Origin of the sequence: Myxococcus hansupus (genome assembly GCF_000280925.3) — a bacterium.
GTDB lineage: Bacteria > Myxococcota > Myxococcia > Myxococcales > Myxococcaceae > Myxococcus > Myxococcus hansupus.
Window position 1 is genome coordinate 56,064 of record NZ_CP012109.1, and the last position, 230,686, is coordinate 286,749.

General features: G+C 68.4%; 187 protein-coding genes and 2 pseudogenes (2 of these 189 only partly in view). 108 read left to right on the forward strand and 81 right to left on the reverse strand.

The genetic code is table 11. From position 1 onward, the window contains the following. A protein-coding gene (locus A176_RS00240) for a monovalent cation:proton antiporter family protein (protein WP_002638067.1) crosses the window boundary here: on the forward strand, positions 1-391 show its 3' portion. 1,709 nt of this gene lie to the left of the window's left edge; the window shows 391 of its 2,100 coding nt (coding positions 1,710-2,100); the start codon falls outside the window, past its left edge; it ends in the stop codon at positions 389-391. A gap of 40 nt (positions 392-431) precedes the next feature. Here A176_RS00240 and A176_RS00245 read toward each other — a convergent pair whose 3' ends face one another. Then, a complete protein-coding gene (locus A176_RS00245) occupies positions 432-1,151 on the reverse strand; it encodes a glycosyltransferase family 2 protein (RefSeq protein ID WP_002638068.1) in 720 nt (239 codons plus the stop codon). An 81-nt stretch (positions 1,152-1,232) separates the two neighbouring features. Next, complete coding sequence (locus tag A176_RS00250; protein ID WP_002638069.1) at positions 1,233-2,675, reverse strand: pyridoxal phosphate-dependent decarboxylase family protein; 1,443 nt, start codon at positions 2,673-2,675, stop codon at positions 1,233-1,235. A 188-nt stretch (positions 2,676-2,863) separates the two neighbouring features. On the opposite strand from A176_RS00250, the gene A176_RS39255 reads away from it, so the two are divergent. The 3 genes from A176_RS39255 to A176_RS00260 all read left to right on the forward strand — a co-directional run bounded on the left by A176_RS39255 (position 2,864) and on the right by A176_RS00260 (position 4,323). Beyond that, the gene (locus A176_RS39255) at positions 2,864-3,100 is read left to right on the forward strand and encodes a SelT/SelW/SelH family protein (protein ID WP_226994125.1); all 237 of its coding nucleotides are present in this window, start codon (positions 2,864-2,866) and stop codon (positions 3,098-3,100) included. Positions 3,101-3,172: 72 nt separating this feature from the next. After that, entirely contained in the window at positions 3,173-3,898 is a 726-nt protein-coding gene (locus A176_RS00255) for a hypothetical protein (RefSeq protein ID WP_226994126.1), read from the forward strand. Between the two features lie 119 nt (positions 3,899-4,017). Further along, a complete protein-coding gene (locus A176_RS00260; protein WP_002638071.1) occupies positions 4,018-4,323 on the forward strand; it encodes a hypothetical protein in 306 nt (101 codons plus the stop codon). A 42-nt stretch (positions 4,324-4,365) separates the two neighbouring features. On the opposite strand, the gene A176_RS00265 is transcribed toward A176_RS00260, so the two are convergent. Then, positions 4,366-5,886 carry a hypothetical protein gene (locus A176_RS00265; RefSeq protein WP_002638072.1) on the reverse strand — a complete coding sequence of 507 codons (1,521 nt, stop codon included), beginning with the start codon at positions 5,884-5,886 and terminating at the stop codon, positions 4,366-4,368. A 571-nt stretch (positions 5,887-6,457) separates the two neighbouring features. On the opposite strand from A176_RS00265, the gene A176_RS00270 reads away from it, so the two are divergent. The 8 genes from A176_RS00270 (at position 6,458) to A176_RS39525 (ending at position 16,334) form a co-directional block, all read left to right on the forward strand. Beyond that, on the forward strand, positions 6,458-9,412 hold the full coding sequence (locus A176_RS00270) for a PQQ-dependent sugar dehydrogenase (RefSeq protein WP_021781171.1): 2,955 nt from the start codon (positions 6,458-6,460) through the stop codon (positions 9,410-9,412). A gap of 198 nt (positions 9,413-9,610) precedes the next feature. Further along, positions 9,611-10,018: a hypothetical protein gene (locus A176_RS00275; protein ID WP_002638074.1), complete on the forward strand. Its 408-nt coding sequence runs from the start codon at positions 9,611-9,613 to the stop codon at positions 10,016-10,018. Between the two features lie 15 nt (positions 10,019-10,033). Beyond that, positions 10,034-11,223, forward strand: a protein-coding gene (locus A176_RS00285; protein ID WP_226993910.1) for an IS3 family transposase whose coding sequence is annotated in 2 segments (ribosomal slippage) — positions 10,034-10,316 and positions 10,316-11,223 — 1,191 coding nt in all. Because the reading frame shifts where the segments join, the coding sequence is not laid out codon by codon here. Positions 11,224-11,255: 32 nt separating this feature from the next. Continuing rightward, on the forward strand, positions 11,256-12,176 hold the full coding sequence (locus A176_RS00290) for a TIGR02270 family protein (protein ID WP_021781462.1): 921 nt from the start codon (positions 11,256-11,258) through the stop codon (positions 12,174-12,176). Between the two features lie 22 nt (positions 12,177-12,198). After that, entirely contained in the window at positions 12,199-13,221 is a 1,023-nt protein-coding gene (locus A176_RS00295; RefSeq protein WP_021781461.1) for a DUF2169 family type VI secretion system accessory protein, read from the forward strand. A 56-nt stretch (positions 13,222-13,277) separates the two neighbouring features. Then, entirely contained in the window at positions 13,278-14,255 is a 978-nt protein-coding gene (locus tag A176_RS00300; RefSeq protein WP_226994127.1) for a 3-oxoacyl-ACP synthase, read from the forward strand. Between the two features lie 9 nt (positions 14,256-14,264). After that, on the forward strand, positions 14,265-15,599 hold the full coding sequence (locus A176_RS00305; RefSeq protein ID WP_002637520.1) for a DUF4150 domain-containing protein: 1,335 nt from the start codon (positions 14,265-14,267) through the stop codon (positions 15,597-15,599). A gap of 3 nt (positions 15,600-15,602) precedes the next feature. Beyond that, entirely contained in the window at positions 15,603-16,334 is a 732-nt protein-coding gene (locus tag A176_RS39525; protein ID WP_021781460.1) for a hypothetical protein, read from the forward strand. 430 nt (positions 16,335-16,764) lie between these two features. Here the strand turns inward: A176_RS39525 and A176_RS00315 are convergent, their stop codons facing one another. Beyond that, positions 16,765-18,435 (reverse strand): DUF1501 domain-containing protein, encoded by a 1,671-nt coding sequence (locus tag A176_RS00315; protein WP_002637518.1) that lies wholly within the window; start codon positions 18,433-18,435, stop codon positions 16,765-16,767. A 17-nt stretch (positions 18,436-18,452) separates the two neighbouring features. Beyond that, a complete protein-coding gene (locus A176_RS00320) occupies positions 18,453-20,843 on the reverse strand; it encodes a carbohydrate-binding domain-containing protein (protein WP_049872213.1) in 2,391 nt (796 codons plus the stop codon). Positions 20,844-21,048: 205 nt separating this feature from the next. Here A176_RS00320 and A176_RS00325 point away from each other — a divergent pair, with 205 nt between their 5' ends. From A176_RS00325 to A176_RS00345, 5 genes are all read left to right on the forward strand, one after another. Continuing rightward, entirely contained in the window at positions 21,049-21,417 is a 369-nt protein-coding gene (locus A176_RS00325; RefSeq protein ID WP_002637516.1) for a hypothetical protein, read from the forward strand. A 52-nt stretch (positions 21,418-21,469) separates the two neighbouring features. Continuing rightward, positions 21,470-22,294, forward strand: coding sequence for a 2,3,4,5-tetrahydropyridine-2,6-dicarboxylate N-succinyltransferase (locus A176_RS00330; RefSeq protein WP_002637515.1), 825 nt, complete (start codon positions 21,470-21,472; stop codon positions 22,292-22,294). Between the two features lie 63 nt (positions 22,295-22,357). After that, a complete protein-coding gene (locus A176_RS00335; protein WP_044890560.1) occupies positions 22,358-22,987 on the forward strand; it encodes a cupin domain-containing protein in 630 nt (209 codons plus the stop codon). 24 nt (positions 22,988-23,011) lie between these two features. Continuing rightward, positions 23,012-24,100: a succinyl-diaminopimelate desuccinylase gene (gene dapE, locus A176_RS00340; RefSeq protein WP_002637513.1), complete on the forward strand. Its 1,089-nt coding sequence runs from the start codon at positions 23,012-23,014 to the stop codon at positions 24,098-24,100. A 178-nt stretch (positions 24,101-24,278) separates the two neighbouring features. Further along, positions 24,279-24,686, forward strand: coding sequence for a hypothetical protein (locus A176_RS00345; protein ID WP_002637512.1), 408 nt, complete (start codon positions 24,279-24,281; stop codon positions 24,684-24,686). Positions 24,687-24,759: 73 nt separating this feature from the next. On the opposite strand, the gene A176_RS00350 is transcribed toward A176_RS00345, so the two are convergent. The 13 genes from A176_RS00350 to A176_RS00400 form a co-directional block, all read right to left on the reverse strand. Beyond that, positions 24,760-26,304, reverse strand: coding sequence for a hypothetical protein (locus tag A176_RS00350; RefSeq protein ID WP_002637511.1), 1,545 nt, complete (start codon positions 26,302-26,304; stop codon positions 24,760-24,762). Between the two features lie 203 nt (positions 26,305-26,507). Next, positions 26,508-26,696, reverse strand: coding sequence for a hypothetical protein (locus tag A176_RS40980; RefSeq protein WP_275472530.1), 189 nt, complete (start codon positions 26,694-26,696; stop codon positions 26,508-26,510). Beyond that, positions 26,693-27,799, reverse strand: coding sequence for a hypothetical protein (locus A176_RS00355; protein ID WP_275472531.1), 1,107 nt, complete (start codon positions 27,797-27,799; stop codon positions 26,693-26,695). Before A176_RS00355 ends, A176_RS40980 begins: the two co-directional genes overlap by 4 nt. Continuing rightward, a complete protein-coding gene (locus A176_RS00360) occupies positions 27,796-28,107 on the reverse strand; it encodes a 4a-hydroxytetrahydrobiopterin dehydratase (protein WP_021781457.1) in 312 nt (103 codons plus the stop codon). The genes A176_RS00355 and A176_RS00360 overlap by 4 nt, the downstream gene beginning before the upstream one ends. 53 nt (positions 28,108-28,160) lie before the next feature. Then, complete coding sequence (locus A176_RS00365; protein ID WP_002637508.1) at positions 28,161-29,510, reverse strand: hypothetical protein; 1,350 nt, start codon at positions 29,508-29,510, stop codon at positions 28,161-28,163. Then, positions 29,510-31,000 carry a glycerol kinase GlpK gene (gene glpK, locus A176_RS00370; RefSeq protein ID WP_002637507.1) on the reverse strand — a complete coding sequence of 497 codons (1,491 nt, stop codon included), beginning with the start codon at positions 30,998-31,000 and terminating at the stop codon, positions 29,510-29,512. Before glpK ends, A176_RS00365 begins: the two co-directional genes overlap by 1 nt. Positions 31,001-31,090: 90 nt before the next feature. Continuing rightward, positions 31,091-31,309, reverse strand: coding sequence for a hypothetical protein (locus A176_RS37705; RefSeq protein ID WP_002637506.1), 219 nt, complete (start codon positions 31,307-31,309; stop codon positions 31,091-31,093). A 169-nt stretch (positions 31,310-31,478) separates the two neighbouring features. Continuing rightward, positions 31,479-33,116, reverse strand: coding sequence for an NHL repeat-containing protein (locus tag A176_RS00375; protein ID WP_044890558.1), 1,638 nt, complete (start codon positions 33,114-33,116; stop codon positions 31,479-31,481). Positions 33,117-33,290: 174 nt separating this feature from the next. Then, on the reverse strand, positions 33,291-34,166 hold the full coding sequence (locus tag A176_RS00380; RefSeq protein ID WP_226994129.1) for a toxin-antitoxin system YwqK family antitoxin: 876 nt from the start codon (positions 34,164-34,166) through the stop codon (positions 33,291-33,293). Positions 34,167-34,415: 249 nt separating this feature from the next. After that, positions 34,416-35,660, reverse strand: a complete 1,245-nt coding sequence (locus A176_RS00385) for a lipocalin-like domain-containing protein (RefSeq protein WP_002637502.1) — start codon at positions 35,658-35,660, stop codon at positions 34,416-34,418. A gap of 4 nt (positions 35,661-35,664) precedes the next feature. Next, positions 35,665-38,205, reverse strand: a complete 2,541-nt coding sequence (locus A176_RS00390) for an ABC transporter permease (RefSeq protein WP_002637501.1) — start codon at positions 38,203-38,205, stop codon at positions 35,665-35,667. Continuing rightward, a complete protein-coding gene (locus A176_RS00395; protein ID WP_002637500.1) occupies positions 38,202-38,924 on the reverse strand; it encodes an ABC transporter ATP-binding protein in 723 nt (240 codons plus the stop codon). Before A176_RS00395 ends, A176_RS00390 begins: the two co-directional genes overlap by 4 nt. 69 nt (positions 38,925-38,993) lie before the next feature. Further along, a complete protein-coding gene (locus A176_RS00400; RefSeq protein WP_002637499.1) occupies positions 38,994-39,803 on the reverse strand; it encodes an alpha/beta hydrolase in 810 nt (269 codons plus the stop codon). 75 nt (positions 39,804-39,878) lie between these two features. Between A176_RS00400 and A176_RS00405 the strand changes: the two genes are divergently transcribed. The 8 genes from A176_RS00405 to A176_RS00440 all read left to right on the forward strand — a co-directional run bounded on the left by A176_RS00405 (position 39,879) and on the right by A176_RS00440 (position 45,428). Then, positions 39,879-40,169 carry a DUF3467 domain-containing protein gene (locus tag A176_RS00405; protein ID WP_044890557.1) on the forward strand — a complete coding sequence of 97 codons (291 nt, stop codon included), beginning with the start codon at positions 39,879-39,881 and terminating at the stop codon, positions 40,167-40,169. Positions 40,170-40,261: 92 nt separating this feature from the next. Next, positions 40,262-41,020: a hypothetical protein gene (locus tag A176_RS00410; RefSeq protein WP_002637497.1), complete on the forward strand. Its 759-nt coding sequence runs from the start codon at positions 40,262-40,264 to the stop codon at positions 41,018-41,020. Between the two features lie 82 nt (positions 41,021-41,102). After that, the gene (gene hemF, locus A176_RS00415; RefSeq protein ID WP_002637496.1) at positions 41,103-42,008 is read left to right on the forward strand and encodes an oxygen-dependent coproporphyrinogen oxidase; all 906 of its coding nucleotides are present in this window, start codon (positions 41,103-41,105) and stop codon (positions 42,006-42,008) included. A 7-nt stretch (positions 42,009-42,015) separates the two neighbouring features. Beyond that, positions 42,016-42,504, forward strand: a complete 489-nt coding sequence (locus A176_RS00420) for a hypothetical protein (RefSeq protein WP_002637495.1) — start codon at positions 42,016-42,018, stop codon at positions 42,502-42,504. Between the two features lie 150 nt (positions 42,505-42,654). Then, positions 42,655-43,563 (forward strand): hypothetical protein, encoded by a 909-nt coding sequence (locus A176_RS00425; protein WP_002637494.1) that lies wholly within the window; start codon positions 42,655-42,657, stop codon positions 43,561-43,563. Between the two features lie 81 nt (positions 43,564-43,644). After that, the gene (locus A176_RS00430; RefSeq protein WP_002637493.1) at positions 43,645-44,259 is read left to right on the forward strand and encodes an RNA polymerase sigma factor; all 615 of its coding nucleotides are present in this window, start codon (positions 43,645-43,647) and stop codon (positions 44,257-44,259) included. A 72-nt stretch (positions 44,260-44,331) separates the two neighbouring features. Continuing rightward, positions 44,332-44,976 (forward strand): anti-sigma factor family protein, encoded by a 645-nt coding sequence (locus tag A176_RS00435; protein ID WP_002637492.1) that lies wholly within the window; start codon positions 44,332-44,334, stop codon positions 44,974-44,976. A gap of 23 nt (positions 44,977-44,999) precedes the next feature. After that, positions 45,000-45,428 (forward strand): hypothetical protein, encoded by a 429-nt coding sequence (locus A176_RS00440; RefSeq protein ID WP_002637491.1) that lies wholly within the window; start codon positions 45,000-45,002, stop codon positions 45,426-45,428. Between the two features lie 22 nt (positions 45,429-45,450). Here A176_RS00440 and A176_RS00445 read toward each other — a convergent pair whose 3' ends face one another. Continuing rightward, entirely contained in the window at positions 45,451-46,233 is a 783-nt protein-coding gene (locus A176_RS00445) for a hypothetical protein (RefSeq protein ID WP_002637490.1), read from the reverse strand. Between the two features lie 59 nt (positions 46,234-46,292). Beyond that, positions 46,293-46,868 carry a hypothetical protein gene (locus A176_RS00450; protein WP_002637489.1) on the reverse strand — a complete coding sequence of 192 codons (576 nt, stop codon included), beginning with the start codon at positions 46,866-46,868 and terminating at the stop codon, positions 46,293-46,295. Between the two features lie 521 nt (positions 46,869-47,389). Here A176_RS00450 and A176_RS00455 point away from each other — a divergent pair. From A176_RS00455 to A176_RS00495, 9 genes are all read left to right on the forward strand, one after another. Then, positions 47,390-47,629, forward strand: a complete 240-nt coding sequence (locus A176_RS00455) for a hypothetical protein (RefSeq protein ID WP_002637488.1) — start codon at positions 47,390-47,392, stop codon at positions 47,627-47,629. A gap of 89 nt (positions 47,630-47,718) precedes the next feature. Then, positions 47,719-49,308, forward strand: a complete 1,590-nt coding sequence (locus A176_RS00460) for a phospholipase D-like domain-containing protein (RefSeq protein WP_044890554.1) — start codon at positions 47,719-47,721, stop codon at positions 49,306-49,308. A 159-nt stretch (positions 49,309-49,467) separates the two neighbouring features. Beyond that, complete coding sequence (locus A176_RS00465; RefSeq protein ID WP_044890553.1) at positions 49,468-49,959, forward strand: hypothetical protein; 492 nt, start codon at positions 49,468-49,470, stop codon at positions 49,957-49,959. Between the two features lie 133 nt (positions 49,960-50,092). Beyond that, the gene (locus A176_RS00470) at positions 50,093-51,508 is read left to right on the forward strand and encodes a hypothetical protein (RefSeq protein ID WP_002637485.1); all 1,416 of its coding nucleotides are present in this window, start codon (positions 50,093-50,095) and stop codon (positions 51,506-51,508) included. 122 nt (positions 51,509-51,630) lie between these two features. Next, positions 51,631-52,011, forward strand: coding sequence for a BlaI/MecI/CopY family transcriptional regulator (locus tag A176_RS00475; RefSeq protein WP_002637484.1), 381 nt, complete (start codon positions 51,631-51,633; stop codon positions 52,009-52,011). 6 nt (positions 52,012-52,017) lie between these two features. Continuing rightward, positions 52,018-54,816: a M56 family metallopeptidase gene (locus A176_RS00480; RefSeq protein ID WP_021781454.1), complete on the forward strand. Its 2,799-nt coding sequence runs from the start codon at positions 52,018-52,020 to the stop codon at positions 54,814-54,816. 78 nt (positions 54,817-54,894) lie between these two features. Beyond that, the gene (locus tag A176_RS00485; RefSeq protein ID WP_002637481.1) at positions 54,895-56,613 is read left to right on the forward strand and encodes an aldehyde dehydrogenase; all 1,719 of its coding nucleotides are present in this window, start codon (positions 54,895-54,897) and stop codon (positions 56,611-56,613) included. An 87-nt stretch (positions 56,614-56,700) separates the two neighbouring features. Beyond that, a complete protein-coding gene (locus A176_RS00490; protein ID WP_002637480.1) occupies positions 56,701-57,579 on the forward strand; it encodes a hypothetical protein in 879 nt (292 codons plus the stop codon). A gap of 10 nt (positions 57,580-57,589) precedes the next feature. Continuing rightward, a complete protein-coding gene (locus A176_RS00495; RefSeq protein ID WP_044890552.1) occupies positions 57,590-58,759 on the forward strand; it encodes a tetratricopeptide repeat protein in 1,170 nt (389 codons plus the stop codon). 4 nt (positions 58,760-58,763) lie between these two features. Here A176_RS00495 and A176_RS00500 read toward each other — a convergent pair whose 3' ends face one another. After that, positions 58,764-59,675, reverse strand: coding sequence for a LysR family transcriptional regulator (locus A176_RS00500; RefSeq protein ID WP_002637478.1), 912 nt, complete (start codon positions 59,673-59,675; stop codon positions 58,764-58,766). 116 nt (positions 59,676-59,791) lie between these two features. On the opposite strand from A176_RS00500, the gene A176_RS00505 reads away from it, so the two are divergent. Beyond that, a complete protein-coding gene (locus A176_RS00505) occupies positions 59,792-60,562 on the forward strand; it encodes an SDR family NAD(P)-dependent oxidoreductase (protein ID WP_002637477.1) in 771 nt (256 codons plus the stop codon). Positions 60,563-60,929: 367 nt separating this feature from the next. Here A176_RS00505 and A176_RS00510 read toward each other — a convergent pair whose 3' ends face one another. Both A176_RS00510 and A176_RS00515 read right to left on the reverse strand, forming a co-directional pair. Beyond that, positions 60,930-62,093: a PQQ-dependent sugar dehydrogenase gene (locus A176_RS00510; protein WP_002637476.1), complete on the reverse strand. Its 1,164-nt coding sequence runs from the start codon at positions 62,091-62,093 to the stop codon at positions 60,930-60,932. 87 nt (positions 62,094-62,180) lie between these two features. Next, positions 62,181-63,074, reverse strand: coding sequence for a DUF1684 domain-containing protein (locus A176_RS00515; protein ID WP_002637475.1), 894 nt, complete (start codon positions 63,072-63,074; stop codon positions 62,181-62,183). Positions 63,075-63,171: 97 nt separating this feature from the next. Here A176_RS00515 and A176_RS00520 point away from each other — a divergent pair, with 97 nt between their 5' ends. From A176_RS00520 to A176_RS00535, 4 genes are all read left to right on the forward strand, one after another. Then, entirely contained in the window at positions 63,172-64,062 is an 891-nt protein-coding gene (locus tag A176_RS00520; protein WP_226994130.1) for a 2-oxo acid dehydrogenase subunit E2, read from the forward strand. A 37-nt stretch (positions 64,063-64,099) separates the two neighbouring features. Then, positions 64,100-64,327 carry a hypothetical protein gene (locus A176_RS00525; RefSeq protein ID WP_002637473.1) on the forward strand — a complete coding sequence of 76 codons (228 nt, stop codon included), beginning with the start codon at positions 64,100-64,102 and terminating at the stop codon, positions 64,325-64,327. 106 nt (positions 64,328-64,433) lie between these two features. Continuing rightward, the gene (locus A176_RS00530; RefSeq protein WP_002637472.1) at positions 64,434-64,790 is read left to right on the forward strand and encodes a TipAS antibiotic-recognition domain-containing protein; all 357 of its coding nucleotides are present in this window, start codon (positions 64,434-64,436) and stop codon (positions 64,788-64,790) included. A gap of 75 nt (positions 64,791-64,865) precedes the next feature. Then, positions 64,866-65,171 (forward strand): cyclic-phosphate processing receiver domain-containing protein, encoded by a 306-nt coding sequence (locus tag A176_RS00535; RefSeq protein ID WP_002637471.1) that lies wholly within the window; start codon positions 64,866-64,868, stop codon positions 65,169-65,171. Positions 65,172-65,180: 9 nt separating this feature from the next. Here the strand turns inward: A176_RS00535 and A176_RS39530 are convergent, their stop codons facing one another. Beyond that, positions 65,181-66,458 carry a hypothetical protein gene (locus A176_RS39530; RefSeq protein ID WP_021781453.1) on the reverse strand — a complete coding sequence of 426 codons (1,278 nt, stop codon included), beginning with the start codon at positions 66,456-66,458 and terminating at the stop codon, positions 65,181-65,183. Positions 66,459-66,604: 146 nt separating this feature from the next. Next, positions 66,605-67,345 (reverse strand): transglycosylase domain-containing protein, encoded by a 741-nt coding sequence (locus A176_RS00550; RefSeq protein ID WP_002637468.1) that lies wholly within the window; start codon positions 67,343-67,345, stop codon positions 66,605-66,607. Positions 67,346-67,694: 349 nt separating this feature from the next. Between A176_RS00550 and A176_RS00555 the strand changes: the two genes are divergently transcribed. The 9 genes from A176_RS00555 (at position 67,695) to A176_RS00595 (ending at position 86,328) form a co-directional block, all read left to right on the forward strand. Further along, positions 67,695-68,588 (forward strand): hypothetical protein, encoded by an 894-nt coding sequence (locus tag A176_RS00555; protein ID WP_002637467.1) that lies wholly within the window; start codon positions 67,695-67,697, stop codon positions 68,586-68,588. A 199-nt stretch (positions 68,589-68,787) separates the two neighbouring features. Further along, positions 68,788-76,179, forward strand: coding sequence for a HAMP domain-containing protein (locus A176_RS00560; protein ID WP_044890551.1), 7,392 nt, complete (start codon positions 68,788-68,790; stop codon positions 76,177-76,179). Positions 76,180-76,302: 123 nt separating this feature from the next. After that, positions 76,303-78,285: a hybrid sensor histidine kinase/response regulator gene (locus A176_RS00565; RefSeq protein WP_021781450.1), complete on the forward strand. Its 1,983-nt coding sequence runs from the start codon at positions 76,303-76,305 to the stop codon at positions 78,283-78,285. An 88-nt stretch (positions 78,286-78,373) separates the two neighbouring features. Next, positions 78,374-78,874 carry an RNA polymerase sigma factor gene (locus A176_RS00570; RefSeq protein WP_021781449.1) on the forward strand — a complete coding sequence of 167 codons (501 nt, stop codon included), beginning with the start codon at positions 78,374-78,376 and terminating at the stop codon, positions 78,872-78,874. After that, positions 78,871-79,851: a hypothetical protein gene (locus tag A176_RS00575; RefSeq protein ID WP_002635094.1), complete on the forward strand. Its 981-nt coding sequence runs from the start codon at positions 78,871-78,873 to the stop codon at positions 79,849-79,851. The genes A176_RS00570 and A176_RS00575 overlap by 4 nt, the downstream gene beginning before the upstream one ends. Next, the gene (locus tag A176_RS00580; protein ID WP_002635095.1) at positions 79,848-81,374 is read left to right on the forward strand and encodes a caspase family protein; all 1,527 of its coding nucleotides are present in this window, start codon (positions 79,848-79,850) and stop codon (positions 81,372-81,374) included. The genes A176_RS00575 and A176_RS00580 overlap by 4 nt, the downstream gene beginning before the upstream one ends. Positions 81,375-81,445: 71 nt before the next feature. Beyond that, entirely contained in the window at positions 81,446-83,296 is a 1,851-nt protein-coding gene (locus tag A176_RS00585; RefSeq protein ID WP_002635096.1) for a hypothetical protein, read from the forward strand. 126 nt (positions 83,297-83,422) lie between these two features. Beyond that, entirely contained in the window at positions 83,423-85,303 is a 1,881-nt protein-coding gene (locus A176_RS00590) for an Ig-like domain-containing protein (protein WP_002635097.1), read from the forward strand. A 119-nt stretch (positions 85,304-85,422) separates the two neighbouring features. Then, entirely contained in the window at positions 85,423-86,328 is a 906-nt protein-coding gene (locus A176_RS00595) for an NADP-dependent oxidoreductase (RefSeq protein ID WP_002635098.1), read from the forward strand. A gap of 6 nt (positions 86,329-86,334) precedes the next feature. Here the strand turns inward: A176_RS00595 and yedA are convergent, their stop codons facing one another. Beyond that, positions 86,335-87,318 carry a drug/metabolite exporter YedA gene (gene yedA, locus A176_RS00600; protein WP_044890548.1) on the reverse strand — a complete coding sequence of 328 codons (984 nt, stop codon included), beginning with the start codon at positions 87,316-87,318 and terminating at the stop codon, positions 86,335-86,337. Positions 87,319-87,551: 233 nt separating this feature from the next. Here yedA and hrcA point away from each other — a divergent pair, with 233 nt between their 5' ends. Continuing rightward, entirely contained in the window at positions 87,552-88,583 is a 1,032-nt protein-coding gene (gene hrcA / locus A176_RS00605; RefSeq protein WP_002635100.1) for a heat-inducible transcriptional repressor HrcA, read from the forward strand. Positions 88,584-88,589: 6 nt separating this feature from the next. Here the strand turns inward: hrcA and A176_RS00610 are convergent, their stop codons facing one another. Then, the gene (locus tag A176_RS00610) at positions 88,590-91,436 is read right to left on the reverse strand and encodes a carboxypeptidase regulatory-like domain-containing protein (RefSeq protein WP_002635102.1); all 2,847 of its coding nucleotides are present in this window, start codon (positions 91,434-91,436) and stop codon (positions 88,590-88,592) included. Positions 91,437-91,516: 80 nt separating this feature from the next. After that, a complete protein-coding gene (locus tag A176_RS00615; protein ID WP_226994131.1) occupies positions 91,517-92,512 on the reverse strand; it encodes a lipid kinase in 996 nt (331 codons plus the stop codon). Between the two features lie 248 nt (positions 92,513-92,760). Between A176_RS00615 and A176_RS00620 the strand changes: the two genes are divergently transcribed. Further along, positions 92,761-93,246 (forward strand): hypothetical protein, encoded by a 486-nt coding sequence (locus A176_RS00620; RefSeq protein ID WP_002635105.1) that lies wholly within the window; start codon positions 92,761-92,763, stop codon positions 93,244-93,246. A gap of 58 nt (positions 93,247-93,304) precedes the next feature. Here A176_RS00620 and A176_RS00625 read toward each other — a convergent pair whose 3' ends face one another. The 3 genes from A176_RS00625 to A176_RS00635 form a co-directional block, all read right to left on the reverse strand. Then, on the reverse strand, positions 93,305-94,021 hold the full coding sequence (locus A176_RS00625; RefSeq protein WP_044890547.1) for an HAD family hydrolase: 717 nt from the start codon (positions 94,019-94,021) through the stop codon (positions 93,305-93,307). A gap of 46 nt (positions 94,022-94,067) precedes the next feature. Beyond that, positions 94,068-94,871, reverse strand: coding sequence for a hypothetical protein (locus A176_RS00630; protein ID WP_044890591.1), 804 nt, complete (start codon positions 94,869-94,871; stop codon positions 94,068-94,070). A 77-nt stretch (positions 94,872-94,948) separates the two neighbouring features. Next, the gene (locus A176_RS00635) at positions 94,949-95,296 is read right to left on the reverse strand and encodes a hypothetical protein (protein WP_002635112.1); all 348 of its coding nucleotides are present in this window, start codon (positions 95,294-95,296) and stop codon (positions 94,949-94,951) included. Between the two features lie 213 nt (positions 95,297-95,509). Between A176_RS00635 and A176_RS00640 the strand changes: the two genes are divergently transcribed. The 3 genes from A176_RS00640 to A176_RS00650 all read left to right on the forward strand — a co-directional run bounded on the left by A176_RS00640 (position 95,510) and on the right by A176_RS00650 (position 99,655). Beyond that, on the forward strand, positions 95,510-96,508 hold the full coding sequence (locus A176_RS00640) for a site-2 protease family protein (RefSeq protein ID WP_002635114.1): 999 nt from the start codon (positions 95,510-95,512) through the stop codon (positions 96,506-96,508). Further along, complete coding sequence (locus A176_RS39535; RefSeq protein WP_021781447.1) at positions 96,505-97,503, forward strand: hypothetical protein; 999 nt, start codon at positions 96,505-96,507, stop codon at positions 97,501-97,503. The genes A176_RS00640 and A176_RS39535 overlap by 4 nt, the downstream gene beginning before the upstream one ends. A 163-nt stretch (positions 97,504-97,666) precedes the next feature. Then, complete coding sequence (locus A176_RS00650; protein WP_002635117.1) at positions 97,667-99,655, forward strand: DNA repair helicase YoaA; 1,989 nt, start codon at positions 97,667-97,669, stop codon at positions 99,653-99,655. Positions 99,656-99,664: 9 nt separating this feature from the next. Here A176_RS00650 and A176_RS00655 read toward each other — a convergent pair whose 3' ends face one another. Together A176_RS00655 and A176_RS00660 are read right to left on the reverse strand one after the other, a co-directional pair. Further along, positions 99,665-101,665, reverse strand: coding sequence for a TonB-dependent receptor (locus A176_RS00655; protein ID WP_226994132.1), 2,001 nt, complete (start codon positions 101,663-101,665; stop codon positions 99,665-99,667). A 431-nt stretch (positions 101,666-102,096) separates the two neighbouring features. Beyond that, the gene (locus tag A176_RS00660) at positions 102,097-102,375 is read right to left on the reverse strand and encodes a LysR family transcriptional regulator (protein WP_044890589.1); all 279 of its coding nucleotides are present in this window, start codon (positions 102,373-102,375) and stop codon (positions 102,097-102,099) included. Positions 102,376-102,478: 103 nt separating this feature from the next. Between A176_RS00660 and map the strand changes: the two genes are divergently transcribed. The 3 genes from map (at position 102,479) to A176_RS00675 (ending at position 106,321) form a co-directional block, all read left to right on the forward strand. Then, positions 102,479-103,261 carry a type I methionyl aminopeptidase gene (gene map / locus A176_RS00665; RefSeq protein WP_044890546.1) on the forward strand — a complete coding sequence of 261 codons (783 nt, stop codon included), beginning with the start codon at positions 102,479-102,481 and terminating at the stop codon, positions 103,259-103,261. A gap of 117 nt (positions 103,262-103,378) precedes the next feature. Further along, entirely contained in the window at positions 103,379-104,032 is a 654-nt protein-coding gene (locus tag A176_RS00670; RefSeq protein ID WP_002635124.1) for a DUF2231 domain-containing protein, read from the forward strand. A gap of 1,203 nt (positions 104,033-105,235) precedes the next feature. After that, complete coding sequence (locus A176_RS00675) at positions 105,236-106,321, forward strand: MBL fold metallo-hydrolase (RefSeq protein ID WP_002635126.1); 1,086 nt, start codon at positions 105,236-105,238, stop codon at positions 106,319-106,321. Positions 106,322-106,346: 25 nt separating this feature from the next. On the opposite strand, the gene A176_RS00680 is transcribed toward A176_RS00675, so the two are convergent. From A176_RS00680 to A176_RS00705, 6 genes are all read right to left on the reverse strand, one after another. Then, positions 106,347-106,826, reverse strand: a complete 480-nt coding sequence (locus A176_RS00680; protein WP_002635128.1) for a (2Fe-2S)-binding protein — start codon at positions 106,824-106,826, stop codon at positions 106,347-106,349. 2 nt (positions 106,827-106,828) lie between these two features. Then, positions 106,829-108,985, reverse strand: coding sequence for a xanthine dehydrogenase family protein molybdopterin-binding subunit (locus A176_RS00685; RefSeq protein ID WP_002635130.1), 2,157 nt, complete (start codon positions 108,983-108,985; stop codon positions 106,829-106,831). A gap of 350 nt (positions 108,986-109,335) precedes the next feature. After that, a complete protein-coding gene (locus tag A176_RS00690; protein WP_002635132.1) occupies positions 109,336-109,632 on the reverse strand; it encodes a hypothetical protein in 297 nt (98 codons plus the stop codon). A 206-nt stretch (positions 109,633-109,838) separates the two neighbouring features. Next, positions 109,839-111,113 (reverse strand): hypothetical protein, encoded by a 1,275-nt coding sequence (locus A176_RS00695; protein ID WP_002635133.1) that lies wholly within the window; start codon positions 111,111-111,113, stop codon positions 109,839-109,841. A 390-nt stretch (positions 111,114-111,503) separates the two neighbouring features. After that, positions 111,504-112,895, reverse strand: a complete 1,392-nt coding sequence (locus A176_RS00700; RefSeq protein ID WP_002635135.1) for a HEAT repeat domain-containing protein — start codon at positions 112,893-112,895, stop codon at positions 111,504-111,506. Positions 112,896-113,081: 186 nt separating this feature from the next. After that, positions 113,082-114,908: a monovalent cation:proton antiporter-2 (CPA2) family protein gene (locus A176_RS00705; protein ID WP_002635136.1), complete on the reverse strand. Its 1,827-nt coding sequence runs from the start codon at positions 114,906-114,908 to the stop codon at positions 113,082-113,084. Between the two features lie 329 nt (positions 114,909-115,237). Here A176_RS00705 and A176_RS00710 point away from each other — a divergent pair, with 329 nt between their 5' ends. Next, entirely contained in the window at positions 115,238-115,792 is a 555-nt protein-coding gene (locus A176_RS00710) for a hypothetical protein (RefSeq protein ID WP_144429478.1), read from the forward strand. Between the two features lie 187 nt (positions 115,793-115,979). On the opposite strand, the gene A176_RS37720 is transcribed toward A176_RS00710, so the two are convergent. Continuing rightward, positions 115,980-117,545, reverse strand: a complete 1,566-nt coding sequence (locus tag A176_RS37720; RefSeq protein ID WP_158513077.1) for an O-antigen ligase family protein — start codon at positions 117,543-117,545, stop codon at positions 115,980-115,982. Between the two features lie 358 nt (positions 117,546-117,903). Next, positions 117,904-118,527, reverse strand: coding sequence for a hypothetical protein (locus tag A176_RS00720; protein WP_002640474.1), 624 nt, complete (start codon positions 118,525-118,527; stop codon positions 117,904-117,906). A gap of 409 nt (positions 118,528-118,936) precedes the next feature. Here A176_RS00720 and A176_RS00725 point away from each other — a divergent pair, with 409 nt between their 5' ends. After that, positions 118,937-119,809 carry a biosynthetic peptidoglycan transglycosylase gene (locus A176_RS00725; protein WP_002640475.1) on the forward strand — a complete coding sequence of 291 codons (873 nt, stop codon included), beginning with the start codon at positions 118,937-118,939 and terminating at the stop codon, positions 119,807-119,809. A 165-nt stretch (positions 119,810-119,974) separates the two neighbouring features. On the opposite strand, the gene A176_RS00730 is transcribed toward A176_RS00725, so the two are convergent. After that, a complete protein-coding gene (locus tag A176_RS00730) occupies positions 119,975-120,913 on the reverse strand; it encodes a pirin family protein (RefSeq protein ID WP_044890543.1) in 939 nt (312 codons plus the stop codon). A 60-nt stretch (positions 120,914-120,973) separates the two neighbouring features. After that, positions 120,974-121,909, reverse strand: a complete 936-nt coding sequence (locus A176_RS00735) for a LysR family transcriptional regulator (protein ID WP_021781445.1) — start codon at positions 121,907-121,909, stop codon at positions 120,974-120,976. Between the two features lie 159 nt (positions 121,910-122,068). Here A176_RS00735 and A176_RS00740 point away from each other — a divergent pair, with 159 nt between their 5' ends. Beyond that, entirely contained in the window at positions 122,069-123,457 is a 1,389-nt protein-coding gene (locus A176_RS00740; RefSeq protein ID WP_002640731.1) for a hypothetical protein, read from the forward strand. Positions 123,458-123,633: 176 nt separating this feature from the next. On the opposite strand, the gene A176_RS39260 is transcribed toward A176_RS00740, so the two are convergent. Next, entirely contained in the window at positions 123,634-123,792 is a 159-nt protein-coding gene (locus A176_RS39260) for a hypothetical protein (RefSeq protein ID WP_193409828.1), read from the reverse strand. Between the two features lie 274 nt (positions 123,793-124,066). Here A176_RS39260 and A176_RS00745 point away from each other — a divergent pair, with 274 nt between their 5' ends. After that, complete coding sequence (locus A176_RS00745; protein WP_002640730.1) at positions 124,067-125,386, forward strand: ferritin-like domain-containing protein; 1,320 nt, start codon at positions 124,067-124,069, stop codon at positions 125,384-125,386. 37 nt (positions 125,387-125,423) lie between these two features. On the opposite strand, the gene A176_RS00750 is transcribed toward A176_RS00745, so the two are convergent. Further along, complete coding sequence (locus tag A176_RS00750; RefSeq protein ID WP_002640729.1) at positions 125,424-125,861, reverse strand: YciI family protein; 438 nt, start codon at positions 125,859-125,861, stop codon at positions 125,424-125,426. A 346-nt stretch (positions 125,862-126,207) separates the two neighbouring features. After that, on the reverse strand, positions 126,208-126,786 hold the full coding sequence (locus A176_RS00755) for a response regulator (RefSeq protein ID WP_002640728.1): 579 nt from the start codon (positions 126,784-126,786) through the stop codon (positions 126,208-126,210). Between A176_RS00755 and A176_RS00760 the strand changes: the two genes are divergently transcribed. Further along, positions 126,785-128,104 (forward strand): sensor histidine kinase, encoded by a 1,320-nt coding sequence (locus A176_RS00760; protein ID WP_002640727.1) that lies wholly within the window; start codon positions 126,785-126,787, stop codon positions 128,102-128,104. The two genes, A176_RS00755 and A176_RS00760, sit on opposite strands and share 2 nt — an antisense overlap. Before the next feature lie 7 nt (positions 128,105-128,111). Here A176_RS00760 and A176_RS00765 read toward each other — a convergent pair whose 3' ends face one another. After that, the gene (locus A176_RS00765) at positions 128,112-129,359 is read right to left on the reverse strand and encodes a lipoprotein N-acyltransferase Lnb domain-containing protein (protein ID WP_002640726.1); all 1,248 of its coding nucleotides are present in this window, start codon (positions 129,357-129,359) and stop codon (positions 128,112-128,114) included. Positions 129,360-129,528: 169 nt separating this feature from the next. Here A176_RS00765 and A176_RS00770 point away from each other — a divergent pair, with 169 nt between their 5' ends. Next, positions 129,529-130,050 (forward strand): hypothetical protein, encoded by a 522-nt coding sequence (locus A176_RS00770; RefSeq protein ID WP_144429479.1) that lies wholly within the window; start codon positions 129,529-129,531, stop codon positions 130,048-130,050. A 220-nt stretch (positions 130,051-130,270) separates the two neighbouring features. On the opposite strand, the gene A176_RS00775 is transcribed toward A176_RS00770, so the two are convergent. Together A176_RS00775 and A176_RS00785 are read right to left on the reverse strand one after the other, a co-directional pair. Continuing rightward, complete coding sequence (locus A176_RS00775) at positions 130,271-131,335, reverse strand: hypothetical protein (protein ID WP_002640724.1); 1,065 nt, start codon at positions 131,333-131,335, stop codon at positions 130,271-130,273. A gap of 559 nt (positions 131,336-131,894) precedes the next feature. Then, positions 131,895-132,299 (reverse strand): LysR family transcriptional regulator, encoded by a 405-nt coding sequence (locus A176_RS00785; protein ID WP_021781441.1) that lies wholly within the window; start codon positions 132,297-132,299, stop codon positions 131,895-131,897. Positions 132,300-132,477: 178 nt separating this feature from the next. Between A176_RS00785 and A176_RS38515 the strand changes: the two genes are divergently transcribed. Then, positions 132,478-132,927, forward strand: coding sequence for a hypothetical protein (locus tag A176_RS38515; protein WP_144429480.1), 450 nt, complete (start codon positions 132,478-132,480; stop codon positions 132,925-132,927). Positions 132,928-133,084: 157 nt separating this feature from the next. After that, positions 133,085-134,054: pseudogene (locus A176_RS00795) on the forward strand (IS5 family transposase). A gap of 281 nt (positions 134,055-134,335) precedes the next feature. Here A176_RS00795 and A176_RS00800 read toward each other — a convergent pair. The 4 genes from A176_RS00800 to A176_RS00820 all read right to left on the reverse strand — a co-directional run bounded on the left by A176_RS00800 (position 134,336) and on the right by A176_RS00820 (position 140,040). Continuing rightward, complete coding sequence (locus A176_RS00800) at positions 134,336-134,614, reverse strand: hypothetical protein (RefSeq protein ID WP_044890542.1); 279 nt, start codon at positions 134,612-134,614, stop codon at positions 134,336-134,338. Positions 134,615-135,209: 595 nt separating this feature from the next. After that, on the reverse strand, positions 135,210-136,607 hold the full coding sequence (locus A176_RS00810) for a DUF1552 domain-containing protein (protein WP_002640906.1): 1,398 nt from the start codon (positions 136,605-136,607) through the stop codon (positions 135,210-135,212). A 5-nt stretch (positions 136,608-136,612) separates the two neighbouring features. Then, positions 136,613-138,931 carry a DUF1588 domain-containing protein gene (locus A176_RS00815; protein WP_002640907.1) on the reverse strand — a complete coding sequence of 773 codons (2,319 nt, stop codon included), beginning with the start codon at positions 138,929-138,931 and terminating at the stop codon, positions 136,613-136,615. 185 nt (positions 138,932-139,116) lie between these two features. Further along, on the reverse strand, positions 139,117-140,040 hold the full coding sequence (locus A176_RS00820; RefSeq protein WP_002640908.1) for a hypothetical protein: 924 nt from the start codon (positions 140,038-140,040) through the stop codon (positions 139,117-139,119). A gap of 300 nt (positions 140,041-140,340) precedes the next feature. Here A176_RS00820 and A176_RS37725 point away from each other — a divergent pair, with 300 nt between their 5' ends. From A176_RS37725 to A176_RS00855, 7 genes are all read left to right on the forward strand, one after another. Further along, positions 140,341-140,781, forward strand: a complete 441-nt coding sequence (locus A176_RS37725; RefSeq protein WP_144429481.1) for a transposase — start codon at positions 140,341-140,343, stop codon at positions 140,779-140,781. Positions 140,782-141,009: 228 nt separating this feature from the next. Beyond that, positions 141,010-141,606, forward strand: a complete 597-nt coding sequence (locus A176_RS00830) for a hypothetical protein (RefSeq protein WP_002633389.1) — start codon at positions 141,010-141,012, stop codon at positions 141,604-141,606. 11 nt (positions 141,607-141,617) lie between these two features. Then, positions 141,618-143,354 (forward strand): hypothetical protein, encoded by a 1,737-nt coding sequence (locus tag A176_RS00835; RefSeq protein WP_226994133.1) that lies wholly within the window; start codon positions 141,618-141,620, stop codon positions 143,352-143,354. Then, positions 143,351-144,190, forward strand: a complete 840-nt coding sequence (locus tag A176_RS00840) for a hypothetical protein (RefSeq protein ID WP_226994134.1) — start codon at positions 143,351-143,353, stop codon at positions 144,188-144,190. The genes A176_RS00835 and A176_RS00840 overlap by 4 nt, the downstream gene beginning before the upstream one ends. A 131-nt stretch (positions 144,191-144,321) precedes the next feature. Beyond that, complete coding sequence (locus A176_RS00845) at positions 144,322-145,779, forward strand: S28 family serine protease (protein WP_002633386.1); 1,458 nt, start codon at positions 144,322-144,324, stop codon at positions 145,777-145,779. A gap of 112 nt (positions 145,780-145,891) precedes the next feature. Further along, positions 145,892-146,266 (forward strand): hypothetical protein, encoded by a 375-nt coding sequence (locus A176_RS00850; RefSeq protein WP_002633385.1) that lies wholly within the window; start codon positions 145,892-145,894, stop codon positions 146,264-146,266. A 78-nt stretch (positions 146,267-146,344) separates the two neighbouring features. Continuing rightward, positions 146,345-146,548 carry a hypothetical protein gene (locus tag A176_RS00855; RefSeq protein ID WP_002633384.1) on the forward strand — a complete coding sequence of 68 codons (204 nt, stop codon included), beginning with the start codon at positions 146,345-146,347 and terminating at the stop codon, positions 146,546-146,548. A 64-nt stretch (positions 146,549-146,612) separates the two neighbouring features. Here the strand turns inward: A176_RS00855 and A176_RS00860 are convergent, their stop codons facing one another. From A176_RS00860 to A176_RS00880, 5 genes are all read right to left on the reverse strand, one after another. Then, a complete protein-coding gene (locus A176_RS00860; RefSeq protein ID WP_044890540.1) occupies positions 146,613-147,176 on the reverse strand; it encodes a regulatory protein RecX in 564 nt (187 codons plus the stop codon). A 65-nt stretch (positions 147,177-147,241) separates the two neighbouring features. Next, the gene (locus A176_RS00865) at positions 147,242-147,631 is read right to left on the reverse strand and encodes a VOC family protein (protein ID WP_002633382.1); all 390 of its coding nucleotides are present in this window, start codon (positions 147,629-147,631) and stop codon (positions 147,242-147,244) included. A gap of 41 nt (positions 147,632-147,672) precedes the next feature. Further along, positions 147,673-148,782, reverse strand: a complete 1,110-nt coding sequence (locus A176_RS00870) for a type IV pilus twitching motility protein PilT (protein ID WP_002633381.1) — start codon at positions 148,780-148,782, stop codon at positions 147,673-147,675. Between the two features lies 1 nt (position 148,783). After that, the gene (locus A176_RS00875; protein WP_002633380.1) at positions 148,784-150,544 is read right to left on the reverse strand and encodes a type IV pilus twitching motility protein PilT; all 1,761 of its coding nucleotides are present in this window, start codon (positions 150,542-150,544) and stop codon (positions 148,784-148,786) included. 259 nt (positions 150,545-150,803) lie between these two features. Beyond that, positions 150,804-151,340, reverse strand: coding sequence for a GNAT family N-acetyltransferase (locus tag A176_RS00880; protein ID WP_002633379.1), 537 nt, complete (start codon positions 151,338-151,340; stop codon positions 150,804-150,806). A 292-nt stretch (positions 151,341-151,632) separates the two neighbouring features. On the opposite strand from A176_RS00880, the gene A176_RS00885 reads away from it, so the two are divergent. The 6 genes from A176_RS00885 to hrpA all read left to right on the forward strand — a co-directional run bounded on the left by A176_RS00885 (position 151,633) and on the right by hrpA (position 160,895). Next, positions 151,633-152,352: a GTP-binding protein gene (locus A176_RS00885; RefSeq protein ID WP_002633378.1), complete on the forward strand. Its 720-nt coding sequence runs from the start codon at positions 151,633-151,635 to the stop codon at positions 152,350-152,352. Further along, on the forward strand, positions 152,349-153,845 hold the full coding sequence (locus A176_RS00890) for a sensor histidine kinase (protein ID WP_002633377.1): 1,497 nt from the start codon (positions 152,349-152,351) through the stop codon (positions 153,843-153,845). Before A176_RS00885 ends, A176_RS00890 begins: the two co-directional genes overlap by 4 nt. Before the next feature lie 71 nt (positions 153,846-153,916). After that, entirely contained in the window at positions 153,917-154,504 is a 588-nt protein-coding gene (locus A176_RS00895; protein WP_002633376.1) for an NYN domain-containing protein, read from the forward strand. A 146-nt stretch (positions 154,505-154,650) separates the two neighbouring features. Then, positions 154,651-155,472 carry a hypothetical protein gene (locus A176_RS00900; RefSeq protein WP_002633375.1) on the forward strand — a complete coding sequence of 274 codons (822 nt, stop codon included), beginning with the start codon at positions 154,651-154,653 and terminating at the stop codon, positions 155,470-155,472. 95 nt (positions 155,473-155,567) lie between these two features. After that, positions 155,568-156,956 (forward strand): di-heme oxidoreductase family protein, encoded by a 1,389-nt coding sequence (locus A176_RS00905; RefSeq protein WP_002633374.1) that lies wholly within the window; start codon positions 155,568-155,570, stop codon positions 156,954-156,956. Between the two features lie 228 nt (positions 156,957-157,184). Then, the gene (gene hrpA / locus A176_RS00910; protein WP_044890539.1) at positions 157,185-160,895 is read left to right on the forward strand and encodes an ATP-dependent RNA helicase HrpA; all 3,711 of its coding nucleotides are present in this window, start codon (positions 157,185-157,187) and stop codon (positions 160,893-160,895) included. Positions 160,896-160,960: 65 nt separating this feature from the next. On the opposite strand, the gene A176_RS37730 is transcribed toward hrpA, so the two are convergent. Next, positions 160,961-161,857 (reverse strand): hypothetical protein, encoded by an 897-nt coding sequence (locus A176_RS37730; protein ID WP_049872215.1) that lies wholly within the window; start codon positions 161,855-161,857, stop codon positions 160,961-160,963. A 273-nt stretch (positions 161,858-162,130) separates the two neighbouring features. On the opposite strand from A176_RS37730, the gene A176_RS00920 reads away from it, so the two are divergent. Both A176_RS00920 and A176_RS00925 read left to right on the forward strand, forming a co-directional pair. Next, on the forward strand, positions 162,131-162,952 hold the full coding sequence (locus tag A176_RS00920) for a hypothetical protein (protein ID WP_002633371.1): 822 nt from the start codon (positions 162,131-162,133) through the stop codon (positions 162,950-162,952). A gap of 76 nt (positions 162,953-163,028) precedes the next feature. Continuing rightward, positions 163,029-164,426 carry a di-heme oxidoreductase family protein gene (locus A176_RS00925; RefSeq protein ID WP_002633370.1) on the forward strand — a complete coding sequence of 466 codons (1,398 nt, stop codon included), beginning with the start codon at positions 163,029-163,031 and terminating at the stop codon, positions 164,424-164,426. 27 nt (positions 164,427-164,453) lie between these two features. On the opposite strand, the gene A176_RS00930 is transcribed toward A176_RS00925, so the two are convergent. Continuing rightward, complete coding sequence (locus tag A176_RS00930) at positions 164,454-165,989, reverse strand: hypothetical protein (RefSeq protein ID WP_002633369.1); 1,536 nt, start codon at positions 165,987-165,989, stop codon at positions 164,454-164,456. 127 nt (positions 165,990-166,116) lie between these two features. On the opposite strand from A176_RS00930, the pseudogene thiL reads away from it, so the two are divergent. The 9 genes and pseudogenes from thiL to larC all read left to right on the forward strand — a co-directional run bounded on the left by thiL (position 166,117) and on the right by larC (position 175,189). Beyond that, positions 166,117-167,062 (forward strand): annotated as a pseudogene (thiL, locus tag A176_RS00935) (thiamine-phosphate kinase). 57 nt (positions 167,063-167,119) lie between these two features. Further along, a complete protein-coding gene (locus A176_RS00940) occupies positions 167,120-168,502 on the forward strand; it encodes a methyl-accepting chemotaxis protein (RefSeq protein WP_021781438.1) in 1,383 nt (460 codons plus the stop codon). Then, the gene (locus tag A176_RS00945) at positions 168,499-169,131 is read left to right on the forward strand and encodes an MmcQ/YjbR family DNA-binding protein (protein ID WP_002633365.1); all 633 of its coding nucleotides are present in this window, start codon (positions 168,499-168,501) and stop codon (positions 169,129-169,131) included. Before A176_RS00940 ends, A176_RS00945 begins: the two co-directional genes overlap by 4 nt. A gap of 39 nt (positions 169,132-169,170) precedes the next feature. Further along, positions 169,171-169,593, forward strand: a complete 423-nt coding sequence (locus tag A176_RS00950) for a chemotaxis protein CheW (protein WP_002633364.1) — start codon at positions 169,171-169,173, stop codon at positions 169,591-169,593. A 69-nt stretch (positions 169,594-169,662) separates the two neighbouring features. Continuing rightward, entirely contained in the window at positions 169,663-170,031 is a 369-nt protein-coding gene (locus tag A176_RS00955) for a response regulator (RefSeq protein ID WP_011556618.1), read from the forward strand. A 53-nt stretch (positions 170,032-170,084) separates the two neighbouring features. After that, on the forward strand, positions 170,085-172,634 hold the full coding sequence (locus tag A176_RS00960) for a chemotaxis protein CheA (RefSeq protein ID WP_002633362.1): 2,550 nt from the start codon (positions 170,085-170,087) through the stop codon (positions 172,632-172,634). Next, positions 172,631-173,233: a chemotaxis protein CheC gene (locus A176_RS00965; protein ID WP_044890538.1), complete on the forward strand. Its 603-nt coding sequence runs from the start codon at positions 172,631-172,633 to the stop codon at positions 173,231-173,233. The genes A176_RS00960 and A176_RS00965 overlap by 4 nt, the downstream gene beginning before the upstream one ends. Before the next feature lie 25 nt (positions 173,234-173,258). Continuing rightward, a complete protein-coding gene (gene larB, locus A176_RS00970) occupies positions 173,259-174,011 on the forward strand; it encodes a nickel pincer cofactor biosynthesis protein LarB (RefSeq protein WP_002633360.1) in 753 nt (250 codons plus the stop codon). A gap of 5 nt (positions 174,012-174,016) precedes the next feature. Continuing rightward, the gene (larC, locus tag A176_RS00975; RefSeq protein ID WP_002633359.1) at positions 174,017-175,189 is read left to right on the forward strand and encodes a nickel pincer cofactor biosynthesis protein LarC; all 1,173 of its coding nucleotides are present in this window, start codon (positions 174,017-174,019) and stop codon (positions 175,187-175,189) included. 18 nt (positions 175,190-175,207) lie between these two features. Here the strand turns inward: larC and A176_RS00980 are convergent, their stop codons facing one another. The 9 genes from A176_RS00980 to A176_RS01020 all read right to left on the reverse strand — a co-directional run bounded on the left by A176_RS00980 (position 175,208) and on the right by A176_RS01020 (position 187,914). Continuing rightward, positions 175,208-175,996 (reverse strand): VOC family protein, encoded by a 789-nt coding sequence (locus tag A176_RS00980; RefSeq protein WP_002633358.1) that lies wholly within the window; start codon positions 175,994-175,996, stop codon positions 175,208-175,210. 106 nt (positions 175,997-176,102) lie between these two features. After that, positions 176,103-177,494 (reverse strand): ATP-binding protein, encoded by a 1,392-nt coding sequence (locus A176_RS00985; protein WP_002633357.1) that lies wholly within the window; start codon positions 177,492-177,494, stop codon positions 176,103-176,105. A gap of 58 nt (positions 177,495-177,552) precedes the next feature. Beyond that, positions 177,553-179,286: a DUF6311 domain-containing protein gene (locus A176_RS00990; protein ID WP_021781436.1), complete on the reverse strand. Its 1,734-nt coding sequence runs from the start codon at positions 179,284-179,286 to the stop codon at positions 177,553-177,555. Positions 179,287-179,334: 48 nt separating this feature from the next. Then, positions 179,335-181,218 (reverse strand): DUF7151 family protein, encoded by a 1,884-nt coding sequence (locus tag A176_RS00995; RefSeq protein WP_044890537.1) that lies wholly within the window; start codon positions 181,216-181,218, stop codon positions 179,335-179,337. Positions 181,219-181,238: 20 nt separating this feature from the next. Then, on the reverse strand, positions 181,239-182,861 hold the full coding sequence (locus A176_RS01000) for a DUF7151 family protein (RefSeq protein ID WP_002633354.1): 1,623 nt from the start codon (positions 182,859-182,861) through the stop codon (positions 181,239-181,241). 34 nt (positions 182,862-182,895) lie between these two features. Further along, positions 182,896-184,758 (reverse strand): DUF7151 family protein, encoded by a 1,863-nt coding sequence (locus A176_RS01005; RefSeq protein ID WP_226994136.1) that lies wholly within the window; start codon positions 184,756-184,758, stop codon positions 182,896-182,898. 11 nt (positions 184,759-184,769) lie between these two features. After that, on the reverse strand, positions 184,770-186,497 hold the full coding sequence (locus A176_RS01010; protein WP_002633352.1) for a caspase family protein: 1,728 nt from the start codon (positions 186,495-186,497) through the stop codon (positions 184,770-184,772). Then, a complete protein-coding gene (locus A176_RS01015; protein WP_002633351.1) occupies positions 186,494-187,252 on the reverse strand; it encodes a hypothetical protein in 759 nt (252 codons plus the stop codon). The genes A176_RS01010 and A176_RS01015 overlap by 4 nt, the downstream gene beginning before the upstream one ends. After that, a complete protein-coding gene (locus A176_RS01020) occupies positions 187,249-187,914 on the reverse strand; it encodes an RNA polymerase sigma factor (RefSeq protein ID WP_226994137.1) in 666 nt (221 codons plus the stop codon). The genes A176_RS01015 and A176_RS01020 overlap by 4 nt, the downstream gene beginning before the upstream one ends. Before the next feature lie 1,033 nt (positions 187,915-188,947). On the opposite strand from A176_RS01020, the gene A176_RS01025 reads away from it, so the two are divergent. After that, positions 188,948-198,193: an RHS repeat-associated core domain-containing protein gene (locus A176_RS01025; RefSeq protein ID WP_226994138.1), complete on the forward strand. Its 9,246-nt coding sequence runs from the start codon at positions 188,948-188,950 to the stop codon at positions 198,191-198,193. A gap of 1,386 nt (positions 198,194-199,579) precedes the next feature. On the opposite strand, the gene A176_RS01030 is transcribed toward A176_RS01025, so the two are convergent. Together A176_RS01030 and A176_RS01035 are read right to left on the reverse strand one after the other, a co-directional pair. Then, positions 199,580-200,050, reverse strand: coding sequence for a macro domain-containing protein (locus A176_RS01030; protein WP_002633348.1), 471 nt, complete (start codon positions 200,048-200,050; stop codon positions 199,580-199,582). 58 nt (positions 200,051-200,108) lie between these two features. Next, positions 200,109-202,145 carry a lamin tail domain-containing protein gene (locus A176_RS01035; RefSeq protein WP_002633347.1) on the reverse strand — a complete coding sequence of 679 codons (2,037 nt, stop codon included), beginning with the start codon at positions 202,143-202,145 and terminating at the stop codon, positions 200,109-200,111. A gap of 214 nt (positions 202,146-202,359) precedes the next feature. Between A176_RS01035 and A176_RS01040 the strand changes: the two genes are divergently transcribed. The 5 genes from A176_RS01040 to A176_RS01060 all read left to right on the forward strand — a co-directional run bounded on the left by A176_RS01040 (position 202,360) and on the right by A176_RS01060 (position 207,562). Continuing rightward, positions 202,360-202,857, forward strand: coding sequence for a hypothetical protein (locus A176_RS01040; RefSeq protein ID WP_002633346.1), 498 nt, complete (start codon positions 202,360-202,362; stop codon positions 202,855-202,857). A 99-nt stretch (positions 202,858-202,956) separates the two neighbouring features. Beyond that, a complete protein-coding gene (gene grpE, locus A176_RS01045; protein ID WP_002633345.1) occupies positions 202,957-203,811 on the forward strand; it encodes a nucleotide exchange factor GrpE in 855 nt (284 codons plus the stop codon). A gap of 5 nt (positions 203,812-203,816) precedes the next feature. Then, positions 203,817-205,637, forward strand: a complete 1,821-nt coding sequence (gene dnaK / locus A176_RS01050) for a molecular chaperone DnaK (RefSeq protein ID WP_002633344.1) — start codon at positions 203,817-203,819, stop codon at positions 205,635-205,637. A gap of 66 nt (positions 205,638-205,703) precedes the next feature. Continuing rightward, on the forward strand, positions 205,704-206,003 hold the full coding sequence (locus tag A176_RS01055; RefSeq protein ID WP_002633343.1) for a hypothetical protein: 300 nt from the start codon (positions 205,704-205,706) through the stop codon (positions 206,001-206,003). 107 nt (positions 206,004-206,110) lie between these two features. After that, positions 206,111-207,562 carry a serine/threonine-protein kinase gene (locus A176_RS01060; RefSeq protein ID WP_082282663.1) on the forward strand — a complete coding sequence of 484 codons (1,452 nt, stop codon included), beginning with the start codon at positions 206,111-206,113 and terminating at the stop codon, positions 207,560-207,562. A gap of 54 nt (positions 207,563-207,616) precedes the next feature. On the opposite strand, the gene A176_RS01065 is transcribed toward A176_RS01060, so the two are convergent. Further along, positions 207,617-208,495, reverse strand: a complete 879-nt coding sequence (locus A176_RS01065) for a YsnF/AvaK domain-containing protein (protein WP_002633341.1) — start codon at positions 208,493-208,495, stop codon at positions 207,617-207,619. 343 nt (positions 208,496-208,838) lie between these two features. Between A176_RS01065 and A176_RS01070 the strand changes: the two genes are divergently transcribed. The 8 genes from A176_RS01070 (at position 208,839) to A176_RS01105 (ending at position 215,823) form a co-directional block, all read left to right on the forward strand. Then, positions 208,839-209,210: a hypothetical protein gene (locus tag A176_RS01070; RefSeq protein ID WP_226994139.1), complete on the forward strand. Its 372-nt coding sequence runs from the start codon at positions 208,839-208,841 to the stop codon at positions 209,208-209,210. 33 nt (positions 209,211-209,243) lie between these two features. After that, positions 209,244-209,945 carry a YsnF/AvaK domain-containing protein gene (locus A176_RS01075; protein WP_002633339.1) on the forward strand — a complete coding sequence of 234 codons (702 nt, stop codon included), beginning with the start codon at positions 209,244-209,246 and terminating at the stop codon, positions 209,943-209,945. A gap of 123 nt (positions 209,946-210,068) precedes the next feature. Further along, complete coding sequence (locus A176_RS01080) at positions 210,069-211,274, forward strand: ABC transporter substrate-binding protein (protein WP_002633338.1); 1,206 nt, start codon at positions 210,069-210,071, stop codon at positions 211,272-211,274. Continuing rightward, positions 211,274-212,194 (forward strand): branched-chain amino acid ABC transporter permease, encoded by a 921-nt coding sequence (locus tag A176_RS01085; RefSeq protein WP_002633337.1) that lies wholly within the window; start codon positions 211,274-211,276, stop codon positions 212,192-212,194. The genes A176_RS01080 and A176_RS01085 overlap by 1 nt, the downstream gene beginning before the upstream one ends. Then, positions 212,194-213,258, forward strand: coding sequence for a branched-chain amino acid ABC transporter permease (locus tag A176_RS01090; protein ID WP_002633336.1), 1,065 nt, complete (start codon positions 212,194-212,196; stop codon positions 213,256-213,258). Before A176_RS01085 ends, A176_RS01090 begins: the two co-directional genes overlap by 1 nt. Then, the gene (locus tag A176_RS01095) at positions 213,255-214,139 is read left to right on the forward strand and encodes an ABC transporter ATP-binding protein (RefSeq protein ID WP_044890534.1); all 885 of its coding nucleotides are present in this window, start codon (positions 213,255-213,257) and stop codon (positions 214,137-214,139) included. Before A176_RS01090 ends, A176_RS01095 begins: the two co-directional genes overlap by 4 nt. Beyond that, positions 214,136-214,891, forward strand: a complete 756-nt coding sequence (locus A176_RS01100) for an ABC transporter ATP-binding protein (RefSeq protein ID WP_002633334.1) — start codon at positions 214,136-214,138, stop codon at positions 214,889-214,891. The genes A176_RS01095 and A176_RS01100 overlap by 4 nt, the downstream gene beginning before the upstream one ends. A 182-nt stretch (positions 214,892-215,073) precedes the next feature. Further along, positions 215,074-215,823 carry a hypothetical protein gene (locus tag A176_RS01105; protein ID WP_002633333.1) on the forward strand — a complete coding sequence of 250 codons (750 nt, stop codon included), beginning with the start codon at positions 215,074-215,076 and terminating at the stop codon, positions 215,821-215,823. A gap of 830 nt (positions 215,824-216,653) precedes the next feature. Here A176_RS01105 and A176_RS01110 read toward each other — a convergent pair. The 3 genes from A176_RS01110 to thpR all read right to left on the reverse strand — a co-directional run bounded on the left by A176_RS01110 (position 216,654) and on the right by thpR (position 220,050). Further along, positions 216,654-218,723, reverse strand: coding sequence for a putative metal-binding motif-containing protein (locus A176_RS01110; protein WP_044890533.1), 2,070 nt, complete (start codon positions 218,721-218,723; stop codon positions 216,654-216,656). Positions 218,724-218,777: 54 nt separating this feature from the next. Beyond that, the gene (locus A176_RS01115; RefSeq protein ID WP_021781434.1) at positions 218,778-219,395 is read right to left on the reverse strand and encodes a YiiX family permuted papain-like enzyme; all 618 of its coding nucleotides are present in this window, start codon (positions 219,393-219,395) and stop codon (positions 218,778-218,780) included. Between the two features lie 97 nt (positions 219,396-219,492). Continuing rightward, positions 219,493-220,050: an RNA 2',3'-cyclic phosphodiesterase gene (gene thpR, locus A176_RS01120; protein WP_002633329.1), complete on the reverse strand. Its 558-nt coding sequence runs from the start codon at positions 220,048-220,050 to the stop codon at positions 219,493-219,495. A gap of 37 nt (positions 220,051-220,087) precedes the next feature. On the opposite strand from thpR, the gene A176_RS01125 reads away from it, so the two are divergent. Then, positions 220,088-221,449, forward strand: coding sequence for an adenylate/guanylate cyclase domain-containing protein (locus A176_RS01125; RefSeq protein WP_002633327.1), 1,362 nt, complete (start codon positions 220,088-220,090; stop codon positions 221,447-221,449). A 70-nt stretch (positions 221,450-221,519) separates the two neighbouring features. On the opposite strand, the gene proS is transcribed toward A176_RS01125, so the two are convergent. Further along, positions 221,520-222,971, reverse strand: a complete 1,452-nt coding sequence (proS, locus tag A176_RS01130) for a proline--tRNA ligase (protein ID WP_226994141.1) — start codon at positions 222,969-222,971, stop codon at positions 221,520-221,522. Positions 222,972-223,128: 157 nt separating this feature from the next. On the opposite strand from proS, the gene A176_RS01135 reads away from it, so the two are divergent. The 3 genes from A176_RS01135 (at position 223,129) to A176_RS01145 (ending at position 225,231) form a co-directional block, all read left to right on the forward strand. Then, the gene (locus A176_RS01135; protein ID WP_002633323.1) at positions 223,129-223,803 is read left to right on the forward strand and encodes a DUF4336 domain-containing protein; all 675 of its coding nucleotides are present in this window, start codon (positions 223,129-223,131) and stop codon (positions 223,801-223,803) included. A 76-nt stretch (positions 223,804-223,879) separates the two neighbouring features. Then, a complete protein-coding gene (locus A176_RS01140) occupies positions 223,880-224,530 on the forward strand; it encodes a TetR/AcrR family transcriptional regulator (protein ID WP_226994142.1) in 651 nt (216 codons plus the stop codon). A 71-nt stretch (positions 224,531-224,601) separates the two neighbouring features. Beyond that, a complete protein-coding gene (locus A176_RS01145) occupies positions 224,602-225,231 on the forward strand; it encodes an MXAN_6652 family MXYO-CTERM-anchored protein (RefSeq protein ID WP_044890531.1) in 630 nt (209 codons plus the stop codon). A 45-nt stretch (positions 225,232-225,276) separates the two neighbouring features. Here the strand turns inward: A176_RS01145 and A176_RS01150 are convergent, their stop codons facing one another. Further along, on the reverse strand, positions 225,277-225,507 hold the full coding sequence (locus A176_RS01150) for a hypothetical protein (protein ID WP_002633320.1): 231 nt from the start codon (positions 225,505-225,507) through the stop codon (positions 225,277-225,279). Positions 225,508-225,754: 247 nt separating this feature from the next. Between A176_RS01150 and A176_RS01155 the strand changes: the two genes are divergently transcribed. Beyond that, on the forward strand, positions 225,755-226,645 hold the full coding sequence (locus A176_RS01155; RefSeq protein WP_021781433.1) for an endonuclease/exonuclease/phosphatase family protein: 891 nt from the start codon (positions 225,755-225,757) through the stop codon (positions 226,643-226,645). Positions 226,646-226,669: 24 nt separating this feature from the next. Here the strand turns inward: A176_RS01155 and A176_RS01160 are convergent, their stop codons facing one another. Both A176_RS01160 and A176_RS01165 read right to left on the reverse strand, forming a co-directional pair. Then, entirely contained in the window at positions 226,670-227,221 is a 552-nt protein-coding gene (locus A176_RS01160; protein WP_002633318.1) for a hypothetical protein, read from the reverse strand. A 55-nt stretch (positions 227,222-227,276) separates the two neighbouring features. Beyond that, positions 227,277-227,648: a hypothetical protein gene (locus A176_RS01165; RefSeq protein ID WP_044890530.1), complete on the reverse strand. Its 372-nt coding sequence runs from the start codon at positions 227,646-227,648 to the stop codon at positions 227,277-227,279. Positions 227,649-227,901: 253 nt separating this feature from the next. Between A176_RS01165 and A176_RS01170 the strand changes: the two genes are divergently transcribed. Beyond that, positions 227,902-228,477 carry a YdcF family protein gene (locus tag A176_RS01170; RefSeq protein WP_002633315.1) on the forward strand — a complete coding sequence of 192 codons (576 nt, stop codon included), beginning with the start codon at positions 227,902-227,904 and terminating at the stop codon, positions 228,475-228,477. On the opposite strand, the gene A176_RS01175 is transcribed toward A176_RS01170, so the two are convergent. Both A176_RS01175 and A176_RS01180 read right to left on the reverse strand, forming a co-directional pair. Next, entirely contained in the window at positions 228,458-230,236 is a 1,779-nt protein-coding gene (locus A176_RS01175; protein WP_002633314.1) for a trypsin-like peptidase domain-containing protein, read from the reverse strand. The genes A176_RS01170 and A176_RS01175 overlap by 20 nt on opposite strands. Before the next feature lie 118 nt (positions 230,237-230,354). Next, on the reverse strand, positions 230,355-230,686 hold the 3' portion of the coding sequence (locus tag A176_RS01180) for a MarR family winged helix-turn-helix transcriptional regulator (RefSeq protein WP_002633313.1). It continues 181 nt past the right edge of the window; only the last 332 of its 513 coding nucleotides appear in the window; its start codon lies off the right edge, out of view; it ends in the stop codon at positions 230,355-230,357.

Consider the following 230,686-nt stretch of genomic DNA (forward strand, 5'->3'; position numbering starts at 1 on the left):
CCACGTCCGCGCGGGCGCGCAGGTCATCGTGGAGGCGCTGGCGGCGCAGTCGCACTCGCGCGAGCCCGGCGCGGATGAGCACGCACTGGACCATGTCTCCAAGGTGCTGCCCGGTCTGGGTGAGCCCGTGCCCGTCCGGCTGGATGCGTCCAGTCCCGCCGCGGGCAAGACGCTGGCGGAGGTGAACCTGCGCGGCCTCACGGGCGCGACGGTGCTGGCCATCCGGCGAGGGGACTCCAGCGTGTCCGTGCCGTCCGCGCAGGAGGTTCTCCAGCCGGGGGACGTGCTGGCGCTGACGGGGACGCACGACGCGGTGGAGGCGGCGAAGAGCCTGCTCACGGGCGCGCCGTTGCCGGCGACGGTCTCCGAGCCCTCGGGCGTCCAGGTGTGACGGGACGTGGGGGCGGCCCTCGCGCCGCCCCCGCCGGGGACTACCGCTTCACGCTGTACTTGGCGATGGCGTAGAGGGCGCGCACGCCGTCCTTCCAGCCAATCTTCTTGCCCTCTTCGTAGGTGCGCCCGTGGTAGCTGATGGGCACCTCGAAGACGCGCCAGTTGCCGCGCGCCACCTTGGCGGTGATTTCGGGCTCGAAGCCGAAGCGGTCCTCCTCCACCGTGACGGAGCGCAGGACCTCGGCGCGGAAGGCCTTGTAGCAGGTCTCCATGTCGGTGAGGTTCAGGCCGCTCGTCATGTTGGACAGCGTGGTGAGCAGGTTGTTCAGCACGGTGTGCCAGTAATAGAGGACGCGCCGGGGCGTGCCGGTGAAGCGGCTGCCGAAGACGACGTCCGCGTCCCCGTCCAGGATGGGCTGGATGACCTGGGGGATGTCACGCGGGTCGTATTCCAGGTCCGCGTCCTGCACGATGATGATGTCGCCGGTGGCCTCGGCGAAGCCCCGCCGCAGCGCCGCGCCCTTGCCCTGGTTCTTCTCCTGGAAGAGCACGCGCACCTCGTTGCGGTTGCGCGGCGTTCCGCCCAACAGGTCCACCCCCTGCTCCTGGAGCTGGCGGAGGAACTCGCGGCTGCCGTCCTTCGAGCAGTCGTCGATGAGAACGAGCTCCTTGGGGAAGTCCACGGCGATGCAGCGCCGCAGCAGCTCCGCGAGGGTGGGAATCTCGTTGTAGACGGGGATGACGAGTGAGACGAGCATGGCGTTTTGCGGCTGTACCGCATTTTGCGTCACGGGGCGACCTTCTGGCACACAAGGTGCGCGCGAGGTGAGGCGCTGCGTTCAGCGGAGCGCCGCGGCTCGGAGCGCGTCCACGAGCGCCTCGAGGTCCGCATCGGTGGTGAGGGGGTTGATGACGGTGATGCGGAGATACACGCCTTGGGGCAGCCTCGTCTGCACCAGGTAGAAATCTCCGCGCGTCACCAGCCGCTCCCGCAGCCGCGTCTGGAGGGCGTCCCAGTCCTCCGGGGGCACCTGGGCGGGCGTGTGGCGGAAGCAGAGGATGTTGCACTCGGGCTGCACGGCGACGTCGAAGTCGGTGGCGACGGCGAGCCGCTGGGCGAAGCGGCGCGTCAGCTCGTAGGACTCCGTCACCGCGTCCGAGAAGAGCCGCGTGCCCAGCACGGCGAGGCAGGCGTACACCTTGAGGGCCATCATCTCCTTGGTGCACTCCATGGTGCGCAGGCCGATGTCGCTCCAGGGGCGCTCGGTGTCGCCGTGGAAGATGTAGCTGGCCTCCTGGGAGAAGGACTCGAAGGAGCGTGCGCCGTCGCGGAAGAGGACGGCCGTCACCAGTGCGGGCATGAGCAGGCCCTTGTGGGCGTCCCAGGTGACGGAGTCCGCCCGGTCGATGCCGCGCACGAGGTGCCGGTGGGCGGGGCTGAGCACGGCGGAGGCTCCGTGTGCGCCGTCGACGTGGAGCCAGAGGCCGTGGCGTTCGCAGAAGTCGGCGATGGGCTCCAGCGGGTCGAACGCGCCGGTGGCGGTGGAGCCGGCGCTGGCCACCACGGCGATGACCTTGCGGCCGGCGCGGGTGGCGGCTTCGAGCGCGGCTTCGAGTGACTCGGGGCGCAGGCGGAAGCGGTCGTCCACGTCGACGGGCGTCACGCCGCCTTCGCCCCAGCCCATGATGCGGGTGGCGCGGGCGAGGCTGTAGTGCGTCGTCTTGGGCGCCAGCACGGTGAGCGGTGGGCCTGCGTGGGCGCCGCCGTTCCAGGCGTCGTAGCCGGCCTTGGCCTGCCGCGCGGCGAGCAGGGCGGTGAGGTTGCCGAGGGAACCGCCGGAGGTGAGCACGCCGTCGGTGGTTTCCGGCAGGCCGAGCCGCGCGGCCATCCAGCGCAGGACGTTGCGCTCCATGGCGGTGGAGACGGGGCCCATCTCGTACACGGCCATGCCGTTGTTGAGCAGGGAGGACACGGCGTCACAGAGCGCGGCCAGTGGGACGGGCGCCGTCACCTGGTGGCCCACGTAGCGCGGGTGGTGCAGGTGATTGGAGCCGGAGAGGACGCGGGCGATGAGGTCCGTGAAGTCGCCGGTGGGGCTTTCCGGGAAGGCGGCGGCGAAGCGGTCCACATTCACGGCGGGGGCGGCCCATGGGAGCACGGGGCCTTCGGCGCGTGAGGCGTTCGCGAGGTAGTCCGCGAGCATGTCCATCAGCCGGTGGGACTCCCGGCGGAAGGCGTCAGCGTCGTAGGCGGCGGCGATTCGCGCTCGGAAGTCCGTCATGGCGCAGCGGAACGTAGCCGTGCCGGTCCGTGCGAGGAATGGCCCCTTCGTCCGTTACGGGGACTGCGGAGAACCCTGGGTAAGAGGAGCCTCGTGAGCAGGCAGGGTGGCATGTGGTGGGGGCACGCACTAAGTCAGGTGCATGGGGCTCGCATGCCGCGCGTCCCGCTCACGTGAGGAGACTGGCCATGGCCGACCCGAAGGTGACGATTACCTACTGTACCGCGTGAGGCTACAAGCCTCGGGCCGCCCGTGCGGCGGTCGCATTGAAGGATGAGTTGGATGTCGAGGCGGAGCTGCTGCCGGGCCCTTCGGGAAGTTACGAGGTGGCCGTGAATGGCAAGGTGGTCATCCGGAAGGCCTCGCTCGCATTCCCCACGGACTACGAAGTGGTGGACGCGGTGGCGAAGGTGCTGGGGCGGTAGCGTGTAGGTTGTTGCCTGCGTATGAGCGCATAGAGACTACGGCCATGCGGTAAGCGTCATGTGCTCTGCCGCATGGCTGAACTCAAGGATACGCTTCAACTTCTGTCTTGTCGGAGTGGAGAGAGGCCGAACGCGGCCGACTGGGACCACGCCGACCTGCGGGGGAGTTCAATGAAGCGTTGGGCTGCGATGCTTCTCGCGACAATGGCCGCGTGTAGCAGTGGTGACTGGTACACGCGGAAAGGGGACGGCACGTTTTATGGCCGTCGCGCAGGGGACGTTTGGGTCCGCGGGCCGTGGGAGGAAATACGCCCATCACGCGATGTGGATGAGGTGATTGACCAGTTGTGCCCGGCCATCATGAAACTGCCTCGGGCGAGCGCTGGGGCCTATGGACAGGAGTACTGTGGGGCCATCTACAGCGTCAACGGCCTCTACTATGCGAGTTACGGCTCGCCGCTCGGCAAAACCATCCTGATGTACCCAGAGACGCGCAAGCAGTGCTATTCACCGCTCTTTGTGGTTGATGACCGTGGGCGTACTTCCATCATCGCGGACTATCACAGCCACCCCTGGCAGCCGTCGCCGATGTCTGACCGAGACTTGTGGAGTCATAGCCAGCGCTGGCTACTGCGAATTCAGTTCGATACCGCGTGTCGCGTCATGAAGCTCATTCCTTATGTGGGAGAAGATCGTCCTGGCGAGGTTTTCGCGAGAGAAGAGCGACGGTGGCGGTTGATCGGGCACATCCTCCCTGAAGATAAGCCCTTCGGCATCGTGACCAAGGTCGAGCCATGAAATGCTGGGTGTGGTTGGTTGGTGGTGTGTTTTTTTCGGGATGTTCGCTGTTCCAGAGCCCTTTCCGGCCAGTAAGGGCTCCACCGGAGGAGGCCGCGAAGATCACCTTTCCCTTCGCATTGTCCGAAGAGGAGAAGCAGGGCCTGCTGCGAGTTCCAGGCCACATCGCCGCTGCGATTGAACTCGCCATGGACGACTTCCGGCCGCGTGACATCAAGCCCCACCGAGACGCCACGGCCGACGAAGTCTGCATGTATCAGCGGGAGTCCTTCGATGTGACGACCATTCCCGGGCCCGAGGGTGTGCTGTTCGTTCGCTTCACGCTCAGCCCCAGCGCCTGTGCGCAGGAAGGCACCATCAACGACGCTGGCGCCACCTACGCGGTGGACACCCGGGGATGGCGCATCCTGGCGATTCAGCACTGACGCCGGGTTCTCTGCCTCCACAGGGAAGCGGTGCACGCGCGGCTACTGCACGCGCGTAGGCTCCACCCTGAGGCTGTACCAGCCCGTAGAATACTCCCGGCTCATCCAGGCCGCGACATACCCTCCGTTGCCATCGGGCATGAAGGTCGCGTCGGTCAGCACACTGTCGGCGAAGTTCACGATGACCGAGCCAAGGAGGTCATTGCCCAACGTGTAGGTCCGCTGGGTCGACTCGGTGCGCGTCTCCTCCAGGCTCGAGCCGAACTTGAGACCCATCTTCACCTTGCTCTCGAACGTCGTATCGATGCCGAAGTTGGTGGCGAACTTCACCGTCCGCGACTCGCTCTGGAGAATGGTTTCGGTGACGTCCACCTCCTCGACTTCAATCTTGATCGTGGACGCATAGTCGTCGAGGTCCCATGCGAAGAGCGGCAGCGACAGACTCTTGGTCACCAAGCCCGTGAGGCGGGGCTTGTAAAAGCCAAAGTTACCTGGGATTCCGGGGTAGCGCTCGTAGGTCAGGGAGAAGAGCTCGCCCGGAAGCGCGCTGAAGTAGGTCACGTACTCCTGCCCGAGCCCATTCTTCGCGTTGAGAAGGACCCTCACCTTGAATTCAAAGGCGCCGCCCATCCACCCCGAGTTGGTGCCCTGGCTGATGCCCGCCACCTCAGGGGCGCCGGTCTGGTCAGCAATCTTGGAGAAGGCGGTCGCCGGATCCCCAACCATCCTGAAGCTCCGGATGTGCTCCTGGTATGCATAGGAGAACGGGCCCCGGGTTTGGCTCGGAGAGATGTTGTAATAGATGTAGTCCCGCTGCCAGCCGTCGGTGTCGTAGTAGATTGACCAAGCATCCCGCAGCTTGGGGTCCGGGGTCGGGTTGAGGCTGGACGCGGACGCGGTGAGCGCGCGCGAGCCGTCGAAGCAGTCCGCCAGGAAGGCAAAGCCCAGATTGCCGCTGGCCTGCAAAATCCGCCCCTTCGCGATGGCGTCAGGCGTGTTCTTGGTGACGGGGATGACTCGCTCGTTCTCCTTGATGACGACGACTGGGAAGCCGGGGACGAGGTCCGCCGGGATGACGTGCTGCTCACCCTTGGCGTCGACGAGGGTGACATCGTTGGTCTTGTAGGAGGTGATGCCGACCACGGGAATCTGCGTGTCGGTGTCCCAGGCGTCCGCCGAGAAGGAGTTGTTGGGCAACTCAGGGACGAAGATCGTCAGCAGCGGGAGCTCCGTCTCTACGTCCGAGAGATGCTCCGCGCTCTCGAAATATCCCTGCAGTAGCTCGCGAACGGTCTGCCCGTCCGCGAGGGGGCGCTCCTTGATGAGGTGATAGAGCACGTCGTAGTCGTTATCGAACTTCGTCAGTGCTTCGTCCTTGATGAGCTTTCGCAGCGAGGGGCTGTCGGCAAGGGCTGACGCAAAGGCTTTGCCAAAGACAGTCTTCAGCGCATCCCGCCGCTCCTTGCTGACAGTTGGCGCAACAGATGAAGGGGGCTCGGTGTCGGTGGGAGTAGGGGAACAGGCGGTCATCGACAAGCCGATGAACAGCAAGCATTTCTTCATGGCACATGCCTCCAGATGGGGCGGGATGCCTGGGAGCGCATCTCGCTCATGCTCATTCCTAGCAGTGCTCCCTGTGGGCGCTGAAAACCCACAGCACGTTGGTGAAGTATTTTTTCAGAACCACAGTTCCGGTTTGCATTGGACGCCTCATGCGCAGTAGGGGCAATCCATTGCGGTGGTTTGGTCGAGAGCCGCTCGATGTGACGACCATTTCCGGTCCCGAGGGCGTGCTGTTCGTCCGCTTCGCGCTCAGCGCCTGCGACAGGTTCACTGTCTGTACTGGGAGCGCCAACGAGGCGGGCTCCTCTCCGCGCTCGGTAACCGCGGCGGCGCCAAGCGCCAATGAGAATGCTGCCGCCATGGATAGCGCACCCAGATCGCCAATGCCATGAGTGTGCTGATGTGGCTGGTTTCCGAGCGGCGATTTGAGAAAGCTACGACTGCACCGCAATTGGCTGCCCATTCTCAAGTTCATTCAAACCCACGGGCTATCGCGGTAAAGCTGGACGAAACCACAAGCACTCACGCAGCCCACGGGCCGCGTGAGCCTGTCCGGCTGGGAGCCATGGTAATGCAATCACAGTTGAAAATTCGTGAGCGGGTGAGGTCTCCCCTCACGTTCTTCGTCGTGTGCGCGGTCTTCTCACTCGCAGTGGGGTGCTCGACGGAGCCCGCCCCGGAGCTCGGGGTCTCGCGCGCAGGTGCCGTCGTGGTGGACCCCAACTTCTCCGACTCCGTCTTCGTCAGTGGCCTCCAGGGCCCGACGGCCATGACCTTCGCACCCGACGGGCGCCTGTTCATCTCGGAGAAGAATGGCTCGCTCCGCATCGTCCAGAACGGCCAGCTTCTGGCGACTCCGTTCGTGACGCTCGCCGTGGACAATGACAACGAGCGTGGGTTGATGGGCGTCGCGTTCGACCCCAATTTCGAACACAATCACTATCTGTATGTCTACTACACGTCGATTGACGGCAGCATTCACAATCGACTCAGCCGCTTCACCGCCAACGGCAACGTGGCGGTTCCCGGAAGCGAACTGGTGCTTGCGGATTTCCCGACGCTCGCCGCCGCCAACCACAACGGCGGTGCGGTTCACTTCGGGCTCGACGGCAAGCTCTACGTTTCGGTCGGTGAGAACGCGGTCTCCTCTAATTCACAGAGTCTGAACACGCCGCTCGGGAAGTTGCTGCGCTTCAATCCGGACGGCAGCATTCCCACGGACAACCCATTCTATGCGACCGCCACCGGGCTCGCCAAGGCGACCTGGGCGTTGGGACTGCGCAACCCCTTCACCTTCGACGTCCAGCCCGGCACTGGGGTCATCTTCATCAACGACGTGGGTGAAGGCGGCTGGGAGGAGATCAACCGTGGCCAGGCCGGTGCCAACTACGGCTGGCCGATGACGGAGGGCTACTTCTCGAATCGTCCGGAGCTTACGCAGCCGTTCTACGCGTACCCGCACGGCTCCGGCACTGCCGCTGGCAACTGCATCGCGGGCGGTGCCTTCTACAATCCACCGGTCCCCGCGTTTCCCAACGCGTACGTCGGCCAGTACTTCTTCGCGGACTACACCAACGATTGGATTTCGCGCATCGACCCGAACACGGGCACGCGTGCGCTGTTCGCGACGGCCGCCGAGGGCCCCGTGGACCTCGATGTGGGGCCCGACGGGGCGCTTTATTATCTGGCTCGCGGCGCGGGTCAGGTGGGCCGCATCGCCTACACCGCTTCGCTGCCGCCGACCATCGCCCAGCAACCAGCGAGCCTGTTGGTGTCCGTCAGCCATCCCGCGACCTTCACGGTGTCGGCGAGCGGCGAGCCGCCGCTCACCTATCAGTGGCAGCGGAACGGCGTGAACATCTCCGGCGCGACCTCATCCAGCTACGTGCTGAGCGCCGCGCAGTTGACCGACAGCGGCGCGCGCTTCCGAGTGATCGTGACCAACGGGATTGCCTCGACCACCAGCGCCGATGCGGTGCTGACGGTGACGTCCAACAAGCCGCCCGTGGCGACCATCGTGACGCCGGCCCCGGGCGCGACCTACACCGCGGCCACCCAGTTGCTGTTCTCCGGCACGGCCACCGACGAGGAGGATGGCACGCTGCCTCCGAGCGCGATGACCTGGAACATCATCTTCCATCACGATACCCACACGCATCCGGCCATGGCGGATACCACCGGTATTGCGAGCGGCGGCTGGCCCATCCCCAACGTCGGTGAGAGCTCGGGCAACGTCTGGTATCGCGTGCGGCTCACGGTGCGCGACTCGATTGGCCTCACCCACACGACGTATCGCGACGTCCACCCCGTTACGGTCCCGCTCACGGTGACCAGCGTGCCGACCGGGCTGCAGGTGCTGATGGACGGGCAGCCGTTCCTATCGCCCCATGCCACGACCGGAGTGGTCGGGGTCATCCGCTCGATAGGGGTCGAGTCGCCCCAGTATGCGAACGGAAGGTTCTGGTCATTCGCGTCGTGGTCGGATGGCGGCGCCCAATCACATACCTTCACCACGCCCGGCAGCGCGGCCACCTACACGGCCACGTTCGTCGAGACCTCGGGCGGGAGCTGCTACCAGATTCAGAGCGAGCGCACCGACAAGTGGCTCGTCGTCAACGGCGCGGGCAAGGTCGTCGCCGGCAGCGCGACGCAAGCCGGAGGGCAGATCTTCCAGCTCGTTCCGGCCGGTGGACAGTACAAGCTCAAGGGCACTGGCGACGTGTTCCTGACGGTGGTGGAGAACGAACTCACGATGAGCGCCAACTTCACCAGCGCGGAGTCGTTCACGCGGCTCGCCTGCGGCTATGGCGGGCGCACGCGTGTCGGCTTCCAGGCTTCCGCCGGGAGTGCGCCCCACTGGAAGGAAGTCACGCCGGACGAGCCGATCCAGAGTGGTGACGGCGGCAATGGCGGCGCCTGCAACCCGGTCGATGGCGGCGCCTGGGAAGCCTTCTACCTCGAACAGGTGGCCTGCCCGGGTGGCAACACCGACCCTGTGTGCGGCAATGGCATGGTCGAGAGCGGCGAGCAATGCGACGATGGCAACACCCAATCGGGTGATGGCTGCGATGAAACGTGCCAAATCGAGACTGGCAGCGCTGGCTGCGTCCGCATCCAGAGCGAGCGCTCCGACCAGTGGCTCACCGTCGACGGCGCAGGCAAGGTGGCCGCCCTCAGCACGACGCAAGCCGGCGGCGACATCTTCGAACTCGTCACGATTGGCACGAAGTACAAGCTGAAGGGCGCGAGCGGCGCGTACGTGGCGGTGGTCGCGGACCAGCTCGCCGTGAACGCGTCGCTTGCCACGGCGGAGTCGTTTACCCGCCATGACTGCGGTGTCCACGGTGGCCGCGCTCGTCATGGCTTCGAATCGTCGACGGGCACCGCGCGCCACTGGAAGGAGACCACCCTTAGCGCTCCCATCCAGAGCGGTAGTGGCGGCAACGGAGGCGTCTGCAATCCCGCCGACGCTGGCTCATGGGAAGGCTTCTACCTCGAGCCCGCGACTTGCCCAACGATGAGATGATAGGGCAATGAGCGTCTCCGTGGGCTCCAGGCAGATGAGCGACAGTCTCTTCCAGCCCGCAGAGCCTTTCTGAGTTACTCGGGCCTCGCGATGAACATCGCGGGGCCTTCGTACTCAAGCCCGTCTCCCTGACACGGGGGCGGTGGGCTGGTTGACGATGCTGCCATCATCACGTTTGTCCCAGCCGCGAGGATTGCCATGGTGCTGCTAGACATCTTGGAAGAGCACCTGAGTGAAGCGGCCTTCCAATGGGAGCAGTGGGAGCGCGCCTTGCGGGCGCCGGACTTCACCCTGCATGAGTGTGCAGTGGTGGAGGAGCGCCTGCGCGCCCATCTGGAGGGGATAGAGGAGGAGAGCGCAGTCGAGGCGGTACTGTGGCCTGCCTTCGAGACGGAAGAGCCTCCGCTCATTTTTGCAGCGACATATGCGCTGCTGGAAGTGGGAAAGCTGGACGAAGTGCTGCTCCAATTCAAGAGCGCCAAACCTGAAGCCCGCGTCGGTATCCGCCGGGCGCTGGAATTGAGCGAGACGCCAGCGCTGAGTGCACGCTTGACCGAACTGCTGAAGTTTGGGAGTAGCCCGGTTCCGTGGACACCCGAGATGTGATGGAAGGAGCACGGGATGTCCGCGACTGACGAGAAGCAGAGGAAGCCCCGTAGGCCACGCCGGGAGTTCACGGCGGAGTTCAAGGCCGGGGCGGTGAGGCTGGTGCTGGAGGAGGGGAAAACGATTCCCCAGGCCGCCCGAGACTTGGACCTGACGGAGTCAGCGCTGCGGCTGTGGGTCGAGCAGACGAAGACGGACCGGGGCGGGGGCAGGCCTGGAGCGCTGACGACGGTGGAGCGCGAGGAACTCTCTCGGCTGCGCAAGGAGAACCGGGAGCTGCGGATGGAGCGGGAGATACTAAAAAACGCGGCGGCCTTCTTCGCGAAGGAGATGAAGTGAAGTTCTCCTTCATCCACGCGAAGAAGGCCCTCTTTCCCGTCGCTGTCCTCTGTCGTCACCTGGGCGTCTCACGCAGTGGCTACTACGCCTGGGCGGCGCGGCCCGAGTGCGAGCGGAAGCAACGCGACCGGGCGCTTCATCTCGAAGTGGCAGCCGTCCACCAGGAGAGCCGGGGCACGTACGGCGCTCCGCGGGTGCATGCGGAACTCAAAGCGAGAGGCCAGCGGGTGGCGCGGAAGCGAGTGGCTCGCCTGATGCGCCAGGCGGGCCTGCGTGGCCGTGCACGGCGTCGCTTCGTACGGACCACCGACTCGGCCCACCACCACCCCGTGGCGCCGAACACCCTGGAGAGGAACTTCCAACCCGGTCAGCTCCACCGTACGTGGGTGGGTGACATCACCTATGTCTGGACCGACGAGGGCTGGCTGTACCTGGCGGTGCTGCTGGACCTCTTCAGCCGCAAGGTGGTGGGCTGGGCGATGGGCGAGAGAATCGACCGCGGCCTGGTGCTGCGCGCACTCGACATGGCGTTGCTCAGCCGTCCCGCCCCGCAACTTCACCACTCGGATAGGGGCAGCCAATACGCAAGCGAGGACTACCGCCGGCTGCTGGAGGAGCACGGCATCGGATGCAGCATGTCGCGCAAGGGTAACTGCTGGGACAACGCCGTGGCGGAAAGCTTCTTCTCCACCCTGAAGTTGGAGCTCGTCTACGTCACCCGCTTCAAGACGCGTGAGGCGGCGAAGCAGTCGCTGTTCGAGTACATTGAGGTGTTCTACAACCGGAAGCGGCGCCACTCAGCCCTGGGCTACGTCTGCCCTGCGGAGTACGAGCGGATGGCCGAAACCAAGAGGCTGGCAGCATAGTCAACCTGTCCACCGAACCGGAGCAGGCCCAGTTGGAGGACCTCGACCTTCAGGTCGATGCGCTGGAGACGCTGGCCTTTCGCAATGATGCGTCCCCGGAGGTGCTGGCGCGATTTCTCGCCCATGAGGAGCCGCGAGTACGAGCCGCGGCCCTGCGCGGGGCACTGCCGCAACCAGAGGAGGCGGTACGAAGGTTGTTGCCTCCCCTGTTGGACGCCTCGTCCCCCGATATTCGCGCAATCGCCATCGAGGCGGGGCTGATTTCTGGCGCGGGCCTGGCCTGGGATGCTTGCCGCAAGGTGGTGCGGTCTCGCTCCGTACTCAGCCCCGAGCTGCTGGTGCTACTCGCCATGGGAGGCGACGACAACGATGTCTCCCTTTTGGTGGACTTGCTGGAAACAGCCCCATTGCGCCCGATGGTCCTCTGGGCATTGGGCTTTAGTGGGCGGCTGGAAGCCATGGAAGCCTGTGTGAAATACCTCGCGGAGCCCGCCGTAGCGCAGTTGGCCGGAGAAGCGTTCTCTGCGATGACAGGTCTGTGGCTGGGCAATCCCTACGTGCTGCCTCCTGGCGAGCGCCCTGAAGGAGCGCCCCTGCCTCCCGAGCTACAGGAGGACCTGGATGCGAATCTGGTGCCATCCCCCGAGGACGACTTGCCCTGGCCGCGAGTGGCCACCATCACCCAATGGTGGGAAGGCGCTCGAGATCGCTTCGAAAAGGGGAAACGCTACTTGCTGGGCCAGCCTTTCAATGGCTCCGTCCTGGTAGATGCGCTGGAGATCAGTTCCATGCGGCGTCGGCACATCCTGGCGCGAGAGTTGGCCATTCGCACCCGAGGCCAGCACGTCGTCCAGACGCGCGCCTTTGCTCCCCGCCAGCGAGCGAGCCTCTCAAGAGTCCGAAGCGTCAGCGTTTCATTGAGTGGGAGTTCTTTCGTGCGTACCACGCGATGAAGACCGCAAGGACCGCTGCACCATGCCTGTCATCGACAACCTCACCTCCTTCGCGGCCGTCGACTTCCTCTCCCTGACGAAGGAGGGCGGGGAGTGCCTCGTCATCGTCGTTGCAGGCAGCTTCGTCCTGCCCCGGCAACGACGGTCCTTGGGGGCACCGCTTGAGTTGTGTGACGATCAATTCGCGCCGCCGCGAACCGACGCGTACTGGGGAGCGCCGGAGAAGTCGAGCCTCCGCTACGATGTCCCGTCCGCGTATGCGCGGTCCGCCACCGACATCCTGCTTCATGGCCGGGCCTGGGCCCCTGGCAGCCGAAAGGTGACGCGCTCCCAGGTGACAGTTCGGGCTGGCACGATGGAGAAGCAGGCAATCGTCTTCGGCACGCGTGTGTGGTACCGCGGCCTTGTCGGGTTGAGTGCTTCGGACCCGCTGCCCTTTGAGTCCGTACCGCTCCAGTACGAGTACAGCTTCGGTGGCAACGCCCCATCCAAGTACGAGGCCCGCAACCCCGTGGGGAGGGGCCTTTACGAGAACGCGAAGGAAGCACTCGACAAGCCTCTGCCATCCATCGAGGAGCCTCAGTCGTTGATACGGAGTTGGACGGACAGGCCATCGCCTTGTGGCTTTGGCCCTGTGGCACGCCATTGGCTGCCCCGCAGCAGGTGGGCGGGGACATATGACGCAGCCTGGGTTGAGAAACGAGCGCCGCTCTGGCCGCCGGACTTCGATGAACGCTTCTTCCAAACCGCGCCGCAAGGGCTCCAGGCCACTCCCCACCTCCGAGGCGGAGAGCCGGTGGTTCTAGATGGCGTATCTCCCGATGGCCCTATTGCCTTTGTACTCCCCAGCTTCAGGCTTCTTGCCCGCTGCGCCTTCGCCCGGCGGCGCGAGAAACGGCTCATGATGCTCGATACCGTGCTGCTGGAGCCCGAGGAGAACCGGCTCGTACTCACCTGGCGGGCTACGTTTCCAGCACATCGGGAACTCGCCACCCATGAGGTGACCACGGTACGGCTCCTGGAGCACTGGGAGGATGTGCCGTGAGCGGTGCTCAGGTGGTGGACATCGGATTGTGCACTCCGATTGGCGCTTCGCGCCACATGACGCTCGCGTCGCTGCGCGCAGGGCTCGTGCGCTTCGCGGAGACAGAGGTGCTGGACGCGCTAGGGAATCCCGTGAGGGCGTCGAGGCTGGGACTCCTTGACCCGGCCCTCTCGCGGACGGAACGCATGGTGGCCCTCGCACGACAGGCACTCGTGGGCGTGCGGCGCGTTTTGACAGTGCAACCGCGGGAGGCAGTGCCTCTGTACCTTGGGCTGCCGGAGCCCGGCAGGGGCGCCATGGTCGAGCAGGAGGCGCTCATGGCAGCGATGCTGGCCGAAACCCAGGAGCGGCTGAAGTTCGTGAAGGTGTATGCGACGGGGCGGGCCGCCTTCTTCGAAGCCCTGAGTTCGGCCCAAACGGACCTGCGTACCGGGCGCGCCGGGGCGCTGGCGCTCGTGGGGGCGGTGGACTCCCTCGGTGATAAGGCATCCTTGGAAGAACTTGCGGAGGCGCGACTGCACCTGGGGCGCCAGAATCCTGACGGAAGAATCCCCGGAGAGGCGGCGGGGTTCGTCGCCCTGGCCCGTCCGGGAGCCTCAAAGACGCTGGGGCTGGAGCCCCTGGGCGTTTTGCTAGGTACGGCGCTCGCGGTGGAACCCCGGCCCTTCACACGGCGGGAGCCCAGCCTGGCGGAGGGGCTGACCGAGGCACTCCAGGTCCTCCGGCGGGACCCGGTAGCGGGTGCACGCAGGGTGGACGGCGTATTGGCCTGCCAACCGGGAGAGTCCTTCTGGGGTACCGAATTCACTCGGGCGTACCTGCGCAATGCCGCACTGATGCCCGAGCCCCTCCGAGTGAATGTGGCGGGCGAAGGACTGGGAGATGCCGGAGCAGGCGCAGGCCCTGCCATGATGGGCGTTGCGCTACACCGGGCGAGGTGGCGTGAAGGCGGGCGGCGAAGGACGCTGGTCTATGGGTGTTCCGACGCCGGGCGGGTTGGCGCCTGCGTCGTGGAAATGAGTCCGGAAGTCTGAGGAGGAAGCATGACCAAGGTCTTCGCCAATGGCCGCTCGATTCTGCACAAGGGCGCCGGCAACACGCATGTCTCGGCCGCACCAGACGTATGCAAGGTGCCGACCCCTGCTGGCCCCGTCCCTACGCCATTCATCAATTCCGCCCAGGATTCGATGCTCGCGAAGGGGAGCAAGAAGACGACTATCGCAGGCAATCCGGTGGCGCTGACGAGCTCCGAGTTGAGCACCAGCTCCGGGGACGAACCCGGGACGGCCGGCGGCCTCATCTCCTCCAAGTTCAAGGGGAAGATGACCTGGGGCAGCGGCAGCACGGACGTGAAGGTCGAAGGCAAGGGGGTGGTACGTTTCCTTGATCCGACGCTGCACAACGGAAACACCTTCAACACGTCGTTCATCGCCATGGGTAGCACGGGACTGGCTTACGGTGACGACACGCAGTGCACGGTCTGCAATAAGTCGGTGGATACGCACCGGGTCCTTGAAACGCCAGAAGTCGCGGGGCACGTGGAGATGGTGTTCGTGGAGTTGATGAAGCGATTCAAGGCGCAGCGCCCCCATCTCGATAGGTACCTTTTGCTCCGGGAGAAGAGGAGCACGGTGGAGCGTAGGTCCGTCGAGAAGGCAAAGGAGGCGGCGATCCCGCTGGCGCCCAAGAAGAACAGGGCGGGCGAACTGCTCACTCAGCTCAGGTCAAAGGACGTCGCGAACAAGAGTGCCATCACGGCCGAACTTGGCCCCCTCCAGGCTGACATCAAGGAGGCGGAAGAAAAGATCAAGAAGCAGCGGGCGGAGGATCTCTTGGATGTCCGGGCAATCGAGCAGGAAATGGTCAAAACCAATGCGCAGCTTGAGGGCATGAACCCCGTCCTGCGATTGGACGACTCCACCAAGACGTTTATCAATGGTTACATGACGGGAGCATGCATCTGCAAATGCCCCCAGCAGCCCAACATGCTCGCCGCATGCTCAGGTGATGCCGCCTCCGGCTTCAAGGCAGCCGTCGCCGCCACGCCGTTCGAGTTGGTCGAGAGCTTCCAGAAAAGCGCGAGCCAAGCGCGGAAACTCGCAGAGAGCGGGCGTGAAAAGTGGGAGTGTGCTGCGCCCAAGCTCCTCCAAAAGGGCGGCGCCGCAGGACACAAAATCCGCGCCATGTCGGAGCGTTACTTCTCCCCCATGATGAGTCCCGAGACCGTGAGCGTGGAGTACGGTCGGCAAGACACGGATGACGAGGGGCCACGCGTCGTCAAGCAGGCATTCGGTCATGGAGAGTCCGTTCCCTCCTGTAAGGAGTGCCAGGCTCTGACCCCTGAAATGCTGTGCGATAACAGCAAGGAGTGCGCCTGAGCCATGGACGAACTGCTTGCACTCCTCGAGCGCTACGCGCCCGGCTACCGCAGTCAAATTGAAGGCTACCCGGATTTTCTCGTGGACGAGCTGGAGGAGGTCTTCGGCCGTCCACTTCCATCCGTCTACCGTCAATTCGCTGAGACCTTTGGGACGCGTGGGGGGCTGCTTCTATCCCAGGTGCGATCCTTCGACCCCATCCTTGATGTGGCCGAACTCTATCGGGTCGCCCCCAAGGGCGAGCTGCCTTCCAATCGGTTTCTTTTCATCTTCGGCGACCCTGATCCGCTGGCGCCTCATCACTACTGGCTCGACTTGGAGTCTCCTTCAGAGGAAGGAGACTGCCAGGTCGTGCGCATGCCATTTGGTGCGGACGCATGGAGGACGAAGCTACACCGGGAGGCCATAAGCCTCCGGGAGCTACTCTTTCTCTGGGCCATGGAACACGTCCACATGCCCGTCTTCCATCATCAAGCCAGCTATGTGGGCAGGGAGAGGCCTTCGAATCCCAGCGCCGAGGACCTCGCACGCCTTCTTGAGAAAATGGGCTTCGTTCAACGCTCCTTCCCTCGGCACAGCATGCTCTTTGAGCGGGAAGGCGCTGCGGCACGGCTGTACCGTCCTCCTGCCTCCCCCCACTTCAACCTCCGAGTGGGCATGCAGCGTCCCGAGGACCTGAAGCGTTTCCAGATGGTCCTTGAAGACAACATGGACATGGTGAAGCCTTCTGTTTGAGCAAGGCCGGACGATGAGTAAATCCAAGGAACGCCAGACGTGGCGTATTCGCATTTTTTACGTCGTGGTGGGCGTCCTGATTGGAGCCGCGCTCGAGCTTTTCTTTGGCCCCACCGGAGAATGTCGGTGGGACATGGATTGCGAAAGAGGTGCGACTTGTTACTCGCGAAGTGGCGGCGATAAAAGTTGGCCTGGGTACCCTTGGTGGGCGCGCTTCAAGCGTTACATGAGCTGTGGGATTCCGTGTAGTGCGGATGGGTTGAGGACGTGCCCTCCTGGGCTTATATGCTCCCATTCTTTGCATGGAGAAATGGATGTCTGTTTAAAGCGGCTGTAGGCGTCGTCTGTTGTCCCGCAGCCACTTCGCTAGCGCCGATACTCTGAGGGGGCTTTGGTACTCCCAAAGCCTGGCTCGCAGCGGCTTCTCCGCCTATCGCTTGATGTACGTCAGCGCGGGCCGGTCATTCTTGCCCTTGCCCGCGGCCCTCAGTGCGGCTGGGTCCAAGCCGGACAGGTGCAGTGCCGTCGAGTACACGTGGCCCGCATCCGTGATCGCGCTGGTCGGGCTCTTCGTCCGGCCCGGCACCAGCAGACCCGTGTCCGGGTTGTACGCCGGGTCCAGCGTGCCATCCGGCATCAGCGGAATGCCCTCCAGCGACGTGCTGCCCACGCGGCCGTACTGCCGGTTCCCTCGCACCGTTCCGCCCAGGAAGGCCGCGCTGCTCACGCGCCAGTGCTGGCAGCAGTCCTGGCCCATGATTTCGGTGTACTTCTGCGCGTCCGTCAGACCGGAGTTGGCCAGAATCGACTCCACGTCACCGGAGATGGTCCGCCCCATCTCCGAGGCGAGCACGATGGTGGTGAAGTCGTAATAGCTCTTCCCCGTCGTCCCGTACGGCGTGGACTTCAGCCGCGCCACCAGCGCCTTCAGCGGGTTCCAGAGGTTGCGGCGCATGTCGTTGCGCTGGTCCGTCTGCCCCTGGTTGTTCATGATGAATCGCCGGTCCCGGTGCGAGTCGAACAGGCGCAGGCTGCGGTTCTCGATGAAGAAGCCGATGGACAGGCCCTTCGTCATCAGCTCGTACGTCATCAACGCCTGGACGTTGGTGTTCGGCGTCTCCTTGGACCGCGCCGGGTTGCCGTTGATGGACGCCGAGTTCGTCGTCTCATCCTCCAGCGTGACACCGAACTCCTCCCGGAGCTGCGCGTTGGTGAAGAGCGTGCGCGGGTCCAGGTTGATGCTCCCACCCGCCGTCAGCGCGCGGTGAATCTGCAACGCGGAGGAGAAGGCGCGCACCGACTCGCTGTTCTTCGAGTCCAGGAAGTTCGCCTGGAGGTTGTCCGTGAACTGGCGGATGCGCGCGTCTCGCTGACCCTGCGACACGCTGCCCAGCGAGGACAGCCGCTCGCGCATCGCCATGGGCGTCTTGCCGTAGATGGTGTGCGCGTGCACCGGACCCAGGCGCTCGTAGTAGCCCGTGCCGTCCGGATACGACGGAATCGACAGCTCACCGTCGGAGAGCCACCGGTGCCACGAGACGTGCGGCAGCAGGTAGCCCTGCCCATAGGCCTCACAGAAGGCCTGGAGCACCGTGCGCTCGTCCTCGTTGCGTCGGCCGGCCAGGGACGCGCTGTAGCGGCCGTAGTGGTACTCCCACCGGCCGCCCGAGTGGAACGTGTTGCCGTTGTGGCTGGAGACCACCGCCAGGTCCGGGAACAGGTCCAGGCCGTCCTGCGCCAGGTAGCCGTACTGGATGTTCCCCTGCGTCCTCGGCGGGTCCAACGGCGAGGTGCCGTAGCTCTTCGGCCGGTAGAAGTGCTGGCTCCACGACGGGACGGGGCGCAGCTCTCCGGCGGGAATGACGCGCGGGCCGTCGTTCACCGTGTGGGCCGGGTTGAACATGCTGTACCCGTCCCAGCCGCCCTCCTGGAACCAGTAGATGAGGAAGTGCGGGGTGTCCGCCTCGGCGGCGGCGGCCTGGGCCAGCCCCAACTCCTTCTTCGTGCCCGGAACACCGAAGGCGCGGAAGAAGCGGAGCCAGTCCAGGGTGCTGATGGCTGCGCCCGCTGCGGCGCCTGCGAGGAATTGGCGGCGTTTCATGGCGGCAAGCTCTCCGGTCAGCGGCGCAGGTACTCGGGCGAGGTGGCGACGGCCTTCAGCACGGCCTTGAGGTTGCCGTTGCTCTCTTCACTCACGTCCCACAGGCGCTTGTAGACGCCGCGCTCGTCCAGCGCGTGGCGCATCTCGCGGCCAAAGAGCAGGGCGAACTGGGCGTTGAGCGTGCGGCGGACGAACATCTCCTTCTTCACCGCCTGCGTGGCGAAGGCCTCCATGCCCTGACCCTTGAAGGCATACGTCGCCACCAGCCCCCGGTCGCTGTCGTCCATGGGCTGCCCTTCGACATTCTCCGTGCGGTAGTTGCCCTCGTCGTCCCAGCGCAGGCGCTGGTGCGCCAGCGGCGTGAGCGTCTGGTGGCAGGAGAAGCACAGGCTGGTGGGGTCCACCGTGGAGGCCGCCGTGGCCGCGCCGCGCATGTCGAAGACCTCGGAGGGGATTTCGTACAGCGTCCCCATGAAGTCCGTCATCACGCGCGCCGCGTAGTTGTAGTGCGGCAGGCCAGGCTTGTTCTTGATGAAGCCCTTCATCGTCAGCACGCCCGTCTTCCCGTGCTCGGTCGCGCGCGGTACCGCCTGGAAGGCCGCGTCCACCGCGTACTCCGCCGTGAGCAGCTCGCTCAGCGGCTTGCCCTCGCGCATCAGGTGCGTCCACAGCCGCGCGGGCTCGTCCGTGTCCGCGGTGCCCTCGCTCTCCGTCCGCACCCGCATCCGCTCGAAGTAGTACGTGTGGAAGTCCTGCGACGCGAGGTACCCGTCGACCATGTCCTCCCAGGACTTCTGTCCGCGCTCCAGCGCGGTGAAGTCCTCGGCGGAGGGAGGACGGCCCAACAGGTCCTGCGCCAGCTTCACCAGCAGCAGCCGTTCCCGCTCCGTACCGGAGTGCGCCTCATAGGAAGGCGGCAGCGTGAAGAGGAAGTCCGGCGAACGCATCAGGCCCTCGCACAGGCCGCTCCAGGCCTTGGGCAGGTCCGCCTCGATGCCGTGCAGGTCCTTCACCAATGCGTATCCGTTGGCGCGCTCGGTCTCCGTGGCGGGGCGGTACAGCATCCGGCGGTAGAGCGAGTCCACCTTGGCCTTCGCCGCGTCCGCGCGCTGCGTGCCGGTGGCGGCCTCCGTGGGACCGTGCACCACCAGCGCGTCCACGTGCAGGTTGCGGTCGCAGACGCCCGACTCGTTGTAGTCGTTGGTGAAGGCCACGGAGATGATGTGGTCGCCCTCGGTGAGGGCCTGCGTGTGCGTGAAGTCCGCGTAGGCCGTGCCGTTGGACACGCCCCATTCCCGCACCATCACGCCGTCCACGCGGAGCTGCATGTTCGGCAGCGCGGGGCCGCACAGGTCGCCGCGCGCCTTCACCGTGAAGCGGAAGGTGCTGCTGGCCGGGAAGGTGTACGGGTTCGCCGTGGTGAGGGTGCCGTTGGTCCAGAGGTTCCAGCCGGTGCTCGTCCTCCCGCCGGTGCTCGCGAGAATCGGCGTGCCGGGGGGCACGGTGCCGCTGGAGAGCGCGGCCTGCTCCATCTCGTACTGCACCGTGACGGGGGCGGGGACATCCACCATGGGCTGCGCCAGGTCCAGCCCGGCGAAGGGGCCCGTCCTCGCCGTGGCCGCGGTGAGGCACACGTCGCGGCTCAAGTCATCCAGGCCCAGGAAGAAGTCCGCCGTGGCCACGCGCGCCTCGACGAAGTGGTTCTGGTAGTCCACGCCGCCGAAGAGCCCCACGCTCTGTGAGAAACGGTCCACCCCGCCGCGCACCCAGTCGTCGTTGAAGACGGCCTTCACCTTGCCCTTGAGCTGGAGGTAGCCCAGGAAGGGATTGTCATACGTGGCGATGGCCGGACCGCCGTAGGGTTCGAGCAGCGCCTGGGGGAACTCCTCGTCGGGCCGGGACAGCGGCTGGCGCGCCTCCACCGCCGCGAGCTGGCAGGTGAGGCTGGCGACGTTGGCGATCTCCCGCTCGCTCCAGGGCGCCGCGCCCCGAGGCATGCGCGCCGACTCGTCCGTGGTGACGAGCCGCGACAGCAGCGAGCCCGACTCCGGCGTCAGGAAGCCCGCCGCGCGCAGGGCGTAGAAGGACTCCAGCCCGTTGCTGCTCACCGTGAAGAGGCGGCCTTGGGTGGTGCCGTGGCAGGAGATGCAGCCGGAGGACTCCCGCACCATGGCCGGGTGAACCACCCGCGCGAAGTCCGCCGCCACCGTCTGCAGCGTGATGTCCGCGGGAACGCTCCCCAGGTCGCATCGCAGTGAGCCGTCCTGCTGGATGGGCGGCGGGTCCGGATTGCCGTCATCCGGCGGGCCGCCCTGCAGGTCGAGCGACGCCTGGCCGTAGCAGCCGGCGGTGAACATCGCGAGTGCCGCGAGGGCGTGGCGCCACGGGCGCGGGGGGAGTGCGCTCATGAGCCCTCCATGGGGGATGGGGGTGACCGTCAGCGTCTCACGATTGTCCACCAGATGACGAATCGGCCTCTGAAAAATCCAGGAAAACAAGGTAACTGCCTGGAAATCCGAGGCTGGCGGGCGAGCAGGCGGGGGCCTCGGCCCGGGCGGGTGGCTCCCCGACAGGGCCCTGGGGGCACAGCTTGAGGACACAGGAGGTGTCCCCATGGCGTGGCCGGAAATCGCGTCGCCCTACGAGCGGCGCTCCCTCACCAGCGGACTGCGGGTGCGAGACGAGAGCGGGGCGATGCTGGGCTACGTGGCCCTCATCGGCCAGGAGCACCTCTACGCGCGGCGCTGGCCCTTCAGCCGGCATTGGACGGCGTACCCGCTGTCACGCGTCCGTCATGTTTCACGCGACACGGTGCTGCTGGAAGGCGAGATGCCGGGCCACGTGGTGGCGGCCGACAAGAGCGCACACGCGGAGATTCCCACCCAGACGCTCCCGCTGGCGGTGCTGGACGGGACGGAGCACGCGGACTCGGAGGCGAGGGTGGACGCCCCGCCCGTCGAGACGGAAACCGCGCCCCATTGAGCCCTCAACCAGGTGCGGCGCGGCGCGCGGTTTTGTGCTTCAAGGAGGCGCCATGGCCCCCATCGAAGAGCTTTCACAGAGGGTGTCCGCCGCGTTCGCGGACCGGACGTTGTTGAAGGACGCGGCCCACGTGGCCGCCGTGCGCGAGACGCTGGCGCGGCTGGACTCGGGCGAGCTTCGCGTGGCGGAGAAGGGCGCGGAGGGGTGGAAGGTCAACGCCTGGGTGAAGGAGGCCATCCTCCTGTTCTTCGCGGTGTCGGAGATGCAGGTGATGGAGGTGGGGCCCTTCGAGTTCTACGACAAGGTGCCGCTGAAGAAGGGCCTGGAGGCCGCCGGCGTGCGCGTGGTGCCCCCGGGCACGGTGCGTTACGGCGCCTTCGTGGAGAAGGGCGCGGTGGTGATGCCGGGCTACGTCAACATCGGCGCGCGCGTGGGCGCGGGCACCATGGTGGACACGTGGGCCACGGTGGGGAGCTGCGCCCAGGTGGGCAAGCACGTCCACCTGTCGGGCGGCGTGGGGCTCGGCGGCGTGCTGGAGCCGCCCTCCGCGTCCCCCGTCATCATCGAGGACGGCGCGTTCCTGGGCAGCCGCTCCATCGTCGTGGAGGGCGTGGTGGTGGAGGAGGAGGCCGTGCTGGGCGCCAACGTGGTGCTTACCGCCTCCACGCAAATCATCGACGTCACGGGCCCCGAGGAGCGCGTCTACAAGGGCCGCGTCCCCGCGCGCAGCGTGGTGATTCCGGGCATGCGTGAGAAGCAGTTCCCCGCCGGCAAGTACATGGTGCCGTGCGCGCTCATCATCGGTCAGCGGACGAAGTCCACGGACCAGAAGACGAGCCTGAATGCCGCGCTGCGCGACTTCGCGGTGGCGGTGTGAGCCGTTCGGAAATCCATCAGGTCACGCCCGCCGTAGAGAGTGTGTGAGGGACGGAACGTGACGATGGCGCACCACCTGGACGACCTCCTGCCCGAATGGGCCCTGGGGATGCTGGAGCAGCCCGCCCGCGACGCGGTCGAGCTGCACCTGGCGGAATGCGCCAGGTGCAGGGCGGCCGCGGACAGGCTGGTGACCACGCACGCGGCGCTGGCGTCGCTGGTGGTGCCCCCGCCGGAGCCGCTGGCGCGGTTGATGGACCAGATGGAGGGTCCCGGGCGGCTCGCCCGCTTCGCCGACACGGTGGCGGCGTTCTTCGACCTGTCGCGGGAGCGGACGCTGTCGCTGCTGGAGAGCGTGAGCGACCCGGCGATGTGGATGCCGGGGCCCGTGGAGGGCTCGGAGCTGATGCCGGTGGAGACGGGGCCCGCCCGCGAGGGGACGATGGCCGCCATCCTCCGGCTCCACCCGGGTGTGCGTTACCCCCGGCACACGCACCATGGCCGCGAATGGAACCTGGTGCTGGAGGGCGGCTTCCGCGAGGACGACGGACACGAGGTGTGGCCGGGTGAGTCGCTGGAGAAGACAGACGGCTCCGCCCATGGCTTCACGGCGTTGGTGGAGGGTCCGCCCTGCCTCTGCGCCTCCGTGCTGGAGGGCGTGACGAGCTTTGAGGAAGCGTTCGCGGAGTCCTGACACACAGCGCTATGGTGGAAGTGTATGGCTTCCATCGACCTCGCCGCGCGGTTGGCCCAGTTGACGCTCGAGTTGTGCCGCATCTCCAGCCCCATCACCCAGGAGGGGCCCATCGCCGACCACGTCGAGCGTTGGGCGCACCGGCACTTCCAACAGGACGAGGTCTTCCGGGTGGGCCACACGCTGCTGCTCGGGCGGCTAGAGGATCCGCGCCCCACGGTGGCCCTCATTGGCCACCTGGACACGGTGCCCGCGCACCCGAGCGACGCGGGCCGCGAGGCGCGCATCGAAGGTGACCGCGTCTTCGGCCTGGGCGCCTCGGACATGAAGGGCGGGCTGGCGGTGATGATGGCGCTGGCGGAGGACCTGCGCCGCGACACGCTGCCCGTCAACCTCGCCTTCCTCTTCTACGAGCGTGAGGAGGGCGCCTATGCGGAGAGCGGCCTCATCCCGCTGTTCGAGAAGCGCCCGGACCTGGCGAAGGTGCGTTTCGGCATCGCCATGGAGCCCACCGACAGCGTGGTGCAGGTGGGCTGCGTGGGCTCCATGCAGGTCACCGTCCGCTTCACCGGGCGCAGCGCGCACTCCGCGCGGCCGTGGCAGGGCGAGAATGCCATCCACAAGGCGGGTCCGTTCCTCACGGAGTTGCTCGGGCGTCAGCGCGTGGAGGTCAACGTCGCCGGCTTCCCGTTCTACGAGGTCATCAACGCGACGCTGGCCAAGGGCGGCCGCGCGCGCAACGTCATCCCCGAGGCCTTCGAGCTGAACCTCAACTACCGCTTCGCGCCGGGCAAGAGCATCGAGCAGGCGAAGGCGGATGTGCTCGCGCTCGTCGATGGCCGCGCGGAGGTGGAGTTCACGGACGCGTCGCCCAGCGGCCCGGTGGTGGCGGGCAATCCGCTGTTCCAGAAGTTGATGGCCCTTACCGGCCTGCCCGCGGCCTCGAAGCAGGCCTGGACGGACGTGGCGCGCTTCGGTGAGTGGGGCGTGGATGCCATCAACTACGGGCCCGGTGAGACGGCCCAAGCGCATCAGGCCAACGAGAGCGCGCCCATTCCTCCGCTCGCCGATGCGTACGAGAAGCTCGCGGCGTTTCTTCGCGGCGCGGTCTGACTCGGGCACGCGGTGATGCGTGAAGGGACCCTGCCCTGAAGGGCAGGGGTCGCCGCGCCTCCGCACGTCATTCGTCCGCTGTCGTTCATCTGCGTGCCTTCACCGCACACGTCATGGCGTGCATGGGCGTACCCTGCGCATGTATCGCCCGCAGTCTTCCCTTACCGGAGCCGACTGAATGACGAACGAGTCCGTCAATCCGCAGATGACCGACGATGTCTCCCTCTCCCCGGCCGACACGAGCACCCCGCCCACGCGGCGCCGCCGTGCGACCTCGAAGCGCAAGAGCGCGGGTGGCGCGCGCAAGGGCGCCCGCAAGACGACCGCGAAGCGCACCACCACCCGCAAGACGGCCGCGCGCGGGAAGACGGGCGCCCGGAAGTCCGCCACGCGCAAGTCGGCGTCCCGGACCACGACGGGCCGCGGCGCGCGTAAGGCCACCACGCGGAAGACGGGCACGGCGGGGCGGACGGCTCGCAAGACGGGTACCCGCGCCGCCGCCGCCAAGCGTGGCACCGCCGCCAAGCGCGGCACCACGCGCGCGACGGCTCGCAAGACGTCGACCCGGCGCACCACGCGCCGCTGAGCGCCGCATGCATGCGACGAGGGCCATGGGGTTCCAAGCCCCATGGCCCTTGCTGTTTCCGGGGCGTCGCGGCTCAGCGCTTCATCCGCAGCACGAAGACATCGCCGCGCGAGGAGCTCTGGCGGCCGGTGCCGAAGTCGGTCTCCCGGTCCGTGTGGCCGAAGAGGATGACGTCGCCGTCCGGCAGCAGCCCCAGGAAGGGGATGGCCTCCAGGCCATACAGCTCACCCCGGGGTTGAGGCGGGTCGGACAGGTACATCTGCGTGTGGAGCCAGTCGCCCGCCGCGTCGTAGCGCAGCGCCACGGGCTGCGCCGAGCCCATGCCGTCCTGCCCCGTGACGCCGTTCTCGATGCGGTTGTACGTGAAGCCCGCGAGCACCATGTCCCCGGCGGAGTCCAACACGAGCGAGTCCACCTGGAGCCCGTCACCCAGGCCCTTGGCCCACGTCTCCTCGCCCTCCGCCTTCGCGGAGACGACGAAGGGCGTCTCCCGGAAGGCGTGGCCCTGGACCTGCGTGTCACCCCAGCGCACGGCGCCGAGGAACGGGCCCGTGGCCACCACCGTGCCCGCGCCGTCCAGCCCCACGTCGCGCACGGTGCCCTGGGCCTGGCCCATGGCCTTGGTCCAGGTCAGCGCGCCCTGATTGAAGAGGGCGACGAAGGGGCTGCCCTCCTGCGCCGAGCCCACCTGCTGGCCGCCGAAGCGCACGGAGCCTTCGTAGCGGCCCCCCACGGCCATGCGTCCGGCGCCGTCCACCGCCAGGGAGGTGAGCTCCACGCGGCCGCCGGATTGGGGCTGGCCCACGGGCACGGCCGCCTCGGCCACGCCTTCACGTGAGTACGTCACCACCACCGCGCCGGAGCCCGACACCCCATTGCCGAAGTCGGTGCCACCCGGGGCGTTGAAGGCCACGAGCGTCCGCCCTTGTGGGTCCACGGCGAGGTCCGCCACCGCGAGGTCCGCGCCGCCCACGAGGTTCGCCCACAGGACGTTGCCGTCCGCGTCCATCCGGACGACGAAGGTGCCGTCCCCCAGCTTGTGGGTGAGGAAGTCCATGATGCCCTCGGCGGTGCCGGCGAGGACGATGCCGCCCGCCGGGTCCGCCGCGATGCGCCCCTTCACGAAGGCGCGCAGCTCCGGCGGCGCCTCCGCGGCCCTGACGTCGAAGAGCTTCTGCCAGCGCGTCTCCCCCGTGGGGGCGCGCCGCGTCAGCACCAGCTTCGCCCGGTCATCCGTGGGCTGGATGGCGCCCAGGTCGTCCAGGTCATGCAGGGACAGGGTGAGGATGTCGCCATTCGCATCCACCGCCGCGCCCAGCGCCAGGTCGTCCTGGGGTGTGCCCTCGCGTTGATACCAGACGGTGCTGCCAGGGCCCGAAGGTGGAGGCGGTGGCCGCGGTGGGGGTGGCGGGATGGAGGGAGATTCCCCGCCAGGAGGTGTCTCCCCGTCCGGTGTCTCCGGTGGTGGCGCGACACAGTCCCCGGAAGGGGTGTCCGTGCACGGCGCCTCCCCCGGAAGAGGGTCCGTGCTTCCACCGCCACAGCCCATCCACATCCCCGCCCCACCCAGCACCGCCGCACTCACGACGGTCCGGACCCAACGCCACCCTGGATGCATGAAGTCCCCCGCTCCGCCCAGGAGGGGAGGGTCGACATGCGCGTTTGTGTCAGCAACACCCACTGAGGCGTCTGCTTGCCTGGCCGCCCTGCTGCGCGGGGCCGCGGCGTGCGCAGTGGGGAACGTTGCCCCGGGAGGGAAGGGGCGTTGCCCTGTCATGCGCGCGAAGTGCCCTGAGTCGGCACCCGGCGCCCTTCATGGCGTCAGCGCCAGAAGCCCACGGACAGACCCACGTTGGTGTAGCGGCGCGCCAGGTCGAAGGAGGCCGTCACGGACCAGTCCTCCCAGTAGCGGAAGACGAACACCTCGAAGCCGCCGGTGACGTGGGGGCGGGCGGGTCGCTTGTCGAAAGGCGACGGCTCCGCGTACACGCCCGCGCGCAGGCGAATCATGCCCGGCACCGTGTCGTGCTCCAGGCCGAGGCGCGGCGCGAAGGAGGTGCCCTTGCCCACGATGGCCTCGTCGGCCGTGGACGCGAAGGTGCGCGCGGGCACCGCGTTGTCCACGCTGGAGATGAGGTCCACCTGGGCGCTGAGGAGCCACCGCCCGGCGGGCGCGTCCAGGGGGTCCTCGGGGGCACGGGCAGCGCGTCGCCTTCCACCAGCAGGTGCCGCCGCGCGGCGGGGGACAGCCGGTTGTAGCGCTCGGCGCCATCTCCGAAGCGCCAGCTCGCGCCCACCGACAGCACCGCCGGAGACACCACCGCGCCGAAGAGCGTGCGCCCCGCCAATTCGGGCACCTGGCCCGCTTCCCGCCGCCAGTCGCCCACCACCTCCGGCCGCACCGACACGCCCATGCGCCAGGGGCGTCCCTGGGGCCGGTAGAGGATGTCCACCGCCACGCCCGTGTCGCCGTAGCGCAGGTCGGTCCCGCCGGAGTCCAGCCGGAAGGAGGCCTGCGCCGAATAGATGCCCAGCGCGAGGATGAACTCGTCCTGGCCAAAGGACATGGCGCCCGCCAGCACCGACTGCGTCAACGACACGCGAATGCGCTCGCTGGGCCCGGCGCACGCGGCCGTGGCGCAGTAGGACACCACGCTGTTGCGCATGGCGAAGCCGATGCCGAAGCGCTTGTATTGCAGCAGCAGGCCGCCCAGGAGCTGCCGGCTGTCCTGCGACTCGTCCGGACGTCCGTCGTTGTCCACGTCGCGCTTGCGCGTGCCCGTGAAGGGGAGGTCCAGCCAGGACAGGGTGAAGCCCAAGTCCCAGTCCTTCTCCAGCGCGGGACCCCGGTGGGCCAGCGACGCGAGGTTGCTGGGGAGCCCCGCGGCGCCCTCGGCGATGCCCACGTACGCCCCGCCCATCGCCACCATGCGCGCCGAGCCCAGCAGCGCGCCAGGGTTGAGATACAGCCGTTCCGGGCGCGGCTCCGTGGGCGGTGGCGTCTCCTGCGCCCACGCCACCGGCGAGGCGCCCAACACCCACGCGCAACCGAGCGCCCTCCACCCCCCGCCACCGCGTCCAACGAGACGCGCCACCCAGCCGGAGGTCTTCACTGCGCGCGCGCGACCTCCACGAAGAGGCGGTCCGCCTCGGTGGCCAGGCCGGTGTCCCGGGCGGTGAGGCCCCCCGCGTCATGCGTGACGAGCGCCAGCGTCACCTTCCGCCACCGGATGTCGATGTCCGGGTGGTGGTCCGCCTTCTCCGCCGCCTGCGCCACTTTCTCCACGAAGGCGATGCCGGCCAGGAAACTGGGGGCCTCGTAGGTGCGGCGAATCATCCCGCCCTCGTGCTTCCATTCGGGGTGCTGGGACAGGAAGGACTGGAGCGCCTCGGGAGCGAGCACGGTGAGGTTGGGAGCCATGGGCGCCTTTCTACCCGCTTGCGCGCCCGAAGGAAGACACGCGTCGTCCTTCGTCACGGGGTGGACGGACGCGCGTACACTTTCACGCCATAGATGGAGTTCCAGCGCTCGGCATGGAAGTAGCGCCCCCCGACGCGAGGCGGCTGGTACCCGTTCTGTGAAGGCAGCAGCGCCAGCTCGAGCGTCCGCGCCCCCGCGTCCCACGAGGGCAGGGCGTAGCGGGCATCGACGCTCGTGGGGACAAACACCAGGGGGCTGCCGAAGCCCGGACGCAGGTTGGGGCCTTGCGCCTGGAAGAGGGCGTCCATCGACAGGACCCCTTCCAGGACGAGCCGGCCGCTCGCCGCCGAGTACCGGTGCAGCGTGAGCTGCTCGGGCACGCTGCCCGCGCGGGCCCAGAGCACGTCCTCCTCGTAGCCCACCGGCAAGCCGGGCACCTGGTGGCATGGCTCGTCCGAGACGGCCTCGGGCGCGCCTTCCGCACCGACCTGGTAGGGGCAGGCCTCGGTGACGAAGTCGCGTGTGGTGGCGTCCTCCGCGATTCGCACCACCAGAAACCGCTCGCCCGCGCGGATGAGCAGGGACGGCATGTCCCCGAAGGTCGCCAGCCGGGGGTAGGGCATCAGGGTGGCGCCCGTGAAGCGCAGCCCCGCCTCCTCCGTGTACGCGTAGCGGTGCAGATGGGTGTCATCCAGCAGGAGCAGTTCGTCCTCGGTCGCCAGCCGCGTGTGGGGCGCCGCCGCCGTGGGGGTGCCGATGACGGGGAAGGGGGCCGTGACGGGCGGAGGCAAGGGCCCGCTGCCCTCGTCGACGTAGCGGAGCACCCGTGAAGGCTCCGTCACCCACACCACGTTGCCCGCGACGACGGTGGGGGCGAAGTAATCGCCCAGCGGTTGGGGCGCCTGGTCCGGCTCGCGCAGCGCGTTGCTGCCGCACAGCCACGTGCCCGCCGTCGTTCGGTCCACGGAGCGGCACTCCACCACGGTGGAGAGCTCCACCACGGGGGCTTGTTGGCTGTGGTCCTCCACCACGTGGAGGGCGGACTGCCGGATGCTGCCCACCGGAGAGAAGGAGACGATGAGGTGATGTCGGCCCTTCATCTCCGGCGTGAAGCGCACCACCGCGGGGCCGCCTTTGCCTTGCAGCTCCGCGGTGGCGGGCACCCGGCGGTTGCGCGGGTCCCTCACCTCCACGGTGACGGTCTCCGGCGCGCCCTCCCGGGACGCCTCGCACTGGTTTGTGACGGGGTGGACCCGGAGCTCCAGCGGCTGGCCCACGCCGAACAGCGTGGTGTCGAAGAGCGCGCCGGGCTCGTGCGGAATGCACGGGCTCATGGGGCAGCCCACGCCCGTGCCCAGCGCGAGCAGCGCGGCCAGCAGCCGGAGTCCGGACCCGGGTGGCATCACGCGCGCTCCACGGCCCGCTTCCATTTGGCCAGGTGCCGCTCGCGGGCATCCGCCTTCATCTTCGGCTTGAAGGTCTTGTCCGCCTTCCACGCGCGGCGGATGGCGTCCGGGCTGTCCCAGATGCCGGCGCCCAGGCCGCCGAGGAAGGCCGCGCCCAGGCTCGTCGTCTCCAGGTTGCGCGGGCGCACCAGCGGCACGCCCAGCACGTCCGCCTGGAACTGCATGAGCAGGTTGTTGGCCGCGGCCCCGCCGTCCGCCTTGAACACGGGGATGTCCCGCCCGCTGTCGCGGCGCATGGCCTCCGCCAGGTCGTGAATCTGGAGCGCGATGCCCTCCAGTACCGCGCGCGCCATGTGGGCCACGGTGGTGGAGCGGTCGATGCCGGCGAACAGGCCGCGTGCCTCCGGACGCCAGTGCGGCGCGCCCAGTCCCGCCAGGGCGGGCACGAAGACGACGTCGCCAGAGCCCTGCACGCTGGCGGCCAGCGCCTCGATGTCCGGCGCGCGCTTGATGACCTTGAGCCCGTCACGCATCCACTGCACCGCGGCGCCAGCGATGAAGCTGCTGCCCTCCAGCGCGTAGGTGGTGGTGCCGGTGCCGCCCAGTCGCCACGCCACGGTGGTGAGCAGGCCCGCGGACGAGCGCACCGGCTCCGAGCCGGTGTTCATCAGCAGGAAGGCCCCGGTGCCATAGGTGCACTTGGATTCACCGGGCTCGAAGCAGGCCTGTCCGAAGAGGGCCGCTTGCTGGTCTCCCGCCATGCCCGCCACGGGGATGCCGTCCGGCAGGCTGCGCATGCCGCGCGTGGTGCCATACACCTCCGCGGAGCCGCGAATCTGCGGCAGGCACGCGTCCGGGACGGACAGCAGCGCGCGCATCTCGTCGCTCCACTGGAGCGTCTTCAAATCCATCAGCAGGGTGCGGCTGGCGTTGGACACGTCGGTGACGTGCGCCTTGCCGCCGGTGAGCTTGTAGACGAGCCACGTGTCGATGGTGCCGAAGCACACGTCGCCCTTCTCCGCCTTCTTCCGCGCGCCCTTCAGGTGGTCGAACATCCACGTGAGCTTGGTGCCGGAGAAGTACGGGTCCACCACCAGCCCCGTCACCTCGCGCACGCGCGGCTCCACGCCCTTCTCCTTGAGCCGGCGGCACTGCTCCGCGGTGCGGCGGTCCTGCCAGACGATGGCGTGGGACAGGGGCTTGCCGCTGTCGCGCATCCACAGACCCGTCGTCTCACGCTGGTTGGTGATGCCGATGGCGGCGATGTCCCGGCCGTGCAGGCCCGCGTCTTTCAACGCACGGGCGATACACCACTCGCTGCTGGCCCAGATTTCATCCAGGTCGTGCTCCACCCAGGAGGGCTTGGGAAAGTATTGGGTGAACTCCTTGTAGGAGCGGCCCACCACCTGCAGCTTCGTGTCGAGGATGGAAACGTGCGTTCCCGTGGTGCCCTGGTCCAGGGCCAGGACGTATTTCGCCTTCGGCATGGGGTGTTCCCTCCCTAGGGTGGATGCCAGCGGGAGGAGGCTACCCCATGCGAGGGGCCGGGCAGGCGAGCTTCCTGCCCGGCGGTGACGCTAGTAGCCGTATTGGCGTCGGTTCCCGAGCACCTTGCGAAGGCCGAACGCGGCCAGGCTGCCCAGGGCGATACGGGCCAGCGGGCTGCTGCCCGCCCGGCCGCGGCCATAACCCGAGCCATGGCGGCGGCGGCTCTGTCCCCACCTACCGCGGCCCCGGTTCCATCCACCGAAGCCCGACGCGCGACGATTGCCGAAGAGGTTGTCCAGTAGCGACATGGTGGCTCCTTCTGTCCGTCATCGTGTTGAAAGCCCCCGCTGGGGCAGGGACGCCCCGCGGACGCGGAGTGCCTTCAAGTTGACGCTTCCCGTCGCGCCGCACAGCCCCTGATGGGAGGGAGTGCCTCCCGCGCCCCTGGGAGGCACGGGAGGCAGGCAGGCGGTGCGGCTACTTGCCGCTGTAGATGCCGATGGCGCCCGGGCGGACGATGTTGCCCGCCGGGTCGCGCTGGGCGCTGAAGGCCACCAGCACCTTGCGCTCCTCCCCGCTGCCCACCGTCTGGATGTCCCAGATGGGCAGCCCGCCCCGTCCGCCCAGCGCGGGGTTGTGGCTGACGAACTCGCCCTCGCCGTGCATGCGCATCAGTCCCTTGCCCCAGCGGTGGCCAATCCAGAGGCTGCCGTCTCGCGGGTCCCGTTCGAGTGACGAGACGTGGCGGTCGCCCTCGCCCTCGAGGAGGTAACCCGTCACCACGCCCGCGTCGTTCATCTTCGCCAGGCCCCACGCGAAGCTGGACACCCAGACGGTGCCGTCCGGCATCAGCGCCAGGTCGCTCACCAGGTCGTCCTTGCGCTGCTCGTGGGTGGGGAACAGGGGCTCGGTCACGGCGTCCGGCCACAGGTCGATGCGGTTGGCGCGGTGCTTCCGCTCCTCGCTCTGCTTGCGCGCCGCCTCGAAGTTCCACGGGGCGCCAGTGCCCACGTGGCCCACGGCGTTGGTCATGATTTTGAACCGCGTGGTCCGGATGTGCGAGCCCAGCCACACATCGCCATCCGGCCGCACCGCCACGCCCCACACGTCCCCCGCGAGCCGGCTGTCCTCGCTGGTGGTGCTGTCGCCCATCGCGATGGCCGGGTGGACGTGTTCCATGACGCCGAACTTGCAGCGCTGGCGCGCCTCGACGCCCGCGTAGACCCACGCGTTGGCGGCGCGAATCTCCTCGCTGGAGCACGCCTCGCCGCCCTGGTAGTCGGGCTCGCCCCAGGCCAGGCCGTGGTTGGACGCGAACCACAGGCTGTTGCGCGCCTTGTCCCAGACGATGCGGTTCACCGTGCAGAGCTTCTCGCGGTGGCCATAGCCAGGCACCGAGTGCGCGGGCGAGTGGATGTCGTAGTGCACCACGCGCAGCGTGCCGTCCGCCTGCAGCTCCACGCGGTCCGCGTCACCGCTCTTGTAGATGGAGGGGTCCTTGACCACGCCCACGCCGGGCGCCTTGTAGAACTCACTCTCGCAGTTGGGCCGCCCCTCGTAGCCGACGAAGACGGTGCCCGCGGGGCCGCCCGTCACGGAGAGCACCTTGAGGTAGCGCGTCTCGGGCGCCGGGTCCTTGCCCTTCCATGGCGCCCACGGCTTCAGGCCATCCGCCATCGTGTAGCAGCGCAGGCTGGCGGCGCCCGGCGCGAGCAGGCACAGGCCGTCCTCGCCGCCCGCGACCCAGACGTTGCCGCCCTCGTCCTGGGTGACGCCCAGCACCTCGCGAGGGCCTCCCTCCGCCGTGCCCAGGAACCGCCAGCTCGCGCTGTCGGGAGGAATGGGGACGCCGCCCCCGGTGACGGGAGGGATGCCGGCGTCGGGGTCCACCGGCGGAGGCCCCGCGTCGGGCTCTTCTTCGCCCATGGGAGGCGGGTCGCCATCGTCGGGCGGCGGGGGATCCTCGGGCTGCGTGGGCGGGGGCGGCTCGGTACCCTCGTCGATGCCATCGTCCGCGGCGGGAGGCTGCTTGAGCGAGTCATCCCCCTCGCAGCCCAACAACAATGCCATCCCGAGCACGCCAGCCCACCACCTGCTTCGTCCGAGTCCGCTCATACCTGGGTCTGCCTCCGGTGTCTGTCTTTGGACGCGTTGCTTCGCGCCATGACTCCAGAGGCAAGCCGGGTGCCAGGGATGGGCAGGTGCGACGCGGGGCAGGGGCAGGGGAGGGCGGAAGGACCTGCGGGCGAGAAGGGTGTCGCGTGGCCCTTGCCTGAGAACGCGGACGCCTCAGTCCCGGGGACGGGCCGCGTGTCCGGTGGAGACACACGTCATCCCGCGCGCCCTCCGGATGGGCGCGGGTGCGTCTGTTTCCACATGGTGCGCCACGCAGCCGGGGCGAAGCCGCTCGAGCCGCCGCGCTTCTTGCAGGCCCAGGCCCGGGTTGCCGTCGAACCACACTTCGCGGAGGTGCTCGAAGCTGGCGAGGACGTCGAGGCCATCCGCGCCCACCCGGGTCTGCACCAGCCGCAGCTTCCGGACCGCGCCAATGTCGGTGCGCGTCTGGAGCGTGCGCAGCAGCTCCGCGTCGATGGCGGCCCCCAGCAGTTGGAACTCTTCGGTGGCGGGCATCGCGCTCAGCGTCTCGAGGTCCAGGAACCGCGCGTCCCGCAGCACCAGCTCCCGCAGGTGGCCGTCGTCCCGGGTGGTGAGACCATAGACGAGCTCGCCCCGTTGGCCCCGGCGTTGGATGCGTCCGTCGGAGAACCAGGACGTGTACTCACCTCCGTCCACGTACACCTTGGGCTGTCCCGTGACGTACCACCGCCGCTCGGAGATTTCGGTGGCGAAGCCGCCCGAGTATTCGATTTCAGAGGTGCAGTAGCCGTTGCGAGTGAATGCGTAGGCAATGCCGGTGAAGGGCTTGCCTTGGAAGAGCCGGGGGCCATAGTCCTCCGGCAGCTCCAGCGCGGCGCTGTCCACGCGCTGCCCTTCTTCCGGGAGCGAGAGCCAGTCCGAGGAGGGGCCCGCGACGACGCCTTCGAGGATGGCCACCGCCGCGTTCAGCGTGCCGTCGAGCGCCGTGTGGTACGCCACGCCGGAGAAGGGGTTCTTTCCGTGGTGGAGCCTGCCGTCCTCCCCTTGAACCAGAAAACCTGCTCGCATCCGATGCACGGTCCGCTCCCTTTCCCACCGGCCATGTGCCAGTGATGGCCCTGACGTGCTTCGTGCCATCAGCGAGGATTCCAGGGCAAACCCGGCAGGTGGCGGAGCGTTGGCCGTGGCCGTCTCGTGCGTCGTGCTGTCTGGAGTTGGCGCGGGTGCTGCCCTGGGGTCGCAAGCGACAGCCACGTGCTTGTCATTGCGCGTCGCACCGTCGCACGGCGCGCGGCCCGTGGTTTGCGCCAGGGTGCGCTACGGCCGCGCTTGGGTGGCGGCTGCGTCCGGTGTGCCGCGCGCCTGCGACTCCCGGCGCCGGGGCCCCTGCGTGTCCGCGTAGCCCGTCAGCTCCACGTACCCGCGCCCCGTGATGGGCTGGCCCTGACGCGAGCCCTCCAGGCCCACGGTGCCCTCCCAATAGAGGACGGTGACGGCGAGCTCCTGGTCGGCCAGTCGCGGTTTCACGGTGAGGTCCAACCCCAGCTTCTCCACCTGCATGCGCCAGCGTGACGGGTACTCACCGCCGCTGCGCGGGCTCGGCCACGTGTCCAGCACGGTGAGGCGCATGTCCTCGCGGCGCAGGTGGACGGGCTCCCCCGTGCCTTCGGGCGGCACCCACAGGCCGGAGCTGAATGCGTCCGGCGTGCCGTCCTGGTGACGGAGTTGGTAGTACATCAGCTCGCTGCCGTCGGAGAGCTGGAGCGAGAACCAGTCCCAGCCCACCTGGTCCGCGCCGAGCGCGCTGGTGCTCCACTCGCGGTCCATCCAACTGTTGCCCTTCACCGTGTACGTCTTCTCGCCCACCCGCACCGTGCCGCGCGAGGGCATGCGCGTCATCGAGTAGTAGTAGGACGCGTTGCCACGCTCCGCGCTCTTCTGGCTCAAGCCGCGCTCACCGTGGAGCACCGGCGTCTTGCCCGCTTCCAGCAGCAGCTCCAACGCCACGTCATCGGTCTGCGCGCGCAGCCGCAGGGGCCACGTGGAGGATGCGTCCACGCTGGCCGTCTCCCAGTCCTCCAGCCACACCTTGAAGGGCTGCGTGGTGGCGCCGGACAGGCCCAGCGCCACGCGGCTGAACCGCTCCGAGGCATGGAAGGTGCCACCCGCCACGTCCGTCACGGTGAAGTGGCCCATGTACACCTGCCGCGCGCCCCAGGCGGAGTCCCGGGGTGCGGCGCTCTCGGGCGCCAGCGCGTTGCGGAACAAGGTGAACTGGTAGCCGAAGGCGCGCCCGTCCTCCGTCTCTAGATTTCCCGTCCAGTACCACCACTCCGTGCGGAACTCCGGGTGCGGCCCGTGGTCCTCGGGGAAGTGGAAGTCGCGGGGCTCCACCGCGCGCGCGTAGCCCTCCGTGCTGCCGCTCATGGCGTTGGCCACCGTGAGCGTGCCGCCCTGGCGCAGCGCGGGCAGGGGGCGCTCGCGGGTGACGAAGGCCACCGCGGCGGACAGTCCCACCAGCACCACCGCCGTTCCGATGAGGAGTCCTCGGCCGTTGCTCATGGCTTCATTCCTCTCGCAGCGCCAGCGCGGCGTTCGCGCGCGCCATCTTCCAGGCGGGGTACAGGCCGGCGAGCGCGGAGGCCACCAGCGCCAGCACCACGGCCTGCACCATCGTCTGCGGCGTGAGCGCGAGCTGGAGCGTCCACCCGAAGGAGCGTTGGTTGATGACGTGCACCAGGACGTAGGCCAGCCCCACGCCCAGCGGCACCGAGAACAGCCCCGCGAGCAGTCCCAGCAATCCCGTCTGGAGCGACACCAGCCCCCAGAGCTGCTCCGGCGTCAGGCCCGTGGCGCGCAGCACGGCGAACTCGCGCGCGCGCTCCAGTTGCAACGCCATCAACGCGCTCAGCACGCCGACGAAGGCGACGCCGATGGCGAGCAGCCGCAGCACCTGCGTAATCGTGAAGGTGCGGTCGAACACGTCCAGCGAGGCCTGTCGCAGCGAGCGATTGGCGCGCACCAGCAGCGCCTGCGTGTCACCGGTCCGCTCGCGCACGGAGGCCACCAGCGCGTCCACGTCCTGGCCGGGCGCGGCGTACAGCGCCACGCCGCTGATACCCCGGTCGTCGAACCAGTGCTCGTACGTGGTGCGAGGCAGCAGCAGCGTGCCCACGTCCGAGCCGTAATCGAAGTACACGCCCAGCACGCGGAAGTCGCGAGGTCCCTGGTCCGTGGCCAGCCGCACCGAGTCCCCCACGCCGACACCCCGGTGGAAGCTGAAGGGCTCCGAGACGAGGATCGTGTCGGGCGAGGACTCCAGCTCGCGCCACGCCGTCTCCGCATCTCCGTGTTTGAAGGTGTAGGGCCGCACGGGTGTGCGCGAGAAGTCGACGGCCATCAGGTCCGTGGGCACGCCGTCCACGCGCACGTTCGCCACGCGCAGGGTGCTGCTGCCGATGACGCCCGGCGTGTCGCGCAGCGTGTCGGCCAGTCCCGGCAGCATCGTGGCGCCGCCGCGCCGGGCCACCAGGGACGGGGGCGAGATGAACACGTCCGCCTGGAGCGACGTGTCCAGCCACGACACCACCGTGCCCCGGAAGCTGGACACCATGAGGCCCACGCCCACCGTGGTGGCCACCGCCACCATCAGCGCCGCCAGGGCCACGGCGGTGCGGCTCAGGCTGGTGTGTACGCCGCGCGCGGCCATGCGGCCCAGCAGTCCAAACGCCGCGCCCAACGGCTGGGCCGCCAGGGCGCACAGGAACTGGGTGGTCCACGGCACCAGCAGCGCCGCGCCCAGCAGCACGGAGAAGAGGCCGCCGTAGGCGGGCAGCAGGGACGGGGTGTTCCAGCTCAGCAGCCCGGTGCCCGCCGCCAGCACCAGCAGGCCGCACACGGCCAGTCGCGGGGCCCGGCCGCGCGACACGTCCTCCAGCGTGGACCTGCGCATGGTCGTCACCGGCGGCGAGCGCGCCGCCTCCCACGCGGGGACCAGCGCCGCCAGCAGCGTCGCGCCCAGGCCCAACGCCAGCCCCTTGGCCAGCGTGAAGGGCTCCAGCGCCAGCCGTCGCACGCTCACCACGAAGTACAAGTCATTCAGCGTCTGGGTGACCAACTCCACCAGCCCACGCGCCAGCAGCACGCCCAGGAGCAGCCCCAGCGCCGTGCCCACCGCGCCCAGCACGGCGGCCTCGCCCAGCACCAGCCCGAAGAGCTCGCGCCGGGTGATGCCCAGCGCGCGCAGACGGCCGAGCAGCCCGCGCCGCTGCACCACGGAGAACGTCATCGTGTTGTAGATGAGGAACATCCCCACCACGAGCGCCAGCAGCGACAGCGCGGTGAGGTTGGTGCGGAAGGCCCGCGTCATCTGCTCCACCGTGCCTGCCCGCGCGGCGGCGCGCACCAGCTCCAGGCCCTGCGGCAGCGTGGCCGCCACCGCGCGCTCCTGCGCCTCGCCTCCCGTGAGCCGCAGGTCCACGCGCGTCAGCCGGCCCGTCTGGCCCAGCAGCTCCTGCGCGGTGGCCACGTCCATGAGCGCCAGCGCCTCCAGCGCTCGCGCGGTGTCTTCGTCCGCGGGCTCCAGCAGCCCCACCACGCGCAGCGGCTTCTCCAGTCCCTCCAGGCGCACCGGCAACGTGTCGCCCGTCGTCAGGCCCAGGGCGCGCGCGGCCCGGGCGCTCAACATCACCGCGCCCGGCTCGGTGAGCAGCGTGCCGACGTTGCCCACGGCCTCGCCCCGGGCGTAGTCGCGGAACGGCCCTTCCACGAAGGGGTCCACGCCCAGCACCGTGAGCGTGCGCTTGTCGCCCACCGCCGCCTGGACATGGCCCTCCACCACGGGCGCGGCCACCGGCGCTCCGGGGCGCACGCGCAAATCCCGGTACACCGCCTCCGGCACGCCCGTGGCGCCGCCCACGAGCTGATGCGTGGCGCGACCGGCCACGGCGTCCGTGGAGCGCTCGAAGGCGCGCAGGGCGCTGCCGCTGGCCAGGTCGATGGACACCACCACCGCCACGCCCAGCGCGATGCCCAGCAGCGACAGGCCGGTGAGCCACGGGTGACGGCCCAGGTGCCGAATGCTGGAGCGGACCAGCAGCCCCTTCACAGCGCCTCCTTGCGCGCGGGCGCCTGGGGCACCTCCACCAACCGGCCCCCTTCCATGGTCAGCACGCGGTGCGCGCGGGCCACGAGTCCGGGTTCATGCGTGACGACGAGCGCGCAGGTGTTGCCCTTGCGGGTCAGCGCCTCCAGCAGGTCCAACACCTGCTTCCCCGTCGCTTCGTCGAGGTTGCCGGTGGGCTCGTCCGCCAGCAGCAGCGGCGGCTCGTGGGCCAGCGCGCGGGCCACGGCGACGCGTTGCTGTTCGCCGCCGGAGAGCCGGTCCGGGAAGCTGTTCGCGCGGTTGCCCAGGCCCACCTGGTCCAGCAGCGTGCGAGCCCGAGCGCTGGCCTCCGCGCCGCCGTGTCCGTTGAGCTCCAGCGGCAGCCGGACGTTCTCCTCCACCGTCAGCGTGGGGAGCAGGTTGAAGGCCTGGAAGATGAAGCCGACGCGCTGACGCCGCAGCAGCGTGCGTTCGCGCTCGTTCAGCCGGCCCAGGTCGCGCCCGTCCACGCGGACCTCGCCCTGGCTGGGCAGGTCGATGCCGCTGATGAGATTGAGCAGCGTGGACTTGCCCGAGCCGCTGCGCCCCAGCAGCACCACGAACTCACCCCGGTGCAGGGAGAGCCGGACGCCGGAGAGGACCTCGCGCACGGTGTCGCCTTCGGCGTAGGCCTTGGTGACATCGCGCAGTTCGACCAGGGGGATGGAGTCGGGCGGAGGCATGGGTGCTCCTCCATACACGGCTGGCCCGCGCGCCGCCGCTCCCTCCGCCGGTGCATGGCCGCACCCCGCTCAGGCACCAGCAGCCGGTGAGGGGGCCTCCCAGTAGCAGGCGTGTTGCTGTTGCTGCGTCAGGAAGTCACCCACTTCCACCGCCAGCAGCGGCCCCGCCGTGTCGCGAGGGATGACGTGGAAGCCCTGGCGCAGCGACAGCACCCGCACCGACGGGGCCGAGGTGAGCCTGCGTGCGAGCCACCGTCCGCCCTCCGGGTCCACCACGTGGTCCTGCTCCGCCACCGCGACCAGGGTGGGGCAACGCACGCGCGCGGCGTCCGGAATCGCCAGCGTCTGAAGCGTGCAGAGGTCGCGCAGCCGGGCCACCGGGAAGGCCGGCAGCACGGGCGCCTCCGCCAGGGCCTCCGGGTCCGAGATGTCGGTGCCCGTCTTCGCCACCCAGGGGTGCGTCCACTCCAGCACCGGGGTGCGCGCGAGCTGCCGGATGAGGAACATGCGCGGCCCGCGGAAGCGCACCGCGGGCGCCACCAGCGTCAGCGCGCGCACGGCCTCCGGGTTTCTCGCGGCCAGCCCCAGGGCCAGCAGCGCGCCCATGGACAGCCCCGCCACGAAGACGCCTCGGCCCCTGTTCAGCGCGTGGAGGGCCCGCTCCGCCGCCGCCTGCCAATCGCGCCAGGTGACATGGAGCAGGGCTTGGGGCGTGGTGCCGTGGCCTGGCAGGCGGGGGGCCACCACGCGCAGGCCCCGGGCGGCCAGGGCCTCGCCCAGCGGGCGCACATCCCAGGGGCTCCCGGTGAAGCCATGGAGGAGCAGGCACACATCCTCGCCCCGGCCCAGCTCGAAAGGGGCCGTCTTCTCGGGGTCCATGGTGCTGGTTTCCGCGGTCGGGCTCACGCCGTGACACTGGCCACGCGCGAGCGCAGGCGCTATGCCCCCTGCCTCATGGCGGACACTCCGAAGCCCCCGGACATGCAGTTGCAAATCCAGATGGATGACGACGTGGCCAATGGTCAGTACGTCAACATGGCCTTGGTGAACCACTCGGACACCGAGTTCACCCTGGACTTCATCTACGTCCAGCCCCAGCAGCCCAAGGCCCGGGTGCGCTCGCGCATCATCACCAACCCCAAGCACATGAAGCGCCTGGTGGCGGCGATGCAGGACAACATCCAGCGCTACGAGGCGAAGTTCGGCACCATCTCCGTCCCCGAGGAGGACGGCGGGATGCACTGAGCGCTGTTCCGGGACCTGGGGAAACCCGCACGTGGTGTGTTTCTCCGGGCGGTTCGCTGGCCTTCGGGACCGGTGGCGCGCAGACTTGCCGCATGGTGCTGAGATTCGTCATCCCGTTGCTCGTCGCGCTCTACGCCTCGTCCGCCGCCGCCCAGTGCCTGGGGGACGGCGTGCAGCTCTTCCCCACACCGGGCGCCATCATCCCCACCAACGCCCGTTTCCTGCTGGAAGGCGTGGGGACCGCGCGCCCGCAGGTGGCCGCCCTCGTGGGCAAGAAGCTGCGGCTGGTGGCGGACAACCACATCGTGGAGGTGGTGGCGCAGCGGGGGTGGGAGAGCAGCCTGGGCCGCGTCACCATCATCCTCAAGCCCGCGGGCGCGATGGAGGCGGACAAGCGCTACACGCTGCGCGTGGATGAGGTGCTGCCCAACGTGGCGCTCCTCAATGGCCGCAACATGGCGCTGCCCGAGTGGCGCACGGGGAAGGGGCCGGACAAGCAGGCCCCGCGCTGGCTCAAGCGCCCGGCTGTCTCCGAGGGCTTCCTGCGCCGCACCGCCCAGGGCACCGCGCGCTTCGTCCGGCTCAACCTGTCGCTGAAGGAGGACAGCCCGGCGTACCTGGTGGTGAAGCTGGAGCCGCGCCGCCCGGGCCCCAGCGTGCAGCACTACGTGGTGCCGGTGAGCAACAACACCGCCTTCATCGGCCACGAGGCGTGCAGCGGCACCTTCGCCATGGAGGATGGCCGCAGCTACCGGGCGCGCATCCAGGCCTTCGACGTGGCGGGGCAGATGGCGCCGGCTGTTCCGCCGGTGGACTTCGAGGCCCCTGACGAATACTCGATGCAGCCGTAGGGCGCGCGAGCCCTCCCCGGAGCCGGGAAGTTGGTGTAGGCCCTGCGGAGGGCGCCGCGGGCGCCGAGCCTTGGGAGCGTGAATGAAGACAGTGGACGTGGAGAGTCTCAAGGAGCGGATGGAGGCCTTCACCCGGTCGCTGCAGGACGACATCTGCGCGGCCCTGGAGCGGCTGGACGGCACGGCGCGCTTTCGTGAGGACGCCTGGATTCGCCCTGGCGGCGGCGGCGGGCGCACCCGGGTGTTGGAGGAGGGCGCCGTGCTGGAGAAGGCCGGCGTCAACACGTCGGTGGTGTTCGGCGAGCTGGAGGAGCAGTTCGCGCAGCGGCTCCAGGGCGAGGGCCGCCGCTTCTGGGCCGGTGGCATCTCCCTGGTGCTGCACCCGCGCAACCCGCACGTGCCCACCGTGCACGCCAACTACCGCTTCATCCATCAGGGCGGGAAGGCCTGGTTCGGCGGCGGCGCGGACCTGACGCCGTACTACCTCTACGACGAGGACGCGACGCACTTCCATCGCGTGCACAAGGCCGCCTGCGACAAGCACGACGCGGACTACTACCCGCGCTTCAAGGCCGCGTGTGACGGGTACTTCCACCTGCGCCACCGCGAGGAGACGCGCGGCGTGGGCGGCGTCTTCTTCGAGAACATGGGCGGGGAGCTGGAGAAGGAGTTCGCCTTCATCCAGGACTGCGGCCGGGCCTTCCTGGACGCGTACCTGCCCATCGCGGAGCGGCGCAAGGACACGCCGGTGACCCAGGCGCAGCGCTTCTGGCAGGAGGTGCGGCGCGGGCGCTACGTGGAGTTCAACCTCGTCTACGACCGGGGCACCGTCTTCGGCCTGGAGACGCGCGGGCGCACCGAGTCCATCCTCATGTCGCTGCCGCCGCAGGTCCGCTGGCGCTACGACCACCACCCCGAGCCCGGCACGCCCGAGGCCCGGCTGGTGGAGGTGCTGCGTCAGCCGCGCGACTGGGCGCGGGGAGGCTGAGCGCGCCATGGCCTGGGACTCACTACCGGTTCGAAAGCCGGCCCATCCGTTCCTCATCCTCGTCGCGATCGGGGCGCTGGGGTACTCCTTGTACGCGGCGAGGAACTCGGGAGGGCGCCGCGCCGCGGGGGAGGCCCCGCCCAGTGACGCCGAGGCCCGCGTCAACGTGCTCGCCTTGTGCGACGCCGTGCAGTCCTACCGCGATGAACACGGCGTCTACGTCAGCGCGGGGCCCTCGCCGAAGGAGATTCCCCGCGGCGGCCAGGGCGTGCCCTTTCCGGAGTCGGAGGCCTTCCATCGCATCGGTTTCGAGCCCGACGGAAAGGTCCGCTTCCAGTATCAGGTGATGGTGCAGGAGAGCCCTGTCGGAGAGCCGGAGGTGTCCTGCATCGCGCGGGGCGACCTCGACGGCGACGGCCAGAACTCCGTGTACCGCGTCCGTCTGGATGCGAACGGAATGACGACGCCCATCGAGGTGGAGCGCGAGGGCGAATAGCCCCGGCCGCAACCCGGCGCGTCGTCTCGTCGACAATGGAGGGACCGGGCAACCCGCGTCCGTCACGTGCGTCCACCGCGGGCGGACGCGGCGCGCGGTAAGCTCGGTGGCAACCAGGCCGGGACCCGCAGTCAGAGCGAGGCATTGCCCATGTCCTCCATCCGCATCCCCACCGTGATTGACCGCCTCCCGCGCACGCCGGACGTGGGGGGCCCGAAGGTGCCCAAGGTGCCGGGCGGGAAGGACCCCCAGGGCCTGGGGCTCGACCCTCGCTTCCTGGAGGTGTCCGACGACTTCCGCACCCAGTCGCCGCCCACGCCGCACCCGTCCGTGGGCGGCCAGGAGCGCCCGCCGTTGAAGCCGGTGGCGGACCTGGTGCCACCTCGCTTGCAGGACACGCCGGGCCAGGAGGCGCTGGGCCACCGCTTCGCGTCGGACGCGGCGCTGCTGGCCTCGCACCTCACGCCTTCGCAGCTTCCGGGCTCGGAGCGAGCCACGCGGCTGTGGGCCTTCTATGCGGCCTATGCCACGGCGGCCGCCCAGCACCCGCCGGAGCCCGAGGCCCGAGAGGCCTTCCGCGAGGCGTTGGAGGGGCAGGGCTTCGCCGAGCTGCGAGACGCGCACACCGGCGAGGACGGCGTGACGCGAGGCCTGTGGGTGATGGAGGCCCGCACGCCCGAGGAAGCGCGGACGCGCGCCGCCGCCGTGCAGCTCGAGCCCCCTCCCGAGGTCCGTCACTCCGAGGAAGCGGCGGCCCGGCCCGCCTCCGAGCCGTTGCTGGCCCAAGCTTCCCACGCCCGGCCCCCGGCCACGCTGCAGGCCCCGGTGATGCCCGCGATGCGCCCGCACGAGGAGGCACCGGTGCCGGAGGACGCCCGGAACTCCCGAGGGCGGCGCGGCCGTCTGGGGCCGGCGATGCTCTGGAACGTGCTGCACCGCTTCCGCTCGGAGCCCGAGGACGGGGCGGTGGCGGATGGGCAGTGGGACCGGGTGACGTTCGGCGCCTTGCTGGCCTTGCTGGCCATCGCACTGGCGGTGGCGGCGCTCGTCAGTCTCTAGGGCGGTCCGCCCGGCGGCGGCGCCGTCGCCCGTGCGAATCTCCTTGGATTGCACCCGCTTGTGCTAGGTTGCCGCACCTACTTGGCAACCGACGACCTCACTCTCGTCAAGCGCGTCCGGACCGGCGACCAGCGCGCTTTCAAACTCCTCGTCGAGCGTTACCAGCGCAAGGTGTACGCCGTTGCCCTGGGCATGCTGAAGGACAAGGAGGAAGCGATGGACGTCTCCCAGGAGGCGTTCGTCAAGGTCTACAAGTACCTGGACCACTTCAAGGGCGACTCGTCCTTCTACACCTGGCTCTACCGCATCACCGTCAATATCTGCATCGACGTGATTCGCAAGCGCGGCGGTGGCGGCGAAGTCGTCGAGTTCGACGAGAGCCAGGCCATGGACCTGTCCGAGGCGCGCATTGGCGCGCTGGGCAGCCGTCTGGGGACCAACCCCCAGAAGAGCGCCCTGCGCCGCGAGCTGGCGGAGAAGATCCAGGAGGCCCTGTCCACGGTGCCGGAAAAGCACCGGGCCATCCTCCTGCTGCGGGAAATCGAGGGCATGTCGTACGACGACCTCGCTCGCACCCTGGACATCCCCAAGGGCACGGTGATGAGCCGCCTGTTCCATGCCCGGGCCAAGGTTCAGAAAATCCTCAGTGAATACCTGGAGTTGGACGAAGCGAAAAGCGGCGTGGGCAGTGAGTGAGCGTGCCTCGAATATCTGAGGAGGCCCGCCGTCCCAATTTTCGCAGCCCCTTCCAGCGAGCAGGTGAAGCCAATGGCCGGTAATCCCGCGTGTGAGCGTTTCGTCCCCATGCTGTCCCCGTACGTCGACGGCGAGCTCAGCTCGGCCGAGCGCGTCAACGTGGAGCGGCACCTGGCGGCCTGCCGCGACTGCACCGGGCGGGCGGCGGACCTGCGCGCCGAATCCGGGCTGCTGCGCGTCGGCCTGGACATGGCCGTGGACGACGTGGACTTCAAGGACTTCACCCAGCGCGTCATGGCGCGGGTGACGCCGGACAAGCCGCCCCTCATGGAGCGACTGAAGCTGGCAGTGTCCGAAATGTTCCTCTACCAGCGCACCGCGATGATTTCGTCGCTGGCCACGGCCGCCGTGCTGGTACTGGTGGGCTTGCCCCTGCTGATGAACGACCGGGCGCCGGTGGGGTACGCCGCCGAGCGCATGACGGTGAAGTCCATCCAGCCCTACCGCAACGCCGAGGTGGCGCCGGTGGTGATGGAGACGGACAATGGGGGCACCATCATCTGGCTGGTGGACGAGGACTCGGATGTCCTGCCCGCCGGCGCGGAGGGTGGTGAACGCCAGGAACAGACGGGCGGCGGCCAGCCGGACGGAAACGGGCGCAACGTGCCCGCGCGCCCGGCTCCCGACGCCCCCAGGCCGTCGGGAGGCTCCTTGTGAGAACGCACGTATCGTCGGGCCGGATGCTGTGGGCGGCGCTGGGACTGGGCCTGCTGATGCCGCTGGCCGCCAGCGCGCAGGACCAGCAGGTCAAGGTCCAGGTCGAAGTGGTGCTCGCCTCGAAGAAGGGCACCGAGGTGGACCCGCCCGAGCTGGAGAAGATGAAGGAGCAGTTCCAGAAGCAGAACTTCAGCTTCACCTCGTTCAAGCGCCTCTCGCAGGAGGTGCTGACGGTGAGCGCCAAGAGCGCCTCCGAGGTGAAGCTGCCCAACGGCGCCAACGCGACGTTGCAGCTCCAGGGCATCAAGGAGGGCACCGCCACGGTGCGCGTGGCCATCCCCCGCCAGCCCACGCTGGACGTGGAGCTGGGCCGGCAGGGCGCCGTCTACCAGAAGGCGGGCAAGTACGTGGGCGGGGAGCTCATCCTCGTGCTCTCCCCCCCCGCTCGGTAGCACCGCCCGCGCGCCGCCAGGCTCAGGCGGCGCGGGCCTCGTCCTCTTCCAGGACGATGATTTCCAGGTCCTCCTCCAGCTCCAGCGGGAGGACCTCTTCGTGGGACGTGTGCGCCTGGAGGCCCGGTGCCGGGGCCTCGGCGTGCTCCCGCTCCAGGTTGATGCGCAGGCCGTCGAACATGGCGTCGAAGGCCCCGTAGATGCGGTCCACCATGGCCAGCGCGTCCGCGCGGACCTCGGGGGGCAACCGCATGGCCTCCAGCTCCGTGGCCAGCTCCTGCTCGAACATGGCGTGCTGCGCTTCGGCCTGCATGTGGTGGTCGCCGAAGTACTTCAACCGGTCATCCGCGCCTTGCGCCGCGCTGATGATGGCGGTGCGGCTGAAGAAGACGTGGCTGGTGGACTCCAGGGCCCACAGCAGCACGATGCGCAGCCGGTCATCCACGGGGCGGTACACCTCGCTGATGATGGCGTAGGCCGCGTCGCGCGTCTTCACGTGGGCGCGGCCATACATGGTGCCGATGCTCAGCGAGCCGCCGGTGAGCGCGGAGATGTCGTCCTCGAACCACTGGTCGTGCCCGCCCTCCTCGGCGTGGTGCCGCGTGGCGAGCGCCTTGAGGTGCGCGTCCTGGATGAAGTGCGCGTTGAGGCGCAGCACGTCCTGGAACGTCATCACCCAGAACGTCAGGCGGGGCGCGAACGCCATCACCTGTTCAATGGGACGGTCCATCCTCATGTCGGCGAAGAAGGGGTGCGCTGCGAAGCGCGCCTCGCAGGTTGCGATGTGTTGGAGCACTTCCTTCATGATGGACCTCCCACGGGTGTGAGGCGTTGCACCGCCAGCCGGCCGCTGGCGGTAATCCACTACCAATTGATGCTGTATGTGCAGGCGCTGTCGCCCCTGCGCCGGCAGCTTTTGGCCTCATGTTCAATACGCACCCAAAGCGAATCCTTGGGGCGGAACCTGTCGCCAATGGCCTCGATGAGCCCCAGGTCCAAGTCACACGGATAGGGGTTGTCACACACCATGCGCGCGTTTCGCCGGTCCACCGCCTCGAAGCGGTACCCGCCAATGCCGCCCTTGCCGCGGTGATTCATGCGGTAGGCCATGTCCACCGCGCGCAGCCCCTTCTCCAACGTGTCGATGTCCGGCGGGAAGTGCGCGCTGTCCGGAATCTTCCGGCCAATCGTTCGCACCGTGCTGGGGCCAATCTTGTCGAACACGAGCTGGAAGGACTTCAGCAGGGCGGGCATCGGGTACCAGGCGTCCGCCTTCAGCGGCGCGATGCCGTTCTCTCCCAGGATGCGCAGCGCGCGGGACTGGGCGAGCTCCATGCCGTTGACGATGGCGAGAATCGACTGGCCGATGACTTCGATGCCTTGGAAGGACATCGGCTGAAGCGTGGGCGCCGTGGCGCTGACAGGGGTCTTCAATTCCATACGGGGGGTGTCCTCGTGGGAGTGACACGTATTGAAGCGGCTTTTTTCGATATTTTCAAATAGACTTGCATGTATGTAATTTTCCGAAAGATTCAGTATGGGATTCCCCGTGGCGCAATACCGACCCGCGCGGTCGGTATGAAACCAGGTGACCCGCGCTTCGCTGTGAGTAGGGGGACGGCGCGCGCCGCGCGTGGGCTGGCAGGTGGGATGTGTCGCCGCGCGTGGGGCAGGGGGCGTGGGGCGGGATGCCCCGCTGGGGCAACTTGCCCCTGGCGGCGCGCCGAGGCGCTTGGGCGCATGCAGGCCCCGGTCGGAAGAACTTCCCTCGGGGCCCGGAAGCTCAGGGCTGAAAAAAAGTCAGAAGTCCGGTCCCCAGGGTGGGGGAGCAGGCAGCCAGTCCTCGTGAAATCAAGGACTTGGGTTTCGGCACGGCCGTTGCTGAAGGGAGAGGGCGTGCAGGTCGGCGGCGGCGGGTCGGGAGCAGGACGAGCAAACCCCTCACTCTTGGAGACGAAATCATGGCGAAGACTCAGAAGCGTGGACAGGTCATCCGTCGTAAGGCTCAGCAGATGAAGGTGAAGACGGCGAGCGCGGTGAAGGGCGCGGGCCGGAGCGCCAAGCAGGTGCAGGTGACGCTGGGCGACCTCATCGCGGCGGCGTTCGACACCGTGGGCGGCGAGGTGAAGAAGGTGGCGCAGGTGATGTCTTCCCGCGACATGACGGCCGCCACGGGCAAGCACATCGTCTTCGTCGGCTGACGCGCGGCGTTCCGGGGCGCGTGAGGTGCAAGGTGCCTGGCGGTGGCGCCAGGTGGGGCGGCCAGGCGGCGACGGGAAGGAACGCACCTTTGAGACGCATCATCAGTCCCGGGCGGAATTGCTGGGCGGTAGAGGAAGCGAGCGACGCTGGCGTCCTGGTGGACGCGCGTGACTACTACCGGGAGCTGTACCGGGCCGCTCGGAAGGCCCGACGCTACATCGCGATGACGGGCTGGCAGTTCGACAGCGACGTCGCGCTGTTGCGAGGTGAGGACCTGGGCGAGGCGCACGGAGAAGTGCGGCTGCTGCCCATGTTGGACGAGTTGTGCCGGGCCAACCCGGAGCTGCGAATCTACGTCTTGGCGTGGGACTTCAGCCTGCTGCTCGCCATGGAGCGCGAGTGGATGCAGCGGCTGCTCTTCAACTGGACGGCGAACGGGCAGGTGTGCTTCCGCTTCGATGCCTCCAGTCCGCTGTATGGCGCGCATCACCAGAAGCTGGTCGTCATTGACGGCGCGGTCGCCTTCACCGGCGGCATGGATGTCTGTGATTGTCGTTGGGACGACCGGGACCACCCGGTGCGTTCAGACCTTCGCTGCGACAGCGGGAGAGATCCGCACGGCCCCTACCATGACGTGCAGTCCGTCCTGACGGGCCCCGTGGTGGACCGGATGGCGGAGTTGTTCGAGGCGCGCTGGGCGCACGCGGGCGGCGGTGAGCTGCGGCTGCCCAAGATGTCCCGGGACGACGTGGACTTCACGCCCAGCATGCCGGCGCCGCCGGGGCCGGTGGCCATCAGCCGTACGTTCGGCAAGACGCTGCTGCCGCCGCAGCCCGCGGTGCAGGAAGTGGCCGCGCTGTACCTGGACGCCATCGATTCGGCCGAGCGCTTCATCTACATCGAGAACCAGTATTTCTCCTCGCGGGCCATCTTCCAGGCGCTGGTGAAGCGCATGCGGTCGCCGTTCCGGCCGCGCCTCCAGATTGTCCTGGTGTTGCCCCGTCAGCCAGAGGCGCTGCGCGAACAGCTCGCCATGGGCATTGCCCAGGTGCGGCTCCTGCGCGCGCTGGAGCGCGTGGCGCGGGAGACGGGGCACGCCTTTGGCGTGTATTGCTCCGCGGGCCATGACGCGCGCACCGGCGAGGATGTCTACACATACATCCACTCGAAGGTGATGGTGGTGGATGACTGCTTCCTCACGCTCGGGTCGGCGAACACCACCAACCGCAGCCTGGGGTTGGACTCCGAGCTGAACATTAGCTGGGAGGCGGAGCTGCCGAACGACGCGACGGCGCGCGCCATCCGCCGCATCCGTGTGTCCTTGATGGCGGAGCACGCGGGGCTCGCAGGCCTGCCCGCGCTGCGCCTGCTGGCGGCGGCGGATGACTCCCTGGTGTCGTGGCTGGACGAGCTGGCCGTCATGGGCCTGCAGCGGCTGCGCACCCACCCGATGGTGACGGTGTTCGACCAGAGCCCGCTGCTCAAGTCCCTGGAGCCAGAGGAACTCATCATCGACCCGGAGGAGTCGGTGCTGGACGAGTCGCTCTTCGAGGCGCTCCACCGCGCCGAGGACGGCCTGTTCGCCTCCGGCGTCCGGCTGCTGTCGCGCTTGCTGGTGGGCACGGGCCCGGAGCGCCCGCACAGCGCCATTCTTCCCTGCGTGCAAGACGAAGGCTGACCGGCTGCTGTCCGCGGAGGCGGGAGGCCGACGGGCCCTTGCCCGCTCGCCTGCCTTGGGACGGGCCCGGAGGCACGGGCATGCCCGGCGGGTTGTTCCTGCCGCGAATGACGCCACCTTGTCGAGAGCACAACTTCTCTCACGCAAGGGGGATTCACCATGAAGCTTCCTCTCATGGCCGCGGTGGCGGCACTGGCTTTCTGGGGTTGTTCGAGCAACTCGGCGAACACGCGCGCGGATGAGGGCGCCATCGGCGGCTCCGGCTCGGAGACGACGGCACCGGACTCCGTGGACACGGCGTCCGATGATGGCTGGGATGACCGCAGCCCGGGTGAGGCTGGGAACGTCTCCAACAACGAGCGGCGTGACCGGCGGGACGCGCCCACCGTCTACGACGATGAGGCCACCGGTGGTGGCGGCCCCGGCCTGGGCGCGGGTTCGTCCGTGACGAACTCCGAGGGCGAGCGCTACGACGTGCAGCACGCCCCGCTCATGGGCGGGCAGCAGAGTGACGCCGCCAAGAAGAGCGGCGTGGGCGGCTCGGGCAACACCCAGGGCGTCACGGAAGAGGGCGCGTCCGAGGTCGAGGAGCTGGGGCCCAATGACGTGCAGACCCAGGAAGTCGAACTCGACGAAGTTGAAGTCGACTGACGCAGCGTGAAGTCCACGCGCCACCCGTGATTGATGCGCGGGGGCGCGTGTGCCGACGCGCCGTAGCACCACCCACACGCGGACGAAGTCGTGTGCTTCGTCTCGCGGCGTGGGCGGGTAGAGTCGGGGGACGATGACCGGCGCCCCCCTCTTCGCACTTCTCGCCTTGGTGTCCACGCAATACGAGGGCAGCTCCTCCGTGGAGGAGGTGTCCTCGGACGAGGAAGTCTCTTCGTCGGCTCCGGGGCAGGGCTCCCCTGTCTCCGCCGCGCGGCTGGACGAACCCGCGCCTCCGGGCAGCACCCATACCGGGGGTGAGGGGTTTGGCTTCAGCGGCCAGTTGGAGCTGGGCGGCCTGAGTCTGCCTTCGGGACCGCGGGGCGGCGGGCAGGACTTCTTCGCGCGGGTGTATCCCTCGCTCGGGCTGACGCACGGGGAGACCTTCGTCCTGCGGCTGGGCGCCAACCTGCGCTTCCGCGTGGTGGATGAGGCGCCCACGCGCACGGATGACTACGGCGGTGGCCTGCGCCGCGAGGATTGGGACGAGCTGAGCGACCTGGGCCAGGTGGTGCGCATGCTGCGCATTGGCAAGGAAGGTCGCCCCGTCTACCTGCGCATCGAGCCCTTCTCCGAGGAGACGCTGGGGCGCGGCTATCTCGTGAACCGCTACAGCAACACGCTGGCGCCGGACTACCACCCCGCGGGCGGCTCGCTGACCTTCGTGAAGGGCGCGGTTCGCGCGGAGATTCTGGCCAGTGACGTGCTCGCCGCGCGCATCTTCGCGGGCGAGGCGCTGTTGGACCTGGGCCGCATGGCCAGTGACGACGCCAAGCGCTTCGACCGCTACCTGATTCGTTTGTCCGCCGCGCACGACGCGGGCCGCGCGGGCGGCACGACGCCCGACCTCACGATGGCCTCGGTGGGCGGCGACATCGCCCTGTACAAGGGTGAGCGGCTGCGCACCTGGGCCCTGGCGGCCGGCGGCGCGCGCTTCACCCAGGCGACGACGCCGAACTTCGGTGGACTGCTGGGCGTGGCCTTCGAAGGGCAGTTGGCCAGCGGCACGCAGGTCAGCGTCACCGTCCAGGGCCGCCATCAGGGCGGCCGCTTCCGCTTCGGCATGTTCGGCTCGGACTACGAGCTGGGCCGCTTCTCGGGCGTCGGGCTGTCGGAGGCGCCCATCGCGGACGAGGTGCTGCCCACGGGCTTCTCGGGCTACGCGGAGGTGAGCGTCGCGAAGGGGAGTGCCAACGAGGTGCTGCTGCTCGGCAGCGTGGCCGCGCAGTACTTCGGCTTTGGCCGCACCGACGCGGACGTGTCCGCGGGCTTCGAGCTTCCGGGGGGCAGGACGCGGGCCCTGGCGCGCGTGGTGCTGACGGGCCTGGGGGACAGGCCTCGCTACTCCGCGGGCCTGGAGCTGCGCCAGCGCATCCTCAATCACTTCTATGCCTGGGGCTCCGGTGGGACCGTGCATTTCCCACAACCGGACGGAACGCTCGTGCGCGGGGTCACCGCGGGCGCGGGCGTGGGCGTGGACTTCCAGCGCTGAGAGATGCCCACGGCGGTTGACGCCCCCTCGAGGTGGGCGGCGTCACGCCCGCGTTCGGCTTGACTACGGTTGTAGTCAGTCGTACCTTCTTCGTGACTACAGTTGTCGTCACGGGAAGGTCCATGAAGAAGCCGGTGGGAGAGCAGGAGCTGGTGGTGCTGCGGTACGTGGCCGAGCACGGCCCGGCGACCGTGGGCGAGGTGGCCGAGCGCTTCGGTGAGCCGCAAGGGCTGGCCCGCTCCACCATCCTCACGGTGATGGAGCGGCTGCGCCTCAAGGGGTACCTGACGCGGCGCAAGGTGGAGGGCGTCTACCAGTACGCCTCGCCGGTGCCGGCATCCGAGTTGCTACGGGATGTGGTGGGCGACTTCGTTCAGCGCTCGCTGTCGGGTTCGCTGTCGCCGTTCGCCGCGTACCTGTCCGAGGCCGAGGACGTCTCCGACGACGAGCTGGCGCAGCTCCAGGACGTCGTGGCCCGGCTCCGCTCGAAGAAGAAGGGATAGGCGCAGATGGGCACGGTCTGGCTTTCTCACGTGGGCGAGTGGGCGTCCTCGAGTCTGTGGCGGGCGTCATGGCAGGGCGCGCTGTGCGCCGCGCTGGTGTGGGCGCTGTGCCGAGCATGGCCGAAGCTGCCCGCGTCCCTGCGCGCGGGACTCTGGTGGTTGGTGGCGTTGAAGTTCGTGGTGACGCTGGGGTGGCTGCCCTCCGTGTCGCTGCCCGTGCTGCCGGCCTCGGTGGCTGACGCGTGGGCTCGGGTGGAGGCGCGGTGGAGTGATGTCACCGGGCGAGGCGTGGAGGCGACGGGCACGGTTGCCGCGCCGGGGCGCTCGTTGGGTGTGTCCCATCTCTGGGATGTGTCCGTCGCGAATGGGACGGACTCTGGTGGCGCCGCCGGGCGCCTCTCAGGCACGCCTTGGGTTGTAGGGGACGTCGCTGCGGACGCGCTGGGGCGTGACTCCGAGGTGGGCTCTGGTCGACGCGGTGCGGCTGCGGGCAGCCGCGCTCAGTTGGAGGGTGATCTCAACGCGGCTTCGCCTCAGCACGACGCCGCTGAGGGCGCGATGGGCAGCGGTGCTGCGATGGCGCGTCACTTCGACGCGGCTTCGGCTCAGCGCGCCGCCGCCGCGGGCGCGATGGGCAGCGGTGCTGCGATGGCGCGTGACTTCGATGCGGCTTCGTCTCAGCGCGATGCCGCCGCGGGCGCGATGGGCAGCGGTGCTGCGATGGCGCGGAATGCCCACGCGGGTTCTGGCCGGGGCCCGTTCCCTGCGGCTGTGGTGGACAACGGTGCCGTGACACGCGGGGCGGCGGATGCACGTTCGCCATGGGTGGGCGGCGTCACGGGACTCCTGCTGGCGATGTGGGTCGCGGGTGTTCTGTGGCACGTGCGCGGCCACGTGAAGGGCGGGATCGCGATGCGCCGGCTGTTGGCGAGCGCCCAGCCACTGGTTCATCCAGTGCTCGAGTCGGAAGTGCGCGAGCTGTCCGCTGCCGCGGGGCTGCGGCGTGTGCCCGCGCTCCTGGTCTCCGATTCGGTGCGCAGTCCGTTGGCCACGGGCCTTCGGACTCCGGTGGTGGTGTTGCCCGCGAAGGCTGTGCGGCGCTTGCCCGTGGAGGCACTGCGCATGGCGCTCGCGCACGAACTGGCCCATCTGCGCCGGGGTGACTTGTGGCTCGGTTGGGTGCCCGCGCTGGCGGAGTCGCTGCTCTTCTTTCATCCGCTCGCCCGGCGTGCCGCACGTGAATACGCGTTGGCTCGTGAGGAAGCCTGTGACGCCGAGGCCCTCCGCCTCACGGGCGCCGAGCCCGCTGATTACGGCGAGCTGATTCTCGCCTTTGGTATCGCCAGGGCTCCCGGCACGGCCGCGGCGCTCGGTGCGTCCCCCCATGTTGATGCGTTGCACAGGAGGTTGAGCATGCTGGAGCACGTCGAGGCCGTTTCTTCCCGTTCCCGGCGCCTGTTGAAGGTGGCGCTCTCCGCATTGGGCGTCGCGGCGCTGGTGCCTTTCCAAGTGGTCGCCCGTGAGGCGGGGGCCTCGTCGCCGAAGCCCTCGGAGTCGCCTGCAACTGGGGCGGCTGGAGCCTCGTCGGCCGCCACCGCCCCCGTGGTGTCTGCGTCGCCCTCGAAGGCGGCTCCTGTTGCTTCGCCCAAGTCCGCTGCTGGGACTCATGGCTCCGCTGCGTCCAAAGCCGCGACTGAGCCGAACCCAGCCGCTGTGCCCAACGTCGCCGCTGCGTCCAAAGCTGCGACTGAGCCGAAGCCCGCCGCTGAGTCCGCCGCTGCCCCGAATCCCACCGAGTCCGAGCGCAAGGTGGTGCGGCGTGTTCAAATCTTCTCCTCCGCCCCGGGCTCCACGCTCGCCGTCACCGACGTGACGGACCTGCCCGAACTCCCCGCGCCACCGCCGCCGCCGCCGCCGGCCGGTGTGTTGCCACCCATGCCTCCGATTCCACTGCCGGGAGTGACGCCGCCCACGCCTCCGTCTCCGCCGCGCGTCGCTGTCGTCACCCACCGGCGCCTCAATGGCACCGTGAAGTACCTCGGCGCGACGCCGCCCACGCCCATTACGCCGACCACGCCCATTACGCCGCGTACGCCGGCCACGCCTCCGACGCCGCCCACGCCTCCGACGCCGCCATCGGGCTCACCGGACAGTGGCTACGTCCTGCTCGCGGACGGCATGGCGATGATGAACGGCAGCAGCGTGGACCTCGAGCTGGCGCGCACCTTCAAGCAGAAGGACAAGGAGATCCTGTTCGTCCGCCGCAAGGGCGAGGCCTTCATCATCCGCGACGCGGCCACGTTGAAGAACGTGCGCGAGGCGCTGTCCGGCTCTCGCGAGCTGGGCAAGGCCCAGTCGGACCTGGGCGAGAAGCAGGGCAAGCTGGGACAGGAGCAGGCGGCGCTCGGTCAGAAGCAGGCGACGCTGGGCCATGAGCAGGGTGGCCTGGGGCGCAAGCTCGGAGACCTGGCCCATCAGCAGGCGGGGCTGCACATCGAGGAGTCGCGCCTGGACTCGCTGCCCGAGGCCGACCGCGCCCGCCGCCGCGCCGAGCTGAAGAAGCAGGACGCCACGCTGGAGCAGGAGATGAAGGCGCTGGAGTCGAAGATGGCCGACCTGGCCAAGAAGATGGAGGTCCTGAGCCGGGAGCAGCACACGCTCAGCGAGAAACAGCACGGCCTCCACGAGGAGCAGGTGAAGTTGAGCACGAAGCACAAGACCCAGATCGAGGAGGCCGAGAAGAAGGTGAACGGCCTCATCGACGAGGCCCTGCGCAAGGGACTGGGCCAGCCGATGCCCACCTGATGACGGTGGCCTCGGGAGCCTCATGACGCCGGCGGACGCGCCCTCTACCCTGGGCGCGTCTTGTCTCCGGAGGTTCCCATGCACCGTGCCGCCGTGCCCCCGCCCACATCCGCCAGCACGCTGGACGCCGCGGTCCAGCGGGTGAAGGAGGGCTCGCGAGCCTGGGTGAAGCGAAGTGTCCCGGAGCGCATCGCCGTGCTGGAGTCGCTCCGGCAAGCCTATGCCGCCGTCGCGGAACCGAGTGTCCGCGCGGCGTGCGAGGCGAAAGGCATCGACCCGGACAGTGCCCTGGCTGGCGAGGAGTGGCTGGCCGGTCCCATGGTGGTGCTGCGCAACCTGCGGCTGCTGGTGGACGCGCTGAAGGACATCCAGCGCCACGGCGTGCCCCACATTCCCGCGTCACGCTTGCGCACGTTGGAGGATGGCCGCCTGGCTGCGCGCCTCTATCCGAGAGACGCGCTGGACGGCATGTTGCTGCCGCGCAACGTGGGCGAGGTCTACTTCCAGCCCGGCGTGACGGCGTCCAACCTCCGCGAGCACCAGGCGTCCTTCTACCGGAAGCCTCACGAGGGCCGCGTGTGTGCCGTGTTGGGCGGCGGCAACGTGAACTCGATTCCGCCCGCCGACTGTCTCTACAAGCTCTTCGTCGAGGGCACCGCGTGCGTGCTGAAGATGAACCCGGTGAACGCCTACCTGGGGCCCTTCCTGGAGCAGGCCTTCGCGCCGCTCTCACGGCTGGATGTGTTCGCCGTGGTGTACGGCGGCGGCGAGGAAGGCGCTGCGCTGGTGAACCACCCGGCCGTGGACGAGGTTCACGTCACGGGCAGCGACGCGACGCATGACGCGCTGGTGTGGGGCCCGCCCGGCCCCGAAGCGGAGGCGCGGCGTGCTCGCGACGAGCCCTTGCTGAGGAAGCCCTTCACCAGCGAGCTGGGCAACATCTCCCCCGTGGTGGTGGTGCCCGGCCCGTACTCCGAAGGGGAGCTGCGCTTCCAGGCGGACAACATCGCCGGCATGGTGGCCAACAACGCGTCCTTCAACTGCAACGCGGCGAAGCTGCTGGTGCAGCCGAAGACCTGGGCTCGCCGGGCGGAGCTGGTGGACGGCGTGCGGCACGGTCTGGGCCATGCCGCCGTGCGTCGCGCGTACTACCCGGGCGCGGCGCAGCGCTGGACGCAGTTCACCCAAGGGCGCTCGAACCTGCAGCTCGTGGGCACGGCCACGGAGGGCGAGCTGCCCTACGCGCTGATTGCGGACGTGGATCCATCCCAGTCCAGCGACCGCGTCTTCCGTCAGGAGCCCTGGTGCACGGTGCTGTCGGAGACGGGCCTGCCCGGCACGGACGACCCGGCGGCCTTCCTGGAGCAGGTGGTGTCCTTCCTCAACACCCAGGTGTGGGGGACGCTCAACGCCACGCTCATCGTCCACCCCGAGACACTGAAGGACCCGGCCGCCCGCGCCGCGGTGGAGCGCGCCATCCGCGAGCTGCGCTACGGCACGGTGGCGGTGAACACGTGGCCCGCCGCCGCATATGCGCTGGTGTCGCTCCCCTGGGGTGGCCATCCGACGGCCCACCGTCGGGACATCCAGAGCGGCCTGGGGTGGGTCCATAACACCTCCATGCTGGAGTCCATCGAGAAGGCCGCGCTGCGGGCGCCGCTGACGAACCTGCCGGCGCCGCCCTGGGTCCCCGGGCATCGGGGCACGCGGGAGCTGGGGAAGCGGCTGGTCGCCTTCGAGCTGTCGCCTTCCTGGCTGAAGGTTCCGGGCATCGCCGCGGCGGCCCTCCGACGGTGATCGCCCTGCCTGGACGTGGGGAAGCAACTTCCGGCAGGCCGCGCCGAGAATTGCTGTGAGTGTTGTCTCCCCCGTCCGGAGTGTGAAATGGCCCCCATCGACCGTCGTAACTCCATCCGCAGCGCTGGTCACAGCCAGAGCGTGGAGCTGAGCCGTACCCGGGAGATGCCGAAGCCGAACCGTCCCCGGACGACGACGACGACGACGCGGAGCAACAACGAGACGACCACCACGCAGACGACCCAGACGCGCACCAGCCGCAAGGGACGGGAAATCACCAAGACGGAGAAGCCCCGCACCGAGGAGACGAAGTCCCAGGGCATCGACCGCAAGGGTGAGGTCAACCTCTTCGAGGCCAACTCTCCGGCGAAGAGCAAGGAGTGGGGCGCGAAGGAGAAGCGCGTCCAGGGCACGGGCCCGGGCGGCATCCAGACGGATGCCTACTTCCAGGGCCCCAGCCTGAAGGTGGAGGGTGGCGCTTCGGCGAAGGCGAGCCTCAAGGGCATCGACATCGACCTGAACCTGAAGATTGACGCCAACCTGGTGAAGGCGGGCGCCAGCGCGACCAAGGAGTTCAAGGTCCGGGTCCAGGGCGAGGACATCACCATCAAGGTCAAGCTGGGAGCGGACGGCCAGGTGGGCGCCAACGGCGAGCTGAAGCTGAAGCTCAACGTGGGCAAGGACGGCGTCCAGGTGAAGGTCGGCGCCGAGGGCTTCGCGGGCGCCAAGGGCAGCCTGTCGGGCAACATCGAGGTCGGCGTCAACGGCCGCAACGTGGCCAACGCGGACGCCAAGGTGACCTTCGCCGCGGGGGCCATGGCGGGCGCCGAGTTCGAGGCCGGGCTCACGCACTTCAAGGCGAAGGCCTATGCCGCCGTGGGTGTGGGCGTGGGGGTCGAGCTTGCAGGCAAGGTCAACGCGGGCAATCTGCTCCGCGAACTGCCGGGACTCGTCACCCCGTGGTAGACCCTGAAGCATGCCATCGACGCATGCTCGGGAAGGTGGGCGCTCCCTCCAGATGGGGCTGACCCAGGATGCGGTGAAGAGCTTCCAGAAGGGGCTCTCCATCGATCCGGACGACGTGGATTGCCTCCTGGGCCTCGTGCGTGCGTACCTGAGCACCGGCGCCGCCGCGGATGCGGAAGGGGCCGTGCTCCGGCTGTTGAAGGTGAAGCCGGACCACACGGAGGCGCAGGCGCACCTCGCCATGCTGCGGGCCCAGGCGGGCAACGCGGAGGCGCTGGAGTCCCTCAAGGCGCTGGCCACTGCGCCCACCGCGGGCTACTTCGAGCGCTTCAACCTGGGCTCCCTGTTGTTCGAGCGCGGTGACCTGGCTGGCGCGCGCGCCGCCTACGAGTCCGTGCTCCAGATTTCTCCCGCCAGCACCCACGTCCACTTCGAGCTGGGCCGCATCCGCCTCCAGCAAGGCGAGCCGGACGGTGCGGTGTCGCACTTCATCCGGGCCGCCGAAGGCGCGCCGAACGAGGCGATGCCGCTGTTGATGCTGTCGCGGGCGCACGCCGCGTGCGGTCAGCTCGGGCTGGCCATCCAGGCGGGCACCCAAGCCCTGGAGAAGGCCCAGGGCGGACTCCAGCGCGCGGTGCTGGAGGACCTGTTCAAGCTGTACCTGTCCGCTGGCAGTTCGGAGGGCGCCAAGCGCGTGGCGCTGGAGCTGCGCAAGCTGGAGCCCGCGAGCCTCAACTACGTCTACCTGCACGGGTTGTCGCTGATGAGCGCAGGCAGCTTCGCGGAGGCCAAGGAGCTCTTCGCGGAGGTGCTGCGTCAGGCACCTGGGAGCTGGCAGGCGCAGCACGCGCTGGCGCAGATGCACCTGGCGCTTGGCGAGCGTGCTCCTGCGTTGAAGTTGCTGGAAGAGGCCGCCGCGTCGGTGCCGACGGACCCCGGACCCACCAATGACCTGGCCGTGGTGCTGATGCAGGAGAACGGGCACTCGCGGGTCCCCGCGCTGCTGGCGCCGGTGCTGGCCGCGCATCCGAACGATGCGGGCACGCACCTCAACATGGCGTTGGGGACCTTCCACTCGGACAAGGCGGCCTCCGCGCACCACGCGAAGCAGGCGATGGCGCTGGGGGCCGAGGAAGTGCGTGAGCAGGCGGAGCGGCTGCTCCAGCAGCTCGGCGGCTGAGCCCTCAGCCCTTGTATGTCTCCAGGGACTGGTCGAGCAGCTCGGTGAGCCAGTTCATCACCACGCGGACCCGGCGCGGCACGCTCCTGCCGTAGGTGTGCAGGAGCGAGACGGGCATGGGCATGCAGGTGAGCGTTGGCAGCACCTCGACGAGCGTGTCCTCCCGGAGGCGCTCACGCGCGTTGAGCCGGGGTATCTGGACGATGCCCAGCCCCGCACGGCAGGCCGAGACGTAGGCGTCGACGCTGCTGACCGTCACCATGCTCCGCATCGGGAGCTCGCGGTAGCCGTCCTCGTGGGGGTACTCGAACGTCGGCGTCTCCGCGCCGAGCCCCGGGTCGTAATGGACGACGAAGTGTCGGTCGAGGTCCTCCAGCCGCTGCGGTGTTCCGTACTTCCGCAGGTAGGCGGCGCTGGCGTAGTTCGTCATCCGCAAGATGCCGAGCTTGCGGCCCACCAGCTCTGGGTCTCCCTGGGCGCCCACGCGGAGCACGCAGTCGAAGCCCTCTCGGAAGGGCTCGGTGCGCCGGTCCGTCGTGTTGATGAGCACCTCGAGTTGGGGATGCCGCGTGAGCAGCTCGGGGAGCCGGGGGAGGATGATGTCGCGCGCGATGTTGACCGGCAGGTCGATGCGCACGCGCCCGCGCAGGCCGCGCGCGCCCTGGAACATCGTCCCCAGCTCCTCTGCCTCCTGGGCCAGCCGCCGTGCTCGGGGGAGCAGCTCTTCCCCTTCCGGCGTGAGGCGCACGACGCGGGTCGACCGCTGGAAGAGCTGGCTGCCCAGCTCCGTCTCCAGCGCCTTCAGTCGCAGGGACACCCGGGCCTTCGGCATGCCGAGCTGCTCGCCCGCGCGGGTGAAGCTGCCGAGCTCGGCCACCTTGACGAAGATACTCAGCGACTCGAGGTCGATGCGCATTGTTTCTCCAATCGAAACAGTGTGTCGGATGGTCGCCACGTTCTCAACCCGGGGGCTGCCCACTATTCATGGACGTGTGCGGTGCGAAGCGCCGCGCTTTCCCGAAAGGAATCGACATGGGCACCTCGAACCCGACGCGCGTGGCACTCATCACCGGAGGAAGCCGTGGCTTGGGGCGGAGCATGGCGCTCCATCTCGCTGCGCGCGGCACGGGCATCCTCCTGACCTACCGTGGCGGCGCGGCGGAGGCAGCGGAGACCGTGAAGCAGATTGAAGCCGCGGGCGGCAAGGCGGTGGCGCTCCAACTCGATGTGGGAGACACGAAGGGCTTCGACGCGTTCGTGGAGCGCGTTCGCACGGAGCTGGGTCGTCACTTCGGCCGCGAGCGGCTGGACGTCCTGGTGAACAACGCGGGCATCGGCATCCACGCCAGCTTCGCGGAGACCACCGAGGCGCAGTTCGACGAACTCATGAACATCCACCTGAAGGGGGCGTTCTTCCTCACGCAGCGGCTGTTGCCCGTGTTGGCGGATGGCGGGCGCATCCTGAACATCTCCACGGGGCTGGCGCGGTTCACCTTCCCGGGGTACGCCGCCTACGCGGCGATGAAGGCGGGCGTGGAAGCCCTCACCCGATACATGGCGAAGGAGCTGGGGCCGCGCGGCATCGCGGTCAACGTGCTCGCGCCGGGCCCGGTGGAAACGGACTTCCGGGATGGGGCCGTTCGCGACAGCCCCGAGATGAAGAAGGCGCTGTCCGCGCAGACGGCGCTCGGCCGCGTGGGCCTGCCCGATGATATCGGCGGCATCGCGGCGGCGCTGCTGGCGCCGGAGGGCGGATGGGTGACGGGGCAGCGCATCGAAGCCTCGGGCGGCATCTTCCTCTGAGGGCGCGGAGGCCCTGGCCGCCCGTCATACAGACCGGCGCCTCCGAAGGCGCGCGGCTCCGGTGCTCTGCGCTTCAGATTGGCCGGAGCCTCCGAAGGGATTGGTCCCGGCGCTCCGCTTTTCCATCGGACTGGAGCCACGGATGCGGCGCGTGGCTCCGGTACCCATCGCTTCAGATTGGCCGGAGCCTCCGAAGGGTTTGTCCCAGCACTCCGCTTTTCAATTGGACTGGGGCCGCCGAAGCGGCGCGCAGCTCCGGTGCCCAGCGTTTCAGCTTGGCCGGAGCCTCCGAAGGGGCGCTTCGCCCCCCGGTGCTCCGCACGCTCCAATCGGACTGGAGCCTCCGGAAAAGGCGTGGCCTCGGCGCTCAGCGCTTCAATCGGAGGATGAGGTCTTTGTCGGGCCCGCAGTCACCACGGCCATCGCAGTTGCTGGTGGTGACGTAGAGGTGGCCATCCGGGCCCATGAGGACCTCGCGCAGCCGGCCGTGGGTGTTGCGCAGGTACACCTCGTGGCGGGCCACGCGGTGCGAGTCCGGCGCGAACTCCACGCGCTGGAGGTGGCGCGAGCCCAGGGTGCCGATGAGCAGCGAGCCCTTCCACTCGGGGATGGCCGTGCCCGTGTAGATGGCGGCGCCGCCGGGAGGCATCGCATCCGCGTAGGTGATGGACGGGGTGATTTGCCCCGAGCGCGTCTCGCACGAATAGATGCCTGGCCAACCCAGGTTGTCCCCTCGGCGGGCGACGCTCACTTCGTCATGGCCTCGGCGCAGCGTCTCGCCGCTGGGGCCGTGGTCCACCACGTACAGCGTGGCGTCATCACGCCAGTCGAAGGCCTGGAGGTTGCGGATGCCGGTGAGGAACGCCGGTGAACCCGGCGTGGGATTGTCCTGCGGCACCTGGCCCTCGGGCGTCAGGCGCAGCAGCTTGCCCGCGGGGTCGTTCGCGTTCTGCGAGCGGTCCGGGCCTCGCGCGTCGCCGGTGCCGGCGTACAGCATCCCGTCCGGCCCGAAGCGCAGCCGTCCGCCATCGTGGTACGTGGCGGAGGCGATGCCGCCGAAGATGACGCGGTCGAGTGTCGCGGTGGCGTGGTCCTCGGACAGCGTCCACCGCTCGATGCGGTTCTCCTCGGTGCCCCCCGCGTCGGTGGTGACGTAGATGTAGAACTGGCGGTTTCTCGCGAAGTCGGGATGCGGCGCGATGCCCAGCAGTCCGCCCTCCGCGGCGTCCGCGACGGGCACGGTCGCCACGGGCTGTGGCTGGAGCGCGCCGTCCTTGAGCAGTCGGATGCGGCCGGGGCGCTCGGTGACGAGCGCGTCACCCCCTGGAAGCCACGCGATGCCCCACGGCGTCTCGAGCCCCTTCGCGACGACCTCGACCTCGAAGGGCACGGTGCCGTCCTGCCCCCAGTCGTCCTTCACGAGGATGCAGTCTTGAGGGGACGCGGTGCCTTGGGCCTGACTCCTGCGGCAGGCGGAGGCGGACAGTGCGAGCACCACGAGGGCGGACAACAAGGGGAGAGAGGCGCGCATGCACGGATTAATGTCCTCGCACCCGTGAATGCGCCAGCCTCATGGCCACCGAGCGTCCACGCGCGGACGCGGGGTCCCCGCGCGCGCTCAGTGGTCGGCGTACCGCTTCTCGCCAGCCTCCACGCGCAGCGCGAGCCGGTTGCCCTTCGGTGGCAACGGGCAGGTGGCGAACTGGGTGAAGGCGCAGGGCGGGTTGTAGGCGCGGTTGAAGTCGAGCACCACGCGCCCCTCCTTGGGCATGTCCGCGGAGAGGAAGCGGCCCGCGCCGTAGGTCGTGTCCCGGTTCGTCGGGTCCGCGAAGATGATGAAGAGCCCGCCCGAGCCATCCTCCACGGGCGTCAGCCGGTGCTCCTTGCCATCCACGGTGAAGACCAGGATGCCTGGGGCCTTCATCTCCTCCACGGTGCCGAGCACGTTGGGCACCTGGATGGTGCGAGGCGTCTCCGCCGGTTCGAAGCGTGCCTCGACGCGCCACTGGGGACTGGCCGGGTACGTGGGGATGCCGTGGAACGCCTTCCGCGCGGGGGCGTTGGCGTCCCGTACGCGCACGCCCAGCTTGTCGCCTCGGAGGATGAGCTGGAAGCTGACGCTCCCGAGCTTCAGCACATCCGGTGAGCCCTTCTCGTCCGTCTGGAGCGCGCCACCCGTGAAGGGCTGTCCGTTGCGGGTGATGACGACGCCCGGTGCGGGTTGGAGCTGGGCGGTGCCGCCCTTCCGGGTGAAGGTGCCCAGCTTCGCGGGAGTGCCCGCCGGGAAGGGGACGTCGTTCCCTGGCGCCGAGCCCACCGACTGCTCGCCCTCCGCGAGCCAGAACAGGCCCACGAGGGTGAGCCAGCCGTCCTCCGCCTGGAGGCGCTCGATGCGCTGCGCATGCCATTCACGGGTCGAAGTCGTCAGGGCTTCAGTGGCGGGGGTGGGCATGTTCTTGGGAGCTGGCGCGGCTTGGAGGGCGAGAGACAGGGCCAGGGCAATGGGTGTCATGTCGGGGGCCTCGGGGGAGGGGAGCCCCTGTCTAACAGGGAGGCCGCCGAGGCGCAGGGGCCCGTGCCCTGGTGGGAGTTGCCGGAGCGCGAACTCCGTGCGAAGCCGGACGTCGCGCGTGCACCTCGACCTTCAGCCCACACCGCCACCCGGTGCCTTCCGGAAGCTCGCCCTGGGGACGTGGCGCGCCTCGGGCGACCCCAGTGCCTATGCGGCCGTGGAAGTGCGCATGGAGCGGGCGCTCGCGTTCCTCGAAGCGCACAAGGGCCGGACGGGACAGCGTCTCACGGTGACTCACCTGGTGGCCAAGGTCGCCGCGGACGCGCTTCGCCGCCACCCGGATGCGAACGTGCTGCTGCGGTGGAACCGGCCCTTCCTGCGCAAGGACGTGGGCGTCTGCGTGCTGGTGGTGCAGCCGGGAGACACGGGGCGCGCCGACCTGACGACGGCGACGGTGCATCGCGCGGATGCGCTGTCGCTCGCGTCCTTCGCGGAGGCGATGGCCTCACGCATCGACGCGGTCCGTGCTCGCAGGGACGCGGTCATCGAGCGCGGCAAGCGCCGTTCGTACCGCATCCCGGGCTTCTTGATGGGACTGGCGCTGCGGCTGTTGTCCTTCGTCTGGTTCACGTTGAACGTGGACCTTCGGTGGGTGGGGATGCCGTGGGACCCGTTCGGCTCGGTGGCGGTGACGAGCCTCGGCTCGTTGGGACTGGAGCGCGGTTACGTGGCGCTGGTGCCGTACACGCGGGTGCCGCTGCTGCTGGCCCCGGGCGCGGTGCGGACCGAGCCCGTGCTGGACGCGGGCACCCTGGCTGTCGGGAAGGTGATGACCCTCACCTGTACCTGGGACGCGCGAGTCATCGGCGTGGAGGACGTGGCCGCGGTCCTGCGTCACATCGGCGCGGCGCTGGAGGACCCGGAGGGCGCCTGGGGGCCGGCGGACATGACGCGCGGTGGCGCTGCGGGCGAGCCCGGGGTGGGGTAGCATCGACAGGCGTCGCTTCGTTTCGTGAGGTGCCCTCGTGTCCGTGAACATCAACCGCCGTGTCATCGCTTCTCGCCCGGTGGGTCGCGCCCTCGGTGGGCAGGACCGCTTCGAGAAGGAGTCCCTGGAAGGGCCTGCGGAGGGCGGCCTCGCGGCGGCGCGGCGTCAGCGGATGGCGGGTGGGACGCTGCGGGCCGGAGAAGAGAGCCCCTTCGCCGCGAAGCTGCGGAAGCTCGCGGGTGGCGCCTCGGACGACGAGCGCTGAGCACGCGACGGGCTGTCTTTCGCGACGTGTCGCTTGAGCCTCACGCGGCGTGAGGCCGTACCTGTTTCATCGCGCCACACTTCCGTGGCGGGATGAGGTGCGGAGCATGTTCGAGAAGCACTGCACGCCGGAGCAGCTTCAGCAGTTGCAGGCTCGCCGGGAGGCCCTGGGCGAGGACGCGATTCGTCAGGTCGAAGCCGAGTGGCCCCAGCTCATCGCCCGCGTCCGCGCGGAGATGGACCAGGGCACGGACCCCACGAGCGAGCCGGTGCGCGCGTTGGCGGCGCGCTGGCGCGAGCTGCTGACGGCTTTCACGGGAGGAGACCCCGGCATCCAGCGGGCCTTGTCGGCGATGCATCAACAGGAGCCCGCCGCCGCCTCGAAGCACGGCTTGGACCCCCAGCTCTTCGAGTACATCGGCAAGGCGATGGCCTGTCTGGACGGGCTGGTCTCGCCGCGGTGAGGCACGGGTTTCAGGGAGGGCGCTCCAGGTGCGTCCCTGGGGCGCCGCGGTACCGGGCTTGGAGGAGAGACTGCGATGAAAGTCTATCTGGACGATGAGCGCGCCACGCCGGAGGGCTGGGTGCGCGTGTGGTGGCCCGAGGAGGCCATCTCCCTGCTGGAGAGCGGGCAGGTGACGGAGCTGAGCCTGGACCACGACCTGGGCGATGACGCGCACGGCACGGGGTACGACGTCCTGCTGTGGCTGGAGGAGGCCGTGGCGACCCGTGGCTTCGTGCCGCCACGGGTCCAGCTGCATTCGGCGAACAGCTCCGCGCGCCAGAAGATGGTGCTGGCGATCGCTCGCATCGAGCGCTTCGCCCAGGAACAGCGGGGCGGGTGAGCGCGAGGCTCAGCGCTGGCGGCCCGGGTACGCCTGAATCTGCGTGGCGTACGTGTCGCCATCCGCGATGTAGTTGAACGCGGCCTGGACGGGCGTGCCCTCGGAGAGTTGCTGCGGGGACACGCGCCTGCCGTTGGCGCTGATGCGGGTGGTGTTGGTCACGAAGAGGTTGAAGGTGGCTCCGGACTCGGCGTCGCGGACCACGATGCGGTCCTTGCCGACCGAGGCCACTTGTCCCTGCATGACGACGCTGGCCAGCACCGTGGACCCGACGTCCGCGTCGGACACGGTGGCACGGGAGCCCGAGCCGCCCGTGCCCGTGTCCGTGCGACGCAAGGTGTCCACCTCGCGTTCAAGCCGCTGGACCTGCGCACGAAGCCGGGCGACTTCCTGGTCGAGGTTCTCAGGCGGCACGGCACCCTCGGTGGGCGCCGCCGCCGTGCCGCCGCGTGTGCCCGTTGGATTCGCGGGACGGGGCGCCGCCACCGCTGAGTCGCTTGTCGTGGTGCCACTGCCGCCGGTCGCGGTGCCTCCGCTCATGTTGGACGAGGTGGTGCCAGCCGTGCCGCTCGGCGTGGTGCCCGCTTGGGTGCCACTGCCACCTGTGGCGGTGCCTCCGCTCACGTTGGACGAGGTGGTGCCTGCTTGGGTGCCACTGTCACCGGTCGCGGTGCCTCCGCTCATGTTGGACGAGGTGGTGCCCGCTTGGGTGCCACTGCCACCGGTCGCGGTGTCTCCGCTCACGTCGGACGAGGTGGTGCCCGCTTGGGTTCCACTGCCACCGGTCGCGGTGTCTCCGCTCACGTCGGCCGAGGTGGCGGCCTCCGTGCCGCTCAGGTCGGAGCTAGAGCCTGTCGTCGTGTTCGTGCTCGCATCCGAGAAGCCCGAGCCGCCAGTGCCACTGCCCGCCGATGGGTTCGTCGCGCCCGTGGCCGAAGGCGCGTACATCCCGGTCCCACTCGTGTCGCCGGCGATGTTCGAAGCCGCCCCCGGCTGCCACGTGCCACCCGTCGTGGCCTCCAACGGGTTGCTCCGCGTCGCGCCGGCGGGCGGTGCGGCGGCGGGCTCCGCACCCGTATTGGTTTCAATCGTGCCCATTGGGGTTCCCCCCGAGTTGCTGGGCGTGAGCTGGGGCGGCGGCGTGAAGTTGCCTGGCTCGTAATACGTCCCCTGTGTTCCGTCGGAAGCTGTCCCGCCAGTCGAGCCACCGCCCGTTACCTGGGCGAGCCCGGCCGATGACGAGAGAAGGCTGAAGGTCAGGGCGGCATGGGTGATGGCGCGTCGCATGGTCGGTTCCTTTCCCGTGGCTTGGAAAAGGTGAGGCCCGGGGGCGAGGCGGCAAGCGTGGCACCAGGCGGACAATCAGGAGTCTGGCCGCACGATGGGAGTGTTGGCGCCGGAAAGGCGGCGCGAGGCGGCCTCCAAAGCGCTCCTCAGCGCTCAGTGCACAACGCGCCCGCGGCGGTCGACGCCAGGGGCCAGGGCGCCAGGCGTGCGGCCTCGGCTTCCGCCTGCGTCACCATGCCCGCCGCGGCCAACCCTTCCAGCAGTGCGTCACGCCGTCGCCGGAGCCGGTCGGGGTCGCACTCGACGTCCCAGGACTTCTCGGAGGTGGCGAGCAGGAAGGCCACATCCGAATGGTCGAGCTGGGCCATGTCCTTGTTCAGCATTGCGTCCGCCGCGGCGGATACGCCAAACAGGCGCCGACCAAACCAGAGGTGGTGCGCCTCGAAGGCGAGCAACTCCTCCGCGCTCCAGTTCCGCGTGAGCCAGAGCGTCAGCGCCAGTTGCTCGAGTGCGCCAGGGGCCCGCTTGTATTCATTCGAAAGCTGATGAGACCACAGGCGGGCGACGAGCTTCGCGAGCTTGAAGCCCGGGGGATATGCGTCGTCACGCGTGCTTCGCGACGGGGGCTCGTGAAGCACCCCCTTCGCCAACGTGAAGATGACGGTGCTGGGCCAGACGGGGTGCACGCGAAGCGTCGCGGTGTGCTCGCTGTGAACCCACGCTCCCTGGTTCCAGGCCGCTGGCAGGGAGGGACCCGTCACCTTCTGGGGCAGCGCGGGCACCCGCGAGAGCGCGGTCCGGTAGACGCACTCCACCGCGGCCAAGGGCACCACGAGCCCGATGCCCAGCAGCCACGCCATGACGATGAAGACCCGTTTTCCGCGCATGTCCCCGTCCGATGAGCAACCTTCAGGCCAGCGTCCCTGGGTGGCGTCGGGCCCGACTTTGACGCGAGCTGTTCGGAAATGTCGGGACATTTCGCGCCACAAACCCCCGACATTTCCGAACAGCCAGCGTCATGGGCCGCGCAGGAGGAGGGCTCCAGGGGGCGCCTCACCCGGCGAGCCTCCCGGCCATGCGGGCCGTTGCCTCCTTTCCGCCGCGCCATGAGATGGCCCCCGTTCGGCCCCGTTCTGTGCTGTCCTGCGGAACCGAAGTGGAACGAGGGGCCGGGCAGGGGTGGATATCGCCCGGAAGGTTCGTGACGCGAGAGTGCCGCCGCGAGGAGCCGCCGCCGTGAGTGGACGGGACAGCCCGGTGTTTGGAGGCAAGTCGGCGCGCGCCTCCGCGAAGGGGGCCCGAGGGCGCCGCGCGGGCCCGTGGCCGCTCACCATCGCGTTCGCCGCCGGGCTCGGGTTGCTCATCTACGTGGCCACCACCAGCCTGCCCTATCTCATCTCCGCGCCCATCTCGGATCCCGCCTTCGGCAACCTCAACCACTGTCTCTCGGGACTGATGGATGGCCCGCGGTTGGGCTGGGCCGTTTCCCCGGACGGCTCGCGCGCGGCTGTCTACGGCGCGCAGGCCGTGGCGGTCTGCGCGCGGACGGGCGGTTCGCGTGTCCTCTCCAGGGCGGGCGTGCGCGCCATCACGTTCGATGGTGAGAACCGTCTCTGGTGGTCGCAGGCCGGGGCGCTCTGGCGGGACGACGGCGCGGCGCCGAAACGGGTGGGGGATTTCTCCCCCGTGACGCTCGTCAGCCACGCCAGCGGTGTGCTGGCGCTGGACGCGGAGGGGCAGCTCGTCTCGGTGGCGCCCGACGGCGCCGTGCTGGGGCAGGTGGCCGTGCCTCCGGACACCGACGCCCGCCTCTCCGTGGGCGCGGAGGGCGCCTACGCGGCCGTGCTCGCGGGGAACGCGCTCCAGTTCTACGAGGCGCGGACGCTCGCGCCGCTCCCCAGCGAAGTGCCTTGCGTGGCGGACGGCCTGTGGTGGCTCCACAGTCCCGAGCATGTGTTGGTGGGATGTGTCCAGCAGGGGGAGGAGGGACAGGCCTTCTCGGTGGACCTGCGGACCGCCATGTCCGAGCCCGCCGAGCGTCCGCTCGGAGCGCCCGCCCGGAGGCTCCTCGGACAGCCCCTCTACGTGCACGGCTGCGACGGATTTCCGTGCACGGCCCCCGCACCCTGAGATGTTGGTAGGAGGCGCGAAGGGCTCGCGTCTTTCACGGTGTGTCCGAACCTCCCGCGCACTGTGTCCACTGGCGGACGTTCAGGGGTTCGTACGCCGGCATTGAATCGACAAGCCCGCGAACTCCCTGGAGATTCGCCCCAGTCCGGGCGCCGCTTCCGTCAGCCAGCAGCGTTCATCCCGATCAGAGGTTTCTCGCGTGGACGACACCAAGGTTCCCCAGTCCCAGTCCAACGGCCGCAAGCGCGCCTCCGCGCGGAAGTCCGCGGGGAACGGAGCTTCCCGCCAGGGGGAGTCCAAGCCCGTCAACCGCCTGAGTGGCGAGCGAGGGCGGGGGCGTTCCACGGCGCCGGCGTCCGTCCAGGCGCCGGAGCCCAAGCCGTCGCGCCGTGACGGCCGGGCCTCCTCGGGGACGCGCGGTCGGGGCCGGGGAAATCACCCGTTGCAGCCCTTGCTCGTCGCGCTCCGTTCGGTGCAGAGCGGCGACTTCTCCGTGCGCCTTCCGGAGGACGACGTTGATCCGGTGATGGAGGACATCGCCAGCGCCTTCAACGCGGTGGTGTCGCTCAACGCCACGCTCACGCAGGAAGTGGTGCGCGTGGAGCGCGTGGTGGGCCGCGAGGGCCGCATGGGCGAGCGCGTGGTGCTGGGTGACGTGCGCGGCGACTGGGCCAACAGCATCCACTCCATCAACTCGCTCATCGGGGACCTGGTGCAGCCCACCACCGAGGTGGCGCGCGTGCTGGTGGCGGTGGCCCAGGGCGACCTCACCCAGAAGATGGCGCTGGAGATAGACGGTCAGCCCGTGAAGGGCGAGTTCCTGCGCATCGGCACCACCGTCAACGCGATGCTGGACCAGCTCAACAGCTTCGCCGCCGAGGTGACGCGCGTCGCGAAGGAAGTGGGCAGCGACGGCAAGCTGGGCGGTCAGGCCGACGTGAAGGGCGTGTCCGGCGTGTGGAAGGACCTCACGGACAACGTGAACCTGATGGCCAACAACCTCACGGCCCAGGTGCGCAACATCGCCGAGGTCTCCACCGCGGTGGCCAACGGCGACCTGTCGAAGAAAATCACCGTGGACGCGCGCGGCGAGGTCTTCGAGCTCAAGAGCACCATCAACACCATGGTGGACCAGCTCAACGGCTTCGCCTCGGAAGTGACGCGCGTGGCGCGCGAGGTGGGCACGGAAGGCAAGCTGGGCGGCCAGGCCGCGGTGCCCGGTGTGTCCGGCACGTGGAAGGACCTCACGGACAACGTGAACTTCATGGCCTCCAACCTCACCACCCAGGTGCGGGGCATCGTGAAGGTGGTGACGGCCGTGGCCAACGGCGACCTCACCCAGAAGCTGATGGTGCCCTCGCAGGGTGAAATCGCCGCGCTGGGCGCCACGCTCAACGCGATGACGGACACCCTCAACGTCTTCGCGCAGCAGGTGACCAGCGTCGCGCGCACGGTGGGCGTGGAGGGCAAGCTGGGCGCTCAGGCCCAGGTGCCCGGCGCCGCGGGCACGTGGAAGGACCTCACGGACAACGTGAACCTGATGGCCAACAACCTCACGGCCCAGGTGCGCAACATCGGTGAGGTGACCACGGCCGTCGCCAAGGGCGACCTGTCCAAGAAAATCACGGTGGACGTCCGCGGCGAGGTGCTGGAGCTGAAGGACACCATCAACACCATGGTGGACCAGCTCCGCGCCTTCGCGTCGGAAGTGACGCGCGTGGCGCGCGAAGTCGGCACCGACGGCAAGCTGGGTGGCCAGGCCGACGTGAAGGGCGTGGCCGGCGTGTGGAAGGACCTCACGGACAACGTGAACTACATGGCGTCCAACCTCACCACGCAGGTGCGAAACATCGCGCTGGTGACGACGTCGGTGGCCAACGGCGACCTGTCCAAGAAAATCACCGTCGACGCGCGCGGCGAAATCCTGGAGCTGAAGAACACCATCAACACCATGGTGGACCAGCTCAACAGCTTCGCGTCGGAGGTGACGCGCGTGGCGCGCGAGGTCGGCACCCACGGCAAGCTGGGCGGTCAGGCGGAAGTGCGCGGCGTGTCCGGCACCTGGAAGGACCTCACGGACAACGTGAACGTGATGGCCGTGAACCTCACCACCCAGGTGCGTGGCATCGCGAAGGTGGTGACGGCGGTCGCCAACGGGGACCTCACCCAGCGCCTGAAGATGGAGGCCAAGGGCGAGGTGGCCGAGCTGGCGGACACCATCAACGCGATGACGCAGACGCTGTCCATCTTCGCGCAGCAGGTGACGGACGTGGCGCGCACGGTGGGCGTGGAAGGCAAGCTGGGCGCCCAGGCAGTGGTGCCGGGCGTGGCGGGCACGTGGAAGGACCTCACCAACAACGTGAACCTGCTCGCCAACAACCTGACCGACCAGGTCCGCAACATCGCGGAGGTGACCACGGCCGTCGCCAAGGGCGACCTGTCGCGCAAAATCACCGTCGACGCCAAGGGCGAGGTGCTGGAGCTGAAGAACACCATCAACACCATGGTGGACCAGCTCAACAGCTTCGCGGCCGAGGTGACGCGCGTCGCGAAGGAGGTCGGCACCGAGGGCAAGTTGGGCGGTCAGGCCGATGTGAAGGGCGTGTCCGGCGTGTGGAAGGACCTCACGGACAACGTGAATTTCATGGCCGTGAACCTCACCACGCAGGTGCGCGGCATCGTGCGCGTGGTGACGGCGGTGGCCAACGGCGACCTGAACCAGAAGCTGACGCTGGACGCGAAGGGTGAAATCGCCGCGCTCGCGGACACCATCAACGCGATGACGCAGACGCTGTCCATCTTCGCGCAGCAGGTGACGGACGTGGCGCGCACGGTGGGCGTGGAGGGCAAGCTGGGCGCCCAGGCGGAAGTGCCGGGCGTGGCGGGCACGTGGAAGGACCTCACCAACAACGTGAACCTGCTCGCCAACAACCTCACGGCGCAGGTGCGAAACATCGCGGAGGTGACCACGGCCGTCGCCAACGGGGACCTGTCGAAGAAAATCACCGTCGACGCCAAGGGCGAAGTGCTGGAGCTGAAGAGCACCATCAACATCATGGTGGACCAGCTCCGCGCGTTCGCCGCCGAGGTGACGCGCGTCGCGAAGGAGGTCGGCACCGAGGGCAAGCTGGGTGGTCAGGCCGACGTGAAGGACCTGTCCGGCGTGTGGAAGGACCTCACGGACAACGTGAATGTGCTGGCCGGCAACCTGACGGACCAGGTGCGAAACATCGCCAAGGTGACGACGGCCGTCGCCAACGGGGACCTGTCGCAGAAAATCACCGTCTCCGTGAAGGGCGAGGTGCTGGAGCTGAAGAACACCATCAACACGATGGTGGACCAGCTCCGCGCGTTCGCCTCCGAGGTGACACGCGTCGCGAAGGAGGTCGGCACCGAGGGCAAGCTGGGCGGTCAGGCCGCGGTGCCCGGCGTGGCCGGGACGTGGAAGGACCTCACGGACAACGTGAATGTGCTGGCCGGCAACCTGACGGACCAGGTGCGAAACATCGCCAAGGTGACGACGGCCGTCGCCAACGGGGACTTGTCGCAGAAGATCTCCGTCGAGGCGCGCGGCGAAATCCTGGAGCTGAAGAGCACCATCAACACCATGGTGGACCAGCTCCGCGCGTTCGCCGCCGAGGTGACGCGCGTCGCGAAGGAGGTGGGCACCGAGGGCAAGCTGGGCGGTCAAGCCGCGGTGCCCGGCGTGGCCGGTACGTGGAAGGACCTCACGGACAACGTGAACAGCATGGCCTCCAACCTGACGTCGCAGGTGCGGAACATCGCGCTGGTGACGACGGCGGTGGCCAACGGTGACCTGTCGAAGAAAATCACCGTCGACGCCAAGGGCGAAATCCTGGAGCTGAAGGACACCATCAACATCATGGTGGACCAGCTCAACAGCTTCGCCGCCGAGGTGACGCGCGTGGCGCGCGAGGTCGGCACCGAGGGCAAGCTGGGCGGTCAGGCGGAAGTGCGCGGCGTGTCCGGCGTGTGGAAGGACCTCACGGACAACGTGAACTTCATGGCCCGCAACCTCACCACGCAGGTGCGCGGCATCGTCAAGGTCGTGACGGCGGTCGCCAACGGCGACTTGAAGCAGAAGCTGGCCGTGGAAGCGAAGGGCGAGGTCGCCGCGCTGGCGGAGACCATCAACAACATGACGGACACGCTGGGCACCTTCGCCGAGCAGGTGTCCACCGTGGCCCGCGAAGTGGGTGTGGAAGGGAAGCTGGGCGGTCAGGCCCGCGTGCCGGGTGTGGCGGGCACGTGGAAGGACCTCACGGACAACGTGAACTTCATGGCCTCCAACCTCACCACGCAGGTGCGCGGCATCGTCAAGGTCGTGACGGCGGTCGCCAACGGCGACTTGACGCAGAAGCTCATCGTGGACGCGAAGGGTGAGGTCGCCGCGCTGGCGGAGACCATCAACAACATGACGGACACGCTGGGCACCTTCGCCGACCAGGTGACGACGGTGGCCCGCGAGGTCGGTATCGAAGGAAAGCTGGGCGGCCAGGCCCGCGTGCCCGGCGCGCGCGGCACGTGGCGGCAGCTCACCGACAACGTGAATCAGCTCGCCGGCACGCTGACGAGCCAGCTTCGCGCCATCTCCGACGTGGCCACCGCGGTGACGAAGGGTGACCTCACGCGCAGCATCACCGTCGTCGCCGAGGGCGAGGTCGCCGCGCTGAAGGACAACATCAACCAGATGATCGTCAACCTGCGTGAGACCACGCAGAAGAACCAGGAGCAGGACTGGCTCAAGACGAACCTGGCGAAGTTCAGCGGCATGATGCAGGGGCAGAAGAGCCTGGACGCCGTCAGCCGCCTCATCATGAGCGAGCTGACGCCGCTGGTCTCCGCCCACCACGGCGCCTTCTTCCTGGTGGACGGCACCGAGGCGGGCACGCCGCTGCTCAAGCTCACCAGCACCTACGCGTACCGGGAGCGCAAGCACATCGCGAACCGGTTCCGCTTCGGTGAGGGAATCGTGGGCCAGTGCGCCCTGGAGCGGAAGACCATCCTGCTCAAGCAGGTGCCGTCGGACTACATCACCATCTCCTCGGGGCTGGGCGAGGCCTCGCCGCTCAACATCATCGTCCTGCCCGTCCTCTTCGAGGGCGAGGTGAAGGCCGTCATTGAGCTGGCCTCGTTCCACCCGTTCAGCGCCATCCACCAGATCTTCCTGGACCAGCTCACGGAGAGCATTGGCGTGGTGCTGAACATGATCATCGCCAACATGCGCACCGAGCAGCTCCTGCTCCAGTCGCAGGACCTCACGCAGGAGCTCCAGAGCCAGTCCAAGGAGCTGACGCAGCAGCAGGACGCGCTCAAGCGCAGCAACATCGAGCTGGAGGAGAAGGCGACGCTGCTGGAGGAGCAGAACCGCCGCGTCGAGGAGAAGAACAACGAGGTGGAGCGCGCCCGCGTCAGCCTGGAGGAGAAGGCCGAGCAGCTCACCGTCATCTCCAAGTACAAGAGCGAGTTCCTGGCCAACATGAGCCACGAGCTGCGCACGCCGCTCAACTCGCTGCTCATCCTGGCCAAGCTGCTGTCCGACAACAAGGACGGCAACCTCAGCTCCAAGCAGGTGGAGTACGCGAACACCATCTACGCCTCCGGCGGAGACCTGCTCAGCCTCATCAACGAAATCCTCGACCTGTCCAAGGTGGAGGCCGGGAAGATGCAGGTGGAGCCGCGGGACATCGTCCTCACCGAGCTCAACCAGTTCATCGAGCGCAGCTTCCTGCCGGTGGCGGAGCAGAAGGGCCTGTCCTTCACGGTGGAGGTGGGCCCCGGCTCGCCCCGTCACATCCGCACCGACCCGCAGCGGCTCCAGCAGGTGCTGAAGAACCTCTTGTCCAACGCCTTCAAGTTCACGGACGAGGGCGGCGTGCAGCTCAAGGTGAAGCTGGCCGAGGCCGGCACGCCCTTCGACCACCCGGTGCTGCGTGCCTCGCGTCAGGTGCTCGCCTTCGTGGTGACGGACTCGGGCATTGGCATCGCCCGGGACAAGCAGCGCCTCATCTTCGAGGCCTTCCAGCAGGCGGACGGCTCCACCGCGCGCAAGTACGGTGGCACCGGCCTGGGCCTGTCCATCAGCCGCGAAATCGCCAAGCTGCTGGGCGGCGAAATCCAGGTGACCAGCGAGCCCGGACGCGGCAGCACCTTCACCCTGTTCCTGCCGCCCGAGTACATCCTCCCGGAGGAGGATGCGCTCCCGTCCATCCCGACGGCGCTGGAGCCCGTTCCCCGCCTGCCGCCGCCGCCCGAGCTGCCGCGCCGGGAGGCGCCCGCCTCGCCGCCCGTGGCGGACAGCGGCCACGTGTTGGACGCGGCGCTGCCGCCGCCCATCGAGTCACTGCTCACGCCCGTGGCCGTGGAGGATGACCGCGACCACATCCGCGAGGGGGACCGCGTCCTGCTCATCATCGAGGACGACGTGAAGTTCGCCCGCATCATGGTGCAGATGGCGCGGGAGAAGGGCTTCAAGGCCCTGGTGGCCACGCGCGGCGACACCGGCCTGTCCATGGCCAACGAGTTCCAGCCGCACGCCATCACCCTGGACATCCAGCTCCCGGTGGTGGACGGCTGGAGCGTGCTCGACCGGCTCAAGCGCAACGCGCGCACGCGGCACATTCCGGTGCACGTCATCAGCGTCATGGACAAGAACCAGGGCAACTCGCAGGGCGCCTTCGGTTACCTCACCAAGCCCGTCAGCAAGGAGGGCCTGGAGCGGGTGTTCAACCAGCTCGCCAGCTTCCTGGAGCGCAAGGAGCGCCGGCTGCTGCTGGTGGAGGACGACGACGTCCAGCGCGACAGCCTGGTGAAGCTGCTCAGCGAGGGCGGTGACGTCGCGGTGACGGCGGTCGCCACCGGCGAGGAGGTGCTCCAGAACCTGGAGTCGGGCGAGTTCGACTGCGTCGTGATTGACCTGATGCTGCCCGACACCGACGGCATCAAGCTGGTGGAGGAGGTCAAGACGCAGAACCGGTTCCGTGACCTGCCCATCGTCATCTACACGGGCAAGGAGCTGACGCCCAAGGACGAGGCCCGGCTGCGCCGCTACACCGGCAGCGTCATCCTCAAGAGCGGGACGAAGAGCCCGGAGCAGCTCCTGAGCGACACGGCGCTGTTCCTCCACCGGTTGGACCAGAACCTGCCGCCGCGCGCCCGCGCCGCCCTGGCTCAGCGCAACGACGCGGAGAGCGAACTGGCCGGACGCAAGGTGCTGGTGGTGGACGACGACATGCGCAACATCTTCGCGCTCACCAGCGTGCTGGAGAACCACGGCATGCAGGTGGTGTTCGCGGAGAACGGGCGCGCGGCCATCGAGATACTCGAACAGCACCGCGACACCGACATCGTCCTCATGGACGTGATGATGCCGGAGATGGACGGCTATGAGACCATGCGTGCCATCCGCAAGGACCTCAAGTACTCCAGCCTCCCCATCATCGCGGTGACGGCCAAGGCCCTGAAGGACGACCGGGAGAAGTGCATGGCCGCCGGCGCGAGCGACTACCTGCCCAAGCCCGTGGACACCGACAAGCTCCTGGAGCTCATCCGTCTCTGGGTGACGGCTTGATTCACTGAGTGATGGTTACCTCACGACGCCCCTCTTCCGGGCTTGGGTCCGGACGAGGGGCCGCCTAGCCTCTCCCTGCTTGAGAATCCGTGAGGCCCAGGCAGATTGATTCCGCCGACTTCAATGACGCCTAGCGAACACATCACCGCGGAACGCAACCAGGAAGGGTCATCCCAGCCGCGGGCGAGCATCCTCATGGTGGACGACCATCCGTCCAACCTGCTCGCGCTCGAGGCCATCCTCGAGCCGTTGGGACAGGAGCTGGTGAAGGCCACCAGCGGGGAGGAGGCGCTCAAGTTCCTCCTCCAGCGCGACTTCGCCGTCATCCTGATGGACGTGCAGATGCCGGGGCTGGACGGTTTCCAGACGGCCACCCTCATCAAGCAGCGCGAGCGCACGCGCACCATCCCCATCATCTTCCTCACCGCGCTCAGCCGCGACGCCGCCCATGTGTTCAAGGGGTATGCGCACGGCGCGGTGGACTACCTGCTCAAGCCGTTCGACCCTGAAATCCTCCGCTCCAAGGTCAGCGTCTTCGTGGACCTGTTCCTCAAGGAGCAGCAGATTCAGCGCCAGGCGGTGCTGCTGCGCCAGCGCGAGCGCGAGTCCCTGGAGCGCCAGAGCGAGCTGCGCCATCTGCGCCTCACGGAGTCGTTGCCGGAGGTGATGTGGGCGGCGCGCTCGGATGGCAGCTTCACCTACGCCAACCGCGCCGCGCGCGACTACACGGGCATCCAGGCCGAGCAGCCGCTGTCGCTGAACACCTTCCTGGAGTTCGTCCACCCGGCGGACCGCGAGGCCATGCGCGCCGTGTGGGTGCAGGCCATCCGCATGGGCCAGCGCGTGGAGCGCGAGTTCCGGCTGCGCCGCTTCGACGGCGTGTACCGCTGGCACCTGGCGCGCGCGGTGCCGGAGCGGGACGAGAATGGCCTGCTGGCCGGCTGGATTGCCGTGGCCACGGACATCGACGACAAGCGCCGGGCGGAAGAGGCGCAGGGGCGCTTCAAGGCGACGCTGGACGCGACGCTGGACTGCGTCCTCATGTTCTCCCCGGACTCGCTGACGCTCACCTACGCCAACGCGGGCGCGGCGAAGCAGCTCTCCAGCAGCGCGGAGGAGCTGGTGGGGCTGTCGGTGTTGGAGGTGGAGAGCGCCTTCGACGATGCGGGCTTCCGCAAGCTGCTGGCGCCGCTGGTGAGCGGCACCCTGCCCAGCCAGACGTACTCCACCAGCCACCGGCGGCGGGATGGCTCGGAGGTGCCGGTGGAGGTGGTGCTCCAGTATGTCGCCGCGGATGGCGGCCCGGGGCGCTTCATCTCCGTGGCGCGCGACATCACCGAGCGGCAGCGGGCGGAGACGGCGCTGCGGATGGCCAGCGAGGCGAAGGACGCGTTCCTCGCGGCGGCCAGCCACGAGCTGCGCACGCCGCTGGCCGCGGCCAAGGGCCACGCGCACCTGGCGCTGCTGAAGCTGGGCGGCGAGACGGAGACCGGGCCGGGCAAGTCGCTGAAAATCATCAACCGGCAAATCGACCGGATGGCCAAGCTGGTGGAGGACCTGCTCGACATCAGCCGTCTCCAGGCGGGCCGCCTGTCGTTGGAGCTGGAGCGGTTCGACCTGAGCCAGCTCGTGCACGAGACGCGGGACCGCATGGCCGTGTTGTCCCAGGGCCATGAAATCCACGTCGAGGCGGCGGAGCGGCTCGAGGGGACGTGGGACCGGGGCCGGTTGGACCAGGTGCTCACCAACCTCCTGTCCAATGCGCTGCGGTATTCACCCGAGGGCGGCCCTGTGTGGGTGCGGCTCCAGAACGAGCGCGACGAGGGTGTCCACCTGTCGGTGACGGACACGGGCGTGGGCATCCCGAAGGAGAAGCAGTCGCTCATCTTCGAGCGATTTGGCCGCGCTCACGGCAGCAAGTACGGCGGCCTGGGCCTGGGGCTCACCATCAGCCAGGGCATCGTCGAGCAGCACGGCGGCCGCATCTGGGTGGAGTCGCCCGGCGTCGCGGGGGAGGGCTCCACCTTCCACGTGTGGCTGCCGCGTGAGACGGAGGCGCCCGCAGTCAACACGCACCCGGACGCGGCGACCCGTACCGCGAACTGAGGGGCCCCTCCCGAGCGGGCCGCGTTTTTTCTAGGGGTCAGGTTCCCACGCTGGCACGGTCGCGTGTCGAAATGGGCGTGGAGAGAAAATGGTCCGGGGACTAGGCGCCTCGGAGCTCGCAGACCTCTATGAAAAGTACGCGCCCACCGTTCACGGGAGGGCAAGGACCCTGCTTGGCCGCGACTCGGATGCCTGGGACGCGGTGCAGGAGGTCTTCTGCCGTCTGCTCAAGTCGGGTGGGGCGTTTCGCGCGGAGGCACGTCCCATGACCTACATCTTCCGGGTCACCACCCATGTCTGCCTCAACATGCTGCGGAGCCGGGCGCTGAAGGACGTTCCTTCCGAGGCGCCCGATGCGTCAGCGGAATTGGGCGCGGACCCTCAGGAGGTGGAGGCTCGCAACCTGCTGCGCGTGCTGGCTCGGGAGCTGGATGAGCGCGCGCTCCAGATTGCGACGCTCCACTTCGTGGACGCGCTCACCCAGGAGGAAATCGTGGAGGTGGTGGGCCTGTCGCGCAAGACGGTGGGGCGCGAGCTGGAGAAGGTTCGCACCCGGGCGCGCGAGCTCGCGCTGGAGCCCCGGCCATGAGCGGACATCTGTCGAGGCTGGTGTTGGATGAGCTCGTCGTCGGCGACGCGGCGCCTCCGGCACATCTCGCCGCGTGCGCGGAGTGTCAGGCGAAGCTGGCTCGGCTGCGCGAGGCGGCGGGAGCGGCGCGAGTGGCACCAGAGTTCGCGTGGACGCGGACGCGGGTGTTGGCGCAGCGCGAGGCGTCCGCGGAAGAGGCATCAGCGTTCGCGGGAGCGGTGGTGCAGCGCGAGGAGTCCGCACAGGCGGCGCCGGCGTTCGAGCGGGCGCGGGTATTGGCGCCACGCGAGGCGTCCTCGGCGGTCGAGCGGGCGCGGGTGGTGGCGCCGCACGATGAGTCTGCGCAGGAGTCCTCGGCGTTCGAACGGGCGCGGGTGGTGGCGCCACGCGATGAGTCCGCGCGGAAGGCATCAGCGTCCTCGTGGACACGCTGGTTCAATCGGTTCATGGCGCCCAGGCGGGGCTCGCCGAGGAACTGGCTGTGGGCCGTCCCCCTGGCCGCGGCCCTCGGGTTGGCGTCGGTGGTGGTGCTGCGCGAGCCGCCGGACGGAGTTCGTATCAAGGGCGGTCCCTTCGTGTCCGTGGTGCGGCAGTCGGATGGCGCCGTGGACGCGCCGCTGTCTCCCGGGGACGTGGTGACGCTCTCCCTGAAAGCGGCGCCCTACCGGTACGCGCTGGTGTTCGCCACGGACGCGGCAGGGAAGGTGGCGCTCCTGTGGCCTTCACGGGGCACGCAGTCGGGAGACCCGGCCGCACTGGTGATGCCACCCACGTTCATCGTCACGCCCGGCGACTTCGTGCTGGACGCCTTCTTCTCGGACGCGCCACTGCCGGCCGAGCCGGGCCGGGCGGCCCTGGCGATCCGTGCCGCCGTCTGCGCCACACGGACGCAGCTTTCGGACTGTCAATTCCCCGCGCCATTGGACGGCGCGGCACACCACTACCGCCTCGCCGTCCCTGTGAGCTCCGGCCCATGATGCTGCTCTCGCTGCTGACCGCCGCGCTGCTGTCCCAGTCCCCTACCGATGAAGCGCCGCCGCCCAGGCGTTACGCGCTGCTCATCGGGGCCAACCAGGGCCTGGCCTCCGATGAAACCCTGCGCTTCGCGGACGCTGACGCGCGCCGCATGTTCACCCTGTTCCGGGACGCGGGAGGCCTCCACCCGGAGGACGCCCAGCTCGTCCTGGGCGCGGATGCGGGCCGGGTGAAGACGGCCCTGAAGATGCTGCGGGAGCGCATGGCGCGCGACGCCGCGCCGGGCGACCAGCTCCTCGTCTACGTGTCGAGCCACGCCGATGGCGAATCACTGCACCTGTCCGGGACGCGCCTGCCCGTGAAGGACCTGGTGTCGTTCATGGAGGCCTCGCCCGTGGGCGTGGCGGTGATGTTCATCGACTCGTGCCGCTCGGGCGCGGCCACCCGCATCAAGGGACTGGAGCCGGTGGAGGAGCGGCTGGTGCAGTGGTCCGCGCCCGCCATCAAGGGCCGCGTCATCGTCACGTCGTCCAGCGCGGACGAGGCCTCGCAGGAGGCCGATGACCTCCAGGGCTCCTTCTTCACGCACCACCTGCTGGCGGGACTGCGCGGCGCGGGGGACCTCAACCGGGACGGGCGCGTCACGCTCCAGGAGTCCTATGCCTACGCGTATGGGCGCACGGTGGAGTCCACGCTGCTCACCCGTGCGGGGACGCAGCACCCCAACTTCCAGTTCGACTTGAAGGGGCAGGGCGAGCTGGTGCTCACCGAGCCCGTGCTCGCGCCCAGCCGGCTGCTCATCACCGTGCCCGAGCCGGGCGAGTGGGTGGTGGCCTCGGAGCAGGACGGCATGGTGATGGGCGTGTTCACCAAGGGGAACGGCCCGGTGATGATGGCCCTGCCGCCTGGGGGCTATCGCCTGCGCTCGCGGCGGGAGGACGCGTGGCTGGAGATGCGCGTCGCGGTGCCCGACAAGGGGCATGCGCTGGTGGATGAGTCGCTGCTCCGCGAGGGCACGCTGGTCGCGCTGAAGGCAAAGGGCCCCCAGGGCTGGCGCGGCGCGCTGCACGTGGGCGGCGCCTTCGCGACGCGGACGGCCAGCAACTTTGGTTCAAGCGTGGGTGGGCAGATCCAAGCCTTGTTCAATGCCCCCATTCTCCCGTCGGTCCTGGACGTGGCGTGGGGCACGTTCGCCGGCCGCGCGAGCGGGTCCACGGTGAGCCGCGGCATCCATCAGACCGAATTGTCCCTGCGGATGGGCATGGGGCGCCGGTTCCCGTTTCCGATAGGCGCGCTGACGGTAGGGCCTGAGCTGGGGGCCTTGTTCCTCTTCCAGAACGAAGCGGGCACGCCCCGGGCGGGAACAGCGCCGTACGGTGGCGCGAGCGCCTCCGCATGGCTCGACGCCCAAGGCGTGTCGCTGGTCATCACGGGCTCGGTGGGCGCGGCGGTGATGCCACTGCCCCAGGGCGCCGAGTTGACGCCGGTCGCGAGCGTTGGCGCGGGGCTGGGCTGGAATTTCTGACGCCGTGGGGTTCCCAGGTTCGCGCGCTCGCGTGTCTCAAGGGAGCACGCCACGCAACGCCTGGAGCCTCCATGTTTCGCTGTCTCGCTGCCTCCTTCGCGCGAACCACGCTGCTCTTCACCACGCTGTCGCTGTTGGGGTGCGGTGAGGTCTCGGATGGCTCATCCCGGAATCCGCCGCTTCCTCCCCGAATGGTGCTCAACGACGCGCGCGGCGAGGAGTATGTGAATGGAAATCTCCTCGTCACCGTTCGGTTCCAGGGCAGCACCCCCGATAAGGTCGAGCTGCTCCACGACGGGGAGCTGCTGGCCACGCTGGTCCCGCCATTCCAGTTCACCTGGGACACGCGGGGGCAAGAGGAGCGTGTTCATCGGCTTCAGGCTCGCACGGAGTGGGAGGGCCGTGACGTCCTCAGCGAGGAACTCCTCGTTTCGGTGGACCGCACCCGGCCCGATGTGGCCCACCTCGTCCCTCGGCACGACAACCACACCTTCGTGGAGGCATCGACGTTTCGGGTGACCTTCACGGAGCCCATCCATGTCACCGAGCCCGACGCGCTGAAGTTCGAGTACACAGTCCATGGCGAGACGTGGCGGGCGACCCTGGAACTCTCGGAGGACAAGCGGAGCCTGTCCGCGCCCATCATGATGCGACCCCCTGGTCTCATGCAGCCGCTCGATGGCGCCTCCTCGTTGTCGTTGGAGGGCATCACGGACCTGGCGGGCAATCCCTTCCGGGAGAACGTGTTCACCGGGCCGCTCGACGCATGGACGTGGACGGTTCCCGCTTACAAGCGCGAACTCGTATCCATGGGGAGAGCCGCGGGGCGCCCGGCAGTGGCGATGGACGCGGAGCACTCCGCGGTGGTCGCCATCGCGGATGCCTCGCTGGTTCCGTTGAGCCTCCCTGCCAGTTTCGGTGACTGGATGGTGGTGCATCGTCAGTCCGGAGAGACCTGGAGTCGCATGGGCAACCCCTTCCCGTTGGGAATCCAGGTTCAGGTGTCCAACCCGTCGTTGGCCTTGGACTCGGAGGGGAATCCGATGGTGGCTTTCCTTCAACGGATTTGGGGGCAGTCTCGGCGTACGCTCGAGGTCTACCGGTGGACGTCGTCGGAGTGGGTGCCAATGGGCTCCTCGCTCAACGCTCCCGACGGGGCGGAAGTGCATGATGCCGCGCTCGTCGTGGACAGCGAAGGCCGGCCCGTCGTGGCGTGGGGTGCCAGTGATGGCATTCACGTCGCGCGGTGGGAGGCGGAAACCTGGCAGCCGCTGGGAGAGGTTCAGCGGGAAGGGATTGCCTCCGAGGCCCGGATCGTGACGCACGCGCCCGCGATCAGCGCGGATGGCTCAGGAGGCATCTTCCTGGCATGGGCCGAGGCCGAGACCTCGACGAACAGGTCAGGCCTCTATGTCCGGCACTGGATTGGTCAGAGTTGGGTACCGGTGGGGGGCCGGCTTCTTCGGGCCTCGGACCCAACGGTCTTCGAGGCCGAGGAACCCTCGATTGCCACGACACCGGACGGACGGCCCGTGGTGGTCTGGGCTGAACGAAATGCCTTCGCGAACCCCCTTCAACAGGAGGTGGTGGTCGCCCGCTGGTCGGGGACCTCCTGGTCGCCCGAGAACGTGACCTCCGTGTGCGAGGCCGTTCCTGTCTCCGGTCGGAGGTGGCCGGTGGTGGCCGTTGATGTCCAGGGACGCGAGCTGGTGTCGTTCCTCAGCGGCACCAGCTCCAGCTCGGACCATGAGATCTGCACCTACCTGACCCTTTACGATACCCCTCGAACCCGCCGTGTCCGGAGGGTTGGGGCTTACAGCGGGCCCGTGGCCATGACCTTGGATGAGACAGACATGCCCGTGCTCGTGTGGGGCGGTGCCTCGTTCGTCAGCATGGGTCGCCTGAACTGGGAAGGGGAGTAGCCGGAATGGCCCTTCCGGAGCCCGTGTATCAGCCGCGGTGAGCCAGGGGCGTGGTTGGGAATTTCGGTTCCCACTCACGCCCGCTCGCGTGTCCAAAGAAACACATGCCTTTCTCTAGGAGTTGCGATGCCTCGCCGTTCCGCGATGCCTTGGATGCACGCCTTGTTGTTCATGCTCACGCTGGCCCTGTCCGGCTGCGGTGAAGTCTCCGATGGAAGGACGCCCTCACCCTCTCCGGGTAACGGGTTTCGCCTGCAAATCAACGACGCCCAGATGGAGTACGTGAACGGCGCCCTCCCCATCACGGTGCGTGCGCTCGGAGGGACTCCAGACACAGTGGAGCTCTTCTTGGATGGCGTGCTGCTGGCCACGCTGCTGCCGCCTTTCGAGTTCACGTGGCAATCGGCGGAGACCACGGAGGGCGTGCATCAGCTCCAGGCCCGAACGCAATGGAAGGGGAGCGCCGTCCTGAGCCCGAAGCACTCCGTGACGGTGGACCGCACAAGGCCCAGAATCTCGAGCAGGTCTCCCTGGGGGACGGTCCACGTGGGGCGTACGACGACCTTGGAAGTCACCTTCTCGGAGGTCGTCCGGTTGATGGGCGAGCAGGAGCTGACGGCCAATGTCCAGGTGGGTGGCCGCAGCCTGTCTCCGCGCATGGTGTTGTCCGAGGACGGCTTGACGCTTCGGGCGCAGCTCGACGCGCCGGAGATGCTGCCGTCGTCCGGCTCCGCTTCACTTCCGATGTGGGACATCCGAGACCTGGCAGGCAACCCCGCCGAATACAGCGCCTCATCGGCGGGGCACTTCTCCTGGACCTGGGACGTCCCTCTCTTCCACGAAGAACGCTATTCCTGGTCGTATGGGCGAACGTCCGAGGTGGGGGTGTCCGCCACGGTCCTGGACCGGTTGGCGCTGGTCGTGGCGGAGGATGGCACCCCGGTGATTGCGTTCGCCGACGCCTTGGGTCGTGGCTCGCGTGACGATGTGGAGCAAGCCGCGGGCATCGTCGTGAGGCGCCTGGAGTCCGGCATCCGGAGCGACGTCGGCGCTCCCGTCCGCGCGCCCGATGCACCTCGGGAGGCCCGTTTTTCTCATCCGCGGCTCGCGCGGGGCTCGGAGGGGCGCCTCCTGGTGTCGTTCCACCAGCAGGACTCCGCGGACGCGCGCCCCGCGCTCCACGTCTCTCAATGGACGGAGTCTGCCTGGGAGCCCTTGGGCGCGCGGTTGAACGCGCCCGATGCGGCGGAGATGTACGGCTCCGCGCTCGTTGTCGACAGTGAAGGTCGCCCCGTCGTGGCCTGGAGCGCGGCGGATGGCATCCGGGTGCAGCGCTGGGAAGATGGACGGTGGCTTCCGCTGGGGGACGTCCAGCGCGCGGGCACGAGCCCCGGCGCCACCATTTCGGCCTACGCGCCCGCGTTGAGCGCGGATGGCTCGGGGGGAATCTTCGTGGCTTGGGCGGAGGCCGAGTCCCCGGAGGAGGCGGGGGCGGGGCTGTACGTCCGCCACTGGGGCGCTTCGGGTTGGGAGGCGCGGGGGGGGCCGCTCCTCCATGACACTCGACACTACCTGAAGGTTCAGGTGACCGAGCCGGCGCTTGTGTCGCTGCCGGATGGGCGGCTCGTGGCCATCTGGGCGGAGACGAACTTCGCGAATCTCCTTGAAAACATGGTGACGGCCCAATGGTCCGGTACGGCCTGGGACCTCCAGGTCGTGACATCCCCGACGCGGCGGTTCACCCATCTGGAGCGTCGCTGGTTCTCCGCCGCGGTCGATACGGACGGGCACCCCCTGTTGATGTTCTTCGTGGACTCTCCGGACAACGGCATCTACGTGTCCTGGTCCCATCAGAATGCGTACTCGACGGACCTCTTCGCGAAGGTAGACCCGCGTACGCCCATTGCCATGACGGTGGATGGAAACGGCAAGCCGGTGATTGCGTTCACCTCGCTCATCCCGTGGTCCGCCACCGAAGTGGTAACGCTCATCCGCATGAACGAGTGAACTGGCGGCCCCGGCCCTCCTCTCTGGGGGAGGCGGGGCCGGGCAGGCGTCGCGTCCGCTGTCCCTCCTCGGGTGATTACCCTTCGCCCGTCGTCAGCTCTTTCACCGAGGAGGCGCTCATGAAAGCCGTCGTGCTCAAGGCCTATGGGGACGTGGATGCGCTCGCCGTTCAGGACATGCCCGAGCCGAAAGTCGGGCCGGGCGAGGTGAAGGTCCGCGTCACCGCCGCCGGCATCAATCCGGTGGATTGGAAGATTCGGCGCGGTGACATGAAGGCGTGGATGCCCGTGCAGTTCCCCACCATCCTGGGTCGGGACGTGGCCGGTGAGGTCATCGAAGTGGGCTCGGGGGTCACCGACTTCAAACCCGGTGACCGCGTCATGGGCGTGGTGAACGCCGGCTACGCGGAGAAGGTCGTCGCGCCCGTGGACGCCTGGGCGAAGGTGCCCGAGTCCATCGACCTCAAGGACGCCGCCGCGCTCCCGCTCGTCACGCTCACAGGCGTGCAATTGATTGAGGAGGCAGTGAATCCCAAGAAGGGAGACACGGTGCTCGTCATCGGCGCGTTGGGCGCGGTGGGCCGCGCCGCCGTCTTCGCCGCGAAGGCGCGGGGCGCGAAGGTGCTGGCCGGCGTGCGCGCCAACCAAAAGGCGGAAGCGCAGAAGCTGGGCGTGGACGGTGTCTTCGCGCTCGACGCCGCGGACGAGTTCTCCAAGCTGCCCATGCTGGACGCGGTGGCGGACACCGTGGGCGGCCAGGTGGTGGCCCGCGTGCTGGAGAAGGTGAAGCCCGGCGGCACCCTGGGCAGCGTCCTGGGTGAGCCTCCCGAGGCCAAGGGCCGCCAGCTCACCGTGCGCGCCATCCTCACGCACCCGGACTCACGCCGCCTGACGCAGCTTGGACAAGCGGTGGCCAAGGGCGACCTGGTCATCCCCGTCAGCAAGCGCTTCCCGATGGCGCAGGTGAAGGAAGCGCAGAAGCTGGCGGAGCAAGGCGGCGTGGGCAAGGTGCTGCTCGTCAACTGAGCCGCGTCACTTCTTGCGCGTCAGCAACACCACCGCGCCCAGGATGGCGCCCATGGCCAGCCAGGCCGTGGGCGTCATCGTCTCTCCGGCCAGGATGCCGCCCAGGAACACCGCCAGCACCGGGTTGACGTACGCGTAGCTGGTGGCGAGCGACGGGCGCGCGTTGCGCAGCAGGTAGCCATAGGCGCTGTAGCCCACCAGCGAGCCGAAGACGACCAGGTAGAAGAACGCCAGCACCGCCCTGGGCGTGGGCATGGCCGTGGGGCGCTCCCCAATCAGCAGGCTGAAGCCCAGCATGACGACGCCACCGCACAGCATCTGCGCCGCGGTGGACATCAACCCGTGCGGCATGGGCAGCCGGCGGCTCCACACCGAGCCCAGCGCCCAGCTCATGGGCGACACCAGCAGCGCCAGCGTGGGCAGGAGGCTGCCGCCCATGTCACTGCCCAGGTTGAGCAGCACGATGCCGCCGAAGCCAATCGCCAGTCCCCAGCGCTCCGTGTGTCCGGGCCACTGGCCGAAGAGCCCGCCGAACAGCGCCGTCCACAGGGGCAGGCTGCCCACCACCAGCGCCGCCACGCCCGAGGGCACCGACTGCTGCGCGAAGACGAGCCCTCCGTTGCCCACGCCCAACAGCAACAGGCCGACCAGGGCGCTGGCGCCCCACTGACGGGCCGTGGGCACCGGCGCGCCGCGCAGCCACAGCACGGCGAAGAGCAGCGCGCCGGCGAGCATGAAACGCACACCCGACATCTGGAAGGGCGGCAGGCCACCTTCCAGTGCCCAGCGGATGGCCAGATACGTGGAGCCCCAAATAACGTAAAGTGACAGGAGGCTGGCGATAAGCCACCCGCGCTGGGCGCCACCGGGAAGGACGTCTCCGGAGGGCAGACTGACGGGGGCTGGCTGTGCGACGGGAAGGGACTCGGCACGCGAGGCGAGCACGGCGCGGCTTGTACAGCCGCCGCATTTCGCCGGCCATGTGGGCATTGCCACACCTCACAGCCTGGCCTTTTCCTGAAGAGTACAGTCCCGCGGCGACGCACTCGGGCGTCAGGGCGGCTGGCGGGCGGGCGGGGAAGGGCGTCGGGAATGTCTCGCTCGGTTGCCCGTAGGGACAGGGCGGCTCCCGGATTGAATGCCCGGGGCTGCTTTCTTAGACTTTCCCCAGGAGCCAGGGCGGAGGGTGCCGCCGCGCCGGAGCTCCGGAGTGAGCGCCACGGATGTCCGAAGAGCTGGGTGAACGTGAGAAGGAAGTCCTCCGCGCCGTCGTGCAGGAGTACATCTCCACGGGCGGGCCGGTAGGCAGCCAGCAGCTCACGCGCAGGTCGGGGTTCGAGGTGTCCTCCGCCACCATGCGCAACGTGCTGGCGGACCTGGAGGAGCTGGGCTTCCTGGAGAAGCCCCACACCTCGGCCGGGCGCGTCCCCACGGACTTGGGCTACCGCTTCTACGTGGACACGCTGGTGAAGCTGAAGGACCCGACGCCGCGCGACCGGGAGCTCATCCACGCGGGGCTCGCGCACGAGGCGGACGTGGCGGAGATGCTGGGCGAGGCCAGCCGCATCCTCCACTCGCTGACGCGCCACGCGGGCGTCGTGGTGACGCCGCGGCCGGAGTCCGCGGTGTTCCGGCGCATCGAGTTCGTCCGCCTGCGAGAGAACCGGGTGCTCGCCATCCTGGTGGGGCAGAGCGGGCAGGTGCACAACAAGGCGATTACCGTGGAGTTCCCCATCACCTCCGACGAGCTGCTCAAGGCGAGCAACTACCTGTCGGAGCTCTTGCGCGAGGTTCCGCTCGAGGAGGCCCGCGAGCGCATCCGCGCGGAGATGGACCAGGAGCAGGCGCTCTACAACGCGCTGACGGCCAAGGCGCTCAAGCTGGGCGCGGCGGCCACGGACCTGGCCACCACGGAGCGGGTGCTCATCCAGGGCACGGGCTCGTTCCTGGAGCAGCCGGAGTTCGCGGACGTGGAGCGCATGCGCGCGCTCTTCAAGGCGTTGGACGAGAAGCACAAGCTGCTGTCGCTGCTCGACCGGGTGAAGGTGGCCAACGAGATGCAGATTTTCATCGGCGCGGAGAGCGACTTCTCCGCGGCCGGCGACGTCACCGTCATCGCCAGCCCCTACGGCAACCAGGAGCAGGTGCTGGGCACGGTGGGCGTCATCGGCCCCACGCGCATGGACTATCGGCGCGTGATTCCGCTGGTGAACTTCACCGCGCAGGTGCTGTCGCGCGTGCTGGACAAGGTGTAGCGCCCGTCACTCCGCCCGGGTGACGAGCACCTCCTCCTCGCCGCCCGCGCGCCGGACGTGCAGGCGCACGGGCGTGCCCGGGGCGCCGCGCGTGCGGACCTCGGCCTCGGTGCTGTCGCGCACCACCTGCCCGTCCACGGCCACCAGGCGGTCCCCCACGTGGACGCCCGCGCGCGCCGCGGGCCCGTCCGGCGTCAACCACGCGAAGGCGACGTGGCCCCGGTCCTCGCTGAAGCCCGCGCCCAGCGTGCCCGGCGTGGCACGGCGGGGTGACACCGTCACGTCGCCCACGTCCGTCGCCTCGGCCTCGGCCACCTTCACGGTGCGCGTCTCCACGCGTCCCTCGGGGGGCAGCAGCCGCACGGTGTGGGCGCCCGGGCGCACGTCGCTCAAACGGAAGCGGCCGTCCGGCCCGGTGAGCGCGTCCGGACGCGGGCCCACGGCCTTGTCGAGGAACACCGCCACGCCCGCCGCGGGCCCTCCGTTGCGGCTCCACACCGCGCGCCCGGCGATGGACGCCACGCCACCGGTGAGGGGAATCTCCACGTCCGAGGTGGCGCCAGGACGCAGCGACACCTGGACCTCGCCCGTGCGGCCGTCGTCGGTGCGCACCGTCACCTTCAACGCCTGCGCGGGAGCATCCGGCATCGCGAAGGTGCTGCCGGGAAAGCGCCGCGTGGTGGGCCACGCGCCCGCCCAGGGCAGCTCCTCGCCGTTGGCCTCGCGCAGCTCCAGGAGGAAGCCGTCCGGAGGCGCGCCGTTGCCCGCCACCACGCGTCCGCGCAGGGTGGCCGCCGGTTCGAGCCGCAGCGTGAGCGGGGCCTGGCTTTCGTGCGCGCCGGACAGCCGGCCCACGCGCCCCGCGTTGTGCGCCACCAGCTCCAGCGGGCTGGCGCCCTGGGGGCGCGGCGGCATGCTGAAGCGGCCCGTCTCGTCCGCGCGCTCCGTGCGCGTCATGGGGAAGTCTCCGCCCTGGAGCGCGGCGACAATGGCCAGCGGACTGGGCACGCCGGAGGGCTCCAACACCACGCCGGACAGCACGGCGTCCTCCTTCAACACCAGGTCCTGCCGCACGGTGCCTCCCTCGGGCACCGACACCGACGGGTCGCTCTCCAGGTGGAAGTAGATGGCGGGCGTTGAATGGGGCAGCGCGACGAGCTGATACACACCCGCGGGCAGCTCGAGCTGGAAGCGCCCCTGCGCGTCCGTCTCCGTCGACGCCGCCCCCGAGCCACCCCGCGGCACGGCGTGAATCAACGCGGGTTCCGTGAGGGCCCCGCCAGAGGCCCGCGTCACCTGTCCCCACACCGAGCCGGAGTCCGCCAGCGTGAAGTCCACGTGTGTCACCTGCGCGGCCTTCAACGTCTCCATCCGGGAGGCCCACCGCTGCGAGCCCTCGCGCCGGGCGCCCACGGAGGTCGGCCCTGCTTCCAGGCCCTCCAGCCGCCAGGCCCCCTGGGCGTCGGTGAGCACGGTGTGCGTGATGCCGGAGAGCGACCGCGGCTCGGCGCGCACCTGGGCGCCTTCGACGGGCTGTCCCTCCGCGTTCACCACCAGGCCCTCCAGCGTCGCCGTCGCGGGCTCCAGCCGCACGTCCACGGGCGTGTGTCCGCCGGCCTCCACCACCAGTCCCTCGAGCAACCGCCCCGTCATGCCCGCGGCGTGCACCGTGACGTCGTATTCGCCCGGAGGGACGTCCAGGCGCCACGCGCCATGCTCCTTGGAGGTCGCTCGGCCCAGCTCGCCCTCGCCGCCCGAAGGCGTGGCCACCAGCACCGCGTCCGGCACGGGGACGCCGTCCAGCGTGGACACGGTGCCGGCCATGCCGCTGGCGGCGCCCAGCGTCACCCTCAGGCCGCGCAGCGTCTCGCCTGGCGCGACGGACACGGGGCCGGACACGCGCCCCATCTGTTGCCCCCGGCGCGCGGCCACGACCCACGTCCCCGCGTTCACCTCCAGCGCGAAGCCTCCGCCCTCGCCCGTGGTGGTGCGCACGGGCGAGGAGGCGCCGGACGCCGTCACCTCCGCGTCGGTGACGGGCTGCCCCCTTGCGTCGACGACGAAGCCCTCCAGGGTGCTCGCGCCCCACAGGCCCACCACCACGTCCCCGGCCTGGGGGACCTGGAGCAGGCGCAGCGTGCGGCGGCTGAAGCCCGGCGCCTCGGCCGTGAGCTCGTAGCGGCCCGGCGCCAGGTGGGAGAAGGCGAAGCGCCCCAGTGCGTCGCTCGTCGTCTCCGCGGCCTCCTCGGGCAGCGCGGTGGCGGTGGCCCAGGCGGTGGGCGTGCCGGGGTAGGGCCGCAAGGTCAGCGTCGCGAGCGGGATGGGCTCCTCGCGCCCTTCCGCCACCGTGCGGCCCCGCAGCGACACGCCGCTGGCCAGTCGCAGCTCGACCGCCGTCTCTGCTTCCCCCTGGGGCCGCGTGGCCTCCAGCCTCGCGGGGCCGTGGCCCGGGGCGTGCGCGGAGAGCAGGTAGTTTCCCGGGCCCGCGGGCAGGTGCAGCACGCCGCCCTCCGTGGTGGCGCCATCCCCCGCGAGCCGCCAGGGCGAGGTGCCGCTGCCGTCGTCCGCCACGCGCAGGTAGGCCCGCACGCGAGCGCCTTCCAGCGGGCCCTGCGCGCCCACCACGCGCACCACGAAGGCGCCCACGTCTGGGGCCGGCGCGGTCTCCAGCGCGAGCGTGGGCGGCGTGTGGGTGCGAGGCGCGGGGCCTGGGACGACGGCTGGCGCGGCCAGGGCGGGCGTGTCCGGCCTGGGGGTCGGGGTGCCCGTGGGGACGGGCATCCGGAACCACAGCAGCAGCACCGCCGCGATGGCGAGGCACGAGGCAAACAGGAGCGGAGTTCGATGGCGCACGGGTCCGGCCTCCCCGCGTCCGGCCGGTGCCGTCGCGGCAGTGCCCACAGTGTAGGCCAGCCGCGCTCAGAATCGAAACTTCAGGAGGGCGCGGGGGCGTAGACCCGCAGGGCCGCGGGGGCCACCTCGAAGCGCATGGGCGTGCGGCCCACGAGCTCGCCATCCGCGTTCACTTCCTGGACGGGGTCCGACTCCACGTAGAGCCGGGCCGCGCGCAGCGAGGTGACGGCCGGGTGGGCCACGTGCTCACCGGTGCGCAGCGACAGGGCCACGCGCACCAGGGTGGCGATGTCCTGCAGTTGCCCCAGGCCCGTGCCTTCCAGTCCGGACGCGGAGGACGGCGCCGCGATGGCGTAGATGTTCAGCCGCCGGTCATCCAGCCGCGCGTCGGGCGCCACCATGTTCCCCGCGCCATGGTAGAGGCCGTTGCCCACCACCAACTGCAACACGTCCAGGGACAGCTCGTGGTCATCCGCCTTGAGCCGGATGTGAAAGGGCTTGAGGTCCTTCACCTCGGCGGCGGCGGCCACCGGATAGGCCAGCTTCCCGGCGCGTTGTTTCAACCGCTTCGTCAGCCGCCGGGCGATGCCTGTGGCCAGGCCCAGGCTGGCCGCGTTGAGGAAGGGGCGGCCATTGGCCAGGCCCACGTCCACGCGGGCGGTGTAGCCCTGGGCGATGACGTCACACGCGGCTTCGATGTCGGGCGGAATGCCCAGGGAGCGCGCGAAGTCGTTGCCGGTGCCCAGGGGCAGCACGCCCAGCGTCACGTCGCGGCCCAGCAGGCGACCCACCGCGCGGCTCAGCGTGCCGTCGCCTCCTCCCACGATGATGCGGCGGGTTCCCAGCTCCGCCATCCGCTCCACCACCGCGTCCAGGCGTTCGGCCCGGGAGAGCGCGTGGCATTCCGTGATGGCGACGCCCCTTTCGGCGAGTGCGTCCCTGGCTGTCTCGAAGGCCTCGCGGCCCGAGCGCGAGCGGGTGTTCACCACCAACACCGCGGGGCCGTCATCCAGGTCCGGCCGGCGCGGGGGTTTGATGAGGGCGGGTTCCAGGGTGCCTCCTCTTTCGGGTCGCACGCGAATCTGTGCACGCACCCTCCGTCTGGCCAGCGGCACGCAAGGCGGAGCCGCGGGCGGATTTCCCACGCGCGTCGCCCCGTCCTCCGGTGCATTCCCCGTGTCTGGTGCCAGGGCCGCGTGCCTCCGTGCGTCGGGCGCCGAACAGGTCCATCCGGCCACGCGCTTCCGATTGGGTGGGTGACTGCTCACCTCTGCGCTGAAGCTGGCCCCATGAAGGTGTCAGTCATGCAGGGAGAGCAAGGCGCATGGCACGAGGAAGCAAGGCGAAGTACACGACGAAGCAGAAGCGGATGGCCGCGCGCATCGAGGAGGGCTACGAGAAGCGTGGCACCTCCGAGAAGACGGCCGAGGCCCGGGCCTGGGCCACCGTGAACAAGCTCACGGGAGGCGGGATGAAGAAGGGGGGCTCGGGGAGCAAGGCCAAGGCCGCGCGCAGCCGGCCGCTGGCGCGGAAGAACGCGCGCAAGGCGGGACGCAAGGGTGGAAAGGCCACCGCCGCCAAGCGCGCCACCACCTCCACCTCGCGCAGCCGTACGCGCAAACCCACGCGCACCACGCGCGCAGGTTCCAAGACGACCACGGCCCGGGGCGTCGCGTCGCGCCGTGCCACCGCGAAGCGCACCCCCACCGCGAAGCGCACGGGCGCCACGTCGCGGGGAACCGCGCGCCGCGGCACCACGACACGCACGTCGACGCGCAGCTCGCGGACCCGGACGCGCTCGCGCAGTTAGCCCACGGCCACTTCCCCATCCCTCGCACGGGGGATGGGGAAGGGCGGGCGCGCGGCTTTCAGCGACGCTCGTCGTTCTTCGCCGCTGGCCCCACGTCCGCCTCGTTCCAGGGCCATTCGCGGCGGGACGCTTCGTAGCGCGCGAGCAGCTCCGCCGGGTCCTTCACCAGGGTGCGGCAGCCCGCGGCGCGCAGGTCATCCGGCGGAAACCCTCCGGCCAGCACCCCCACCGACGGGAGGCTCAACTTGTTGGCGGCGAGCGCGTCATAGGGCGTGTCTCCCACGACGACAGTCACCTCCGGGCTGGGCTTGCCCAACCGCGCGAGGGCGGCCTCGAAGATGTCCGGGTGGGGCTTGCTCTTGTCCACCTGGTCCTGGCTCGTCTTGTTCTCGAACAGGCCTTCGATGCCACACAGCTTCACGTAGTGCTTCAGCTCCTCGTCCTTCGCGCTGGAGGCGAGCACGATGCGCACCCCGCCCGCGCGCAGTCGCTGGAAGAGCTCCCGCACGCGCGGAAAGGGACGCACCTTGGGCAGGAATTCGCTCAGGAAGAGCTTGCCGCGGTACTCGTCCAGCTCCTTGCCGAAGCGCTCCACTTCCTCATCGTTGAAGAAGACGGGAATGAGCTGGTCGGCGCCCTTGCCAATCTGGCTGCGCACGTGCGCGAACGGGATGTCCCGGCCGAAGTGAAGGAAGGCGCGCCGCCATGTCTCGGCGTGCTCATCCACGGAGTCCACCAGCGTTCCATCCACGTCGAAGATGACGTTTTCCACCATTTGCCTTGGCCCTCGGCCCCGAAGGTGGGGATGCCGAGGGTGGCGGTCAACCGCCCGCGGGCGGGGTGGTGGGCGACGACGGCACCAGTGTCCGCGTCTGCACGTCGTAACCTTCGGGCGCGGTGAGGGTGAAGGCGTCGTTGGGCAGGGCCGCGCCCAGCTCCACGCGCGTCAGCACCGTTTCCCCCACGCGCTTGCCTCCCTGCCACCGGCCGAGCCGCTTGGGCACGCACAGGTCCAGGGCCGCGTCGCAGTCCTCCTCCTCCACGCGCTCCTCGGCCTCCGCGCCGCCAGGGGCGCGGGTGCGCCGGGACAGGAAGTCGAGCTGCGGCCAGCGCAGCACGTATGTCATCTCCAGGCCCTGGGCCTCGCCCTCCAGCTTCTGCGTCAGCTCCACCGCCTGCGGCGCCAGCGGGTGGGTGGCGCGGCGGACCGTCGCGTGGCTCAAGAGAAGGGGCGTCCGGAAGCCCTCGGGAATGAAGGGGTGGAACGTCTCCGACAGGAAGCCCGCGAGCTGCGCGGGCGGCAGCTCCGAGGTGAAGGTGACGAACTGCTTCTCCGCGTTGAGCTGCTGGAAGAAGCGGCTGCCGTCCCACGAAAAGGTGCGCGAGGCGGGAGGTCCCAGCGTGCCACGCAGGCGCTGCGGGGCGCGGTAGTCGAAGGTGAAGGTCACCGGCTCCAGCCCCGTGTCCTGCACGGTGCCGGCGATGCGGTAGCTGCTCAGCTTCGCCTCGCGTGCGGCCAGCCCGGCCTTGACCTGGGGCAGCAGGGTGGCGTCTTCGTCACCGCCCTTCTTGGAGCAGCCGGTGAGGGCGGTCAGGGCACAGCACAGGAGGAGGCGGTTGCGCATGGTGGGCCAGAAAAGCAAGAAGGCCCACCTGTCGCCAGGGGGCCTTCCGCGTTACCGCGCTGTTCGCGCGGCGTGGACTACTTGACCGCCACGCCCACTGCGCCGGAGCTGGTCACGCCGATGATGGTGCCGGCCAGGGCGTAGATGCCGTGGCGGGGCGTGGTGCCCGCGGTCAGCAGCTCGACCTTGGAGGCGCCCATGGCCTTGGCCTCGGCGATGAGCAGCTTGTTGATGACGGTGTCGAGGTCGCTCTGGACGATGTCGACGATGTGGAAGATGGCGGTCAGGCCCAGGGCGTTGGCCTGAACAACGGCGACGGCCTCACCGTTGGAGGCGATCTCCGTACCGGAGACGACGGCGCTCTCAACGCTGGTGCAGGCAACGAGGCTGCTGGCGGCAACGGCGGACAGGACGAACTTGTTCATGGTCTTCCCCTCTTGAATGGGTTGCTTGTGTGGTGACCGCCCGCCTTGGAGTGCGACCGGTCGTTGTCTTGAAGCCTTCCAAGCGGGCGCGGTCGTAGCAGATGTCGACTCCAAGTCAAGGTCCGTCCGAGACACTCCGTCCCGGTCCAGGTTGGGCAGCGGCGCGTTGCAATGCGCATCTCCCCTTGCTAGCCAACCTCGAGGCTCCCCTTCATGGACACCGTCTCCGCTGCCCGACCCGCGCCCCGTTACTGGGTGCACCTGTTGCTCCTGGTGCTGACGGTGGGGACCACCTTCACCTCGTATCTGCTCTACTTCCATTTCCAGCGGCCCTACTCGCTGGGAGAGGTGTCGCCCGAAGCGGCTTTCCGCGGCCTGTCCTTCAGCCTGTCGCTGCTGGCCATCCTGGGAACCCATGAGATGGGGCACTACCTGTTGGCGCGATGGCACCGGGTCGAGACGTCCCTGCCGTATTTCATCCCGCTGCCGGTACTCGGGGTCGGCACGCTGGGCGCCGTCATCCGGATTCGCGACCGCATCCCGAACCGCAACGCGCTGGTGGACATTGGCGCGGCGGGGCCGCTGGCGGGCCTGGTGGTGGCGCTGCCCGTCCTCTACTGGGGGCTGGCGCACTCCACGGTGGTGGACGCGCCGAGCATCCCGGACGCCACCTTTCCGGGAGATGGCTCGCTCTGGGTGATTGCCCGAGACGTCTTCGCCTGGGTGATGGAGCGCGTCACCAACGCCCCGCCCGCGCCGGAGGAGCCCTTCAACGGCGTGCAGACGCTCTTCGGGGACAGCCTGCTGATGCAGGGGCTGACGCGGCTCGCGCTGGGGCCGCTGCCGGAGGGCAAGGACGTGCTCGTGCATCCGGTGGTCATCGCCGGGTGGTTCGGGTTGCTCGTGACGCTGTTGAACCTGATGCCCGTGGGGCAGCTCGACGGCGGGCACCTGGCCTACGCGCTCTGGGGCCGCCGCGCGCACTGGGTGGGCCGCGCGGTGGCGCTGGTGCTGCTGGTGCTGACGCTGTTCGTCACCGCGTCCTGGGGCTTGTGGCTCCTGGTGACGAGCAAGCTGGTAGGGTTCGGCCATCCGGAGGTGGTGGAACCCCAGGCGCCGCTCAGTCCCCTGCGGAAGTGGATTTGCGCGCTCTGCCTGCTGGCACTCATCGGCTGCGCCATGCCCATACCCCTGCGTCAGGTGCTGACATGAAGTTCCTGTGCGACGCGTGCGAGCGGCTCGTGCCGCTGGAGACGTTCCGGGCCGAGTCCGGGGGCCTCGTGGTGACATGCGGACGGTGCGGCGCGGAGAGCCGCGTGGGCCCGTCCGTCTCTGGCGCGCCGGCCTCGTTCGTGGGCGCGTCGCCGTCTGACGGGTCGGCCTCCTCTCTGGGGACATCGCTGTCCGGCGCGCCGGCCTCCGAGCGCCTGGGGGCCACACGGTCCACGGGCGTTGCGCCCGCGGGGAGTCCGGGCGCGCAGTGGCCCACGGTGCCCGAAGTGGCCGAGCCCGCAGGACTTGGCGCGTCGCCGGCACCTGACGCCGTGGGGGCCTCACGGTCCGCGGGCGCGGTGCCCTCCCACGAGAATCTGGGCGCCGCACACCCCGCAACGCCGGGGGCCTTCGCCGCGTCAACATCGTCGTTCGGTCATGGCGCATCGGCACCGCGCGTGGGGTCGCCCTCCTTGCGTGTCGTGCGGGGTGATGCGGGGCAGCCCCTGCCGTTGACGGACGAAGTGCTCTTCGAGCCTCCCGAGGGCGTCTGTCCCAAGTGCGTGGCGCCGCGCCGCGAGGAGGCCCTGGCCTGCCCCCAGTGCGGGCTCGTCTACGTGAACCACGTGCCGGAGGCGCAGGCGCCCTCGGACGTTCTGGTGGACGCGTGGCGGACCCTGGCGGCGCGCTGGGAGGACTGGGACGCGCACGACCGGCTGATGACGTTGGCCGCGGGCCGTGGCGAGCTGGCCATGGTGGGGCGCCTGTATCGCATCCGCCTGGCGCGCGCGCCGGGCGACACCGCCGCGCAGAGAGGCCGCGATGAGGTGGTGCGCCGGGCCACCCTGGTGGTTCCGTCTTCGTCCGACCTGGGGGGAAGTACCCAGGTCCTCGAGCGCGTGAAGAAGGTGGCGGTGGGGGTGGGCTTCGTGGTGGTGCTGGTGCTGGCGATGCTCGTGTTCCAGCACCTGCGCACGATGATGGCGGGGGGCTGACGGACGGGCCGTCCAGGAGCCGGCCAACCCCCGTGCAGGTGGTTCGCTGGCGGAGGGGCAGGCGGCCGTCGGGAAACGCGGCACCTGAAGTGGCCGGAAACGCGCCGGAAGCGGCGGCGGCTGCTATTTTGTCCGGCCGCATCCCGTCTCCCCTTCGGTGCCGATGTCGCTCTCCGTCTCCACCCCCGTTTCCGTCGACAGCCTGCTCGGTCCGGGAGGCGCGCTCGAGGTCGCGCTGCCCGCGTACGAGCACCGCCCGGAGCAGCTCCAGATGGCGCGCGCCGTGGAGCGGGCCTTCACCGAGCGCAGCTACCTGCTGGCCGAGGCGGGGACGGGCACCGGCAAGACGCTCGCCTACCTGGTGCCCGCGTTGCTGTCGGGTCGCCGGGTCGTCGTTTCCACCGCGACCAAGACGCTGCAGGACCAGATCTTCTTCAAGGACCTGCCGCTGCTGCGCGAGAAGATGGGCCTGCGCTTCGAGGCCGCCTACCTCAAGGGCCGCAGCAACTACCTGTGCCTGCATCGCTATGACGCCTTCTCGAAGGAGCCGCAGTTCGGCTCGCGCGAGGAGTCGCGCTACTGGCCGAAGCTGAAGGCCTGGGCCGAGGAGACGGACACCGGCGACCGCAGCGAGCTGGACCTGCCCGAGTCCTTCAGCGCCTGGTCGCGCCTGTCCACCACGTCCGAGACGTGCGTGGGCACGAAGTGTCCTCAGTATGAGACGTGCTTCGTCACGCGCATGCGCAAGCGGGCGGAGCAGGCGGACCTGCTGGTCGTCAATCACCACCTGTTCTTCGCGGACCTCGCGCTGCGCAGCTCCGGCAAGCGCACGGAAGGCGTGCTGCCCTGGTACGAGGCGGTCATCTTCGACGAGGCGCACGCGCTGGAGGACGCGGCCAGTGGCCACTTCGGTTGCAGCGTGTCCAACTACCGGCTGGAGGAGCTGGCGCGGGACGCGGTGGCCTCGCTGAAGGAGGACGATGCGCGCCACGCCATGCTGCGCGCGCTGGCGGCCCGGCTTCGAGCGGGTGCGGACGCGCTCTTCGCGCAGGCGCCTCGCGCGCTGGGGCTGACGAACCAGGAGTCCTCGGTGGCGCTGCGTCCGGAGGTGATGGCGAAGCTGGCCACGCCGCTGGAAGGCGCGCGCGACGCGCTGGCCGCACTGTCCGCCTTCACGGTGGGCGAGCGCGAGCCGGAGCTGGCGGCCATCACCCGCCGCGCGGACGAGATGGAAGAGCAGCTCTCCTTCCTGGAGAAGGCCGAGTCCGCGGACCACGTCTACTGGGCCGAGCAGCGCGGCAAGGGCCTCTTCCTGCGCGCCAGTCCCATCGACGTGGCGAAGGAGCTGCGCGAGCGCATGTACGGCGCGCTGGACACGGTGGTCTACACGTCGGCGACGCTGGCGGCGGACAGCCGCTTCGACTTCTTCGCCAACCGCATGGGCCTTTACGGTGAGGACGGCCAGACGGTGACGAAGGTGCGGACGTTGGCGGTGCCCAGCCCCTTCGACTATCCGTCCCAAGCGGCGCTGTACCTGCCCACGCACCTGCCGGACCCCACGGCGCCGGGCTTCATCGAGGAGGCCGCGGAGGAGATTCACCGCCTCTGCGAGGTGACGGGCGGACGCGCCTTCGTGCTCTTCACGTCCCTGCGCAACATGGTGCGGGCCTACGAGCTGGTGGCACCCCGGTTGCCGTACCAGGCGCTGCTCCAGGGCGAGCGGCCCAAGCAGCAACTGCTGGAGGCCTTCCGCGAGACGCCGAGCGTCCTCTTCGCGGCGCACAGCTTCTGGGAGGGCGTGGACGTGCCGGGTGACGCGCTGAGCCTGGTCATCATCGATCGGCTCCCCTTCGCGTCACCGGGAGACCCGTTGGTCGCCGCGCGCATCCGGCAGCTCCAACAGCGGGGCGAGGAGCCCTTCGAGCTGTACCAACTCCCCCACGCGGCGCTGGCGCTGCGTCAGGGCTTCGGGCGGCTCATCCGCACGCAAGCGGACCGGGGCATCGTCGCGATGCTGGACCGGCGCATCGTGACGAAGGCGTATGGCCGCGTGTTCCTCGACAGCCTCCCGCCCGCGCGCCGCATGGACGACGTGGTGTCCCTGAGCCGCTGGTTCAACGGCCCGGTGCGGCCGGTGCGCACGATTCGCTGAGCGTCACGGCTACAGGTCGCGCAGACGCAGTCCCACGCGTGCGAGCAGCGGCGGGCCCAGGGTGTCCACACCGGCGCGGCCCGCGAGGTACTCGCGGTCGAAGAGGTTCTCCACCGCGCCGAAGACGTGCAGCTTCCAGAAGAGGTGGCGGCTGGCGGAGACATCGACCACCGCGAAGCCCCCCATGGGACGTTCGTTGAGGTCGTCCTCGAACTGGGAGCCCGTCATGCGCACCTGCACCGTGGCCGTCACGATGTCGGGGTCGTGGAAGGTGACGATGGCGGTGCCCCGGTGACGCGGGTCCTGCGCGAGCTGCTTGCCCACCAGCTCGGGTTGCCCCGGTGAGCGCGTGACGACGGGGTCGACGAAGGTGTACGCGAGCAGCGCCGTCCACTGTCGAGACAGCTTCCAGTCCACGCTGGCCTCCACGCCGCGCACCCGTGCCTGTCCCAGGTTCTCCCGCTGGCGGGCCGAACCATCGGGGAGCGGCGTGGCCAGGGTGACGTTGGTGATGGGGTCATCGAGCACGTTCCAGAAGCCCGTGACGCGCGTGGTGAGTCCCAGCGACGTGGACTCCGCTTCCACGCCGGCTTCGCCGCCCCACAGCCGCTCCGCGCCCAGGTTGGCGTTGGCGGCGGTGAGGATGGTGCCCACTTGGAAGGGGCGGTACAGCTCGTTGAGCGTGGGCGCGCGGAAGGCGCGGTATGCGGAGGCGCGGAGGGTGAGCCACTCGATGGGGCGCAGCCGCAGGCCCAGGCGCGGGCTGAGCTGTTGCTCGGTGCGGTCCTCGAACGCGGTCGTGTCCTCGCTCCCGTTGGCGCGGGCCACGCGCTGCTCGCCGTCCGTGTTGCGCCACACGTCCATGCGGAGCGCGGCGCTCAACTCCAGCGCGGGGATGGGTGTGTAGAGGTCCTCCAGGAAGACGCCGCCCGAAAGCTGCGTGCCTCCGGCGCTGCGTCCCACCGTGGCGGTGTCAGAAGGTGAGGGCGGAAAGAGCTGCTCCTCGGACGTGCCGGCCATTCGCCGTGCATCCAGTCCCGCGGTGAAGACGTGGGTCCCCAGCCCCGTCCACGTGGGGCCGCTCCAGACGAGCGATGCGCCCTGGTCATTGGCGGGCACCGTTTGTGATGCGGTCAGCGCCTCGGTGGAGCGGTCCGCCGCCACGCGGGCCCGGTCCTGTTCGAAGCGCTGCGCCCGGCCGTAGAGGTCCAGCGTGAAGGTGCCACCGCGCTCCGTGCGCAGCTTCGCGCCCGCGCCGAAGTGTGCCAGCTCCACGCGCGCGGTGGTGAAGCGGGTGCCACCGTTCTGATTTTCACGAAAGAGGCCCGCGCGAGCGGAGAGCGTCAGTGCGTCCGTGGCATCCGCTTCGATGCGTCCGTTGATGACGGCATGGTCGCTGGGAGTGTTCGAGTCGATGGCGCCGCGCTGTGCCGGGCTGACGATTTCGTAGCCGTCGCTGTTGAGGAGTTCGGCTTCCAGTGAGGCGCGAACGGGGCCCCAGCTATTCGCGGCGCGCGCCGCGACGAGGCCGGTGTTCGCATTGCCGTACGAGGCATCCGCGTCGACCTGGAGCCCGGTGATGGGCCGCGACACGAGCTGTACGACGCCGCCCAGCGCGCCGCTGCCGTAGAGCGCGGAGCCGCCGCTGGGGACGACCTCGATGCGCTCCAGCCCGAGCCGGGGCAGCGAGCGCCAGAAAATCCACCCACCGAACGGGTCGTTGACCGGGATGCCATCGAGCAACACGAGGCTGCGAGCCACGCCCGAAGGCGCGAGCCCGCGAAGATTGAGGCCCTGCGCCGTGGGGTCGGAGACGAGGCTGGGCGTACGGCGGAACGTGGCCGCGGAGGGCAGGGTGCGGACGAGCGTGTCCTGGGTGAGCGTGGGGCTCCGGTCGATTTCCGTGCGAGGGATGACCGTGGTGGTCGCGGGCACGTCGCGCGCGGGACGCGGGCGCCGCGAACCCGTGACGACAGTTTGCCCGGCATCCGATGCGGTCTTCTGGGCCACGGGGGCGTCCGAGGTGTTCCCGCGCGTGGTGGGGCCTGGTGCCGACGGCTCGTTGGTGTCGTGCGCCCCCGTGCTGCTCGCCTCGCTCGCCGCCACAGGCCGGGGTGCCGCGCTGCTCGCCTCGTTCCCCGCCACAGGCCGGAGTGCCGCACTGCTTGCCTCACTCGCTGCCGCCGGAAGGGGCGCCGCGAGGAGCGAGAACACGGCCACGAGTCCCAGGTGCGAACGCGCCGAGGGCGGGCGCGGACTCCGATGAATCACGAGGCGGTCGGGCATCACGGTGCGCTCTAGCAGTCCCTGGCCACGGTGCGTGCCGATTGGCGGCGCGGTTCACGCAAAGGTGGCGCGCGTCGAGGACATCCGTCGGGTGTTGAACGCCGCGTCAGGCAGAGAGGTTTCTGCTCCCCGCGACGGGAGGTGGTGCTGCCGTGTCAGCCGCCGGTGCGGCTTCCCGCCACGTCCCGCACGGTGAGCATGGCGGCATCCACCTCGGCCAGGATGCGCCTCGCGTGGAGCAGGAAGGCCTCTCCGGTGGGGAGCAGGCGCATGCCACTCCGGGTCCGCTCGAAGAGCTGGGCTCCGAGCTCATCCTCGAGCGCCTGGATGTGCCGGGTCAGCGGCGGCTGCGTGAGGTGCAGGCGTCGCGCGGCGCGGCCCACGTTGCACTCCTCGGCGACGGCAACGAAGGATTGGATGTGCGTAAGGCTCACGCTGCGCATTCTAGCGCGGGCCCGAGCGCGGGTACACGCGCCCTTCCGGCCATACCGAAACAGCATTGGACGCCCGGGGCACGGGAGCCGCACCTTGGCGGCCATGAGTGTTCCATTGTTCAAGGGGACCGAAGTGGAGCGGCTGCGCCGCGCCAGCCAGGCAGCGGCGGGCACGCTGGCCTTCATTGGCTCCAAGCTGGCGCCCGGCGTGAGCACGGGGGACATCGACCAGTGGGTGCGAGAAGACACGGCGCGGCGAGGAGGCAAGCCCAGCCAGTTGGGCTACCACGGCTTCCCGGCGACCGTTTGCACCAGCCGCAACCAGGTCGTCTGTCACGGCGTCCCCAACCCGGAGGAGCGCCTCGCTCGTGGGGACATCATCAACGTGGACGTGACGACGAACCTGGAGGGCTACCACGGTGACACGTCGGCCACGTTCTGCATTGGCGAGGTGTCCGAGGATGCTCGCCGCATCGTGGACGTAGCGCGCCGGTGCCGCGACGCGGGCATCGCGGTGGTTCGTCACGGCGCGCGGCTGGGAGACATCGGCGCCGCCATCGAGGAGCTGGCGAGGAAGGAGGGCTGCAGTGTGGTGGAGGAGTTCGGTGGCCACGGCATCGGCCACCAGATGCACACGCCGCCCACCGTCCCTCACACGGGCAAGCGGGGAACGGGCATCAAGCTGCGGTCGGGCATGGTCATCACCGTGGAGCCCATGGTGAACCTGGGACGCCCGGAGATTCGCATCCTGCCGGATGGTTGGACGGTGGTGACGGCGGACGGCAGCCTCTCCGCGCAGTTCGAGCACACCCTCCTCGTGACGGCGGACGGCTGCGAAATCCTCACCCGGCAGGAGCCTGTCCTCTCGCTGAACGTCGCCTGCTGAAGCGCCTATTGCGCGACAGTGAACGCCGCCCGCGCCAAAAAGGGCGGGCAGGCAGCCGTGCCTGCCGTGGCTTCTTGGGATGCCTAACCTTGGAGGACGAGGTCAGGAGGCCGCGCGATGAAAAAGGCGATGTTGCTGCACGAGCTGCACCCTGCACTGGTGCACATGCCCCTGGCGTTGTTGCCCACGGCGGCGATGGCTGACCTCATCTCGGTGACGACGGGTGATGCCTCCTGGGCCCGCGTGGCCCGCCGCATCTGGGTCGCGGGCTCGGTCAGCGGACTGTTCGCGGGAGTGACAGGGCTGGCGGCCAGCCAGGAGGTCCGGCTGGAGACACCTCGGTCCCAGGACATGACGTTCCTGCACGGTGTGGGCAATGCCGCCGTCCTGGCGGGCGCGCTGGGCGTGACGGCGTGGCGGCTTCGTCGTGAACCCACCGCCGCCACCGTGGCGTTGGGGCTCGGTGCGTGTGGACTGGCGCTCTACACGGCGACGTTGGGCGGGAAGCTCGTCTACGAGCTGGGCGTGGGCCAGCGCGATACGGTGCGGAAGGATGCGCCCATGCTGCTGACGCGTGACGCGCCGCTCTTGCTGGTGCGCGACGCACTTCGCGGGGCGCAGTGGCTGGTGACGCGTGCGCGTGAGCTCCTCGCGGGTGGGCGGCCTCTGGCCAAGGGTGCGACGGGGACAGAACCCTCCGGAGAGTCGCTCACGTTGCCGGCACCCGTGGTGGTGTTCCACGGCCGCGGGCGTCCCATGCCGCAGGCGTAGCGCTCGACGCCGCGGGAATCGCACCCACGGTGCGATGCGATAGGAAACCCGAAGCGGGACGCGCTGTTCCCCACCATCGCCTTGGGCTCAAGTCGGTTCGTTGGGCCGCCCTCGCCCGTCTTGTCCCGCGCTCATCCTCAGGGATTCTCTCATTTAGCGAGTTGAGCAGTTGGCGCACGAGTGACGGGCGCCCGCTATCGCTGGTGGAGCGATTCAATCAGTTGAAGCGAGAACACGCCGTCTTCCAGCAAGCCTTCGGGCTCATCTGATTCAGATGAGGGGATATCTCAGGTCCTCATCCCCACTTGAGGGTGAAAGCGCGGAACGCTCTGTGAATCCGCGTCGCTTCAACACCCCGCGTTCTGAGGGGCCCTGTGACGGGCCCCGCTTCGCAGCACCCTAAGACAAACGTCCCCTTTGACGGCGACTCACCCGCGGCCAGCAGGTGAGCATGCGACGAGGACGTCAGTCCCGACTACGGACACGGCGCGGGAGAACAGTACGGCTGGCCAGGCATCCGCGAGCAGCAGTTGAAACGGTCATTGCAGTAGACTGTGACGTCACCATCTGAGCAGGCATAGACGCCTTGCTCTTGCGATTGCATCGGGTCCTGGGCAGACGACTCTGCGTCCACCGGTCCACCACATCCCATCGACAGCAGTGAAGCAGCCAGCAGCACGCCTTTGACGAGCGACTTCATTTGCACAAAGCCTCCTCTTTGGGCCGACCGGATGGACGGTCCCTAAATGATAGCATCGTGCAGCGAGTTTCCCGCGTCGTTCCGTTGACGTGGCGCGTTGGATGGCGCCGAGAGCCAGCGGGAGCGTCCGCCGCAGCAGTCCTACCCAATCCAATCGCGGTGTGAGCCTCGCCCGCTTCCGTGGACACCCCCGATGTGGTGGAAGGGTGTTCGATGTCGGAGCGCGAGAAGAAGAGACGACAGCGACGTAACTTCATCCTCACTCGGTTACATCAGCCCTTGGAATACGAGCGAACGGCTGAGGTGCGAAGGCAGGCAGCGTAGTCATTCTGTCCACCGAAGCGGGTGAGGCTCGCGCGGGACCGACACCGCTTTCCCGTGGTTCGCTCACGTCCGCCCGCTCGACTGGCCATCAGCGCGGTAACGAAGCGGTAGCGAATGTCCATTGACGACGCGGCCGTCCGCATCCTTGATGGGTTCAGGGCGAACGCGAGGGACTCGGAATGCAGGCACTCGGAAGCAAGGCGCAGGGGGCTCGGCTCGAGCGCATGAAGGCGTCACCGCGCTTCAAGGACGGGACGTTCCACAACACCTCCCCGGTGAGTCAGGGGCTGAAGAAGGGCACCGCTGTCTCGACGATGAAGGAGTTCCTCTGGGGTGGTCAGCGGCGGGTGCCAACGGGCGTGCTGCCCATCGTCAGTCCGCTCGAGCAGTGGCTGCGCCCGGTGCAGAGCGGACTCCGCGCGACATGGCTCGGTCACTCCACCGTCCTGCTCGAGGTCGATGGAATGCGCGTGCTGACAGACCCGGTGTGGGGAGAGCGCATCTCTCCGCTGCCCTTCGCGGGACCGAAGCGGTTTCACCCCGCACCGGTGAAAATCGAGCAGCTTCCCCCGATCGACGCGGTCGTCATCTCGCACGACCACTACGACCATCTCGACTATGCGACCATCCTTCAGCTCATCCCGCTCGGCGTCCCGTTCATCACCTCGCTGGGGGTGGGCGCGCATCTGGAGGCGTGGGGCGTGCCTCCTGAGCGAATCACCGAACTCGACTGGTGGGAGTCCACGCAGGTCGGCCGCCTGACCTTCACCGCGGCGCCTTCGCAGCACTTCTCGGGGCGCGGCGTGGCCGACAGGAACCGGACGGCGTGGTCGTCCATCGTGGTGCGCGGCCCACGTCACGCCGTCTTCTTCAGCGGCGATACGGGGCTGACGCACGAGTACGTGGAGATCCGGCAGCGGCTGGGACCCTTCGACCTTATCATGCTCGAGGTCGGCGCGTGGGACCCGGCTTGGGGAGACATTCACCTCGGACCGGAGAACGCGTTGAAAGCGCACGAGTTACTGGGCGGTGGCGCTTTCCTGCCAGTCCATTGGGGCACGTTCAATCTCGCCATCCATTCCTGGGATGAGCCCGCGGAGACGCTCGTGAAGCTCGCCCCGACGAACGCGCCGCTGGTCATGCCGCGGCTCGGGCAGCCGATTGAGCCGCGCCAGGTGCAGTCCATTGACCCCTGGTGGCGCGAGGTCGAGCAGACCGAGACGGAACCGGCGCCGGTGGAGGCCGTGACAGAACCTGCTGACTGACGCAGCAGCACAGGCACGGCGCCCATCAGCCGCCGCCCGCGCCGCTTCGCAGCAGCAGGGCGGCGCGCTTGATGGCGGCGCGGATGCGGACATAGGTGCCACAGCGGCAGACGTTGTCGCTCATCGCCGCGTCGATGTCCGCGTCAGAGGGCTGGGCGTTCCTTTTGAGCAGCGCCACGGCGGCCATGATCTGCCCCGGCTGACAGAAGCCGCACTGGGCCACGTCCTCGTCCATCCACGCTTGTTGCACGGGATGCAGTCCCTGGGCGCCCAGCCCTTCGATGGTGACCACCGCGCGGCCAGACAGTCCACCCACCGGCTGGATGCAGGGGCGGAAGGCCTCGCCGTCCAGGTGACTGGTGCACGCGCCGCACACGCCCACGCCGCAGCCGTACTTCGGGCCTGTCACGCCCAGCACGTCGCGCAGCACCCACAGCAGGGACAGGTCCTCGGGCGCTTCCACCGACACCGTCTGGCCATTGAGGATGAACCGATGTGCCGGCATGCTCAGACTCCCTCGTCGAGGATGGGAAAGCGGGTGGGCATCGAGCCTCGCGCTCGGGCAATGGCGTTGGTCAGGGCCGCCGCCGCGCTGGGATAGCCGAGCTCGCCCACGCCGCCCACGCGGTCATCCGAGCGGACCAGGTGCACCTGGATGTCGGACGGGACGTGCTTCATGCGCATCCAGCGATAGTCCGCGAAGCTGCCCTCGCGCACCGCGCCCGCGTCGATGTGGATTCCCGCGCTCAGCGTGGTGGACATCGCATCCACCGCCGCGCCCTGGAGTTGCGCCTCGATGCCCTTGGGGTTGATGGGCAGGCCGACATCCGCGGCGATGACGATGCGCAGCACCCGAGGCGTCTCTCCCGTGACATCCACTTCGATGAGGTGCGCGATGGCGCTGTCCCACTCCTCGAGGACGGCGACGCCCTGAGCGACACCGGGTGGCAGGCTTCGGCCCCACTGTCCCTCCGTGGCGACCTTGTCCAGCACCGCCTTGAGGCGATTCGACGTGAGCCGCTCGCGTCGCAGCGCGACGGGGTCCACGTGGAGCTCGCGGGCCAGCTCGTCGATGAAGACCTCGTTGGACACGCCCACCTGGCTGGTGAACACCGAGCGGAACGACGCGGTGGGAACGGGAATCGCCACGTCTCGCAGTTCCTGGTTCACCCATCCGAAGCTGTAAGGGAGCTTCTGGGAGAGCGCGAAGAAGACCGCGCTGGTGACCTCGGGCAGGACCTGTCCTGCCAGCGCGGTGAGTGCGTCACCGAAGCCATGGGGGAACGCCACGGTGGGAATGGCGGCCCGGTGATGCCAGCCCAGGATTCGTCCGCTCGGGCCCAGGTAGGCGAGGATGCGGTGGTGACTGGCGGGGCGGAAGCGGCCGTGGCGCATGTCATCCTCGCGGCTCCACATCAGCTTCACCGGTTTGCCAATGGCGCGTGACACGAGCGCGGCCTCCTCCGCGGCCTCGGTGAAGAACCTGCGGCCAAAGCCACCACCGGCCCGGAGGGTGTGCACCGTCACTTGCCACGGCGTGAGCCCCCAGCCGAGCGCCCGGGCCACCTCGCGCTGCGCGTGTTTGGGGTCCTGCGCCCCCACCCAGACCTCCGCCTGTCCGCCTTGCACGCGGGCCACGCAGCTCTGCGTCTCCATGGGTGCGTGCGCCAGATAGGGGAAGTCGAAGCGTCCCTCCAGCGTCCGCGTGGTGAACAGCGGAGGTAGGGGCCTTGGGCCCATGGCGTCACGAAGGCGGGCCCGGATGTCCGCGTCCGACAGCGCGCTGGCGGGGCCGGGCGTCCAGGTGATGCGCAGCGCCGAGCGCGCCGCGAGCGCCTGTCCGAAGGTTCGGGCCACCACCGCCACGCCCGTGCCCAGGGGCACCACCGCCACCACGCCGGGCATCGTCCGCGCCGAGGCACCGTCGACCGCCTGGACGGTGCCGCGCAGCGTGGGAGGCCGGGCCACCACCGCCGGCAGCGCCTCGGGGATGTCCAGGTCCAGGGCATGGCGCGTGGCGCCCGTGACCATGTCCCTCGCGTCGATGCGGCCGGTGGGCTGGCCCACCAGCTTGAACTGGCTCACGGGCCTGGGCTGGCTGGAGACCCCAGGGAGCAGCACGCGAGCGGCGTCCTCCGCCAGTTCCCCGTAGTCCGCCCGCCGTCCGTCGGGTGCGCTCACCACACCGTGCGAGGTGGAGAGGGTATGGGCCAGGACGCGCCACCGCAGCGCCGCGGCGGTGACCAGCCGTGCCCGGGCCTCCGCCGCCGCGGCGCGCAGGGGGCCCGTGAGGAAGCGCATCGTTGACGAAAGGCCGGTGAGCTGGATGACCCAGCGAGGGTCCGCGTCGGCGCTGCGCACGTCGACCTGGTCGAGCGCCAGGTCGAGTTCCTCGGCGACGAGCATGGCCACGGCCGTGGTGATGCCCTGGCCCATCTCCGTGCGGGGCAGGGTGGTGACCACGCGCCCATCGGACTGGACGGCGAGATAGAGGCTCATCGCCGTTGTCGCACTGTCCAGGGGCTCCGTCGCCTCGGCCTCGGGTACGTCGAGCCCCAGCCGTGCGGCAATCATCAACGTGGGAGAGGCCATGACCCACGTCAGGAATCGACGGCGGTCCAGCCCCTCGGGAACAGTCACGTCTGGCTTGAGCATGTCCGCCATGGGGCAAAGTCTCCCATGCTCGATGTGTGGGGCCAGCAGCGCGAAGCCGTTCGTTTACCCGTCCGACGCGCGTCCTGTTCAGGTGAGGACTGTGCAGCCTCCCTCTCCAGCCCCCACCCTCCACAAGGCCTCTATCCCGCCGGTACGTAGGCGCGCGCAGTGGCCGTCGATCCCTCGATGAAGCTCTGGGAGCGTGGAAGTGCGTGACGACGCCCGCCATGGGTGCGGCGCGAGCTCCGTGTCGCGGTCCTCCTTCAAGAGGACCTCAACGTCGGTACCTTCGGCGGGCGCAGGCCGCTTCACGGAGGGCTGGGCCATGGCGGGCCCGTCGCTTCGAACGCGGCACCCTCTTAGGGGGCCGTGCGCGTCTGACGCCGCGCGGACACGAGCAGCATCATCGGGCGTTCTCGCTCCTCGGCCAGCTCTGGCTGGGCGGCGAGCTGGGCTTCGGTCGGTCCCCACTCGTCGACATGGCGCAGGTTGAAGCCGGTGTGAATCAGAGTGTTCAGCAGGGTGCCCAGCGCGCGGTGGTACTTGAGGACGCCCGGGGCGGGCCATTCCGGCGCCCCCGAGAGTCCTTCCTTCGAGCGCCGCAGTTGGCTGTAGCCGTGGAAGAAGCCAGGGTCGTCGTAGATGTTCTGCGCCATACCGGCTTCTGGGCACTCCGCACAGAACAGGTCCAGCGCTCCAGGTGCCTGGACGTCTACCGAAGACCCTTCATCCAGGCCGACGCGGCACTCCGGAGCGCGGCACCCAGGTCGGCGTGGGTGCGCCGGCCCAAGTTCCAGAAGCGAGTCGCCTCGCCCGCGGACCGAAGTCGGCGGTCCGCGGAGCTGGCCTCTCCTTCAACGCGTTAGTGCTTGCGCGTGAGCGGAATGGCGGGCACGTCCTTCACCTGTGCCTGGTGCGTCACGCGCGTACCCACGATGAAGTGCGGCTCGGGGGGATCGTAGACGTTCTGGGCGGCGTAGACGGTGAAGAATGTATCGGACCCGTAGGCGACGTCTGGCAGGTACTGCTGCGCCAGTCCCTTGCGGGAGATGGGGAAGCCCGAGCCATCCCAGACGTCCCCGTCCTCGTCCCACCGCGAACCCCAGATGCTGTGCGGACCGTTGCGCGTGTCATCCCAGACGACCAGGGACTTGTTGTTGTGGTGCGCGATGCGCGGTGCGGTCTGCGCGGCCGCGGCGAGGGTGATGGGGATGCCATCGGGGTCCTTCACCTTGCCCTGCCCATTCACCCGCGCGCCGTAGATGTCCGGGTTCGCGTTGCGGGTATCGGACCAGACCACCTGGTAGTTCTTGCCCGTCCATTCGACGTCGGGCGTCGTCTGGGCACCCCGCGCCGTGGAGATGGGAAAGCCGTCGTCGTCGAGGACGGTGCCGTCCTCCTTCACCCTGTTGCCGTAGATGTCCGCGTTCTCCGAGTCCTCGACGTGCCCGGCGGACCAGACGACCAGGAACTCCTTCTTGCTGTTGTTCCAGGCCGCCGACGCATCCGCCGCGTAGTTCAAGCCTGCGCCGATGGACCGGTCGGACGACGGGAGCACGACGCCGTCCTTCGTCACGCGCGTGACGTAGATGACCGTTCCGTCGTCTCCCGTGACGGCGTACGTCACCAGGCAGATTTTCGGGGAGCACGCGACGCGCGTCGGGCCCTGGAACTCATCCGTCTGGATGACGCGGAACACCGGCCCCACGACGGTGCCATCCGGCTTCACGCGAACGCCGTCAATGCCATCCGTGTTCCCCCAGACGACGAAGAAGTACGTCCCATTGAAGGCGATGCCGGGCCGGGCCCCGGTCAGTTCGCTGAAGTTGATGCGGATGCCTCCCTTGTCCAGCACGGTGCCGTCTGGCTTCACGCGAGTGCCCCAGATGCCGCCGGCCCGCACGTCGGTCCAGACCGCGAAGTACTTGCCATCACCGTACGCAACCGCAGGCCCATAACGCGCCACTGCGGCAGGCTTGGCGTCATCCCGATGCGCACTGAGCCCGGCCTCGGCGTTCGTGGACGTCTCCGGTTCCTCGTTGCCTCGCGGTGATTCCAGTTCCGGCGCCACCCCGCAGCCAGCCAGCATGGACCCGAACAGCAGCCCGGCGATGCCGGCCCTCACTTCCCGCTTCATGTGCAGCCTCCCCTTCGCGAACGACGGCGCAAAAGTGGGGGGCTCCACGCACCCAACCAGCCGCCCGGAGGATGCAGGCCGGATAAGGCGGTGGACACGAGCTTCAAGCCGCGGCCCCTGCGCTCGCGACGCAGGCCTCGGGGGCGCCGTGCCTTCAAACAAACGACGGCGGCATGGCCCGGACACGCAAGGCGCTGGGGTGAGCCTCCGCCGCCGGAGACGGGGCACGCTGTCATCTTCTGCGTGCTCGAATCAGGACAGGCCGCCATCGCCGAGCGGAACGACGGCTTCTTGCTGGGGCCGGTCGAATGAAAGTGCTCGCCGTGCCCCGTCATGACGGGCTTCTGTGATGGGGGGAGGACTGGGCGCGCTGTTCCTCGCACCCTGCTGCTACCGCTCAGTCCTCGGCTGGCGCGCGAGCCACTCGCGCCATGCTTCGGCGGTCTCGTGCTTTTCGCCAGAGAGCTGCTGCAACACCATGACCGCGGGGTCGCGGTTGATGGGCTGCTGAAGCGCGGACATCGCCACCAGCGTTTCACCCAACTGGTGGATGAGTCCTGCCCGCTGCGCTTTCAACGCGTCCTCCGGCAGGTCCTCCAGCAGGTACGACAGCAGGTAGGTCGCCTTGTTCCGGTCTGTCGTCGTGGGCATCGACACCGCGTCCACCACCGTGGCCACATCCACCAGGGGCTGCGTCGCGGCCTGCTGTAAGGCTGTCAGCACGCGCACCACGCTGTTGCGAACCGATTTGGAGTTGTCGCGGATGCTGGGCACCAGCCGCCGCACGGTTTCCTCGGGCGTGGGCGCGTAGGCCAACAGGAATGCCGCCGCCGCTCGTTTCTCATCGTCCGCATCCTCGCGCAGCACCGCCGTCAGCGCGTCCAACTGCTGCGGCACCTTCGCGAGGAACTCTGGCTCGAAGTCCACAAGCTGTGGATGCCCGAATCCTCCGATGCAGTGTGTCACCTGGCAACTGGAGGACTCATCCAATTTGCCCATCATTTGGAGTGACCAGACGCGCTGCTGGTAGTCGTTCCACCGGGCGGCCAGTCCTTCGGGGTCCGGGAGATGGCCTTTCGGCTCTGGGAGGAAGCGCAGTCGGGCTTGGTCCTCCACATCCACCATGTCCACCACCACGAAGGCTTTTCCCTTGTGCTCCTCGGCGACAAAGAGGGTCATTCCCGTCTTCACGAAGGCCAGTTCGTACTGCCCGCGAAGCAGCGCCTCCTTCTGTTTGAAGTAGGCGGCGCTGTACACAATGGGCTTACCCACCTCCAATCCAAACACCCGGCGGACCGCCTCCCGGTCCACCTTTTTGGAACCAAATGCATCCAGTCCCGCGAGCGTCGGCACGGGGAACGGTGCTTCGGGCGCCTTCGCCAGGTTGGCCTGGGCCCCCGTGACGATGGCTTCCCAGTCGGGCTGCGCATGCAGTGCAGCCAGCTCCGGGTTGTATTGGAGGTGCGCGGCGTCGAAGTACCCGCTCTGAACCGCGCGCTTCACCAGGGGCACCGCCGCATCCAGGTGGCCCGCGAGCGACGCGCAGCCCGCGGCGCGATAGAAGGACTCCGCGCGCTCCTCCGCGTCCGTTGCCACTTCGGCGGCGGCCTTGAAGCCATCGGCGCACGTGTTGAAATCCAGGGCCTCGTAGGCCTGCTGCGCTTTCGCGGACAGTTCCTGTGCTGTGGCTCCCTGCCCAGGAGTGAGTGCGTTATTTCCGTTCGAGGAATGGGCACAGCCCGCGCCAAACGCGACCGCGCCCAATGCCATGAGGAATCGCATTGGGTCTGCCTTTCTGAGAAAGCCCATATCTCAGACGATCTGCGCGCAGGCTTCAAGGGGCGCTCCCTGAAGCAGGTTCAGAGGAGGTGCGTGCGGGGCTTGAGGCAGCGGCCAGGAAGGAGCGGACACCGCGAGTAGAGGCGCTGAGTCGCGCAGCAGGGCGTTCGACTTCGCCGACGCTCGCGCCTACTTGTTCGTGCCCTGGGTCGCCTCGGCCGTTTCCGGGGTGAGCGGCGTGGCGGCCTTGCGTGGAGGTGTGAACGGCGTCGGCGTCGGGCCCGGGGCGATGTTGCCGATCAACATGCGCGTGCCCGCGGCGAGTCCCCCGGCCAGTTCCAACTGCACGCGTTCCGCATCGCGGCGGCGCACTGACTCGACGATCTCCACCGCATCTTCCGGTGGAACGCCCAGTTGGCACAGCGCGTGATGGCCGAACCTGATTGCCGATTCGAACGTCTCGCGCACCTGCACGTCGACACCGGCGTTGATCAGTTGCAGGGAATGTTCGCGATCGAAGGAGCGCACGAGCAGCTTCGCCTGGCCGAACTCGGACTTCACCAGTTCGACGATGCGGTTGGCGGCCTCCTTGTTGTCGATGCACACGGCAATCACCTGTGCGCTGTTCGCACCCGATGCGCGCAGCACGTCCAGGCGCGTGCCGTCGCCGTAGTAGATCTTGAACCCGAACGTGCCTGCGCTTCGAATCATCTCCACGTCGTTGTCGATGATCGTCACGTCTACGCCGCGCGCGAGCAGCGACTGGCTCACGACTTGACCGAAGCGGCCGAAACCGATCATCAGCACGCTGCCCGACAGGCCTTCGGCGACGTCCAGGTCGTCGATCTTTTCTTCCTGGCGCTTGAGCCATGGGCGCACCGCGAGCACGACCAGGGGCGTCAGCGCCATCGACAGCACGACGATCGCGGTGAGGTTGGCGTTCTGTGCTGCGGCGATCACGCCGCTGGCGGCGGCGGTGGAATACAGCACGAAGGCGAATTCGCCGCCTTGCGCCATCAGCGCGGCGCGATCGAGCGCTTCGTGGTGGCTGGACGCGGTAAGCCGCGCGACGACGTAGATGCACAGCGCCTTGACCAGCATCATCGCCAGCACCGCGCCGAGAATCATCGCCCAGTTGTCGCGCACCACCGACAGGTCCAGCGCCATGCCCACGCCGAGGAAGAACAGGCCGAGCAGCAGGCCGCGGAACGGTTCGACATCGGCTTCGAGCTGATGGCGGAACGTCGACTCCGACAGCAGCACGCCGGCGAGGAACGCGCCCATCGCCATCGACAGGCCGCCCAACTGCATCAGCAGCGCCGCCCCCAATACGACGAGCAGCGCGGCGGCGGTCATCACCTCGCGCGCCCGCGCCGCGGCGAGCAGGCGGAACAGCGGATTGAGCAGCCAGATGCCGGCGGCGAGGAGTGTGACCAGCGCGCCGGTGGCAATGCCTATCGAGGTCCAGCGCGAAGCATCGCTGCTGGGCTCGCCCGGCGCGAGCAGCGCCACCAGCACCAGCAGCGGCACGATCAAAAGGTCCTCGAACAGCAGCACCGAGACGATCTTCTGTCCGGGGGGCAGGGCGATGTCGCCGCGTTCGCTCAGCAGTTGCATGACGATGGCGGTGGAGGTCAGCACGAAGCCCATCGCCCCGATGAATGCGACCACCGGTTCATGGCCGAACAGCAGGCCAACACCGGTCAGCGCCGCGGTGCAGGCGGCGATCTGCAGCGTGCCCAGGCCGAAGATTTGCCGACGCAGGCTCCACAGGTGCGAGGGGCGCATCTCCAGGCCGATGACGAAGAGGAACATCACCACGCCCAGCTCGGCGACGTGCAGGATGGCCTGGGGGTCGGAGAACCAGCCCAGCCCGAACGGCCCGATCACCAGCCCCGCGGCGAGGTATCCCAGCACCGAACCGAGCCCCAGTCGCCTGAACACCGGTACCGCGACCACCGCCGCGCCGAGCAGGGCCACCACCTTCACCAGATCGTTCGATCCCACGTCCGCCATCTGTCTCCCCAAATCCTGTGAACCGCACCGGCCCGTGAAGCCTACACGGATGGCAAAACGGGGCATTTACGCGCGGAGTCCGCCCCGTTCAACACACGGCCAAGACGACTGGGCCTGCGCCTCGGGCAAATCTTACGTGGTACCACGGCGCCTTCGCTCCAGGCGCCAAACTGCGGCCATTCCCGGTCTCTCAAGCACGTGCGCAGGAGTCGAGCGCGGGGCTTGCGGCGGCGGCAAGGAAGGAGCGGATGAGTGAGGAGATACCGCGAGTGGACTGGGGAGAGTGGTGCGGCCCCAGTCGGGACGAAGGTGGTATGCTGCCCACCTCCATGTCGACTCTGGTCGCACCGGCGCGGGTCGATGCGTTCGACGTGGCGGAGGGCGAAGTGCGCCTGCTGCCGGGCGGGCTCCAGGTCTCGAATGGCGTGTTGAACCGCGGCATCCTCGTCGTGGCGGGGGGCGTGGAGGTAGGAGGCGAGTTTGGTGATGGCGGCGTTGGCAATGCGGCGGTCGTCGTCGGGTCGCTTCGGTGCCGGATCGCCAATGCCCAGGGCGTGCTCCGCGTGAGCGAAGTGCTCGAAGCGGCCCAGCTTGCCTTCGCGAACAATGCCGGAGTGCGTCGTCAGGGTGTCCAGGTCCTCGAGGGCGCCCACCGCGTGGGCCAGGAGCAGGTCCTGGCGGGAGAAGCGTTGCTCGAGCCTGGGTGTGGCGGCGATGGGCGCCCTCACGTCGAGCGACTCGCCGTCCACGTCGCGGGCCACCTGCGCTGGGACGCAGTAGTCCACTTCGCCGTGGACTCGCTCACGCCCTCGCGACGTGGCACAGCCGGAGGTCATGAGCGCCAGTGCCACGGCCCAGGCGCGCCGATTCACGAAGCGCGGTAGAGACACACGCACTGGCTACGCTGTTCTCCGGGCCCGCAGTCACGGGAACGGGCCGACGGTATCGCCAACGCGACACCCTTCGCGCCTCCGTCGCACGGTGAACGAACGTCTCGCCTCGAGCACCTGAGTGCGACACCGTCACCGGGTCCACACGGGACGCCGTGCGGGCCAGCGGTCGGGTTTCATCCTACGGCACTTCTTCGCCACCCTTCACCAGCCCGTCGCCCTCAACAGGGCTCCTATTCATCCCATCCTTTTCCGTTGGCGCCACGCTCATGTCATGCGGCTCGATGTCCTGCGCCCTTCGGCGAAAGCTTCGCGCATCCTCCAACCTTCCTTGCTGCTCGGCACATCGCGCCAGCAAATGCAGGAGTCGTGGCTCGTACGGCAGGTGCATATCCAGCAGGGTCGCGGCAGCCGTCAATGTCGAGCAGTCTTCGAAATGCTCGCTGATGGCGACGGCACGTAGGCTCTCCAGAGGAAGACTTCGGGATGGGCCGAGACGAAGGACGGTGGTGGCTGAGCAGTCCTCGCTGAGTTCCTTCAATGCAAGGTACTGCGGAGCCGCGATGCAGAGAGAAACGGTTGCTGCCAGCGAAAGCACGAGGCCGCAGGCCCGAGGAGAAACGAACGCGGCACGGCTCGCGCAGTCAAACCGCAGCATGCCTGCGACTGCTGCCACCAGTGCGACTGAGGCAGGGCGAGCCAGCAGCGCATCGAACCCACTGATGACGAGCGCAACAATCAGGCTGCCGATGGTCGCCAGGCTCAGCATGTCCTGTGTCTGCATGACGCGACGACCCGAACCCACCAACAGCGAGAATGCCATGGCTGCGGCGGCAATGAGTCCGAGCAACCCCGTCTCGACCGAATGGCGTAGAAGGTCCGAAGCGGGAGTCCACAACGGCTCAATGAATCTTGCGTGTTTCCCTGTTGCGGCATGCGCAAACCGCGGAGCTTCACGACGCCAAAGGCCTGGTCCGAAGCCAACCCAGGGTTTGACTGACAGCATGGCCAGCCCTACTTGATGTTGCTCGAGTCGGCTGCGTCCCGTGCCGGAGTCATAATCGACGATACGAGAGAACGACGATTTGAATGGCGTCGGTTCGGACCATTGGAGCCCGCCCCAGGAGACCGTGTTCAATACAACCACGGTGCCGACCAGCGTCACACACGCGTGGATGATTCCTCGCCTGGATGGGGCCGGTGAGCCCCTCCGAACCCATAGTGCGACCCACACGGCGATGACGACCAGGCTTGCGACCAACAGGCCCACCCAACTGCTTCGTGCTCGGCAGAGCGCGGCCGTCAGCATGAGCAGCGCAGCGGCAAGCGAGCGCAGATAATGTGGCCGCATTGCTGCACGGACGAGCGCCAGGGGGAGCAGGATGGCGCAATAGCCGCCGACAGCATTGCGGTTGGCGAAGGTCGCGCCCGGGCGTCGCGACGTCTCCCAGGGCAGACTCCCGCCCAAGGCTTCATAGAGCGCGACGAGCGCGATGATGGCCCCGATGCTGACGAGCCCATCTACAAGGGCGTCCCGGTTCTGGCTTGTTGCCTCTCTGGCCGTTACCACCACGACGAGCGCGCCAAGATGAACTGCAATCCATGGCAGGCTGAAGGGGAGGCTGAAGCCGTTCACGGCCATCGCGAGGAACCCGACTGCCAGGTAACCCAGCGCAGCCAGATCAAAGTTCGTGAAATGCACCTTGGCCCGGCGCCAGGCGGCGAAGCAGGCAATCGCGCACAGCACGGTGCCTGTGGCGAAGACAACGGGTTTGGGTCCCAGGAGTCCGTGCCATCGCAGGGGCGACTTCGCGGCTTGCGGCGAGACAGCCAGTGCTGTTGACGCCACAAGGGCCAGCGTGGCCCACCAAGTGGCTGGGTATCGGGGCGCAGGAGGGGCGCTGGATGTGGATGGCGTCGGTTGCATGGGGGAGCTGAGACGATCCCGCTGTTCAAGAGGCCGGCCGTTGTCTACCACCGCTCAGCCAATCGGCTTCCCATCCGTTTCGGTGCGAAGGTGCCCTCGGTTGCAGGCAGAGGGCACCTTCAGTCTGTACCTGACGAGCGGCCGAGAACGGGGGCGCCGCTCGCCATGGCTCAACGGCTTACGGCTCTTCCTCTTCCACCTCGATTTCGATGCACTCTTCGCTCTCAATGATGACGGTGAGGCACACGAGGGTCCCGTCTTCCGCGAGCGCGCAGAACTGGTAGATCTCGATTACAATGTAGCAGTAGTACTCAGTGGCCTGCGCGCTGATGACGGGCCTCTTCGTCAGCTTGCCCGTGGCCTCGAGCTGGGCGCGCTCTGATTCGGTGAGGGTGCCCAGGCTGCTGGCGGCGGACGCAAGCCGGAACTTCTGATCTGGCTTTGCCAGGAGGTCGTCGCCATTCGCCTTCGCGGCGCTCAGCCACTCGGACATCAGCAGCCGCTTCCCGTCGGCGTTGACCATCGCGATGCGGCTGAAGTCAATCGGGGCCTTGGAGAAGTCGAAGGTGTAGGCAACCCCTTCTTTACGCAGATCCACAACGAACTGCTCTCCTGCCTTCAGTCCGGCGATCGTCTCCGCGGTGACGAGCTGCTGACTCCCCTTGTCATTCGCGCTCACGTCGTCATTCGCGGTGCTCGTGCCACACCCTGTCGCGCCAGCCATGGGCAGGACGGCGAGCATGAGCGCCGATACGACAGCCATGGCTCCGCGCGTCATGCTTTGAGAAACGAAACGCTTCATGTTTTTGCTCCTTGAGGGAGGTGCACCTGCTTGGGCCCGGGCCCTCTCGGTGATGCCGTTTCGAGAGCGCGGGCTCGCCACACTCAAGTGAGCGTGGTGGAGCAACGATAGTTATGAGTAAAATTAAAGTCCAGAATAGCAGTTAAACCAGTAACCGCCGTGCAAGTTCATGAAAGACTCAGTCAAGAGAGACTCAACTCGCTGAGTAATGGGTTCACGCTGGTGAGTCCTGCTCGGCTGCGCCATCAATGGGAGCGTCGCAAGGAAGTCCGCGGCTGGCCCTTGTCTTACGCGAGGCGTCAGGTTCAAGCTCCAGCGCGAGAGACATCGCGGAAGCAGGGGCGTACCCCTTGAGTGAATGGCACGAGGATGCTCATCACGAAGTGGATCGTGTGGTGGAGTCTGCCGAATGTATCGACGTGTGGTGAGGCTGTTGTCCGTTGCCTTCCTGCTGCCCCTCATTTACGTGCTGGCTCTGTGGTTGCTATCCCCTGATGTCTCCGTGCTCGCGCACGAGACTCCGGTGCGAACCAGCTACATGCGCCTGCGTGCCGCGGAGAAGCGCCTTCCCGAGGATGCCTACTCAGTAGGCGTGACGCCGATAGATCGGGTCTCACTCCTGCTGGTGTGTGCGGTCATCAAGGCGGAGGACCGCAGCTTCTTCCGGCACCGTGGCGTGGACATGCCGGCGTTTCAAGACGCGGCCCTGGCATGGCTGAAAGGGGATGCCCGACGCGGGGGGAGCACACTGACGCAGCAGTTGGCTCGGAACCTATACCTGTCTCCAGAGCGCACAGTGCATCGCAAGCTGCGCGAGCTCATGGTGGCTCGCGAGCTGGAGGACACGCTCGGCAAGCGGCGTATCCTGGAACTATACCTCAACACTGTTGAGTGGGGAGAGGGCGTGTGGGGGGTGGCGAATGCGAGCCGATTCTACTTTGGCAGAGCGCCCGATGACCTGGATGCCTTTGAGGCCAGCTTTTTGGCAAGCCTGCTGGCTGCGCCGCGTCGCCCTCTTGTAGGGGGCAATGCGGTCCGGGCGCGCGCTGTTCAGCGCCGGGTGCTACGTCAATTGAAGAACGCAGGTCTCCTGAGCACGGAAGAACTCCAGCGCGATTTGCTGCGCATGAGCGAGCTGCATGTCGCCTTGGAGAAGGGCGAGACACTGGGTCCACAGTTGCTGACTCTGCACGCGCCTGCGGGAGATGCGCCGAGAAGTCCGAGTTCGGGGACTTTTCAGCGAGACGATTGCATAGGCATGGCCTGGAAGCGCGCGAGATGAAAGACCACATGGAGGCGGGCCAGAAGCCGTGAAGAACCATTGCACGGTGCGCACGGGAAGAGGCGGTCTGCCGCGGCCTCGTTCCCGCCGATACGTTGACGCCCCCGGGACGGTGTGTCCCGGAGGCGCCAGCACCCTTGCGCGACGTCAGCCTCCGTGCCCCCGTTACTCGGGAATCTCACCGAAGGCGCCGGACTCGAAGTCGTCGATGGCCTGGATGATTTCCCGGTGGTTGTTCATCACGAACGGCCCGGTGTGAGCGATGGGCTCGTTGAGGGGCTCGCCCGCGAGGAGGATGAAGTGCGTGTCCTCGTCGGCCTGGAGGGAGAGGGTCTCCCCGTCGTTGGAGAACACCGCGAGCTCACCGCTCCGGATGATCTCCGTGCCCACCGTCACGCGGCCGTTGGCGACGAGCACCAGGGCGTTGTGGTTGGAGGGCAGTGACAGGTTGAAGTCCTCACCCGCGCGCACCTTCACGTCGAGCATGGAGATGGGCGTGAAGGTCCTGGCGGGACCCTTCGCGTCACCGTAGCTCCCGGCGATGATGCGCACCCGGCTGTGCTCCGTGGCCTCGCCGCCTCCTTGAACGGGGACCACCGGAATCTGCTCCGTCGTGATGGGCTGGTAGGCCGGAGCGGACATCTTGTGCTTGCGAGGCAGGTTGACCCAGAGCTGGAGCATGTGGAAGGTGCCCCCGCGCCGTGAGAAGTCGTGCTCGTGGTACTCCTCGTGGAGGATGCCGGAGGCGGCCGTCATCCACTGCACGTCCCCGGGACCGATGACGCCGGAGTGGCCGGCGTTGTCGCGGTGGGCGACGTGGCCTTCGAATGCGAGCGTCACCGTCTCGAAGCCACGGTGCGGATGCCAGCCGACGCCCCGCTGGCCCTTCGCCAGCGCGGGGTAGTGCTGAGGCGGATGGTAGTCGAGCAGGAGGAACGGACTGGTCCGCTCCTGGCGAAGGCCGCCGCTGGGCACGAGGGTGTGGACGCGGAAGCCGTCACCCACCCAGTGCAGCTCGCCGCCACCATGGACACTCTCCAGGGTGCGGGGGCGGGAAGTGGCTCGAGGCGGAGTAGGAACGCTGACGTGAGTTGTGGTGCTCATGGTTCCAAACCTAAGCGCCGAGCCCCGTCTGTAAATCGCTCCAGGTCGTGATGCTTTTCATCACGTCGTGTGATGGTCCGCGCCCCTGAGCGCGAGCTGGCACAGTGAGGTGAGCCGGTTCGAGGCCCACGTCGCCACCGGGCCCAGCGGCGTGCCCTTGCGGCGCACCAGGGCGAGCGGGCGCTGGGGTGGGGGACCGCCCTCCCAGGCCGCCAGTCGCAGCGCGACCAGCCGTCCGGCGGCGACGTCGTCGAGGACGAGGTGCTCGGGCTCGAGGCCCCAGCCGACGCCGCCGACGAGGAGCGAGTGCTTGGTCATCAGGTCCGCGACACGCCAGAGGCGCGAGCTGATGACGCCCCGGTCCGCTGTGCCCGGCTTGCCCGCTGGCAGCCGCTCGCTCAGGACGATTTGGATGGCGGAGGCGAGGTGCGCCTCGGTGAGGACGCCTTTCACCGCCGCGAGCGGATGCGTTGGCGCGGCGACGGGAATCATCTTGAGGAGCGCGATGGGGCGCTGCTCCAGGCCGGTGAGGTCCAGGTCCGCGCCGGCGATGCCCAGCGTCGCGCGCCGCTCGCGCACGCGCTCCGTCACCGCGGACATCAGCTCCACCTCCAGCGCCAGTTCCACCCCCGGGTGCGTGCGCGCCAGCTCCCGCACGAAGTCCAGCAGCGCATCGGTGGGGAACATGGCGTCCACCACCAGCGACAGCTTCGTCTCCTCACCGCTCTTGAGCCGGCCCACCACCGCCTGGAACGAGGTGATGTCCTCGTGGAGTCGCTGCGCCGCCGCGACGACGGCTTCACCCTTCGCCGTCAGACGCGGGACGCGCCCGCTCCGGTCGAAGAGGCGCAGGCCGAGCTGCTTCTCCAGCCGCTGCATGGCCTGACTGACGGCGGGCTGCCCCTGGCCGAGCTTCCGAGCCGCCGCGGAGAAGCTGCCCTCCTCGGCCACCGCGCGGAGCGTGCGGAGCTGGTCGATGGTGACGCTTTCGAGCACCGCGCGACTGCATCACATCGACGGCGATGATGCACGCGCGCGTGCTCGCGCGGGACCTCATGGACTGAGCGCCTCCTGCACACAGATGAGACATGCCGCGTCACGCTTGCGTCGGGCACATGTGCTATCCACCCGGAATTCTTCGCCTGGAGGAAATGCATGAATTTACGCGATTTTGCCCTGGTCTGCGCCCTGGCTCTCGGAGCCACGGCCTGTGGTAACACGGTCCTCGAGGAGCCGCAGGTCGTCCCGGTCGAGGAGACCGGCGTCTCCACCGCCGCGGCCACGGCCACCCGCATCTATGCGTACGAGCCTACGGGCACGCACCAGCTCAGCTTCGAGACGCTGGGCACCTTCGAGACACGCAACGGCCGCCGCGTGCTTGTGATTCGCGGAACCACCAACCGCTATCTCAAGGACGTCTTCAGCTTCGTGCCGGACGATGCCTTCGGCACGGCGAGCATCATCAGCGAGCGGCGCTTCGAGGTGGTGCTCGAGGAGGGCCACGAGCTGAACACGATGCTGTCTGGGATGCCGCTGTTCGTGTCCATCGACACCTTCACGGGCTCTCCGACGCGGTACTACGCGCAGATTGTCCTGGCGCCCCGGTTCTTCGACTTCCGCGGGCCGAACTCCATCACCGTCCACGAGAACGTCGACCCGGTCTACGTGCGCAACGCGGCCGGCACGGACAACCTGATGTACCGCGGCCGGGTGGACTCGGCGGCGACCTCGCTCACCGTCACCGGGCCGGACGGCACGCCGATGGTCACCCGCGTGGACGCGGGCACCTTCCAACTCGACTGGCGCTACCCGGCGGTTTACCAGGCGGTGGACCCGCACACGGACCCGCTTACCTTCACCGCCACGCTCAACGGCGGCGCCGTGGTGACGGAGACGGCGCGCCTGGTGGTGCGCGTCACCGGTCTGGCCATCAGCACCCACAACGACCCGTACAGCACGTGGCCCACCCCCGCCTGCCAGCCGTCCGTCTACAACTGCATCCACGCGCAGTCCGAGGGCACGCTGGACTTCGGCGCGTGCGGCACGCACCGGCAGGTGCAGCGCTGCATGCTCGCGAGCGCCTGCGAGGTGCTCCCGGGCCAGCCACTGTCCCTCACCGAGATTGCCTTCCCGCCCCCGGGGCACGCGCGCCAGACGCCCGATTCCGGCGCCTCCGCCACGACGTGGTACGGGCTGGTTGGCATCGACGCGTACAGCACCCCGGAGTGCCCGGCCACGCCGGTGACCATTCAGGCGGTGGTGGACCACCTCCACGGGACGACGCAGACGGTGCCTCCGTCTGATTGGGGCGAGGTCACCGACCGCGCGGGCATGGTGGTGGACAATTACTTCTTCGGCTCGAGCAGCTCCCCGCTGCTGGCCGTCATCGACGCGTTCGCGGGCGGCGGCCCCATCCAGGCGTGGTTCGCCTGGGAGGAGCTTCCCTGCCACAACTGCCACAGTTACGCCGAGTACGGCGCCCTGTACTACCCGAACAGCGGCAAGGTCATCATGCTGAAGAGCTACCACGGCTACGACTGGTGATGCGCACCTGCCCGGGCCGCGCACCTCGGCCACGGGCATGCTCGTCATCAATCCCTGGCGCGGCGGCCCGGAGTCTCCTCGGTTCGTGAAGGCTCCGGCTCCCGGAGCCGCACGGTGGCGACGATGGACTCCGCGTCGATGAGGGGCCACATCCCGCCGGGGTGATGAAGCTGGAATCAGCCGCAGACGGAGGTCCTGATACAGGTGCCGTCGCAGTTGAGCCGACGATTCTTCGCGGAACAGCACAGGTCGTTCTCGGGGGCACGATCGCCCGCGGCAATCTCAGACAGGAACAGTTTCAAGACGCGGTCAGGCAGCGCCTTGAGGGGCTTCAAGGCGTTTTCCTTTCCGGACTGCGTCGCGAGCAGTCGTCCCCATCGGCGCGGCGCGAAGGCTTGCTGGGCTTCGCGTGGCCCGGCTGGCGCGCGCCGCCGCGGACCTGCCCGCGGGCGACTTGTGCGGTCTGGGACACCGAATGCCTCAGGTTTCTGAGGCCGCTCCTGGAAAACGTCGGCATGTTCCAGCCGACGGCCCTGGGTTCATCGAGTGAAGCGTTTCTGGCATCGTGATTGCTTGGAAGTGGAGGGTGTACCCAGAGAGGAGTGTTGCTTGAACTCGGAACAACTGCGCCGACTCTTCACCCGAGCGATGAGTGCATCACTGGCGTCTCCGCTGCTGCTCACCGGCTGTGGCAATGGGGGGATTGCCCTGGAAGGCTACTCGCCCCCTACCTGTGACGAACAAAACCTGTCGGTCCGAGGGCTGTCTCCCGCGACACAGACGGACTTCGTCGAGATGCGGTTCCTCGCCGACCAGTACACCACGCCCCGGCAGCAGCCCCTCGTGTCCTCGGGGACGCCGTGCGAGACCGCCACGCAGCCGGTGACGTGCAACGCGGAGCTCGAGTCCCTCTCCTCCGAGGTGGGGTTCCGCTCCCGCTGCGAGCCGGACTGCCACGCGTACTACCTCGTGACAACGCGAGGGGATGCGGTGGAGGCCCACACCACTCAGGAGGCGCTCCGGGCCTTCCTGGGGGACATCGACACGACTCAGGAAGCGCTGCTCCAGGTCTTCGCGGACGGCTACAACCTGAGCTGTACCGCGTTGGAGAAAGGCGCGGTGAGGGCCAACGCGGACGGGACCTTCAACGTCGTCGCCACGAAGGGTTTCGCGTGTGGAGAGGGCTCCAACCTGACGCAGTATCTGCTGGAGGTGAAGCCCTCGGGCGAGCTGCGCGTGATGCAGACCCACATCTTGGAGCGGGGCACGAAGGGGTGCACCGTGGGTCGCCGGCCCGCGGGACTCCGCTCGGATGGCTCGGTTGCCTGCTCGGATGAGCTGGGACAGCACTTCGCGCTCATCGCCCATCTGGAGGAGGCCTCCATCACGGCCTTCTTGAGGCTGCGGGACGAACTGGCGCTTCATGGCGCGGCGGTCGAGCTTCAGCAGGCGGCGCTGCGCAGCGCACTCGATGAGGTGGCTCACACGGAGGTGTGTGGACGCCTTGCACGTCGTCATGGCGCGACGCCGGAGCGCGCGGTGGTGGCGCCGCTCCCGCCCAGGCCGCTGCTCGAGGTGGCGCTGGACAATGCGGTGGAGGGCTGCGTGCGCGAGACGTACGGCGCGCTGCTGGCCCACCATCAGGCCCTGCGCGCGGAGGACGACGAGGTTCGCGAGGCGATGGTCCGAATCGCCGAGGACGAGACCCGGCACGCGGACCTGTCCTGGGCCATTGACCGTTGGGCGGTGGAGCGCCTGCCGTCCGCCGAGCGCGAGGCGGTGCGCGCGGCACGTCAGCGGGCGGTGGAGGCGCTGCGTGCGGAGGTCTCCGCGCCGACCGATGCGGCGCTCCAGCGGGCGTTGGGGCTGCCCGCGCCGGAGGTCGCCGTCGCGATGGTGGACCTGCTCTCGCGGGAGCTCTGGAACTGAGGAGTCCGCCGCCTCGTCGGGGAGGTGCGGCGGGGCGCTACTTGTCTGCGTCCTTCGCCGCGCCCTTGGCCGCCTCGACGGGCGGGGCCAGGGGGAACGCCAGGTAGCCCTTCTCCGTGTACCAGGCCATGACCTGCACCCGCAGTCGGCCCGCCTTCACCATCGGGTCCTGCTCGGCGAGCTGCTTCGCCTCCGCCTTGGTCGCGGTGCGGTAGATGCACGCGCCGCGCATGCCCACGTCGTCCTGCTCGTCGAAGGGGCCCGCGAGCACCATCTTGCCGCTCTCCCCCATGCGCGTGAGGTGCGCGAGGTGCTCCTTCTGCAACTGCGCCAGCGCGGCCTCCGGCAGCTTCTTGGCGTCCGGTACGCGTTCCAGCAGGACGAGGTAGTGCTTGTCGAACTCGAACTTCTTCGCTGCGGGCTGGGTCGGCGCGGCGCCGAGAGTGAGCAGGAGCAGGGCGGTCGTGAGCGTCATGACGAGGGTCCTCGGGAGGTAGGGCGCGGAACCCTAAAAGCAGCGGCTGACGCGGCGCCATTTTCTGGCAGGTCCCGCCGCGTGCGGGCCCGACGTCGTCGACGGCCGCATCCGCGCGGCCCGACGGGTGCGCCGCCCTCGCATGTTGTCCTCGAGACCACGCCGTCACACCCTCCGTGGCCCGCCAGTCCACACCGGGGCTGACCGGCGAACGGAGTCACCTGGGGCCGGGCAATGGCGGCGTCATGGTACGGCGCTTGAATCTGCATGCCGACGTAACGCCCCTTGGCGCGAAGACCCCTGGGCGCCGCGGTGACAAGGCATGTGGATGACAGCGGACGGCGCCTTACTTTCGAGCGTTGAGGATGTGCTGGAGCAACTGGCGCGAGATGCGCAGCAGCTTCGCCGCGCCGCGAACGCTCCCGCCGGATTTCGCGAGGGCCTCGTCGACCAACGTCTCGCGGACCGTCCCTTCGATTTCGTGCAGGGGCACCTGACCGGCGCTCGCGCGCAGCGTGTGGATGAGGTCGGGTGGGCGGGCCAGCGTCTCCCGCCACACCGCTTCCAGCCGGGCCAGGTCGAGCGGCTTGGGCACGAAGGCCCGCACGCCGCCCGACGCCAGACGAAAAGCCTGCTCGGCCGTTGCGTTGCCGCTGATGGCGATGACGTGAGGCAGCGGCTCCACGGCCTGGAGGTCCTCCAGCAACGTGTCGCTGGTGCCATCCGGCAGGCTGACGTCCAGCAGCACCGCATCCGGCGGCTGCTCCCGGAGCACCTGACGGGCCGCCGCGAGCGTCGTCACCCGGGTGACTCGCTCGGCATGGGGGCCCAGCACCTCCTCCAGCACCAGGGCCAGGCGCTCCGAGTCCTCCACCACCAGGAGATGTCGCACCACGGTGCCCATCCCCGGAAGGCTAGCACTCATGCCTGAGGCACCTCCGCGAGCCCTGCCAGGGCAGTTGGCCCAGCGGGTGCTTCTGGACGCATCCAACGATGGCGAGGCGTTGGTGAGCGGCGTCCGGATCGTCTTCCTGGGGCTCGTGCTGGCGCGCTATCTGGCGCTGGGGGGTGTACACGCGGAGGGTGGCGTGCCGGCGGCGTGGGTGGAGCTTCCCGTGCTGGGCATTGGCATCCTGCTGTCGGTGGCCTCGGTGGGCGCGGCGCGGCGGCGCTGGTTCGACGAGCGGCTGCTGGTGGCCTCCACCCTGCTGGACGCCGTGCTCGCGCACGCGTCACTGCTGTCCACGCTGGCGTGGCATGGGCCCCAGTACACGGGGCTGCTGCGCATGCCGGACCCCGCTGCCGCCATCGCGGTGGTGTTCGCCTCCGCGCTTCGCCTGTGTCCCAGGGCCGCCTGGGTGGGGACTGTCACCAATCTCGCGTTGATGGGGGGACTGGTCGCCCTGGACTTCCGGCTCAACGCGGCCTTCATCACCTATGGCGTGTCAGAGCTGGTGCTGCTCTTCCTGTTCATCGCGAGCGTGGGCGCGGTGGCCAGCCTCGTGTGTCACACCGCGCGGCGGATGGTCCTGACGATGGCCGGGACGCGAGAGCGCGCGCAGCGGACACGCAGGCACCTGGACCTGCTGCTGAGGGAGCATCACGACGCACGGACGCTGCTGTCGTCAGCACGGCTGCGCGCGGACCTGCTGGTGCGCCAGCCCGAAGGCCGCGCCACCGAACGCCATGCGCGGGCCATCGCGGAAGACCTGGGGGAGTTGGCGGCCTTCGTCTCCCGGGTGAAGTCCCGCGCGATGGGGGAGCTGGCGATGAGCGACGACGCCAGCGCGGTGGATGTCGGCACCACGCTGCACCAGGCGGCGGAGCAGGTCCAACTGCGCTTCGCGCACGTCCACATCGTGGTGGAGGGTCCCCTCGCCAGGGTGTCCCGGGCCCGCGTGGTGGGAGGCGCCCCAGGGCTGGCCCATGTGGTGACCAACCTGCTCGTGAATGCCTGCGAGGGCGACGGACAGCTTGGCGCTCGGACCGTACACGTGAGCGTGGAACACGAAGGAGGGCGGCGCTCCCATGTCCTCCTGCGTGTCACCGACGACGGCCCCGGCTTCCGCGCGGGCTTGCTGGAGGGCACGCGACCCCGCGGAGGAACGACGAAGCGGGACGGCTCGGGGATGGGCCTGCTCCTGGTGAATGGACTGGTGGAGGCGAGCGGAGGCAGCCTGCGCGCCTCCAGTCCCCCGGGCGGTGGCGCGCGGGTGGAGGTGCTGCTTCCCGCCGGAGCTTGAGCGCCGCTCAGCCACGCTGGAGCGCCAGGAGGTGGCTCGCACGGCGCGGCGGCATCCACCACCCCACGCCAAGTCCCAGCAGAATCGGCAGCGCCAGCGCCAGGGGCTCACGGACGTCCTGCCCGAGGACACGCAGGCCCGCCAGGCCCGCCACGAGTCCCGCGCCTGCCAGGAGCACCAGCACCCAGGCCCTGGCCCACCGCTCCGCCCACTGACGCCCCAGCGCCACGCCGATGCCGAGCGGAACCAACCCGAGGGCGAGCGGATTGAACAGCAGGAGGTTCACGTTGCCGCGCAGCGCGGCGTGCTCGGAGAGGAGCGTCAGCCCCAGGCCGAGCATCCCCATGCTCCCCGCCACCAGCCCGAACAGCGCGTGGTACAGGCCGAGGAGGACGCGCCCGGCCGACCTTGTCCTCCTCGCACCCAGCAGCACCGCGCCGCTGGCCAGGGCCAGCCCCAGGGCGAACAGGCGCGAGGGGTGGGTGTTCATGACGGAAGACAGCCGCGATGGTTGGACGTCGTAGCGGAGGGTGACGAGCGCCCCCTGGCCGTGTCCGTCTTCCGGACTGGAGAGTGTGTCGAGCCACCGGGACAAGGGCTCGGGCATGAACGCCTCCTCCCAGCGGCTCCTCGGAGCATCCATGACGCCGTTCACCCACGTGAGCAGCAGGACGCTCACACCAGGAGCGCCAGCGGTCTGCCGCCGGAGGTGCTCGCGCCAGGTGGCCTCCGCGGGGCCCTCGGCCGCCTTCCGGAGCGCGCCGCCCAGGGCTTCGTCCAACACGTTGCGCACCCGCGTGGCGCAGTTGTGGTCTGTCGGGTGATAGGCGTAGTCCCGGTGCTCGGGGCGCACGTCACGCTCCAGCAGGGCCAACAGCCGTCCCTTCGCGTCCGGCGCGAGCCGCAGCTCCTGGACCCGGATGGAGCGCCCCTTGCGTTCGTAGCCCGCGAACGTGCTGGCCACGGGCAGTCTGGCGGCCCAGAAGGCCTGACGGCGCATCAAGAACGCGAACGGCGGCCCCTCCTGGTGCGCCGTCATCCCGTAGCTGTAGAGGACGTCGGCGCCCAGGTGCGTGTCCTCCAGCCACAGCGCGGTGTGCCCGAAGCGCTCATGCGCCGCCGTCCCCGCGCCGAACGTCACGACCTTGACGCGCAAGGCCTCGGGGCTCACTCCAAAGCCCTGGGGCAGCGCGGCGCTGGCGAAGGCCCCCCATGGACACAGGAGCAGCGCCACGAACATGGCGAGGTTCGTCATTCCAGACGTCTCGCATGGCCGGGCACGCGAGGGGAGTGCAAGAAGATTGGCAGTGTTCGCGCGGGAGGCCGCGCGGCAGGGTGGTCATTGCCCGGCCGCCCTGCATGCGCGGCTGGGTGAAGTGATGCATCCACCCCTGTGCTGAAAATCCATGAAGGAGAAGCCCACCATGTCTGCAATCCGCCCTCTGGGAGGCCTGTCCCGCCGCGCCTTCGCGACCCTCGCTGGCGTCTTCGCCCTGAGCATCATCACCCTGTCGCCCGGCGCGGCGCACGCGACCGATGAAGCGAGCCGCATCACGCAACTGCGCATCAAGATTGTCACGGGCAGCGATGACCTCCGCACCGCGAGCAACGCTGTCGCCTCGCTGAAGTACGCGAACACCTCGGGGAACCATCTCGTCACCAGCGGCAATCTCAACAACGGCGTGTCGTGGCCCAACAACTCCACCCGGACGGTGACGCTCGACATGCCGGCTGGCGTGTACATGGGGCGCCTGGTGGAGTTCGCCATCCAGTTCACGTCGGGGCAGCCGGACCCCTTCGCCACCGGTGACAACTGGAACATGAACGGCGTCACCGTGACGGCCATCCTCGCTGACGCCACCGAGGTCATCCTCGTCAGCAACGCGGGGACCCCGCTGCACCGCTTCCTGAGCGATAGCCAGACCCGCTGGGCCACCTCGTTCTAGCTCCAGCGAAGTCCTTCCGTTTCAGGGGTGCGCCGCGCGGCGGTGCTGCGCGGCGTCCCCTGGAGCGACGCATCCAGGAATGCGTCCTACAATTGCAGTTTGAGTCTCGCGCCACGTTCTCGGGAGAGGACACGGATGGCGACGGCTTGATGGTGGCGTCGCCAGCGACTCCCGTGAAGGACATGGGAGTCGTCACCGAAGCGGGTGAGGCTCAGGGCCCTCAGGAGCAGCTCTGTCCGGCGAGGAACCAGCATCGCGTCTGCGGCGAGGACTTGAAGAAGTCGAGCAGCATCCCGCCCACCTTGGTTTCGCCCGACTGGCTGGGGTGGGTGCCGTCGCTCACGAAATCCGCTCGCTCCCAGCGGAGTCCATCCGAGCGCGGGTTGAGCCCATCCGCCCAGAAGTAGGGGCCCCACGCCACCCAGGGCGCGATGCCCTGCGCGTAGTCGAGGTTGCCAGCGTGAGGGTCGATGGTGCCGTTCTGCTTCTGGCGGATCTGCGCCTCCACGAGCCACTTCACCGCGAAGCCGCTCTCATAGGCATACGGCTCGGGGTTGAGTTCGACGGAGGCATATCCCGCGTAGGTCCGGCTGGAGATGAACGCCTGCTTCAGGTTGGGGTATCGCACCCGGGCCGCGCGCAGGATGTCCCCGAGGAACGCCTTCAATTGGTAGGCGTCCGCGTGGGTGTTTGGCAGCGACAGCGATGGCCGGATGTTGGCGGACTTGATCCAGAGCACCTGCACCTGCTTCTCGCTGAGGCCCTGCGCCTCCAGCACGTCCGTGCGCACCCGCTCGTAGTTCGGGTCGTTGGGAGAGTCCCAGGTCTGGGAGTCCTGCCCGCCCCGGGCCCCGTTGGCGATCACCAGGGTGGAGTGATTCACCGACGCGTCGGCGGCTGCTTGTCCCGCGAAGGTCCACGCGTCGCACGGCGCCGCGCCGCTCGCTGAGCAGAACTCCTGCGTGGTGTTCGACATGCCGATGGAGAGCAGCACGTACTTGCCGCGCGCGCTCGGCTGGCCGTTCACGTTCAGGGGCTTGATGGCCGCGGCCTGGAGCTGACCCGCGGTGGCGTGCGGGGCGGGCATGCTGTTGCGCCCCTGCGGATACAGACCTCCGGTGAAGCCTTTATAGGTACCGGTGCGCAGGTCGCTGAGCGGGGCCCCCACGCTGGCGAGAGCGTGGACCTCCGTCGCAGGGGACTCGGGCGCGGGGAGTTCATCCCCACCGCACGCCGCGAACAGGAGGGGGACCAGGAGGGTGGCTCGGGAGAGGGTGTGGGGCATGGTAAAACAAGCCTTATATGAAATTCATTTGAGAAGTGAAGGGACGAAGCGCTGAACGCTTTGAAGCGGGCCATGAACTTCGTCAAACACATCTCGGTCGACTCAGACTCAAAGCTTACCGCCTGGGACGTGATTTCCGACACCTGGCGGAACGATGGCTCCTCGCTGGGCGCCGCTCGAACGAAAGCACTCGCAGTGTCCCGTCGTGACAGGCTTCCGTGATTGGGGAGGAGTGGGCGCGCCGTGCCTCGCGCTCTGTCGCAGGGGCCGCGCCGCGACCTGCTGTAAGGCTGTCAGCACGCGCACCACGCTGTTGCGAACCGATGGGAAGCTGCAGCGGATGCTGGGCACCAGCCGCCGCACGGTTTCCTCGGGCGTGGGCGCGTAGGCCAACAGGAATGTCGCCGCCGCTCGCTTCTCATCGTCCGCATCCTCGCGCAGCACCGCCGTCAGCGCGTCCAACTGCTGCGGCACCCTCGCGAGGAACTCTGGCTCGAAGTCCACAAGCTGTAGAGGCCCGAATCCTCTGATGCAGTGTGTCACCTGGCAACTGGAGGACTCATCCAATGTGCCCATCATTTGGAGTGACCAGACGCGCTGCTGGTAGTCGTTCCACCGGGCGGCCAGTCCTTCGGGATCCGGGAAATGGCCTTTCGGCTCTGCGAAGCAGCGCCTCCTTCTGTTCCTCGCCACTCTTGAGCCGGCCCACCACCGCCTGGAGCGAGGTGATGTCCTCGTGGAGTCGCTGCGCCGCCGCGACGACGGCTTCGCCCTTCGCCGTCAGACGCGGGACGCGCCCGCTCCGGTCGAAGAGGCGCAGGCCGAGCTGCTTCTCCAGCCGCTGCATGGCCTGACTGACGGCGGGCTGCCCCTGGCCGAGCTTCCGAGTCGCCGCGGAGAAGCTGCCCTCCTCGGCCGCAGCGTGGAGCGTGCGGAGCTGGTCGATGGTGACGCTCTCAAGCACCGCGCGACTGCATCACATCGACGGCGATGATGCACGCGCGCGTCCTCGCGCTCTTCGGCAGCGAATGGCGAGCCTCCCTTCTTGTGGGCTCCATGCGCTCGATGAGGGAACGTCGGGAGCTGAGCCTCGCCTGTCACGAATTCGGTAAGATGCACCCCATTTCGCAATCGGAGCATTCATGAACCACCCCATCGCCGCTGCCTTCTCACTGATGCTGCTTGGCGCCGCGCCCGGCACACCGACACGCAGTGGCACTGTGAGCGTCGATACCGTTGCTGTGGCCTGGAACGCTCGGGCAGAGCTCGCGTCGAAGCGTCTTGCAGGTACTGGGCTCGACGCCTGTGACCGCGCTGTTGAAGCCGCCTTCCAGTCAGTAGGAGTCAAAACGAAAGGCAGGAAGCGGATGTTCGCCCTCCGAATTGAGCTCGAGGGAAAGGACATGATGGTGACCTGGGGATACGACGGCCAGAAGCTGGCCGACTTCGGCATTGTCACGTTGCCACCGCAGTGGTTCATCCGGCAGGTCGCCGGCCAGAAAACGCTGACGGTGTTGTCCTCGGAGTTCGAGTGCGCGTTCGACCTTTGCCCGGACGCCCCGATCGCGGGTTCACGCTGTTCCGGCGAATGAGGACCATGGAGGGGGGCTCCTCCCTCGGCGCCGCGCTTCAGTGCGTGCGCAGGAGCTTCAAGCGCCAGCCCTGCTCCTAGTAGGCTGTTGAGGAACCCCTCCGAGGGATCGACACCCCGCAACGTGACGTGGTGTCCTCCGTTCATCGGAGGCAGCGATGCGGGGACGGGCCAAGCAACAGACGACGCTGTTCAGCCTGAGGACGCCGGGAGAGCGGGTGCCCGCGGGCCATCCGCTGCGCCGGGTGAAGGACATGGCGGACGCCGCGCTGGCGGCGCTCTCGCCGACGTTCGACGAGATGTACAGCGGCACGGGCCGGCCGAGCATCCCTCCGGAGCAGTTGCTGAAGGCCTGCCTGCTCATGGCGTTCTACTCGGTGCGAAGCGAGCGGCTCTTCTGCGAGCAGCTTGACTACAACCTGCTGTACCGGTGGTTCCTCGACATGGGGATGGAGGACGCCTCCTTCGACCACAGCACCTTCTCGCAGAACCGGGACCGGCTGCTGACGTCGCCCGGAGATTCTTCCTGGCGGTGATGAACCAGGCGAAAAGCGCGGGGCTCACCAGCAGCGAGAACTTCAGCGTGGATGGCAGTCTGATTGAAGCCTGGGCGTCCCTGAAGTCGTTCCGCCCGAAGGACGAGAAGAAGGAGCCGCCCGACGACAAGGGCAACCCGACGGTGGACTTCCACGGGCAGAAGCGCAGCAACACGACGCATGCCTCGACGACGGACCCGGAGGCGCGGCTGGCCTACAGCCTCAATGGCGTCATGGAGAACCGCAACGGGCTGCTCGTGGACCTCGCGAGCGGGCTACCGTGGGCGCGGGCAAGGGCTACGACACGGCGGACTTCGTCGCCGACTGCCGGCGCATGGGAGTGACGCCTCACATTGCGCAGACGACGGACACCCGACGCCGCTCGGCCATCGACAGGCGAGCGACAAGGCCCGCGGGCTATGCCCTCAGCCAGCGGATACGGAAGCGAATCGAAGAAGTCTGGGGCTGGATGAAGACGGTGGGAGGCTTCCGCAAGACGCGTTTCAAAGGCAGGGAGCGGACGGAGTTGGCAGCCTACCTGGTGGGCGCCGCGTACAACCTGGTGCGGATGGCGCGGTTGACCGCCGCATAGGCCCCCTCCGCCCATCGCCTTGCCTCGAAGACGAGGTTGAGATGGAGCTCAGCGAGAAGCCCGGCCTCGTGCCAGCAAGCTGGGCTTCTTCAACAACTTGCTAGAGGGCCTCGTGCTGGTCGACTAAGGCCTCTTCCTTCCGCTTGAACGTCACATACGACGAGGCCCGTGATGAGGCCCGCCGCCAAGACGCTCCAGGCGCTCATCGCCATGGGGGGGCGCCGCGTCCGAAGAAGGCCCCGCGTTTGACGGACGCCGCCGACGCTATTTCAGACTCTGCCTCATTCCTTTAGTGACTGCTGCCGTGCCGCCGGCACTATCGATGGTGATCGAATCCAGTCTACCGGGGAGGCGGGGAGCTCCGTGCCTACCTCCGGGCATTTCTGTGGGAGGCTGGGCATGAAGACGTTCGCGACGTCCCTTCTTCCTCCCTCAATAACGTCCACGGTCGAGGCTCCCGTGTGCACCTTCAGACCGCTGCTGTCGTACGCGTGCACATGCACCAGGTGCTGTACCCCCACGGGGACATCCATGATCGCCCCCTGATTGGAGTCGCTCATCACCTCCAGCGGCACAGGCCCCATGTGGCGGACCGGCCACGGTCGCCGTCGCGACGCCGCAGGGGGGGGCGTCGCCAGGGGGACGTACACCTGAAGGGCATTGATGGCCACGCCCTCATCCTCCCCGGGGGCCTACTCCTGCTCCTCACCACATGCCCCGAGCAGTGCACAACTCCCTGCCATCAGAATTGACGCGCCGGTGGGGAGCTGTTCCTGCATCTACACTCAACGTGCCGGCCGGGGCCTCCGACCTCTGGTTCACGCTGTCTGGGGCTCGGGGGATGGCACCCTGGTCATGAAGTACGGCTTCGCGCCCAACAGCAGTTCCTCGGTCTGAAAGTCCCAGCCGATGGGCAGCAACAGCGAGAGCTGCCGCTCCCTCAAGCAGGTGAGGAGAATGTGCGTGCGGGGCTTGAGGCCGCGGTCATGAAGGACCGTCCCCCAGTGGCCATCCGCACGCAAGGGTGCGGGACTTCGCGAGTCCTCTCAATGCCGAGGCCAACGCACGAAGGGAAACACCGCCGGCCCAGGCGTGGCGCCCGTGAGACCTGCCTGCCCCAAATGACCCGGAACCCGCCCAGCCCGCTCTCACGGCTCAGCCATACAGCTCGCTCAGCGGTCCTGGCGCGATGCGCGTGCTGCCCTCCTGTCCGAAGGTGTTGAAGTCCGCGTCTCCGAACGCGTGGCCGAGCGTGTTGAAGAGGTTCGAGACCTGCCGGTTCCGGGCCGCGTCGTACTTGGGGTACACGACCGTGCGCCCGTCGGTCTTCAGGCCCAGCGCGTTGCCGCCCACCACGAGCTTCGGCCACTCACGCGAGGTCGAATGGTGCTGCTCGCCGTTGTCGGACATGAAGACAATCGCGGTGTGGTCCAACATCGAGCCGCTCGCGCCGACCTCGGGCGTGGCGGCCAGCGTCCTCGCCAGGTTCGCCACCAGTTGCACGTGACGACGGGTGATTTCGGCGACGCGATCCCAGTTCTGCCCCGCATCCAAGCCGTGCTGCAGGCTGTGTCGCGGGATGTCGGTCACGTCCGGGCCGTAGGCCACGTCGAAGCCCGAGGTCCCCGTCGCCAGCACCACCGTATTCGTCAGCCCGCCCAGGAGGGCCGCCGTGGCGATTTGGAACTGTGCCTCGAACCACTTCAGCGAGTCGGGCGGCGAGCCCGCGCTGGTGATGAGCGGGTTGTCCCTCGGCGCCGGTGGCAGGTAGGGCCGCACGCGGTTCGCCATGCCTTCGAGCTGGTCCTCCCGCGTGCGCAGCGACTCGAGCGAGGAGACGTAGCGCTCCAGCTTCAGCCGCTCGTTGGAGTTGCCGCTGAACTCCGCCAGCGCCTTCCGTGAGTCGGCCAGCGCGAAGTCGAAGAGCATCTTGCGATCGCGCCCGTTCGTCGAGCCGCCGAGCAGCGAGCCGAAGGTGCTGTCGAACGCGAGCGATGGGTTGACGATGATGCCCGCGGGCTTGCGGGGTCCGAGCGCGCAGGTCTCGTATACGATGGACACGCGCGCGGAGCTGGTGCCCAGGCGCAGCACGTCGAACGGTGCACCTCGGCGCAGGCGAGGTGCAATCACCGCGTCGAAGGTCGCGCCCGCGCCGTTCACCGCGCAGCTCAGCCCGCCCGTCCCGCTGGAGTGCCCGCCGCCCGCGATGAGGTTCGAGAGCCCCAGCAGCACGGCGGAGCGGTTCACCAGGTCGATGTTGCCGGAAGACGCCGCCAGCGGCCCGAGACTTACCGCGCTGGCGAGGTTGTCGCCCTCACGCACCAGCGGCGTGTCCTTGTACGCGTCCCAGAAGAGGCGGTCGGAGGTGTTGGCGCGCCCCCCCAGCGCCGCGCGGGTGTCCGTGCTCAGGAGCGCGCGGGGGTAGACGCCATTGCACTCGAGGACCAGCACCAGGCGCGCCGGCAACGCTGACGACTGGGCGTAGACGTCGCGGAAGTAGGGCGCGAAGAGGCCGGCGGCCATGCCCTTCAGGACGGTTCGTCGCGAGAACATGGCAGTCACTCTCCAGCCTGCGGCACACGCCGCGTCTTCCAGGTGTCGCTGGTCATCAGCGTGGTCAGCATCTTGGAGAACGAGCCATTGTTCTCATCATAGGCCCGCTCCATCTGCGTCAGCGTACAGGCGTCGCTCGGGTTCTCCGGGCGGCCCATGAAGTAGCGGAAGGTCTGTCGCATGAAGCAGCGTTTCACGTGCCGCGAGGTCGCCAGTCGCTCGCTCAACTCCACCGCGTCGCGCACCGGGCCGTTCAGCCCGGGTTCCGGCATCGACGTGAGCGTCGAGCTTCCGTCCGGCGTGGTCCAGCCTCCGGTGGGCGAGCGATCCCGCGCGCGCAGGAAGCCCGCGTGGTTGTAGATCTCGAAGGGGAATCCGAGCGGCTCCATCAAGCGGTGGCAGCCCTGACACTGTGACCCGGCCGTCGCCTCCTGCAGTCGGCGGCGCGCGTTCTTGTCGGCGGCGTGAGCGCCAACCTGGGCTGCCACCTGCACGCTGCTGAGCGGTGGGACGAAGCCGCACAGGAGGTTCTCGCGCACCCATTTGCCGCGGTGGACGATGGACGGATCGTCCTCGAAGTTGCCGCCGTGCGCGGCCAGCCACACCGGGTGGGTCAGCACGCCCGCGCGCTCGGTGGCAGGCAGCGTCTTCCAGCGGCCCTCGACGGTCGCCGGGAGAATCTCGCTGACGTTGTAGGGGTGCGAGAGGCCCCTGTGCGAGTCGTACGCCGCCTGCTGCATGGAGGGCACGTAGAAGGTGCGCGTGGTGAGCAGGTTCGCCAGCACGTCCCGGTCCTCGACGACCACCCGCGCAATCAGGTCGTCGAACTGCTGGATGAAGGTCGGCTCCAGCGGATGGAAGTTGGTGAGCAGGTTGTCGTACGAGACCGAGCTGATGTAGCCGAGCCCCTCGAGTTCGAAGCGCGAGGTCGCGGCCGGGGACTCCTTGAACACCGCGGCCACGTGCGCGTAGCCGAGCCACTCGCGGAAGAAGCCTGCCACGCCGTCACCCAGCCAGTACTGCCCGCGCTTGGAGCGCTGCGTCTCGTTGTAGTCCTGCACCAGATCGAAGCGCGGGGTCCCGTTCTGGTGGGCGTCGACGCCGCCCAGGTACTTCTCAATCAGGGCGGTGGTCGCCGCATCCTGCTTGAGCGAGCCATCCTTCGCGGCGGTCGCCACGTCCGCCAGGTGCCCTTCGAGGGGCGCGGAGTAGTGCGGCCACACGAAGCTCGGCGTCGCCGAGGGTGCGCGCCCCGCCAGCGCGTAGGCGAGCTGCGAGCCCAGCTCGAGGCTGCTCAGCTCCACGCGACCGTCGGACGGCTCGGCGCCCATCTCGCGGCGGAACAGGGCGCCGGTCATCATCCACGCGGCGTTGGAGATCCGCGTGATGGAGTCCGCGCGGTTTCGTGGGGAGTGGCTCGGCTCCTGCGCGATGACCGTGGTCGCGAAGTCGGTGAGGCGCGTGAGCTCATCCTCGGTGGGCGGGCGGAAGAAGACGCCGAACTCGAGCATCTGGCCCAGGTGGAAGCGCTTGCAGGTGTCGCTCGGGTTCGCGTCGTTGAACATGCAGCCGAAGCGTCTGTCGGTGTAGACACGCTCCATCCGGTTGCCATCCGGGTAGTTCATCGTCCACGGCGAGGCGGCCGCGCCGACCACCGGCAGGAAGAGCTCCACCGTGGCCTCGTCCAGCGTCTCGTCCGTGGCCCAGGAGCTGTATTGCTCGATGGCGCTGGGATCGAGCGGGTTGTCGTAGAAGCTGAACCCGGTCCAGCTTCGTTCGACCGAGCCACCGACGTTGCGGGTGAACTCGCGCCGGTTCAAGCGGCGGATGCGCGTCGGCGCATCCGAGCGCACGCCTTCGGTGCAACTGAAGAGCACGGACTGATCGAGCAGGTTGGGCTCGGGCACCACGGTCACGGACGGGCCGCCCGTGCCATTGCAGAGGGGCATCCCCTCTCCAATCCAGGTCTCGAGCGCGGCGAGCTCGGCTGCGCTCGCGCGCTCATGCGAGGCCGGCGGCATCGGAGACGCGTCGTCGCGCATGCGGATGAGCGCGCGCTGGGCGTTACTGAGACTCCCATCCATCACCGAACTCACCCGCATGTCGTGCAGGGTGCGCAGCGGCATCGTCGCCCCTTGGGTCGGCATCGCGCCGTGACAGCTTGCGCAGCGCTCGGCAAGCACCGACTGCACCACGCACGCGGCGCCAAGGTTCTCTCCTGGCTCCCCTGGGTTGTTGGTGCCGCCGTCGTTGGTGTTTGGCTCGATGGAGCCCTTGCACGCAACGAGGCTCAACAGTCCGGCCAGCAGGAGGACGCGGTTCATCCGGCCAGACTGGCACGGACGCCATGTGGGACAGCAAACATTCCCTGCGAAGCGGGCTCAGGCCTGCCTGGGCACCCCGTGGTGCCGCCGGTGGACCTTGCCCGGTTTCACCCCAGAGGGGTTCACGCGGTGTGTCCACCGGCCAGGAGCATCGTTCGGCGGGCCCCGTCAGCGGCCCCTTCGTTTCAGCCTTCACCCTCAACAGGGCCTCTATCCCGCCGATTCGTGGGCGCGGTGGCCGAGACAATCCGCGTCAACAGGGATTGGAGGTCCTGGTGGATGAGACGCACGGCGGCCTGGAGTTCTCCCAGCATCTGGGCCCGTGTCTGGAGTTCGTCCAACGTGTAACGGCCACCCGTGCCGAAGTACGGAGCATCTCCCACCGGGTCTTCGACGTAGCCAGAGTCAACCCACCGCGTGCGGACGTTGTGGAGGATGGAGTGGCGCCGTTCGTTGCTGAAGTCCTTGTGGCGCAGGACGAACCAGAGCGAGGGCGGGAAGCTCTGGGAGTGCTCCGGCTGCCACCAGACGTCGGCGAGCAGGTTTCTCGGGTGCGTGAAGCGCAGCGAGGGAGACCAGAAGAGCGCGGCCAGTCCCAGCCCCGCGCTGGCAGCGCCACCGGAGATGTCGATGATGTCGTTGGCGCGGTCATTCTTGGAGATGGCGGTGACGGTGGTCGTCAGCGCACCGACGACGATGGACGACACCGTGAGCAGGTTCTGCCGGCGCGACTCCTTGGATTGGAGCAGGGTCGCCATCCGCCCCGTCCGCGTGGCCTCGCAGTCCAGCTCCGCCGACACGCTCGACAGGGTCGTCGAGAACAGGAGGAGCCGCGATTCGATTCTCAACAGCAGCGCCTGTCGCGCATCCTCGTCCAGTCCGGAGTCTGGCGCCGTGAGGGTGTCCAAGTCCTCGAGGGCGCCCACCGCGTGGGCCAGGAGCAGGTCCTGGCGGGAGAACCGTTGCGCGAGCCTGGGGGTGGTGGCGATGGGCGCCCTCACGTCGAGCGACTCGCCGTCCACGTCGCGGGCCACCTGCGCTGGGACGCAGTAGTCCACTTCACCATGGACTCGCTCACGCCCTCGCGACGTGGCACAGCCGGAGGTCATGAGCGCCAGTGCCACGGCCCAGGCGCGCCGATTCACGAAGCGCGGTAGAGACACACGCCCTGGCTACGCTGTTCTCCGGGCCCGCAGTCACGGGAACGGGCCGAAGGTATCGCCAACGCGACACCCTTCGCGCCTCCGTCACACGGTGAACGAACGTCTCGCCTCAAGCTTCATGCGGTTGGGAGAGAGCGTTCCAGACCGCAGGAGGCCCGCGCCATTGCTACCACCCCACGGTCGGAAACGCAGGGGGGCGCCCACGTTGACGCCAACCTGTCCCCTGTCGAGATAGGCTTCAAGGGAATGGGACTGAAAATCGCTGAGATTTTCCTGCTGGTCAGCATCGTTGTGTCACCCGTGATTGTGGTTGCCGCCATCGTGTGGGCAATCGTCGCCTTGATGAGGCGCCAAAAGCGGAGTGCCCAGCCGCAGGAGTTGACGGCGGAGCGTGGTCGGTTCTCGACGATGCAAAAGAAGGAAGCGGTGCTCCGGGTGCTCAAGGGCGAGGAGCCTGGCGCGCTGTCACGGGAGCTGGGCGTCGCCGCGGCGGTGCTGAGCGAGTGGCGGGAGATGTTCGTGGCTGGGGCCGAGGCCAACCTCAAGCGTCGCGAACCGGAGCCGACAGACGATGAGGTGCTGCGCCTGAAGGCGATGGTGGGCGAGTTGATGCTGAAGAACGAGATGCTCGCCGAGAAGGCCCGCCTCTTGGAGGGCAATGCGCAGGGGATGCCCTTGAGGAAGTGAGAGGACGCGCGCCCAACGCTCGTCTTCCAGCAGTGGGCGCTATGGCCAGTCACCTGTCACCGCTGAGCAAAGCAGTGGAGGTGGCGGGAATCGGACCCGAGACACTCCAGGTGTCGCGCACGGCCCCATGCGTCTCCAGGGCCGGGTCATCGTCCAGTGCCAGGGGTTCGGCCGGGTTGCCGTCTCCCCATGATTGGCGTTAGAGCTGCGTGCGAGCGGGGGAAACGCATGCGCGCACAAGGGGACATCGCGGGAGTGGTGCTGGGCATCGTGATGGTGGGCGCCGGTGCATCGCTGCTCGTGCCGAAGTGGGCGCTGAGCCGAGACACCGCGACCCCTTCAGTGGCACATGTCACGCCACCCAAGGAGTCCATCGCCGCGCCGCGCTTCCACGCCGAGCCCGCGAAGGATGCGCCGAGTGGAACCGTGCAGGTCGCGGGTCCTCGAACCACCTCTCCAGACTGGGAGCAGTTCGCCGCGCGGGCATTGATACCCCTGACCCCCGACGAACTCGCCGTGCTTCGCGAGGAGCGGGTGGACGACCTGGCGGCGCTGGTTGCCCGGACGGAACGCGCCTTCATGGAGGCCACACCTCAAACGCGCGCGGAGCGAGAGCGGCGCTACCTGGCGGCGTTGAACGTCGCCGCGAAGCTCGCCACGCCGCCCGAGCCATCCGCCGCGGACGCTCGTGCGAAAGACGTGGACGCACGCTACCGCCGGGCGCTCGAACGGGAACGGGAGAAGTGGCGGACGCTCTCGCCCGAGGAGCAGGCGCGTCAGCACGACGCCTTCAAGGAAGCCTTCTTCCAGAAGGAGGAGCGGTGATGACGTCATGGATGAAAGGTCTCGTCGCGCTGGTGTGGCTCGCGCCCGCGTGGGTGCTGGCTGGTCCGCACTACGTGGCGTCGCGCGACTGGGGCAGCTTCATCTGGTTGAGCACGTGGCTGGACGCGGGCCAGACGTACACGTTCGAGACGCGAGATTTGACGGGCACCGCGCCCGACACCGTCCTGCACGTCCTCCGGGACCGAGCCGGCGTGTGGAGTCAGGTGGCCATGGGCGATGACTGCTCGGGCGCCGCGCGCTCGTGTGTCACGTTCACCGCGCCAGACTCGGGGCTCTATCGCGTCTGGGTGCGCGCGTACGCGGAAGGCCGTGGCGGCACCGCCAGCCTGTACCGCAACGGCGTGCTGCTCTTGAGCAATCAGCCCTTCGGAGGCGTGCCGCTGAGCTTTGCCTGGAATGCGAAGGACACCTTCCGGGCCACGTCCACGACGCCCGGGGCAGGGGACCACCTCGTCTTCCTCATGCGCTCCAACGCGGAGTACCTGCAGCACGACGACGACAGCGGTCCGAAGTCCTACCCACTGGTCGTCGCGTCGAGCACGCAGAACGCGGGCGCCCAGCGCGTGGTGGTGGGCCGCTTTCCCGGAAGCACCGGCACGGCCAGCTTCGTCCACGACGAGGAACTCTGGTCCACCATCTTCAGCGACAACGACAAGGACAAGGACGGCCTCTCCAACGCCTTGGAGCCGCTGGTGGGATTGAGCCCGAACAACGCGGACTCGGATGGCGACGGGATACCGGACGCGCTGGAGCTGTTCGGCAACGACGGCTTCTCCTTCTCCGAGTGGGGCAGCCCCACGCAGAGGGACCTCTACGTCGAAGTCGATTGGATGGAGCACCCCACCAACCCGTACCTCACGCGGAAGCCCTACGCCGGGCTGGCGGCGGACGCGGCGGCGGTGTTCGCCCGGGATGCGGGCGTGCGCCTCCACGTGTTCGTCGACAACCCGCTGCCCTGGCACGAAGTCGTGTGCTTCGGCGCGTGCAGCGGAGGCGTGGACTTCTATTCGCTCAAGCAGAGCGCTTTCTCGTCTGGGAGCCCGGAGCGGCGGCGCTACTTCCACTATGCGGTGTGGGCCTATCGCCAGGGCAGCAGCACGTCGTGCTCGTCCGGCAAGGCCGAGGTGCTGGGAAACGACCTCATCGTCAGCCTGGGGTGCTGGAGCAGCCCGAGCATCCTGGAGCAGCGCGGCACCTTCGTTCACGAGCTGGGACACAACCTGGCGCTGGACCACAACGGCAACGACGTGCCGGGGCAGACCAGCGTGGTGCACGCCAGCGTGATGAACTACCGCTACCAGATGCTCGGGGTGAGTGGTCCAGGCGGACACACGTACTCCTTCGGGAGCAACACGTGCGCGGCCTGTGGAAGCTCGCCCAAGAGCAAGTGCGTCTCCTGCCGGAGTGGCTTCATGGGGTGTGGCTTTCCCGGGTGCGGCTCGTGCGACTGCGATGTGAACGAGTGGGGCGCGGTGGAGCTCGACTTCCTGGAGGACGGCGACGCGGATGACGGCACCCACCGCGCGCTGCTGGCGAAGTACGCCCCGGATGACAAGGGCGGACCGGCGCGCTTCCAACCGCGCGTGCCCCACGCGGAGCCTCCCGACGCGGCGCGGCGCCTGACGGTGGAGCGCAAGCGCGAGCGGTTGCGCTCGCGAGGCCAGGTGGAGGGCGAGGACTTCCACGTGTCTCCGGATGGCACGACGCTGTACGCTGAATGCCCATGAGCATTCGGCGACGCCCGGGGCGCACGAGATGGGCACACGGTGCCGTGGGGCTCTGGCTCGCGGCGATGATGGGCTGCCAGACGCGGTGCTCCGAGCCGGCCTCCGAAGGCGACCACTTCCTGCGAGGGCTCGAAAAGCGAGGCACCTGTGTCTCGCTCTGGCGTTCATCCCAGGTGGATGTTGCGTTCAAGGAGGAGCCCGAGGAGGTCGTGCACCAGCGCGTGGACACGCGTCTGGAGCGCCGCTTCACCGTCGCCCGGCAGTTGCGCGGGGCGTACCGGCACCAGGACCGGTGGGCCTCGGTGCTGGAGTACGAAGAGGGGACGGTGCGTGGGGGTGTGAGCTACACCTTCCAGGCGCCAGACGTGCTGGCCGACCTGACGGGACAGGCCGTGCAGTGGGCGAGCCACCGCGAGCCCGCGTCGTGTCCGACGAAGGAGGATGGTGAGATTCCCGCGCTGCTGACCGGGGACACGCTGCGGGACGCGCAGGGCCGGCTGCTGCTGCTCACGGTGCCGAGCGCTCCCACCACCATTCGAGGCGACGTGCTGCTTCCCGAGGGGCTCGTTCCGGAGCTGCGCTTCGCGTGGGAGAGCGTGGGCTGCCGGCTGGCGGAAGGGACGCATGCGTTGGACGTCCAGCTCCGCGTGACGCCCGCGAACCGCGCGTCCGGCCCAGGGGCCACCGTGACGTCGCTGCCCGGAGAGCCGGCCGAGCTGACCCTGGACGGTGTGCGCTATGTCGTCCGGGTGGCGCGTGCCTCCGCCGACATGCAGGGCCGGTGTGGGCAGGCGGTCTTCTCCGTGATTCGCGAAGGCCTGCTCGAACAACAGTGACGCATCACGGGCATCGTTTCTGGAAATAGTCCCAGTCACCGCCCGTTGTGCCACCCTGGTATGGAGGCAGGTGGTGCGGCCCCGGTCCTGCTATCTTCGCGGGGTTCGGCGGGCATCGAAGGGAAGACACCATGCGCAGCGGGCTGAAGCGGAACGGAGCGGGGCTCGCGGTGGGCGGCCTGCTCGGCGCATGGTTGCTCGCCTGTGGTGGCTCGACGACGGAGGGCATGCGTTCCCTGGAGCAGGGGACCGCGCCCGCGCAGGTGTCCGTGGACCTGTCGAGCGCGGACATCCGCACCCGGCTGGAGGCCATCGACGGGCTCACCCTCCTGAGCGAGGTCGAGGCCAACGGGTTCCGCTTCTTCACGATGGACTTCGAGCAGCCCGTGGACCACCTGCGTCCCTGGGGCCCGCGCTTCCCGCAGCGCGTGACGCTGATGCACCGCTCGGTGGATGCGCCCATGGTGCTCGACACCGAGGGCTCCACCATCTACGCGGAGCCCGTCCCCGCCGAGCCCACCGACCTGATTCAGGGCAACCAGCTCACGGTGGAGCACCGCTTCTTCGGCACCTCGCGGCCGGCCGGCGCCCTGGACTGGCGGAAGCTGACGGTGTGGCAGTCCGCGGCGGATGCGCACCGGCTCGTCGAGGTCTTCAAGCCGCTCTACGGTGAACGCTGGCTGTCCACGGGCGTCTTCAAGGGCGGCACCGCGGCCCTGGCGCATCGCTTCTTCTTCCCCAACGACGTCCACGCCACGGTGACGTACGCGGCGCACCACAACCGGGGGCTCCACGACGCGCGCCACGGGCGCTACGTCCTCACGAAGGTGGGAGACGCGGCGTGCCGCCAGCAGCTCGCGTCGCTCCAGTACGCCGCGCTGACCCGGCGCGACGAGCTGCTGCCCCTGATGAATGGCTATGACGCCCAGGGCTTCACCTTCGGCGTGCTGGGGAAGGACCGCGCTCTCGAGTTCGGCATCATCGAGGCGCCCTTCGTCTTCTGGCAGTTCTACGGCGCGGCCGGGACGTGTGATGCGCTGCCCTCGCCGGAGGGGAGCGCGGAGGCGCTGTTCGGCTTCTTCAGCTACGTCTCCATGATGGAGTTCACCTTCTCCGACCAGGCCCTGGAGGCGTCGGCGCCGCTCTACTACCAGGGCGCCACGCAGCTCGGCGGCCCCGGCTACCCGGAGGTGCACCTGCGGCCGCTGCTGCGCTACGCGGGGGAGCACATCCCCACGCGTTTCCCTCCAGGGGGTGTGCGCAAGACGTACGAGCCGTGGTCCATGGGACTGGTGGAGTCGTGGACGCGCTTCGAGGCGAAGCGGGTGTTGCTCGTCTACGGCGACTTGAGCCCCTGGGCCGCGAGCGCCTTCAGCACCACGCCGGGCAACGACGCCTACCGCGTCATCGCCGACGACAGCATCGGCTTCTACGGCACGCTGGGCGCGCTGCCGGAGCCGCAGCGCAGCTTCCTGCTGGGCCGGCTGTCGGAGTGGGCGGACGCCCCGGTGCAGGTCCCCACGGGCGGCGCGGCGCTTCGGCGTCACGACGCCAGTGATGCCCACATGAAGGCGTACCGGGCGCGATAACCGGCGAGGCTGGCAGGGTGGGGTGAGGCTGCGAGAGTGGTACGCTCGCACCCTTCGTGTGGGGTTCGGGCCCAGGGGGCCGGCCCCGCGCATACCCAGAGAGGGCCTGCCCATGTCGTTCAAGTCAACGTCATCGTCCTGGATTGTCGCCGTCGTCCTGAGCCTCGCCTCCACCGTGGCGCTTGCCGCGCCTCCGTCCGAGGAGCAGGTGTCCCGTGAGCCCGCGACGGAGAGCCTCCTCTTCTGTTCCGCGGCTCGCTGCGCCTTCGACTGGCATTGCACGGATGCCTGCCCGGAGGCGGAGATCGCCGTGTGCGGCGCCAACGGCTTTTGCGAGTACTCCACGGGCGGTGGGAACCCGGGCGGTGGTGGGAACCCGGGGGGCGGCGGCTCCGTCTGCGGGGCGATGCGCTGTGGTGGGGACTGGAACTGCGTCTGCGAGGGCGTCCAGGGCACGTGCGGGCCTGACTTCATGTGCGCCTTTTGATGATTTGAATTCAAAGCGTCCTTGGCAGGCAGGCGGCCGTGCCTATCTTCCAGCGCACTTTCAGGAAGGGGTGACCGAATGCTGAAGAACATGCTGATGGCCGCGGCGCTGGGCGTTCTCGTGGTGGGCACGGGTTGCCACCGCAACACGCGGGACAGCGCGGAGAACGACGCCGAGCGCGCCGTGGACAAGACGAAGGACGCCGCGGAAGAGGCGGGCGACAAGATTGAGGACACGGCCGAGGAGGCCGGGGACAAGATCGAAGACGCCACCGACAACTAGGCGTGAGTTTCACCGGTGGCCCGCGCCCGTCGCGCGGGCCACCGTGGACTCGGGCCGGGCCGTTTCAGGCCGGGCTCGAGTCGATGACCTTCTTCGCGATGCCGAAGGAGAAGCCCGCTCGGGCCAGCGCGGCGAGGTCCCGCTTCCGATTCTCCTCCCGGGTGCCGGGTTGCGTGCGGAAGGGCCCCAGCCGCTTCTTCCGCGCCCAGATGCGCGCGGCCTCTTCCTCGGAGACCTCGTTCGTGGCGTCGGCGACCTTCTGGGCGACGACCTCCGCGGGGACGCCCTTCATCCGCAGCTTCTGGGCAATCACGCGCGTGCTGCGGCCCGAGGCGCGCAGCGAGTTCGCCTTCATCTGCGCGTAGGCCTCGTCGTTGAGCAGGCCGTTGCGGACCAGCTTCGCGACCAGCGCCTCCACCCAGGCGAGCGCCTCGCCGCGCTCACCGCCGTGGAACTTGAGCGAGCGGTCCACCCGGCGCAAGAGCACGCGCTGCAACTGGCTCTTCGTCGCCGCGTAACGCTTCAGGTAGTGAAGCGCCGCGTTCTCCAGGTAGGTGGGGGACACCTTCCGGGGCCGCTTTGGACCGCGCTCCTTGCGTCTGTCGGGTCCTCCCCGCGCTTCATCCATGACGGAGCGGGTCTACCACCCAGGTCCGACACCCGGAAGCCGCGCGGGGTGGAGCATGCGGCCCGTCAGTCGCTCCCTGACTGGTAGAGCCCGCACACCGTGCCGGACGGGTCCTCGATGAAGCAGAAGCGGCCCGTCGTGGCGGAGCCGCGAATCGTCCCGCGCAACTTCCCGCCCATGGCGGTGACGCGCTCCAGGCTCTGCTCCAGGTCCGCCACGGTGATGTAGATCATCCACCCGGGAGGGACGTCCGCGTTCTTCCCGCGCGCGTGGCAGATGCCCCCAGCGGGCGTGTCGCCGCCGCCCGGCGGCATCATGACGAAGTCCTCGTAGCCGCCCATGTCCAGGCCGGTGGCGGACCAGCCCACCACGTCCTTGTAGAAGTCCCTCACCGACTCGGCGTCCTTCACCGTGAGGTCCATCCAGCCCACGCTACCCACCGCCGGCTTCTTCATCTCCACGCTCCGTTTCTTGAGGGTTCCCGACCGCCGCCGCGCTAGCCCACCGACTTCAAGGACTCCGGCACCTGCCAGTCCGGCTTCATGCGCGAGATGACCTTGGCCATGTTCTCCTTGTCCTGGGCCTTCTCCAGCGCGGCTTCGGGCGTAATCACGTTGTCCTTCACCATCCGCTCCAGGTGCATGTCCAGCGTCTGCATGCCCTGCGCCTGGCCCGCCTGCATCTTCGAGGCAATCTGGAACACCTTGCCTTCGCGAATCATGGACGCGATGGCGGGCCCGCCCACCAGGATTTCCAGCGCGGCCACGCGGCCCTTGCCATCCGCCGTCTTGATGAGCTGCTGCGCGACGATGCCCGCCAGGCTCTCCGCCAGCATGCCGCGCACCTGCTGCTGCTCGTCGGCGGGGAAGGCGTTGATGATGCGGTCGATGGTGGCCGGGGCGCTGTTGGTGTGCACCGTGGCGAACACCAACACGCCGAAGCTCGCGAGCTGGAGCGCCAGCTTCATCGTCTCGTTGGTGCGCAGCTCGCCAATGAGGATGACGTTGGGGTCCTCGCGGCCCGCCGAGCGGATGGCCGCGGCGAAGCTGGACGCATGCGGTCCTACTTCCCGGTGCGTCACCTGCGCCTTCATGGACTCGTGCACGAACTCCACCGGGTCCTCGATGGTGAGCACGTGCGCGGGACGCGTCTTGTTGATGTAGTTGATCATCGCGGCCAGCGTGGTGGACTTGCCGCTGCCCGTGGGGCCGGTGACGAGCACCAGTCCGCTGCGGCGCTCCGCCAGCTTGCGCACCACCTCCGGCGTCTTCAGATCCTCCAGCGACAACACCTTGCTGGGGATGGTGCGGAAGACGGCGGCCAGGCCCGTCATCTTGTTGAAGTAGTTGGCGCGGAAGCGGGCCTTCGTCCCGTAGCTGTAGGCGAAGTCCAGGTCCAGGTCCTCGACAATCTGCCGCTGCTGCTCCGGCGAGCAGATTTCGAAGAGCAGCGCCTGCATCTCCGGCGCGGTGAGGGGCTGCTCGCGCAAGGGGACCAGCTCGCCGCGGATGCGGCCCAGGGGCGGGTAGCCAATGCCCAGGTGCAGGTCGCTGCCCTTCTGCTCCAGCAGCGCGTCGAACAGGACAGCCAGACGGGGCGTCGTCATCTCAGGAGCCCTTCCTTCCCATCAGGGAGCCCATCTTGCTCAGGAGCCGCGCGCTCTCCTGCTGCGTCTCCGGCGCGGCCACGGCGGCACCGGGACGCTTGCCCGTCACCACCGCCTCCAGCTCGTCCGGGTTGTCCGCGAAGCCCTTGGCGACCTCCAGTTTCACCCGTCCGGAGCGCACCAGGTCCGCCAGCGAGTCCTCGAAGCGAACGATGCCCAGGCTCTTGCCGCGCTGCTGGAGCGAGGGAATCTGGTACGTCTTGTTGTCGCGGATGAGGTTGCCCAGGGACACCGAGCCCGGCAGCACCTCCGCCGCGGCCACCAGGCCCTTGCCGTCCGCGCCCGCCATCAGCCGCTGGCTGACGATGAGCCGCAGGCCGCTGGACAGCGACAGGCGCACCTGCTGCTGGTCGCCCGGAGGGAAGAGGTCGATGAGCCGGTCGATGGTCTTCGCCGCGCTCGGCGTGTTCATGGTGCTGATGAGCAGGTGACCCGTTTCGGCGGCGGACAGCGCCATGCGCACCGTCTCCGTGTCGCGCAGCTCGCCCACCACGATGACGTCCGGGTCCTCGCGCAGGCTGCCCTTGAGCGCGCTGGCGAACGTCTGGGTGTGCGAGCCCACCTCGCGCTGACTGATGAGCGCGCGCTTGCGCGGGTGGACGAACTCCACCGGGTCCTCCACGGTGAGCACGTGGTGGGACGTCTCGCGGTTGATGAGGTCCACCAGCGCCGCCAGCGTGCTCGTCTTGCCGTGGCCGGAGGGGCCGGTGATGACGATGAGGCCCTGGTGGTGATGTGTGGCCTTGGCGATGTCCGCGGGCAGGCCCAGCGACTCCAGCGTGGGCACTTCCCGGGCAATCAACCGGAAGGTGCCCTTGAGGCCGGTGCGCTGGCGGCCCACGTTGATGCGGAAGCGCCCCATCTCCGGCGTCTCCATGGAGAAGTCGCAGCTTCCGTCGCGCTCCAGCACCGGCCGCAGCCGCTCCGGGATGATGGGCAAGAGCAGCCGCTCCACCGTCGCCGCGTCCAGCACCGGGCCCTGGGCCACCAGGTCTCCCGCGAAGCGGAAGAGGGGCGGGCGCTCGGCGATGACGTGGACGTCGCTGGCCATGCCCCGGCGGCCTTCCTCCAGCAGCATCGCCAGCTCACGCCCCGCGCCCGTGAAGGTCCGCGCGGGCGCGGCCACCGGACGGCTCGGCGCGGGCTCGGGCGCGCGTACGGGCTCGGGCGCGCGGTACGCCTGGGGCGCGGCGGGTTCGGGGGCGCGGTACGCCTGGGGCGCGGCCGGTTCTGGCGCCCGGTACGCGGCGGGCTCGGGAGCGCGGTACGCCTGGGGTGCTGCCGCCGGTGCTGGCGCGGCCACGGTTGCACGCGCTGCTGGAGCTGCCGCGGCGGGCGCGGCGGGCCTTGCTGCCGCGGCGGCGGGCGCCTGGGGGGCGGCCTGGGCCGCGGCAGCGCCGTCCGCCGCGCGGCTGAGGCGCAGGTGGACGAGGTCCCCGCGGCGCATGGCGGCGATGGAGAGCGCGCCCAACCCCGTGGCGTTCACGGACCACTGCACCGGCGTCTCCGTCACGGTGGAGGCCCGCGCCACGCCCACCATGGCCTGGAGCGCGCGGGTGACGTCCTCGGCCGTCGCGGCGGTGGGGTCCACCGGCTCATAGCCGTTGCTTCCACGGATCATCGGCGGGCGGCCGGTGGCCAGGGTCAACTCGGTGACACCCGGACGCGACAGGTGCCGCAACAATTCTGCGAGCGATTTCATGCGGGATGTCGGCTCAGTCCGCGGACGTTGCGCGGGCGCGGGGGAGCCCAGGATAGACGACATTGCTCCGAATGCGGCCACCCCTTGTCCGGGAGAGGTCTCTTGCTTCCGGGCATGCGGGAATCCTCCGCGCCTGGCGGAGGCCGGCACCGGGGGCGACGCGAAATGCGGGGAGGGGGGAGCTCCGGGACCCAGTGGGCCCGCTCGGAGCGGCGGGCGGGAGAGGAACCTCCCGCCCGGGTACAACGGGACACGCGGCCTACAGCTCGCGGGACATCAGGAGGCGGAGCTTCCCGGACTTCTTGGAGACCACCGTGGCCACCGTGGTGAAGCCTTCCTTCCGGTAGAAGCTCACCGCGGGCGAGTTGGACGGGTCCACCCGGAGGGCAATCGTCTTGCGGTACATGTCCCGGGCGGCCTTGAGGGCCTGCTCCAGCAGGACGTTGCCCAGGCCCTTGCGGCGCAGCTCGGGCTTCACCACGATGTTGCGCAGGTAGGCGGCGCCCGGCACCGGGCCGTCACGCTCGACCGTGACATAGCCGACAAGCTGGTTCTGCAGCTTCGCCACGTGGATGAAGGGCTTGAGCTGCGCGAGGGCCTTGAGGCTGTCTTCCTGCGTCTCACCCCGGGTCTTCCAGGGCTCCGAGTTGGCGCGCAGGGCCGCCACCGCCGTCATGTCCTCGTCGGTGGGCAGGCCGAACTTCACTGCCGCCATCAGGTCGTTGGGGAGGCCGGCCACATCCAGGACCGGTGCTGGGGCCACCTCCACGCCTGCGTCCACCTGCTTCATCGTCATCGCCTTGCTCCTCCGTCGAGTTGCGATCCTAACCGCTCCCGCGGCACCGGTGCACGCAGTCATTCCGCGCACATTGTCCCATTTGTGAGGAGACGGCCTCCTACCCCTTGGTGAGGAGCCGGATTCCGTCAAACGGGCCATGTGCGCAGCCCATTCCAGGGATGAGCGTCGCTTCCACGCCTGCCACCCGGTCGGCCTTCCGTGCCGGACAGCTTCCCACTATAAAAACCCGAAGTCGGGCGCCAAGGAGTCAAACTCCGCTCCCCGACCGTCGTCAGCCAGAGCCCCCACCTTGCAACTCAACCACGCCCAGCGAGAGCTGACGCTCAAGATCGTCTACTACGGGCCCGGCCTCAGCGGGAAGACGACGAATCTGCGCCATCTTCATGCGAAGGCGTCGCCCGAGGTCCGCGGCCGGTTGCTCACGGTGGAGACCCACGACGACCGCACGCTCTTCTTCGACCTGCTGCCCGTCTTCTTCTCCACGTCCACTGGCTTCAAGGTGAAGGTGAAGCTCTTCACCGTGCCAGGCCAGGTCATCCACAACGCGACCCGCCGCATCGTGCTGCAGGGCGCGGACGCGGTGGTCTTCATCGCGGACAGCCGGCGCACCGCCACGGCGGACAACAACGCCTACTGGCGCAATCTCCAGGAGAACATGAAGGAGAACAGCCTGGACCCCGCCCAGGTCCCGGTGGTCATCCAGTTCAACAAGAAGGACCTGCCGGACGCGCGCACGGACGCTGAAATCGAGGAGTCGCGCCGCCGCGGCGGCGAAGCGGTGGTGGGCGCGGTGGCGCTGAAGGGCGAGGGGGTGCTGGAGACCTTCCACGCCGTGGCGCAGGCCGCCTACCGCCGGCTGGACCTGCGCGCCCACCTGGCCCGCAACCTGGGCCTGACGGAGGAGGAGTTCCTGGGCCAGATATTCCGGCGCATGGACCTCACCGGCACGGCGCTGGCGGCCCTGTATGGCCGCGCGGCGGATGAAGCACGCAGTGGAGGCGGGCGATGAGCGGCGCGACGCCGGACGGCGTGGGCACCTCGCGCCGGGAGTCGGTGCTCCAGCGGCGGCTGTCGCTGGCGGACATGCTGGACCTGCCTTCCTTCACGGAGGTGGTGCGCAGCTTCAGCGAGCTGTACCGCGTGGGCATCAAGGTGCTGGACACCGCGGGCGACAAGCTCGCGGACGTGAAGGTGGGGCACGGCGACTTCTGCTCGTACGTGTTCGGCTTCCCGGAGGGGCGTCAGCGCTGCACCGCCACCGTGGCCCGTGTGAAGGATGGGCCCGTGGCGGCCATCCAGGGCGCTCGCCCCGCGCGCGGCGACGGCGCGGAGGAGGCGGGCATCATCGCGCTGCCGTGCTTCACCGGCCTGCGCTACCTGGTGATGCCGGTGCGCTGGGAAGGCGACAAGCTGGGGCGCGTCATCCTGGGGCCCTTCACGCCGGAAGAGCTGGTGGACTTCCCACCCTCGCTCACGGACATCGCGGGCGTGGACCTGTCGCGCGCGCACGAACTGGTGGGCCGCGTGCGGCGCGCGCCCGAGCGCACGGCCGCGCAGGTGCTGGTGCACTTCGGGCAGGTGCTCGCGTCGCTGGTGGCCAGCGGACAGCGGGCCTTCCTGGCCACGCAGCTCCACATCGAGGCGATGTTGGAGACGCACCGCGACCTGGAGGCCAACAACGCGCGGCTGGCGCAGGCGAACACCCGCCTCAAGGAGCTGGACCGGCTCAAGTCCACCTTCCTGGGCACGGTGAGCCACGAGCTGCGCACGCCGCTGGCGTCCATCATCGGCTACTCGGAGATGCTGGCCGAGGGGCTGGCCGGTGCGCTCAATCCGGAGCAACTGCTCTATGTCCGGACCATCGTGGAGAAGGGCGAATCGCTGCTCAACCTCATCTCCTCCATCCTGGACCTGAGCCAGATTGAAGCCGGCCGGCTGCGGTTGGTGATTGGCCCGGTGGACCTGAGCAGCGTCATCCAGACGGCGGTGTCCAGCGTGGCGCCGCAGGCGCAGCGCAAGGGCGTGGAGCTGGAGGTTCGCCTGCCACCGCTGGCGCAGCCGCGCCTCACGGCGGACGCGGACAAGCTTCGGCAGGTGGTGGTGAACCTGCTCGCCAACGCGGTGAAGTTCACCTCGTCCGGAGGCCGGGTGTCGGTGGTGATGTCGGAGGCCGTCGCGCAGCCGGAGCTGGGCGAGCGGGGCTACCGATTGACCGTGGAGGACACGGGCATGGGCATCCGCGAGGACCAGTTCGAGAACATCTTCCAGAGCTTCTACCAGGTGGATGGCAGCTCCACGCGCGAGCACGGTGGGGCGGGGTTGGGCCTGGCCATCGTGAAGAGCCTGGTGGAGGGCCACGGCGGCCGCGTGTCCGTGGAGAGCGAGTTCGGCCGGGGCTCCCGCTTCACGGTGGTGTTGCCGCTCCAGCCGCCCCTCGCGGACTCCGGCGGCCTCTCCGCGCTGGCGCCCATGCCGTCCGCGACAGGACAGGACCGCTTCTGACGCATGTGGGCGAAGTGGGGGACTGAAGGGAAGTCCCCCAGCGACGGGCGCTCCCGCGTATCCTGGCGGCCATGCTCTCCGGACGCCCCCCCGCAGCCTCCTACGTACTCATCGACGCAGAGAACATCGACTGGGCTGTCTCCAACGTGGTGGGACGCAAGCCCGAGTCCCAGGACCGCGTCCAGTTCGACCGGCTCGTCTCCTTCTGCGAAACGAACTTCCCGGCCCCGGTGCGCTGCGTCGTGGTGCTCAACGCGCGCGGCGAGCAACTGCCCGACGTCATGATTGGCTTCGTGCGCGCGCTCAAGTCCGCGGGCTGCGAGGTGGCGCTGCTCTACGGCCGTCCGGACCAGAAGGTGGTGGACCTGGGCATCCTGAAGCTGCTGGAGAACATCCGCACCCAGCGCCCCGGCGCGGCGGTGGTGCTCGCCAGCCACGACGGCGCGGACTTCGCGGACGCCCTCAAGCCCATGCTGGAGGAGAAGCGGCAGGTGGCGGTGCTGGGCCTGCGCGAGTACGTCAGCCAGCGCTTCCGCGAGCTCGTCCCATCCGGACTCACGATTCTGGATTTGGAGCTGAACGCCCGCGTCTTCAACCGGCCGCTGCCGCGCATGCTCCCCGTCAACGTGGATGAGTTCGATCCTGGACTCTTTCTGTAGCAATGATTGCCACAGCAACGGCGTGGGTTGTGGCAATTCTTGCCACAGTCCGCGCTGCGTCATAGAACGAATGACAGACGTGGCATGGTGGTTGAAGTGTGGCTTTGGGCGCCCAGGGATTTCCCCTGGGTTGTCTGGAGTCACCCATGCGTCCGTTTCGTCAGATGAAGTCCGCTCTTTGGGCCGCCGTGTTCTCGCTCGCGCTTCCGCTCGGCGAGGCGCAGGCGCAGGCCTGTGTGGAGTTCGCGGGGTTGCAGCACTGTGGCGTGGGGGCGGCCAAGGTCAGCCGTACGCAGCAGGGCGTCCAAATCGATAACCCAGACACCTCGGGCAAGAGTGGCGTTGCCATACACACGCCACCAGCGGCCGCCTGGAACTTCGAAGCCCAAACCGATGGCGCCCAACGCCAGCAGTTCACCGCCTATGCCGAAAGTGCCCCGGTGAGCACCTCCTCGGTCGAGTCGCGCCCCGATTTGACCGCGTACTCCGCGACGTTCACGGGCTCTGGTGAGGAGACGACCTACTCGGTGCTGGCGTACCGCAGTGGTCGGCTCGTGGCCGCCATCGGCGGTGTCCGGAGTGGTGAAGTGGGCGCGGTGGGCGTCATGATTCCCACCCCGGGCCGGACGCCGAGCTGCCGCCCGATCGGGCAGACGCTCGAACAGTGTCGCACCGTCTGCCGCAACAACGGCTATCTCAACTGCAATTACTGCAACATGCCGTGCCGCCCCTCTGGTGGCTTCGGTGGCGCGACCTACAACAGCGCCTGCTTCTGGCGCTACACTCTCCAGCAGCAGGCGGTCCGCCTCGCGAATGGTCAGACTGTCGAGGCTGACGAAATCGTGATGCAGGAGGAGGTCTCGGGCCCGTCGAACTACCCGTACCTCAACTTCAACCGCATCGACATGCAGAGCACCGCGCGCACGACGGTCATCACGGGCGAGTCCATCGTCCCGGCCAGCAAGTAATCGTCAATGCAATCCGGGTCCGGAAGGGGCGCAAGCGCATCCCCCTCTCCGGGCCCGGGTTTCGAGCTCGCGCCCCTTCTCCCCAGAGCGTTCCCATGAAGGCATTGTGGTGGTTGTCGGCCCTGCTGCTCACGGCGGGGGGACCTCGGCAAGAGTCCATGGCGCAGGCCACCGTCACGGAGGCGCCCGCGGGCGTGGAGGACCCGGCCCTGGCGGGGGGCGACACGACGGTGTTCGACGCCTCCCACAACGCCTTTGGCCGGGCGCTGGGGAACCTCGCGCCGTCGCGCTGGTACTCGATGCGCGAGGGCAAGCTGCTGTTCATGCGGGACTGGGCCGAGCATGACGCGAGGTTGCCGGGAGCGCTCACGAACGCCACCCACTGTGGCGCCTGTCACTTCAAGGATGGCCGTGGCCGTCCTCCGCCCGACGTGGGCGCCGAGGCGCCGCTGCTCGTCCGGCTGAGCGTGCCTTCGCCGGATGCCCCGGGGGGACGCCCCGAGCCCGTCTACGGCGTGCAGCTCAACGACCGGGGCGCGGCGGGAGTCGCTCCGGAGGGCACGGTTCAAGTGACCTACGCGGAGGTGAAGGGGACGTACGCGGACGGGACGCCCTACACGTTGCGAAAGCCGCGCTATCGCATCGCCAACCTGGGGTACGGGCGGCTCTCGCCGAAGACGATGCTGTCGCCTCGCATCTCCTCGCCGGTGTTCGGGCTGGGCCTGCTGGAGGCGATTCCCGATGCCGCCATCGAAGCCCTGGCGGATGCCGAGGACCGCGATGGGGATGGTATCTCCGGCCGCCCCAACCGAGTGATCAGCGTCCGCGATGGAAAGACGCGCCTGGGCCGCTACGGATGGAAAGCCAATCAGCCTACGCTGGAGCAGCAGGTCGCGAGCGCCTACTCGGAGGACATGGGGTTGACCTCATCCCACTACCCTGAGAGCAACTGCACGCCGAAGCAGGCGCAGTGCCTGACGGGCGCGGCGGCACAGGCACCCGCGTTGTCTGGGCACACGGTGGAGCGGACCACCCTGTACCTACGGCTCATCGGTGTGCCCGCGCGCCGCGATGTCACCGAGCCCGCGGTGGTGAAGGGGGAGGCGCTCTTCCAGCAGGTGGGCTGCTCGGCGTGCCACCAGCGAGAGTTCACCACGGGCGAGGTTCAGGACATCCCGGAGCTGTCGAACCAGCGCATCCGGCCGTACACGGACCTGCTGCTGCACGACATGGGCCCGGAGCTTGCGGACGGCCGGCCCGACGGAGAGGCGAGCGGCTCCGAGTGGCGCACGCCGCCGCTGTGGGGCCTGGGCCTGCTGGAGACAGTGAACCGTCAGGTGCGCATGCTGCACGACGGCCGGGCGCGCAGCTTCGAGGAGGCCATCCTCTGGCACGGCGGCGAGGGGGCCCGCGCGCGTGAGGGCTTCAAGGCCCTGGACGCGACCGAGCGCGAGGCCCTGGTGACCTTCCTGCGCTCGCTTTGAGTCCGTGTCTGGGGCCATGACGCCAGGGGAGTCCGTCAGGTTCGCCCTCGGAGGGGCCGCGTCAGCCTGTGGGTCCTTCCTCGAGGGGCCCGTGAGCCCTCCCGATGTGGGCCCAGGGCTGTTGCCTGCCTGGCGTGCAGGGAGAATCGCCCAGGAATGCCGGGCCCGCGGGTGCCCACACGATTCGTCAGGGGCGGAGCGTGCGCTTCAGTGTTAGTTCCTGCTGCCATGTCCGGCGACTCACCCGTTCCCACCCCCGGCGGCTTGCCCACCCTGCGCTTCCCCCCCGAGCTCCCCATCTCGAGCCGGGTGGAGGACATCACCGCGGCCATTTCTGCCCATCAGGTGGTCATCGTCGCGGGGGCGACCGGCTCGGGGAAGACGACGCAGTTGCCGAAAATCCTGCTCGCCATGGGGCGAGGCCGGCCGCGCCAGATTGGCGTCACCCAGCCACGGCGCATCGCCGCGACGAGCGTGGCGGCGCGCGTGGCCCGCGAGGTGGGCACGGAGCTGGGCACGGACGTTGGCTACCAGATTCGCTTCGAGGACCGCTCGACCCGGCAGACCGCCGTGAAGTTCATGACCGACGGTGTCCTGCTCGCGCAGATTCACAGCGACCCGCTGCTGCGCCGCTACGACACGATTGTGCTCGACGAGGCCCACGAGCGCAGCCTCACCATCGACTTCCTGCTCGGGTGGCTCAAGCGCATCCTTCCCAGGCGCCCCGACCTCAAGGTGGTGGTGAGTTCGGCCACCATCGAGACCGAGCGCTTCTCGCAGTTCTTCGGAGGGGCTCCGGTCATCCAGGTGGAGGGCCGGACCTTTCCGGTGGACGTGCTCTACGAGCCGCCCCCCGAGGACACCGAGCTTGCTGACTCCGTCGCCGATGCGGTGGCGAACGTGCTCTCGCTCGACCCGGACGGCGACGTCCTCGTGTTCCTCCCCGGGGAGCGGGAGATTCGCGAGGCCGAGAACGCGCTGAACGCGCGCGAGCTGCGCGGCACGGTGGTGCAGCCCCTGTACGCGCGCCTGTCGGCCTCCGAGCAGTCGCGCGTCTTCGCCACCATCCCCGAGCGCCGGGTCATCCTCGCCACCAACGTCGCGGAGACGTCCGTCACCATCCCGGGCATCGTGTACGTCGTGGACACGGGGGTGGCGCGCCTGTCGCGCTACGACCCCCGCTCGGGCACCACGCGCCTGCACATCGAGCCGGTCTCCCAGGCCAGCGCCGACCAGCGCAAGGGGCGCTGCGGGCGCGTGCGCGAGGGAATCTGCGTGCGCCTCTACGACGAGGTGAGCTTCACCACGCGGTCCGCCTTCACCGACCCGGAAATCAAGCGCACCGGGCTCGCGGGGGTCATCCTGCGGATGAAGTCGCTCGGCCTCGGTGACGTCGAGGACTTCCCCTTCCTCGACCCGCCCCAGCCGAGGGCCATCGCCGAGGGCTGGCGGGTGCTCGAGGAGCTGGGGGCCATCGAGGGCAAGGAGCGCACCTTGACGCCGCTCGGGCATCAGCTCGCGCGCTTCCCGGTGGACCCGCGCATCGCGCGGATGATTCTCGCCGGCGCCGAGTACGGGTGTCTGGACGAGGTGCTCATCGTCGCCGCGGCGCTCAACCTCCAGGACCCGCGCGAGCGGCCACGGGAGCTCGCGCAGAAGGCGGACGAGCTGCACCGGCGCTTCCGTGACGAGCACTCGGACTTCACGGGGCTCCTCAAGTTGTGGGCATTCGTGCGCGAAGCCGAGGGCCGGGGGACGTCCCATCTGCGGCGCGTGTGCCGCGACAACTTCCTGTCCTTCCTGCGGGTGCGCGAGTGGCGGGACGTCCAGCGTCAGCTCGAGGAGACCGTTCGCGAGCTGCGCCTGTCGCGCAAGGGCCGGGGCGTTCCGGCGAAAGGGGACGTCCTGCACCAGGCGCTCCTCACCGGGCTCCTGTCCCGCATCGGCCAGTGGAATCCGGAGCAGCGCTACTTCACGGGCGCGAAGCAGACGCGCTTCATGGTTCACCCCTCGTCGGCGCTCGCGAAGAAGCCCCCGGCCTGGGTGATGGCGTTCGAGCTGGTGGAGACGTCCCAGTTGTTCGCGCGCACCGTGGCGAAGCTCGACCCGGAGTGGCTCGCGGCGGCGGCCCCCCACCTGCTCAAGCGCAGCTACTCCGAACCGTACTGGTCGGAGAAGTCCGCGCGCGCCATGGTGAAGGAGAACGCGACCCTCTTCGGGCTCCAGGTCTTCAAGGAGCGCCCCGTGATTCTGGCCGGCATGGACCCCGCCCAGGCACGGCTGATGTTCCTCGAGCATGCCCTGGTGCGCGGCGAGTACCGCACCCGGGGGGCGTTCCAGGAGAAGAACCGCCAGGTGCTCGAACGCGTGGCGCGCCTGCGGGACAAGGCCCGGCGCAGCGAGCTGCTCGACAGCGAGGCGCTGCTGACGTTCTTCGACCAGCGCGTCCCGGCGGACGTGACGGACGGAGCGGGCTTCGAGGTCTGGCGCCGCAAGGCCGAGGCGGCCGACCCCCACGTGCTCGTCCTCTCCATGGAGGATGCCCTCTCGCACGACCCGGACCTGTCCCCGGCGCACTACCCGGACGCCATCGCCCTGCACGGCGCGTCCGTGCCGGTGACGTACACCTTCGACCCCTCGGCCGAGGACGACGGCATCACCCTGAGCGTGCCGCTGCTGCTGCTCGCCCAGTTGGTCCCGGGGGAGCTCGACTGGACCATCCCCGGGTGGCAGCGGGAGAAGCTCACCGCGCTGCTCGAACAGCTTCCCCGCGCCCAGCGCAAGCAGCTAGGGCCGTTGCCGGACCTGGTCGACACGCTCGAAAAGGAGCTCGTGCCCTTCCGCGGGCCGCTGATTCCAGCGCTCGCGCGCGCGGTGTCCCGCCTGTGCGGCGTGGACGTGACCGAGGCGTCGTTCCGGGCCGATGCCGTGGTGCCTTACCTGCGCATCACGCTCCGGGTGCTCGACGAGCGGGGAAAGGAACTCGCGCGGAGCCGCGACGCCGACGCGCTGCTCAAGCAGCACGGTGGACATGCCCGGGCGGCGCTGCGCAGCGTGGCGCCGACGTCGGACTGGGAGCGCAAGGGGCTGACCGCCTGGAGCTTCGGTGAGCTGCCCTCCGTGGTCACCCGGCGGGTCGGCGGGCTCGACGTCCGCAGTTATCCCGCGCTGGTCGACCGGGGCGCCACCGTGGACCTGGTGCTGCTTGAAACAGCCCCCGCCGCCGAGACGGCCACGCGCACCGGGGTCCGCCGGCTCCTGATGCTCGCCGCGCGCGGGCATGTGGCTGTCAGCGCCGCGCGCATGCCGCTTCCATTTCCGTCGCTGGATGGCGCGCCGCCCGCGCGGGGCCAGGCCGACGCCTTCCGGGCGCTCGTCCTCGCACGCGGCGTCGACGAGGCGTTCAAGCTCGCGCCGGGTGCGCCACTGCCCCGCACGAAGGCGGCCTTCGATGCGCTGGTCCGAGAGGGCTCACCGCGCATCGAGCAGGCAGCTCGGGACTGGGCGAACGCCGTCGTTGTCACCACCGCGGAGCTCTCCGCGACGCTCGCCGCACTCAAGACGGCATCCAAGGGGCCGAGCGGCTCGGCGGCCGTGAAAGACATCCGCGCGCAGCTCGGGCACCTGTTCCCCGCGAACCTCATCGAGTGGATTCCCTTCGCGCGCCTGATGCACTACCCGCGCTATCTCCGCGCGGTGCAGGCCCGGCTGTCGCGTGCGGTGATGAACCCCGCCAAGGACGCAGGGAAGGCCGCGCCCTTCACCCCGCTGTGGGAGACCTTCCTCGCCAGGCGCGCCACCGTGCGTGACCAGGCGGCGGCGGAGGAGCTGCGGTGGTCCTTCGAGGAGCTTCGCGTGGCCATCTTCGCTCCGGAGGTGACGACGCCCGTGTCGGTGACGGTGGCGAAGGTCGGCGCGGCCCTCACGGCGCTGCGCTAGCGCGGAGCGTCGCGGCGGGGGCGGGCCTCGACCGCTCCGCCGCGCGGCTGTCCCGTGGCGGCCTGTCAGTCGATCCGCGTCCAGGCCTCGCCGTCGTAGAGGAACAGGTCCTTCGGGCCGACGGCGCACAGGCCGCTCTCGCCAACGCTCAGGTACTGCAAGGTTCCTGGGCGGTCGCCGTCGAACGCGTGCACCTGGAAGCGTGTGCCGTCCCAGACGTAGAGCTCACCCGTCGAGCACGCGTACAGCCGGTCGCGGAACCACGCCAGGCTGCAGAGCTCGTGTGGGAGCTCCAGGTCGCGCGTCTGCCATTGCGCCCCCCTCCCGACAATCAACTGGCCGCCTCGGCCGATGGCGTAAACCTGGCCGTCGCCCGCGCACACCACGTCGAGCAGAATGGCTTGGGTGCCGACGTCGTGTTGCCGCCACCGCGCGCCGTCGAATGACCAGAGCTCGCCCTCCCAACCGACCGCGTACAGCTCGTCCAGGGCAAATCCGTCCATCGCTTCGAAGCCGAAGACGCCGCTCGCCGGGGCGAGCTCCAAGGAGAGATGGCGCCACTGGTCTCGCCCCTCGCGACGATAGACCTGCCGATTCATGCCGCACACATGGAGCACGCCGGCGATGGCGCGGGCGTCGCGCAGCATGCCGTTTTGGGGCGGGCTGGCGTCGCCGTCCTGCACCTGCTCTTCGTGCATGTCGCCGCTGCCGACCAACTGCACCTGACCGTTGACCGAGACGATCGCATACTGCGGAATCGGGGTCTGGCAGCGCGTGACCGCGATCGCGTCCCACTTCAACGCGCCGGCGTCGAGCCAATTGCCTTGATGGAACACGGCTCCTTTGGTGAATGGAACACGCTTCGCGGCGAGTTCGTCATCGACGACTGCCACGCAGACGGCGCGGTTGAGGCCGACGCAGGCGTCGACGAACGAGGCTTCAGATGTCCAGTGTCCCGGCATTTGATGGGCGTCAGTACCACGCCTTCGCGCGAGGTGGGCGCTGTCAACCGGATGCGGCGCGTCGTACGTCTTGGGGCCGGCGCTGCAGGACGCGGAGCTTCGAAATGGCTGACCTGGTACGCAGTGTGTCTGTTGATGTCACGTGTCATGACAGGTTTGTGACGGCGCCTGTTACAAACCTCATAGTCTCTCAGAGGTTGAGAATCCCTGGCATGGGCATTGAAGAGCGGCGCGGGCCTTCATGGATTTCCCATGAATGACAGGAGCCGTCAGATGCGTCTGCTTCGCCAGTACAACAACACGCTGTGGGCCGCCGTCTTCGCCTTCACCTTGCCTTTCGCGCAGGCCCAGGCGCAGGAGTGCGTGGAGTTCAAGGGTCTCAATCACTGTGGGATTGGCAATGCCCAGGTGAGCGTCTCCGACGAAGGTCTCAAGGTCGTCAGTGACGACGCCAGCGGCAAGGGTGGGGTGCTCATCTACACGGGGCTCGCGACCAGTTGGACGGCGGGGTTCTTCAGCGAGAGCGACGCCGATGAGAACCGGATGCTGTTCTCCTCCGTGTCAGAGGGCTCGGTGACGAGCACGGCGTCCGTGGAGACTCGAGGCAAGGAGCGGACGTATGCCGGCAGCTTCACCGGGGCGGGCGAGTCCACGACCTACTCCGTGCTGGTCTACCAGCGGGGCCGGTTGCAGGCGGCCGTGGGTGGCATCCGCAACGGGACCATCGGTGGGCAGGAGCCTCTGGAACCGGGTCCCATTCAGCCCTACTGCCGTCCGCAGTATCAAACCCAGCAAATGTGCGAGTACGACTGTGCAGACCGCGGCTACGGGAGCTGCAACTATTGCCGCAATCCGTGTCAGGGCACCTTCCGCACCCTGCCCGATGCCGTGTGCCAGTGGCGCTTCGATGTCGCCTATGGGCGTGTCATGTTGATGGATGGCCGCGAGGTCGAGGGTGACGAGATTGTCCTGACCGAGGAAGTCCGTGGGCCCACGAGCTACCCGTACCTGGGCTTCGACGAGATCCACGTCCAGAGCACGGCACGCACGCTGCGGATGGTCAGCGAGAGCGTCATCCCCGCCGCCTCGAAGTAGCGGCGCGGACGTTTCTCTCACCGGGTTGGAAGCAGGGCTCAGGTCCTGCTTCCAGCCGTTTCCGTCGAGGCGAGCCATGTCGTCCCACCTTCCTTCCCATGTGCCCTCGATGACGATGTGGTGGCCGCTGGCCTTGGTGCTCGCGGTCGGTCCTGTTCGCTCGGCGCTGGCGGAGTCCGTGGTCCAGGACCCCGCGCTCTCGGGCGGAGCCACGACCATCTTCGATGTCACCCCCAACGCCTATGGCCGTGCCCTGGCGAACCTCCAGAAGGTTCGCTGGATGGACATGCTCGCCGGCAAGGCGGTGTTCATGCGGAACTGGTACGACCAGCCCGAGGTCATCGCCGGGCCCTTCTCGAACGCCACCGGGTGTGGCTCATGCCACTTCAAGGATGGGCGAGGCCGCCCCTTGCGCGAGCTGGGCACGGAGGCGCCGCTCCTCGTGCGCTTGAGCGTGCCGACGAAGGACGCCCCTTCGGGCCGGCATGAACCCATCTACGGTGGGCAGCTCCATGACCGGGCCATTCCAGGCGTCGTGCCCGAAGGCTCGGTCGAGGTGCGCTATTCCGTGGTGAAGGGGACGTACGCGGACGGGACGCCGTACACGCTGCGCAAGCCGCGCTATCACCTGGCGAAGCTGGGCTACAGGCGGCTCTCTCCGAAGACGATGCTGTCGCCCCGCATCCCTTCACCCGTGTTCGGGCTGGGCCTGCTGGAGGCGATTCCCGATGCCGCCATCGAGGCGCTGGCGGATGCTGAGGACCGTGATGGGGATGGCATCTCCGGCCGTCCCAACCGCGTCGTCAGCGTCCGGGATGGCAAGGTGCGCCTGGGCCGCTACGGCTGGAAGGCCAACCAGCCCACGTTGGAGCAGCAGGTCGCGAGCGCCTTCTCGGAAGACCTGGGAATGACGACCGCGCTCTATCCCGAGCGCAACTGCACGCCAAAGCAGGCCCCGTGCAAGGCGCGGCCCGCCGAGGCTGGTGGCCCGGCGTTGCCGGAACACCAGCTCGAACAGGCGCTGCTCTACCTCCGGTTGATTGCGCCCCCCGCGCGCCGCGATGTCACCGAGCCCGCGGTGGTGATGGGGCAGGCGCTCTTCCAGCAGGTGGGCTGCGCGGCGTGTCACCACGGGGAGTTCACCACGGGCGAGGTGAAGGACATCTCGGAGCTGTCGAACCAGCGCATCCGGCCGTACACGGACCTGTTGCTGCACGACATGGGCCCGGAGCTGGCGGACGGCCGGCCCGACGGAGAGGCGAGCGGCTCCGAGTGGCGCACGCCGCCGCTGTGGGGCCTGGGCCTGCTGGAGACGGTGAACCGTCAGGTGCGCATGCTGCACGACGGCCGGGCGCGCAGCTTCGAGGAGGCCATCCTCTGGCACGGCGGCGAAGGCGCCCGCGCACGTGAGGGCTTCAAGGCCCTGGACGCGACGGAGCGCGAGGCCCTGGTGGCCTTCCTGCGCTCGCTGTGAGCCGCGAGCGCGGGGCGGCCGCGGCTGTCACTGGTTGGCCAGCGCGGTGCGGAGGCTGTCCAGGATGTAGTGCCGGAGGTCCTCGCTCGACATCTCGGGCGTCTCCTTCAGCTTGTCGCGGGCGAACTTCGCCCAGGCCTCCAGCTCGCGCTGTGTGGGTCCGTTCGGCTGGTCGCTGACGTAGCCGTAGTGGGTCTGGACCAGCCAGGCGTAGGCCTCCCGGATGAAGCGCTCGACGTTCTCTCCCGGAGGGCCGTCCGTCCCCATCTTCTCGCTGCGAATCGCGTCCTGGATGGCGAGGCGGAGCTCCTCGGGGGAGATGTCCTTGTTCTCCTTCTTCTTTTCATTGGCGAAGGCGCGCCACTTCCGCAGCTCCTCGGGGGTGGCCGCGCGCTCCTTGCCGTCGTAGCAAAGGGTCACCCACTTGACGGCGTCATGGATGAAGCGGTCGATGTTGGCGCTGCCCGTGTTGTCCATGCCCGTCACCTTCACGCGCACGGCCTCACTGATGGCGAGCCGAAGCTCCTCGGGCTTGATGTCCGGATTCTCCTTCTGGAGCTTCCGGGCGAAGTCGCGCCAGTGCCCCAGCTCCGCGGCGGTGGGGCGGCGCTCCTGGCCCTCGTAGCAGAGGGACACCCACTTCACGGCATCGTCGATGAACTTGTCGATGTTCATCGGCGTCGCCGCGCCCGTCCCGGTCATCTTCTCGCGCATCGTGTCGGCGATGGCGAGGCGGAGCTCCTCGGGGGAGATGTCCTTGTTCTCCTTTATCTGCTTCTGGGCGAAGGCGCGCCACTCCGTCATCTCCGCGGGCGTGGCTTCGCGCTCCTTGCCCTCGTAGCAGCGGGTCACCCACTTGACGGAGTCCTTGATGTACTTGTCGATGTTCTCCTGCGTGATGGAGTCCGTCCCCATCACCTTCGCCCGGACGGCGTCGATGATGGCGTACTTGAGCGCCTCCGGCGTCATCTTCGGGTTCTTCTTCAGCAGGTCCTCGGCGAAGGCGCGCCAGTGCTGCATCTCCGCGGGCGTGGCTTCGTGCTGCTTGTCTTCGTAGCAGCGGGCGACCCACGAGACGGCGTCCCGGATGAACCGGTCGGTGTTCTCCTTCGAGTGGGCGTCCAGCCCGTCCCGCTCCAGGCGGAGCTTGTCCTGGATGGCGTAGCGGATGTCATCCGCGGTGACCTTCGGGTTCTCGGCGCGCATCTTCCGCGCGAAGTCCATCCACTTGGAGCGCTCGGGGCCGTTCGGCAAGCGGTCGCCCCGGTAGATCTCCTTGTAGGCGTCGACGATGCAGCGCGCCATGCGCTCATCCGTGAGCGGGCCCAGGGCGGAGGGCAGGATTTCCTTGCCGAAAGCCGGATGCGAGGCGGTCGTGGTCCCCGGGGCCTGGGCGGAGAACGTGCTCGCGGGGGCCGCCTTGGTTACGCTTTGCGTCGGAATCAGGCCGCCGAGCAGGTCCACCCACTGCTGGGGACTGACGGCTTTCGCGCCCGGTCCCGTTGCCTCTGTCTTGGTTTTGGGCGTGGCAACAGAAGGCAGACGCTCGCCAATCTTCGACATTCATGGCCCCCGGGGGAAGGAAAACCCAATTCCTAAGTTGTCTTGGATTGGTGCGAAAATGTGCCTCGCCCCCAAGTGCCGAAAAGTGTCATTGCCCTGACAGCGCGTCTGGGATTTGTTCGCCCCCATGCTTGGTGAGTTCGACTTCATCCGCCGGTTCCTCGCGCACTTCCCCGCGCGCGGGTGCCCGTGGGGCCGGGAGATGACTGCGCGGTGCTGGCGCCTCAGCGCGGGGCGCAGTGCGTCACCACGGACGCGGTGGTGGAGGACGTGCACTTCACCCGCGCCGCGTTCTCCCCGGCGGACATTGGCCACAAGGCGCTGGCGGTGAACCTGTCGGACCTGGCGTCCATGGGGGCCACGCCGCGCTGGTTCGTCTGCGCGCTGGCGCTGCCTCGGGACTATCCGGCGCGGGAGCTGGCGGGGCTCGCGCGGGGCATGGCCGCCCTGGCCACCGCGCACAAAATCGCGCTGGTGGGCGGCAACTTCACCTCCGCGCGCGAGCTGTCCGTCACCATCACCGCCGCGGGCGAGCTGTCGCGCGCGCCCCTCACCCGCGCGGGGGCCCGGCCCGGGGACCTGCTCTACGTGTCCGGCACACTGGGCGACGCGCGCCTGGGGCTCGCGCAGCTTCGCGAGGGCCTGCGCCGGGGCGCCGCCGTGCGCCGCCAGCGCCGCCCCGAGCCCCGCGTGGCGTTGGGCCGGGTGGCAGCCCGTTACGCGTCCGCCGCGCTGGATGTTTCCGACGGCCTTGCACAAGACCTGGGTCATCTCTGCACCGCCTCGGGCGTGCGGGCGGAGCTGGAGCTGGCGCGGCTGCCGCTGTCGGCGGCGGTGCGCAAGGCGCTGGGGCCCGAGGGCGCGCTCGCGGGGGGGGAGGACTACGAGCTGCTCCTGGCCGTCCCCCGTCACGCGGCCGGGCATTCGAGCGCGCGTGCGCTACGGGCGGGCACGCCATCACCCGCATTGGCCACTTCACAGAGGGGCGCGGGTGGGTGAGCCGGGATGGGACAGGCCGCGTTCTCCCACCACCCGAAGGGTTCGACCACTTCCGGCCGCGGCCGATGGATTGACCCTGCGGTGCAGCAAGGCTAAACCCGAAGGCGCTTCTCATCCCCCGAAAGCAACCCGTGCGCCGTCCCCTCCGCGACGACACAGTCCCCGGACACACTCCCCGCCGCGAGCCCCTGCAGCGACTGCTGCGCGCCGTGGACAGCCCTCGCGCGACCCGCGAGGTCTCCCTGCACCGGAAGATTCTCAACGGCTACGTGGTGCTGGGCCTGCTGCTCACGGTGTGGATGTACGCGTCGGACGTCCTCTTCCACCAGCTCAGCCCCGGGCCCGCGGTGTGGAAGGACATCACCCGCGTGGGCGTCGCCATCTTCATCACCGGCGCGGCCGCGGCGCTGCTGCCGTCGCTGCTGGCGCGCGTCACCCGCGTGAAGGTGCTCAGCCGCTCCGCGTATGAAATCTCGCAGGGCGACCTGTCCAAGCCGGTGGCCGCCGAGGGCGGCAGCACGCGCGACGAAATCGACGAGCTGACGGGCGCCATCACCCGCATGCAGGAGAACCTGCGCGAGCTGGTGGGCAAGATTCAGGAGACGGCGAAGAGCGTGGCCGACACGGCCATCGACCTCCAGCGCTCGGCGGAGAACGTCAACGGCTCCACCGAGGAGGTGGGCTCGTCGATGGAGAAGATCGCTGGCGGCGCCGAGTCGCAGTCGCAGTTGGTGTCCAAGGCGTCGAAGGTCATCACCGAGATGGCCGGCAGCATCCAGCGCACCACGGCCAGCGCCGAGGACGCGGCGCGGACGACGGCGGAGACCAGCAGCGCGGCCGAGGACGGCTCCAAGGCGGCCCGGCTGGCCGGCGACAAGGTGAAGAAGGTCTTCAACCGCATCGAGTCCGCCAGCCAGCAGGTGTTCGCCTTCGGGGAGAAGACGCAGGAAATCTCCAAGATCGTCGACGCGATTACGCAGGTGGCGCAGCAGACGAACCTGCTCGCGCTCAACGCGACGATTGAAGCGGCGCGCGCGGGTGAGTACGGCCGCGGCTTCGCGGTGGTCGCCGACGAGGTCCGTAAGCTGGCCGAGAGCGCGGGCCGTTCCGCCGAGCAGATTTCGAAGCTGGCGCGCGACATCTCCGGCCAGTCCACCTCCGTCGTGAGCGCCATGAAGGAAGGCATCGCGGAGCTGGCCGAGGGCCGCGAGGACCTGACCAACATCGTGCGCTCCATGGGCGCCATCACCGACACCATCCGGAAGGGCTCGGAGAAGGTGCACCTCATCTCCGAGAGCGCCCGTGAGCAGCTCAAGGGCAGCGAGGAGATGGTGAAGGCCATCGAGGAGATCAAGCTGGTGGCGCGCAACAACGCCTCCTCCACGGAGGCCATCCAGGCCGTCATCCAGGAGCAGACGGCCGCCGTGTCGCGCATGACGTCGCTGGCCAGCGAGCTGACCAACCTCTCCGTCGAGCTGCAGAGCGTCGTGCGCAGCTTCCGCCTGGGCTCATGAGCCAGACGCCCGCGGACAACGTCGACGCGAAGCTGAAGGCCGCCGAGGACCATCTGCGCGGCGTGATGCTCGCGCTCCCGGAGACGACCGAGGAGTTCCCCTGGGGCCACCGCACGGCCAAGGTGAAGGGGAAGATGTTCGTCATCCTCGCGCTGGACAACGACGGGCTGGGGGTCACCACCAAGCTCCCCGAGTCCCATGAGGCCGCGCTCACGCTGCCCTTCACCGAGCCCACCGGCTACGGCCTGGGCAAGAGTGGCTGGGTGTCCTCGCGCTTCAAGCCGGGCAGCGAGGTCCCCATCGGGCTGCTGTCCCAGTGGATTCACGAGAGCTTTCGCGCCGTGGCGCCGCAGAAGGTGCTCAAGGCGCTGCTGGCGGCTGCGGCTGCTGGCGGCGGGAAGGCCCCGGCCGGAGCCGCGAAGCCCGTGGCCGGTGTACGGCGCGGCGCGGCGATGAAGCGTGCCCCGGACGGGAAGAAGCCCGCAGCGGGGAAGTCGGCGGCCGGTAAGAAATCCGTGGCGAAGCAGGCCCCGGCGCGCAAAGGTCCCGCGGTGCGGGCCGGCGCGAAGACGAAGACGTCCACGGCGAAGCGTGGCGCGGCGGTCGCGCCCCGGTCGAAGCGGCGGTGAGCGGGCCGGTCATTTCAGAGCGGATAGAACGTTACTCCTGTGCGGCACGTCATCTTCCGGGTGGAGAAGGAGCGTTACGGGCTGCCGCTCTCGGCGGTGCGGGAGGTCGTCGTGCCTCCCGAGCGCTTCACCCGCGTGCCGCGCGCCCCGCCAGCGATTACAGGCGTAATGAATCTGCGCGGCCGGGTCGTGACGGTGGTAGAGCTGCGCCAGCTTTTGAGTCTTCCCGAGGGTCCTACCCCTCCCGGACGCGTGGTCCTGTTGGACCGTGGGAGAAGGGACCTGGGACTGTTGGTCACGGACGTAGACGGCATCGAAGCGGTGGAGCGGGTGAGCACGGCGCCAGGGAAGTTGACGCCTGCCATCCGGGGCGTCGCCAGGCTGGGTGGCCTGGGGGTAACGGTCCTGGACCCGGAAGGGTTGGACGCCGCGGTGGTTGCCTTGTTCACCCATTCCAAGTGAGTAGCCCCCTGGAAAGCGCGGATGCTAGTGTCCGCGCTCCTCAGGCGATTCGGAGGCGGAGTTCTTCACATGGCTAAGCGGGTCCTGGTCGTCGACGATGCCATCTTCATGCGCAACATGATCAAGGACATCTTTGCGTCTGGGGGGTTCGAGGTCGTCGGCGAGGCGGCCAACGGCCTGGAGGCCGTGGAGAAGTACAAGGAGCTCAAGCCCGACCTCACGACGATGGACATCGTCATGCCGTTCAAGAGCGGCATCGAGGCCACGCGTGAGATCATCAAGGCGGACAGCAGCGCGGTGGTCATCATGTGCTCGGCGCTGGGGCAGGAGAGCCTGGTGATGGAGGCCATCGAGGCGGGTGCCTCGGACTTCATCGTCAAGCCCTTCCGGGCCGAGGACGTGCTGGCCGTCGTGAAGAAGGTCCTGGGCGAGACGTGAGCGGTGCCGCGCGTGCGCGGGCCGTCCCCCCTTCCTGATTCGAGGCCGGGTCCATGACGATGGACATGTCCCGCTACCTCGGGCTCTTCATCTCCGAGGCGACCGACCACCTGGAAGCGCTCGGGCGTGACCTCGTGGAGCTCGAGCGCGAGGGTTCGTCCAGCGCGGTCGATTCGATGTTCCGCCACGCCCACTCCGTGAAGGGCATGGCGTCGTCCATGGGCTTCGAGCCCATCGCCATCGTGGCGCACCGGGTGGAGGACCTCGTGGACGCCGTCCGTCAGGACCGCGGCCGCCTGGACCGGGACCTGGTGGACCTGCTGCTGACCGCCGCCGACACCATGCTCGCGCAGGTGCGCTCGGTGGCGGAGGGCAAGCCGCCAGACGATGCCTCGGTGCTCCTGACGCAGCTCGGCCAGCGCGTCACCGTCATGACGGGACACGCCCCAGCCGCCACGCGCGTGGCCAAGGTGACGGCCCTGAAGTCGGAGGGCGGCGCGGACTCCGGAGGCGATGCACCCGGCGGTGCGGGCTCGACGGATGGCGATTCGGGCACGGCCGCAACGGGCGCGTCGTCAGACGGCACGGGCTCGGCAGCAGGTGGCACGGCGACCGGCGGCGCAGGCTCCACATCAGGCGGCATGGGCACGGCGACGGGCGGCTCCGATGTGGGCACCACGGGAAGGGCCACGGACGGCGGCGCCGGCTCGACGGGGTCGAGCGGGACAGGCGGCTCAGGGCCCTCCGACCCCGATGGAAATCCAGGCGGTGGGCCCGGCACGTCGGGCAGCGGCTCCGGCACCTCGGGTGGCTCCGCGCCCCCGCAAGGTTCGAGCGGTGGCCCAGGCACCAGTGGCCCCTCCGGCGCGAGCCTCGCATCCGGCGCGCACCCCACCAGCGGCTCCACCGGTGCGAGCCTCTCCTCCCACGGAGCCTCATCCGGCGCGGGGCTGACGCTCACCTCGGCGCAGGTCTCCGCCGCGCCGCCGGAAGGCACCCACGGCACCGTGGTCCCCCTCCATGGCCGCCGGGCCACGGACGCCGACCCGTCGCAGCGCCCCTCTCCCAACGACCTGGCGAACTCGCTGAAAGCGGCCGCCAGCGCCCCCTTGCCGGAGCCGCTGGCGCAGCGCTGGGCGGTGCGTCTGCGCATCGCGCCCACCTGCCAGGTGCCGGGCGTGCGCGCCTTCCTCGTCCACAAGCGCCTCACCAACCTGGGCACCCTGGTGGACCTCCGGCCCGCGCTGGAGGAGCTAAAGGCCGGCCGCATTCCGGACGGCAACATCCAGCTCGAGTTGGAGACGCCAGCGGGAGAAGCCGGCATCCACGCGGCCCTGAAGAACGTGGCCGAGGTGGAGGTCGTCTCGGTGAAGCCGGCGGTGGCCGCGCCCGTGGTGCCCACCATGGTCCCCGTGCCCGATGGCGGCCGGGCCCCGGCGGACACCGCGTCGCGCACGGTGCGCGTGCGCACGGAGCTCCTCGACTACTTCCTCGACACGGTGGGCGAGCTGATGCTCGCCACGGCCCGCCTGCGCGAAGTGGGCAAGGTGCTGCCGGAGAACACCCGCCCCGCATTGGAGGAGGGCGTCTACCGGCTGCACACGCTGGTGAAGGACCTGCACGACAAGGTGATGACGGCGCGCATGACGCCGCTGTCCCTCATCACCGATCGGCTGCCCCGGGCCGCGCGCGACATCGCCCGCCGCAAGGAGCGCGAGGTCGACCTGGTCATCACCGGCGCGGAAATCGAGCTGGATCGGGCCATCCTCGAGGAGCTGGCGGACCCGCTGCTCCACCTGCTGCGCAACTGCATCGACCATGGCCTGGAGGCGCCCGAGGACCGGGCCGCCGCGAAGAAGGGGCCGCGCGGGCGGGTGCTGGTGGCGGTGAAGCGCGCCCGGGACCGGGTCATCATCGAGCTGGAAGATGACGGCCGGGGCATGGACCCGGCGAAGCTGAAGAACGCCGCGGTGTCGCGGGGCCTGCTCTCGCCGGAGGCGGCGGCGCGGATGACGGACCGCGAGGCCTTCATGCTGTCGTGCCTGCCGGGCGTGTCCACGGCGAAGGACATCACGGACATCTCCGGCCGCGGCGTGGGCATGGACGCGGTGAAGCGCGTGGTGGAGAACGTCGGCGGCACGCTCGAAATCGACAGCGAGCGCGGCCGGGGCACCCGCTTCACGCTGCGCCTTCCACTGACGGTGGCGGTGGTGCACCTGCTGCTGGTGGAGGTGGGGGAGGAAGTGTTCGGCCTGCCCATCGCCAAGGTGGTGGGCGCCACGGAGGCGGATGGGGAGTCCCTCAGCCGCAGCCGCGAGACGGCCCTGCTGCCTCACGGTAATTCGCTGTTGCCGGTCCACTCGCTGGATGCGTTGGTAGGTGTTCCTGCGCCTCGGAAGTTCGGCACGCAGCCCTTCGTGGTGATGGACGGGGACTCCGGGCGGGTGGCGTTGGCGGTGGACCGTTTGCTGGGGCAGGAGGAAGTGGTGCTCAAGCCGCTGTCTCGGCCCCTGGACTTGCTGCCGGGCCTGTCCGGCGTCACCATTCTGGGAAGTGGGCGTCCGGTGTTCATCCTGGACGTGCCGAGGTTACTGACCGCGTGAGCCAGCCTTTGCCCAGCGACGCGCAACTCGACGCCCTGCGCGAGGTGGCCAACATCGGTTGTGGCCACGCGGCCAATGCCCTCTCCCGGTTGATGGGGGGGCGCAAGGTGGACCTCTCCATTCCCCGCGTGGTGCTGACGCGCCCCTCGGACGCCGCTGGACTCCTGGGCGGGGACGCGCCGGTGGTGGCCGCGTGGCTCGGCATCGAGGGGGGGCTGCGCGGAGTCCTGCTCCTGGCGTTGCCGCAGGAGGATGGCAACGCGTTGGAGGCCCTGCTCCTGAACGGCCAGCCCGCGATTCATCAGGTCGAGCGCGACAGCGTGGTGGCGGAGACGGCCAACATCGTCGCCAGCGCGTGCCTGTCCGCCATGGGGCGGCTGACGGGATGGCGGCTGGTGCCCACCGTGCCCACGGTGCGGCGCGGCAGCGCGGACGGCGTGGTGTCCGACGCGGTGGGGCAGGTGGAAGGGGATGCCAGCCGCGTGGTGGTGCTGGAGGCCCGCTTCCTCGCGACCGCGGCGCCCCCGGTGGGCGGTCAGCTCCTGCTGGTGTTGGAGCGGGACAGCATCCGCGACCTGTTGGCGCGGCTGGGCGTGTAGCCCGTTTCGCGATAGACGGGCGCCCATGGATGAGAAGGCGCTGAAGCAACTGCTGGGCAGCGTGAAGTCCGGCCGGGTCTCGGTGGACGACGCGGTGGGCAAGTTGAAGGACCTGCCCTTCGCCGAGCTGGGCTACGCGACGCTCGACACGCACCGCAACCTGCGCTTCGGCTTCCCGGAAGTGGTGCTGGGCGAGCCCAAGACGGTCGAGCAGCTCCTGGGCATCGTCGGCGCGCTGGTGGAGCGCAAGCAGACGGTGCTGGTGACGCGGCTCCAGCCGGAGAAGGCGGAGGCCCTGGTGGCGCGGTTTCCCAAGGGCGAGTACCACCCGGTGGCGCGCATCTTCCATCTCAAGCAGGGCAAGGTGCGCGCGGGCCGCGTGGCCGTGGTGACGGCGGGCACCAGCGACATCCCCGTGGCGGAGGAGGCGGCGGTGACGGCCGAGGCCCTGGGCGCCGAGGTGCGCCGCGTCTACGACGTGGGCGTGGCGGGCATCCACCGGCTGCTGCGGCGCCGGGAGGAAATCCAGGAGTGCCACGCGGCCGTGGTGGTGGCGGGCATGGAGGGCGCGCTGGCCAGCGCGTTGGGCGGGCTGGTGGGCATTCCGGTGGTCGCGGTGCCCACGTCGGTGGGCTACGGCGCCAACTTCAAGGGCGTGTCCGCGCTGCTGGCGATGGTGAACTCGTGCGCCTCCAACGTGGCCACGGTGAACATCGACAATGGCTTCGGCGGCGGCTTCTACGCGGCCCTCATCTCCCGAACGAAGGGGCGCAGGTGAGCACCATGCGACGCATCCTCTACCTGGAGCCGGTGGGCGGCATCGCCGGGGACATGTTCCTGGCGGCGGGGCTGGACCTGGGCCTTCAGCCCGCGGAGCTGGAGCGCGCCTTGTCGGGCCTGCGTGTTCCGGGGTGGAAGCTGGCCGTGAGCCGCGCGGCGCGCCACGCCATCAGCGGCACGCACCTGGACGTGGTGCTGGACACGCGCGAGGCGCATCCGCACCGGGCCTACGCGGACATCCGCCGCCTCATCGAGGACGCGGACACGCTGCCGCCCCGGGCGAAGGAGCGGGCGCTGGCGGTGTTCCGCGCCATCGGTGAGGCCGAGGCGAAGGTGCACGGCGTGTCCATTGACGACATCCACTTCCATGAAGTGGGCGCGGTGGACTCCATCGTCGACATCTGCGGCGCGGCGGTGGTGCTGGAGTTGCTGGGCAACCCGGAGGTCTACGCCGCGCCGCCGCCGCTGGGCAGCGGCACCATTCGAGTGGCCCACGGCGCCATGCCCATCCCCGTGCCCGCGACGTTGGAGCTGCTTCGCGACGTGCCCGTGCGCTTCGAGGGCGTGGGCGAGCTGACGACGCCCACGGGCGCGGCGCTGCTCAAGGTGCTGACGCACATCGGCCACCCGCCGAACTTCATCGTGGAGAAGGTGGGCTACGGGGTCGGCACCAAGGACTTCAAGGACCGGCCCAACGTGCTGCGCGCGTCGCTGGGGCGGATGGAGCAGTCCGGTACGGACGGGCTCTGGGTGGTGGAGGCGAACCTGGACGACGCCACGCCGCAGCTCCTGGGGCACCTGCTGGAGCGGCTGCTCGCGGTGGGCGCGCTGGATGCGTGGGTGACGCCGGTGGTGATGAAGAAGAGCCGGCCGGGGCACCTGCTGAGCGCGCTGGTGGAGGGTGGCAAGCGTGAGACGGTGGTGGACGCGGTGCTGAGCGAGTCCACCACGCTGGGCGTGCGCTACCACCGCGTGGAGCGTCAGGCGCTGGAGCGCGACTGGGTGGAGGTGGAGACGCCGTGGGGCAAGGTCCGCGTGAAGCGCGGGCTGCTCCAGGGCGCGGTGCTCAACGCCCACCCCGAGTTCGAGGACTGCCGCCAGGTGGCGGAGGCCGCGGGGGTGCCCGTGAAGCAGGTGATGGCCGCGGCGGTGGCGGCGCTCGGCCAGAAGGACTGAGCGCCGCGCGTCACGCGACTACATCTCCGGGGACGTCTCGGACAGGTGGATGACGACGAAGGTCGCGCCCGCGGGGTCCTCGACGACGGCGAGGCGGCCGTAGGGGGAGTCCTCGGGCGGGCTGTGGACCTTGCCGCCCATCTCGGTGACGTGCTTCACGGCCACGTCGGCGTCCGGCACCGCGAAGTAGTTCATCCAATGGGAAGGCGCCTCGGCGGGCCACTTCGCATCCATCTGCAGCACGCCGCCCACCGGCGTCTTGCCCTTGTGCAGGGTCCAGTACTGCATGTCCCCCATGCCCTCGAGCTTCTTCGCCTCGAAGCCGAAGACGGCGGAATAGAAGGCGATGGCCTTGGCCGCGTCGCGCGTGTTCACCTCGCGCCACGTCATGGCGCCCGGCTCGTGTTCGACCTGCGCGCCCTGGTGCTTGAGGGGCTGCCACAAGCCGAAGTGCGCGCCCGTGGGGTCCGAACAGATGGCGAGCCGGCCCTGGTCGAACACGTCCATGGGCCCCATGCCCACCTGGCCACCGTGCTTGCGGACCGTCTCGGCCATGGCGTCGATGTCCTCGACGCCGAAGTAACACGTCCACGCCGGAGGCCCGTTCATCCCAGGCGGCAACTGCCCCATGCCCGCGGCGTTGAGCCCGTTCACCTTGCACGTGGTGTAGAAGTGCGTGTCCTTCGTACCGACGTCGAACGACCAGCCCAGCAGCGGGCCATAGAAGGCGCGGGCCTTCTCCAGGTCCGGCGTCATCAGGTCCATCCAGACGGGGGTTCCCATCTCCGGCGTCTTGATTTCGGACATCGTGCGTTCCTCGCGGGGTGTGTGGCCCGAACGTCTTCGGGCGCCCGCACCCTAATCACGATTCCGCGCGAAGGATGCGGCACATCGATGGCAAGGCGCGCGGTGGCTACACGGGCAGCCGCACCTGGATGCGCGTGCCGCCGTGCTCGGCGCGGACGCGGAGGTCTCCGCCGTGGCGCTCGACGATGCGCCGACAGACGTCCAGGCCCATGCCCGCCGCGTGGGGCTTCGTGCTGAAGAAGGGCTCGAAGACGCGGGGCAGCAAGTCCCGGGGAATGCCGGGGCCATCGTCCGAAACCTCGACGACGACGTGCGCCTCCTCCTTCCAGGTGCGCAGCCGCATGCGGCCCCCGCGCTCGCCCAGGGCCTCCAGCGCGTTGAGCATCAGTTGCGTCCAGAGTTCATCCAGCGCGACGCCCTCCGCCTTCAGGCGGGGCAGGTCGGAGGTGAACTCGCGCTCCACGGTGAGGCGCTCGCCCTGGAGCCGGTGACTCAGCACGGACAGCGCGTGCTCCAGTCCCTCATGGACGTCCAGGTCCTCGCGCGGCACGGGGTCCATGAAGGCGTAGGCCTTCACGCCCTCGACGAGCGCGGAGACGCGCGTCGTTCCGCGCGCCACTTCGGCCAGGAGCACGTCGCAGCTCACCGCGACCACCAGCCACGCGAGCACATCCCCCAGCAGCGCGCCGCCCACGCGCGTCGCCACCGACTCCAGCCACGCCACGTCCAGGCCCGAGGCCACCAACGCGGGCGCGCTGTCCCACGCATCCCGCACGCCGCGCGCCTCCAGCCACGAGCCCACCGCCTCCTCGCGCTCGGCGCGGACCAGCGGCTCCAGCGGGGGCGAGGTCCGGCCGCGCTCCGCGGCTTCCCGGGGAAGGGCCAGCAGCACGCTGCGTTGGGGCAGGGACAGCCCGAGCTCACCCAGGGCCATGGCGCGCGCGGACACCGTGGCCATCAGTGAGCACAGCCGCGCCGCGCTCCGATGGGCCACCGCCGCGGGGCTGCCCAGCTCCGCGCCCAGCTCCGCGGCCATGCGGCCCACGGGGAGGAGCTCCACCTGGGGGCGGACTTCCTGCGCCTGCTGCTGCTGCGAGCGCTGGGAAGCCAGCTCCATCAACCCGCGGCTGAGCGCGGGGGCCAGGCGCAGCAGCTCCCAGAACGTCGCGGGCTCCAGCCGCAGCAGCCGCACGTCCGTCACCGCGTCGCCGCTGGTGGGGTAGGGGGCGTTGAGGAAGAGGATGATTTCGCCGAAGAGGTCGCCTGCCTCCAGGGCGAACGTCGGGACGGCTTCGGCCCCCGTGCGCCGGCTCCACTGCGTGCGGCCCTCCAGGATGATGGAGAGGCCATCCGCCGGAGCGCCTTGCTCGGCGATGCGCGTGCCCGCGGGGAAGTGGAGCTGACGGCCGTGGTCCGCCATCCAGCGGAGCTGGTCCCCGGTGAGCCGGGCGAACAGCGGCACCTGGCGCAGTGCTGCGACGATGTCCTCGCTTCCCATGGGCCGGGATGCTGCCTTGCCCGGCCAGGGAGTCCATCGGATTCGGCGGGGGCGCGCGCTATCTCAACGGGGTGCGCCCCAGGGCCTGGGCGAAGGCATCCGTCCGCGCCCCGGCCACGCACACGGGCAGCCCCTCCAGCACGCCGCAGCGAGCGCCCGCGCGGAGGAAGTTCCCCACCTGCTGACGCACCACGACGTACACGGTGTCGGCGTCCAGGCCGCCCGGGCGCATGGTGGCGTTGCATTCCTCGGCGATGGAGGGCGGTGTCCGGGTGACGTAGCCGCTGTTGAAGGTGAGGCCCAGCCGGTAGGCCATGTAACCCGCCGCGTTGACCAGGGGCTCGTTGTAGGGGCACACCCACTGCACCTGGGGTGGGAAGAGGGCCAGGTGCTTGTAGTGGCCCTTCATTTCCGCCCACTCCGGGGCCGCGAGCCGCCGGAAGCCGTCGGGCCGCCGGCGCAGCTCGCTCTTGTCCTCGCGCACGTCGTACGCCTGCACCGCGACCACCACCGCCAGCGCTGCCGTTCTCACCCAGGCCCGGTCTCTCCACTGCCGCAGCCACAGGAGGAGGGCGCCGCCCATCACCGCGTAGCTCAGCGGCCAGATGAAGCGACCGGACGCGCGGAACGCGGACGTCAGCCGGGAGAAGGGCTCATACACCGCGCCCAGGTCCATCACCGTCTGCCCCGTCCATGTCACGCGGGAGGACAGGGCGTAGAGGGCCAGCAGCAGCGCCGCCACGGTGAAGGGCACGGCCCGCCGCCAGGAGAGGTCCCTCAGCTCGCGGAAGCGCAACGCCGAGCCCACCACCGCGAGCAGCACCAGCAGCAGCGCTCCCGCGCCGATGTAGCCGAAGCCCTCGGCCTGGCGCCGCGCCACGGGCAGGGATGGCAGGATGCGCGACCAGTCCTGGGGATTGAACAGCGTGGTCAGGTCCGAGGAGAACTGGCCGAAGCCCTCCGCGCCCAGGTGGCTGCCGCCGACGAAGTAGCCGAAGAGGGCGAAGATGAACATGTCGAGCAGGAGGATGCCCGCCGACGCCAGCGCCGCCTGTCCCCAGCCGATGACGCGGCCCAGGGCCAGCCGCACCGACAACGCCATGGCCAGGGGCGCGAGCATGGCCACCAGGTAGGGGTGGGTGCCCGCGCCGACCGCGGTCAACCCCGCGGCCAAGAGGAGGCTTCGCTTCGCCGCGCGTGCATCCGGCGTGGCGCGCAGGTGGAGCCACATCATCGCAACCAGCAACCAGTGCGAGCACAGCGTCATGTGGCCCAGGCGCGCGGCCATGGGCGGCGCGAGCGCCAACAGCAGACCGCCCAGCACCTGGTGCGTGGGCCGGTCCGACACCACCGACACGAGCTTCGCGCCGAACCAGCCCATGAGCGCGAAGCCCAGCGCCAGCCAGAGGCCGAAGTATTGGAAGTCTGGCGGCAACAGCGCGTCAAAGGGCTTGAAGAGCACCGCCAGCAGGGGATTGCCGTCCGTGAGCGCCACGGACGTCCCATGGGGATGGAGCTGGTTGGGTGTACTCGTGAGCGGCAGCCCCCACGGGGCATTGCGGTAGAACAGCCAGCCGAAAGTGCCCGCCGCCCAGTCCTCGCGGACCGCCCAGTCCAGGCGCGTGGGCGGAATCGCCCTGGCGCCTCCGAGCCACAGGAACCAGGCCAGTCCGCCCGCAGCCGCGGCCCAGGGCGCCCACCGGTGGGCGAGGGCGGTGGCTGCGTCAGGCGGAGTCGGCGCCGGCTCGGGTGGGGCGGAGTCGCTCGCCGCCGGTGGACTCGAGGTCATCATGGCGGCCTTTGTAGCACCGTCGTCGCCATGTCCTGGCGTCCGGGCTGCCTAGAGCTGGCACGGCGTACCGCTGTCGTTGTCCTCGATGACGCGTTCTTCTTGGGGTCCCGTGTAGGCGCTGTCGGCCAGGAGCGTGGCCCAGCAAGAGGGGAGCTGGGCGTTGCCCGTGACGTGGAAGGCGCGGCGCACGTCCGCCAGGGCAGGCAGGTTCAGCCGAGTGAGCGCGGGATTGTCCCGGACCTCCAGCATTTCCAGTGCATGGAGCGCGCTCAAGGTGCCCAGGTCCGTCAAGGCGTCGTTGCCGGTGACGACCAGGCTGAACATCCACGTCACCCGATGGAACCCAGACAGGTCCGTCAGCAGGGCGTTGCGGGTGAGGGTGAGGCCCCCCATGCTCAGGAACTCCGGCAGGTCCGTCACGCTCGACAGTCGCGGGTTGTCCTCGAGGGAGACGCCATAATGGATGCGACGCAGCGACGGCATCGAGCCCACGTGCTCCAGCATCGCGTTGCCGGTGATGGCGAGGCTTTGCAGTGTCGACACGGACTCGAAGCGGACGTCCAGGAGTTGGGGGTTGTCCGTCACGCTGAGGTGGTTCTTCACGAGGGTGAGGTTCTTCAGCCCGGACACGGACGTCAGGGCGCCGTTGTTCGTGATGCCGATGCCGCCGTCGACCATGCTCAAGTTCCTCAGTCCCTCCAGGGACCGGAGCGCGGGGTTGCCTGAAATCTCCACGCTCCCGCCCACCTCGACGAGCCGCGACAGGGGCAGCTCCTCCATCACGGCATTTTGAAAGACAGAGACGGTGCCGTGCAGTGTCGGGACGTGGCGGAAGGTGTCCGGGGCTGACTGGATGCCGGTGTCCCAGATGGCCAGGTCGAACAACGGCACGACCGCGGACAGGCCCGCCAGGGACGTCAGGCTCGGGAGCGTCCGGAGCCCGAGGCTGTGAACCCGGACCTGGGCGAGTGCATCGTGTTCCTGGGGGCCCACGTGCAACGTGCTGAGCTGTGTGCCGCTGATGCTCAGGGTTCCCCCCACGTAGCGCAGCGCCGGCAGCTCCACGCGCTGCAGCGCCGCGCCGTGAATCTCCAGCGTGCCTTCCACGGACACGAGGCCTGGGAGCACGAGCTCCGTGACGTCGGGGGCCTGGAGGGTGAGGTTGCCACGGATGTTGGAGATGCCGCGCAGCGCCTCGACGTCCGCGGCGTCTTCCACGACGAGCATTCCATGGTGTGTCACCAGCGGTTGGCACACGTAGGTGGTGGCGAGGACCTCCTCGTTATCGAGCACCGCGTTCCGGTTCCCATCCACGCCCGCCTCCACCACGGTGCCGCCGGTGGCGCAGTTCGGGCCCACGGGTTCCGGCCGCTGGCGGAGCAGCGTCGTCTCGAAGTTCGAGCAGAGGCGCACCGCCGCCCGGAGCTCGTCCTCGTCGAGCACGCCGTTCCCGTTGAGGTCCACGCCCGCCTCCACGAGCGAGTTTCCATACCGGCACACGTAGGGATACGTCGTGAGCTCCCGGACGCGGGCCACCACGCGCACGGGTTCGGGCTCGATGCAGCCCTGAACCTCCCGGGTCACCTCGTCGTCGGAGAGGATTCCGTCCCCATCCAGGTCCATCCCCGCCTGGGAGAGACTCCCTCCGTGGGGGCAGGCCTCGCCGCGAGGAACCGGCCGCGTGCGCACCAGCACGCCCGGGGCGAGGGTGGCACAGACATACTCGGTCCCCGTGACCTCGGTGTCGTCGAGGCTGCCATTGGCATCCAGGTCCAGACCCGAGAGCACCGCCTTGCCACCATGCTCACAGTTCGGGCCCGCGGGCTCCGTGTCGACCCGTGTGCGGGCCTCGTGCTGAGTCACCAGTCGGCGCAGGTCGATGGCGTCGCACCCGGCGACGAACATCACCATCCACAGCCATGTCCATCGCATGGGAGAGACCTCTCGGAGCGTCAAGGGGCGCAACTGGCGGCATCGTCATTGCCGCTGATGTCCAGCCGTTCGGCTTCGCCCGTGTACACAGCGGCCGCCAGCGCTGAAGCGAGACAGGTCGGCAGACGGGCATTGTTCCAGACGGTGAACGATTCGGTGACGTGGCTCAGCTCGGGCAGGTCGAAGTGCACGAGGCTCGCGTTGTCCGCCACGTGAAGGGAGGTGAGTGTCTTCAATGAGCTCAGCCCCGTCAGACCTGTGAGCAGGGGGTTGTCCGCCACTTTCAGCGACGTCAGGTGCCGCACCCGTGAGAGGCCCGTCCAGTCGAGCAGTGACGCATTTCCCGTGACCACCAGTCCGCCGGTGATGCTTGCGGGATTGAAGGATCCCAAGTCGCGCAGTGAAGCGTTGTTCTCGATGCGGACATCCTGGACGTGGAAGAGCTGCCCGAACGGGATCGTCTGGAGCATGTCGTTTCCGATGACATCCAGCGAGCCCAGGAGGATGACGATGCTGACGAACGGCGTATCCTCACCGGGGTGAAACTCCAGCGAGGCGTTGCGCATCAGCAGCATGCTGTAGCGGGGCGAGATCGCTGCGAGCCCGCTTGGATTCTTGAGGGTAGGATTGTCGCTCAAGACGAAGCTGCGCCCCACGAGCAGGAGTTGGTAGTCCGCACCTCCCGCGTTCAACGCACCCAGCTTCAGATTGGCGGACACGTCGAGGTCGTCGCCTACGAAGCGCAGGCCCGGTAGCTCGATGTGGGTCAGCAACGGGTTGTTCCAGATTCGGAATGTCCGGTCCACCACCGCGAGCCCTGGCAAGCGCACCTCCGTCAGAGCTGTCTCGTCAATCGTGAGAATGCCCTGGACGCGAGAGATGCGCTGAAGCGCGGCGAGGTCGGCGGGGGATTTCACTTCGTAGTTGCCATGGAGGGTGAGGAGCGCCTCGCAGACGAAGGCGGTCCCGCGAACCTCCGGGCCTCTGAGCACGCCATCGCCGTCATCGTCAAACCCCACCTCGACCCGCGTTCCCCCGGCTGTGCAGCGCGTGCCAGGCGCTTCGGCGCTGTGCTTCACTTGAACGTGTGCCGGATCGATACACACGCTGGTCATGGCGCGGACCTCGGTATCGTCCAGCAGCCCGTTGCCATTCGTGTCGGTACCGGCTTCCACCCGCGTGAGGCCCCAGGTGCATTGCCACGGTGGCGTCGAGGGCGGCGCGGGAAAATGCCGCGTGCGGTGCAGCACGGGCTCGGCGACTCGCTCCGTACAGCCATGGACCTCTCGGGTGACTTCGCCATCGTCGAGGACGCCGTTGCCATTCACGTCCTGTCCCGCTCGGGACACGTGGCCACCGAAAGGGCACCGCTCACCGGGCGGCAGGGTTTGCAGGTGCACCAGCAAGCCCTCCACGGCGGTGTCGCAGACGTATTCGGTGCGGGTCACCTCGTCGTCGTCGAGCACGCCGTTGTCGTTCAGGTCCAGGCCCGCGTGGAGTGCGCGTCCGCCTTCGGGGCACTGGGCACCCTTGGGCTCGTCAGCCCCCCGGGTGAGGACCTCGTGCTGCGTGACGAGCTTCCGCAGGTCGATGCCCTCACAGCCGGATGCGAGCACCACCACCGCCAACCAGGTCCATCGCATGGGAGACTCTCACTTCCTCGTCCGGAGGGCCGACTCAGTCGCAGGTGGCAGTGGTGTCGTTGCCATGAATCTCCGCCGAGAACCCTTGGACGACCCGTGCCGCGAGCGACACCGCGAGGCAGTTCGGCAGCGAGGTGTTCTCCGTGACCGCGAAGGAGCGGGTAACGACCTCCAAGCGGTGCAGGTCGAGACGGACGAGGCGCTCATGGGAGAGGACGTTCAACTCCTCGACGGTGCGCAGACTGCTGAAGTCCGAGAGGTCCGTGAGGCTGGCGTTGTTCTCCAGGTTCAGCGTCGTCATCGTTTGGACGAAGCCGAAGCCCTGCAGTCGGGCCAGCGCGGGATTGTTGCGGACGAGCAGGAAGCCCAGGTGCTGAAGGCCCTTGAACTGCCACAGCCCATGCAGCCGCGCGTTGCCATTGATGCGGATGCCGTGCGTGATGCGTTTGAGCTCGGGGAACGCCTCCACGGACTCCAACACGGGGTTGCCATCAATCTCGAAGATGCCCACTTGGGCGAGCGCGCTCAGCCCCTCGGTCGAGCGAAGGTTGGCATTGGCCCGGACGCTGAACGTGCCGCCAATGGACGCCAGCTCCGGCATGCCGGACAGCGTGCTGAGGGCTTCGTTGTCCTGGACAATCAGGTCGCCGCCGACCTGCTGGAGCACCGTCCCGGTCAGATTTCCCATCCTCGAATTCCGGGCGAGCGTGAGGGAGCCTCCCAGCCACTGGAGATTCCGGAAGGGAATCGTGGAGAGCTTCGCGTTGTCCTCGAGCGTGATGGAGGCGAGGTGCTCGGCGATGTAGGCGAAATAGCCTCCGTCGAGGTTCGCGTTGCCCTTGATGAGAATGCTGCTTCGTGGCGCGACCGCGGCCACGCCGGCCAGCGTGGGGAGCACGGGGTTGGACACCAGGTCGAACTGTCCTTGGACCCAGAGCGGCGCGAGGTTGCCGCTGCCCAGCGTCAAGGTTTGCAAGACCGGGTTGCGAGCCACGGTCAGCGAGTGGCCGACGAAGCGTAGCGCGGGCAGCTCCACGCGCGTGAGGGATGTATCGAGGACTTCGAGCGCGCCCTCGACCTGCATCAGGTCTGGAAGGACAGCCTGCTGAAGGGACTCCGTGCTGAAGGTGAGGCTGCCGCGGATGCGTGAAATGCCTCCCAGCACCGCGAGGTCCACCGCGCTCCGCACGTGATGGTTGCCCATCAGCGTGTGCAAGGGCTGGCACACGAACAGGGTGTCCGCCACCTCGTTGGTGCTGAGCACGCCGTCTTGATTGATGTCGGTGCCCACGTCGACCTGCGTGTTGGGTGTGGGGCACGCCAGGTTGGGCGCCGCCGGGTACAGGCGCACCCGGACCGCATCGTTGGACACGCAGAGGATGGTGGTCGCTCGGACCTCCGAGTCGTCCAGCTCGCCGTTCCCATTCACATCCTGGCCGGCCTCCACGCGCGAGCCGCCCTCGTGACATGGGAAGACGCGCGGCTCCTGCTCACGGATGCGCGTGAGGACTGCCTCGGAGCTGACGCAGCCGTAGGCCTCGCTCGTGACTTCGCTGTCCTCCAAGGCGTCATTGCGGTTCAGGTCGTGACCCGCGCGGTATGCCTTCCCGCCCTCGGGGCAGTTCCCACCGGGAGGTTCGTCTCGAACGCTGAGCAACACACCAGGGACGGACGTGGTGCAGGCGTAGGTGGTGGCGGTCACCTCGTCCGGTTCGAGGAGGCCGTTGTCATTGACGTCCAGGCCCGTGTGGACGGCATGGCCGCCGAGCGCGCAGTTGGCGCCGCCGGGCTCGGACTCGAGCCGGGTGAGGGGCGGATGCTGTCGGATGAGCTGGTCCAGCGAGATGCCATCACAGCCCATGGCGAGTACACAGACCGCCATCCACATGCGTCTCATGAACAGGTTCCTCAGCGTCGCAGCGCCACTTCGAAGCCGAAGGCGCGGTCCCAATGGTTGCGGTCATCGAGGGTGACGCGGTCATAGGTGAGCGTGGCGGCCACCCGCAGCCGTACGCCCGCGAGCGTCCCCATCAGTCCCGTGGCCGTGTACGTGGAGAACACGGTGGGGTCGCCCATGCGCGTCGCGCCGCGCGTGACGCCCAGGAAGCCCCAGCCCGCGCCCGCTTCCAGGAACAGCGGCACGCGCAGCTCCGAGGGCGCCTGCGCCCCCAGGAGCCCCAGCAGCGCGCCCCGGTGGGTGCGGATTTCGTCGGTGGCGATGGGGGTCATCCCATACGTGGCGCGCGCGCCGTAATAAAGCGAGGGCCGTGCCTCCCGTCGCCACGTCACGGTGGGCCCCGTCGCCAGCGTGCTCAACCCGAGCGGCGCCTGCTGCCCCGTCCAGCCCAGGTCCCAACCCGACGCGGCGTCCTGCCGCCGCATCTGGAAGCGAGGGAATCCACCGCCGACGCTCGCGGGAAAGGCCTGGGACACGCCCACGTGGGCCAACCCCGAGGCCGTCACGTAGCGTTCGTAGAACTCCTTGTCGAGCGGCACCGCGAACAAGCCCTTGCGCAGGGCTTCCTCGGCGGGGCCGCGCTCCTGGAGCTCCCGGTCGCCCAGGTTCAGGACGCCGGTGGACAGCTCGGCCAGGGTGACGCGGGCTTCCTGGGTGGGGGTGCGAATCCAATACACGTCGCGCTCGGGGAGGCGCAGGAGGACGTACTGGTCCTCGGAGCGCCGCACGTCCGCGAGCCGTCTGCCGTCGGAGTCCTCGACGGAGATGCGCGAGTGCTCGAGCCCGGAGGGGAGCGGCAGGCTGGGGCCCTTTGGCGAGGGGCCGACGAGGGGTCGCCGTGGCTCGCGGGTGGGCGCGAAGGCATGCAGCGTCAGGCGCGCGGGGAGCCCCTTCACGCCCTGGAGGGACGCGGTGACGAAGGCGCCCAGCTCGCTGTACTCCACCTTGCCGTCGCCGTTGATGTCGGCGGCGCCCATGAGGCCGGAGCGGGCCACGTGGCTGAAGACGCCCGCGCGGATGCGTGACCACTCGTGCGTCTCGCCGTCGTCGCTCTCCGCGAACACGGCGCCCACGGTGGGCCGGGTGGCGAGCTGCTCACGCGCGAGCATGCCGCGCAGCTCCGCGAGCACCGCCGCGTCTGTCTGACCGCCGCGGCTGCCCACGACGCCCGAGGCACGGCACGCATCCACGATGACGTGGACGTAGTCCGCGCCCAACGGGTCCACCACGTCCGCGTAGAGGCTGGCTTTGTCGAGCCGGCCGCCATCGAGGGTGAAGTAGGCGCGTCCGGCCTCGTCGGTGTTGCCGTGGCCCACGTAGACGAGCAGCACATCCGTCTGTCTTCCGAGCTCGCGGTCGACGAGGTTGGCCGCGCGCAGTCGGGCCACCTCGCGCTTCACCTCGTCGGGGGTGGCGGGGCGGGCGCCCGCGAGCACGGGCCGCGCACTGGCGCGAGTCGCCTCGTCTGGGGCCACGAGCAGCGTCGTCTCCACGCCCAGGCGTTGCAGCGTCTCCGCCCACAACACGCCGTCATCATCCGCGAAACGCAAAGACGGGAGCGACGGGTCGTCGCTCCCGTTATGGGCAATGACCAGGGCACGCCGAACCACGGTTTCGGCCGAGGCACCTCGGGCCAGCAGCAGCGCCGCGGCTCCGAGGAGCGCTCCCAATGTTTTCATGGCCCTTCCTCTACCCTCACTGACTGCTTGAGCACCACTGCGCCCTCGGAGGGTTCGCCCCGCAGGGTCGCTAGGGACTCGGCCGGGCTGCCGGCGAAGGCGGCAATGATTTCCACAATGCCTGTCGTCTCGGGCATGGGGACGGTCAGCTCGAGGGGGGCTTCCTTGCCCAGACTTCCCGTCAGGGCGAAGGGGCCGGCCAGGACCTCCTCCGTCCTCCCGCCAAGGACTTGGACCGTGACGTGGGTGAAGGGGGCATGGCCACCGGCAGCGAAAGCCAGCATGGCGCCCGCGCGGCAGGCGTCTCCGGCGTGCAGTTCTCGCAGGGCCTGTCCCGGCGTGGCGCAGAAGAGGCGAAGCGCGACGCTGGGGGGGACGGTGCCTTCGCCCCGGGAGACGAACTCGCCGGGCACGTTCGAGGTGGTGGGGACGAGCACCACCGCGAGGAACACGGCGGCCAGCGCGCCGCCGAGCAGGGCGAGGGAGGGCCAGCGTGAAGGGGCCTGTTCGGGTGCCGCCGCGGCCAGGGCCGCCGCGAGGCCGCCTTGTGACAAGGCTTGCAGCTCCATGGAGGAGGGCGCGTCGAGGTGGCCGCCTTCGAGGCCTCGGTGGGCCTGGGTCCACCGCTCATAGCGCGAGCCGCAGCGCTGACAGGCGTGGGCATGGCGCAGCAGGCGGGCGGCCTGGTGGGAGGACAGGTCCCCCAGCGACCACCGGGTCAGGCTGGCGTCGATATGTCTCTCGTACCACCTCATGAGGGCATGCTCCTGATTGCGCACAGGGCGAGTGAAGCCAGCAGAACGCCCAGCTCCATCCGCCCGGGCTCGGCCGATGCGTCCAGCCAGCCCGAGGCCTTCAAATGCTCCGTGAATTGCGTCCGCAGCCGTCGTTCGCGCACCCGCACTTCGCCTCGGGTGAGTTGGAGCTGTACGGCGGCGGATTCCTGCGACAGTCCTTCCACGAAACGGAGCTGCGCCAGGGCGCGGCCTTCGTCCGTGAGTGTTTCGAGGAAGCGGCGGACCAGGTCGCGCACCTCCTCGCTCAATGCCTCTTCTTCGGGCGACCGGCTCTCGGTGGGCAGGTGCGTGAGTTCCGGCGCGTCGTCCATGGAGATGGCTTCGCGCGACACGCGTCCCGACGCGCGCATCAGGTCGATGGCCGTCGAGCGCGCCACCGTGAGGAGGAAGCCCAGGTAGGGGCGCACCCCGTCGTAGGCCTGCCGCATGTTGGGCCGGAAGGCCCTGACGAACGTCTCTTGATGGGCGGCGTCCAGGTCCAACGCCGACAGCGCGACGGTCCGCGCCCCCCCGTCCGAACCGGCCGAGAACTTTCGCGAGAGGTAGCGGAGCACCTCCGGCGAATACGTCCGGTACACCTGCGTGAGGACGGACGTCTCCCCCCGGCGGAAAGCCTCCAAGACGGACCGGTCGTTTCCTGGCAGCACGGTAGGCAGCTCCGTCCCTCGCGAGCCGGCCGAGCCCAATGCCCGGCCGTCCGTCATCCCGTCAAAATGGGATACGGAACGTGCTCGCAAAATGGGTCGCGCCTAATAACGCATTCCGCGCATTTTCATTGGGGGGCGGTCGGACGATTTCCGCCGGGCGAGGGGAGTGGCCATGTGGGGTGCAGGGCTACCCAGGTCTCGCGGAGACGGTCGAACAGTCGTTGGTGCTCCGCAGGAGCCAGGCGCTGCCGCGAGGCTGGGGTGGTCTCCCACCAGACCGCGTTGAAGAGACAGACAGCGGTGTGGGCCTGAATCCCTGGCAGGTCGTCGCGACCCTGCTGGAACAGGGCCAGCAACTGTCGCTGGATAGGACCGAGTGTCGTGTTCGGACGCATGGCGCCAGCCCCTTGAAAACGCTCGCGTGCACGCCCCGTCCGACGTGTTCCAGTCCCGGGCGGTATGCCGTGCGGACTCGGCGTTTATGACTGAATGGAAGTAGGGCTGGTCCGGCAGCCGCGTCAGGGGGGGGCGCCGAGCAGTCACGGTTGAGGATTCGCTCCGCGTCCTTGCGTCCCACGCTGCGGTATGGCGCGAGTGATTCGACATAGGCGGGGTGCTGAGTGGATGTCCGCATGCTGCAACACCATCGGTAAATGACCCAGGTGAGGAGAGAACGACTCGCACTGCTGTTGGTGTCTGGTGCACGGTCTGTGTGGCTTCTCGTGCTGCTTGAGTCTGGTCAGTCCTCTCAGGGCCGCCCTGGTTTGGCCTAAATCCATATTTACCGGAATTTCTGTTCTGTCCCTGGATGGGGTTTAGGCACCGTGACGAAACCATGATGGTACTGGAATTGACACTTGTCGGAGTGGGCAGGTAGTGAACTCTGCAAGGGGAGACGTCAATGCGAGCCTTGGGGAGTGTGATGCGGTCAGGCCAGATGGGGATGTTGCTGCTAGCGCTGTTCGTGTCGCTAGGGGCACGCGCGGATGGGGACGTTTGGAAGTGGTTGGCCGCGCAGCAGATGGAAGAGGGGGGAGCTGTTACCTCAATGTGCGGCCAATCTCATTTGCCGGAAGATACTCTGGCGGAGGACTGGACAGCGGCCTTTGAGTCAGCGCGCGCCGAGTGGCAGGCAAAACGGGATGCGGACCAGGTTCAATTGGCTGAAAGCCTGGCGAAAGCATATGCAACTCTTGGAGTCAGACCTGCTTGGTGGCAGCGCTTCCTGCATATGCCATGGGTTGATGCGCCACAAGCATCAGCTCTGGAGGGCGCTCATTCTGCTCTTCGGAAAATCATGGAGCAGTTGAATGCAGACGCTTTCATGGAGGGCGCATCCAAAGCCTATAAAGACGAAATTTTGGACGCCCTCGGTCGACAATTGAAGACGATCGAATCGCTTTCTGGCGGCAGCTATACACGGGCATGGCAGATGGCTTGGGGAGAGTCACCGCATGAGGGCATCGCTCGGCTGCAGTCGAAGGTGTCGAGCTGGGATGCTAGGTTGGCGGTAGAGGATGTGACGCAAGTTGCTCGTATCGAGAAAGTCGTGGCAACTGACCTGCAGGAAGGCGTGGTAGGTCAGCCGCTCTCGCTGCCAGTGACAGTGCGAGTGTCCACCTCCTCTGGCGAGCCCGTTGTCGGGGCGACTGTAACGTTCAAGCGAGCGGGGAATGCTCAGTTGATGTTTCTGCCACATCCCGGACAGGGGGGGGCACAGAGTGAGCTGCAGGCAGCTACAGATGAGCACGGGCACGCGTCGGTGCGAGTGGTTCCTGATACGAATATCGCGCGGTCGGCCGCTCAGCGGATGGGCACTTACGCTGCTCAGCATCTAGGCTACAATCTAGTGACGGCGGAGACGTCAAACGGAACTCAGGTGTTTGAGCTGGTTCAGCCATTCGCCCTGATTGGCTTGCCCGATGCTCCTGCGAGCCTTTTGGGGAATTTCGATACTACACCTACTGAGCCTGGCTTGCAGATGATGGGGCCCTTGAATGCGCGGGTTGTAGATCAGTATGGAAATAACTTGGCAAATGAGCCTGTGGTTTGGACGCAGCTAGATCCGACCGGACGTTTCTTTTCGTCCAGCATGGTCAACGCTCCCCAGGTCCTCGATTACTCAAATCCGCTCCAGTTACTAACAGCAACTGGATGGTCGTTGACTTCCGGGTATCAGAGTATGGACTATATTCCCGGGCCGACATCAGGCACATATCGTGTTACAGCTACCTCGGGGAGTTTGACTCGAGATTTTGACATAAGTGCAACCGCGTCTACGGATGCCTATGTCCTGCGAGCGCCATCTTATGATCCGTATTTGACTGTCTATGGTTTGCACTCTTCGCGGGTTTCGAAGTTTCAAGTCTTGCACTGGCCACAAGGCGCCACTGGTTGGACTCCGCTAAACGGCAATGAGCCGGGGTTGCAGGCCGCCGAAGTCAAGATTGCTACGTATGTAGGCTTCGGACCTGGTGGGAGTAGTTCGAATCTTCTGGCTTCTTATGTGGAAAGGCCTGCTCTGGTAGGTGTTGAGCCTCTCGATGATGAGATGTCCGTCGTTCATCGTGTAAAGGCCTTGGTGGCGCCTTCGGCGACAGTTTCTCAGCCGTATCAAAATTATCTTGTGGAGTGTCGTGTCTTTGTGGTGGGACGTCCCACTCCTGTTTCCTGTCGTCGCGGGATTTATAACCCCAGTCGTTCTGTCGTTCCTTCCTTGCGCTTGGCAAGGAGACTTCCAGACGGTCGAATCGTATCCTCTGAGGGAGAGGCGGATGCGTCCGACCTCTCGCTGGGATTCACAGTAAACAACGGCAGTTCGGACAAACTCTACGTTCGAATGATCGTTCAGTCGAACGAAGCTGGCGACGCCATTGTAACTGGATTCGGGCATCTGCCTCTTGACTCCGACGGTGATGCGGAAATTCAGGCAACCGCCAGCGTTACTCACCTATTCAGTCTGAATCCCTCTACTCGGGGCGGGAGTGTGCGGTTCGAGTTGTACGCGAAAGATCATCTTCCGACTTCCGTCACGAAGGTTCTTCAGGCTGTAAGAGAGTTCGACGTCTCTGTTCCAGAGCCAGAGCTTGTGTTGTCGGGCCTCCCGCTGGCTGCGCGATGGGTATTGCCGGCGTGGGATTTTGTGTCTGGGCAAAATCCTGTTCCGGGACAGCCTCTGCCTGAGGATGCTCAGGTACCCGTGGCATATCCCGCCCAGCTTGGTGTGACCGTTTACTCGGATGGCGTACTGCGCATCTCGCGAGGGGGAACGGAGATTTCCAGTGCCAGAGTGTACGCCAATGCTGCAAATGGTGTCACGCAGGTCACCCCGCTTAGCGGAATGCCCATTGTCATGAAGTGGAATAGCTATGCGGTGGTCGAGCTAGCACCGGGGGCCGCGGGAGTTGAGACAATTGGTGTTTCATTTCAGCCGACGAATGCCAATGGTCAGATGATTGAACGGGAAGTGCCGCTCAAGACCTCCGTCATGTCGGAAGGGAGGCTGCCTGTGGGCCATACGTTCATCAAGGGAGTCAGCTTGGTGGATGGCCATTTGGTAAAGCAGGCCGTGGATCTGGAATATCCAAGTCGAGGTCTAGGACTGACGTGGTCTCGTACGTACGCGAGTGGTGAGTCAGAAGACGGTGTGTTGGGATTGGGGTGGACGCACGCGTATAACGGCATTGTGCGGCCGCTGGCAGGCTTCCGTTTCCTTGTCACCAGCGGTGAGGGGGGCGGCCAAGTGTTCAAATGCACTGGCGACGGCACGGGATGCGTTCCGCAGCAGGGATACCACGGAACGTTCCGGGCGGAGGGCGCCGGCGCTGAGCGTGCGTATGTCTTCAGAGCAAAAAGCGGAGTGGAGTATCGCTACGGCCTGCTTGATTCGTTCAGCATCTCACCGCAGTATCGACTAACGTCAGTGGTTGCTCCGACGGGGCATTCCCTGGTGCTGCATTACCATAACTACTCTGGGGAGGGCGCACTAGCTCGGGTGGTCGATCTGGCCAGCGGACGGTCTCTGCGGTTCGGGTATGAGCGCAAGGCAGGGCGAAATAGAATTCTCAATGTGGAGTTGCACCATTCGTTGACGCCAGATGCCAATGAGGTGGAGTATCTGGAGTCTTGCGTTGGTTATGAATATGACGACAACGGGCGATTGGCGTCTGCGTCCCGTTATAGTAGTTATTGTTTTTGGGAAGCTCCTCTTCGGACTGAGTTTTTTACCTATGAGGAGGGCACTTCCGAGGCAACTCGAAGTCGCATGTCTCAGTACGTGGGACCCGATGGTGAGGTGACGCGATATACGTATTATGCTGAATCGGATGTGGTGGCGGGTGAGGATGATTACCTGCTGCTGATGAATAAAGATGAGAGAGTGAAAGAGGTGATTGAGGTTCTCGAGACTTCGCCTGTTCGAGAGGGCATCACTACGTTCACGTATAGTGTCGCTCCAGAGTCGCGTACGATTCTCGGGGAAAATTTGACAACCTACACTACGACGGTCGGAGGTCCTCGGCCGGGTGTGCCTTTGTCAACCTACCGGATGAATGCGACGGGGGCCGTAGTGGAGACGGATCGTCCACAGTCCCCTGGCATCTTTGCGACGTCCAGTGCCCTATGGAATGTAAGTCACCGTACCCGTGTAGTGGCGGCCGATGAGCGCGGGCGGGTGACGCACTTTCTTTACGATGAAACTGGAAATTTGATTGAACGTCGTGTCGAGGGTACCTCGCTGCCGGGTTCTGGGCTTGTAGCCCCCACGCTTCAGGTGCTGGACGCTCAAGGCCTGCCTGTCGAAGAAGTCGTGGAGAAATGGGGATACGACCCTGGCTTCAATGTTCAGGTCTGTCATGTGGACCCGGAAGGCTTTGCGACTGTTTCCACAATCGACTCGACGGGGGATTCTCCTGAGCATGTGGTCCCGGAGGGTACAGGGCGAGTGCTCGAGACCCGCCGCTACGCGAACCGGGTGTCACGTCAGGCGCTGACTTCAACCGCGCCTTGTGACGAGGTGGTGGCGTCTCTGACGACGTCGCCGCAAGACGTCGTATCGAGTTGGGAATACTGCGAGATTGGGTTCGGCGCGTGCCCGCCGAATGCTCTGCGAGGAGATTTGTCCGCGGTCGTTGGCGCGGACGGTCACACGGAGCGGGTGACGGCATATGACATTTATGGGCAGATGCGCTCGAAGACGTTGCAGGTGAGCGATACGTCTGTACTCACAGTGCAGTCCACCTTTGATGCACGGGGGCGGCTGGAAGTTGAGCAGGATGGACTTGGACGTCATCGGACGTTGCAATGGGATGCTTTGGACCGGCTGACGCAGGAGGTCCAGTGGAGCTTTGGGGATCCCGGTGTATCGCGGACGTTGCAGTATCACGCCGGCGGGCAACTCAAGCGTGAAGAGCAGGGGGCGGATTTCGTCCGGGACTATCACTTGGACGCAGCTGGGCGATTGGCGCGCATCGTGGAGTCCGGAGGCGGGCTCGCCGTCCCATTGGAGACCCGTTACGGCTATGACGAGGCAGGTAACCGCACGACGGTCATTGATCGCCGCGGCGTACTTACCACCACCACCTACGATTTCGCGGATCGGCCCGTTCAGGTGACGGTGTCTGTTGCGGACGGACCCCGCTTCGTTTCACAGGGGGGGAGCCCTGATGAGGTGGGAAAGAGTTACGTCCTCTCGACGACCAGGTATGACGCTGCGGGTAACAAAGTCTGGCATTCGGATGTGTCCGGCTTTGATCGGACGTATCGATTGGACTCGTTGTACCGAGTCGTGGAAGAGCATAGCCCCGAGGTGCCGGGGGCGTCCGATACTGCCCCACCTCTGCGGTACACTCAGGAGTCCAGGTACGATTTGGCCGGGCGGAAGGTTCGCCACGTCGATGGGAACGGGCACGTAAGCACTACTGCGTACGACTTGCTGGGACGGGCGGTCGCACTGACTGACCCGCTCGGCCGGGTGGAGCGTCGTAGTTATGACGGAAGAGGTAATGTCACAGAGGTACGCTGGGAGACCGGAGGTGTGCTGCAGCGGACGTTGAGCACAACCTACGATGGTTTGGGTCGAACCCTGTCGACCGCTGAGAGCGCCGCGACGGAAACGGGCAATGTTGTTTACGCATCGCAAACCGTCCATGATGATGTAGCGCACGTCACGTGGACTCAGAACGCCCGGGGCCTGCTCCAGGCGAGCCATTTGGATGGCCTGGGGCGTGTGTTCAAGGTAGTTGTTGATGCGCCTGCAGGGCCACTGCCCCGCCAACCTGCTGATCCGCGCATTGGGCCTGCCCTCGCGCTGACAAGCACTGTGGAATATGATGCATTCAGTCGGGAGGCTGCCCGAGTCGATGCGTTGGGTCGACGCACTGAAACGGTGCACGATGCGCTGGGCAGGCAGGTCGCGGTGCATCACCCTATGGGTGTTTCCACAAGCCGGACTTACGATGGCGAGGGGAATCCCATCCAGTTCGTGGATGGTCGTGGAATCACTAGACAGTACACCTACGATGCACTGGGGCGGCCGCGTAATGAAGTGCTGGTGGAGAGCCTGTCCCAAGAAGGACAGTCACTCGTTGTTGCGCAGCGTGCGTATGTTGATGTCACTGATGCAGATGCGTTGACGCATGAAAATGTGTTGGATGCACGTGGGAACCTTACGGCGCACTACCGGGATGGCCTTGGCCGTGAGGTTCGACGGGTCGATGCACTTGGGTATGTTACGCAGTCCAGGTTTGACGCACTCCACAAGCGGCAGACTCAAGATGCAAAGGGGTACATTTCTCGCTTCTCATATGATGGTGCTGGGCGAGTCGTTGGTCAGTCGGATCATGCTTCGGCCAGCGGTGCGCCGACATATTCACAGACCTGGGAGTACGCGGACGCCTCCCGTGAACAGACACACCTGAACAGGCGAGGCGTCCCCACTGTGCTGCTTCACGACGGACTGGGTCGGAAGATCCGCAGCGTTCGGGGGCAGAACGCTGACGTCGCGGAGGAGTCCTGGGAGTATGATGCTGCAGGACACCCCATTCGATTCGTTGATGCGAAGGGCCATGCGACCGAGCGGCTTTACGACGGTGCCGGCCGTCTCCTGGAAGAGGTCTTGGCCGCTGGCACACTCGCCTCGGCGACGACGACGCTCCAGTACGACGCTGCCGGCCAGTTGACGCAGACCAAGGGGCCCAGAGTCACAGGAATCGCATTCGATTTCCGCTACACATATGATGATTTGGGTCGGCGTGTCCGCGAAGAGAACGCACTGAATCAAATCACTGCCTGGGCGTACGATGCCGCAGGAAACAAGGTTTGTACCAAGCAGCCACTGGGACAGCCCACGCTTGCGCATGGAGCGGCAAGTGGAATGTCACTGGCCCAGGTGAAGGCAAATGCCTGTGGGGGGGCGTATGTAACGGAGTACGCCTATGATGAGGAAGGTAAACTCGTCTCCATTACGGACGCGGCGAATGGGCTCACTTCGTACGTTTACGATGCCACCCGTAACCTGGTGGCGAGGCAGGATGCGAACGGAAATTTGACGACGTATGAGTACGACGCCCGAAATTTGCGTTCAGCTGAGCACCAACATCTCGATGCTCATTCACGGCTGACTTCGGCGCAACGTGAGAGCGTCCCGCTATTTGAGAGTGGTGCGACGCCAACTGGTAGCACGGGGACGTTGACCTGGCGTCATACGTATGATGGCAATCGAAACGAAGCCTCCCATGTAGATCCGAAGGGGCAGCGGGTTGAGTTTGCCCATGGCCTGCTTGATCGACTGGCAAGCCGTACGTATTCGCAACATGCGAGCCCACGTGAGCTTCCTTCTGTCAATTCGGAAGTCCTCGCTTATGATCCGAACGGGAATTTGACTGGCGAGTCACAGTCGAAGCAGACCGTGAATGGTGTCCGGCTGGAGGTTGTGACCTCTACGTTCGACGCTCTCGATCGTCTGAAGACGCGCTTGCGCGAGTACGACGGGAAGCAAGTATCATATCAATACGATGCTTTGGGAAATCGTACGCGTGTCGAAGACTCAGACGGTGTCGCGACGACGTACTTGTACGATGGACTGAGCCGGCTTACGCATGCGACACTGCCTGAAGGCGTAGTGGAGTATCGTTACTGGCCCGATTCACTCCCCAAGGGCATCACATGGCCTAATGGCATGTCGGAAGGCCGGTGTTACGACGCGGTAGGCCGCCTCTCTCAGATTGTTGTCGGGAGAGGGGGTGTGAGTGATTCGTGCCTGAGCATTGGGGCTATGGTCAGTCGCCATGCGTATTCGTACGATGATAATGGCAATCGCTTGGGGCAGACTCGTGTTCGTACCAATCCCTCGACTCAGGAGAGTGGGAGTCCCGAGTTTACATCATATGGTTATGATGTTTTGAACCGACTCACCGGCGTTAGTGCCCCAGATGGGCAGGCTTCGCTCTACCGGTGGGATGCTGCGGGGAATAGGACAGGTGAGCGGCGTGCACCGAGCTTTGCTGTCTCGGGCCTTGGTCCTGACTCATACAACACGGTTCTGTCTCACGAGCTTACGTACGACGTCGCAGGGATCTTCAATCGCGTGGATTGGCTTCGAGGGCTTCGCGATCTGAAGGATGCTACGAGGCATGTTGCGCTGAGTTATGACCTCGCAGGGAACATAACGCGGAGGACGGCGCAGGGTGTTGTTCGCGACTTTGCCTGGGATATTCGCAACACGCTGACGGCCGTTTACGACAACGGCGTGGAGGTCGGTCGTTACGATTATGACGCCAGTCTTCAACGAACAGTAAGGCGTACTGCCTCAGAGCATGTGGAGTACGTGATTGACGATGCCTTTGTCTTGGAGGAGGCGGACGGAAGTCAAAGTCACAGGCCAACGAGGCGCCGTTATCACTACGGCATAGGTCCACTTGCTGTAAGCGACGTGGCATCGGCGACTCTCGGCTTTTTGGGAACGGACGCGCTGGGAAGCGTTACAGATGTACTGTCCGAGATCGGTCAGGTTTCCGCCACACGAGAGTATGACGCGTGGGGGAATTACCAAGGTGGTTCGGCGCCAAGTGTCAATGACTTCAAGATGGGTTTCACGGGGCATCAGTATGACGTGGAAACCGGTCTTACCTATGCTCGGGCTCGGTACTACGACTCTGAGCTGGGTCGATTCCTCAGTCGCGATTCATTCGAAGGCGTCGTGGGTGATGCGCCGAGTCTGCATCGCTATATGTATGCAAATGGTAATCCACTTCGGTTTGTCGACCCCACGGGTCACTGGAGTACGGAACAATTTGTGTATGGACTTGGGGATGTTGCACGGGGAATCATTAACTCAGGCATTGGTGCAGTACGTCCGCTGGCGGCCGTGGTGGGCGGGGCGACTGGCGAATTCGACGAGAATTGGAGGTTTCAACTTGGCCAAACAGACACTTGGCATGGTGAGCTGAGCAATTCAGTCGGCGGGATGGTTGCCGCGGTTACGACGGTGGTGGAGGACCCGTTCGGCACTGCTATGCGCGTCGTGGACGCCACTGGGCAGATGCTCGGGGAGGGGACGGCAGCTCTCTACGTTGCTGCCACAGAGGATGGCATCGTTGGAGATGCTGCGAGTCGGGAGTTCGGGCGACGGGCACCGGATTTGATTGGCGCCGTATTGGGCGTAGGCGGCACAGCCAAGGGCGTAAAGGTGGTGGGAGAGTCGGCCTTTGATGCCGCGAAACGGCAGGTAGCCAAGCGAGGCGCTCGAAATGTGGCGAGGGAATCGGCTGAGGCTATTGGCGACGTCGACCGCCGTGCGTTGGCTCGTGCTGGAACCGTTGGCGATGATGTCGCTACGGCCAAACTCCGTGAAGTAGAGGTTTCAGCTCCAGATTTTTCCGATTTGGATGAGTGGTACCAATACAAGGAACGTTATGTGGATCCGCAGGCGTTTATTGATAATTTCATTGTCGAGAATCGCATGCGAGTTGAGTTTACGTTTAAGCCGGGTTTTGAACCGAGATTGAAGTCGTCAGGGAAGGCAAAGCTTGACTCGAGTACTCAAATCGGAGAATCTGCTCTGATTCGTGATTCTGAACTCTTCAAGACGCTGGCTCACGAAGAGGCTCATCATCGTCTTAATGAACGAGCGAAGCGAGGTAGTGGGAGAGCTGAGCGATTGAGGAGGACTATGGAGGTCGAGGAAAACTATGTTGAAGAGGTTGCCAAGAGATATTTTCGGAAGAAGTCACTTGGGCGAACCTTTGCCCATTAGAGGTCTGTAATGAGCCAGCAGTCGCGCACACCCGTGCACCCCAGCACTTGGGATGAAGTCGAAAGTATGGTGGATTCACTTGGGCGGAATGTGCCTCCCATGGTCTGCCCAACATGTGGCAACATGGTGTCTGTGGAATTCACTAAGCCACCGCGCCGTTCTGCACGGATTAAGTGTACGACGTGCAAAGTTGAGACGATTCTCGATGGCCTACCTGTGGAGGTGGGGTGAGGTCGGACTTGCCCCATTTGGCTGAGGGCCTAGCTCGGTAGAGAAGAAGTCGGCCCTCCTGCTGTGTTCTGACAGCAGGAGGGCATGTGTACGGGGCTGGTGCAGAAGGGTGACGGCTTGGAGGATGCTGGACGAAGCTGGATCCATTGCTCCCCAGCCGGCCGTAACCGACCGAAGGCCGACGTGCTGAATAGCGGCAGGCTTGCTGGTTCTTCCCGGCATGCGACGACCGAGTCCGGATGAGTGAAAATAGTTGGTGGTGGATTTCGAGGTAGGTGGGCTGCCGCAGGAGAAGTTCGCGGCCAGGCATGTTGTCTCGCTGGGCACCTTCATGTGCTGGCTGTTCAGGAAGAAGCGAGCTTGGGTTCGGCTATCGGAAGCGGAAGTCAGCCCGCACGCCACTTTTCTATTCGTCGAGGTTGTCGCGGCCTCGGCACCGCAAGCTCGCAGGGCACTTGGAGGTATCACTGCCTCGCGGGTTGCTCTTGCGCTTCCCCATGGGCTCGGACGCCGGGTAACCGCGCACACCTGTTGGCGGCGCTCGGCTGCTGCTCTTCCTAGCCCTGGCCGTGCGCATTCTGCTGGCGCGCGCCCGTTGACATGCGTAACGCAACCGTCCGGCAGTGAAGTTCTGTGGTACGCGGCTATTTCGCGTACCACGCAGTTCCCACCAACGTCTCCGCCATGGGGCGATTCCGAACGCAGGTCGGCCAGCACTGGTATCGGGCGCTCCGGCGTCGGAGCCAGCGTGACCAGGCGACGTGGGCGAGGATGAAGACCTTGGTGGACCGAGGGCTTCCGAAAGCTTGTAACCAGCACACCTGGTCTGAAGCGCGGTTCGACGTCACCGCTCAAGGCAAGAGCCCAGTGCATTTGCCGCGCCCGCTGGGATCTGTGCGGGGAGATCCAGCCTTCACGGGTGAAGAGTTGCCTCTACCGCGACCGTAGAAGTCGTCGCTCGTCACTACGGCACCGTTTGCGCGAGTGCCTATGTCAGCGCGGTTTCGACCCCAGCGAATTTTGCATGGAGTACCGTGCATCGTGGCGATCGACCTCGCCCTTCCGTTTGAACCTGCCGAAGGCGTACGCTCAAGCCGCAACTGTAAGACGGGGAACATGCAAGGCCGAGACGCGTTGGAGTGGTTCAACGCCCTGTCAAGGCAACTCGACCACGGCGCCGGGCACGTACTTCTCGAAGACAACCAGCGTCACCGGCGTGGTCTCCCCGATACCCTGCAGGAGTTCGCGAACAGGCTCCCAGGGGAGTCCGCCGAGTCCTGCGCCGATTCGCGGCAGGCCGATTCTGCTGATGCCCAGCGTCTCCGCTTGTTTGACCATCGTGGAGAGCGAGCTTTTGATCGCTTGCAGGTCGGCCTTCGTTCTCCAGGTCTTCTGCGTGCCGAGGTTGAACACCGTCACGTTCGCTGCGGTCCAGGTGAACACGTCCCCCAGCTTGAAGCGGCCATCAGCGCAGCGCTGCTTGTACTCCACGTACATCTCCGGGAACCGTGCCCGGAACTCCACGGCGATGCCCTTGCCCATGGCGCCTGCGCAGTTGCAGCCATGCGCCAGGGCTTGCAGGCCGTCCTGCTGAAGGAGATCGCCGCTGACAAACAGAGTGGGCATCGTCTCAGCGCTTCCTTCTTGGCCTGTTCGGGCTCGCTCAATGGAGCGGCCCGCCGTGTCAGAACTCCGCGCCGACAGCCCGCTGCCCGGGCGAAGCCTGCAGGCCCGTCTGCAACTGCGTATGCGGCACCCAGGTCCCGGTAGCGCTGCCGTCCGGGCTCCGGTTGTAGGAGATGCCCACCGTCGTATCCTGATACCCCGCGCTGTCCTGCACGGTGTTATCCGGCCGCACCAGGAACACGGTGTCTCCACTGCTCCCCTGATTGACGCCCCGGTTCAAGTACAGCCCGCCGCCCGAGGCGGACGTGGCATTCGTGGCGCCCAGCGGCACAGCCGTCGGGCCCGAGTACACGACGTACGACTTGCCCGGATGAATCATCGTCCCCGCGGGGAACACGTGCCGCACGGGGTCGCTCCCTGCTTGCGAGTTGGCGTCGTGAATCTTCCATCCGCCCAGGTCCACGGCCGTGGTGCCTCCGTTCACCAGCTCGACGAACTGGCGGTCATAGTCAGGCGTCGACGTCCCCGGCACGTTGCCCGTCTGCGGCAGGTACTCGTTGATGAACACCGGGTACTGCGACCCGCCGTTCCTCGGCCCACCTGAGTCCGGCTGGCCGAAGTTGAAGCGGCTGATGATGGGGTAGTGGTCGGAGGTGTTGTTCCGGTATCCAGAGATGTTCGGACGCAGCACCCGCGCCGAGTTGGGGACGTAGCTGTCCCACATCTCGTTGGAGACGAGCTGGTGGCTGATGAATGAGCTGTGGCTCGTCGTGCTGCCCACGCCGGCTCGCGACAGGGCCTCGGTGGTGAAGCTGTAGCGGGCCGTGTCGCTGACGAAGTTGCGATAGGGCGACTCGAACTTCCTCCCCGTGTCGGGATTGGTCGCGATGGACTCGTCGACGTCGTCGTTCCAGTCGCCAATCACCATGACCCGCTGCGTGGGCAGGCGCAGGTCCAGGTAGTCCTTGAGTCCACTCGAGGCAGACAGCCGCCGCGCATAGTCCGCAGCGCCCGCGTAGGCCTTCATGTGGAGGATCAACGCCGTCACGTCCACGCTGGCTCCGTCCGGGCGCAGGATGCGCAGGTCGACACGGAGCGGCGGACGGCCTCCGAAGTCCCAGCTCTGATTCAGCATCACGACGTCCGCGCGCAGCACCTGCACCACGTCTGACTTGAACAGCACGCCGACCTTCTGGTCGTTGGCCCCGTAATACGACGTGCCCGAAGACACCCGCGTGCCGTCATCCGCGAGGAATCCGTCATAGCCAGGCAGCCGCGCCTTCAGCTCGTTGAACTGCGCTGTGTTGACGATCTCCGCCAGGCCCCAGATGTCCACGCCCGCGTCGGCGATGACGGCCTGCACGTTGGACAACTGCAGGGGCTCATTGGTCGGCCCGTTCTGCGGGTCACCGAACCACTCGATGTTCCAGTTCGCCACCGACAGCGGGAAGGTCCCCTCATGCGGGCCTCCGTCCGGCGCCCCTCCGTCCGGCGTCTCTCCCGGCGCCAGCACCTGGAGCCCGAGCTGCACCCGCGCCTCGGCGCCGTGCGCGTCCTTGACCCGCAGGGTGACGGGGTAGTTGCCCTCGCCTTGCGGCTGGCCATTCAGCAACCCGTCGGGATGAAGCTCGATGCCCGTGGGCAGCGCGCCTTCCACCACCTCCCATTCCAGCGGCGGCCGCCCACCCGTGGCGACCAGGACGTGCTCGTAGCTGCCTCCCGTCCTGGCAATGGGCAGCGTGGCACTGGTGACCTCGGGCCGCGCCCAGACTCTCAGCGCGTACGTGCGCACGTGCTCCGTGCCGTTCGCGTCCCGCACCGTCACCGTGATGGAGAAGTCCCCGGCCTCGCTCCCCGGCCCCAGCAACCGTCCCTCTCCCGTGAAGAAGGAGAACCCCGGCGGAGGCGGCGTCACCGTGTAGCGCAGGGGCGGCTCGCCGCCGGACGCGGTGAACATGGCTTCGTAGTCGAGCCCCACGGTCGTGGGCGACAGCTCGACGGCGGGCAACTGCGGAGGGACGGTGGTGCCGCGTCCATCGCAGGCGGACAGCAGGGTGAGGACGGCGAGCATCCCCGCCATTCGGATCAACGACATGTCGGCGGGCTCCAGCGCGGGCTTCGAGGCACAGAGCCCGCGAAGGGCGCACTCTATCCCCGGTGGGCGCTCCCGTACACGCCTGCAATGGCCGGGGCCCTCATGCGTGTTTCATGTCAGGGAATCACCGGAAGACTTTGCGCTTCCAGGGATACGTAGAGTGGAATGCTTGCGGATTCGGGGGGGGACGTCCGCCCCATGGAGGACACGGCGCATGGCCAACAACAAGTGGGACAAGCAGCAGTTGATGGAGTTCCTCAAGCGCACCGGTGACGAGCTCAAGCGCACCACCGATGACCTGCGGGGCGAGGCCAAGCGCCTCCTCAAGGAGGTGAAGGACCCCGACAACCAGGCCAAGGTGAAGGAGGGCCTGGAGCAACTGCGCACCTGGGCCGCCAGCACCAGCAAGGTCGCCGCGGAGAAGATTGAAGTCGCGGTGCGTCAGGTCGAGGGCGCCGTGGAGCGCGCCTTCAAGCCGGAGGAGGAGGGCGGCGAGCAGGCCTCCCCCAAGTCCAAGTCGGCCGAGCCCGCCGCGGAGGCCAAGGCCCCCAAGGGCGGCGCTTCCCGCCCCTCGGGCAAGAAGGCAGGGGGTAAGTCCATTGGCCGCAAGAAGTCCGGTGCCGCCGCCAAGAGCCCCGCGACGAAGGCCGCCAAGAAGACTGCTTCGGGTTCCAAGAAGACGATTGGAAAGCCGAAGAAGCCCACCGCCTGAGCGTGAAGTTCCGCTGGGCGTGAAGCCCGCCTGCCAGGGGGCCGGGTCGGATTTCTTCGTCCTTCTCGACATTTGGAGTGTCCTGCGGCGCGTGAGATAGTGCGCGCCGTGGCCGGCTCGAACGACAAGAGCAGAATCCAGACGGAAATCGGGCAGGACGTCATCGACGCGGCGGTACGCAGCGTCGAGCGTCACATGGACGAAGAGGACGAGGTGACCGTCATCGAGATGGGGGGCTCAGGCCCGTCCACCTCGGCGGAAGCCGACGTGTCCCCGTCTCCCGAAGAGACTCCTCCCTCGCCCAGCGAAGCGGCGGCACCGTCCGAGGACGTGGCGGCGCTTCGCCAGGAGGTGGAGGCCCTCAAGGCGCAGGTGGAGTTCAGCCAGGCCAAGGGCCGCGAGACGATGGAACGTCTGCGTGAGGCCCACGAGCGTGCCAAGGAGGCGCAGGAGCGCACCGTGCGTCACGCCGCGGACCTGGAGAACTACCGCAAGCGCGCGCAGAAGGAGAAAGAGGAGGTCCAGCGCTTCGGCTCGGAGAAGCTGCTCAAGGACCTGCTCCCGGTGTTGGACAACCTGGACCGCGCGCTCGACGCGGCGGCCAAGTCGCCGGACCTCGACAGCTTCGAGAAGGGCGTGGCCATGACGCGCAAGTCCTTCGAGGACGCGCTCGGCCGCCACGGCGTGAAGGGCTTCAGCGCCAAGGGGCAGCCGTTCGACCCGCGCCTCCACGAGGCCATCCAGCAGGTGGAGACGGCGGACGTGCCCTCGGGCCACGTGGTCCACGAGGTCGTGCGCGGCTTCCACCTCAACGACCGGCTGGTCCGTCCCGCCATGGTCGTCGTCGCGCGCGCGCCGGAGCCCGTCGCGGCCGCCGAACCCGCCGCGGCCACCGACACCGGGGCGCCCGCCGCGCCCGAGCAGACCGAGAACTCTTCCGGGGGGAGTCAGTAACCATCATGGGCAAGGTGATTGGAATCGACCTTGGGACGACCAACTCGTGCGTCGCCGTCATGGAGGGCGGCGAGCCGGTGGTCATCCCCAACAGCGAAGGCAGCCGGACCACGCCTTCCATGGTGGGCTTCACCGACTCGGGTGAGCGCCTGGTGGGGCAGATTGCCAAGCGGCAGGCCATCACCAACCCGGAGAACACCGTCTTCGCGGCGAAGCGGCTCATTGGCCGCAAGTTCGACTCGCCCGAGGCCAAGAAGGCCATTGGCGTGTCCCCGTTCAAGGTGGCCTCCAGCCCCAACGGCGACGCGTGGGTGGAGATTCGCGGCAAGGGCTACAGCCCGCCCGAGGTCTCCGCCATCGTCCTGATGAAGATGAAGCAGACGGCGGAGGACTATCTCGGTGAGCAGGTCACCGAGGCGGTCGTCACCGTTCCGGCCTACTTCAACGACAGCCAGCGCCAGGCCACCAAGGACGCCGGCCGCATCGCCGGACTCAACGTCCTGCGCATCATCAACGAGCCCACCGCGGCGGCCCTGGCCTACGGCCTGGACAAGGTGCAGGAGGGTGGCACCGAGCGCATCGCCGTCTATGACTTGGGCGGCGGCACCTTCGATATCTCCATCCTGGAGCTCAACGCCGGCGTGTTCGAGGTCAAGAGCACCAACGGCGACACGTTCCTGGGCGGTGAGGACTTCGACCAGCGGCTCATCGACTACCTGGCCAAGCGCTTCGCCGAGCAGAACAACGGCCTGGACCTGCGCAAGGACCGCATGGCGCTCCAGCGCCTGAAGGAGGCCGCCGAGCGCGCCAAGCACGAGCTGTCCAGCGCGCCGGAGACGGAGGTGAACCTGCCGTTCATCACCGCCGATGCCACCGGCCCCAAGCACCTGACGGAGACCGTGGACCGCGCCACCTTCGAGGCGCTGGTGACGGACCTCATCGACCGCACCATCGAGCCGTGCCGCATCGCCCTGAAGGACGCGGGCCTGCCCGCGCAGCAAATCAATCAGGTGCTGCTGGTGGGCGGCATGACGCGCATGCCGCGCGTGCAGCAGAAGGTGAAGGAGTTCTTCGGAAAGGACCCTCACAAGGGCATCAACCCGGACGAGGTCGTCGCCGTGGGCGCGGCCATCCAGGGCGGCGTGCTCAAGGGCGAGGTGAAGGACGTCCTCCTGCTGGACGTCACGCCGCTGTCGCTCGGTGTCGAGACGGCCGGTGGCGTCTTCACCAAGATCATCGACAAGAACACCACCATCCCCTGCAAGAAGAGCCAGGTGTTCTCCACCGCGGTGGACAACCAGCCGCTGGTGAGCGTGCACGTGCTCCAGGGCGAGCGCGAGATGGCGGCGGACAACAAGACGCTGGCGCGCTTCGAACTGGTGGGCATCCCGCCGGCGCCGCGTGGCGTGCCGCAAATCGAGGTGTCCTTCGACATCGACGCGAACGGCATCGTGCACGTCAGCGCCAAGGACCTGGGCACCGGCAAGGTGCAGCAGGTGCGCGTGGTGAGCAACTCCGGCCTGTCCGAGGCGGAGATCCAGGCGATGATTTCCGACGCGCAGTCGCACGCCACCGACGACAAGAAGAAGGAGCTGGCGGAGCTGCGCAACAACGCGGACGGCCTCATCTACACGACGGAGAAGAGCCTGGAGGAGTACGCCAGCCTCCTGTCGGAGAAGGACCGCGAGGAAATCAAGGCGGACCTGGAGCGCCTCAAGGAGGTGCTCAACACCACCGACACGGCGGTGCTCAAGGAGTCCTTCCAGCGCCTGGAGGGCAGCGCCTACCGCATCGCGGACGCCATCTACACGGGGCAGGCGAGCTGAGCGTTCGCAATCGTTCCGGTGCTCCCGCGTAGACTGCCCAGCGCGCAGTCTTCCTGGAGCACATCGATGGACGTCACCGAAGGCATCGTCATGTCCTTCATCACCGCCATGGTGGTGGGGGTTCCCCTGTTCGGGCTCACGCTTCGCTTCTGCCTCAAGCCCCTGGTGGAGGCCTTCATCCGGTTGAAGGAGGTCCCGCAAGGCGGCGGCGTGGATGTCCAGTTGCTGCGCGAGCGCGTGGCGTACCTGGAGCGGGTGATGGAGGCGCACGGGCTCATCGAGGATCGCGTGCCGCTGGCGCTGCGCACCGGCTCGCCCGAGCGCTTGCCCGCAGTGTCCGCTGTGAAGGACCGGGAGCGCGTATAACCGCGCACCGCGCGGGCCTCGGGTTTCCGGAAAGGTGATTCCGGGTGTTGAATGCACCCGTGGAATTTCCTTCATTGGAGGACGAGGTCGTTTTTCTCCGGGCCTTGATGTCCGTGCATCGCATGGCGGACGTCATCCTGGAGGACTGCTTGGAGCGAGGCCTGGACCTCGACTCCGGGCTGGACGTGTTCCTCACGCAGTGTGCCCGGCTGGTGCATGCCCCCGCGGGCTTCGTGTCCTTGCGCGGCACGCGCGGCCCCGTGGTGACGCGGGTGCTGGGCGAGCCCGGCGTGGACGTCCAGCAGGCGGCGTTCTGGCAGGGCATCCGCAAGCTCGACGACGGGCGGACGCTCTTCTGCACCCGGCTGGCCCTGGGCAGCCTGGAGCTGGGCGGCTTGGGGTTGGTGGCGGAGGGCCGCTTCGAGGACGGCGGCCGGATGGTGATGAAGCTGGTGGAGGCCATCGGCGAGCAGCTCGACACCGCCGTGCTGGGCTTCCTCGCGCTGACGGGGGGCAAGAGCGCGCTGGAGCGGTTGGACGGGCTCGCCGCGGATACGCCGCCCCCGTCGCGAGGCCACATCGGCCGCTATGAGGTGGTGACGCCCCTGGGCACGGGCGGCATGGCCCAGGTGCTGGTGGCCCGGACGCGAGGGCCGGAGGGCCTGGGCCGCATGGTGGCCCTCAAGCGCATCCTCCCGCACCTGTCCTCGGACCCCTCCGTCGTGGAGCAGTTCCTGGACGAGGCCCGCATCGGGCTGCGGCTGGCGCACCCCAACCTGGTGCACGTCTACGACTTCGGCGAGGCGGAGGGCGCCTACTTCATCGCCATGGAGCTGGTGCGCGGCGTGGACCTGGAGCGGCTCATCCGCGCCGTTCGGGGCCCGCTGGAGCCGGCGCACGCGGTGGCGGTGGTGTGCCAGGGGTTGATGGGCCTGCAGGCCGCGCACTCGCTGCTCGGCGAGGATGGCGCGCCGCTCGAGCTGGTGCACCGGGACATGTCCCCGCACAACCTCATGGTGGGGTTCGACGGGCGGGTGAAGGTGCTGGACTTCGGCGTGGCCAAGGCGCGCGCGCAGCGCACGGTGACGCTGCCGGGCATCGTGAAGGGCAAGCCGCTGTACATGTCCCCGGAGCAGGCGCGGGGCATGAAGCTGGACGCGCGCAGCGACCTGTTCTCGATGGGTCTCATCCTCTACCAGGCGCTCACCGGCGTGCGCGCCTTCGAGAAGCCCGACGAGCTGGCCACCATGCACGCCATCTGCGACGAGGCGCTGCCGTCCCGGCCCTCGCACATCTCCCGCTCGCTGTGGAGCGTGCTGCGGACCGCGCTGGCCAAGCGGCCCGAGGCGCGCTTCGGCAGCGCGGAGGAGATGGCGGAGCGGTTGGCGGATGCCTGCCGGCCCGCGAGCGATTCAGAGCTGGTGCAGCTCATGCTGAAGCACTTCCCTGACCGCAACCGGGAGTTCGAACGGCTGGAGCGCTCACCCCCGGCGGGGCCGCTGGGCAGCGCGGATGAGACGCCCATCATGCGCCCGGTGCGGCTGAAGACCCCGGGCTGAGGGAGAAGGCCCGGCCCTCTCGAAGGGGGGGCCGGGGTGCCTTCCCGCGTGTCCTCAGTACCCGCGCTTCAGCGGGTCGTCGGTGGGCGCGTTCAGCGTGCGGGGCCGCTCGTCGCTGCCCTCGGTGCGGACGTCCACCTGCTCCCGGCGCACGTGCTCGGAGATGTGGCGCTCCTCGTCGATTTCATCCTTGTGGATGACGACCTCCTCGCTGACGACGGCGCGCTTCTGGACCTCGACCTCCTCGGCGCGCAGCGGGACGACCACGGTCTCCTCCTGGAAGGAGGCGTTCATCGCCGGGCGGCCCGGGCTCACGTCGCGGCGCTCCACGCGGACGCGCTCGCGGCGGACGGGGACGTCGATTTCCTGGTCCTCCTCCACGACGTCCTTGTGGACGCGGACCTCACCCGCCTGGACGTCCCGCTTGAGGACGTCCACCTCCTCCTTGTGCACGGGGATGGTGATGTCCTCCTCGCGGCCATGCAGGCCGCGCGCGCCCACGGCGGTGTCCGTGTCCAGCCCCGCGCCGTAGCGGGCCTCCTTGCCCAGCCGCGTGTCGTAGCCCGTGTCGTAGGTGCCTCTGCTCACCGTGTCCGCGCTGGTGTCGATGCCCGCGCGGGAGCGCGCCGTGGCCCGGTCGGTGTCCAGGCCCACCGCGCCAGGGCCCACACCGGCGCCCGCGCCCGTCCCGGCGAGGGTGTCCGCGCGGCCCTCATCCGACAGGCGGCTCAGCATCTCCTTGCCGTGGCTGAGGATGATTTCGGCGCCGTCGATGCGGCTGATTTCGGAGTACCGGACCAGGTAGTCCTTGGGGAAGAACAGGCCCTTCTCGATATGGAACTCGCCCTCGCCCACGGCGAAGACCTTGCCGAGCTTCTCGCCGTCGATGCTGCGGACGACCATCCCTTCCTTGATGTCGCTGCGTTGGTACATGGCTGGCTCCTCGTGACCAGGGCGGGTGGACCGGCTGGCAACACCCTGGACCCCGGTGCTGGTGGTGGCTTCGCGTGCGAGCGCGAGGCGCTGGGGTTTCCACCCCGGTCACTTTGGAAGGTGGGAGCGCGCGGGCGCGGTAACAGGGGCCAAGGACAAAGTGCCAGTTGGCTCGGCCATGTGCCTGCCCGCCCGGACACCCGCCTGTCCTGTCGGCTGCCCTGAGTCACGGGCCAGAAGGACCCCCGCCCGGGGCTTCTCACGGCGCCGGGGCCCACCCCATCTTTCCTTCAGGCGAGGTGCGCCCGGGCCATGCGCCGCGAGCGCCTGACGGGAGAACGTCATGAGGAGCAGGCAAGGAACCTGGGAACCGTGGCGCGGGCGCGAGGAGTCATGGGTGGGCGGCGCGGCCGTCGGTATCGGGGCGCACCTGGTGGCGACGGGCGTCCATTGGTTGCTCCGCCCCGGCCTTCGCGGCCCCGTGGTGGGCGTGGCGTGCGCCTCCGGCTTGCTGGGCGCGCTGGTGGCGGGCCGGCTCGCGAGGCGGCGTGCCCGGGTTCCCGCCCTGGCCCTGGTGTCCACCTCCCCACCGGCCGCGGTCTGCGCGCCGCGTGAAGAAGCAGAGGCCCCTCCACGGCCTTCCGTGGAACGGGTGCTCCGGCGAGGCCCGAGCGGCCGGGAGCAACCCTGGTTCGAGACGACGGCCCCGGCGTGAGCCGTCACCACACGACAGGAAGGGAGTCCTTCGATGCGCTGGGACGTACGGGAAGGAATGCGGGTCTTCACGGCGGATGGGACGCGGCTGGGCACGGTGGTGGGCTGCGGCGAGGAGTCGTTCGCCATTGAAGGGGGGCTGCTGCGCGTGAAGGGCTTCACCGCGCGCTACGGTGACGTGGTGGACGTGCGCGACGCCGACGTGCACCTGGGGCTCACCCGGGACGAGGTGTCACCCTCCGAGGGCGCCGGTGGTGGCCCGCCCGAATCCGTGCTGTCCTCCAGCTTCGCGACGCCCGCAGAGCTGGTGGTGCCGCTGGCGCATGAGGAGGCCCACCCCCGCGTCGTGGTGCACGAGACGGGGCAGGTGCGCATCCACAAGGTGGTCCGCACGGAGGTGCGGCAGTTCTCCGTGCCCGTGCGGCGCGAGGAGCTGCTGGTGGAGCGGGTGTCCGAGCAGGCCGTGGCCGCGGAAGGCGCACCGGTGGCCGCCGCGTCCGCCCAGCCGGTGCTGGAGGGGCTCGTGCCCTTCGAGGCGGGCACGTTCGTCATCCCCCTGCGCGAGGAGCGGGTGGAGTTCACCAAGACCGTCCATGTCTGGCAGGAGGTCGCGGTTTCCCGGTACACCGCCGAGGAACTCCAGAAGGTCCATGCCACCGTTCGGAAAGAGACGGCCGAGGTGGAGGAGCGGGGCGAGGTGCTCCACGACGGCCCGGTGGACGGGCTGCACTCCTGACTGACGCGCCGCACAGAGGGTGAGTAACGGGGGCACGGGGCGGCTGCGAGCTTGACCCATGCAATGGTGTCCCCTAGAAAACCGGGGCTTTGCCGTGTCAGTTCCTGAGAAGGGAAGCCCCGCATGCGACGACTTGCCCCGATGCTCCTCGCCGCGCTCGCCGTCATGGCGGCCGCTTGCGAGAAGAAGACGCAGCCCGCTCCTTCGGGTGAAGGAGGCTCGCAGGCCGCGCAGGGGCAGGGAGCAGCGCCGGGTGGCGCTCCGGCGGACGCGAACACCATCCTGCTGGGGCAGGTGGGCTCGCTCACCGGTGGCCAGGCCACCTTCGGCATCTCCACGCGCAACGGCATCGAGCTGGCCCTCAAGGAGGCCAATGCCGCGGGCGGCGTGAAGGGCAAGAAGCTGGCGATTCGCGTCTACGACAACCAGAGCAAGCCCGAGGAGGCCGCCCAGGCCGCCACGCGCCTGATTACGCAGGACAAGGTCGCGCTCATCCTGGGTGACGTGGCGTCGTCCAACTCGCTGGCCATGGCGGAGAAGGCGCAGGCGGCGGGCGTGCCCATGATTACGCCGTCCTCCACCAACCCCACCGTCACCGACAAGGGTGACTACATCTTCCGCGTCTGCTTCATCGACCCGTTCCAGGGCTTCGTGATGGCGAAGTTCGCGCGGGAGAACCTGAAGCTGAACAAGGTGGCGGTGCTCCAGGACAACAAGAGCGCGTACTCCATTGGCCTGGCCGACGTGTTCACGCGCAAGTTCACGGAGATGGGCGGCAAGGTGGTCGCGGTGGAGAGCTACAGCCAGGGCGACACCGACTACCGCGCCCAGCTCACCGCCATCCGCAAGTCGCAGCCGGAGGGCATCTACGTGCCGGGCTACTACAGCGAGGTGGGCATCATCGCCCGCCAGGCGCGCGAGGTGGGCCTGAAGGTCCCGCTGATGGGCGGCGACGGCTGGGACTCCGAGAAGCTCTTCGAGCTGGGCGGCAGCGCCATTTCGGGCAGCTACTTCTCCAACCACTACTCGCCGGACAACCCGGACCCGCGCGTGCAGAAGTTCATCGCGGACTACAAGGCGGCCTACGGCGCGGTGCCGGACGCCCTGGCGGCGCTGGGCTACGACGCCGCCCGCGTGGCGGTGGCCGCGCTGGAGCGCGCCAAGGACCTGAGCGGTCCGGCCGTGCGTGACGCCATCGCGCAGACGAAGGACTTCCCGGGCGTGGCGGGCACGGTCAGCCTGGACGCCAACCGGAACGCCGTGAAGTCCGCCGTCGTCCTGAAGGTCGAGGATGGCAAGACGCAGTACGTCACGACCATCAATCCCTAATGGCGCAGCTTCTTCAGCATCTCATCAACGGACTGGCCGCCGGCACCATCTATGCGCTCGTCGCGCTCGGCTACACGATGGTGTACGGCGTCCTGAAGCTCATCAACTTCGCCCACGGCGACGTCATGATGGTCGGCGTCTACATGGGCTACGCCACCGCGTTCGCGCTCGGGCGCGACATGCGCAGCTCCCTGTTGGGCGTGGCCGTCGTGTTCGCCGTGGCCATGTTGGGCTGCGCGCTGCTCGGGTTCATCATCGAGCGCTTCGCGTACCGCCCCCTGCGGGAGAAGCCGCGCCTCACCGCGCTCATCACCGCCATTGGCATCTCGTTCGCGCTGTCCTACGGCTTCCAGTTGGACATCGGCTTCCTGCCGGGCGCGGCGCCTCGGGCCTTCCCGGAGGTCATCGAGCCGGTGGAGTGGCTCGTGATTGGCGACCGCGACGTGGTGGTGTGGAACTGGCAGGTCATCAGCTTCGGCATCGCCGTGACGCTGATGGTGGGCCTCCAGTTCCTGGTGTTCCGCACGCGTTTCGGGCGCGCCATGCGGGCCGTGTCCTGGGACCACCGCGTGGCGGCGCTCATGGGCATCCCCACCGACCGCGTCATCGCGCTCACGTTCATGCTCAGCAGCGCGCTGGCGGCGGGCGCCGGCCTGCTCTACGCCATCAAGGACACGTCGGTGAGCCCGCTGATGGGCCTGTACGTGGGCCTCAAGGCCTTCGTGGCGGCGGTGATTGGCGGCATCGGCCATGTGCCGGGCGCCGTGATTGGCGGGCTGGTGCTGGGGCTGGTGGAGGAGTTCGTGGTGGGCTACGCGGCCAGCACCTGGCGTGACGCGGTGGCCTTCGGGTTCCTCATCCTGGTGCTGCTGGTGAAGCCGGGCGGCCTCTTCGGCCGTGTCGCCGCGGAGAAGGTGTAATGGAGACTCCGGCGATTCCCGCTCCCGAGGCTGGCTCCGCGGTCCCCGCGTCCCTGCGTGGCATCCTGCCCGTGATGCTGGCGCTGCCCGTGTTGGCGCTGTTCCAGTGGCTGATGAGTGACGCGCCGTTCGCCTCCTACCTGCTGTCGGTGGTGGGGGTGAACATCATCCTGGCGGTCAGCCTCAACATCGTGAACGGGATGACGGGGCAGTTTTCCATTGGCCACGCGGGCTTCATGGCGGTGGGGGCGTACATCGCGGGCGTGATGTCGCTGAACCTCAAGGAGGTCGCGCTCTCGTTCCTGCCCGTGGCCGCCAGCGACCAGGTGTTCTTCGTTGCGTCGCTGCTGGTGGGCGGCCTGGCCGCGGCGCTGTGCGGCTTCCTGGTGGGCCTGCCGTCGCTGCGGCTGCGCGGGGACTACCTGGCCATCGTCACGCTGGGCTTCGGCGAAATCATCCGCGTGGTGGTGCAGAACACGGACGCCTTTGGACGCGCGCTGGGCCTGTCTGGCATTCCGCAGACCTCCACGCCGGCCATGGTGTACTTCTGGGTGTTCCTCACCGTGCTGGTGGCCCGGCGCATCACCGGCTCCAGCCACGGCCGCAGCCTCTGGGCCATCCGCGAGGATGAGGTGGCCGCCGAGGCCATGGGCGTGGACACCACGGGCTACAAGGTCCGCGCGTTCGTCATCTCGTCGTTCTTCGCGGGCATCGCCGGCGGGCTGTTCGCGCACTTCGTGCCCATCATCAACCCCGGCTCGTTCACCTTCGTGAAGTCGATGGAAATCGTCGTCATGGTGGTGCTGGGCGGCCTGGGCTCCACGACGGGCGCCATCGTCGCGGCGACCTTCCTCACGCTGCTGCCCGAGGGCCTGCGCTCGCTGTTCTCCGTGCTGGGCGCCGAGGGCAGCCTGGCGCAGCGGGTGGACCAGATCCGCATGCCCGTGTACGGCCTCTTGCTGGTGGTGCTGATGCTGGCGCGGCCCCAGGGCCTGTTCGGGACGAAGGAGATCTGGGACGTGTTGCCGCGGTGGATTCCCCGCAAGCGCAAGGGGCTGGCGTGAGCGCGCTCGTGCAGGAGACGAAGGCGGAGGCAGGCGCACCGATGCTCCAGGCGGACGGGGTGAGCATCCAGTTCGGCGGCCTCAAGGCGCTGACGGACTTCAACCTCACCGTGCGGCAGGGCGACCTGCTGGGCCTCATCGGTCCCAACGGCGCGGGCAAGTCCACGGCGTTCAACGTGCTGACCGGCGTGTACCAGCCCACCCAGGGCGAGGTCCGCGTGGCCGGTCAGCGCGTGAATGGGTGGCTGCCGCATCAAATCAACCACCTGGGTCTGGCGCGCACCTTCCAGAACATCCGCCTGTTCCGCGCGCTCACCGCGTTGGACAACGTGAAGGTGGCGTGCCGGGCACAGGGCGCGCTGCACCCGGAGGGCGTGGGGCTGGGGGCGAAGGTGAAGGGCGCCTTCGCCAACTACCGCGACTGGTGGCGGGCGCTGCTGCTCACCCCGCGCTTCCAGCACGAGGAGCGGGAATTGACGCGGCAGGCGGAGCACCTGCTGGAGGTCATGGGCCTGTTCCACCGCCGTGACGAGGAGGCGCGCAACCTCCCCTACGGCGAGCAGCGCCGGCTGGAGATCGCGCGCGCGCTGGGCACGCAGCCCAAGGTGCTGCTGCTGGACGAGCCTGCGGCCGGCATGAACACCCGGGAGAAGGCGGACCTGATGGTGCTCATCCGCAAGCTCCGGGATGATTTCAATCTGGGCGTGCTCGTCATCGAGCACGACATGAAGCTGGTCATGGGCATCTGCGAGTTCATCACCGTGCTGGACCATGGCGAGACGATTGCCCGCGGCGCGCCGGCGCAGGTGCGCAACGACCGCAAGGTCATCGAGGCGTACCTGGGCGACAGCTACCTGGAGAGCCACGGAGGGGCGGCGTGAGCGACGCGCACGTGAAGACGCTGGGCGAGCGCCAGGCCTTCCCGCCGCTGTTGTCGGTGGACGGCATCAAGGTGCACTACGGCGCCATCCAGGCGCTCAAGGGTGTGTCGCTGACGGTGGGCAAGGGCGAGGTGGTGGCCCTCATCGGAGCCAACGGCGCGGGCAAGACGAGCACCCTGCGCGCGGTGAGCGGCATGCTCAAGCCCAGCGCTGGACGCATCCAGTTCAACGGGCATGAGACGACGTCCATGAAGGCGCACCAACTGGTGCCGCGCGGCATGGCGCACGCTCCGGAAGGGCGGGGCGTGTTCCCCAACATGTCCGTCCAGGAGAACCTGGAGCTGGGCGCGTACCTGCGCAAGGACACCGCGGGCATCCAGGCGGACCTGGAGAAGAGCTTCACGCTCTTCCCCGTGCTCAAGGAGCGCCGCAAGCAGATGGCGGGAACGCTGTCGGGCGGCGAGCAGCAGATGCTGGCCATCGCCCGCGCGCTCTTGAGCAAGCCGCAGTTGTTGCTGCTCGACGAGCCGTCGCTGGGGCTGGCGCCGCAGGTGACGGAGGCCATCTTCCGCACCCTGCGCGAGGTGAACGCCACGGGCGTGAGCGTGCTGCTCGTGGAGCAGAACGCGCACCTGGCGCTCAACGCGGCCCATTACGGCTATGTTCTGGAGACGGGCGAGGTGGTGATGGCGGGGCCGGGCAAGGCGCTCCTGGAGAGCGCGGAGGTCCGGCGTGCATACCTTGGCGAGTAAGCAGTTGGGTCCCCCACGATGCGGCGTTCGTGGCGTTCCGCTCCGTCCTCTCGCTGACGCTCCGGAAGGCTCCGGCGCGCGTTGAAACTGGCTCCCGACTCAAAGTCGGGTAGTCAGCACCCAGGAAGTTCGACTAGCGTCAATCGACGCACTGCGTTCAACCACACTCAGGAAGTGTGCCCATGTCCCCGTTGTCCCGCCTTGTTGCAAGCCTCGCCACCCTCTCGCTCCTGTCCGCCGCGTGCGCCGGTATGCAGAAGCCTGAGAACCAGGAAGCCTCGTCGACCATCGAGGAGGTTCCCAACGAGGGCGGAGACGCGGTCCCCGCCGTTCAGTTCAACGTCCTGGAGGCCCCCGAGGGCTTCACCGTGAAGCTGCCTCCGATGGAGACTCCCATCGAGCCGACGCGCACGGAGGCCGCGCTTCCGAAGCGGACGGACAAGGCCACGCTCGTCACGTATTCGGCCACCAAGGACGGTGTCAGCTACATCGTCAACTCGGTGGACTACCCGGAGGCGTTCGTCGCCACCGTCCCCGCCGAGGCACTCATCAACGGTGGCATCCAGGGCATTGCCCAGCAGGTGAGTGGCGAGCTGAAGAGCTCCGAGGACATCACCCTGGATGGCTACCCGGGCAAGGCGTACATGCTCGCGTCGCCGAGCGGCGAGGTGAAGGGCCGTAGCTTCCTGGTGGGGCCGCGCGTCTACAACCTCATCACCGTCTACAACGCGGCCATTGGCGCGCCGGGCGCGGATGAGTTCCTGAACTCGCTGACGCTCATCAACCCGCCGCCGCAGGTTGAGCGCCCGGCTCCCGCCGACGCCGACGCGGGCACGGATGCGGGCACCGACGCCGCCGCCACGGACGCCGCGGGTGGTGAGGACGCGGGCACCGCGCCGGACGCGGGTGCTCGTAAGCGCCGCGCCAAGTAGACCTTCGCGCACCGGTTGCCTCGCGGGCACGCTTCCCTTTGGGGAGCGTGCCCGTTGTGTTTTGGGGCGCTGGGTGGGTGGGGCGCGGGCTCATGGATGGCCACGGGCCTCGTTTCGGAACGCGAGCCGCTCCCTTCGCGCACCGGTTGCCTCGCGGGCACGCTTCCCTTTGGGGCGCTCGCTCGGTGGTTGGGGTACGGGCTCGGTGCCACGGGCCTCGTTTCGGAACGCGAGCCGCTCCCTTCGCGCACCGGTTGCCTCGGGGGCACGCTTCTCTCTGGGGCGGGCGCAGGGCCACGGGCCTCGTTTCGGAACGCGAGTCGCTCCTTTCGCGCACCGGTTGCCTCGCGGCCACGCTTCCCTTTGGGGCGCTCGCCAGGTGGTTGGGGCGTGGGCGCAGGGCTACGGGCCTCGCCTCGGAACGCGAGTCGCTCCCTGCGCGCGCTTCTCTTTGGGGAACGTGCCCGCTGTGTATTGGGCACGGATAGCGCTGGGTGGGCGGGGCGCTGACTCAGTGCCGCAGGCCTCGTTTCAGAACGCGAGCCGCTCGGTGGATAGGGCTCCGCGCGGTGGGGATGCCGCGCTTGGGTTCCGTGTGCATGAGGGTGCGCCCGCGCTCGCTGGGGCCGCCGGTGCTCGCTGGGGCCGCCGGTACTTGGGCGACGCTCCGCGTGGCGAGCGCAGCGCGCGAATCCCTTGGAACGGGCACAGCGGCCGGGAAGGGGTTCGCGTGGTTGTGTTTCGGGGAGCCCCGTCCGCGCTGCTTCTGCTGCGCGGGTTTGCCCCGCATCCGCCGCGCTGTCGGCGCGCGGCGGATGCGTCACGGTTGCTCACTGCGGCCAGTGGAAGATCTGGCCATTCTCGCCAGCAATCCAAAGGTCCGCGGGGCTGGTGCCGGCGATGTCCCTGAACCGGGCGCTCGTGTTCTCGTGGATGATCTGCCACTGCGTGCCGTCGTACCGGTAGACGCGGCCGTTGAGCGCGGTGACGTAGACGGAGTTGGCGCCAAACGCGATGACGGACGTCAGGCTCTCATTGTACGTATTGGGGAAGGGCATTCGGCTCCACCTGCTGCCATCCCAGCGAACCACCGAGTTCGAGCCGCTATGGAAATCGCCAACGGCGAATGCGAGCTTGTCGTTCACCACCCAGACGCCCAGAAGTTTTCCGAGGTTGGAGATGGTGCTTTGGACATCCTCGGTCTGCCACGGGCTGTTGCCGTCGGTGTATCGATAGATGCGGGGCCTGGTGTTGCCGGTGTCAAAGCCGCCAACCGCGAACAGCGCTGCCCGTGAGCGGCCGTGGACGTCGTACAGCGGCGCAACGGTCGAGGGCCAGAACGTCAGTGACGCCGCGCCGGTCCCACCGTTCCAAGCGAAGGTCACCCCCTGGTTGTTCGCGAAGGTCGACGTGACGCCGTGAATCTCCAGTTCACCGTTGTGTCGGAATCCGACGAGTCCTTGTACGACGTTGTTCAGTTGGTGGGCCTGGGTGCAGGCGTTCTCGCTTCGGACGAAGTACCTGAGCAGACCCGAGGACGAAGAGCCCATGTGTGCGCGGCCCAGGTTCGCCATGTCCGTCCAGACGGCGTTGTAGCCAGGGTCGTTGTTGCCGCATCCCGAACCCGCGGGGCTGAGCTGGAAGGTCGTCGAGCCAGGCGTGAGGACGGCGACGCCGCCCATGTTGCCCACGACCGTCACATCTCCCGGCGTCTCACTGACGATGGACCGCCACTGTCGCTCCGGCGCGCCCACGAGCCGGCTCACGAAGCTGGCGCCCGCCTCCGGGCACACGCCGGGGCCATCGGACGTTCCATCGCAGTTGTTGTCCAGGCCGTCGCAGATTTCAGTCGCACCCGGATGCGTGAACGGGTTGCCGTCGTTGCAGTCGTCACCCTGGTTGACGTACCCGGCTCCCGGCGAGACGCAAGTCGTGACGGCCGTGCCACTGCCAAATCCGTCGCCGTCTTCATCCACGTACCAGTTGCTGGGAGGGATCGTGGCCTCGCACGTCGTGCCCGTCTGCGCGGCGTCACAGACCTGCGTGCCGGGGCACTGGCCCGCCGCCTCGCAGGCGGTGCCAAGCAGCGGGAACGTCTCATCGATGTTCCCATCGCAGTTGTCATCCACGCCGTTGCAGAGCTCGGGGGCGCCGGGGCGGATGCTGGGGTTGGTGTCGTCGCAGTCATCCGCGGGCCCCAGGACGTAGCCGGCGCCGATGCCCGCGCAGAACGCGACCGCCTCCGCGTGCATGTCACCCCGGCCGTCCTGGTCCCTGTCGGGATAGGCGTAGACGGGAGCCGGCGCGTTGCAGATGACGCCGCCGTCCTGGCCGCACGCGCGGGTGCCGGGGCAGTTCTCGCCCTCCGTGCAGCTCTGGCCCAGGGAGAGCTCCACCTGGTCCGAGATGCCATTGCAGTTGTCATCCACGTCGTTGCAGAGCTCCACCGCGCCGGGGTGGATCGCCGCGTTGTTGTCGTTGCAGTCCGTGCCGCCGGTGAGCACGCTGACGTAACCGTCGCCGTCAGCGTCCGTGGCCTGGAGCGACAGCGTCACTGGGACGGACTCGCCGGGCGTCAGCGTCGCGAGCGCCGAGCTGTTCACCACGGGGGTGCCCGTCTCGCAGCTTTGTTCGTGCGCGAAGGCTTCGATTCGAACGGAGCTGCCCCAGTCGCTGGGCGCGATCACCGCGGCGACCAGGGAGCCCCCTTGGGGACGTGAACCCTTGCCGGGGACGGGCGTGGAGAGCTCTCTTCCACTCGCCTCGTCCCGGGCCTTCACGAGCACACAGCCAGGAAGAAAGCCCGAGTAATTCACCGTGACTTTCACAGCACCGGGGCTTTCATCCTTCTTACAGCCGGCGAGTGCGAGGAGCGGGAGGAGCACCAGGATGCGTCGCATGGCGCGGAGTCTACCGTGTCCCCGCCATGCAGGCGCGTCCTCGCTCGCGCGGCGCTACCTCACGGACGGGAAGTCCGAGTAAACGACGTCCAGTCGTGTGTCGGTGGCGATGCTGGCGGGGGTCACCAGCTCCAGGTCGCTGGGGACACGCTTGCCGTAGCGCTCACGAAGCTGCTGCTCCAGGCCTTTCACTCGGAGCGAGTCCAGCCGCTCCATCTTCCCGTACTCCACGCCGGCGCCTTGGGCGTAGGCCTTGCGCACCAGCTCCGAGCAGTACATCGCGTCGTCGCCCCACTCGAAGCGCCAGTCATACGGCTTGCCCAGGTGGGCCTTCGCCGCCGCCACGGCGTGTTGCCGCTGCGCCTCGCTCAGGGCCTGGGGCCGCAGCACCAGGATGGCGCCCTTCACGCCTCGGGCCTTCCACTTCGAGAAGCGGATGCGTTGCACGGGTTGTACGGCCTCCACCACCCACGCGCCTTGCTCCGTCACCTCCACGATACCCACGTGTGACAGAGGGCTCTGCGTGGCTTGCTGGATGGGCTGTGACTGCGCCGAGCGCGAGGTGTGTAGGACGATGTCGCCCGTCTGAAGTCGGGCTTCCAGGTCCTCGCGTGGCGCGGCGACCGCGTCGTGGGCACCGAGCCACACCCACAGCATGATCAGCCATCGCATCGACGTGTCCTTTCGCGTGTTTATCTGTCTCACCCGCGCGGAATTGCACCGCCGATGCCAGCCACCACCCGCCACGGCGCCAAAGCCGGGTGTGGCTCTACCCCGGTTCGCGCGACAGCGGGACCTCCCACCGGGGCAGGTAGTGGCCTCCCTTGCTTTCAAAGAGGATGAGTCGCTCCACGCGCGCTTCACCCAGGGTGGTTTGCGACAGCGCCTGGACGCAGGAGCGCAGGGCGGGGTCGCCCCGTGGTTCACGTGCGCGCGCCAACGTGAGGTGCGCGGTGTACTCTCGATGCTCGGGTTCGAAGCCCAGGGGTTGGAGCACCCGGGCCGTATCCGCCTGCAATGCCTTCAATGCGTCCGTGGCGCCTCGGACGTCGGCCCAGAGCACGCGGGGGTGCTCGGGGTCGCCGAACGCGCCGCCGCCCTCCACGGACAACGCGAAGGGGGCGTGCCGTGTGCCCACGGGTGTCAGCGCTTCCTGGATGGCGGGCAGGCGCGCGCCATCCACGTCGCCCAGGAAGACGAGCGTGAGGTGGAGGCCCTCCACCTTCACCCAGCGGGCGCGGGGGGCCAGGACGCGCAGGTGTTGCATCCGGGCGGCGGCGCGCGCTTCGACGGTGTCGCCCAATGTGACAGCGGTGAACAGGCGCATGGCTCGAGGCTCCGAGTCTGTTTCAACAAGCATAGGGGTGAACGCGGTGGACTCGCCTCCCGCGAGCCGAGGCGCCGGTGGCGTGCCCACCTGCCTGCCCCTGGGCTCCGCCGTGTCTCGGGGTGGATTGGAGGTGGCGAATCGCCTGGGCTACCGTCTGGGTTCGATGCCGAAGCGCATGCAGGTCGACGAGACACTCCAGAAACGGCTGAACGGTTGGCGCGCGCAGGTGGGGGAATGGCTCAACCGGGTCCGGGTGGCGGGGACCGCGAGTTGGTGGGCCGTGGCGTGGCTGGACGACTGGCGCGTGCCCTCTTGGGCCCTGGCCGCCTACGTGCTGCTGGCCTTCGCGCTCTGGGCGGGCGCGCGGCGATTGCCCGCGTTGGGGCGGCGGCCCGCGTTGGGTGTGACGCTCATCGACATGCCCGCTGTCTGCGCCTTGCAGTGGCTGTCCATCCAGGGCTCGCCAGCGCCGGGCGTCACGGCCTTGCTGACGCTGGGCGTGTTCATCTCGCTGGTGGTCATCGTGGCCCTGCTGACGTTGTCTCGCAGGTACGTGGTGATCGCCACGCTGATGGCCATCGGGTTGGAGGGCTGGCTCCTGTTTCAGGCCCGGCTGACGCCCGATACATTTCTCACGGGCATGGTGCTGGTGCTGACGCTGGCCGCGCTGGCCGCGTCCTTCATTGGCCGGCAGGTCATGGGCCTGGTGAAGGAAGTGGCCCAGGAGGAACTCCAGCGCGAGCGGCTGGGGCGCTACTTCTCCCCCGAGGTGGCGCGGCAGATCGCCGAGCGCGGCACCGACGCCGGCAGTGGTGAGCACCGCGAGGTGACGCTCCTCTTCTCCGACATCCGCGGGTTCACCTCCATGTCCGAGCGCATGGACAGCCCCCACGTGGTGGCGCTGCTCAACGAGTACCTGTCTCGCATGGTGGAGGTGGTGTTCCGCCACGGCGGGACGCTCGACAAGTTCATCGGCGACGGCATCCTGGCGTACTTCGGCGCGCCGCTGGAGTTGCCCGGGCACCCGAAGGCCGCGGTCGCTTGTGGGCTGGCGATGCTGGAGGCGTTGGAGGCGCTCAACGCCGAGCGCGAGCGCCGGGGCGAAGAGCCGCTGCGCATCGGCATTGGCATCCACACCGGGCGCGTGGTGGTGGGGGACGTGGGCAGCGAGCAGCGCCGCGAGTACACCGTGATTGGTGACGCGGTGAACCTGGCCAGCCGCATCGAGGGGCTCACCAAGAAGGTGGGCGTCCCCATGCTGGTGTCTGGCGCGACGCAGGCGCAGTGCGCGGAAGCGTTCCAGTTCGAACCGGCCGCGCCCCTGCCCGTGGCGGGGAAGGCCGAGCCCGTGGCCACCTTCCTGCCTCGCGGCGCCGCCGTGCGTGTGGCGGGCTGAAGAGGCGCGAGGCGGCAGGTGACGCTTCCGTCCCTGCCGCCAGCGCGCCGTCATCCAGCGCGCGGGTGAATCAGTACGCCTTGGAGAACACGATGCGGCCCGGCGAGGACTCGCCGGTGACGACGCACTTGCCCGGCTCCTGCTTGAGGTCGAAGGGACGGCAGCGCGTCGTCAGGCCCGTCTCCTCCTTGATGCGCGCCTCCACCTTGGGGTCCAGGTTCCAGTGCGCCAGCAGGAAGCCCTGGTCCGCCTTCTCCTTCAGCTCCTCGTAGGAGTTGACCTCGAAGGTGTGCGAGTCGCGGAAGGACTTGGCCTTGTTGAACAGGTCCGACTGCATGGCGTCCAGCATGGCCTGGGCCTTGGAGACGGCCTCGTCCAGCGACACGAACTCCTTCTGGCGCAGGTCGCGGCGCACCATGACGCAGGAGTTCTTCGCCAGGTCCTTGGGGCCCACTTCGATGCGCAGACACGTGCCGATGAGCTCGTGCTCGTTGTACTTGAAGCCCGGGCTCTTGGAGTCGTCGTCGTCCAGCACCACGCCCAGGCCGGCCTTGCGCAGGTCCGCGGCCAGCGCGTTCGTCTTCTCCAGCACCTGCGCCTTCTCCGCGTCGGAGGCCTTGCCGAAGATGGGGATGATGACCACGTGCGTGGCCGCCAGCTTCGGCGGGACGATGAGGCCGGCGTCATCCGAGTGGGTCATGATGAGACCGCCGATGAGGCGCGTGGACACGCCCCAGGACGTCTGCCACACGTGGTGCATCTTGCCGTCGCGGCCCTGGAACTGGGTGTCGAAGGCCTTGGCGAAGTTCTGTCCCAGGTTGTGGCTGGTGCCGGCCTGGAGCGCCTTCTTGTCCTGCATCATCGCTTCGATGCTGTAGGTGCGCAGCGCGCCGGCGAAGCGCTCGGACTCCGACTTCTGGCCCGTCATGACCGGCATCGCCATGTAGTCCTCGGCGAAGGCCCGGTAGACCTCCAGCATCTGCCGGGTCTCCTTCTCCGCGTCCTCTTCCGTCTCGTGACAGGTGTGGCCTTCCTGCCAGAGGAACTCGGTGGTGCGCAGGAACAGGCGCGTGCGCATCTCCCAGCGCATCACGTTCGCCCACTGGTTGAGCAGCATCGGGAGGTCCCGGTAGCTCTGAATCCACTTGGCGAAGCTGCGGTTGATGATGGTCTCACTGGTGGGCCGGATGACGTAGGGCTCCTCCAGCTTCGAGCCACCCGCGTGGGTGACGACGGCGAGCTGCGGGTTGAAGCCCTCGACGTGCTCGGCTTCCTTCTTCAGGTAGCTCTCGGGGATGAGCAGCGGGAAGTAGGCGTTCTTGTGGCCCAGTTCCTTGAACTTGGTGTCCAGGACGCGCTGCATGTTCTCCCACAGCGCATAGCCGTTGGGCCGGATGACCATGCAGCCCTTCACGTCCGAGTAGTCGGCGAGCTTCGCCTTCTGGACCAGGTCGACGTACCACTCGGAAAAGCCCTTCTCGCGGGGCGTGAGCTTCTCGGCCATGTGCGGAGCACCCTTCAAAAGTCGTGGAAAGAGGACGGTTGCCTACGCCGGGGCCACCCGGAAATCAACGGCCCCGTCGCCCTGGCAGGCGCTGGGTCCCTTCCGGACAGGATTGATTTTTCGACCCGAGGTCAGAATAATGAGTTGAGGTCGAATCCACTTCCAGGGGGCAGTCATGTTTCGCCAGGTGGCCGAGGGCGTGTACGTCTTCACGGTGCAGTTCCAGATGGGCGTCATGGACTTGGGAGGCCGGATGACGGCTGTCCGCTTGCCGGACGGAGGGCTGTGGTTGCACTCGCCCGTTCGCTTCAGTCCGGAGGCGCGGGCGGCGGTGGACGCGCTCGGGCCGGTACGCTTCCTGGTGGCGCCCAACCTGATGCACCACGTGTCCCTGGGGGACTGGGCGGAGGCCTATCCGGACGCGAAGGTGGCGGCGCCCGCGGGGCTGCGGCGCAAGCGGTCCGACTTGCGCATCGATGTGACGCTGGGTGACACGGCCGAGGCCGCCTGGGCACCCGTGTTGGAGCAGGTGTTCGTCCAGGGGATGCCGAAGTTGGACGAGCTGCTCTTCTTCCACCGCCCCAGCCGGACGCTGCTCGTCACCGACCTGGCATTCAACATCCACCAGACGGGTTCGTGGTTCACCCGCCTGTACCTGAAGATGAACCGCGCGTGGCAGCGGTTGTCGCCCACGCTGCTGACGCGCTCCCTCGTCAAGGACCGGGAGGCCCTGCGGGCGTCACTGGCGCGCGTCCTGGCGTGGGACGTGGAGCGCGTGGTGGTCTGCCACGGCGACGTGCTGGAGCAAGGCGGTCAGGAGGCGGTGCGCGATGCCCTCGCCCGGCTCTAGTGGTGGTGGTGGCCGCAGGGCCGCGCCGGGGCGCCGCCGTGCCCCCGCTGTGCCCGCCGCACCCGCACCGGGAGTGGTGGCGTCGAGCTCGAGCGAGCCCTCCGAGCGCGAGGCGCGCAAGGCACGGCGTCAGGAAGGGCGCCGCCAGGCCATTCTCGCCGCGGCCCGGGCCGTGCTCGTCCAAGGCGGGGTGTTGGGGTTGACCCTGGAGGCCGTGGCGGCGGAGGCGGACTTGAGCAAGCCTTCACTTTTCTACTACTTCCGCTCGAAGGAGGACCTCGTCGGCGCGTTGGCGGTGGAGGGGTTGGCGCGCGAGGTGAAGGTGCTGGAGGCGGCGGTGGTGTCCGCCGCCAGCGGAGTGGAGGCGCTGGCCGCGCTGGTTCGGGCCCGGGTGGATTTGTACGCCGAGGACCTGGACGGCTTCCGCGTCGTCTACCTGTGGCCACAGTTGGTGGGGCGTCAGTCGGAGGCCCATCAGGCGCGGGTGCTGGCGCTGAGTGGACAGCTCAATGATGTTCTGGAGGCCCGGCTGCAGGCGGATGCCCGCGCGGGCCGGCTGGCCCCGGGGCTCCAGCCGCGTCGCCTGGCGAACGTGGCCTGGGCCACGGCGCAGGGGGTGCTGTCGCTGGTGGCCGGATTGGAGCACTCCGGGGTGGGGACCCGCTACACGCTGTCGCAACTGCGTGACGAAGCCTGTGCGGTATTGCTGCGCAGTGGCGGCCGTTAGGACGGCTGTGAAGGATGGGAGCGACGCGCTATGTAGAGGGCCTCCTTTTCCGACGTTTTCTCGGAGGCTTCATGCGGTCGTTCCTTGCATCTCTCGGCGTTGCCGGTGTCGTGTCGGCGTGCCTCGTCTCTGGCTCCGCGCTCGCCAACTCCGCCGGCATCAGTGGCAGAAGTGGCCGGGATGGCTCGAGCCTCACTTGCGCCGAGTGCCACACGGGGGGCGGAGCGGCTCCCACGGTGACCATCGAGGGGCCTGCCACGCTCGCGCCGGGCGCGACGGGTAACTACTCGCTCATCATCCGGGGCGGTCCGGCCGCGGGCGCCGGCTACAACGTGGCGGTGAGCGAGGCGGCGGCCACGCTCACCGCGGGTTCGGGCTCGCGCAAGCTGAGCGGTGAGCTGACCCACAGCACCATCCGCCGCTTCTCCAACGGCGAGGCGCGCTTCGACTTCACGATGGTCGCCCCGGCCACCGCGGGCCGCGTCACGCTGTTCGGCGCGGGCAACTCGGTGAACGACAACGGCACCGAGCAGGGCGACTCCTCGGCCACCACCACGCTCGAGGTCAACGTGACCGGCGGCGGCAGCGGTGGTGGCGACGGTGACGGCAACGATGACGGCGGCTGCGCCGCCGCCGGTGGTGTCCCGTTGCTGGGCGCGGCCCTCGTGCTGCTCAGCACCCGTCTGCGCCGCCGCCGCTAGCACCTCTCGCCGGCGCCTCCGGGAGGGTGAGTTGACGCAGCACCCTCAATGACCGGAGGCGACCGAGGCGGTGAACTCTTCCGGAAGGAAGGCGTCGAAGGATGGCAACCGCTGCCGCCAGTTCGTGGGCAGCCGCGACTTCAGCCGGGAATCCCCGGCGAGTCGCAGGATGGCCAGTGACACCAGGCCCAGCCCCACGGCGCTGCGAAGTGGCGCCGGGCGACGCGCGCGGCGGCGGGAGCGGTAGCTGCGCAGCCCCAAGGGAATCAGCGCCACGGGAAGGGCCGCCAGCGCCAGGGTGCGCCAGGGTCGCCGGCCAGAGGTCTCGGATGCCAGTGTCGGTTCCATGAAGGAACAGGTTGGGGGCGGTGGGCGGCCTGGGGAAGGGCCCGGTCGTGTGAAGCAGCCGCGGCCTCGCTGTCTTGCTTCCTTGTCGCCTGACTGCTCGCCTGCCCTCCGCGCGGGCGTGGGTGGGCGGGGCGACAGGCCTTCGCTCGGGACGTAACATCGCGCCCCTCCCGACATGCGCCTTCGCCATCTCCTCCCCGTCCTGTTCTTGATGGGGCCGCTCGCGTGCGCGACCGGCCCGGGTCACCGCGCCGCCACCGTGACGGACGCCGCTGTCCAGCGCGCGCCGGGTGAGCTGCGGGTGATGACGTTCAACATCCAATCGGGCGCCCGCGGCTTGGAGCGCGTGGCCCAGGTCATCCGCGCGGCGGTGCCGGACGTCGTGGCCTTGCAGGAGGTGGACGTGGGCTCCACCCGCGCGAAAGGGCTGGACCAGACGGCGGAGCTGTCCCGCCTCACCGGCTTGAAGTACCGCGCGCACTTCCGCACCACGGACCTGTTTGGCGGCGCCTACGGCATCGCGCTGCTCTCCCGCTTTCCGTTGGAGGCGCTGGCGCAATACCCGCTGCCGGTGCCGAGCGGCGCGGAGCCTCGGACGCTTGCGCACGCGGTGATGGAGGTGGATGGCCGCGAGGTGAGCGTCTATCTCACGCACCTCATCCGCCGTCCCTTCAACGGGAACACGCGGATGCGGCAGAGCGCGTACGTGGCCCGGCTGCTGGCGCAGGACACCCGGCCGAAGCTGCTGATGGGGGATCTCAACGATGGCCCCGACTCCCGCTCCACCCGGCTCTTGCGGCGGGGGCTGCGGGACGTCGTCGCGGAGACGGGCTCCGTGGGGGGCACGTATCCGCTGCCCGCCTTCCTGCCCACGCTGCGCATCGACTACGTGCTGGCGTGTGACTCCTTCACGCCCGTGGCCAGCCGCGTGCTGCGCGTGGATGTCTCCGACCACTACCCCGTGGTGGCGGACCTGCGGCTGAAGCTGGACGCGGTGGCGAAGCGCGACGGGCCGGCGGTGGCGGAGTCCGACGCCGCTGGGCGCATCACCGGCGCCGCGCCTTGAGCCTGGCGCGGGCCGGAGTGGACCTCAGCCCACGTTGAAGCGGTAGAGGACCTCGTTGTCGTTCCGGGTGAAGCCCTTGAGCACCTGGTGCTCGAGGTTCTGCGCGCCCAGGTACGCCAGGCCGCCGTGGGCGAAGCCCATCACCGACAGCTCGAAGTACGGGTGCGGCTTGGGAACGTTCGTGATGTGCAGGTCGGTGTGGCCCTGACCGGGAATCACGTTGAGGTCGCCCTCGGTGAAGTAGCCCTTCCAGATGCCGGGGGTGAAGAGGAGGAAGCGCCGGAAGTCGCCCTGGCTGAACATCGCCTTGAGCTGGCCCTGGCCCAGCGCGTACTCGGCGGACTTCACGCCGAACTGCCACCAGGCGTTCAGGTCGTTGTTGTAGAAGCGCGCCAGCAACTCGTCGTTGAGCCGGAGGAACGCGTCCGCGGGCATGCGCGACACCGGCATCACGGGCCTGGCGAAGAAGGGCTCCTTGGCCGCGAACTCGGTGAGGAACGCCTTCCAGGCCGCTTCCCCGTGGGTCTGCACCATCAACTGTTGCCGGGCCAGGAAGGCGACGCCTTTGACTTCCATCTGCATCCTCCACGGGGCGCGACGTGCGCCACGTCTGGGGTGGGGTGGTGGGTCTTCAATCGAGCTGAAGCCCGCAGTCGCTACAGGCGCCTTCCACCAGCGGCGCGGCGGTGCCACAGGCGGGGCAGGGGAGCTCGCCGTCCTCCGTGATGGGGGCGCCGCCCACGGGCGCCAGTCCTTCGCGCTCCATGCTGTCCGCCCAGCGCTGATGGAGCAGGGCGGCCACGCGCGGGCCGTCCTCGGGGCGCACCAGCACCTGGAACTTCGGGCTGCACCCGGGCTTGGCGCACGCCTCGCGGTGGACGAGCGCGGGGACGTCCGCGTCCAGGCAGGCGTCCACCAGGCGCCGTGCATCCATCAGCGCCATCTCCGCGCAGGGGACCAACTCCACGTCCGACAGGGCCTTCGTCACGTCTTCCGGTGTCATCACCCGGGTGATTGGAGCGCACCGCGAGGGGCCGCGTCCAGCCCGCGCGAGGCGGGCGTGTCTGCCAGCCGAATCACGCGATGCGCCATGTCGTGGTGTCCTCGGCGCGTCACGCTCCGTTGCTGGAGAACAGGGGGCTTCGGATTGCGCCGTGGCTCGGGCGCTACTTCGGGCTACCCTGCGGCGCGTGCCGCTCATCGCGCCTGGACATCGAACCGAACGTGTCGCCCGAGCGCTGCTGATTGGGGCGGGGGTGCTGACGTGTGGTGTCTTCGGGCTCGCCTGGGTGGTGGACCGCTTCGGGCAGCGTGAGGGCGCGGCGCCCGCGGATGCGCTGGTGGTCCTGGGGGCGCGTGTGCTCCCGGGCGGTGTGCCTTCCGGTGCGCTGCGGGCGCGCACGGAGCACGCGGTGGCGCTGTATCGCCGTGGGGTGGCACCTCGGCTGGTCTTCTCCGGCGGCGTGGGCGTGAATCCGCCATCCGAAGCGCGGGCCATGCTTCAGCTCGCCACGCGGATGGGCGTGCCCGCCGAGGCGTGTGTGCTCGAGGAGGGCAGTCACTCCACGGATGACAACGCGCGGCTCACGTCGGTGCTGCTTCGCGAGCTGGGCGCGCGGCGTGTCGTGGTGGTGTCCGACCCGTACCACCTGATGCGCGCGCGCAACTACTTCCGGCTGTACGGCCATGAAGTGGCCACCAGTCCGGCGCTGGAGACCGAGCGCAACCTCGACACGATGGACCGCATCTACTGGACGGTGCGAGAAGCCGTCGCGCTGCTCGTGCATCCGCGTGTGTTGCTGGCGCGCGCGCCTACTTCTCCGGCACCGTGAGCGCGCGCAGCTCGCGGCCTCCGCCGGGAAGCGCGACGCGGAGCAGCACCCTCTGTCCCGGCTTCGTCTTCCGCAGCGCGCGCACCACGTCCTGCGCACCGCGCACGGGTTGGTTCGCGGCCTCCACCACCACCATGCCGGGAAGCATCCCCGCGTGTTCCGCCATGGAGGCTGGCGCCACCTCCGTCACCAGCGCGCCCGTCTCGGGCAGCTCCTCCGACTCCGCGAGCCGTGGGTCCATGTCCATCACGCTCAACCCCACGCGATGCTCCGCGGGGCGCTTCGCGTCGTCCGGGGGCTTGTTCGCGGCGACGCCCTCCAGGTCAGGCCGTTTGCCCAGGGTCGCCTTCACGTCGTGCTTCTTCGCGTCCCGGTAGAGCGTCAACGAGAGCTCCGAACCCGGCGCCTTCATCGCGACCCACCGCGTGAGCGCTCGCGCCGAGTCGACGGGCTGCCCATCCACGGAGACAATGACGTCATCCTGCTGGAGCCCTGCCCTGGCGGCCGCGGTCTCCCGGGTGACGTCCGTGACGACCGCGCCTTCGCGCACCGGCGCACCCAACGCTTCACCCAGGTCCGGCGTCATGTCCTGCACCAGCAGCCCCAGCCAGCCTCGGGAGACGCTGCCCTTCTTCTCCAACTGCGGCAGCAGTGACTTGACGAGGTTGCTGGGCACCGCGAAGCCAATGCTCGAGCCCTCACCCGCGATGGCGGTGTTGATGCCCACCACCTCGCCGCGCAGGTTGAACAGCGGGCCGCCAGAGTTCCCTGGGTTGATGGCGGCATCCGTCTGGAGGAAATCATCGAAGGGGCCCGCCTCGATGTTCCGTTCCTTCGCGGAGAGGATGCCCAGGCTGGTGCTGGAGGCCAGGCCAAACGGATTGCCAATGGCCACCACCCAGTCCCCGACGCGCAGCGCGTCCGAGTCCCCCATGCGCACCACGGGAAGCGCCTTCGCGCCCTTCGGCAATTCGAGTTGGAGTATCGCCACGTCCGTGAGCGGGTCCGAGCCCAACACGCGGGCCTCCAGGTCGCGCCCGTCGGCGAGCTGCACCTGAATCTCCTCGGCGTCCGCCACCAGATGGTGGTTGGTGAGTACCCGGCCCGTGGCGTCGATGATGAACCCCGAGCCGATGCCCTCGCGCACGGGTGGGGCGAAGGGGACGGAGTCTTTGAACGGGGAGGGCGGAGCGTCATCAAAGGGCGAGCCCCCGAAAGGCGACCCATCGAAGGGGGAGCCTCCGAAGGGCGAGTCATCCCCCGGTGCGCCAAGAAAGGGCGATGCCCCTCCGCCATTCCTCGGTGCGCCAAGGAAGGGTGATGCCCCTCCGCCACCCCTCGGTGCGCCAAGAAAGGGCGACGGCCCGCCGCCACCCCTCGGTGCGTCTTCATCTTGCGGAGCGCCACCGAAGGGCGATGGCCCGTCGCCACCCCACGGCGTGCCGTCGTCTTGCGGTGAGTCACCAAAAGGCGATGCCCCTCCGCCACCCCATGGCGTGTCCTCGCCCTCCTCCCGCGCGGACGCGCCAATCCGGACCTCCACGTTGACGACCGCGGGACTCACGGAGGCCACCAGCGGTGCGACGGAGGCGAGCGCCAATGCACGTCCCGGGGGCAGCGCGGGCCCGGAGGGCTCGCTGGAGGAGGGTGCCTGCTCCGTGTAGGGCACCGACTCCGGCGGCGTCTCCTCCGCGTCCCTCCGGCAGGCCACCAGGCCCAGGAGTACTCCCACCGCCAGCCCGCGTGCGCGTCCCGTCATCGCCGTCCCCCTCCGGCAAGCTGCGACCGCCGTGCTCGTGAGGGTCCCTGCCCCCTCGGGCATGAGGCACGTCAGCTTGCTCGTCGGCGGGAGAGGCTTCGGAGCGCTCGGCTCGCCGTCAGGCTGAACGTTCGCGCGGCGTGGCCGGCGTCGGCGGGGCGTCGATGCGCTTCAGCAGCTTCTCCAGGATGGAGAAGAGGGCCTTGCGGTCTCCCGTGTCCAGGATGCCCAGGAACTGGCGCATGCCGGAGGAGACGAGGCGCTCGAGCCGCTGCCAGGTCGCCTGCCCATCCTCCGTGAGGCGGCAGTGGACGACGCGCCGGTCGGTCGCGCTGCGCTCGCGAGCGAGGTGTCCCTGGCGTTCGAGCCGGTCCACCACACCCGTCACCGTCTTCTCGGTGACGCCCAGTCTGCGCGCGAGGTCGCCCATGGTGAGCGCGCCGTCCCGGC

Coding starts and splice junctions, on each gene's coding strand:
- A176_RS00245 (WP_002638068.1), bottom strand. CDS start 1,151: ATGCTCGTCTCACTCGTCATCCCCGTCTACAACGAGATTCCCACCCTC.
- A176_RS00250 (WP_002638069.1), bottom strand. CDS start 2,675: ATGACGGACTTCCGAGCGCGAATCGCCGCCGCCTACGACGCTGACGCC.
- A176_RS00255 (WP_226994126.1), top strand. CDS start 3,173: ATGGCTGAACTCAAGGATACGCTTCAACTTCTGTCTTGTCGGAGTGGA.
- A176_RS00265 (WP_002638072.1), bottom strand. CDS start 5,886: ATGAAGAAATGCTTGCTGTTCATCGGCTTGTCGATGACCGCCTGTTCC.
- A176_RS00270 (WP_021781171.1), top strand. CDS start 6,458: ATGCAATCACAGTTGAAAATTCGTGAGCGGGTGAGGTCTCCCCTCACG.
- A176_RS00275 (WP_002638074.1), top strand. CDS start 9,611: ATGGTGCTGCTAGACATCTTGGAAGAGCACCTGAGTGAAGCGGCCTTC.
- A176_RS00295 (WP_021781461.1), top strand. CDS start 12,199: ATGCCTGTCATCGACAACCTCACCTCCTTCGCGGCCGTCGACTTCCTC.
- A176_RS00300 (WP_226994127.1), top strand. CDS start 13,278: ATGACGCTCGCGTCGCTGCGCGCAGGGCTCGTGCGCTTCGCGGAGACA.
- A176_RS00305 (WP_002637520.1), top strand. CDS start 14,265: ATGACCAAGGTCTTCGCCAATGGCCGCTCGATTCTGCACAAGGGCGCC.
- A176_RS39525 (WP_021781460.1), top strand. CDS start 15,603: ATGGACGAACTGCTTGCACTCCTCGAGCGCTACGCGCCCGGCTACCGC.
- A176_RS00315 (WP_002637518.1), bottom strand. CDS start 18,435: ATGAAACGCCGCCAATTCCTCGCAGGCGCCGCAGCGGGCGCAGCCATC.
- A176_RS00320 (WP_049872213.1), bottom strand. CDS start 20,843: ATGAGCGCACTCCCCCCGCGCCCGTGGCGCCACGCCCTCGCGGCACTC.
- A176_RS00325 (WP_002637516.1), top strand. CDS start 21,049: ATGGCGTGGCCGGAAATCGCGTCGCCCTACGAGCGGCGCTCCCTCACC.
- A176_RS00330 (WP_002637515.1), top strand. CDS start 21,470: ATGGCCCCCATCGAAGAGCTTTCACAGAGGGTGTCCGCCGCGTTCGCG.
- A176_RS00335 (WP_044890560.1), top strand. CDS start 22,358: ATGGCGCACCACCTGGACGACCTCCTGCCCGAATGGGCCCTGGGGATG.
- dapE (WP_002637513.1), top strand. CDS start 23,012: ATGGCTTCCATCGACCTCGCCGCGCGGTTGGCCCAGTTGACGCTCGAG.
- A176_RS00345 (WP_002637512.1), top strand. CDS start 24,279: ATGACGAACGAGTCCGTCAATCCGCAGATGACCGACGATGTCTCCCTC.
- A176_RS00350 (WP_002637511.1), bottom strand. CDS start 26,304: ATGCATCCAGGGTGGCGTTGGGTCCGGACCGTCGTGAGTGCGGCGGTG.
- A176_RS40980 (WP_275472530.1), bottom strand. CDS start 26,696: ATGATTCGCCTGCGCGCGGGCGTGTACGCGGAGCCGTCGCCTTTCGAC.
- A176_RS00360 (WP_021781457.1), bottom strand. CDS start 28,107: ATGGCTCCCAACCTCACCGTGCTCGCTCCCGAGGCGCTCCAGTCCTTC.
- A176_RS00365 (WP_002637508.1), bottom strand. CDS start 29,510: ATGCCACCCGGGTCCGGACTCCGGCTGCTGGCCGCGCTGCTCGCGCTG.
- glpK (WP_002637507.1), bottom strand. CDS start 31,000: ATGCCGAAGGCGAAATACGTCCTGGCCCTGGACCAGGGCACCACGGGA.
- A176_RS37705 (WP_002637506.1), bottom strand. CDS start 31,309: ATGTCGCTACTGGACAACCTCTTCGGCAATCGTCGCGCGTCGGGCTTC.
- A176_RS00375 (WP_044890558.1), bottom strand. CDS start 33,116: ATGAGCGGACTCGGACGAAGCAGGTGGTGGGCTGGCGTGCTCGGGATG.
- A176_RS00380 (WP_226994129.1), bottom strand. CDS start 34,166: ATGCGAGCAGGTTTTCTGGTTCAAGGGGAGGACGGCAGGCTCCACCAC.
- A176_RS00385 (WP_002637502.1), bottom strand. CDS start 35,660: ATGAGCAACGGCCGAGGACTCCTCATCGGAACGGCGGTGGTGCTGGTG.
- A176_RS00395 (WP_002637500.1), bottom strand. CDS start 38,924: ATGCCTCCGCCCGACTCCATCCCCCTGGTCGAACTGCGCGATGTCACC.
- A176_RS00400 (WP_002637499.1), bottom strand. CDS start 39,803: ATGGACCCCGAGAAGACGGCCCCTTTCGAGCTGGGCCGGGGCGAGGAT.
- A176_RS00405 (WP_044890557.1), top strand. CDS start 39,879: ATGGCGGACACTCCGAAGCCCCCGGACATGCAGTTGCAAATCCAGATG.
- A176_RS00410 (WP_002637497.1), top strand. CDS start 40,262: ATGGTGCTGAGATTCGTCATCCCGTTGCTCGTCGCGCTCTACGCCTCG.
- hemF (WP_002637496.1), top strand. CDS start 41,103: ATGAAGACAGTGGACGTGGAGAGTCTCAAGGAGCGGATGGAGGCCTTC.
- A176_RS00420 (WP_002637495.1), top strand. CDS start 42,016: ATGGCCTGGGACTCACTACCGGTTCGAAAGCCGGCCCATCCGTTCCTC.
- A176_RS00425 (WP_002637494.1), top strand. CDS start 42,655: ATGTCCTCCATCCGCATCCCCACCGTGATTGACCGCCTCCCGCGCACG.
- A176_RS00435 (WP_002637492.1), top strand. CDS start 44,332: ATGGCCGGTAATCCCGCGTGTGAGCGTTTCGTCCCCATGCTGTCCCCG.
- A176_RS00440 (WP_002637491.1), top strand. CDS start 45,000: ATGCTGTGGGCGGCGCTGGGACTGGGCCTGCTGATGCCGCTGGCCGCC.
- A176_RS00445 (WP_002637490.1), bottom strand. CDS start 46,233: ATGAAGGAAGTGCTCCAACACATCGCAACCTGCGAGGCGCGCTTCGCA.
- A176_RS00450 (WP_002637489.1), bottom strand. CDS start 46,868: ATGGAATTGAAGACCCCTGTCAGCGCCACGGCGCCCACGCTTCAGCCG.
- A176_RS00455 (WP_002637488.1), top strand. CDS start 47,390: ATGGCGAAGACTCAGAAGCGTGGACAGGTCATCCGTCGTAAGGCTCAG.
- A176_RS00465 (WP_044890553.1), top strand. CDS start 49,468: ATGAAGCTTCCTCTCATGGCCGCGGTGGCGGCACTGGCTTTCTGGGGT.
- A176_RS00470 (WP_002637485.1), top strand. CDS start 50,093: ATGACCGGCGCCCCCCTCTTCGCACTTCTCGCCTTGGTGTCCACGCAA.
- A176_RS00475 (WP_002637484.1), top strand. CDS start 51,631: ATGAAGAAGCCGGTGGGAGAGCAGGAGCTGGTGGTGCTGCGGTACGTG.
- A176_RS00480 (WP_021781454.1), top strand. CDS start 52,018: ATGGGCACGGTCTGGCTTTCTCACGTGGGCGAGTGGGCGTCCTCGAGT.
- A176_RS00485 (WP_002637481.1), top strand. CDS start 54,895: ATGCACCGTGCCGCCGTGCCCCCGCCCACATCCGCCAGCACGCTGGAC.
- A176_RS00490 (WP_002637480.1), top strand. CDS start 56,701: ATGGCCCCCATCGACCGTCGTAACTCCATCCGCAGCGCTGGTCACAGC.
- A176_RS00495 (WP_044890552.1), top strand. CDS start 57,590: ATGCCATCGACGCATGCTCGGGAAGGTGGGCGCTCCCTCCAGATGGGG.
- A176_RS00500 (WP_002637478.1), bottom strand. CDS start 59,675: ATGCGCATCGACCTCGAGTCGCTGAGTATCTTCGTCAAGGTGGCCGAG.
- A176_RS00505 (WP_002637477.1), top strand. CDS start 59,792: ATGGGCACCTCGAACCCGACGCGCGTGGCACTCATCACCGGAGGAAGC.
- A176_RS00510 (WP_002637476.1), bottom strand. CDS start 62,093: ATGCGCGCCTCTCTCCCCTTGTTGTCCGCCCTCGTGGTGCTCGCACTG.
- A176_RS00515 (WP_002637475.1), bottom strand. CDS start 63,074: ATGACACCCATTGCCCTGGCCCTGTCTCTCGCCCTCCAAGCCGCGCCA.
- A176_RS00530 (WP_002637472.1), top strand. CDS start 64,434: ATGTTCGAGAAGCACTGCACGCCGGAGCAGCTTCAGCAGTTGCAGGCT.
- A176_RS00535 (WP_002637471.1), top strand. CDS start 64,866: ATGAAAGTCTATCTGGACGATGAGCGCGCCACGCCGGAGGGCTGGGTG.
- A176_RS39530 (WP_021781453.1), bottom strand. CDS start 66,458: ATGCGACGCGCCATCACCCATGCCGCCCTGACCTTCAGCCTTCTCTCG.
- A176_RS00550 (WP_002637468.1), bottom strand. CDS start 67,345: ATGCGCGGAAAACGGGTCTTCATCGTCATGGCGTGGCTGCTGGGCATC.
- A176_RS00565 (WP_021781450.1), top strand. CDS start 76,303: ATGACGCCTAGCGAACACATCACCGCGGAACGCAACCAGGAAGGGTCA.
- A176_RS00570 (WP_021781449.1), top strand. CDS start 78,374: ATGGTCCGGGGACTAGGCGCCTCGGAGCTCGCAGACCTCTATGAAAAG.
- A176_RS00575 (WP_002635094.1), top strand. CDS start 78,871: ATGAGCGGACATCTGTCGAGGCTGGTGTTGGATGAGCTCGTCGTCGGC.
- A176_RS00580 (WP_002635095.1), top strand. CDS start 79,848: ATGATGCTGCTCTCGCTGCTGACCGCCGCGCTGCTGTCCCAGTCCCCT.
- A176_RS00585 (WP_002635096.1), top strand. CDS start 81,446: ATGTTTCGCTGTCTCGCTGCCTCCTTCGCGCGAACCACGCTGCTCTTC.
- A176_RS00590 (WP_002635097.1), top strand. CDS start 83,423: ATGCCTCGCCGTTCCGCGATGCCTTGGATGCACGCCTTGTTGTTCATG.
- A176_RS00595 (WP_002635098.1), top strand. CDS start 85,423: ATGAAAGCCGTCGTGCTCAAGGCCTATGGGGACGTGGATGCGCTCGCC.
- yedA (WP_044890548.1), bottom strand. CDS start 87,318: ATGCCCACATGGCCGGCGAAATGCGGCGGCTGTACAAGCCGCGCCGTG.
- hrcA (WP_002635100.1), top strand. CDS start 87,552: ATGTCCGAAGAGCTGGGTGAACGTGAGAAGGAAGTCCTCCGCGCCGTC.
- A176_RS00620 (WP_002635105.1), top strand. CDS start 92,761: ATGGCACGAGGAAGCAAGGCGAAGTACACGACGAAGCAGAAGCGGATG.
- A176_RS00625 (WP_044890547.1), bottom strand. CDS start 94,021: ATGGTGGAAAACGTCATCTTCGACGTGGATGGAACGCTGGTGGACTCC.
- A176_RS00630 (WP_044890591.1), bottom strand. CDS start 94,871: ATGCGCAACCGCCTCCTCCTGTGCTGTGCCCTGACCGCCCTCACCGGC.
- A176_RS00635 (WP_002635112.1), bottom strand. CDS start 95,296: ATGAACAAGTTCGTCCTGTCCGCCGTTGCCGCCAGCAGCCTCGTTGCC.
- A176_RS00640 (WP_002635114.1), top strand. CDS start 95,510: ATGGACACCGTCTCCGCTGCCCGACCCGCGCCCCGTTACTGGGTGCAC.
- A176_RS39535 (WP_021781447.1), top strand. CDS start 96,505: ATGAAGTTCCTGTGCGACGCGTGCGAGCGGCTCGTGCCGCTGGAGACG.
- A176_RS00650 (WP_002635117.1), top strand. CDS start 97,667: ATGTCGCTCTCCGTCTCCACCCCCGTTTCCGTCGACAGCCTGCTCGGT.
- map (WP_044890546.1), top strand. CDS start 102,479: ATGAGTGTTCCATTGTTCAAGGGGACCGAAGTGGAGCGGCTGCGCCGC.
- A176_RS00670 (WP_002635124.1), top strand. CDS start 103,379: ATGAAAAAGGCGATGTTGCTGCACGAGCTGCACCCTGCACTGGTGCAC.
- A176_RS00675 (WP_002635126.1), top strand. CDS start 105,236: ATGCAGGCACTCGGAAGCAAGGCGCAGGGGGCTCGGCTCGAGCGCATG.
- A176_RS00680 (WP_002635128.1), bottom strand. CDS start 106,826: ATGCCGGCACATCGGTTCATCCTCAATGGCCAGACGGTGTCGGTGGAA.
- A176_RS00685 (WP_002635130.1), bottom strand. CDS start 108,985: ATGGCGGACATGCTCAAGCCAGACGTGACTGTTCCCGAGGGGCTGGAC.
- A176_RS00690 (WP_002635132.1), bottom strand. CDS start 109,632: ATGGCGCAGAACATCTACGACGACCCTGGCTTCTTCCACGGCTACAGC.
- A176_RS00695 (WP_002635133.1), bottom strand. CDS start 111,113: ATGAAGCGGGAAGTGAGGGCCGGCATCGCCGGGCTGCTGTTCGGGTCC.
- A176_RS00700 (WP_002635135.1), bottom strand. CDS start 112,895: ATGCGATTCCTCATGGCATTGGGCGCGGTCGCGTTTGGCGCGGGCTGT.
- A176_RS00705 (WP_002635136.1), bottom strand. CDS start 114,908: ATGGCGGACGTGGGATCGAACGATCTGGTGAAGGTGGTGGCCCTGCTC.
- A176_RS00710 (WP_144429478.1), top strand. CDS start 115,238: ATGTCGACTCTGGTCGCACCGGCGCGGGTCGATGCGTTCGACGTGGCG.
- A176_RS00720 (WP_002640474.1), bottom strand. CDS start 118,527: ATGAAGCGTTTCGTTTCTCAAAGCATGACGCGCGGAGCCATGGCTGTC.
- A176_RS00725 (WP_002640475.1), top strand. CDS start 118,937: ATGTATCGACGTGTGGTGAGGCTGTTGTCCGTTGCCTTCCTGCTGCCC.
- A176_RS00730 (WP_044890543.1), bottom strand. CDS start 120,913: ATGAGCACCACAACTCACGTCAGCGTTCCTACTCCGCCTCGAGCCACT.
- A176_RS00740 (WP_002640731.1), top strand. CDS start 122,069: ATGAATTTACGCGATTTTGCCCTGGTCTGCGCCCTGGCTCTCGGAGCC.
- A176_RS00750 (WP_002640729.1), bottom strand. CDS start 125,861: ATGACGCTCACGACCGCCCTGCTCCTGCTCACTCTCGGCGCCGCGCCG.
- A176_RS00760 (WP_002640727.1), top strand. CDS start 126,785: ATGCCTGAGGCACCTCCGCGAGCCCTGCCAGGGCAGTTGGCCCAGCGG.
- A176_RS00755 (WP_002640728.1), bottom strand. CDS start 126,786: ATGAGTGCTAGCCTTCCGGGGATGGGCACCGTGGTGCGACATCTCCTG.
- A176_RS00765 (WP_002640726.1), bottom strand. CDS start 129,359: ATGACGAACCTCGCCATGTTCGTGGCGCTGCTCCTGTGTCCATGGGGG.
- A176_RS00770 (WP_144429479.1), top strand. CDS start 129,529: ATGTCTGCAATCCGCCCTCTGGGAGGCCTGTCCCGCCGCGCCTTCGCG.
- A176_RS00775 (WP_002640724.1), bottom strand. CDS start 131,335: ATGCCCCACACCCTCTCCCGAGCCACCCTCCTGGTCCCCCTCCTGTTC.
- A176_RS38515 (WP_144429480.1), top strand. CDS start 132,478: ATGAACCACCCCATCGCCGCTGCCTTCTCACTGATGCTGCTTGGCGCC.
- A176_RS00800 (WP_044890542.1), bottom strand. CDS start 134,614: ATGAGCGACTCCAATCAGGGGGCGATCATGGATGTCCCCGTGGGGGTA.
- A176_RS00810 (WP_002640906.1), bottom strand. CDS start 136,607: ATGTTCTCGCGACGAACCGTCCTGAAGGGCATGGCCGCCGGCCTCTTC.
- A176_RS00815 (WP_002640907.1), bottom strand. CDS start 138,931: ATGAACCGCGTCCTCCTGCTGGCCGGACTGTTGAGCCTCGTTGCGTGC.
- A176_RS00820 (WP_002640908.1), bottom strand. CDS start 140,040: ATGACCTCCGGCTGTGCCACGTCGCGAGGGCGTGAGCGAGTCCATGGT.
- A176_RS37725 (WP_144429481.1), top strand. CDS start 140,341: ATGGGACTGAAAATCGCTGAGATTTTCCTGCTGGTCAGCATCGTTGTG.
- A176_RS00830 (WP_002633389.1), top strand. CDS start 141,010: ATGCGCGCACAAGGGGACATCGCGGGAGTGGTGCTGGGCATCGTGATG.
- A176_RS00835 (WP_226994133.1), top strand. CDS start 141,618: ATGAAAGGTCTCGTCGCGCTGGTGTGGCTCGCGCCCGCGTGGGTGCTG.
- A176_RS00840 (WP_226994134.1), top strand. CDS start 143,351: ATGAGCATTCGGCGACGCCCGGGGCGCACGAGATGGGCACACGGTGCC.
- A176_RS00845 (WP_002633386.1), top strand. CDS start 144,322: ATGCGCAGCGGGCTGAAGCGGAACGGAGCGGGGCTCGCGGTGGGCGGC.
- A176_RS00850 (WP_002633385.1), top strand. CDS start 145,892: ATGTCGTTCAAGTCAACGTCATCGTCCTGGATTGTCGCCGTCGTCCTG.
- A176_RS00855 (WP_002633384.1), top strand. CDS start 146,345: ATGCTGAAGAACATGCTGATGGCCGCGGCGCTGGGCGTTCTCGTGGTG.
- A176_RS00860 (WP_044890540.1), bottom strand. CDS start 147,176: ATGGATGAAGCGCGGGGAGGACCCGACAGACGCAAGGAGCGCGGTCCA.
- A176_RS00865 (WP_002633382.1), bottom strand. CDS start 147,631: ATGAAGAAGCCGGCGGTGGGTAGCGTGGGCTGGATGGACCTCACGGTG.
- A176_RS00870 (WP_002633381.1), bottom strand. CDS start 148,782: ATGACGACGCCCCGTCTGGCTGTCCTGTTCGACGCGCTGCTGGAGCAG.
- A176_RS00875 (WP_002633380.1), bottom strand. CDS start 150,544: ATGAAATCGCTCGCAGAATTGTTGCGGCACCTGTCGCGTCCGGGTGTC.
- A176_RS00880 (WP_002633379.1), bottom strand. CDS start 151,340: ATGACGATGAAGCAGGTGGACGCAGGCGTGGAGGTGGCCCCAGCACCG.
- A176_RS00890 (WP_002633377.1), top strand. CDS start 152,349: ATGAGCGGCGCGACGCCGGACGGCGTGGGCACCTCGCGCCGGGAGTCG.
- A176_RS00895 (WP_002633376.1), top strand. CDS start 153,917: ATGCTCTCCGGACGCCCCCCCGCAGCCTCCTACGTACTCATCGACGCA.
- A176_RS00900 (WP_002633375.1), top strand. CDS start 154,651: ATGCGTCCGTTTCGTCAGATGAAGTCCGCTCTTTGGGCCGCCGTGTTC.
- A176_RS00905 (WP_002633374.1), top strand. CDS start 155,568: ATGAAGGCATTGTGGTGGTTGTCGGCCCTGCTGCTCACGGCGGGGGGA.
- hrpA (WP_044890539.1), top strand. CDS start 157,185: ATGTCCGGCGACTCACCCGTTCCCACCCCCGGCGGCTTGCCCACCCTG.
- A176_RS37730 (WP_049872215.1), bottom strand. CDS start 161,857: ATGCCGGGACACTGGACATCTGAAGCCTCGTTCGTCGACGCCTGCGTC.
- A176_RS00920 (WP_002633371.1), top strand. CDS start 162,131: ATGCGTCTGCTTCGCCAGTACAACAACACGCTGTGGGCCGCCGTCTTC.
- A176_RS00925 (WP_002633370.1), top strand. CDS start 163,029: ATGTCGTCCCACCTTCCTTCCCATGTGCCCTCGATGACGATGTGGTGG.
- A176_RS00930 (WP_002633369.1), bottom strand. CDS start 165,989: ATGTCGAAGATTGGCGAGCGTCTGCCTTCTGTTGCCACGCCCAAAACC.
- A176_RS00945 (WP_002633365.1), top strand. CDS start 168,499: ATGAGCCAGACGCCCGCGGACAACGTCGACGCGAAGCTGAAGGCCGCC.
- A176_RS00955 (WP_011556618.1), top strand. CDS start 169,663: ATGGCTAAGCGGGTCCTGGTCGTCGACGATGCCATCTTCATGCGCAAC.
- A176_RS00960 (WP_002633362.1), top strand. CDS start 170,085: ATGACGATGGACATGTCCCGCTACCTCGGGCTCTTCATCTCCGAGGCG.
- larB (WP_002633360.1), top strand. CDS start 173,259: ATGGATGAGAAGGCGCTGAAGCAACTGCTGGGCAGCGTGAAGTCCGGC.
- larC (WP_002633359.1), top strand. CDS start 174,017: ATGCGACGCATCCTCTACCTGGAGCCGGTGGGCGGCATCGCCGGGGAC.
- A176_RS00980 (WP_002633358.1), bottom strand. CDS start 175,996: ATGTCCGAAATCAAGACGCCGGAGATGGGAACCCCCGTCTGGATGGAC.
- A176_RS00985 (WP_002633357.1), bottom strand. CDS start 177,494: ATGGGAAGCGAGGACATCGTCGCAGCACTGCGCCAGGTGCCGCTGTTC.
- A176_RS00990 (WP_021781436.1), bottom strand. CDS start 179,286: ATGATGACCTCGAGTCCACCGGCGGCGAGCGACTCCGCCCCACCCGAG.
- A176_RS00995 (WP_044890537.1), bottom strand. CDS start 181,218: ATGCGATGGACATGGCTGTGGATGGTGATGTTCGTCGCCGGGTGCGAC.
- A176_RS01000 (WP_002633354.1), bottom strand. CDS start 182,861: ATGCGATGGACCTGGTTGGCGGTGGTGGTGCTCGCATCCGGCTGTGAG.
- A176_RS01005 (WP_226994136.1), bottom strand. CDS start 184,758: ATGAGACGCATGTGGATGGCGGTCTGTGTACTCGCCATGGGCTGTGAT.
- A176_RS01010 (WP_002633352.1), bottom strand. CDS start 186,497: ATGAAAACATTGGGAGCGCTCCTCGGAGCCGCGGCGCTGCTGCTGGCC.
- A176_RS01015 (WP_002633351.1), bottom strand. CDS start 187,252: ATGAGGTGGTACGAGAGACATATCGACGCCAGCCTGACCCGGTGGTCG.
- A176_RS01030 (WP_002633348.1), bottom strand. CDS start 200,050: ATGCCCACTCTGTTTGTCAGCGGCGATCTCCTTCAGCAGGACGGCCTG.
- A176_RS01035 (WP_002633347.1), bottom strand. CDS start 202,145: ATGTCGTTGATCCGAATGGCGGGGATGCTCGCCGTCCTCACCCTGCTG.
- A176_RS01040 (WP_002633346.1), top strand. CDS start 202,360: ATGGCCAACAACAAGTGGGACAAGCAGCAGTTGATGGAGTTCCTCAAG.
- dnaK (WP_002633344.1), top strand. CDS start 203,817: ATGGGCAAGGTGATTGGAATCGACCTTGGGACGACCAACTCGTGCGTC.
- A176_RS01055 (WP_002633343.1), top strand. CDS start 205,704: ATGGACGTCACCGAAGGCATCGTCATGTCCTTCATCACCGCCATGGTG.
- A176_RS01060 (WP_082282663.1), top strand. CDS start 206,111: ATGTCCGTGCATCGCATGGCGGACGTCATCCTGGAGGACTGCTTGGAG.
- A176_RS01065 (WP_002633341.1), bottom strand. CDS start 208,495: ATGTACCAACGCAGCGACATCAAGGAAGGGATGGTCGTCCGCAGCATC.
- A176_RS01070 (WP_226994139.1), top strand. CDS start 208,839: ATGAGGAGCAGGCAAGGAACCTGGGAACCGTGGCGCGGGCGCGAGGAG.
- A176_RS01075 (WP_002633339.1), top strand. CDS start 209,244: ATGCGCTGGGACGTACGGGAAGGAATGCGGGTCTTCACGGCGGATGGG.
- A176_RS01080 (WP_002633338.1), top strand. CDS start 210,069: ATGCGACGACTTGCCCCGATGCTCCTCGCCGCGCTCGCCGTCATGGCG.
- A176_RS01085 (WP_002633337.1), top strand. CDS start 211,274: ATGGCGCAGCTTCTTCAGCATCTCATCAACGGACTGGCCGCCGGCACC.
- A176_RS01090 (WP_002633336.1), top strand. CDS start 212,194: ATGGAGACTCCGGCGATTCCCGCTCCCGAGGCTGGCTCCGCGGTCCCC.
- A176_RS01105 (WP_002633333.1), top strand. CDS start 215,074: ATGTCCCCGTTGTCCCGCCTTGTTGCAAGCCTCGCCACCCTCTCGCTC.
- A176_RS01110 (WP_044890533.1), bottom strand. CDS start 218,723: ATGCGACGCATCCTGGTGCTCCTCCCGCTCCTCGCACTCGCCGGCTGT.
- A176_RS01115 (WP_021781434.1), bottom strand. CDS start 219,395: ATGCGATGGCTGATCATGCTGTGGGTGTGGCTCGGTGCCCACGACGCG.
- thpR (WP_002633329.1), bottom strand. CDS start 220,050: ATGCGCCTGTTCACCGCTGTCACATTGGGCGACACCGTCGAAGCGCGC.
- A176_RS01135 (WP_002633323.1), top strand. CDS start 223,129: ATGTTTCGCCAGGTGGCCGAGGGCGTGTACGTCTTCACGGTGCAGTTC.
- A176_RS01145 (WP_044890531.1), top strand. CDS start 224,602: ATGCGGTCGTTCCTTGCATCTCTCGGCGTTGCCGGTGTCGTGTCGGCG.
- A176_RS01155 (WP_021781433.1), top strand. CDS start 225,755: ATGCGCCTTCGCCATCTCCTCCCCGTCCTGTTCTTGATGGGGCCGCTC.
- A176_RS01160 (WP_002633318.1), bottom strand. CDS start 227,221: ATGGAAGTCAAAGGCGTCGCCTTCCTGGCCCGGCAACAGTTGATGGTG.
- A176_RS01165 (WP_044890530.1), bottom strand. CDS start 227,648: ATGACACCGGAAGACGTGACGAAGGCCCTGTCGGACGTGGAGTTGGTC.
- A176_RS01175 (WP_002633314.1), bottom strand. CDS start 230,236: ATGACGGGACGCGCACGCGGGCTGGCGGTGGGAGTACTCCTGGGCCTG.